The organism is Streptomyces sp. NPDC050439, from assembly GCF_040655335.1.
Taxonomy (GTDB): domain Bacteria; phylum Actinomycetota; class Actinomycetes; order Streptomycetales; family Streptomycetaceae; genus Streptomyces.
This window is the reverse complement of record NZ_JBFAJT010000008.1, coordinates 296,868-502,250: the sequence shown is the minus strand read 5'-3', so window position 1 is coordinate 502,250 and position 205,383 is coordinate 296,868. Positions and strand designations below refer to the sequence as shown.

Below are 205,383 nucleotides of genomic sequence, written 5' to 3'. Positions count from 1 at the left end.
GTTACATTCCGAACCCGGAAGCTAAGCCTCACAGCGCCGATGGTACTGCAGGGGGGACCCTGTGGGAGAGTAGGACGCCGCCGAACTATTATTAACGGGAAACCCCCGCACCCTCTGGGTGCGGGGGTTTTTTGCGTTCAAAAACAATTGCCCCGCTCAGAGGCGGCCGGCTGCCTTTAGGGACAGGTATGCGTCTGCGAGTGCGGGGGCCAGGTCCGTGGGGGTGGCGTCCACGACTGTTACGCCGTGGCGCGTCAGTTGTTCTGCCGTGCGGTGGCGTTCCGCGTGGGCCTGGGCGGCGGCTGCGGCGTCGTACACGGCTTCTGTTGTTCCTCGGGCCTTGGCCATCTGCTCTACGTGAGGGTCCGCGACCGAGGCCAGGAGGACCGTGTGGCGCTGGGTGAGGCGGGAGAGTACGGGGAGCAGGCCCTCTTCGATGGGGGCTGCGTCAAGGCTGGTCAGCAGCACTATGAGCGAGCTGCGGGTCGCGGTGCGGAGCGCTGTTGAGGTCAGGCCTCTGGCGTCCGTTTCGACGAGTTCGGGTTCGAGGGTGGCCAGGGCGTTGACGACTGAGGGGAGCACGTCACCTGCTGCCTTGCCCTGGACCAGGGCGCGCACCCGGCGGTCGTACGCGAGGAGGTCGACTCGGTCTCCTGCTCGGGAGGCCAGGGCAGCGAGGAGCAGGGCCGCGTCCATGGAAGCGTCGAGGCGCGGGGCGTCGCCGACCCGGCCCGCGGAGGTGCGGCCGGTGTCGAGGACCAGCAGGATGTGGCGGTCGCGTTCGGGGCGCCAGGTGCGGATGGCGACGTTGGACTGGCGGGCGGTGGCGCGCCAGTCGATGGAGCGGGTGTCGTCGCCGGGGACGTAGTCGCGGAGGCTGTCGAATTCCGTGCCCTGGCCGCGGGTCAGCACGCTGGTGCGGCCGTCCAGTTCGCGGAGGCGGGCCAGCTTGGACGGGAGGTGCTTCCGGCTGGTGAAGGGGGGCAGGACCCGGAGGGTCCACGGGACCTTGTGGCTGCCCTGGCGAGTGAGGAGGCCGAGGGGGCCGTACGAGCGGATGGTGACGCGATCGGCCTGGTGGTCGCCTCTTCGGGTGGGACGCAGGCGGGTGGTGAGGCGGCGGCGTTCGCCGGGAGGGATCGTCAGCCGGCTGCGGGAGGCCTCGACTTCGGTGCCGGGGTGCCAGCTGCTGGGGGGCCAGGCGTCGCGGAGTTGCGCGCGCAGGGGGCGGCCGGAGGGGTTGGTGACGGTGAGCTCGACGTCGGCGGATTCTCCGAGGCGTACGGAGGTGTCGCCTGTGCGGGTCAGGCCGAGGCGGCGTACGGGGGCGGCCAGGGCGAAGTCGCAGGCGCAGGCCAGGGCCAGGGGGGCGTTCACGGCGAGGATGCCGGTCCAGCTGGGTTCCCAGATGCCTACGGGGAGGCTGCCGAGGGCCGCCAGGAGGGCTGTGCGTCCGGTGAGGGCCATCATCGGGGGACCGGGACGTGGGCGAGGATCGCGTTGATCACGGAGTCCGCTGTCACGCCCTCCATCTCGGCCTCCGGGCGGAGTTGGACGCGGTGGCGGAGGGTGGGGAGGGCGAGGGCCTTCACGTCGTCGGGGATGACGTAGTCGCGGCCCGTCAGCCAGGCCCAGGCGCGGGCCGTGGAGAGGAGGGCGGTTGCGCCGCGGGGGGAGGCGCCCAGGGTGAGGGACGGGGATTCGCGTGTGGCGCGGCAGATGTCCACCACGTAGGCGGTGATCTCCGGGGAGACGGACGTCTTGGCGACTGCGGCGCGGGCTGCTTCCAGGTCGGCGGGGCCTGCCACGGGGCGGATGCCGGCGGCGGCGAGATCGCGGGGGTTGAAGCCTTCCGCGTGGCGGGTGAGGACGTTGATCTCGTCCTGGCGGGAGGGGAGGGGGACGGTGAGCTTGAGGAGGAAACGGTCCAGCTGGGCTTCGGGGAGGGGGTACGTGCCTTCGTACTCGACCGGGTTCTGGGTGGCTGCGACGAGGAAGGGCTCGGGGAGCGGGCGGGGGGTGCCGTCCACGGTGACCTGGCGTTCCTCCATCGCTTCGAGGAGGGAGGACTGGGTCTTGGGCGGGGTGCGGTTGATCTCGTCGGCGAGGAGGAGATTGGTGAAGACCGGGCCGGGCTGGAAGGAGAACTCGGTGGTGCGGGCGTCGTAGATGAGGGAGCCCGTGACGTCGCTCGGCATCAGGTCCGGGGTGAACTGGACGCGCTTGGTGTCGAGTTCGAGGGAGGCGGCGAGGGCGCGGACGAGCAGGGTCTTCGCCACTCCGGGGACGCCTTCCAGGAGGACGTGGCCGCGGCAGAGGAGGGCCACCACGAGGCCCGTCACCGCGGGGTCCTGGCCGACCACGGCCTTGGAGATCTCGGTGCGCAGGGACTCCAGGGAGGAGCGGGCGCTGCCGGAGCTCCCGGCGTTGTCAGTGGTCGGGTCCATCATGAAGTACGTACCTCTCTTTCGAGGGCGTCGAGTTGGTCGGCGAGGCTGATGAGGGCTGCGTCGTCGGCGGGGGGTGGGCCGAAGAGGAGGGGGTGCAGGTCTTGGCCGGGGGCGCGGAGCCTGGCGGACAGGGCGGGGAGCAGGGTCTCGGGCGCGTGTGCCTGGGTGGGGGAGGCGCCGATGAGGAGGGCGATGCGGGTGCGGGTGGCCGAGCGGAGGGCGGCGGCCGCGCGGTCGCGGGCGTTGGCCTTGCGGTAGAGGCGGGCCCGGCCTTCGACGGTCTCGGAGGCGCGGATGGCCACGGGGAGGCGTTCGGGGACCAGCGGGCCGAGGCGGCGGGCGCGCCACAGGGCGGCGAGCGCGGCGGCGACGGTGAGTTGCAGGGTGCCCCAGAGCCAGCCGTCGGGGATGAGGTCGAAGAAGTCGCGGTCGGCTTCGTCGGTGGCGGCGTCGTCGGCGAGCGAGGGGAGGTACCAGACCAAGTGAGGGCGCGAGCCGAGGAGTTGCAGGGCCAGTGAGGCGTTGCCCTGTTTGTCGAGGCGGTCGTTGAAGAGGATGTCGGGGGCGCCGAGTACGACGGTGTCGCCGGGGCCTTCGGCGGCCGGGAGCCGCAGCAGGCTGGGGAGGCCGTCGCTGAGGTAGCAGGCGTCGGCCTTCGGGGCGAGGGTGTCGTAGCGGAGTCCGCCGACGTCGGCGGAGCCCGCGCGTTCGGCGGCGGGGAGGTCGCAGCGGGGGGAGAGGGTCGAGTCGAGGCTGGGGGTGGCGTCCGCGGTGACCCCCGGGGCGAGGGTGCTGACCGAGGGGGTGCCGGGGGCGAGGAGGACGGTGCGGCCTCGGGAGCCCTCGGTGGCCGCGCGGAGTCGGGACTGCTGGCCTTCGGTGAGCCGGTCGGGGGTGGTCACCAGGAGCGTGGTGTCCGGGCCCGCCGCTGATCTGGCCTCTTCGGAGGTGGTGACCACGCGGGTGGATACGCCGCGGTCCGCGAGGAGTTCGGCGACGGCGCGGCTGCCGTACGGGTCGGCGGAGCGGGGGTCGAGACGGCCGTGCTGGCCGCCGGAGCGGACGGCCGCGATGGCGATGGCGGCTGCCAGGAGGAGTACCAGGGCGAGGAGGATGCCGCGGGTCTTGGTCCAGAGCTGGCGGGGGGTGGGGGCTGAGGAGGTGGGCGCGGGCGCCGGGGCGGAGGGGGCGGTGGCTGTGGTGGCGCGGGCGGTGGTGGGCGCTCCGGTGCTGGCGCCTGCGCCGGAGCCAGTGCCGGTGTCGCTCCCGTCGGCGCGGATGTCGTTTCTGCCCACGTCGACGGGTGTTCTGCCGGCGGCGGCCTCGGAGTTCGGCGGGTCCTGGGGGGCCGTCAACGGAGGGCTCCCTGGGAGGTGTTGTTCAGGGTGATGGGGCGGCCGTCGAACGGCTGGGTTGGCGCCTGGAGGTTCGTGGCGGAGGCCGGGTGGGCCTTGGGGGCCGTCAACGGAGGGCCCTGGGGGATGTTGCTTAGGGGCGAACTGGTTTGGGGGAGGGGTTGGTTCAGGGGGGTCAGGCGGGCGTAGGTGTGTTCCGTGGCTGTGTGGGGGCCGCGTGCGGTGGGGGCGTTGGGCTGGGGGGTGGCCAACGGGGAGCCCTGGGGGGTCAGGATGCCGCGGGTTTTGGTCCAGAGCTGGCGGGGGGTGGTGGCGTAGGGGTGGGTTGCCGCCTGGGGGTTTGTGGCGGGGGTCTGGGAGGCCGTCAATGGGGGGCTCCCTGGGGGGTGTTCAGGGTTGGTTTTGTTTGGGTTAGGGCTTTGTCCAGGGTTGATAGGCGGGTGTAGGTCGGTTCGGAGGCTTTGCGGGCGCCGTAGGTGATGGCGTCGAAGGACTGGGCTGCTGCCTTGAGTTCTGTGGCGTGGGTGGGGAGGGGGCCTGAGGCCTCCGCCGCTGCTTCGTCGGCCGTGCGGCCGGGGCGGGGGTCCAGGAGGGCGCGTTCCTCCAGGGCGCGGACGATCGCCCGCATGCGTTCTTGGACGGCTTGGTTCCAGTGGCCCTGGGCGGCGTGTGCTTCGGCGGCGGCGCGGTGTTCCGCGGCCGTGCGCGGGCGGTCGTCGAAGAGGGCGGGGGAGGAGGCGGGGGCGCGGTGCGGGGTGCCCAGGCGCCACCACAGGGCCGCGACGAGGGCGACCACGGCGATGATGACCACGAGGAGGCCGAGGCTGCCGCCCGGGGTTGCTCCCGAGGCGGCGGAGAACAGGTCGTCGACCCACTCCCAGAAGCGGTCCAGGGCGCGCTGCAGGAGGCTCGGGTCGTCCTGGTGGTAGGCGGGGTCGGACAGTTCGCGCTCGGCTGCCTCCCGCGCGGGGGCGCGCGGGATCGTCACCGGTGGGTCGTCGTCGCCCGTGCGCAGGACGACCGCCGTCAGTCCGTGCAGTGCTGCCCCCGTCACCGCATCAGCTCCCCGGGGTTCCGGGGGCGCCGGTGCCGTTGTCGCCCTGGAGACCCGCCGCGCGCGCCAGTTCGAGGTCGAGGGCCTCCCGGCGGATGCGCTGGTCGACGTAGAGGAGGACGGTGACGCCTGCGGTGATCGGGAACGTGAGCATCGAGCCGATGACGGAGCCGACGCCGCTGACGATCAGGAAGGTCCAGCCGAGGTCGCCGGTGCCGCTGTCGAGGAAGCCGGTGACGCCGTCGCCGCTCAGCGCGCCCGCGATGAGGGTGAAGGGGATGACGATGATCGACGCGACCACGTTGGCGATGATCGCGGCGAGCAGCTGGATGCCGAACACCCGCCACCAGGAGCCGCGGACCAGCTTCGCCGAGCGGGTCATCGACTTCTTGACGCCCTGCTTCTCCAGCATCAGTGCGGGCGAGGCGAGCGAGAAGCGGACGAGGAGCCAGATGGCGACGATCAGGGCGGCGAATCCGCCGAGGACGGCGAGGCTGATGCCCGCGTCGGACGAGCCCGCCGCCGCGATCAGTACGCCGGGGAGGCTGCCTGCGGCGACGACCGCCATGCCGATGAGCGGGAGCAGCAGCGTCAGGCCGATCAGCCTCGGCAGCTGCGGCTTGGCGTCCTGCCAGGCCTCGGCCGTGGTGACCGATTTACCGAGGACGGCGCGGCTGGTGACCATCGTGAGCAGGGCGGTCGCGACGATCGTGCCGAGCAGCGTGATCAGCAGGACCACGCCGGAGCTCAGCAGGGTGTCGCCCAGGGCGCGGGTCAGTTCGCCGACGGTCGCGCTCGGGTCGTCGAGGGCGTCCGTGGAAGCGCTGTCGTTGAGGACGAGCCCCTGCAACAGGATGACGACGATCTCCGTGAACACGGCCACGGCGAGCGAGATGCCGAGCACCGTGCGCCAGTACGTGCGCATCGTGGAGACCGCGCCGTCCAGGATCTCGCCGACGCCGAGGGGCCGCAGCGGGATGACGCCGGGCTTCGCCGCGGGCGGCGGGCCCTGCCACGCGCCCCAGCCGGGGTAGCGGCCGGGCCCACCGGGGCCGGGGCCGGGGTGTCCGCCGCCGGGCGGAGGTGGCGGAGGCGGGGTCTGGCCGGGTGCGGGTGGGGTGGGGGCGGACCACTGGGCGGGCGGCGGCTGCTCCTTGGACCACTTCGATGCGGGAGCGTCGGGCTGGTCCGCGGGCTCGGCGGGTCCGGGCCCGCCGGAGTCCTTGCCGTCGTCGGAGGGGGCAGATCCGGGCGAAGCCCAGCCCGGAGTGTCGTTCATCGTCGCTCCTTCACGGTGCCCGCCCGCGGTCGCGGCGGCAGGTTGCCAGCCATCGTGCCACGGCACACCCGTGCGGGGACCGGGCAGCGTATGGGCTGCACACCTTCAATTGTCCGACAGGTACGGGGCAGACTGGGCGGATGGCTGATCAGTACGCGCAATCAGGCGAGGACACCCGGCCGATCCAGACCCCGACGAATCAGGTGAAAGAGGCGAACCCGGCGATCTCCGTGATCCGCTGGGCCGAGCCGCCCGAGGGCCCCGTGCTGGTCCTTCTCGACCAGACCAGGCTGCCCGGTGAGGAGACCGAGCTGGTGTGCACGGACGCGCCGGCCCTGGTGCAGGCGATCCGCACGCTGGCGGTGCGCGGGGCGCCGCTGCTCGGCATAGCCGGTGCCTACGGCGTCGCGCTGGCCGCCGTACGCGGCTTCGACGTGGAGGAGGCGGCGGTCGCGCTCGCGGGCGCCAGACCCACCGCGGTCAACCTCGGGTACGGCGTACGCAGGGCCCTGACGGCTTACCGCTCGGCGGTGGCGGACGGGGCCGATCCGGAGCGGGCGGGCGCCGCGGCGCTGGCGGCCGCGCGGGCGCTGCACCGGGAGGACGCCGAGGCCAGCGGGAAGATGGCGGCGCACGGGCTGGCGCTGCTCGACGAGATGCTGCCGGGCGGCGGGCACCGGATCCTCACGCACTGCAACACGGGCGCCCTGGTGTCCGGAGGTGAGGGCACGGCGTTCGCGGTGGCCCTTGCCGCGCACCGGGCGGGGCGGCTTCGCAGGCTGTGGGTGGACGAGACGCGGCCCTTGCTGCAGGGTTCGAGGCTGACCGCGTATGAGGCGGCGCGGGCCGGAATGGCGTACACCTTGCTTACGGACAACGCGGCGGGGTCGCTGTTCGCGGCGGGTGAGGTGGATGCCGTGCTGATCGGCGCCGACCGCATCGCGGCCGACGGTTCGGTGGCCAACAAGGTGGGGAGCTATCCGCTCGCGGTGCTCGCCCGCTACCACCACGTGCCGTTCATCGTGGTGGCACCGGTCACGACCGTGGACCCGGACACCCCGGACGGAGCGTCCATCGAGGTGGAGCAGCGGGCGAGTCATGAAGTGACGGAGGTCACGGCACCGTATGTGCCGATGGCTGGTTTTGAGGCGGGAGGCGGGATCGCGGTGGCACCTCTGGGGACCCAGGCGTACAACCCCGCGTTCGATGTGACGCCGCCGGAACTGGTGACGGCGATCGTCACCGAGGAGGGCGTCGTGTCGCCCGTGACAGCAGGGGGCCTGGGCGAGCTGTGTGCCAGGTCACGCCAGGTATCGATGAGCTAATGGGATGATGTCAGGCATGAAGGGACGAGTCCTTGTCGTCGACGACGACACCGCACTGGCCGAGATGCTCGGGATTGTGCTGCGTGGTGAAGGTTTTGAGCCGTCGTTCGTAGCTGATGGCGACAAGGCGCTGGCCGCTTTCAGGGAGGCAAAGCCGGATCTTGTACTGCTGGATTTGATGTTGCCGGGCCGTGATGGCATCGAGGTGTGCCGCCTGATCAGGGCGGAGTCCGGGGTGCCGATCGTCATGCTCACGGCCAAGAGCGACACGGTGGACGTGGTGGTCGGCCTGGAGTCGGGCGCCGACGACTACATCGTGAAGCCCTTCAAGCCGAAGGAGCTCGTGGCCCGCATCAGGGCGCGGCTGCGGAGGTCGGAGGAGCCCGCGCCGGAGCAGCTGACCATCGGTGACCTGGTCATCGACGTGGCGGGGCACTCCGTGAAGCGGGAGGGTCAGTCGATCGCGCTGACGCCGCTGGAGTTCGACCTGCTTGTCGCGCTGGCCCGCAAGCCGTGGCAAGTGTTCACGCGTGAGGTGCTGCTCGAGCAGGTCTGGGGCTACCGCCACGCGGCCGACACCCGGCTGGTGAACGTGCACGTGCAGCGGCTGCGCTCGAAGGTCGAGAAGGACCCCGAGCGTCCGGAGATCGTGGTGACCGTCCGTGGTGTCGGTTACAAGGCCGGACCGAGCTGACATGTCCCGGGACAGTTCCCCCGCAGCACCTCCCGGGGCTCCGGCTCCGGGCGGCCGCTCGGGGCGGACTGGGGGGCCGACGCGGCGCGGCTCGACGTTCGGGCGGCTCCTCGACGGTGGTCTGCTGTTGCAGGACGGGGTGCAGGGCAGCCCCGTCCTGAGGCTCTTCGTGCGCTGGGTGCGCCGTCCGCTGCTGCCTGCCCTGCGGCTGTGGCGGCGCAACATTCAGTTGAAGGTCGTCGTCACGACCCTCCTGATGTCGCTCGGTGTGGTCCTGATGCTGGGCTTCGCCGTCATGAGCTCGGTGAACAACGGCCTGCTCAAGGCCAAGGTGAAGGCCTCGCAGAGCCAGGCCGACGGTGGCTTCCGGGCGGCCCAGGACGAGGCGAACTCCGCCCGGCCGCGCTCGGGGCAGGAGAGCGGCGGCGGCACGCCCGACGGAGGGGCCACGCCGCCCACCGCCGTGTGGATGTCCGACCTGGTCGAGCAGCTCTCCAGCGGCGGCCAGAGCGCGTTCAACGTGGTGACGCTGAGCCCGACGTCCACGGCGGGCGGCGAGAGTGTGCGCGGGCCGCGTGCCTCCGGGGGCGTGGACCCGATCCAGAGCGTGCCCGAGGCGCTGCGCGACAGCGTCGACAAGGGCACCAGGGCGTACCAGAGCAATACCCGCATCGTCTTCAACGACGGCCGTGAGGCACAGCCCGGCCTCGTCATCGGCAAGCGCCTGAACGACCTGCAGGGCCAGCCCTACCAGCTGTACTACCTCTTCCCGCTGACGCAGGAGGAGGAGTCCCTCGGGGTCGTCAGGACGACGCTGGCCACCGCGGGTCTGTTCGTCGTGGTGCTGCTCGGCGCCATCGCCTGGCTGGTGGTGCGCCAGGTCGTCACGCCGGTACGGATGGCCGCGGGCATCGCCGAGCGCTTGTCCGCCGGGCGCCTTCAGGAACGTATGAAGGTCACCGGAGAGGACGACATCGCGCGGCTCGGTGAGGCCTTCAACAAGATGGCGCAGAATCTGCAGCTGAAGATCCAGCAGCTGGAGGAGCTCTCGCGGATGCAGCGGCGGTTCGTCTCGGACGTCTCGCACGAGCTGCGTACGCCGCTGACGACCGTACGGATGGCGGCCGATGTCATCCACGACGCGCGCGTGGACTTCGATCCGGTGACCGCGCGGTCGGCCGAGCTGCTCGCCGATCAGCTGGACCGGTTCGAGACGCTGCTCGCTGATCTCCTTGAGATCAGCCGGTTCGACGCGGGCGCGGCGGCCCTGGAGGCCGAGCCGATAGACCTGCGTGAGGTCGTACGACGTGTCGTGGGCGGTGCGGAGCCGCTCGCGGAGCGCAAGGGGACCCACATAAGGGTCGTCGGGGACCAGCAGCCCGTGGTCGCCGAGGCCGACGCCCGCCGGGTGGAGCGGGTCCTTCGCAACCTCGTGGTCAACGCCGTGGAGCACGGCGAGGGCCAGGACGTCGTGGTGCGGCTCGCGGTGGCGGGCGGCGCGGTCGCGGTCGCGGTGCGGGACTACGGAGTGGGGCTCAAGCCGGGCGAGGCGACCCGCGTGTTCAGCCGCTTCTGGCGGGCCGACCCGGCACGCGCGCGTACCACCGGTGGTACGGGTCTGGGGCTCTCCATCGCGCTGGAGGACGCACGGCTGCACGGCGGCTGGCTGCAGGCGTGGGGTGAGCCGGGCGGCGGCTCGCAGTTCCGTCTGACGCTGCCGCGCACGGCGGACGAGCCTCTTCGGGGTTCGCCGATACCGCTGGAGCCCGACGACTCGCGACGTCACCGCGGCCTGAACGACGCCGGTCTGCCGCTCGGCGGCGCGAACAAGCTCGCCACGGTGCCCGCGCAGCCGACGGTGTCGGAGCGGGTGCCGCCGCCCGTGCCCGCGAGGGCGCCGATCGCGCCGCGGCTCGCCCAGGCGGCCGCGACGGTGGACCCGACCGCGCTGCCGGGCAGCGGGGCGCGGGTGGTGCCGCGCAGGCCGCCGGACGACGGTCCCGGTGAAGCGGCGGCGGACAGCGCGACGGACGGCACGAAGGACGCCGGGCCGGACGCCGATCGCGCGAGCGGGACGGAAACGGATTCCGCCAGGGAAGGGGAGGCCTCTCGTGGCCGCTGACCACGACCGCCGCGCTCGCCGGCGTCCGCTGCGGGCCGGTGTGCTGTTCGGCTCCTGCGGGGTGCTGCTCGCGGGGTGTGCCTCGATGCCCGACAGCGGGAACCTCAAGGCGGTCGACGCCTCCCAGCGGCCGGACTCGCAGTCGCAGGTCCGGGTCTACGCGATGCCGCCGGGGGAGAACGCCGGTCCCGTGGAGATCGTCCAGGGTTTCCTCGAGGCGCTGACCAGCGACGACCCCGAGTTCGCGATGGCACGCAAGTATCTGACCAAGGAAGCCTCCAAGGGCTGGGACCCCGATGCGCAGACCACGGTGTTCGACAGCGGGCCGACCCCGGGGACGGGCAGTGTCGGGGACGGCGACACCGGCCGTACGTTTCCGCTGAACGGCCGCAAGGTCGCCACCGTGGACGACGAGCACGCCTACCAGCTCGACGACACCCCGTACAACCAGAGCGTGCACCTCACCCAGCAGGACGGGCCGAACGGCAAGGAGTGGCGGATAGACCGGGTGCCGCAGGGCGTCGTGCTCGGGCAGTCCGACTTCCAGCGCATCTACTGGTCCGTCAACAAGTACTACTTCGCGACGCGTGCGACCGGCGCGACCGGTGGCGGCCAGGAAGGGCTCGTCGCCGACCCCGTCTACATACGCCAGCGAATAGACCCCGTGACGGAGTCCGTGAAGGCGCTGCTCGACGGCCCCACCACCTGGCTCAAGCAGGCCGTGGGCACGCGTTTCCCGACGGGTACGCGGCTCAAGGCGGGCACCAAGACGCTGGCGCCCGACGACCAGGGCAAGCTGACGGTGCCGCTGAACGCGAAGGCCGATCAGATAGGCCAGGAGCGGTGCACGGAGATGGCCGCGCAGCTGCTCTTCACGCTCCAGGATCTGGCGTCGTCCGGCGTCGAGGAGGTGGAGCTGCAGCGCCGCAACGGCTCGCAGCTGTGCGTCCTGAGCAAGGAGCGGGCCGAGTCCGTCGCCTCGCGCCGCATCGCCGAGCACCCCGACTACCAGTACTTCATCGACGACAAGCGTCAACTGGTGCGGATGCCGGCCGGCCCCCCTGGCAAGGCCGGACCGCGGCCCGTACCCGGGCAGCTGGGCAGTGGCGAGCAGCCGCTGCGGTCCGCCGCCGTGTCACGGGACGAGGAGCGGGCGGCCGGGGTGTCGCTCGACGGGCGCGCGCTCTACATGGGGTCGCTGGTCTCCGAAGGCACCCTCGGCAAGCCGGAGGTGCGCAGCAAGGCGAAGTCCGAGCGGGACGGCCTCTCGACGCCCAGCTGGGACGGGCGCGGTGACCTCTGGGTGGCCGACCGCGACCCGAAGCGGCCCCGCCTGCTCTGGCTGGAGCAGGGCGCGGGAGAGCCCCTGCCGGTCAAGATCGCAGGCCTCGACGGGCGGATCGAGGCGGTGCGGGTGTCGGCCGACGGCGTACGGGTCGCGCTCCTCGTCAAGAAGGACGGCAAGACGAGCCTGCAGATAGGCCGCGTCGAGCGGACGGGCGCCAAGGGCGAGCAGCCGCAGATCTCGGTGGACGGGCTGCGCCAGGCCGCGCCGCAGATGGAGGAGGTCACCGCCATGTCGTGGGCGGGCGGCAGCCGCCTCGTGGTGGTCGGACGGGAGTCCGGCGGTGTGCAGCAGATGCGGTACGTACAGTGCGACGGCTCGATGCCTGCCGGTGCGACGCTGCCCGGTCTCACCGGCGTGAAGGAGATAGCGGCGTCGGAGGACGAGCAGCAGCCGTTGGTGGCCCACTCGGACGACGGCATCGTGCGGCTGCCGACGGGTGCGCAGTGGCAGACGGTGGTCGAGCAAGGGTCGGCGCCGGTCTATCCCGGGTGACTCGCCCCGGTGACTCGCCCCGGGTGACGGCAACGCCTGCGCCGTGGCGGGGAGTTGTCCACAGGCCGTTGTCCACAGGGGTGGCCAGGGGTGCTGCGGTCTTGGCACAGTGGTGGGCATGCCGGGGTGGTTGCGGGACCTCACCGATCTGGTGCTGCCGGCCGAGTGCGGAGGCTGTGGCAGGCCTCGTGCGGCGCTCTGCGCGCCGTGCCGCGACGCGCTGTGCGGGGCGGCGCCGTGCCGGGTGAGTCCTCGTCCGCGGCCGCGGGGGCTGCCGGAGGTGCATGCGTCGGCCGTCTACGGGGACTCGGTGCGGGCGGTGCTGCTTGCGCACAAGGAGCGGGGCGCCCTGGGGCTCGCGGGGCCGCTGGGCACGGGCCTGGCCGGGGCGGTGCGGGCCGGGCTGCGGGCGGGTGCCGGTCCTCACGAGGGTGTCGCCGGTGACGCTCCGGTACTGCTGGTGCCGGTGCCTTCGGCGCGCGGAGCCGTGCGGGCGCGTGGCCACGATCCGGTGCGGCGGATCGCGCTGGCCGCCGCGGGGGAGTTGCGGCGGGGCGGTACGCGGGCGCGGGTGCTCGGAGTCTTGCGCCAGCGGCGGGTCGTGGCGGACCAGGCGGGGCTCAACTCCCGTCAGCGGGAGGCGAATCTGCGGGGTGCCCTGGAGGTGACCGCGGGGTGCGGGCGGCTGCTCGCCGGTGGGCGGGTCGTGATCGTGGACGACCTGATGACCACGGGCGCGTCTTTGGCCGAGGCGGCGCGCGCAATACGTGACGTAGACACGGAAAGTAAAGGGACGGCCGCCGTGGTGACAGCCCGTGAAAATACCGGCGAGAACAGGATCATCGCGGCTGTTGTTGCCTCCTCGCCGGATTCTTTCGGAATAAACCGGAACTGACTGGGAACTTGCATCGTTGCAGGTAGTGAGAGGGCTAATACACCTGAATGGAGGTATGCAGCGGTAGAGGGTGACGACATCCGTCCGGGCGAGATATGTTCGGTTGTGAGGAATGGCGGACGCCGCCCCTCGCATATCGGAATGCCGGTCGCCGGGTTTTTCGCAATCACCCGGGCCGGTCGGGGTGGAGATCTTGTTCGCGGGGGAGGAGGAGGTGGAAGTCACCGAGTCCGAGGCTCCGGGAGTCACCGGGGCCTGGTGCAAAAGGGAGATGCTCCGCCGCCGAAGCGGAGCGATCCGGGAACGGAGTTCTGCGTGGACATCGTCGTCAAGGGCCGCAAGACCGAGGTGCCCGAGCGGTTCCGCAAGCACGTGGCCGAGAAGCTGAACCTGGAGAAGATCCAGAAGCTCGACGGCAAGGTGATCAGCCTCGACGTCGAGGTGTCCAAGGAAGCCAACCCGCGTCAGGCCGACCGTTCCGACCGTGTCGAGATCACGCTCCGGGGACGCGGACCAGTGATCCGCGCGGAGGCCTCGGCGACCGATCCGTACGCGGCGCTCGACCTGGCCACCGCCAAGCTCGACGCAAGGCTGCGCAAGCAGCACGAGAAGCGCCACAACCGGCGCGGCACCGGCAGGCTCTCCGCCGCCGAAGTGGCCGAGCGGGTGCCGGACGCGGCGACTCTCAACGGAGACGGCACCCTCGTGCGCGAGGAAGAGCCGGACGGCGTGCCCGTCAAGAGGATCGGCTCGCTGGAGATCCAGGGCGAAGGCCCGCTCGTGGTCCGCGAGAAGAGCCACGTGGCGGCTCCCATGACGCTCGACCAGGCGCTCTACGAGATGGAACTCGTGGGGCACGACTTCTACTTGTTCGTCGACTCGGAGTCGAAGGAACCGAGCGTCGTCTACCGGCGGCACGCCTACGACTACGGCGTGATCCGCCTCAACACCGACCCCATGGTCGCGCGGCCGGAAACCGGCGGCGGTGGCGGTGCGCTCGGCGGCTGACCCCGGTCGGCCGAGGGTTTGCTGGTGCCCCTGGAGCGCATGTGCGCCCCCAGGGGCACCAGCATGCGACCCCTGCGGGCACCGCGCGACCGTCCGGGCATGAAATCATGGGCGGAGCCGGCCAACCGGTGCGCTGCTGCCTCTCGTTGGCGGCAGCCGACGCACAACGGGCCGCGGCCTTCAGGGGGAGGAACGATGGCGGACAGCTTCGGACCGATGCGGGATGCCGATGACGACGACGGCATCGGCATCGGCACGGATGCGGGCGCACCGCGCAAGGAGCCCATCAGGGTCCTTGTGGTGGATGACCATGCGCTCTTCCGCCGGGGCCTGGAGATCGTCCTCGCGGCCGAGGAGGACATCCAGGTGGTCGGGGAGGCGGGCGACGGCGCCGAGGCGGTGGACAAGGCCGCGGACCTGCTGCCGGACATCATCCTCATGGACGTGCGCATGCCCAAGCGCGGCGGCATCGAGGCGTGCACCTCCATCAAGGAGGTCGCGCCGAGCGCGAAGATCATCATGCTGACGATCAGCGACGAGGAGGCCGACCTCTACGACGCGATCAAGGCCGGCGCCACGGGTTATCTCCTCAAGGAGATCTCCACGGACGAGGTGGCCACGGCGATTCGCGCGGTGGCCGACGGGCAGTCGCAGATCAGTCCGTCGATGGCGTCGAAACTGCTCACCGAGTTCAAGTCGATGATCCAGCGCACCGACGAGCGCAGGCTGGTGCCCGCGCCCCGGCTGACCGACCGCGAGCTGGAAGTGCTGAAGCTGGTGGCCACGGGCATGAACAACCGCGACATCGCGAAAGAGCTGTTCATCTCCGAGAACACCGTGAAGAACCACGTCCGCAACATCCTGGAGAAGCTGCAGCTGCACTCCAGGATGGAGGCGGTCGTCTACGCGATGCGGGAGAAGATCCTCGAGATCAGGTGAGGGCGCGGACCAGCTCGGCGGTCAGCTCCGGTTTGTCCACACGCTCCACCCGTACGGAATCACAGTTCACCCAGGTCGCCGCTTCGCGCAGGGCCTGGGCCACCGCGGGCACGGCCTTGGGGCTGTCCAGTGACACCTGCTTGGCGACCAGCGTGCTGCCCGCGCGTGCGGGGTCCACGCGGCCGACGAGGCGGCCCCCGGCCAGGACCGGCATCGCGAAGTAGCCGTGGATCCGCTTGGGCTTGGGGACGTACGCCTCCAGGCGGTGGGTGAAGCCGAAGATCCGCTCCGTGCGGGCCCGCTCCCAGATCAGGGAGTCGAAGGGCGAGAGGAGCGTCGTGCGGTGGCGGCCGCGCGGAGCCGTCTGAAGGGCCGCGGGGTCGGCCCAGGCGGGCTTGTCCCAGCCCTCCACCGTCACCGGCACCAGACCCGAGTCCGCGACCACCGAGTCGAACTGCTCGCCCTTGAGGCGGTGGTAGTCGGCGATGTCCGCGCGCGTGCCGACGCCGAGCGCCTGTCCGGCCAGGCGGACCAGGCGGCGCAGGCACTCCCTGTCGTCCAGGTCGTCATGGAGGAGCGTGCTCGGGATGGCGCGCTCCGCGAGGTCGTACACCCGCTTCCAGCTGCGGCGCTCGGTGCAGACCACCTCGCCGTACATCAGTGCCCGCTCCACGGCGACCTTCGCGTCCGACCAGTCCCACCACTCGCCCTTGTTCTTCGCGCCGCCCAACTCCGTCGCGGTGAGGGGGCCTTCGGCGGTGAGCTGCTTGATGACCGTGTCGTACGCACCGGCCGGCAGGTCGTGGTGCCAGTGCGGGCGGGTGCGGTAGGCGCGGCGCCGGAAGGCGAAGTGCGGCCACTCCTCGATGGGCAGGATGCACGCGGCGTGCGACCAGTACTCGAAGGCGTGCGGCCGGGCCGGGCCGGTGCCCGACGCCCCGTCCCAGTACGCCGCCTCGATCCTGTCGCGGCCGACGGCACCGAGCCGGGCGTACGGAATGAGCTCGTGGGAGCGGGCCAGGACCGAGATCGTGTCGAGCTGGACCGCGCCGAGATGCCGCAACACGCCCCGCACACCTGATTTGCGGTCCGGCGCGCCGATGAATCCCTGGGCGCGCAGCGCGATGCGGCGGGCCTCGTCGGCGGAGAGGTCGATGGCGGGGCGCGGCGGCAGGCTCGTCATGCCGGAAACGATAGGGGCCGGCACTGACAGAGCGGCCTCAGCTGCGGGCGGGCAGGTACGGCGGGAGCGACGCCATGCCGAGATCGCTCGGGAGCAGGGCGCCCACCCAGCAGTCACGGAGCGTGGTCTTGTTCAGGAGGGCGGCGCGCAGGGTGCCCTCCATGACGAAGCCGGCCTTCTCCGCCACCGCGCGTGATCCCGTGTTGCCCACCTCGGCGCGCCATTCCAGACGGTTGCAGCCCAGGTCGGTGAAGGCCCACCTGGCCAGGGTGAGGACGGTCTCCGTCATGTAACCGCTGCCCCGGTGCTCCTTCGCCGTCCAGTAGCCGACCTCCCAGGCGCCCGAGCGGGGGTGGTGGAGGCTGGCGGCGGCGACCAGGGGGCCGCCTTCCCGGGGGCGTACGGCGAAGGTGTACTCCGTGTCGTGGCGCCAGCCGTCCGGCACCATGCGCCCGACGAAGCCCTCCGCGTCCGCGCGGGTGTAGGGCGAGGGGACCGTGGTCCAGCGCTGGATGTCGGCGTCCTGGCAGGCTTCGTACGTCTCGTCCGTGTCGGCGGGCGTGAAGGCGCGCAGGATCAGGCGTTCGGTGGTGAGGGTGACGGGCTCCATCCGGTGATTCTGCGGGGGCCGGGCGCTGCGGGCCAGTGCTTTTGGCCGAGCTTTCACCCGCATTTCGCCGAGCGCTGATCGGCACAACCCGGCACCTTCCAGGCCCCCCGTCCGTTGACGTATCGGCAGACCTCCCGGCGCGGCCCGCTCCTCGCTTACGATGGCCGTTGCCCTATGAGTAAACCGACCATGCCAGGCCCGACCGGCAAGGAGACCAACCCCCGTGTCCGTCCTCTCGAAGATCATGCGTGCAGGCGAAGGCAAGATCCTGCGCAAGCTGCACCGCATCGCGGACCAGGTCAACTCCATCGAAGAGGACTTCGTCAGCCTCTCCGACGCCGAGCTGCGCGCGCTGACCGAGGAGTACAAGGAGCGTTACGCCGACGGCGAGACCCTTGATGACCTCCTCCCCGAAGCCTTTGCCACGGTGCGTGAGGCCGCCAAGCGCGTCCTCGGCCAGCGGCACTACGACGTCCAGATGATGGGCGGCGCCGCGCTGCACCTCGGCTATGTGGCCGAGATGAAGACCGGTGAGGGCAAGACGCTCGTCGGCACCCTCCCGGCGTACCTCAACGCCCTGTCGGGCAAGGGCGTGCACCTGATCACGGTCAACGACTACCTGGCCGAGCGCGACTCAGAGATGATGGGCCGCGTCCACAAGTTCCTGGGCCTGAGCGTCGGCTGCATCATCGCCAACATGACGCCGGCCCAGCGCCGCGAGCAGTACGCCAGCGACATCACGTACGGCACGAACAACGAATTCGGCTTCGACTACCTGCGCGACAACATGGCGTGGTCGAAGGACGAACTGGTGCAGCGCGGCCACAACTTCGCGATCGTCGACGAGGTCGACTCGATCCTCGTCGACGAGGCCCGTACGCCGCTGATCATCTCCGGCCCCGCCGACCAGGCCACCAAGTGGTACGGCGACTTCGCCAAGTTGGTCACCCGCCTCACCAAGGGCGAGGCGGGCAACACCCTCAAGGGCATCGAGGAGACCGGGGACTACGAGGTCGACGAGAAGAAGCGCACCGTCGCCATCCACGAGCCCGGTGTCTCCAAGGTCGAGGACTGGCTGGGCATCGACAACCTGTACGAGTCGGTCAACACGCCGCTCGTGGGTTACCTGAACAACGCCATCAAGGCCAAGGAACTCTTCAAGAAGGACAAGGACTACGTCGTCATCGACGGCGAAGTCATGATCGTCGACGAGCACACCGGCCGTATCCTCGCCGGCCGCCGCTACAACGAGGGCATGCACCAGGCGATCGAGGCGAAGGAAGGGGTGGACATCAAGGACGAGAACCAGACGCTCGCGACGATCACCCTGCAGAACTTCTTCCGCCTCTACAAGCGGCACGACCACGACGGCAAGGAGACCCCCGGTCTCTGCGGCATGACCGGTACGGCCATGACCGAGGCCGCCGAGTTCCACCAGATCTACAAGCTGGGCGTCGTGCCGATCCCGACGAACCGGCCCATGGTCCGCGCCGACCAGTCGGACCTGATCTACCGCACCGAGGTCGCGAAGTTCGCCGCCGTCGTCGACGACATCGCCGAGAAGCACGAGCAGGGCCAGCCGATCCTGGTCGGCACGACCTCCGTGGAGAAGTCGGAGTACCTCTCCCAGCAGCTCTCCAAGCGCGGTGTCCAGCACGAGGTGCTCAACGCGAAGCAGCACGACCGTGAGGCGCCGATCATCGCCCAGGCCGGCCGCAAGGGCGCCGTCACCGTCGCCACGAACATGGCCGGACGAGGCACGGACATCAAGCTCGGCGGCAACCCCGACGACCTCGCCGAGGCGGAGCTGCGCCAGCGCGGCCTCGACCCCGTCGAGCACGTCGAGGAGTGGGCCGCCGCGCTGCCCGCCGCCCTGGAGAAGGCCGAGCGGTCCGTGAAGGCGGAGTTCGAGGAGGTCAAGAGCCTCGGCGGGCTCTACGTCCTCGGTACCGAGCGCCACGAGTCGCGCCGCATCGACAACCAGCTGCGCGGTCGTTCCGGCCGTCAGGGCGACCCGGGTGAGTCCCGCTTCTATCTCTCGCTCGGCGACGACCTGATGCGCCTCTTCAAGGCGCAGATGGTCGAGCGCGTGATGGCCATGGCGAACGTCCCGGACGACGTGCCGATCGAGAACAAGATGGTGACGCGCGCGATCGCGTCCGCCCAGTCGCAGGTCGAGCAGCAGAACTTCGAGACGCGTAAGAACGTCCTGAAGTACGACGAGGTCCTCAACCGCCAGCGCGAGGTCATCTACGGCGAGCGTCGCCGCGTCCTGGAGGGCGAGAACCTCCAGGAGCAGGTCACGCACTTCATGGACGACACGATCGACGCGTACATCGCGGCGGAGACCGCCGAGGGCTTCGCCGAGGAGTGGGACCTGGACCGGCTGTGGGGCGCCTTCAAGCAGCTCTACCCGGTGAAGGTCACCATCGAGGAGCTGGAGGAGGACGCGGGTGACCGCGCGGGCCTGACCGCCGAGTTCATCTCCGAGTCCATCAAGGACGACATCCACCAGCAGTACGAGGCGCGTGAGGAGCAGCTCGGCTCCGAGATCATGCGTGAGCTGGAGCGACGCGTCGTCCTCTCGGTGCTCGACCGCAAGTGGCGCGAGCACCTCTACGAGATGGACTACCTCCAGGAGGGCATCGGCCTGCGGGCCATGGCGCAGAAGGACCCGCTGGTGGAGTACCAGCGCGAGGGCTTCGACATGTTCAACGCCATGATGGACGGCATCAAGGAAGAGTCCGTCGGCTACCTGTTCAACCTGGAGGTCCAGGTCGAGCAGCAGGTCGAGGAGGTTCCGGTGTCGGACTCCGCCGCGGCCGGCGCTTCCCTGCAGAAGAAGGACGCCGTTCCCGCCGGTGGCGGTCGTCCCGAGATCCGGGCCAAGGGCCTGGAGGCTCCGCAGCGGCCCGACCGTCTGCACTTCCAGGCGCCGAACGCCGAGGGCGGGGTCGACGAGGGTGACTTCGAGACCGAGGACGCCGGCGTGCGTTCGGAGTCCGACGGCATGACCCGCGCGGAGCGGCGCAAGGCCCAGAAGGGGGGGCGTCGCCGCAAGAAGTAGCCGCGGGCGGCCATAGGCAGTTCTTCGGGGGTCGGGCGCCATGGGCGCTCGGCCCCCTTTGCCGTGCGTTTTGACGTGAGCTTGTGCCGTGCGCTGCTACCTGGCCGGGGCTCCCACCTCCACCGCCGTGCAGCGCCACCGCTGGTCCGCGCCCAGGTGCAGGCGGAAGGCCAGGGCCCTGAGGGCGGGGCCCGCGCCGATCCTCGCGAAGACCTCGTAGACCCCGGGGCGCGGTTCGTAGTGGCCGATCCGGTGGATCGTGGGGCGACGGCCGTTCACGGTCAGGGGCGTCTGCTCGGCGAGGCGGGTCAGGTCGTCGAACGCGGTGTGGGCGATGTGGCGTGCCGCCCAGTGGACCGGCTTCTGGCCGCTGAGCACCAGGAGCAGACGCTCGGTGAAGAGCTCCGTGGGGTGCGGTGGGGGCTGGGGCGGGGTCCTGAGGGGGCGTACCGGGCGGGCGGGGGCGCGGGGGGCCGAGCGCGGGGCGCGTGCCGCCGAGGGGTGGCGGGGGTCCGTGCGGCCCGGTGGGCGGGTGGTCACCGGGCGGGAGCGGGGCCTGGTCATTACCTTCTGCATGCCGTGTCGCCTCCGGCTTCGCTGTCCCGGCCGCGGTTGTACCGGGGAGTAACTTCTGTCGGAGATCTTGTACGGGGGCCGTGGCGGGGGTCGCAAGGGGCCGCGGGCCTGGGGGTGCGTGGCCGGGGGAATCACCTATCAGGGTGGCCGGGGGTGCGCCGCTCCTTGGGGGCGTTGGGGTGCGGCGGGTGACGGGCGGGGGCCTTGGGTGACGTGGGGGGTGGGTGTGGGGCGCAGCTCGAAGGGGGACTCCCGCACGTATTCTGGGGGCCTGTCGTGTTGCCTTCTCCGCGACCTTCCGACTCCGTCTCCTGGGAGCGACTTCGTCTCCCGCGACTCCGACTGTGAAAGCGGGCCGTCATGCGCGTCTACGTTCCCCTGACCCTGAGCCGTCTCGCCGAGGCGTACAAGGCGGGCGAGCTGGGCGCCGAGACCGCCTCGCTGAGCGCCTGCGCCGTGACGCCCGCGCTGCGCGAGTGGTGCGCGACGGACGACGTGGAGGAGCTGGAGTACGCGGCCCTGAGCCAGGCCGCGCTCGCCTCGCTGAAGCTGATCGCCGGGGAGCCCGGGGCGGCCCGGCGGCGGGTCGTGCTGGCCGCGGACGTGGCCGACGGGGCGCTGGAGGATGCCGGGCGCGCGGGCTCGGGCGAGCTCGGCGAGGTGCGGATCGCCGGGGTGCTGCCCTTCAAGAAGGTCGCCGCGGTGCACGTGGACGCCGAGGACGCCGAGGCGGATGTCGCCGCGGCGCTGGGCGGCGCGGGCCGGGGCGACGGCGGCGGGGACGGGGTCGAGGACCACGAGCTGCTGTGGTTCGCGACGCAGGAGATTCCCTCGCTGATCGGCTGAGGGTTCACCGCGGGGGTTTTGGCGGTGGGGGGCCTGGCTTCGGCGGTGTGGGTCCCGTGCGGTGCGGTGCCGGTACGCCTGGGGGTGCGGGGTGGCCCTGCGGGGTGGCCGCCGGTGCTCTGGGCGGGCTTCCGGCACGTCCCGCCGCGCTCGTTGCCGGGTGCCGTGCGGTGTCGGGCGCTGCTGTGGGCGCCGGCTCGGGTGCCCCGTTGGCCGGGGGAATGAAGTGTCGGTGGGGGCGGGTACCTTTTTGGCATGGGGAAGTCGCGGCGCGGGGCGCACATCGTCTGGGACTGGAACGGGACTCTGCTGCATGACATTCATGCGGTGATCGAGTCCACGAACGCTTCGTTCGCGGAGATCGGGCTCGACCCGATCACGCTCGAGCGATATCGCGATCTGTACTGCGTGCCGGTGCCGCTGTTCTACGAGCGGCTGATGGGGCGGCTGCCCACGGACGCCGAGTGGCAGGTCATGGACGCCGTCTTCCACAAGCACTACTGGGCGCGTGCCGAGGCCTGCGGTCTCGCCGACGGCGCCGCCGAGTTGCTCGCGGAGCGGCGGGCGGCCGGGCGCACGCAGTCGTTGCTCTCGCTCGCGCCGCACGAGCACCTGGTGCCGATCGTGCGGCGGCACGGGATCGAGGAGCACTTCGTGCGCATCGACGGGCGCATGGACACCTCGCACGCGGGCAAGGCCGAGCGGATGGTGCGGCACCTGGCGGCCCTTGAGGGCGTTGCCGCCGCCGAGCGCATCGTCGTCATCGGGGACGCCGTCGACGACGCGGTCGCCGCGGCACATGTGGGGGCGCAGGCCGTGCTCTACACCGGCGGATCCCACAGCAGGGCCTCCCTGGAGGCGGTAGGGGTGGGGGTCCCGGTGGTGGACAGTCTCACCGAGGCCGTGGAGGTCGCCGAGCGGCTGGCTGCTTAGGAGAAGCGGCTTACCGTGTGCGGTCGGATGCGTACGCTGGGTGGGATGGTTCCGATGCGGGCGTAGCGGGGGCGACATGGGGTTCGGCTTCGGGCAGCGCAGGAGTGGGCGGTTACCCGCCGAGATCACCAGCTTCGTCGGGCGCGGTGAGGATGTCGCCGCGCTGGGGCGGGCCCTGGGGCAGTCCCGCCTGGTGACGGTCGTCGGGTCGGGGGGCGTGGGCAAGACCCGGGTGGCGCTCCGGGTGGCCACGGAGGCCGCCGAGAGGTTCCCCGACGGGGTCTGGCTGGCCGAGCTGTCGGCGCTGCGGGACCCGGAGCTGTTGCCCGGGACCCTGGCCACCGTGCTGGGACTGCCCGAGCAGACCGGCACGCAGCCCCTGGACGCCGTGGTGGACTTTCTGCAGCAGCGGCGGGCGCTGATCGTCCTCGACACGTGTGAGCATCTCGTCGACGCCTGCGCCATGCTGGCCGACGTGCTGCTCAGGGAGGCGCCGGGGACCAGCGTCCTGGCCACCAGCAGGCAGCCGCTCGACGTGCCGGGCGAGAGCTGCTGGCCCCTGCAGCCGCTGGGCGCGGCCGAGGCGGTGGAGCTGTTCGTGCAGCGGGCGGGCGCCGTCGTGCCGGGGTTCGCCGTGAGCGAGGGCAACCGTGAGCTGCTGAGCGGGCTGGTGTGCCGGCTCGACGGCATTCCGCTCGCGCTCGAACTCGCCGCGGTGCGGCTGCGCGCGGTGCCTCTCGAGCAGCTCGTCGCGCGGCTCGACGCCCGGTTCCGGGTGCTCACCGGCGGCCGGCGGACCGCGCTCACGCGGCACCAGACGCTGCGTACGGCCATCGACTGGTCCCACGAGCTGTGCACGGAACCCGAGCGCGTGGTGTGGGCCAGGCTGTCGGTGTTCGCCGGTGCCTTCGACCTCGCGGCGGCCGAGCAGGTCTGCGCGGGCGGCGACGAGTTGCCCGCCTGCGAGGTCATCGAGCACCTGATCGGCCTGGTGGACAAGTCGGTGGTGCAGCGGCCCGGGGGAGCGGGCGACACCTATCGCCTGCTCGACACCATCAGGGAGTACGGCGCCGAGCGGCTCGCGGCGGACGACGGCACCGACGAGGCACGGCAGCGGCACTTCACGTACTACGGCGAGCTGGGCCGGCGCTTCGAGGAGCGGTTCCTGAGCGCGGAGCAGGTGGCGTTGCACGCGGCGGCGCGGGACGCCGAGGACGATGTGCGGGCCGCGCTGGAACACGCGTACCGGACGCCCGGCCTGGAGACCGAGGGGCTGCTGCTCGCGACCCGGCTGTGGCCGCACTGGCGGGCGGTGGGCGCGATGTCCGAGGGGGAGTACTGGATCGACAAGGGGCTGAAGGCGGTGCCCGGCGACAGCCCCGAGCGGGCGGCGGGGCTGCACCGCACCGGTGAGTTCCGGCTGTGGCTCGGTGACCCCGCGGCCGCGCTGGGGCGGCTCACCGAAGCGGTCGGGGTCGCACGGCGCGTCGGCGAGGCGGGCGCCGCGGAGATGGCCGAGGCCGAACTGGCGGCGACCCGCGGCATTCTCGCGGCGGGCGACGGCACCGACGTCACCGCGGAGGCGCTGGTGGCGATGGAGCGGGCCCGGGTGCGGCTGATCGCGATGGACGACCCGGCCAGGGCGGCGCTGCTCTGCCACGAGGCGGCGGCCGTCCGGGCGGCCCTCGGGGAACCGGCGCAGGCCCTGGAACTGTGCGACGAGGCGCTGGCGCAGCTCGCGCCCTTCGAGGACGAGCGATATCTGCGCGGCGCCACGCTCATGGTGAAGGGCGTCTCGCTGTGGGTCGCGGGGCGCGGCAAGGAGAGCGCGCGGACGCTGCTCCAGGCGCTGGACTCCGTCGGGCAGATCGGCGAGGCGCTCGCCGCGAGGCTGTGCTGCGCCGGGCTCTCCTGGGCGGCGGCGCAGGAGGAGCGGTGGATCAGGGCGGCGTGGCTCCTCGGATACGTGGAGGCGGCGCGGAGCCGGACCGGCGACACGTTCGGGATGTTCCCGACGCTGCGGGGGCTGCACGCCCAGGTGCGCGAGCGGGTCGCGGAGGCGCTCGGCGAGCAGGCGTTCGCCCGGTGGTACGGGGAGGGGGAGCGGCTGTCGATGCGGGAGGCGGTGGCCGCCGCGCACGCCGACGCCGACCGGCCGGTCGCGGTGCCCGGGCCGCGGGGCGCCGGCGGGGCGGGGCTCGATGTGCTGACCCGGCGTGAGCGTGAGGTCGCCGCGTTGGTCGCCCAGGGGCTGTCCAACCGGGAGATCGCCGAGCGGCTCGTCATCTCGAAGCGGACCGCTGACGCGCATGTGGAGCACATCTTGGCGAAGCTGGGGGTTGCCTCGCGGACGGAGATCGCCTCGGTGACGGGGCAGGGGTAGGGGCTGCTCGTGGCGCGCTGCCTGCCCTCGCCGACGAGGGCAGGCAGCGCGCGGTGCCGTCGGAGCGCCCATTGCCACGACAGATGTGGGGGAGCTGTCCAAACACTGTCCGGCGCTCCGTCTGCCCGGTTCGACCGGAGAGCGGCACAGGGAACAGCCTGACGTCCCGTGCATGGGCCCTGCATCGGTACGGCTCCCGGGCCGTATACGCATTTCCGTGGCCCCGGCGTGATCGGTATACGTATCGACCCCGCCGTATCGCCCCGCCCTACGTCACCGGAGCCTTCGCCCGCAGCACCGTCAGGAATTCCCTCATCCAGCCCGAGTGATCCGGCCATGCGCGGGCCGAGACCAGCGTGCCGTCGACCACGACCTCCGCGTCCCTGAACGTCGCGCCCGCTGTCTGCATGTCCAGCTCAAGGGCCGGATACGCCGTGACCCTGCGGCCGCTCAGGCCGCCGATCGCCGCGGTCAGGAGCGGGCCGTGGCAGATCTGGGCGACCGGCTTGTCCGCGTCGAAGAAGGACTTGAGGATCTTGCGGAGCTCCGGGTCGTTGCGCAGATACTCCGGGGCCCGGCCGCCCGGGATCACCAGGGCGACGTACTGACCGGGGTCGACCTCGGAGAAGGCGAGGTCCGCGGGCCAGGTGTAACCCGGCTTCTCGGTGTACGTGTCGAAGCCCGGCTCGAAGTCGTGCACCACGAGCTGCAGCTTCTTGCGGGCGGGGGCGGCGATGTGGACGTCGTACCCCTCCTCGCGCAGCCGCTGGAAGGGGTACAGGACCTCCAGGGACTCCGCCGCGTCGCCGGTCACTATCAGGATCTTGGCTGCCATCGGTGCTCGCTCCCCACTCGCGCGCTGACCGTCCGTTCCGCTCAACGTGCATCCGCCCGTCCGGTTTGCCAAGGGGCCCCACCGGTTCGCCCGGCGGGCCCGCCGCCGACGAATGGCGTGAAAGTCTCTGTGCAGAGTGTCAAAGTTCCACCCCTGCTTTTGTACACATACGGCTCATGACGACTCCGGGGTGGAGGGCGATAGCCTTGACCCGTGATCAGCGCGATATCCCGCGGGGGCGTGTACGCCCCCGCCCTGCGCCCGGGGAACACGGAGGACATCCGTGCCCGGGGCGTCGCTGACGCTTCTTCGCGGTGCGGCCTGCCAGATCATCCCGGCCATCGGTCAGCGAAACCGCTGAAAATGGCGGATAACCGCCCGCTCATCTCTCACCGCGGCATAACGTCGACTTCGACCGGAGACCCCGCGTCGCGGCGTTACGTCGGATCACTTCCTTCTACGTCACGCAACGGCGCGCGACAGGAGTCAGAGGACAATGCAGACCAAGCTGGACGAAGCCAAAGCCGAGTTGCTCACGCGGGCGGCCCGGGTAGCTGAGAACAGCCCGGTCGGTGGCCGCCTACCGAATGGGGCACCGACCGGGTCGAAGGGCGACGAGGCCACTCCTGACGAGGACATGGCCCTCGCGTTCCTCCAGCGCTACTACCTGCACACCGCCCCGGAAGACCTCGCCGACCGTGACCCGGTCGACGTCTTCGGAGCAGCCTTCTCCCACTACCGGCTGGCCGAGAACCGCCCGCAGGGCACGGCCAACGTCCGTGTGCACACCCCGACCGTCGAGGAGAACGGCTGGACGTGCAGCCACTCCGTCGTCGAGGTCGTCACGGACGACATGCCCTTCCTGGTCGACTCGGTCACCAACGAGCTCTCGCGGCAGGGGCGCGGCATCCATGTCGTCATCCACCCCCAGGTCGTCGTACGCCGTGATCTGACCGGCAAGCTGCTCGAAGTCCTCACCGACCCCGGTACCGAGCGTCCGCACGACGCGGTCACCGAGTCCTGGATCCACGTCGAGACGGACCGCGAGACCGACCGCGCGGACCTGAAGCAGATCAGCGCCGATCTGCTCCGGATCCTCTCCGACGTACGCGAGACCGTCGAGGACTGGGAGAAGATGCGCGACGCCGCGCTGCGCATCGCCGACGAGCTCCCCACCGAGCCGACCGCGGACGACCTGCGCGACCAGGAGGTCGACGAGGCCCGCGAGCTGCTTCGCTGGCTCGCCGACAACCACTTCACCTTCCTGGGCTTCCGTGAGTACGTCCTCACGGACGACGACTCGCTCTCCGCGGTGCCCGGCACCGGCCTCGGCATCCTGCGCGCCGACCCGAAGCACGACGGGGAGGAGGACCACCCGGTCAGCCCCTCCTTCAGCCGGCTGCCCGCGGACGCGCGCGCGAAGGCCCGCGAGCACAAGCTCCTCGTCCTGACGAAGGCCAACAGCCGCGCCACCGTGCACCGGCCCAGCTACCTCGACTACGTCGGCGTGAAGAAGTTCGACGCCGACGGCAACGTCATCGGGGAGCGCCGCTTCCTCGGCCTCTTCTCGTCCGCCGCGTACACCGAGTCCGTGCGCCGCGTGCCGGTCATCCGCCGCAAGGTCCAGGAAGTCCTCAAGGGCGCGGGCTTCTCGCCCAACAGCCACGACGGCCGCGACCTGCTGCAGATCCTGGAGACCTACCCGCGCGACGAGCTCTTCCAGACCCCGCCCGACGAGCTGCGCGCCATCGTCACGTCCGTGCTCTACCTCCAGGAGCGCCGCCGACTGCGGCTCTACCTGCGCAAGGACGAGTACGGCCGTTACTACTCCGCCCTCGTCTACCTGCCGCGTGACCGCTACACCACCGGCGTCCGGCTGCGGATCATCGACATCCTCAAGGAGGAGCTCGGCGGCACCAGCGTCGACTTCACCGCCTGGAACACCGAGTCGATCCTCTCCCGGCTGCACTTCGTGGTCCGTGTCGCGCCGGGCGGCGGGCTTCCGCAGCTCACCGACGCCGACACCGACCGCATCGAGGCCCGGCTCGTCGAGGCCGCCCGCTCCTGGGCCGACGGCTTCGCCGAGGCGCTGACCGCCGAGTGCGGCGAGGAGCGCGCCGCCGAGCTGCTCCGCCGCTACTCCGGCGCCTTCCCCGAGGGCTACAAGGCCGACCACTCCCCGCGGGCGGCCGTCGCCGACCTCCAGCACCTGGAGCAGCTCAAGCTCGGGCACAAGGACTTCGCCCTCAGCCTGTACGAGCCGGTGGGCGCGGCCCCCGGCGAGCGCCGCTTCAAGATCTACCGCTCGGGCGGCCAGGTCTCGCTCTCCGCCGTCCTGCCGGTCCTCCAGCGCCTGGGCGTCGAGGTCACCGACGAGCGCCCGTACGAGCTGCGCTGCACGGACCGCACGAACGCGTGGATCTACGACTTCGGTCTCCGCCTGCCCAAGTCGCAGAACGGCAACGGCGACTACCTGGGCGACGACGGCCGCGAGCGCTTCCAGGAGGCATTCTCCGCCGCCTGGAAGGGCGAGGCCGAGGTCGACGGCTTCAACTCGCTCGTCCTGCGGGCCGGGCTCAACTGGCGCCAGGCGATGGTGCTGCGCGCCTACGCCAAGTACCTGCGCCAGGCGGGCTCCACCTTCAGCCAGGACTACATGGAGGACACCCTCCTCAACAACGTCCACACCACCCGGCTGCTCGTCTCGCTCTTCGAGGCGCGGATGTCCCCGGACCGCCAGCGCGCCGGGACCGAGCTGACCGACGGGCTCCTGGAGGAGCTCGACGGAGCGCTCGACCAGGTCGCCTCCCTGGACGAGGACCGCATCCTGCGCTCCTTCCTCACGGTAATCAAGGCGACGCTGCGCACGAACTTCTTCCAGGAGGCGGAGGGCGGCAAGCCGCACAACTACGTCTCCATGAAGTTTGACCCGCAGGCCATCCCCGAGCTCCCCGCGCCCCGTCCGGCGTACGAGATCTGGGTGTACTCGCCGCGCGTCGAGGGCGTCCACCTGCGCTTCGGCAAGGTCGCCCGCGGTGGCCTGCGCTGGTCCGACCGGCGCGAGGACTTCCGCACGGAGATCCTCGGCCTGGTCAAGGCGCAGATGGTGAAGAACACCGTCATCGTGCCCGTCGGCGCCAAGGGCGGCTTCGTCGCCAAGCAGCTGCCCGACCCGTCCGTGGACCGTGACGCGTGGCTCGCCGAGGGCGTGGCCTGCTACAAGACGTTCATCTCGGCGCTGCTCGACATCACCGACAACCTGGTCGCCGGTGAGGTCGTGCCGCCCGCCGACGTCGTGCGCCACGACGAGGACGACACGTACCTCGTCGTCGCCGCCGACAAGGGCACCGCGACGTTCTCCGACATCGCGAACGAGGTCGCCCAGTCGTACAACTTCTGGCTCGGCGACGCCTTCGCCTCCGGCGGTTCCGCCGGGTACGACCACAAGGGCATGGGCATCACCGCCCGCGGCGCCTGGGAGTCCGTCAAGCGGCACTTCCGGGAGCTGGGCACCGACACGCAGAGCGAGGACTTCACGGTCGTCGGCGTCGGCGACATGTCCGGTGACGTGTTCGGCAACGGCATGCTGCTCTCCGAGCACATCCGCCTGGTGGCCGCCTTCGACCACCGGCACATCTTCATCGACCCGAGGCCGGACGCCGCGACCTCGTACGCCGAGCGCCGCCGGCTCTTCGAGCTGCCGCGCAGCTCCTGGGCCGACTACAACAAGGAGCTGCTCTCCGCGGGCGGCGGGATCTTCCCGCGCAGCGCCAAGGCGATCCAGCTGAACGCCCACATCCGTGAGGCCCTCGGCATCGAAAAGGGCGTCGGCAAGATGACGCCGGCCGACCTGATGCAGACCATCCTCCAGGCGCCGGTGGACCTGCTGTGGAACGGCGGCATCGGTACGTACGTGAAGTCGTCGGCCGAGTCGAACAGCGACGTCGGCGACAAGGCGAACGACGCGATCCGCGTGAACGGCGCCGACCTGCGCGTCAAGGTCGTCGGCGAGGGCGGCAACCTCGGCCTGACCCAGCTCGGCCGCATCGAGTTCGCGCAGGCCGGCGGGCGCATCAACACCGACGCGATCGACAACAGCGCGGGCGTGGACACCTCCGACCACGAGGTGAACATCAAGATCCTGCTCAACGCGGTCGTCGGCGCCGGTGACATGACCGTCAAGCAGCGCAACACGTTCCTCGCCGCCATGACGGACGAGGTCGGGACCCTGGTCCTGCGCAACAACTACGCGCAGAACACCGCCCTGTCGAACGCGGTCGCCCAGTCCCCGTCCCTCCTCCACGCCCACCAGCGCTTCATGCGCCGTCTGGGCCGTGACGGTCACCTGGACCGGGGCCTGGAGTTCCTGCCCAGCGACCGGCAGATCCGTGAGCTCCTGAGCTCCGGCCGCGGGCTCAGCCAGCCCGAGCTCGCCGTGCTCCTCGCGTACACGAAGATCACGGCGGCCGACGAGCTGATCCAGACGACGCTGCCGGACGACGACTACCTGCGCGGTCTGCTGCACGCGTACTTCCCCGCGGCCCTGCGGGAGAAGTTCCCCGAGCAGGTCGACGGGCACGCGCTGCGCCGCGAGATCGTCACCACGGTGCTCGTCAACGACACGGTGAACACGGGCGGTTCGACGTTCCTGCACCGCCTCCGCGAGGAGACGGGAGCCTCGCTCGAGGAGATCGTGCGGGCGCAGCTCGCGGCCCGCGAGATCTTCGGTCTGAGCAAGGTCTGGGACGCGGTCGAGGCGCTCGACAACGTCGTGGCGGCCGATGTCCAGACGCAGATCCGGCTGCACTCGCGCCGCCTCGTGGAGCGCGGCACGCGCTGGCTGCTCAACAACCGGCCGCAGCCGCTCCAGCTCGCCGAGACCATCGACTTCTTCCGTCAGGGCGTCGCCGAGGTCTGGACCGAGCTGCCGAAGCTGCTGCGGGGCTCCGACCAGGAGTGGTACCAGAGCATCCGCGAGGAGCTGGTGGGTTCGGGCGTCCCCGACGAACTGGCGCAGCGCGTCGCCGGGTTCTCGTCGGCCTTCCCCTCGCTCGACATCGTGGCGATCGCCGACCGCACGGACAAGGACCCGATGGCCGTCGCCGAGGTGTACTACGACCTCGCGGACCGGCTGCGGATCACCCAGCTCATGGACCGCATCATCGAGCTGCCGCGGGCCGACCGCTGGCAGTCGATGGCGCGTGCGTCGATCCGCGAGGACCTGTACGCGGCGCACGCCGCCCTGACGGCCGACGTGCTGGCCGCCGGGAACGGCGAGGACACTCCCGAGCAGCGCTTCAAGGCCTGGGAGGAGAAGAACGCGGCGATCCTGAGCCGGTCGCGGTCCACGCTCGACGAGATCCAGAGCTCGGACGCGTTCGACCTGGCGAACCTGTCGGTCGCCATGCGGACGATGAGGACGCTGCTGCGCACGCACTCGTAGTCCGTCGTACGCAGATGGGGGGGCGCCCCGGGCCTGATGGCTCGGGGCGCCCCCTTTCGCGTACCGGGACTAGGCCGTTCACACCCCCCTGAAGAGCGTTAATCGGGCAATAGCGATAATTAGGAGGAAGAGCCGGCATCTGACTGGAGGGACACATGGGAGCGATAGGTGAGCGGGGGACGCCTGGGGAGCGACCAGAGCGCCCCGATGTGTCCGTGGTGGTGATCGTCTACAACGACGCCGAGCGGCTGCCGACCGCCGTCCGGTCGGTGCTCGACCAGACGCTGCGCGGCGTCGAGGTCGTCATCGTCGACGACTGCAGCACGGACGGTTCGTACGAGACGGCGCAGCGCATGGCCGCCGAGCACCCCGAGCGGGTGCGGGCCTACCAGCTGCCGGAGAACAGCGGGGGATGCGGCGAGCCCCGCAACGTGGGCATCGGGCACACCGTCGGCAGCCACGTGATGTTCCTGGACAGCGACGACGTCCTGGAGCGCAACGCCTGCCGCAACCTCCTCGAAGCCGCCGAGCGCGACGGCTCCGACATCGTCTCCGGGCTCTGCGTACGGGTGCACATGGACACGCGCAACAAGAAGCGCGAGCAGTGGTACCCGTGGCTGTACGCCAGGACCCGCACCCTGGACTCCGTCGAGGAGCTGACCGACCTGTTCGTCTGGGACACGCTGTCCACGAACAAGCTCTACCGGCGCGACTTCCTCGTCGAGAACGGCCTGCGCTTCCTGAAAGGGATGTTCTACGAGGACCTGATGTTCATCGCGGAGGCCTACCTCGCCGCCGGGCGCATCACGCTCATCCCGAACCAGGTCTACTTCTGGCACGTCTACGCGCGGGGCCCGGTGAAGTCGGTGAGCAACCGGCGCCACGAGATGGTCAACTTCCAGCACCGGATGGAGATCCATCGCCGGATCGACGCCCTGCTCGCGGAGCGTGGCCTCGACGACGTGCGGCTCGCCAAGGACGTCAAGTACCTCAAGCACGACCTGGTGCTCCACCTGCGCGACCTGCCCTTCCGCGACGCCGCCTACCGGCAGGAGTTCGCCGGGCTCGCACGCGACTATCTCGCCGGGATCGACCACGCCGCGTACGACGAGGTGCAGCCGATACAGGCCATCTGCGCCTACCTCCTGGAGCAGGGCGACTGGGCGAACCTGCTGCCCGCCGTCGACACCCTCACCAACCGCGACAAGCTCTCCGCACCGCTCGCCGAGCGGGACGGGCGCGTGTACTGGTGCGCCGAGCATCTCGACGACCCGCTCGGCCGTCACGTCCTGGACGTGACCGAGCTCGGCTATCACACCAAGCGGCTCGACCAGATGTTCCTGCGCAACGTCCTGACGCGGTACGAGGAGTCCGCGGGGACCGTCCGCATGGCGGGCCGCGTCACCAACCCGCTCGGCGTCGTCGGCCCGGACGCCGTGCTCACCGCCGAGCTTGAGTTCAGCGCGCGCCGCCGCAGCCTGCAGACGTTCCGCTTCCCGGTCTCCGCCGTGCGGCACGAGGGTGACGTCATCGTCTGGGAGGCATCCGTCGACCTCGCGCGGCGTCTGCGTCCCCTCGGGGTCGTGGACGCGGTGTGGGACGTGCGCCTGCATCTGACCGCCGACGGTGTGCGCACCCGGACGCGGCTCACCGCGTGCGACCCGGGTCTCGCCGAGGGGAAGCTGCCGGTGCGGCCGCGGCTGACCCGCCTGGTCGCCGACCACATGGAGCCCGAGGTCTCGCAGCGCGGGCATCTCGCGTTCCGGCTCGTCACGCGGGAGACGGCGAGCGGCAGGATCCAGGACCTCGTGGCGCGCGGGACGCAGGGCGTGCCGGGGCGGCTCGCCAAGTCCGGCTTCCGCAGGGCCAAGAAGCTGCGCAAGGACATCACCTCCGGGCAGAGCAAACTGCGCGTGTACGACGAGGTGTTCAGCCGGCTGCCGGTGAAGAAGGGCACGGTCGTCTTCGAGAGCCACCTCGGCAAGCAGTACAGCGACAGCCCCCGGGCGATCTACGAGGAGATGCGGCGCCAGGGCCTCGACTTCGACGCCGTGTGGTCCTACGCGGGCAGTCCGGAGGGCTTTCCGCGGGACGCCACGCTGGTGCGGCGCTGGTCGCTGCCGTATCTGCGGGCCCTCGCGCAGGCCGAGTTCTGGGTCGACAACCAGAGCTACCCGCTCAAGCTCACCAAGCGGCCCGGGACGACGTACATCCAGACCTGGCACGGCTCGGCGCTCAAGCGCATGGGCTTCGACGAGCCCGCATGGAAGCTGCGCAGCAAGGCGCGGCAGGCCGAGCAGGAGCGGGTGCTCGACCGCTTCGACCGCTTCCTGGTCCGCTCCGAGCACGACGTGCGGACGCTCGCCAAGGCCCTGCGCCTGAAGGAGAAGGTGCTGCTGCGGGTCGGCTACCCGCGCAACGACGCGCTGGTGCGCGCGAAGCGGGCCGAGGACGCGAGCGGGGTGCGCGAACGCGGGCCGCTGGCAGCGGAGTTGGGCATCCCGGAGGACAAGCAGGTGCTGCTGTACGCGCCGACCTTCCGGCGCCACGGCGGCCGGCACGGACGCTTTGAACTGCCCTTCGACGTCGAGCGGTTCGCGGAGGAGTTCGGCGACCGCTATGTGCTGCTCGTGCGCTCGCACTATCTGAACCACGTGGTGCTCCCGCCCTCCGTGCGCGGCAGCGTCATCGATGTCTCCGCGCACCACGACGTCACGCCGCTCTACGAACTCGCGGACGCGATGATCACCGACTACTCGTCCGTGATGTTCGACTACGCGCTCCTCGACCGGCCGATGCTGTTCTTCACCTACGACTACGAGGAGTACGTCCACGAAGGCCGCGGCACCTATTTCGACCTGCGGGAACGGGCTCCCGGGCCGGTGGTCGACACCGAGGAGGAACTGTTCGGGGCGCTGAAGGCGCTGGACGAGCACGTCCTCGCGTACGCGGCCGCGCGGGCGCGGTTCGTGGCCGAGTTCGGTGAGTACGACCGGGGCGATGCCGCCAAGAGCGTCGTCGATCAGTTCTTCTCGCACTGGAGCGGCAAGTGAACCGGGACATATTTTTCGTCTCCAACAGCGTCAACGAGCTGGGCGGGGTCACCAGTTGGTCCCACCAGATGGCCCGCCTCTTCGTCGGGCGCGGCCACCGCGTGCACGTCATCGGCATCACGGAGCCCGGCGTACCGCAGGACATCGGCACGGACCTGCCGTACCCCACCACGACGCTGTACGACGAGCACCCGCCGCGCGTCGGACCGGCCCGCGGCATCAAGGGGCGGCTCAACGTGGCCCAGCACCGGCAGCGCACGCGGCGCGAGCAGGGCATGCACGAGCAGGCAGCCAAGCTGACCGCCATCTTCGCGCGGGCCAGGACCGGAGCCGTCGTCATCGTCACGCAGGTGTGGGCGATGGAGTGGGTCGAACTCGCCGACACCACGGGCCTGACGGTCATCGGCATGAGCCATGAGTCGTTCGCGTACTCGCGGGCGTGTTCGCGCTTCGGGCGGGTGAAGAAGCACTACAAGAACGTCGACCGGATGCTCGCGCTGACCCGCGAGGACGCCGACCTGTGGATCAGGCAGGGCATGGACAACGCGTCCTTCATGCCGAACCCGCTGCCGTTCATGCCCGATGTGCCCTCGCGGCGCACCGAGAAGGTCGTCACGAGCATCGGCCGGCTGCACGACCAGAAGGGCATCGACATGCTCCTCGACACCTGGGCGGAGGTCGCGCCGCTGCACCCGGACTGGACGCTGCGGATCTACGGCTCCGGCGAGGACGAGGAGATCCTCAAGAAGCAGTGCACGTCCCTCGGCCTCGACGGCTCCGTGGAGTGGATGGGGAGCACGAGCGACGTGCCGGGGGCGCTGCGGGGCGGGTCGGTCTTCGTCCAGTCGTCGCGGGGCGAGGGCTTCCCGCTCGCGCTGATGGAGGCCATGGCGACCGCCGTGCCGTGCGCGGCCTTCGACTGCGCGCCGGGCGTGCACGAGATCGTCCGGGACGGTGTGGACGGGCTGCTCGCGCGGCTCGGGAACACGGGTGAACTGGCGCGCAGGCTGGACACGTTGATGTCCGACAAGGAGCTGCGGGACCGGATGGGGGAGCTGGCCAGGGTGAACATCCAGCGCTACACGACGGATGAAGTCGTGCGGCGCTGGGAGGAGTTGTTCGCGTTCCTGGAGCGGTGAGGCGGCCCCCCCGGGGGGCTACTTCTTGCCGCCGGTGAACTGCTCGTACTCCTTCAGGACGTCCGCCGTCGGGCCGTCCATGCGCAGCTCGCCGTGCTCCAGCCAGAGGACTCGCTCGCACGTGTCGCGGATCGACTTGTTGTTGTGGCTGACCAGGAAGACCGTGCCCGCGCGCTTGCGCAACTCGCGGATGCGGGCCTCCGAGCGCTTCTGGAAGGAGCGGTCGCCGGTCGCCAGGGCCTCGTCGATGAGCAGGACGTCGTGGTCCTTGGCGGAGCCGATGGAGAAGCGGAGGCGGGCCGCCATGCCGGAGGAGTACGTACGCATCGGGAGGGTGATGAAGTCACCCTTCTCGTTGATGCCGGAGAAGTCGACGATGTCCTGGTAGCGCTCCTGGACCTGCTCGCGGGACATGCCCATCGCCAGGCCGCCGAGCCGGACGTTGCGCTCGCCGGTGAGGTCGTTCATCAGGGCCGCGTTCACGCCGAGCAGCGAGGGCTGGCCGTCGGTGAAGATGCGGCCGTGCTCGACGGGCAGGAGCCCCGCGACCGCCTTCAGGAGGGTCGACTTGCCCGAGCCGTTGGTGCCGATCAGGCCGATGGCCTCGCCCTTGTGGGCGGTGAAGGACACCTTCTTGACGGCGTGCACCTTGCGTACGCCGGACTCCTCGCCGTCCTTCCCGCCGCGCTTGAGGATGCGGCCGAGCGCGGCGGTCGCGCTGCCGCGGCCCGCGGTGGCGCCGGCGCCGTGGACGCGGTAGACGATGTCGACCTGGTCGACGATGACGGTGGGGGCGCTGTCATTTCTGGTGTCGTTCCTGGTGTCAGCCACGGCCGTACGTCTCCTCTGCCTTCCAGAAGTAGATGAACCCGCCGACGCCGGCGAGCAGCGCCCAGCCGACGGCCCAGGCCCAGACGTGGTCCGGGAGCTGGCCCGCCCGGTAGCTGTCGATGAGCGCGAAGCGCATAAGGTCGATGTAGATGGCGGCCGGGTTGCACTCCAGGAGGACCTGGAGCGCGTGCGGCAGGTGCTGGTCCTTCAGGACCGCGTCGATGCTCCACATCACCCCGGACACATACATCCACGTACGCAGCACGAACGGCATCAGCTGGGCGATGTCGGGCGTCTTGCTGCCCAGGCGGGCCATCACCAGGGCCAGGCCCGTGTTGAACGTGAACTGCAGGACCAGGATCGGGACCACCAGGAACCAGGACAGGCTCGGCGGTACGCCGAAGCAGAGCAGGATCACGACCAGCGCGCCCATGGAGAACAGGAGCTGCTGGAGCTGCTGGAGGCTGAAGGAGATCGGCAGCGCGGCCCGCGGGAAGTGCAGGGCGCGGACCAGGCCGAGGTTGCCGGCGATGGCGCGGGTGCCTGCCATCACCGAGCTCTGCGTGAACGTGAAGATGAAGACGCCGGTGACCAGGAACGGGACGTAGTCGGGGACGTCGTGCTTGGTGTTCATCAGCACGCCGAAGATGAAGTAGTAGACCGCCGCGTTCAGGAGCGGCGTCATCACCTGCCAGACCTGGCCGAGCTTCGCCTGGCTGTACTGGGCGGTGAGCTTGGCGGTCGCGAAGGCGGTGATGAAGTGGCGGCGCTGCCACAGCTGCCGGACGTACCCGGGGAGCGTGGGGCGGGCGCCGCTGACGGTCAGGCCGTACCGGGCCGCGAGCTCGGCCGGGTCGGGGGCCGGGGCCGCCGTGCGGGGTGGTGCGTCGAGGACCTGACTCACTACCGCTGCTCCTTACTCGTTACGTCGGGACGGACCCGTATCGTCGCCACGTCGAGAGTAGGGCGAGGGGACGTCGGAACGCAACCGTATCGTCGTCACGTTCTATGCTGTCCGCATGACGACGAGCAGGCCAGGAGATGAACAGCCGCGTGATCGGTCGCGCCGCAGGGCGCCCGCGGGTGCGGCGGTGCTCCGCGAGGATGTGACCGAGGCCATCAGGTCCGCCGTCTTCGAGGAGCTCGCGGCGGTCGGGTACGCCCGCATGTCCATCGAGGGCATCGCACGCCGCGCGGGCGTCGGCAAGACCGCCGTCTACCGGCGCTGGCGCTCCAAGCTGCACCTCGTGCTCGACCTGGTGTCGGCGATAGCGGTCCAGGGCCTGCCGATGCCGGACAGCGGCTCCCTGGAGGGCGATCTGCGGCTGCTGTACGAGGTGACGTCACGCGCCCTGCGGCACCCCGTGGCCTCGCAGGTCATCCCCGACCTGCAGGCAGAGGCGGCACGCAACCCGGAGATCGCCGAAGCCCTGCAGAAGGCCTTGCGGGAGGGCCAGCACGGAGTGGCGAACGGCATCGTGCGGGCGGCCGTGGCACGGGGCGAGGTACGGGAGGGCGTGGACGAGGACCTGGCTCTCGACCTGGTGTCGGGCCCGCTGTACTGGCGGTCGGTGGTGGTGCGGGCCGAACTCCCCAAGGGCTACCTGGCCAGCCTCGCCACGGCTACCGCGGCGGCGTTGCGGGCGTTGTGAGACGAAGCTGACGGAAGCTACCCCCGCGCCGCCCCCGGATGCGTGCGCAGCCAGCCCGCCCAGGCCGACGTCACCATCTCGCGTACGTCCCGTTTGGCCGACCAGCCGAGTTCTGCGGCGACGCGGTGCGCGGATGCCACCACCCGGGCCGGGTCGCCGGGGCGGCGAGGGGCCACGGTGGGCGGCAGGTCGTAGCCCGTCACCTCGTTGATCAGGGTGGTCATCTCCAGGACCGAGACGCCCTCGCCGCGGCCGATGTTGAGCGTCAGGTCAGTGCCGCGCGGCGCCGCCGCCAGCTTGCGGGCCGTCGCGACGTGGGCCTCGGCGAGGTCCGCCACGTGGATGTAGTCGCGTACGCAGGTGCCGTCCGGCGTCGGGTAGTCCGCGCCGAAGACGCGCGGCGCCGCACAGTCCGTGAGCTTCTCGAAGACCATCGGGACGAGGTTGTAGACGCCTGTGTCGGCCAGCTCGGGGCTCGCCGCGCCCGCCACGTTGAAGTACCGCAGCGACGCCGTCGACAGGCCGTGCGCCCGGCCCGTCGCGCGGACCAGCCACTCGCCCGCCAGCTTCGTCTCGCCGTACGGGCTCATCGGCAGGCAGGGCGTCTCCTCCGTCACCAGGTCCACGTCGGGCATGCCGTACACGGCCGCCGACGAGGAGAGCACGAAGGACGCGACCCCCGCCTCCGTGACCGCCGACAGCAGGACCCGCAGCCCCTCCACGTTCTCGTGGTAGTACCGCAGCGGCTGCTCCACCGACTCGCCGACCTGCTTCTTCGCCGCCAGGTGCACCACGCCCGTGACGGCGTGCTCCCTCAGGGTGCGGGACAGCAGGTCCGCGTCGAGGGTCGAACCCGTCACCAGCGGCACGTTCTGGGGGACGCGCTCGGCGATGCCCGTGGACAGATCGTCGTAGACCACGGCCCGCTCACCGGCCTCCGTCATGGCGCGGACCACATGGGCCCCGATGTAGCCGGCGCCGCCGGTGATCAGCCAGGTCATCGTCAGTCAGCCTTCTTCCGTGAGTTCCGGTGAACGGTTGTGCAGTGTCGCAGAGGTCTGTGTTCGGGCGGCGTCAGCGACCCGCTGCGCCCACCCATCGTGCGAGCCGCCTGCGCGCCACCCCAAGCACGCCCCGCAGCCCCGGCGCGAGCCGCACCGCCAGGTTCCCCGCCTGCGTCCGGTACGGCTGGGCCAGCAGGATGCCCCGCAGTGACGGCAGCGCCGTGCGCCGCAGCAGCCCCGGGCCCGCCACCGCGCGCGCCGTCGTCTCGCGCGCCGTCCCGTCGCCGAAGTGCAGGCGCAGCCGCAGGTCCCATACGCCGCCGCCGAGCGAGCCCAGGTCCAGGACGGCCTCGGTCAGCCAGGTCTCCCCGTCCGCCGTCGGGCCGAACGCCGCCGTGCGGCGCAGCACCGGGCCCTCGCCGCTCCTGGGCACGAGCTCCACGTCGACCGTCGTCGGGCCCGCCTCGGCCACCCGCCCGTACAGCTCGTGCAGCCGCAGCGTGAGGCGGCTGCCGCCCGCGCGCGGTCGCAGCTCCGCGTCCACCGCGAGCGGGAGGAGACGGATGGGGCGTACGAGGAGGTGGTCCAGGGTCACCTGGGGGAGGTCGTCGGACCAGGTGGGCGTGGTGCCGTCGGCCGATCGCGCGTAGGGCGGCGAGAGGCGCGCGGGGCGGGCGGCCACCTCCTGGAGGCGGGTCAGGTCGCGCGGCTCGGGGGACGCCAGGATCACGCGGGCGATGATGCGGCCCGGCGCGGGCGCCGCGTCCAGATCGGCCGTGTCGAAGGCCGCGAGATACGCGCGCGTGGCCGTCCACCACTCGCTCCGGTACTCCGGGCTGCGTGTGGTGAGCTCCCGCGCGTACATCCGCAGGCTGTGGTCGATGAACTTGGCGCGCGCGGCCCGTGCGAGCCGCTTGCCCGCGTCGCCCGACGCGCTCCGCGCCTCCCGCAGGATCTCGACGGCCTGACGGTGGGCCTCCAGACGCGCCCGCCAGTTGTCGATGCCGGAGCGGTCCAGGGAGATCGACAGCTTGGCCGCGGTGCGCCGCACGTTCCACACGTAGACGGGGGCCGTGATCAGCGCGATGCGCGGCCCGGCGGCCAGGACGCGGGCCGTGAAGACGAAGTCCTCGTACGTGAAGTGGCCCTCGGGGAAGCGGAGGGCGTGCTTTCGCAGGAAGTCGGTGCGGTAGAGCTTGTTGACGCACAGGGTGTCGTGGACCAGGCGGGTGCGCAGCTCGGGGCGGGCGATGAGGCGGGGCTTCGTGTAGAGCATGGGCTGCCAGGGCGTCTCGCGCCCGGAGGGCAGTTCACGGCGTACGCACAGGCCCGTGACGACCTCGGCGTCATGCCGCGCGGCGGCCGTGAGGAGGGCGTCCACCGCGCCCGGCGGCAGCACGTCGTCGCTGTCGAGGAACATCACGTACGCGGACGTCGTGGCCTCGATGCCGTCGTTGCGGGGGGTTCCGCAGCCGCCGCTGTTGATGGCGCGGCGGATCGGTTTGACGCGCGGGTCCTCCCGGGCGAGTGCCGCGAGCAGCTCGTCGCTGCCGTCCGTCGAGCAGTCGTCGACGGCGATCACCTCGCGGACGGCGGGGCCCTGGGCAAGCGCCGAGCGCACCGCGTCCGCGATGTGCGCGGCGTCGTTGTAGCCGATCACGACGACGCAGACCTGGGGCGACAGGGACGACGGGGGCGGCGGGGGCGAGGGAGACAGAGAGGGGTCCACGTGGGAAATTTTAGAGGTTTCCGGTAATTATCCGATTAGGGGGTCTTCGGCTGTTTCGTGTTGCTCTCTCCCGTATCCCTGTCGCCGTCTCCTGCACCCGTGTTCCCGCCGCCGATCCGCGCAAGCACCTCGCCCGTCCGCGGCCCCCACGCCACCACCACGGCCTCGGCGGGCACCTTCTGGTCGGGGGAGAGCAGCAGCCAGCGCACGTCGTAGCGGCGGACGATCCGCGAGCGTTCCGCGCGGGTCGATTCCTCGGAGAGGTAGTCGCGCACCTTCTGGAGGCGGTGGTTGCGCGTGTCCTCGGCCAGCGAGGCGTCCGGCCAGGCGGGGGCGACGAGGTTGGCGCCGTACGCGGGGAGGGAGCGGGTGGGGTAGTAGCCGTTGGTCAGGACGACGTCCCCCTGGTGCATCCGGCTCACCGCCCAGCCGTAGCCCGGCCAGCGCGGCGGCTGGTCGAAGCCCACCGGGTCGAGCGCGCGCGGCACGACGGCGCCCGCCTGGAGGGCGAAGAACCCGACGGCCGCTCCGGTCGCCGCCACACCCCCCAGGGTCATGCGCCACCGGCGCCAGGGCCGGGGCGCCGCCAGTTCGATCGCGAGGGCGAACTGGAGCGGGACCAGGGTCAGGCCCATGATGCGGCCGTAGGTGTAGTGGCCGCTCAGCCAGCCGTACGCCACGACCGCGCAGTCCAGCGCGAACATCAGGACCAGCGGGTCGCGCCGGTTCCGGCGGAACCTGAGCGCGAGCGCGGGCAGGCCGATCAGCGCGAGCCAGAACCGCTGGGGCATCTCCGTGTAGAGCTGCCGGTGGATCCAGTCGACGCTCTCGTCACCGACGAGCGAGAAGACGGAGAAGTAGGGCCAGCTCGCCGCGAGGGCCGCCGCCGTCACGGCGGTCGCCGCCCACTTCCACAGCCCCGCGAAGGGCCGCGGGCCGGAGGCCGCGAACGCCACCACTCCGATCACCGCCGCGACGGACGAGATCGGGTGGACGAGCAGGATCACCCCGCACAGCGCGCCGAGACCCACGTACGCCATGACGCCCCGGGGCGACTTCGCCAGCGAGCCCGCCCAGCCGAACGCCCAGAACGCCAGGCCGATCGCGAACGTCGACGGGTAGGCGAGGTTGCCCGTCATCGACATCAGGCCGAGGTAGCCGCTCCACCACGCCATCCGGGTGCCCCAGAGCAGCACCATCGCGAACAGGGCCAGCACGGGCGCCCATTGACGCGGCGTCAGGACCTTCACGAACCGGCCGAGGCCCGTGAGCAGCACGAGCAGGTTCAGGGGGCCCGCCAGCTTCACGACCTCCCAGCCCGGGAGCCCGGTCACCCGCGCGAAGAGGCCTTGCGCCACCGCGTACGGCGAGTAGTACGGGCTGCCCGCGCCCGGCAGGTCCGCCATCGGGTGCCGCGGATGCAGCAGGTCGGCCTTGAGCCGCTCGATGACCGCCGCGTGCTGCCCGAAGTCGCAGCACATCGGCACCCGCCAGAAGGCGAGCGACATCACGATCCAGAAGAGCCCGCCGAAGACGACGTACGGGCTCGGCCGCCACCGTTTGTGCTTGTTCAGTGCCGTCGCGCCGTGGGTTTCCCGGTGGGTCCCGAGCGTGGCCACGGTCATCGCATGAGCCTCTCCGCGACACGGGCCGCCGCCTGCCCGTCGTCCAGGTCGCAGTAGGCCTCGCGGAACGCCGCGTACGCCTCCGCGTGGCGCGCCGTGAGCGAGTCCAGGTCGCGAAGGGCCTCGACGACCTCGCCGGTGGAGGCGAGCAGCGGCCCCGGGGCGCTGGTCTCGAAGTCGAGGTAGAAGCCGCGGACCGTGTCGCGGTAGTGCTCCAGGTCGTAGGCGTGGAAGAGCATCGGGCGCCCGGTGTGCGCGAAGTCGAACATCAGGGAGGAGTAGTCCGTCACCAACACGTCCGCGATCAGCAGGAGTTCGGCCGTGCGGGGGTGCGAGGACACATCGCGCACGAAGGGCGCGCGGGCGCCGGGCAGCCGGCCCGCCGTCAGCGGGTGCTTGCGCACGAGGAGGACGTGGTCGCCGCCGAGCACGTCCTGGGCCGCGGCGAAGTCGAGCGCGGGCTCGTAGCGGAAGCGGCCGGGGGAGTAGGCGAGGTGGTCCCGGTAGGTCGGCGCGTACAGGACGATCCGCTTGTCGGGGGCGATGCCCAGCTCGCGGCGCACACGGTCGGCGACCTTGGCGCGGTCGTCGGAGAAGAACACGTCGTTGCGGGGCGAGCCCGCCTCCATGACCTCGCCCTCGTAGGCGAGCGCGCGCCCCAGGTGGGGGGTCGAGAAGCGGTTCGGGGAGACGAGCACGTCCCACTGGCGCGAGAGCCTCGGCAGGACGTCGAGGTGGCCGTGATCGGCGTAGAGCGTGTCGGTGAGGTCGGTGCCGATGCGCTTGAGGGGCGCCCCGTTCCAGGTCTGTACGACGGTCTGCCCGTCCCGCCGCTCGAAGAAGTCGGGCAGGTGGCCCGCGGTGACGATGCGCCGGCAGCGGGCGAGCGCCTCGTGGAAGGCCGTGCTGTGCTCCTCCACGCCCTTCGCCCCGGCGGGCACCCGCGTCTGCTGGTCCTGCGTCACCCACAGGTGCTCGACGTCCGCGCCGCGCCGCACCAGCTCCTCGTGGACCGCGCGCGGGGAGTCGCCGTCGAAGTAGAGCACCGCGTCCCGCAGGGGCTTGGTGCGCTGCTGCGGGTAGTGCGCGGTGCGCAGCCGGTGCTGCCGGTACGCCCCCCGCTCGCCGCGGGTGAGCACGGACCCGGCTTCGAGCAGCAGCCGGTCACCGAACCGGCGGTCGACGGTGAACTCCCGTCCGTCCACGGTCTGGTGGAGCGGGAACGCGGCGGAAACGGAGGCGAGCAGCCGCACGGGCATGCCGTCCCCCGAAGCGCCGTGCGCGGTGCTCCCACCCCCGTCGCCTCCCGCATCCCGCAGGAACGCGTACCAGCGCCCCTCGCGCAGCACTCCGCCCCCGGGCGCCACGACACCCCGGAAGCGCCCGGCGGAACGTTCCACCGGGACGGTCACCTCCTCGTCCCTGCCGCTGTGCCGGAGCACCAGTTCCGCCGCGTCCCGGCCCGCGTCGGACACCGTGCCCTCGATCGTCAGCGTGCCGTCCGTGCTCCACGCCACCCGGTCGGCGATGGGCTGCCGGGTCAGCTCGACGACCAACTGGCCCTGGTCGTTCGCCGACGCGCACAGCTCGCGGCCTTCCGCGCGGGAGGCGTAGCGCCCCGGCAGCAGGTCGAGGGCCGCCGCCAGGGACTTCAGCTTGCCGTCGGGCAGCACCAGGTTGGCCTGCCAGCGGTCGCCGTGCGGGGGCTCGACCTCCTTGGGGGCCAGGTGCGGGGTCGGCGGGATGTCCTCCAGGTCCGCGAGCCGCACCCGTACGTCGAAGCGGTCGTCGCCCGGCAGCGTGACGGGGTAGTCGAACTCCGCCGACGTGTGCTTGTGCGTCAGGCGCAGGGCCTTGGGCCGCAGATGGCTGGGCAGATGGCCGCTCAGGACCATGTCGTCGCCGTCCCGGTGATGGGCGTCGACCCGCGCCACGTACTCCTGGATCCGCAGCACCAGGCGGCCCTTGCTGAAGCCGAGGACGAGACGGAGCCCGTCGCCCAGTTCGCGTACGACGGACTGCGCGGCCGACCCGTCCAGCGGGCGCACCGCGGCCCGCCGCACCGAACCGTGGCCCGCGACGACCACGCCGAGCAGCCAGTTGCCCGGCCGCCACCGGCCGCCCGTCTTCAGCTGCTCGGGGTCGACGGTCATCTCGAACCCGGAGAGGTCGTAACAGTGCAGCCGCTGCCGGGAGTTCTCGGTGGCCTGCGGGGCGGCGACCGTCCGGGTGGCGACCCGTCTCAACTGGGTGCGGCTGCTGGTCGACTTGAGGACGGCGGCCTTGACGGAATGCCCCGGACGCGTCGCCTCCAGATTGCGGACGTACGCGTATCCGCTGATCCGCAGCAGCCCGTCGGGGCTCCAGCCGGCCTCCCGCACCCGGGCGATGACCGGCAGCTCGCCCCGCCCGAGCCGGGCGATCTCCTGCGGCACCCGGATGTGACCGCCGGAACCGCGCGGATAGGCGGCGCTGCGCCGCACCACCCCGCGGACCTCAAAGGCGTTCTTGTTGTTGCGCTGTTCGAAGGTGAGCAGGTCGATCAGGTCGGCGGTGCGCCCTTCGCGCACGAGGTGCCATTTCACCCGCAGGGACACCGGGAGGCCCGCGATGACCCCCGGATCGGCGCGGCGCAGGAACGCGGCGGCGCCCTTCACGAAGGCTGCGCGGTACTCGGGCCCGCCCATCGGCAGGCCCTCCAGGAAATACACGAAGTCGTCGCGCAGGCAGGAGGTGTCGTACGTCCTCCGCATCTCGGGCGCGTGTTCGGCGAGGAACGCGCTGACGTGCGCGCACGCGGCGATCCGGTCGCGCACGCCCTTGACGTCCGTGCGCCGCCGGGTGATCGAGCCCTCGCGCACGCGCCAGTAGTAGACGTGGTCGCTGAGCACGTCCACGGACCCCGCGAGGAAGTGGGCGGGGATCATGACGGGCGTGTCCTCGTACAGCTTCCCCTCGGGAAAGGTGAAGCCGTGCCGGTCCCAGAAGGCGCGCCGGAAGACCTTGTTCCAGGCGACGCGGTCCGCGAGGAGCTCCAGGTCGCGGCTGATGTGGGTGCGCGAGCGCGGTTCGGTGAGCCACTTGTACTGCCAGGCCTGCTGGCGGCCGCGCTCGTTCAGGCGCCAGACGTTGCCGCTGGCGAAGTCGGACCCGGTCGAGTCCAGGCTCGCGGTCATCCGGGCGTACGCGTCGTGCGGCACGACGTCGTCGCTGTCGACGAAGGTCAGGTACTCGGCGGTCGGCGTCGCGTGCCGCACCCCGGTGTTGCGGGCGGCGCTGAGGCCCGCGTTCGGCTGGCGCACATAGACGAACCGTGGATCCTTCGCCGCGAACTCGCGTGCGATCCGCGGGCTGCCGTCCGTGGAGCCGTCGTCGACGAGCACGGCCTCCAGGTCGGCCATGGTCTGCCCGGCGATCGACTCCAGGCACTCCTCCAGGAACTCTTCGACGTTGTAGATGGGCACGACGACGCTGAGACGGGGCTGCACGGCGACCGGCCTTTCACGGGGGAGCAATCATGGGAGTACGGGCGTATTCATCCCCTTTGCCCGTTCCGGTCAATTTCTTTGCCCCCCTTCACCCCAATGAGTGAGGGAGGGTCTTCGACAGGCCGTGTCCGGCTGACTACCGTCGGTGTGCATGTCGCGCTTCTCGGTTGTCGTCCCCGCCCATCGCGTCCAGGGCTATCTGCGGGAATGCCTGGACTCCGTGCTCGACCAGGCCTTCTGCCGCACCGGCGGCGACCTGGAGCTGATCGTCGTGGACGACGCGTCGCCCGACGCGTCCGCCGCGATCGCCGCGGAGTGTGCGGAGCGCGACCCGCGCGTGCAACTCGTACGCCTCCCCGCCCACGCGGGCGCAGGACCCGCCCGCAACATCGGCGCGGACCGCGCCACCGGCACCTATCTCCTCTTCCTCGACGGCGACGACCTGCTGCTGCCGGGCGCCCTGGAGGCGATCGCCGAGGCCCTCGACGCGGCGGACGACCCGGACGTCCTGCTCTTCGGCCACGACCGCGTCGACTGGTGGGAGAACGTCCGCGCGGGCGGCGACGACCTCGCGGGAGACCCCCTCGCCGTCACCGTCGCCCCCTGGAACCGCGTCTACCGGCGCGCGTTCTGGCAGGAGCAACGCCTCGCGTTCAGCGACGGCCCGTACGAGGACGTGGTGCCGGTGGTCCGCGCGACCCTGGCGCCCGGCGCGCGTACCGCCGTCCTTGACCGGCCTTGCGTCCGCTGGCGCGAGCGGCGCGGCGGCAGCTTCGCCAAGACGCCGGGCCGGGCGCACTTCGCGCTGATCGGCCGGTACGAGGAACTCCTCGCCGCGGCCGACCCCGCCGACCGCGCCCGGCTCGTCCCGCACGCGGCCCGGCATCTGCTCGCCGTGCTCGACGACGCGGGGCGCGTCACGCCGGGCGACCGCAAGGACTTCTTCCGCGGGGCCGCCTGCCTCTACCGGACGTACGGCCCGGCGGGCCCGGCGGCGACACCGGGGGAACGCGCCCTGGCCACCGCCTCGTACGCCGCCTACGAGACGCACTGCAAGAGCCGGTCCCGCAGGAGCGGCCTCGCCCGCAGGCTGAAGCAGCAGAAGAAGAAGCTGCGCGCCCGGGCCATGCGCCTCGCCTACCGCGCCGACCTGCGCCGCCCCCTCGACCCTCACCTCGCGGTCTACGGCGCCTACTGGAACCGCGGGATCTCCTGCAACCCGGCCGCCATCCACGCCAAGGCCCGCGAACTGGCCCCGCACATCAGGGGCGTGTGGGTGGTCTCGTCCCGCAACAAGCACCGCGTGCCGGCCGGGGTCGAGTACGTCATCGAGGGCTCGCGTGACTACTGGCAGGCCATGGCGAGAGCGACGTACCTGATCAACAATTCAAGCTTCCCCGGCGGCTTCACCAAACGCCCCGGCCAGGTCTACCTCCAGACCCACCACGGCACACCGCTCAAGAAGATGGGCCTGGACCAGCGCCGCTACCCGGCCGGCACGCACGGCATCAGCTTCCAGAAGATCCTCGACCACACCGACCAGTGGGACTACAGCCTCTCCGCGAACCCGCACTCCACGGAGATCTGGGAACGGGTGTACCCCTCGACCGCGTATGAGGCCCTGGAGGCGGGTTACCCGCGCAACGACGTCTACTACACGGCGGGAACCAGTGAAGTCGCCGCTCTTCGAGCGGAGTTGGGCATCGCGGACGGCCGGACGGCACTGCTCTACGCCCCCACCCACCGCGACTACCAGAAGGGCTTCTCGCCCCGCGTCGATCTGGAGCGACTCGTGCGTGCGCTGGGCGAGGAGTACGTGGTCCTGGTCCGCGCCCACTACTTCTACGGCGCCGACGCGGGCCTGCGCGCCCACCCCCAACTCATCGACGTCACCGGCCACGCGCGCGTGGAGGACCTCTGCCTGGCCGCCGACGCCCTCGTCACGGACTACTCGTCGCTGATGTTCGACTACGCCTGCCTGGACCGCCCGATCGTGACGTACGCCCCCGACTGGCAGGCCTACCGGCTGGCACGGGGAACGTACTTCGACCTGCTCTCGGGTAGGCCGGGGGAGACGCCGGGGGCGGTGGCGAGGGACGAGGAGGAGCTGGTGAAGCTGTTCCGGGACGGGACCTGGAAGTCGGCGGAGACGACGGCGCTCCGGGCGGCCTTCCGGGACCGCTTCTGCCCGTACGACGACGGGGGAGCCGCCGAGAGGGTCGTGCGGCGGCTCTTCCTGGAGGGTCAGCCCCGCTCGTAGGGGGAGCGCACCGGGAAGTACGCCGCCAGGAACGCGCGCATCGCCAGGGCCATTTCCTCGTCCGTCAGTTCGCTGTCGGGGGACTCGCCGATGCAGAAGGCCGTCTTGTTGCGGCCCTGGAGCAGTTGGCCCAGGCGCGCGTGGTCGGTGCGCGTACCGATGTCCACGAAGTCGTACGCGATGCCGGCGGGCACCGCCCGGCCGGTGAGGTACGCGTAGTGGTGGTGCAGGGAGGAGACCAGGGCGAGGTCGCTGTTCGAGCGGAAGCGGCTGCGCGCGGTCGCCCCGAGTTCCTCGGGGAAGCGTTCGGTGAGCTCCGCGAGGACGCTGCGGTGCAGGGCGTAGGGGGCGTGGAAGAAACTGTGGGTCGCCGTCCTGCCGAACGCCTCGCGCAACAGTTCCCGGTTGTTCTTCGCCGCCGCCAGGTAGCCCTCGTCCTCCGCTGACACGGGCAGCGCGGGCACCGAGGCCGACGACCAGAAGAAGCGGGCGGTGCCCGAGCTGAGGAAGAACGTCTCCGGGGTGGTGGGGCGCCCGAGGAACATGTCGTCGTTCAGATAGAGGAAGTGCTCCGACAGGCCCTCGATGCGGTGCAGTTGGCTCTCGATGGAGTGGGAGTTGAAGGTGGGGAGCGCGGCCTCCGGATCGGCGAAGAGGTCACGGTGGTCGACCACTGTGAGGCCCGGGTGGTCCTCGTCCAGCCAGGACGGCTTCTGGCCCGCCGTGACGACGTAGATGTGCCGGATCCAGGGCGCGTACATGGCCAGGGAGCGCAGCGAGTAACGCAGCTCGTCGCGGTTGCGGAAGCGGACGGCGCCGTGGTCCGGCGAGGAGTCGTCCTCGGGCCCGCCGAGCGCCTCCGCGCGGCGGGCGCGCCACTCGGGGTCGGAGTCGTCGACCCAGGTGTAGACCGCGTCGACGGGGAAGTCGACGTCACCCATGAGGACTTGGGCGAAGACGTCCAGCGTGGGGTACGTGCGGTCACCCACCCGGAGGGTGGCGGTGGGCGCCAGTGAAGGCAGCTCGGACCCGGCGAGGGTGGTGCCGAAGGGCGCGCGCCGGGCGTCGGCACCCGTGAGACCGGCGGTTCCGTCGACCCGCGGCCAGAACGCCACCGTGCAGGCCTGCTGGACGCCGTGGCGCAGGGAGAGCGTCGTCGTGGTCACCGGCTTGAAGAGCTTGATGCCCGCGACCTCGCCGATGCCGTCGAGCCGCTCGGCGAGCACGACGCCGGGGGCCGAGTCCCGGGGACGGATCAGTTCGGCGTAGACGGGCTGGCCGTGCAGGGACTCGGAGAGCGCCTTCAGTGCCCCCTCGCGCTCGTCGTCGGCCACGGCGAGCGTGTGCGCGGTGCCGGACGTGCGGACGAGGACGTACGGGATGTCCTCCGACTCCAGCGCGGTGGCCGCGATCTCGAGGTTCCAGTCCGTCATGGCCGGCGCGAGGATGTCGTCACGGCGCTCGGCGAGCCGGCCCACGGACCGGATGAGCAGGCCGCTCGTGTCGGCGGCGGCGATCTCCTCCTCGCGGGCACGCTCCTCGGTGCTCGGCGGGGCGTCCAGGGTGTACGGCGTGGTCGGGCGGAAGCCGCTGCCCCCGGAGGCGACACCGAGCGCCACCCGGTCCGCGCGGTCGTCGAGGCGCTCGGGGGCGTCGCGCCGCGCCACGAGCCGGGAGTACAGCTCCTGCCAGCGCGCCGTGACGTCGGCGGAGGAGAAGCGGGCGTAGACGCCTTCGCGCGCGGCCCGTGCGTAGGACCGCCGGGTCTCCGGATCGCCCATCAACTCGCTCATCGCGGCCGCCAGTTCGCGCACCTCGCCGGGCGGCACGAGCAGCCCGTCGACGCGGTGCCTGACGATCTCGGCGGGCCCGGTCAGGACGTCGTACGCGACCACGGGCACACCCGCGGCCAGCGCTTCGAGCAGCACGAGCGGGAACGCCTCGTTGTGCCCCGCGGTCATCAGCGTGAGCCCCGCCTTGGCCCATTCGGCGGCCATGTCCTGGCAGGGGCCGAGGAGTTCGACCCGGTCCTGGAGACCGAAGCCGTCGACCAGGCGACGCAGGCTCTGCTCGCGGTGGCCGCCGCCGAAGACGCGCAGGGTCCAGTCGGGATAGGCCTCGGCGATTTCGGCGAAGGCGCGCACGGCGTGGTCGACGCGCTTCTCGCCGGTGAGCCGCGCGGCCATGACGATGACCTTGCTCTCGCCGTCGGCACGCGGCCGGAAGCCGTCCGGCACGGCGTTCGGGATGACCGCGAGCTCGGGGGCGGTGGCACCGAGGGACTCCGCGATCCAGTCGCGGGTGCGGTCGGTGAGCGTGACCAGGGCGTCGAGGCGCGGCGCGTGCAGGAGCAGGGGTTCGCCGGAGGGGCCGCGGCGCTGGGTGGGTCGGTGCTCCTGGTGCACGGTGACGACCCTGGCCGGGACGAGCCCGACGGCGGCGGCCATCAGGGCGGGCGTCGTGGTGACCAGGACGTCGGTGTCCAGGGTGGTCAGGGCGGCGGCCATCTCGATGTCGGAGAGACGGTCGAAGGCGGACTCCCAGGCGGGCTTGATCAGTTCGCTGGGCAGCGCGGCCAGGGTGCGGCGGGCGGCCTCGTCGAGGCGTGAGCCGCGCACCGGGCGCTCGGGGGAGGCGGTGCGGTCGACGAGATAGCGCACGGGGAGGCTGCGGGCCTCGGGGAAGAAGGGCTCGGGGCGGGTCCGGAAGACGGAGATGACCTCGACGTCGTGCCGGTCGGCGAGGTGCTGTGCCTGGGTGTAGGTGGCCAGCTCGGTGCCGCCCATCTCGTCGCCCCAGCCGAGCAGATACGTGATCTTCATGAGGTCTCCTTCGAGATGTCCCAGCACGTCAGGCCGAAGGCGCCGGACTTGGTGAAGTGGGCGTGCGCGCGGATCAGGGCGCCGCCCGGCAGGGCGAAGACGCGGAAGGGCGTCGGACAGGCGGCCGAGGGGTCGCGTACGTCGGAGAGCCACCGCCCGAGCGGGAGCGAGGCGCCGGATGTCTCCGCCTCCACGAGGAAGTCCCACACCCACTGCCCGGGGCTCGCCCCCGCCATCTCGCCGAGCGGCAGCCGGAAGCTGAACTCGGCGCCCTCCCACACCGCCCCGACGGGCACGGTCACCCCGTCCCGCCGCCGCACCGCCTTCGCCCGCCACCGCCGCGAGGGGCCCGCCATGACGAGCCGTCCGTGGACGACGATGCCGTCACCGCCGGGCACGAACCGCACGAGCTCGGCGCGCGGCCTGGACCGGGTCACCTGAAGCACCGCGCGCCCGCTGCGGCACCGCACGACGCGGATGAGCGTGCCGGTGCGGGGGTCGGGGGCGTGGCGGACGGTGGGCGTGGGCGGCAGTTCGGCGTCGCCCTCGATGCCGATGCCGCGCCGTCGTACGCGTCCGCGGGCGTCGGAGGTCACCACCGTGAGCCGCCAGACACCCTCCCGCAGGTCGCGCAGGGTGGCCGTCCCGGCGAGCAGCAGGCCGCCGTGGGCGTGCTGTTCGAGGGCGAGCGGGACGCGGAACCTGCGGTGGCCGCGCGAGATCAACAGATGCGCCCCCTCGCTCTGTTCACCGGGGAGGGCGGCGACGGCGACGTTGAGCGTACGGCTGTCCCGGATCGACAGATGCACGGGCGCCTGCAGTGCCTGAGCCCCGCCACCGGCGCGCCCCGCGGCGGCGCGTTCCGCGCGGAAGCGGGTGGTCCGTGCGGTGGAGAGGAGCCGCCGTGCCGCGGGCGGCAGGGCCGGGGTCATGGCGTGAACCCAATGTGGTGCATTGTGCCACTTTGCCCGTTGTCCATCTGAGTCAGGGTGAGGCTGCGTACGGGTCACCCGCGTGGCGGACGCGAGGGTGACTTGAGGCGATATGTGTAAGTTAGCCCCTTAATGATCAGTCCCCTCGCGCAGTTCCAGCGCCGCAAGGAACCCTCCGCACCACCGGCCGAAACCCCGTCCTCGGCCCGCAAGTCGACCCCTGCCGTCCTGCGCCACTGGGCCGACCCCGCGGCCGTCGCCCTCGCGACCCTGCTCGTCGCCTGGCGGGCGAGCGCGCTCGGCCAGTGGATCGTGGACGACGCGGCCATCACCTTCGCCTACGCCCGGAGCATCGACGAGGGCCTCGGCCCCGTGCAGCAACCGGGCGCCGACCCCGTCGAGGGCTACTCCAACCCCTCCTGGCTCGCCCTGCTGATCGCCGGCCGCAGGCTCGGCCTCTTCGACCACGGCGCGCTCCTGGGCGTCAGCGACCTGGTGCTCTACCCCAAGGCCCTCGCGGTGCTCTGCACGGCGGGCGTCCTGGCCTGCGTGGCCGTGGCGGCGCGCGCCGTGCTGCCGGGCCGCGCCTGGGCCGTGACGCTGCTGACCGGCGCCGTCCTCGCCACGAACCTGTCGTACGTGGCCTGGTCCTTCTCCGGGCTCGAAAATCCGCTGTACGCGCTGACCGCCGCCGCGACCGGCGCCCTGCTCGTCCGGGCGGCCGTCGGCGGCACCCTGCTGCGGCCCGCCGTCGCCGCGAGCGCGGGGGCACTCGCGCTGCTCGCCGCACTGACCCGCCCGGACGGCGCGGTGCTCGCCGCGGCCTACCCGGTCACCGCCCTGCTGTTCCTGCGCAAGGACCGCCTCGCGCCGACCGTGCGGGCGGCGGCGCTGAGCTGCGGCACCTTCGCGCTGCCGTACGCGGCATTCCTGCTGTGGCGCCGCGCGACCTTCGGCCTCTGGGTCCCGAACACGGCGGTGGCCAAGGCCCAGCAGCCCCCACGGCTCGGTCAACTCGCCTCCGCAGGTGAGCTGTTGGCGTACGGCGGCTGGGCGCTCGTCCTGATCGGCGCGGCCTGCGTCGGCATCGCGCTCGCCCGCCCCGGACCGTCCCGCAGAGCCCTGGCCGCGCTGCTCGTCCCGCTGGCCCTCAGCCTCCTGGCGTACGGCGTGCTCGGCCGCGACTGGATGGCGCTGTACCGCTTCGCGACCCCGGTGTGGGTGCTCGCCGCCACCGCGCTCGCGCTGGCCGCGGCCACGGTCTGGCGCGCGGAACGGACCCGCGCGCGTGCCCTCGTCGGCTGCGCGCTCGCGGGCGCCCTGCTGCTCTCGGTCACCGGCCAGGCCGCGCAGAACGGCAGGTTCGTCGACCGCCCGACGCTGTCCATGTGCTACGTCGCCGAGCGCTACGGCCACACCTTCAACGCGTACGCCTCGTACCTGGGCCTGCGCGACGCCACCGTGGCCCTGCCCGACCTCGGCGGCACCCTGCTGACCTCGCGGCTGCGCGTCGTGGACGTCGCGGGCCTGACCGACCGCCGCGTGGCCGACGCGTACGCGGCCCGCGACACGCCCGCCCTGCGCCGCTACCTGCTGGACGAGGTACGCCCCGAACTGCTCCACGTGCACGCCGCCTGGACCGCCAAGTCGGGCCTGACCGAGCCCCGTCTGGCCGCCGCGGGCTACGTCCCGCTCTACCGCGAGGGCAACGGCGGCGACTACGTCCGGGCGGCGGCGGTGCGCGACCCGGCCCGCATCACCGCACTGCGCGCACGCGTGGGCCCGGTCCTGGACACCATGGTCGCCGAGATGCGCCCGGCGGGCTGCGGCCCCGCCCTGCGCGCGGGCGAGGGGGCGCAGGCATGACGACGGCCCTCCCGCACCAGACCAGGACCCGCCCCGCACCGGCCACCCCCGACGCCCCCGAGTCCCGGGTCGACTCCCTCACCGGGATGCGCTTCCTCGCCGCTTTCGCGGTGTTCGTGCACCACTTCACCGGACTCAGCGCGTACGGCGGCGTCGCCCACGCGCCGCTGCTCTTCCCGTACTCGCGCCTCGGCGCGACCGGCGTCGACTTCTTCTTCGTGCTCTCCGGCTTCCTGCTCACCTGGGGGCACCGCCCCGGCGCCCGCGCCGGCCTCTTCTACTGGCGCAGGTTCGGCCGCATCTGGCCCGCCCACCTGGTCGCCACCATCCCCTGCGTCTGGGTGTTCTACCTCTGGGGAGGCGTGCCGACGGACGTCCTCAGCTTCGTCGCCTCGCTGTTCCTGGTGCAGACGTGGTTCCCCGGCGTCACCCCGATGTTCCCCGGCAACGGCGTCGCCTGGACCCTCAGCGTCGAGGTCTTCTTCTACCTCCTCTTCCCGTTCGCGATCCGTCACGTCCTGCGCCTGCGCACCCGCACCCTCGCCGTGCTCGCCGTCGGCGGGCTCGTCGCGATGTGGGCGCTCAACTGGTGGACGGCCACCCACCTCTCGCCCTTCGCCAGCGAGTGGGTCATGCGGCACCCGGTGACCCGGCTCCCGGAGTTCGGCGTGGGCATGGCCTGCGCGCTCGCCCTGCGCCGCGGGCACCGCCTTCGCCTCAGCCCGCCGGTGCTCTTCGCCTGCTTCGTCGTGTACGCCGCCGTCCACAGCCACCGTGCGGAACTGTTCGGTCCGTACGCGGCGGCCCAGCTCACCTGGGCCCTGCGGTCGGTCGCGGCGCTCTTCGCCGTCCTGTTCATCGCCGCCTACGTCCAGCGCGAGCTGTCCGGACACCGCGGCTGGCTCTGCTCGCGCCCGATGGTGCTGCTCGGGCTCTGGTCGTACGCCTTCTATCTGCTGCACCAGACCGTCAACCGGCTGATCCTCGACACCTACGGCCGCCCGCAGCCGGAGAACGTCGCGGTGTTCACGCTGCTCGGCGTCGGGGTCACGGTCGTCGCACTGTCGTGGGCCCTCTACACGTACGTCGAGGAACCGGCGAGGAAGTGGTGCGCCCGGCGGACTCCGCACAGATGGCGCAGCTGTGTCGGTACACGTTAAACGCGCGTGATGCCGAGAAGATCCCGGTTCAGGCCCCTGTGTAGGAGGAGACGTGCACCAGTCCGCGTACGAACAGATGGAACTCTGCGTGCAGCAGTACATGCCCGCGGGGAAGCGCCACCGGGTGGTCGACCTCGGGGCCCGGGTCTCCGACGGGCAGACCCGCACCCACAAGACCCTGCTCGAAGGGCGCGACACGGAGTACGTGGGCGTCGACGTGCTCGACGGGCGCAACGTCGACGCGGTGATGACGAAGCCGTACCGCATCCCCCTGAAGTCGCGCAGCGCCGACTTCGTCATCTCCGGGCAGGCGTTCGAGCACATCCCCTTCTTCTGGGCGACGATGCTGGAGATCGCCCGCGTGCTGAAGCCGGAGGGCATCGCCTTCGTGACGGCGCCCTCGCGCGGCCACGTGCACGACGCGCAGGACTGCTGGCGCTACTACCCCGACGGGTTCCGCGCCCTGGCCGCCTACACCCGGCTCGAACTCCGCGAGGCCTACACGGATTTCCCGCCCATGCAGGGCATCCGCCACGCCTACGGAAGCATCGACGCCAAGCACGCCTACTGGGGTGACTCCGTCGGCGTGTTCCAGCGCCCCAAGAACTACCCGGCCCTCACCATGGCGTTCGTGCGCGGCACGACCAACTGGTGGGCGAACAGGATCGGCGGTGTCGACGGAGTCCCGCTGCCCAAGCCGGTCGCGGGCCGCGCCGACTGCGGCAGGCCGAAGGTGGTGGCGCCGCGCGAGACCGACGAGCAGCCGGTTTCGGCGACAAGTGATGTCAAATGACTTCATGTTGACGAAATCTGGCATCCCGGGCGTTTCGCGCGTACTGTCCGCTCCCATGGCATGGCGACGCGCTGTGAACGGCGCACTGAAGCAACTGACCGGATATCAGCTGACACGCAGGCCGGTGCCGGCCCAGCGAGCGGCGGCCGCCCCCGCGCCGAAGCCCGCCCCGGCACCGAAGCCGAAGCCGAAGGCCCTGAACCTTCCCGCCGACTACGACGAAGAGGCGAAGGAGATCATCCGTGCGGTGAAGCCGTACACGATGACCTCTCCCGAACGGCTGAACGCCTTCATCCTGGCGACCCGGCACGTCGTGCGGCACGACATCCCCGGCGGCATCGTCGAGTGCGGTGTGTGGCGCGGAGGTTCGATGCAGGCCTGCGCCAAGGCGCTGCTCGCGACCGGTGACACCGAGCGCGACCTGTACCTCTTCGACACCTACGAGGGCATGACCCCGCCCACCGAGGAGGACCTGCGCCTCGACGGCAAGTCCGCCGAGGAGCTGCTCAAGCTGCAGGGCAAGGACCGCCCGATCTGGGCGGTCGCCTCCCTGGACGACGTCAGGTCCGGCTTCGAGAAGGTGCCGTACCCCAAGGAGCGCGTGCACTTCGTCAAGGGAATGGTCGAGGAGACCGTCCCGCGCGAGGCACCCGAGCAGATCTCCATCCTGCGCCTGGACACCGACTGGTACGCCTCCACGAAGCACGAACTGGAGCACCTGTACTCACGGTTGGTGAGCGGCGGCGTCCTGCTCATCGACGACTACGGCTACTGGCAGGGCTCACGCCAGGCGGTCGACGAGTTCATGGACAAGACCGGCGAGCGCCTGCTGCTCCTGCGCATGGACGAAGGACGCATCGCCGTGAAGCCCTGACCCGGGCGGCGGCACGTGAGCGGGCCCCGTGCCCGGTGGCCTCGGCCACCGGGTGCCGGGCCCTCTCGCGAGATCACTCGAATGGCTTCGTGCGGGTGACCCGGAAGGGCGGTGGTGGTTATCCGAGTGGCCCTCGGCAGGACGCGCGGCCGTGCCCGTCAGCTCTCCGGAAGGAATGTGCGCAGCGCATGACACCCCGACTCGCCGTCGTCGTCCCCGTCTACAACGTCGAGGAGTTTCTCGCCCCTTGCCTGCGGTCACTGGCCGAGCAGACCATGCCGGACATCGAGGTCGTCATGGTCAACGACGGGTCGACCGACGGGAGCCCGCGCATCGCCCGCGAGTTCGCCGCCGCTGACGCCAGATTCCGTCTCGTCGAGCAGGAGAACGCGGGGCTCGGGGCGGCCCGCAACACGGGGGCGCGCGAGGCACGGGGCACGTATCTGACGTTCGTCGACAGCGACGACGTCGTCCCACGGGACGCCTACGAGCGGATGCTGGCGGCACTGGAGACGTCGGGCTCCGACTTCGCCACCGGCAACGTGCACCGGCTGCGCTCCGGCGACCGGAGCGAGCAGTCGCCGATGTTCCGCAAGATGATGGCGAGCACCCGCGTCGGCACGCACGTCACCCGCGACTGGGACCTGCTCGGCGACCGCATCGCCTGCAACAAGGTCTTCCGCAGGGACTTCTGGGACCGCCACGCCCTCACCTTCCCGGAGGGCGTCCTCTTCGAGGACACCCCGGTGACGGTCCCCGCCCACTTCCTCGCCGCATCCGTCGACGTACTGAAGGAGCCCGTCTACCTCTGGCGCGACCGCGACGGCTCCATCACCACCCGCCGCGCCAAGCCCCGCGCCGTCCGCGACCGCACCGCCGCCGTCCTCGCGGCCAGTGGCTTCCTCGCGTCGAAGGCCGCCGGGGCGGCGGGCACACCGCAGGGCGAGCTCTTCGCGGAGGCCAAGCGGCGCTACGACACGACGGTGCTGTCCGGGGACCTGTGGCTGTTCATGGAGGCTCTGCCGCACGGCGGCTCCACGTACCACGACGTCTTCATGGAGCAGGCCAACGCCTTCGCCGACACCGTCGACCCCGCGGTCCTGGCCGCGCTGCCACTCGCCCTGCGCGTGCGCTGGCAGCTCATCCGCGGGCGCCGCGTCACCGACCTGCTCGCCTTCATGGCGTACGAGAGGGCCAACCCCGGCGCCTTCAAGGTCCGCGGCCTGCGCGGGCGCCGGGCCGAGTATCCCGGAATCAGGGGGCTGCCGCGCGAGACCGTCGCCCTGAAGCGCTCCGATCTGCCACTCTCCGCGCAGCTCACGCACATCGCCTGGGACGAACAGGGCAGGCTGCGGCTCAAGGGCTACGCCTACATCCCCAACCTGCCCGCGGGACGGGTCGGAGCGCGCGCCAGGGTCGCCTGGCTGCGGGCCGGGCGGCGGCGCGTCCTGCCGCTGAAGCTGCGCACGGTGCGGGCGCGCGAGGCGACGTACCGCTCCAAGCAGGGCCTGCACAGCTACGACCGGTCGGGGTTCGAGACGGTCATCGACCCCCGCAGGACCGTCACCAAGCGGCGCAGCACCACCTGGAAGCTGGAGATGGGCGTGGTCAGCGCGCTCCTGCCACGCACCGGTCCGGTCAGGACGAGCAGCCCGCCGCGGCTTCCCGTGCGGTACCTGGAGGAGTTCCTGCGGGTCGCCGTCACCCTCAGCAAGGGGCGGCTGAGGCTGCGCACGGAGCGGGTGGCCGCACGGCTCGTCACACACGAGGGCTGCGGCGGCACCGTCCGGCTGCACGGGCGGCTCGCGCCGGGGGAGTCGCGGGGCGTCGAAGCGCTGCGGGTGGAGAACTGGGCCACCAAGGAGACGCGTGACGTCCCCGCCCTGGTGAACGGCCGCGACTTCAGCGCCGACGTGCCGCTCGGCCTCTTCCACGCCGGTGAGGACGAGCACACCGGCGAGCCGCGCAAGGCCGACCCGTGGGGCGTCTCGGTGGTCCGCGAGGGCGGCGACCGCACACCGCTCGCCGCCTGCCCCGACGTGCCGGCCGGGCGCTACGCACTCCTCCCGGGGCGCGAACTCCTCGTCCTCGCCAACGCGTCGGGGAACCTGGAGCTGCGCGACCAGACCGAGCGGCCGCTCGCCGACACCGTGACCTGGGGCGAGGAGCTGATCGTCGAGGGCAGTCACCCCGATGCACAGACCCGCGCCGCGGAGCTGGTCCTCGTGCACGGCGGCCACGGCGACGAGGCCGTGTTGCCGGTGCGGATCGAGGGCGGGCGGTTCACCGCGGCGCTACGGCCCGAGGCCGTGCCGGGGCCCGGAGGAACCCTGCCGCTCGCCGAAGGGCGCTGGAACCTCTTCCTGCGCGCGCCGGGCGCGAGCGACCCCGAGCAGTACACCGCCGTGTGCGTGGCCCCGGGCAAGGGCCGCGAACTGCCCCTCACTCGCACCAGATCCGGCCGCGAGATCAGCCTGAAGCGCCACGCCCACGACGGCCTCCACCTGCGCTCGGGCTCCGCGCTGCCCGTGGCCGACCGGGGCGGCCCGCGCCAACGCAAGCTGCGCGAGGAGTACGCGGCCCGGCGCGGCGGACCGCTGCGCGACGCCGTCCTTTACTGCAGCTTCGACGGACGCCAGTACTCCGACTCGCCCCGCGCCGTGCACGAGGAACTGGTCGCACGGGGCGCTGAGTTGGAGCATCTGTGGGTGGTCCGCGACCAGCAGGTGGCGCTGCCCGGCAGCGCCACACCGCTCGTCCTGTGGAGCGCCGCGTGGCATGAGGCCCTCGCCCGCTGCCGCTACATCGTCACCAACACCCAGCTGCCCGAATGGTTCGAGCGCGCCGAAGGTCAGTACGTCGTGCAGACCTGGCACGGCACCCCGCTCAAGCGCATCGGCCGCGACGTTGCGGGCCACGCCTCCGCCGACCGCGCCTACATGGCGACGCTGCCGGGACGCGCCGACCAGTGGAGCCTGCTGGTCTCCCCCAACCGCTTCTCGACGCCCCTCCTGCGCGGCGCCTTCGGCTACACCGGCGAGGTCCTCGAACGCGGCTATCCGCGCAACGACCTGCTGCACGCCGCCGACCGCGCCAAGGTCGCGGCCTCCGTACGCGAACGGCTCGGCATCCCCGACGACAGACGCGTCGTCCTGTACGCGCCGACCTGGCGCGAGAACCAGCCCAAGCAGGCCGGACGCTACGCACTCGACCTCCAGCTTGATCTCGAAGCCGCCGAGCGTGCCCTCGGCGACGACACGGTGCTCCTGGTCCGCAGGCACTACCTCGTCGGCGGCACCGTCCCCGGCTCGGACTTCGTCCGTGATGTCACGCGCCACCCCGACGTCAGCGGACTGCTCCTGATCAGCGACGTCCTGGTGACGGACTACTCGTCCCTGATGTTCGACTTCGCGCAGACCGGGCGCCCGATGCTCTTCCACACCCACGACCTCGACCACTACCGCGACACCCTGCGCGGCTTCTACTTCGACTTCGAGGCGCAGGCGCCGGGCCCGCTGCTCGCCACGAGCGACGAGGTGATCGCCGCGCTGCGCGACCCGCGGGCGGCCACCGCCGCGTACGCCGACAAGTACGACAGGTTCCGCGAGGTCTTCTGCGACCTGGACGACGGGAACGCGGCGGCGGGAGTGGCGGACGCCCTGCTCGAAGGAGGCCGCGCATGAGCACGCCCGACCTGCACGACGTCAGCTGCGTCGTGGTCGCCGGCATGGATGCCGATGCGCTGCGGCAGTCGGTGGGGTCCGTGCTCGACCAGACGATGGGCAACGTCGAGGCGGTCCTCGTCGACCCCGGCGCGGACGGCCCCGCCCGGGACGCGGCACGCGAACTCGCCGCCGACCAGCCGCACCGGGTACGCCTGGTGAGTGCCGACGGTGAGCTGCCGGTGGCCGCCGCGCGGAATCTCGGGCTCGACGCGGCACGCGGGCGGTACGTCATCGTGCTCGGCGACGGCGAACTCCTGGAACGGCACGCCTGCCGCAACCTCTTCGACGCCGCGCGCTCCACCGGGGCCGACCTGGTGGCGGGACGCTGGACGCGGCTCACGGGCAGCGGCAAGAAGGAGCGCGGGCCGGACTGGCAGGCACACCTGCACGCCAGGACACGCAAGGTCGAGAACCTCTCCGACGCCCCCGAACTCGTCGCCAGGGACTCGCTGATCACCGGATTCTGCGTCCGCCGTGCCGCCCTCGACCGGCTGCGGCTCCGGTACGCGCCGGACCTCGACCACAGCGAGGTCCTCTTCGGCGTCGAGGCCGCCCTCGGGGCCCGCGCCCTCACCCTCGTCCCGAACCTGATCACCACCCACCGCGCACTGCCCGCCCCCGCCCGCGAGACCCCGGCGCTCGCCGTCGCGAGCGCCCGCGTCGCCGGACTCCTGGTGAGCCTGGGCCGCCTCGACCTGGCCGACCGGCGCGAACGGTCGTTCCTCGTCGACCATGTGCTGCCCTGCGCCCGTACGTTCCCCCAGCTCACCGCCGATGAGCGGCGCCGGGCCACCGACGGGGCCGCCCCGCACCTCCAAGGCCGCGTGGACCTGCGCGCCCTGGACGCCCTCGCCCCCGTGGAGCGGGTGTGCGTGCGGCTGCTCGCGGACGGCGACACGGACGGCGTCCTCGCGGCGGCGTACGCGCTCGCCCGGCCCGGCACCGTCGTCTCGGAGCTGACCGAGCGGGAGGGCAAGGTCTACTGGCGCGCGGACGGGCTCGACGACCCCCGCGTACGTGAGGTGCTCGACGTCACCGAACTCGGCCACCAGCACCAGGGGTTGGGTGATGCGCGCCTCCTGAACCGCCTCACCAGGTGTGACGTCGAGGCGGGCAAGGCGGTCCTCGAAGGGCGGGTCGTGCTGCCCGGCGCTCTGGTGCCCGACCGGCCGCCGCTCACCGCCCGCCTCGACGTACGGGCCCAGGGCACGGGACGGCGTGGCTTCCGCGTACCCGTGGACGAGGTGCACTACGACGGCGGCGCGGTCCTCTGGCGGGCCACCGTGGTCCTCACCGCCCGGCTGCGGGACCTCGGCGTCGGCGACCGCACCTGGGAACCACGGCTCCGACTCGCGGCCGGCGGGCAGGACATGACCACCGAACTCGTCGCCGACCTGGAGACCGTGGGGCAGAGCCAAGGCATCACCGTCACCGGGGCAAACAAGGTCGAGCTGCGCCTCATGCCCCGCCACCGTGCCGCCCGCACACTGCGCGCGGCACTGCACTACGCCACCCACTTCCGGCCCGCGCGCAAACTCAGGCTGCGGCTGCGCGCCCTGCGCAAGCGGTGGGACGGGCTCCACGGCAAGGGGGTCAAGCTGCGCGTCTACCGCCGAGTGCTGCTGCGCCTCCCCGTCAGCAAGGGCTCGGTCGTCTTCGAGAGCCACATGGGCAGGTGCTACGGCGACAGCCCGCGCGCGATCCACCAGGAGATCGTCGACCGGGGGCTGCGCCTGCGCTGCACCTGGGCGTACGCCACCTCGGCCGACGGCTACCCCGACTCCGCCCGCCTGGTGCGCCGTTGGTCCTGGCGGTATCTGTGGGCCCTGGCCCGCGCCGAGTTCTGGATCGACAACCAGGGCTTCCCGCACGCCCTGGACAAGCCGCGCCACACCACGTACCTGCAGACCTGGCACGGCTCCGCGTACAAGCGCATGGGCTTCGACGAGGCACGCCTGAAGACGCAGAACGCCCCGCAGCGTGCACGTCTGCGCCAGGCCGTGGACCGCTTCGACCACTTCCTGGTGCGCTCCGAACACGACGTGCGCACCCTTGCCCGCGCCTACGGCATCCCCGAGGACCGGCTGCTGCGCTGCGGCTATCCGCGCAACGACCGCCTGGTCGCCGCGCGGGCCCGCGACGAGGCGTCGGGCCGCTTCCCCCGGCCGTCCGTGGCCGGTGACCTGGGCATCCCCGACCACAAGACGGTGGTCCTGTACGCGCCGACGTTCCGCGGGCTGCCCAAGAACAACAAGCCGGTCCAACTTCCGCTCGACGTACGCAGGTTCGCCGCCCGCTTCGGCGACACCCATGTCCTCCTGGTGCGCGCCCACTACTCGGAGGCGGCCGATCTGCCCCTCTGCCCGCCGGGCACCGTCATCGACGTCTCGGCGCACCACGACGTGAGCGAGCTGCTCTGCCTCGCCGACGTCCTGGTGACCGACTACTCGTCGATCATGTTCGACTTCGCGCTCCTCGACCGGCCGCTGGTGCACTTCGCGCCGGACCTCGACGCGTACGCGGCCGAGCGCGGCAGCTACTTCGCGCTGCGGGACGACGCGGGCGGGCCCGTCGTGGAGACGCAGGACGAACTGCTGCGCGTGCTCGCCACGCTGAAGCAGGCCGACGCCGCGTGGGCCGGGCCCCGGCGGGCGTTCGCCGCGCGGTTCGGCGCCTACGACCGGGGACGGGCCGCGGCCGACGTGGTGGACGCGCTCTTCGGGATGCGGTCCGGGGAACAGGCAGGCGAACAGGCAGGGGACACGGAGCAGAGGGGCGGGGCATGACCACGACGATCGCGACCAAGAGGATCGTCGCCCCGACGAAGAGCCGCGATCTCTTCCTCGTGGCGAACACCGTCGACGAACTCGGCGGCGTCACCGCCTGGGCCCACCAGATGGCAAGGCTCTTCCAGGGCAACGGCCACCGGGTGCACGTCATCGGCGTCCACGAGGCCGAGCTGAAACTGGCGCTCCCGGACGACCGCGGCTACCCCGTGACCAGCCTCTACGACGAGCATCCCGCGAGCCCGCGCCCGGTGCGCGGCCTCGGCCGCCTCAACGTGGTGGCGCGCCGTCGCGAGGCGGCCCGGGTCGCCGCCAAGCGCCGCACCGTCGAGCGGCTCTCCGAGCTCTTCCGTGCCGCGCGCCCCGGAGCGGTCGCCATCGTCACGCAGGTCTGGCCGATGGAGTGGATCAGGGAGGCGGACACCGCGGGCCTGCGCATCATCGGCATGAGCCACGAGTCGTACGCCTACACCCGCGCCTGCCACCGCTACCGCGCGGTCAAGCGCAGCTATCCCTCGGTGGACCGCTGGCTCGCGCTCACCCAGGAGGACGCCGACGACTGGATCGCCGACGGCATGCACAACGTCGGCGCGATGCCCAACGCCCTGGCCCACCTCCCCGAAGTGCCCTCACGGCGCGAGGCCAAGGTGGTCTGCAGCATCGGCAGGCTCGCCGACCAGAAGGGCGTCGACATGCTCGTCGACACCTGGGCGCTCGTCGCCCCGCAGCGCCCCGACTGGACGCTGCGGATCTACGGCGCCGGAGCGGACGAGGCCGACCTCAGGCGCCAGTGCACGCGCCTGGGCCTGGACGGTTCGGTCCAGTGGCGGGGCCGTACCAGCGATGTGCCCGGCGTGCTCGCCGAGAGCTCCCTCTTCGTGCAGTCCTCCCGCGGCGAGGGTTTCCCGCTGGCCCTGATGGAGGCGATGGCCAGTGCGGTGCCGTGCGCGGCCTTCGACTGCGCGCCCGGCGTCCGCGAGATCGTGCGCCACGGAGAGGACGGCCTGCTTGCCCCCGCCGGTGACATCGAGGCCCTCGCCGACCGCCTCCTGCGCCTCACCGGCAACCCACGGCTGAGGGACGCGATGGGGGAGCGGGCCCGCAGGAACGTGCAGCGGTTCTCCGAGGCACGGGTGCTTGAGCGCTGGGAAGAGCTGTTCGAGCTTCTGGAGCGATGAGGGGCGGGGGCGCGGTGACCGCGCCCCCGCAGGGGCGCCCCCGGCGTCAAGAACGTTTCGAGCGGGTGAGCAGTGACGACAGCAAGCCCCGCGCTCGGCGGCCCGCCCCGGCGGAGGCCTTGTCCGGCAGCTGCGGGACGGCCTCGTCCGCGTGCCGTGACACCGGGTGCTCGGGCGACTGCGCCTTCTTGCCGCTGATCCGGATCATCGGGAAGCCCGCGACCTCCTCGGCGCCGTGCCACATGTCCTCCCGCCCCTTCAGGAACGCGGCGAGATCGGCGTGGACCGGGTCGTAACTCCCCCATGTGCCATAGAACTTGGTGGCCGTGATGCACAGCGGTTTGAGCCCCGAGCCCGCCACCGCGCCCCAGGTCGCCGCGGCCACGCCCGGACAGTGCTCGGCCCGGAAGTCGTCGAGCACGACGATCCCGTCCGGCTCGAGCACCTCCTTGGCGGCGGCGATGTCCGCGTGGACGTGCTCGTACAGATGCGAGGCGTCGATGTGCACGAAGCGGCAGCTGTCCGCCTTCACGTGCGCGGTGATGCCCGCCGACGGCTCCTGGACGATCCGCGGCAGGCCGTCGTGGAACGAGCCGTAGTTGGTCTCGAACGCGCGGCGCGTCAGCGTGGCGTACGAGCGGCCCATCTCGGCGGAGTTGGCCTCGTCGGGGGCGGGCGAGTCGAAGAGGTCGCAGACGGTGAAGGTCTCGTCGGCCCGCAGGTAGGCGCCCATGAAGATGGCGCTCTTGCCCAGATACGCGCCGAGCTCCAGCAGATCACCCCGCTGCTCGTGGTCGCGCCGGCGGCTCAGGATCCAGTCGAAGAGCACTTGGTCGACCGGGTGGAACCACCCCTTCACATCGGAGAGCCGGCGCGGTCGCGGCAGCCGGTCGGCGTGGGCGGAAGCGTGTCGCATGTCTGGTCCCGGGGATGGGGGAAGGAGGGCGGTGCGGGGGGTCAGAAGCGCGGAGTGGGCCGGGCGACGTCGGCCCGCGGCAGGGCCTCGTCGGCCACCCCGGCGGCCGGCGCAGGGTGCCGGTCCGCCAGTGGCGCCACAGACGGTAGACCCCCTGTCTCACCGAGCACCACATGCCTCACAACTCGTTCAGCGGCCCGACCGTCGTCGTACACGCAGAAGCGGTTTCGGAAGGCGGCGCGCAGTTGTGCCGAGCGTGAGCCGCGCCAGTGGCCGGTGGCGAAGATGTCGGTGAGTTCGTCCTCGCTGCGGGCGATGGCGCCGGGCGGGAACTCGCGCACGTCGAAGTAGGTGCCGCGGGCCGCTTCGTACGCCTCCCAGTCGGTGGCGTGCAGGACGACGGGGCGGTCGAGGTTGACGTAGTCGAACATCAGCGACGAGTAGTCCGTGACCAGGGCGTCGGACGCCAGGCAGAGCGATTCGACGCTGGGGTGGTCCGACACGTCGATCAGGCGGTCCGAGGAGGGTGCCAGGGGCTCCCCGTACGAGTGGTGGGCGCGGGTCAGGACGACGAAGCGGGGGCCGAGGCTTTGCAACAGCCGGTTCAGGTCGAGTGAGCGCACCTGCGAGTGGCGGTAGTCGCGCAGGGTCGGCGCGTAGAGGATCGCGACGGCGCCGTGCGGGATGCCGAGGGACTCGCGCAGGCGCGTCACGTCGGCGGAGCTCGCCCGCTGGTAGATGTCGTTGCGCGGATAGCCGTACTCGAGCGTGGTGAACGAGGCGGGGTAGACGCGCTCCCAGACCAGCGTGGAGTGGCGGTTCGACGACAGGACGTAATCCCATTTGTCGGCGTTGCGCAGGAGGGCGCCGAAGTCCATGTCACGGGCGGCGGCAGGCCGGTCCTGGAGGTCCAGGCCCATCAGCTTCAGGGGTGTGCCGTGCTGGGTCTGGATCATGATCTGGCCGGGGCGTTTGACGAGCCTGCGGTCGAAGTTGACGTTGTTCACGAGGTACTTGGAGCGCGCGAGGGCACTCCAGTACGCGGCTGTGCCGGGGCGCAGCCTGCGGGTGGCGGTCGGCAGGGTGTGGTGGTGGGCCGGGTCAGCGATCCACGCGGTGCGCACGTGCGGGGCGTGTTCGCGCAGCGCGGCCTCCAGGGCGCCGGGGTTGCAGCCGTAGCCGCGGCCCCAGTACGAGGAGAAGACCGCGCGGTCGGCGCGCAGCGGCAGGCGCAGCTGGACGCGGTAGTGCAGTTGCAGCACGGCGCCCTTGGCGCGGCGCCGGGTGGTCGCCACATACCGCTTGGCCCGCGACCTGACCCGCAGCGCCGTCCACAGGGTCCGGTAGGTGCGGTGCGTGCCCAGGCGCACCAGGCCGTGCCGCACCCGGGTGGTGGCGCGTGGGCGGGCGCCGGGGACGCGGTAGCGGCGGTAGTGGGTGCGGGCCCTGCGCAGGAACGCGGCGCGGCTGCCGCGCGGCAGGCGGTCGTGTTTGGTGAAGACCGTGGAGTAGTGGTCGATCATCCGCCGGAAGAGGACGGGCCGCCAGGCCGCGGAGAGCTCGGGGTGCTCGTCGAGGAACGCGAAGACCCGCTCGTACTGGTCGAAGATCTCGAAGTGCCTGCGCGTCGTGGTGCGCAGGATGCTGCCCCTGCGGCGCTGCGTGTAGTGCACGCAGACCCGGTCGAGGGTGGCGATCGTGTCCGCCTTCATCAGGACCGGATAGGTCCAGGGCGTGTCCTCGTAGAGTCCGGGCGGGAAGGCGAGGGCCTCGCGTTCGATGAACTCGCGGCGGTAGGCCTTGTTCCAGGCGACCATCAGGAGGCGCAGCAGGCCGGGCCGGTCGACCAGCCGGAACGGCGCCCGGCCATCCTCCTTGAGGAGGTGCGCGAACTGGTTGCGCACGGCCTCGCCCGACCAGAACACACGCGCGTAGTCGTAGAGCAGGACGTCGGGTTCGTCCGTCTCCTTGAGGCGGTCGGAGATCGCGTGCAGGGAGTCCGGGGTGAGGGTGTCGTCGCTGTCGAGGAAGATGAGGTAGTCGCCGCCGGCGCGCTCGATGCCGGCGTTGCGGGCCCGGCCGAGGCCGACGTTCTCCTTGAGGTGGACGGCTTTCACCCGGGTGTCGCGGGCCGCGCATTCGTCGATGAGGGTGCCGCACGCGTCGGGGGAGGCGTCGTCGACCACGATCAGCTCAAGATCCGTGAACGATTGCCCGAGTACGGACTCGAGGCATGCGTGCAGATAGGCCTGCACCTTGTACACGGGCACGATGACACTGAACCGGGGCAAGGCACATCCATGGGTCGACGCGGGCATACTGCCCGAAAACGCCCGGACGTCCGGTCGGGTTACGCCGTATATGGCATACGGGGGATGGACGCGAGTGAGGCGGACCCGTTGCCGGGCCCGCCTCACTCGTCGAACGCACGTGCCTGTGCCGCCGGTGGCCGGCTACTTCACCGCGCCCGCCATCACGCCGGACACGAACTGCCGCTGGAACGCGAAGAAGACGGCCAGCGGGATCACCATCGAGATGAACGCGCCCGGGGCCAGGATCTGCACGTTGTCGCCGAAGGACCGCACCTGTTGCTGGAGCGCGACCGTGATCGGCGGGCTCTTGGAGTCGGCGAAGATCAGCGCGATCAGCATGTCGTTCCAGACCCAGAGGAACTGGAAGATGCCGAGCGAGGCGATCGCCGGCGCGCCGAGCGGCATCACCACCCGGAAGAAGAGCCGCAGTTCACCGGCTCCGTCCAGGCGTGCGGCCTCCAGGAGTTCACGGGGGATCTCCGCGAAGAAGTTCCGCAGGAGGAAGATCGCGAACGGCAGGCCGAAGGCCACGTGGAAGATGACCACGCCGACCGTCGACTCGAAGATCCCGATCGCGCCGAAGATCTTCGACACCGGGAGCAGCGCCACCTGCACCGGCACCACGAGCAGCCCGACCACACCGAGGAACCACCAGTCGCGGCCCGGGAACTCCATCCACGCGAAGGCGTATCCGGCGAGGGACCCGATGATCACGACGAGCAGGGTCGCCGGAACGGTGATCATGATGCTGGACAGGATCGAGTCGGTGATCGTCTCGTCCTTGAGGAGCGTCGTGTAGTTGTCAAGGGTCATCTGCGACGGCGTGCTGAAGACCTTCCACCAGCCGCTCTCCGCCATGTCGGCCGACGTGCGCAGCGAACCGAGCAGCAGACCGATCGTCGGCACCAGCCAGAACAGCGCGACGACGACGAGGAAGACGCGTACGGCGGTGCCGCTGAGGACGGAGACGATCCGCCCGCCGAGCGACTCCTTCGTCTTCACCGCTTCGACTTGGGTGGTCATCGCCGAGCCTCCCGCCGAAGTCGCCGAACGTTAAAGAGCATCACCGGGATCACGAGGAGGAAGAGCAGCACGGCGATCGCGCTCGCCACGCCCGAATCCTCGTCGAGGAACGCGGAGTTGTAGAGCTGGAGCGCCAGGACGTTCGCGTCGTCCTTCGAGGAGTTCGGCGCGATGATGAAGATCAGGTCGAAGATCTTCAGTACGTTGATCATGAGCGTGACCGCCACCACCGCGAGCACCGGCGCGAGAATCGGCACGGTGATCCTGCGGAACACCTGCCACTCGTTGGCGCCGTCCACGCGGGCGGCCTCCAGGAGCTCCCGCGGCACACTGGCGAGACCGGCCGCGATCAGGACCATCGCGAAGCCCACCCAGATCCATAGGTACGAGCCGATGACCGCGGGCGTGATGAGGGAGGGGCCCAGCCAGTCCACGCCGTTGTACGGCTCGCGGAAGTTCGAGGCGGGGAAGCGGAGCTGGGCCCCGTCCGCCTCCTTGGGCAGCGCGAAGGTGCCGTCCGCCGCGGCCTCGGCGGAGGCCACCACCTTGCCGTCCTTGACGGCCTCGATCTTGATGCCGGGATAGCCGAACTCGGCCTTGTCCGGGGCGTTGATCTCGCCCCTGCCCTTGCCGCGCGTGAAGTCCTGCCAGGCCGTCCCGGTGACCTTGTCGGGGTCCGGCTTCGCGGCCGCGGCGGACTTGGCGTCACCCGGCATGTTGTCCGGCGCGACACCCGTCAGCGGGAGCACCACCGGAGTGCCCGCGCTGACCGGCTCACGCGTGATGAACGCGCCGCCGCTCGCCGATTTCAGCGGTGACCGCGAACTGGGATGTGCCTGCGGGAAGGCGGACGACTCGGCGAACGTGTCGTGCACCCCCACCATCACGGCGTTGGCCACACCCCGGTCCGGGTCCGACTCGTACACGAGCCGGAAGATGATGCCGGCCGCGAGCATCGAGATCGCCATCGGCATGAAGATGACCAGCTTGAACGCCGTTCCCCAGCGGATCCGCTCGGTGAGCACGGCGAAGATCAGGCCGAGCCCGGTCGCCAGGGTCGGGGCGACGACCACCCAGATCGCGTTGTTCTTGATCGCGGTCAGGATGGTGTCGTCCGTGAACAGCGTCTTGTAGTTGCCGAACGCCGTGAAGTCGCCCGACTTGTCGAAGAAGCTGCGGAAGACCGAGTACCCGATGGGGTAGAGGACGAGCGCGCCGAGCAGCACGAGCGCCGGTGCCAGGAACAGCACCGCCACACTCTTGCGCGTGCCCGTCACGCTCTTGCGCGGCTTGGGGGCCGGGGGCAGCGCCACACTCGGCGTGCCCCCGGCGTTCGCGGACGCCACCGCGTCAGTCCTTGTAGGCCGCGGCGGCGGCCGTCTCCAGCGCCTTCTGGGTGCCCGCGACGTCCTTCGGGTTCTTCAGGAAGTCCTGCAGCGCCTTCCACTCGCCCTTGCCGGGCGTACCGCCGAAGGCCTGCGGGGCCTGGTCGGACATGTCGTAGCGGATGTCGTCGCCCGCGGCGATCAGCGCCTTGGCGATGCCCCGCTGCACGTCGTTCGGGTACGCCGCCAGATCGAGCTTCTTGTTCGGCGAGACGAAGCCGCCCGCCTCCGCCCAGATCTTCGCGGAGTCCGGCGAGGCGAGGAAGGTCAGCAGCGCCTGGGCGCCCTTGCTGTCCTTCAGCGCCACGGCGGCGTCACCGCCGACGACCGCGGGGGACTCACCGTCGCCGACCGCCGGGAACGGGAACACCTTGGCGTCCGTGCCGACCTCGGCCTTCGTCTCCGAGATCGGCAGGGAGACCATGTCGCCCTCGAAGACCATGCCCGCCTTGGGCTGGTCGCCGCCGGTGAACGTCTGCTTCACGGAGGCGGGGAACTCGGTCTGCAGCGCGCCGTTCGCGCCGCCCGCGACGAAGCCCTTCTTGCCGAAGAGTTCACCGAGCGTGGTCAGCGCCTCCTTCACGGAGGGGTCCGTCCACTTGATCTCGTGCTCGGCGAGGTCGTCGTACTTCTCCGGACCCGCCTGCGAGAGATAGATGTTCTCGAACCAGTCGGTGAGCGTCCAGCCGTCGGCGCCCGCCACCGATATCGGCGGCACCCCGGAGTCGTACACGGTCTGGGCCGTCTTCATGAAGTCGTCCCAGGTCTTGGCTTCCTTGGCGCCGGCGTTGTCGAAGACCTCGGTGTTGTACCAGACCAAGGACTTGTTGGCGGCCTTGAAGTACACGCCGTACTGCTTGTCGTCGACGGCCCCGAGGTCCTGCCAGCCCTGGTCGTAGTTCTTGTCGAGCTGCTTCTGCGCCTCGGGCCCGACCGGCTTGGCCCACTTGTTCTCGACGGCCTGCTCGATCGCGCCGACCTGCGGAAGCATCGCGACATCCGGCGGCTGGCCGCCCGCGACCTTCGACTCCAGGAAGCTGATGATGGGGTCCTGCGCCGGTACGAAGGTGACCTCGGCCCCGGTCCGCTTCTCGAACTCGTCGAGAACCTTGAGGAAGACCTTCCGCTCGGAGCCGCCCCAGACGGCGGCCACGGAGACGGTCTGCCCGTCCAGCTTGGGCAGTTTCACCGCGGCGGCGCTCTCCTTGCCGCCACCCTTGTCGCCGCTGTCCCCGTCGTCGTCACCGTCGCCGCCACACGCGGTGACGGTGAGCGCGAGCGCGCCCGCGACGAAGGCCGCGGCGAATTTGGCGGTGGTACGCCGGTGGTGCGGTGCCCTGCGTGTTCGAAGACTGCTGCGCATCACTGCCCCGTTTCTCTGCCATGGCGAGTCCCGTGCGGCCTGTCTACGCCCGGGCGGGGAGGGGCGGCAAGAGCGCAAACAGTGTCAACCAGGTGATCGTGATGGCGTTGTGACGTGCCGTCATGAGGCCTGGTGCCCGGCGAAGTGCGGAGCCGGCGCAGAGGTGGTGCGCAACTAGAGGAGAGAAGGCACCTGATCCGCCGCGACGGAGCGGGCGGCCCGCTCCAGCGCGCTGGCCAGGAGCGCCAAGTCCGTTGGTCCGTTGCCCAGTTCACGCACCGGACGCCGGGCCGGGGGATCGCCCATCCGCTCCCACTCCAGCGGGACGACCGTGGGCCGCACCGTCGACGTACGAGGAATGCGTCCCGTGACCCGCCCCGCCTGGAAGGGGCTCACCCGGCCGTCGGCCGTACGCAGCTCGCCCCGGCCCGGGGCGGGCTCCTCCGGCCCCGGGGTGACGGCGTCAAGCACGATCCGCAGCGTCGCCCGCCGCCCCAGCTCCGTCTCCGGCATCCGCTCGCTGCGCGCGGTCGTGGCGACCAGATGCACCCCGAGCCGCTCCCCGTCCCGGGCCACGGCTTCGAGCGCCCGCACGACGGAGCCCGCGGCAGGCCGCCCCGGGGACCCGAGCGCGGGTGAGAGCAGCGCGTCGAAATCGTCGACGAGCACGACGAGCCGAGGCAGCGGCGGCCCCGGCTCGATCCCCTTGCGGGCGGCGACGGGCCGCAGCCGCATCGTGGAACTCGGCGGCGGGTCGAGATCAGCCGCACCACCCCCGCCGGCTTGAGGCGCGGGCGCCTGTGCATGCCACTCGGCGAACCCGAGCCGCCCCAGAAGCTCGGCCCGCCGCTTCAGCTCGGCGGTCAGCGACTGGGCGAACTCCCGCATCCTCACGGGGTCGTTGGCGGCGAGATGCGTCGTGACGTGCGGCAGATCCGTACAGACCGCGAGGCCTTCGACCAGCCGTACGTTCCCGCCGTTCGTGCCGCTGCCGCCGCTTCCCGTGGTGTCACGTCCGTCGATCAGGACCATGCCGAGACGGTCCGGGCGCTCGGCCGCGGCGAGCGAGGCGGCCACGGAACGCAGCAGTTCCGTACGCCCGCTGCCCGAAGGGCCCTCGGCCAGGACATGCGGTCCCTCGGTGGCGAGGTCCATGACCACGGGTCCGCGCGGGCCCGCGCCGAGCACCGCCCAGGCCCGGCCGCCCAGCGCCTCGGCGTCGTCGGCGGCAGCGGCCCACCGGGCCATCAGGGATGCGGGAGTGGCCCTGGCGAGACCCAACTCGTCCAGAAGACGCGCCATTTGGGGCAGGGGAGCGGACACGCGCGCGTGTCCGTCGCCGGGCGCCCCGTCCGTGCGGAAAGGCGCGAGGGCGCGGGCGAACCGCTCGGCCCAGGCCTGCGACACCGCGTCCACCGCGGCGACCGTGCCGTGCCCCGCGAGGCGGCCGTCCACGGTCCGCAGCAGCCGCAGCGCGGTCGCCACGTCACCGCTGAGCAGCGCCACGGCACCGCAGGCGCGAAAGGCGGGCGACACGGAGCACGCGGCCTCGTACGTGGCCGTCACCGGGGAGGCGGGCGACGCGGCGGGGGTCTCCGCCAGGCAGACGACATGGATGCCGGCGGCGGCCCCTTCCCGCGTCAGCCGCACCACGGCTTCACGCAGCCCTGCCGACCCGGGGTCGCCGTCCACCACGACGACGGTGCGGGGCCCCGCGTCCGGGGTGCTGTCGTCGTCGGCGGCGACGGCGGACGCCTGGTCCGCCACGTGGTCGTCCAGGCGCCGCAGCAGCTCTCCGGTGCGTGCGGACGCCTGCTCGCGGTCGTAGGCGAGAAGGAGGCGGCAGTCCTGGCCGTGCGTGGGCCGCAGATGGGGGAGCCAGCCGAGCCAGGACCACTCGGCGGTGCGCTCCGGTGCGGGCCGTGCCCGGTCCGTGCTGAGCAGCACGATCTCCAGGGCGTCGGGGGAGTGCAGCGCGGCGAGCTGGGCGACGACGGCACGCGTGAGGCCCGTGAGCCGCTCGCGCGGGCCCGCGAGGCCGAGCGCGCCCGCCTCCCGCAGGCTGACCGTCACGGGGACGGCGGGCAGCAGGCCACGCTCGTCGGGGGTCGCGCGGTCCACCGTGCCGAGCCGGACCGCGAGCGCCTCGGGGTGGCCGGGCCCGCGCTCCCAGAGCCGGGGGCCGGGGCCGAGCGCCGTGAGCAGCAGGGCCGCGGGGTCGGGCCAGGACTCCGGGGTCCGTGCGGCGGCGGCCACCGCCAGGTCCTCCGGGGTGGGGGCCGCCGGTTCGGAGAAGGTGGCGTCGCTCCCCGTCCCGTACACGTCGTCCTCGTGGCCCGCCGGGTCGTGTGCGTCGTCGCGGGCGCCCGTCAGTCGCCTGGCCCAGGCCGAGAGGCCGCCTCGCTTGCGGAGGGCGCGCGGCACGGGCGTCCCGCGCAAGGGGGTGCCGACCCGGGTGCTCTCGGCGTCCGGGGCGCCGCCCTGCTGCGGCACGAGCGGCGCATCGGTGAGGGGCGCCTGGCCGAAGGTGCCGTGGGTCCCGCCCCGGCCGTCCTGGTCGCCCTCGCCCGCGGCGCCCCAGCCCGCGGAGCCGTACGCGTGATGGGTGCCGTCCGAGGGCGTGCGGCCCGTCCCCGGGGGCGCGTTGAAGGGAGTCTCGGCGCTCGCGGTGACCCGCACGCGCACGTGTCCCTCGCCGTCCGGAGCCGTCGGCAGCGCGCCGCCCGTGCCGTCCCCGGCCGTGAACCGCAGCGCGGACTCGCCGAGCCGCAGCAGGGAACCGGGGGTCAGGCGCACCGGGCGGTCGGTGATCTCGTGGCCGTCCACCGTCGTGCCGTTCGTCGACCCCAGGTCCGTGACGGTGACCTGGCCGTCCGGAGTGAGCGTCACCGCGCAGTGCAGCCGCGAGACGTCCGGGTCGTCCAGCGGGACGTCCGCGTCCGCCGAGCGGCCGACGCGGATCTGGCCGCCGTGCAGGAGGTGCACGCCGCCCGCGTCGGGGCCCGCGACCACGTGCAACTGGGCGGCGGCTCCGGCGAGTTCGGGTCCGGGCTCCGCGGGGGAGCCGAGGGAGAGCACCGCCCCGTCTATCAGCGGAGGCTCCCCGAGGGTGCAGCGCTGGGCGTCCAGGCGCTCCGACTCCGCGTACAGGGCGACGGGGCCTTCGCCGCCCGCGACGACGGCGGCGAGACCGGAGGCGACGGTGGCCAGGGCGGTCCCCGCGGGAGCGGTGACCAGCACGTCACAGGCGCCGCGCGGCGCGGCGAGGCGTCCATGGGGCTCGGCGGTCTGGCCGCTGCGCGGCCCGAGGACGGTCAGCCGGATCTGCATCGCCGTCAGCGGTCCCTTCTGCCCTTGCCGCCGGGCACGGGGACTCGCGCTGTGATTCCCCCCACCGCACACGGCCACGTCGGCCAGTAACAGATAAGCATCCTCGCACCTGCCACTGACAACACGCCCGGCGGCCACCCGCAAGTGATCTTGATTGGTCGGCTCTGCTCGGAAAAGTGCCTGCTTGGACCGATGCGATCGCCGGTCATCCCTTCGTGACGAAGGTCAATTCGACGCCATCCGGCAACCAACGGCCCGCGAGGGGCGTCTTCCCACCGAACAGCCATCCGGATCACCCGGCGGCCGACGTGGAATGTGACCGGCCGGTGCCCCGTTCGGCGGCACTAGAGTGGGTCGGAACATCTTCCGGCGGGTAGCCGGGTCCGGACACACCAGCGAGATCAGCAGATCAGCAGGGAGCATGACGTGCGGCCGGTAGGCAGCAAGTACCTGCTCGAGGAGCCGCTCGGGCGCGGCGCCACGGGCACCGTCTGGCGAGCCCGCCAGCGTGAGACCGCGGGTGCCGAGGCGGCCGTACCCGGCCAGCCCGGCGAGACCGTCGCGATCAAGGTCCTCAAGGAGGAGCTCGCCAACGACGCGGACATCGTGATGCGGTTCCTCCGCGAGCGATCCGTCCTGCTCAGGCTCACGCACCCGAACATCGTGCGGACCCGTGACCTGGTCGTCGAGGGCGAGCTCCTGGCCCTCGTCATGGACCTGGTCGAGGGCCCCGACCTGCACCGCTACCTCCGTGAGAACGGCCCCCTCACACCGGTCGCGGCGGCCCTCATGACCGCCCAGATCGCCGACGCCCTCGCCGCGAGCCACGCGGACGGGGTCGTGCACCGGGACCTGAAGCCGGCGAACGTCCTGCTCAAGCAGGACGCCGACAGCGCAGGCGGTGCCATGCACCCGATGCTCACCGACTTCGGCATCGCCCGCCTCGCCGACTCCCCGGGCCTGACCCGCACCCACGAGTTCGTCGGCACGCCCGCGTACGTGGCGCCCGAGTCCGCCGAGGGCCGCCCGCAGACCAGCGCGGTCGACATCTACGGCGCGGGCATCCTCCTGTACGAGCTCGTCACCGGACGTCCGCCGTTCGGCGGCGGCTCGGCCCTGGAGGTCCTGCACCAGCACCTGAGCGCCGAACCGCGCCGCCCCTCCACGGTCCCGGACCCGCTGTGGACGGTCATAGAACGGTGCCTCAGCAAGAACCCCGACCACCGCCCCAGCGCCGAGAACCTCGCCCGCGGCCTGCGGGCCGTCGCGGACGGCGTGGGCGTGCACGCGTCCAGCGCGCAGATCGCCGCGGCCGAGGGCGTGGGTGCCCTCTTGATGCCCGATCCGGACCCCGCCATGGTGCCGGGGACGGCCGGAGCCGCCGATCCCACCCAGATGCTTCCGAACAACGCGGGCTCGTACGACCCGAACGCGGCGACGAGCGTCATGCAGAACACCGGCTCCGGGGACGCCGACCCCACGTCGGTGCTGCCCTCGGGCAGCCACGGCGCCGCCGACCCGACGGCCGTCATGCCGCCGGTGCCGCCGAACCAGCCGGGCGCCGACCCGAACGACCCGCACCCCTGGCAGAACCAGATGCGGGCCGCGCGCGACCGCAACGACCAGACGCAGGTCCAGTCGTACCTGGACCCCAGCCAGGACCCGCTGCGCCGCCGTCGCCCCCAGCGCCAGGTGCAGCAGCCGCAGCCCCAGCAGCAACCGCGCCCCCAGCAGTACGCGCCGCAGCAGCAGCGCGGGCAGCAGTACGCCCCGCAGCAGCAGCACCAGCCCCAGCAGCGTCAGCAGTACGCGCCGCCGCCGCAGCAGGCGCCGCCGCCCCAGCAGCCGCCCGCGGGACGCCCGCCGCGCGAGCCCAGGCAGCGGAGCTCGAACCCGAACCGGATGAAGATCCCGGGTCTCGGCTGCCTGAAGGGATGCCTCTTCACGCTCATCATTCTCTTCGTGGCGAGCTGGCTCGTCTGGGAGCTGAGCCCGCTCCAGGAGTGGATCGGCACGACGAAGGGCTACTGGGAGCAGCTGACGGACTGGTACGACACGGTCTCCGGCTGGATGGGGAAAGTGGGCGGCAACTAGCCGTCAGGCAGCCGCCCCGCGGTCAGTGATGGGCGAATCCCTCCCCGACTCTGGGGATTTGTCGACACCTGCGGGGTGATTTCTGCTCCTGGAGTGAAGGTTGGCGTCGAGGCCGCGTAGTTTTGTCGCCAACACGCATCCGTAGGAGCAGTCTTGGCACGCAAGATCGGCAGCCGGTACACCGCCCACCAGATCCTTGGTCGGGGCAGCGCCGGCACGGTGTGGCTGGGCGAAGGACCCGAGGGTCCCGTCGCCATCAAGCTGCTGCGCGAGGACCTGGCGTCCGACCAGGAGCTGGTCGGCCGCTTCGTCCAGGAACGCACGGCCCTGCTCAGCCTCGACCACGCGCGCGTGGTGGGCGTCCACGACCTGGTGGTCGACGGGAACGACCTCGCCCTCGTCATGGACCTCGTCCGGGGCACCGACCTGCGCACCCGCCTCGACCGTGAGCGCCGCCTCGCCCCCGAGGCGGCGGTGGCGATCGTGGCGGACGTCGCGGACGGCCTCGCCGCGGCGCACGCGGCGGGCATCGTCCACCGTGACGTGAAGCCGGAGAACGTCCTGCTCGACATGCAGGGTCCGCTGGGCCCCGGCGGCTCGCACCCCGCCCTGCTCACGGACTTCGGCATCGCCAAACTGATCGACTCCCCGCGCAGGACCCGCGCGACGAAGATCATCGGTACGCCGGACTACCTCGCCCCCGAGATCATCGAGGGCCTGCCCCCGCGCGCGGCGGTCGACATCTACGCCCTCGCGACGGTCCTGTACGAGCTCCTCGCCGGGTTCACGCCCTTCGGGGGCGGCCACCCCGGCGCGGTCCTGCGCCGCCACGTGACAGAAACGGTCGTTCCCCTCCCCGGCATCCCGGACGAGCTCTGGCAGCTGATGGTGCAGTGCCTGGCGAAGGCCCCGGCGTCCCGGCTGCGCGCGTCGGAGCTCGCGGCGCGGCTGCGGGAGCTGCAGTCCCTGGTGGCGGGGATGCCGCCGCTGGACGTGGACGAGCCGGACACGGAGCCGCTTCCGGAAGAGGCGGAGGAGGAGCCGGCACCGGAGCGGCCGTCCGCGGGCACGCCCCGGCGCGGAGCGGTCCCCCTCGTCCCCGGTTCGTCGCCCGACTCGAACCGTGACACCCACACCTCCATGCGCGTCCCGGGCCCGGACGAGCTCGCCGGGGGCGCCCGAGGCACCGCCCGCGCCCCCCGGGCGTCCGGCGCGGCCCGCCCCGGCTCGGCCCGCCACCGCTCGTCCGCCCGCCGCCGCAGGATCACGCTGGGCGTGGCGGGAGCGGTCCTGGTGGCAGCGGCAGGCATCGGCACCTGGGCGGCCACGAACGGCGACGACGCGGACGGCACCCCCCAGGACACAAAAAACTCGGCCCCTTCGGCACCCTGACCCGCCGCTCCGGCGGCTCCGGCCGAGCCGCAGGGCAGGCCCCGGGGCCAGGAGAGAGCCGCACCCCAGGCCGGGAGGCGGGACCGCTTGCGTCCAGCCGTTAGGCTGGTCCCGTGGCAGTCGTCGATGTATCCGAAGAGCTCAAGTCCCTCTCCTCGACCATGGAGTCGATCGAGGCCGTCCTGGACCTCGACAAGCTGAGGGCAGACATCGCCGTGCTCGAGGAGCAGGCGGCCGCGCCGTCCCTGTGGGACGACCCGGATGCGGCACAGAAGATCACCAGCAAGCTGAGCCACCTCCAGGCGGAGGTGCGGAAGGCCGAGGCCCTGCGCGGGCGTATCGACGACCTCAGCGTGCTCTTCGAGATGGCAGAGGAGGAGGACGACCCGGACACCCGCGCCGAGGCCGAGACCGAGCTCACGGCCGTCAAGAAGGCGCTGGACGAGATGGAGGTCCGCACCCTCCTCTCCGGCGAGTACGACGCCCGTGAGGCACTCGTCACCATCCGCGCCGAGGCCGGCGGCGTCGACGCCTCCGACTTCGCCGAGAAGCTGCAGCGCATGTACCTCCGCTGGGCCGAGCGCCACGGCTACAAGACGGAGCTCTACGAGACCTCGTACGCGGAAGAGGCCGGCATCAAGTCGACCACCTTCGCCGTCCAGGTCCCGTACGCGTACGGGACGCTCTCCGTCGAGCAGGGCACGCACCGGCTCGTCCGCATCTCGCCCTTCGACAACCAGGGACGCCGCCAGACCTCCTTCGCCGGAGTCGAGATCCTCCCGGTGGTCGAGCAGACCGACCACATCGAGATCGACGAGTCCGAGCTGCGCATCGACGTCTACCGCTCGTCGGGCCCCGGCGGCCAGGGCGTCAACACGACGGACTCCGCGGTCCGCCTGACGCACATCCCCACCGGCATCGTCGTCTCCTGCCAGAACGAGCGCTCGCAGATCCAGAACAAGGCGAGCGCCATGAACGTCCTCCAGGCCAAGCTCCTCGAGCGCCGCCGCCAGGAGGAGCAGGCGAAGATGAACGCCCTCAAGGGGGACGGCGGCAACTCCTGGGGCAACCAGATGCGTTCGTACGTCCTGCACCCGTACCAAATGGTCAAGGACCTGCGCACGGAGTGCGAAGTGGGCAACCCCGAGTCCGTGTTCAACGGCGAGATCGACGGTTTCCTCGAGGCCGGAATTCGCTGGCGCAAGCAGCAGGAGAAGTAAGCGCCGCTTTATCGACAAGGCAACTGCCGCCCATGAGGCGGCAGTTGCCTTTTACGTCACAGTCACATCTCCGTAGGCCGGTCAACTGCTGCTATTTCAGACATCGCGCGCGCAACGACCTTGACGTTGCTGTGGAAACTGGAAAGGCTACCGAGCGGCATGCGTATCTCTGGGGCGCGTGTGATCTGTGGGGGCCGATCGAGAGCCCCCGACGAGCGCAGTCCCGGACGCTGCCTCACTGACGATTCAGCTACTGGGGGTAGCAGCCAGATGACCAAGAAGACGCGGATCCGCGTAGCACGCATAGCGGCCGGTGCGGTGATCGCCGCGGGTGCTTCGCTGACCGCCGCGGGTGCCGCCTCGGCCCTCGACGTAGGTGTCGACCTGGGCGGCGCGAGCGCCAGCGCCAGCGCCGACGAGAACGGCATCGGCGTCGACGTCGGCATCGGCGAGGACGCCGACGAGCCGACCGACGGGCCCACCGAGCCGACGGGCATCCCCGAGGACCCGGACCCGACCGAGCCCACCGAGGACCCGGAGCCCACCGAGCCCACGGAGGAGCCGACCGAGCCCACCGAGGAGCCCACGGAGCCCACCGAGGACCCGACGGACCCGGGCACGCCCACCGGGGACCCGAGCGACCCGACCGAGGGCCCGAGCGACCCCGGTAACGGCAACGGCACCGGCGGCGGCAACGGCACCGGTGGCAACGACAACGACCCCGACGGCGGCTCCAACCCCGTCGAGCAGGGCAAGGGCAAGGACAGCCTGACCGACACGGGCTCCGCCCCGGTCGAGCAGGGTGACAAGGCCGACAAGGGCGAGCTCGCCGAGACGGGCGCCGCCGAGACCACGTTCCTGCTGATCGGCGCCGCGACGATGATCGCCGGCGGCATCGGCTTCCGCATCCTGCCGCGCTTCGTCGGCAACCGCGGCGCAGCAGCCTGACAGAGACCCACGACAGAAGGGCCCGGAGCAGCCAGCTCCGGGCCCTTCTGGTGTCCTGGCACGCGCCTCTGGGCGCGCTAGGCGGTCTGGTGCGCCAGCAGGGTCACCGCCGCGATCAGCACGACGAGCACCCCTATCAGGGCCGCAGGGCTGAGGCCGCCGAACGGTCCCTCCTGCTGCAGGCGCTGGCGGCTTGCCCGGCAGACGGGGCAGCGGCCTTCACTCACGGGCCCCGCGCAGTTCGCGCACACCAACCTGTCATGGGTCATGCGCTTCTCCTCCCGCACAGTTACAGCCTGCCCAACGCTAGAGGGAACCCAACCGTTCCCCCTACCACTGTGCCAGCTTCCACGAATTTCGGCGCGGCCCGCCCGTCCTCGTCGGTTTCAGACTGTTACGTTCCGTGGTATATCCGCGACAATTCTCGCAACTCAGGACGCTGACTGCGCTCGCGCACCGGCTTCGCGTATGGTCACGCTCACCTACCCCCGGCGACCCGTGGTGCATCCGTGATCCGATTCGACAACGTCTCCAAGGCCTACCCCAAGCAGACCCGGCCCGCCCTCCGGGATGTCTCCCTGGAGATCGAGAAGGGCGAGTTCGTCTTCCTGGTGGGCTCCTCCGGCTCCGGAAAGTCCACCTTCCTGCGGCTGGTCCTGCGCGAGGAGCGCACCAGCCACGGCCAGGTGCACGTCCTCGGCAAGGACCTCGCGCGCCTCTCCAACTTCAAGGTGCCGCACATGCGGCGCCAGTTGGGCACCGTCTTCCAGGACTTCCGACTCCTTCCGAACAAGACCGTCGGCGAGAACGTCGCCTTCGCCCAGGAGGTCATCGGCAAGTCCCGCGGCGAGATCCGCAAGTCCGTGCCCCAGGTCCTCGACCTCGTCGGTCTCGGCGGCAAGGAGGACCGGATGCCCGGCGAGCTCTCCGGTGGTGAGCAGCAGCGGGTGGCGATCGCGCGCGCCTTCGTCAACCGGCCGAAGCTCCTCATCGCGGACGAGCCGACCGGCAACCTCGACCCGCAGACCTCGGTCGGCATCATGAAGCTGCTCGACCGGATCAACCGGACCGGCACGACCGTCGTCATGGCTACCCACGACCAGCAGATCGTGGACCAGATGCGCAAGCGGGTCATCGAGCTGGAGAAGGGCCGTCTCGTCCGCGACCAGTCGCGCGGCGTCTACGGCTACCAGCACTGACGACCCGTACTGATCCACCGCACTGATCCACTGAAAGGGAGCCATGCGCGCCCAGTTCGTCCTGTCGGAGATCGGCGTCGGTCTTCGCCGCAATCTCACGATGACCTTCGCGGTCATCGTCTCCGTGGCCCTCTCGCTCGCCCTGTTCGGCGGCTCGCTGCTCATGCGCGACCAGGTGAGCACGATGAAGGGCTACTGGTACGACAAGGTCAACGTCTCGATCTACCTCTGCAACAAGGCGGACGCGGAACAGGACCCGCATTGCGCCAAGGGCGCGGTGACGAACGAGCAGAAGGAACAGGTCAAGACCGACCTGGAGAAGATGCCCGTCGTCGACACGGTGCAGTACGAATCGGCGGACGAGGCGTACAAGCACTACAAGGAGCAGTTCGGCGACTCCCCGCTGTCCAGCTCCCTCACGCCGGACCAGATGCAGGAGTCGTACCGCGTCAAGCTGAAGGACCCGGAGAAGTACCAGGTCGTCGCGACCGCCTTCTCCGGACGTGACGGCGTGCAGTCCGTGGAGGACCAGAAGGGCTATCTGGACAACCTCTTCGAGCTCCTGAACGGCATGAACTGGGCGGCGCTCGCGGTGATGGCGCTGATGCTCGTCGTCGCGCTGATGCTGATCGTCAACACCGTGCGTGTATCGGCGTTCAGCCGGAGACGTGAAACCGGCATCATGCGGCTCGTCGGCGCGTCCAGCTTCTACATCCAGATGCCGTTCATCATGGAGGCGGCCGTCGCCGGACTCATCGGTGGCGCTGTCGCCTGCGGCATGCTCCTTGTGGGCCGGTACTTCCTCATCGACCACGGTCTCGCGCTCTCCGAGAAGCTGAATCTGATCGACTTCATCGGGTGGGACGCGGTCCTCGCCAAGCTGCCCCTGGTGCTCGCCATCGGCCTCCTGATGCCCGCGCTCGCCGCGTTCTTCGCGTTGCGCAAGTATCTGAAGGTGTGACAAAACCCGCCTGTTCCGAAGGGCGCTGTACGGTTCAACCGACCGTACGGCGCCCTTCGTTGTCCTAGACTCACCGGCATGTCAGGCCCCGACCGGTTCTGTGAACTGCTCTCCCGGCCCCGCCGTATCCGCCGCGGGGCGACCCTGACATTGGTGTTCGCGAGCGTGCTCGCCACCGGTGCCGCCACCGGCTCCTGGAGCGAGGCGTCCGGTGAAGGCCGGAAGTCGCCCGCCCCGTCCACCCGTTCCGTCGTCTCCTCCGGTGACGCCGCCGACGAGGCGGCCGACGCCGCGGCCGAGGCGATGGCCGACGGCAAGTCCGGCAAGAAGGCCGCGGAGGAAGCCGTCAGCCGCAGCGGTGACCGCTGGGGGTCGGTCTACTCCCCCGGGGAGTACCAGGAGTTCGAGCAGGCCCTCGACGGCGCGTACACCGGCGTCGGCCTCTGGGCCAGGCGCGCCCAGGACGGCCGCATCGAGGTGTCCCGGGTCCAGCGCGGCGGCCCCGCCCAGCAGGCCGGCATCCGCGAGGGCGACCAGCTCCGCAGCATCGACGGCAAGCGCGTGGCGGGACGTCCCGTCACCGAGGTCGTCTCCCTGCTGCGCGGTGCCCGCGCGGGCACCCCGGTCGAGCTCGGCCTGGAGCGGGGCACGCGCGCGTGGAGCGAGACACTGCACCGAGCCCGCCTCTCCACGGACTCCGTCACGGTCACGCAGCTCGCGGGCGGCGCGGTCATGATCAAGGTCGAGTCCTTCACCAAGGGCGCGGGCGAGCGCGTGCGGTCAGCGGTGCGTGACGCCCCCAAGGGCGCCGGAATCCTGCTGGACCTGCGGGGCAACTCCGGGGGCCTGGTGTCGGAGGCGGTCACCGCGGCCTCGGGTCTCGTGGACGGCGGCCTGGTGGCGACGTACGACGTGCGCGGCCGGCAGAAGGCCCTGCACGCCGAGCGCGGCGGCGACACCACCAGACCGGTGGTCGCGCTGGTCGACGGCGGCACGATGAGCGCGGCCGAGCTGCTCACGGGCGCTCTGCAGGACCGTGGCCGCGCGGTGGTGGTGGGCTCGAAGACCTTCGGCAAGGGGTCGGTCCAGATGCCGAGCCGGCTGCCCGACGGTTCGGTCGCCGAGCTGACGGTCGGGCACTACCGCACTCCTTCGGGGCAGGCGGTCGACGGCCGGGGCATCACACCGGACCTGGAGGTCGAGGACGGTGCCGAGACGCGGGCCGAGACAGTATTGACTGGCCTCGGACCCCCCTCGTAGTGCGAAAATGGCCGCACTATGGCGAAGGAAAAGGTAAAGCGCAAGGCCGCGAAGGCCGCCGAGAAGGCCCCCAGCAAGAAGATCGTCGCGCAGAACAAGAAGGCGCGGCACGACTACCACATCCTGGACACGTACGAGTGCGGCCTGGTGCTGATGGGCACCGAGGTCAAGTCGCTGCGGATGGGCAGGGCCTCCCTGGTGGACGGCTTCGTGCACATCGACAACGGCGAGGCGTGGCTGCACAACATCCACGTCCCGGAGTACGTGCAGGGCACCTGGACCAACCACTCGGCAACGCGGAAGCGCAAGCTCCTGCTGCACCGTGCGGAGATCGACAAGCTGGAGTCGAAGTCGCAGGAGACGGGTCACACGATCGTGCCCCTGGCCCTGTACTTCAAGGACAGCCGGGTCAAGGTCGAGATCGCCCTTGCCAAGGGCAAGAAGGAGTACGACAAGCGTCAGACGCTCAAGGAGAAGCAGGACCTGCGTGAGACGAACCGCGCCGTCGCGGACGTCAAGCGGCGTCAGCGCAGCGCCTGACGGTCGGGCCCCGTGGGTCCCTGCGGGCCACGCGGGAATTGGCTGGCCCCGTCGGGCGTTGGTCACGTACGATGGGCACTGCCCCGCACAGCCGGGGCGTGGATTGATAAAAAAACATGGGGATGATCGGTTTCGACAGCGGATGTCGAAGCAGGGGAAGCGAGCCGAGGAAGCGACAATGATCTCGTAAACCATATGTCGCAACCAATAATCGCCAATAACAAGAGCGATTCCCAGTCCTTCGCCCTCGCTGCCTAATAAGCAGTGAGTGAAGGACCCTTAATGGGTGTCAGCCCGGGAGTGTTCCCGACCCGGATCCTGGCATAATCTAGGGAACTAAACCATCGAGTCCGGTCACGGGATTCGATGGGAAATCAAACAGTGGCTGGGCCCGTCGGAGACTTGTTCGCGAGATCTCCGGGGCCGAGAAAATCGTAGCGAACTGCGCTCGGAGAAGCCCTCCTTTTGCACCGTTGGACGCGGGTTCGATTCCCGCCATCTCCACAATTCCCATGTGAGGTTGAAGCCCTCCGGCCGGTGGCCGGAGGGCTTTTTCCGTGTGCGGGGCATGCAACGTCCGGGCACATCCTCTGGGCATGTGACTCGTTACTGCATGCGAGTGCAGGTTCCCAAACGGCCGGGCGGCACCGAAGCACGGCCGAGTACGCAAGTGCAGGAGGCAGTCGCTTGGATGCCACCGTCACTCTTTTAGGCTCCATTGTCGCCAGCCTGGGAGTTCTCGGCGCGGCAGTGGTGGCCTATCTCGGCAAGCGCGGTGAGAACGCGCTCATCGGCTACTCCAGCCTCACGGAGAGACTCCAGACCGAACGTGACCGGCTGGAGCGGCAGGTCGCCGAACGCGACACGAAACTCGCCGAATTAAACGCTCTGCACGTCCATGACCAGAGCGAGATCGCCCGGCTGCTCATCGACAACCAACGGCTCGGAGGCACTCCGTGATCCAGCTCGAGCGACTGCTGGCCCGTCGTTGGCGCACCGTTTTCCTCGTCTGCGTGCTGGTCGCGCTCTGCGGGGTCGCGGCGCTGCTCTGGGCCCGTATCGACGCCGGTGACCGTCGTGCCGACCAGCTCGCCGCCGAGGCGGACCGGCGCGGTGAGGCCGTGTCCACCCTGGCCCGCGACGTACGCACCCTGCGCGCACAGGTCCGCTCGCACGGTGACACCCCTGCCGCGCCCGACCCCGCCGACGCCGTCGACGACCTGCTGTCCCGGGCGCGGGTGCCCGGGTCGCCGGGCGCCACCGGCTCACAGGGCGAGGACGGCAAACAAGGCGAGAAGGGGACGCCGGGAGACGGCGGCCGACAGGGCGACCAGGGCGAGGCGGGAGAACCCGGTGAGGCGGGAGCGTCCGGCGATCCCGGCCCGGCGGGGGCCGACGGCACGGACGGCGCGAACGGCGAACGCGGCCCGGAAGGCCCGGCGGGGGCGGCGGGGCCCCCGGGCGCCAACGGCGCCGACGGTGCCAACGGTGCCGACGGCGTGGGCGGTGCCTCGGGCCCCGAAGGCCCCGTGGGTCCCGCCGGGCCGCGCGGTGAGCGTGGGCCCAAGGGCGAGACGGGCGAGGCCGGTCCAGCCTGCCCCGACGGCTACAGCCTCCAGCAGTCACCGGGCGATGCCGACGCCCTGGTCTGCCGCCGCACGGGCGTGACCCCGGCCGACCCCGCCCCGGCCCTGCTGCTCCTGGCCTCCCTGCTGCCGCGCTGCCGCCGCACGCCTTACGCACCGGACTGACGGCGGGGCGCCCCGCGGTGGACCACCCCTCGGCTTGCCCCCGTGTCGTACGTGGCCGGTGTGGGGGCTGTCGCGGGGGGCCCGCGTCGGGGATGCTCCTGGGTCATGAGTAGACCCGTGAGACGCGTCAACGCCCGTATGCGCCACTGGATCTGGCCCGCCGTGCTCGGCGTCGCGGCGGCCACCCTCTCCGTCAGCTCGCCGGCCGGGGCGGACTCCGACCGCAGCGGCCTGCCCGAAGCCATCGACACCATCCTCGGCGATCCCCGGATGGAGGGCGGCGCGGCGAGCGTCGTCGTCGCCGATGCCGCCTCGGGTGACGTGCTCTACCAGCATCTGCCCAGCGGGCGCCTGATGCCCGCCTCCAACACCAAGCTCCTGACGTCGGCCGCGGCCATGGAGCGGCTCGGACCCGACCACCGCTTCACCACCGACGTGCTCACCGACGGCAGGCGGAACGGCCGTGTGCTCGACGGTGACCTGTATCTGCGCGGCACCGGCGACCCGACGACGCTCGCCAAGGACTACGACGGACTCGCCGCGAAGATCGCCGATTCGGGCGTCCGGCGGGTCTCGGGGCGCCTGGTCGCGGACGACACCCGGTTCGACGACAAGCGCGTCGGCGACACCTGGGCCGCCGACGACGAATTCGCGTACTACGCCGCCCAGATCTCCGCGCTGAGCGTCGCCCCCGACACCGACTACGACACCGGGACGGTCATCGTCGAGGCCACACCCGGAGCGAAGGCCGGGGACAGGCCGAAGGTGACGGTGACCCCGAAGACGGACTACGTGGACGTCGACATCAGCGCCAGGACCGTCCCCGCGGGCGGCGAGGACACGCTCACCATCGAACGTGCGCACGGCACCAACACCATCACGGTCACCGGCACCGTCCCCGTGGGCGGCTCCGCCACCAAGGAGTGGATCGCCGTCTGGGAGCCGACCGGCTACGCGGCCGCGATCTTCCGGGACGCGCTGAAGGCGCACGGCGTGCGGGTGAGCGGCCCGACGAGGACCGGGCTGGCCACCCCCAAGGGCGCGCGGCAGCTCGCGTCGCACGACTCCATGCCGCTCAGCGAGCTGATGATCCCCTTCATGAAGCTCTCCAACAACATGCACGCGGAGAACCTCACGAAGACGATGGGGTACGAGGCGACCGGGCGGCCCGGCGGCTGGCCGGACGGACTCGCGGCGATCGGCGCCTACTTGAAGACCGCCGACGTCGACCCCGGCAAGCTGCGCCAGGCCGACGGCTCCGGGCTCTCGCGCAAGACCAACGTCCCCGCCGACCAGCTGATCAACCTGCTGCTCTCGGCGAAGGGCGAGCCCTGGTACGCCGACTGGTACAAGTCGCTCCCGGTGGCCTGCGACCCGGACAAGTTCGTCGGCGGCACCCTGCGCACACGGATGTGCGGGACGCCGGCGGCCCTCAACGTACGCGCGAAGACCGGGTCGTTGACCGGGGCGTCCGCTCTTTCGGGGTACGTGAAGGACGCGGGCGGGCGTGAGCTGGTGTTCAGCATCATCCTCAACAACTACCTGCCCTCTTCGGTGAAGGCCCTGGAGGACGCGATCGTCGTCACGCTCGCCAAGTCGACCGAGGACGAGGCCGTCCTCGTCAGGCCGCGCTCGGAGCGTGGGGCCGAGCCGAGCGGGGACCTGGAGTGCTCGTGGCGCAAGCCTGCGCGATGCTGAGCAGCAGCGCGCAGCACGCGGCGGCGACCGGGACCGCGTAACCCCGGGCGGCGCCGAGGTGCTCCACCACCCAGCCGCCGGAGGCCGAGCCGCAGGCGATGCCCCCGAGGAGACCGGTGACGGCGAGGGTCATGCCCTCGTTCAACCGGCCCTCGGGGGTGCGCTGTTGTATCAGGGACATGCCGGTGACCATCGTGGGGGCCGTCGCCATACCGGCGACAAGGAGAGCCCCGGCGAGCACAAGGAGCGAGCCGGTGAGCGTGGCGGCCAGCAGCGGCAGCGTCATCAGGGCCGCCATCGCCACGGCGCACAGGATGTGGCGGCGGTTCGGGGGACCGCTCGGTCGGACCGTCCCGTAGAGGAGGCCCGCCGCGCAGGAACCCGCGGCCTGGAGCGCGAGGATCGCGCCCGCGGCGGCCTTGTGGCCCTCCGCGTCGGCGTACGCGATCGTCACGACCTCCATCGAGCCGAAGACGGCGCCCGTGGCGAGGAACGCGGCGAGCAGGGTGGGCATCCCGCGCGCGTGCAGGGGCGACCTCTCCTTGGTGGTCGTACGTCCCCGGGGCGGTGGTTCCGTGGAGCGCTGGGCGGCGAAGAGCAGGACGCCGGTCAGGAGCAGCACGGCTCCGACGAGGGTGCCCGCCTCCGGGAAGAGCGCACCGCACAGGAAGGCGGCGAGGACGGGGCCGAGCATGAAGCACAGCTCGTCCGCGGCCTGCTCGAAGGAGTTGGCGGTGTGCACGGCCCGCTCGTCGTCCTTGAGGAGGTGGGCCCAGCGGGCCCGGGACATGCCGCCCGTGTTGGGCGTGGTGGCCGTCGCGGCGTACGCGACGAACAGGGTCCAGTCGGGCGCTCCGTGATGCACGCACAGCAGCAGCGCGAGCGAGCCGAGCGCGGCGATCGCGGTGGCCGGGACGGCGATCCGCGCCTGGCCGTACCGGTCGACGAGGCGCGCGGTCCAGGGGGCAACGACGGCGGTCGCGGCGAGGCCCGTGGCGGTGACGGCGCCGGCGAGCGCGTACGAGCCGCGGGTCCCGGCGATCATGATGACGGCGCTCACGCTGAACATGCCCATGGGCAGGCGCGCGATGAGGTTGCCGAGGGTGAAGGCGGTGGCTCCGGGTATCCGGAAGAGGCGGGCGTAGGGATTGCGGCGGCGGGGCGCGTGGGGTTCGGCGGGCGGCATGGAGATCACCCTCGCCGGGGCGCCGGTGTGAGGTCCAACACCTTCTGGGGTCCGACTCACGCACTCCTGTTGTAAGTTCCCGCGGGTGACAGCAGAACCCCGCATGTCCCGCGGTCCCGGGCGCGGTCCGGCCCGCGACGTGGAACCCCGCCTCCTGCGCGCCTTCCTGGCCGTCTCCGAAGAGCTGCACTTCACGCGGGCCGCCGCCGGTCTTTACGTCGCCCAGCAGGCCCTGAGCCGTGATGTGCAGCGACTGGAGCGGGAGTTGGGGGCCGAGCTGTTCGTGCGGACGACACGGCAGGTCACGCTGACCGCCGAGGGGGAGCGGCTGCTGCCGTACGCACGGCGGGCCATCGAGGCGCAGGACGACCTGACGGCCGCCTTCGCGCGCGGCACGGGGGCGGGCGGCGCGGCCCGCCCGCTGCTCGTGGACCTGAACAGCCCGGGCCTCATCTCCGGGCGCGTCCTGGAGCGGGCCCGCGAGCTCGCCCCGGACTGCGAGCTGATGGCCCGCTTCGAGAGCGGGCTCACCGGGGCCGCGGCCGAGATCCTCGCCGGGCGCCTCGACGTCTCCTTCGGGCGCTACGCCGGGCTCGAACCCGCGCTGCGGGCCCGGCTCTCGCAGCAGCCCGTGCGGTACGAGCCGATGGCGGTACTGCTGCCGCTCGGGCATCCCTTGGCCGAATTCGACGCGGTGCCGCTCGGCGCGCTCGCGGGGGAGAGCGTGTACGCGGGAGCCGGAAACCCCCGGACGCTGGAGTGGACCGATCTGGCGCATCGCCTTTTCGAGGGACGCGGGATCGAGGTGGCGGCGCCCGCGCCTCTGGCGGTGGGCCCCGAGGAGTTCGGAAGGATCATGGCGAAGAATCGCACCCCCGTCCTCACCGCTGTGGATTTCCCCACCATGCCCGAGTCCGTCCTGCGGCCCCTGACCGACCCCGTTCCGCTGTCGCCCGTGTCCCTGGTGTGGCGAAAGGGGCTTGTGCACCCGGGTGTCGACGCTCTGCGCGCGGCCGCGGCCGAGCTCGCCGCCGCCGAGGGGTGGCTGCGAAGGCCCGAGGACGGGTGGGTTCCGGCCACAGATGCACTCATCATGATGAGGCTGGACTGACGGATTAGTACGACTGACACCGCCGTGCGCTACATTCATGGTCCGGGCGCGGTGTGATAGGGGGGCGCTCGGATCGGGTGGGGGCTCGGTCCGAACGGCGAGTTGCCCGGAGTCGTGCGCGCCCGAGTCAAGGTAAGTGGGGGGTTGTGCGTACGCATGGAGAATTGGCGAGAAGATGCCCTACCGGAACACACCCATGATCCGAACGAGGTCACCGTTCAGATCGACGGGGTGGGACGGCAGCTGGCCGATCTGGCTGCCGAGAACGACCAGGACGGGCCCGACGGGCCGGTCTTCGTCGACGAGACGGGCCGCCGCAGCCGGAGGTACCGCCGGATAGGCGTGTTCATCGGCATGGCCTGCGCCGTCTACGCGGTGATCATCGTGGCCACCCTGTTCTCGGGCAACTCCAGCGCGCCCTGGCTCCCGATCGAATCCAAGGACGAGAAGCCGGCGAGCAAGGTGGACACACCCGACCGCCCGGCCGACTCCCTCGACCCCTCGGCCTCACCCGGCGACACCCCGTCGCCCGGCGCGTCGGAGAGCGGCAGCACCGCTCCCGCGACCGGCGACGAGGACGCGGACGATCCGTCCCAGCCGGACGACGGCAGGACCAAGCCGGGCGGCAAGCCCGACCCCGACCCCACGGGCGACGGCAAGCCCGACCCCGACCCCACGGGCGACGGCGGGGACCCCGACCCGACCGACGACCCCACGAAGCCGGACCCGGACCCGGATCCGACCGACGACCCCACCACGCCGGACCCGGACCCGTCGACCGAGACCCCGCCCGGCGCGTCCGGAGGCGGCGGCGAAGTCCCCGCGGTGCAGCAAGCCGCCGATCAGCAGTCCCCGCAGCGCGCCCAGGCGATCGGTCATCTGTCCCCGAGAGGCGCCGGCCAGCAGCCCTCGGAGGGCGCACAGCTATGAACACCCGCACCAAAAGGGGCCGGTCAGCCGGCTCCCGGCACAGTCACGCCCAACCTCGGAACGCTCGCGCCGCCCAGCCCCGCGGCGGCGGTGGCGGCGGCCGACGCCGCGCCCAGCCCGCCCGCACCGCCAAGCGGCGCAGGCTGCCGCTCCGCTATCTCCTGCCGATGCTCCTGCTCGTCGCCCTGATGGCGATGCTCATGCTGCGCGGCTACACCCACAGCGAGATCCTCGCCGACCACCGTGTGCGCCCGCCCGCGGCCACCGACCAGGTCCCGAAGAAGGTCCTCGAGGACGGCGGCCCGGTCATCGACACCCGCGGCGGCCACGAGGGCACGCTGAGCGTCCCCCACCACCGCCTCGTCCTGACCTTCGACGACGGCCCGGACCCGGAGTGGACCCCCAAGGTCCTCGACGTACTGAAGAAGCACGACGCGCACGGCGTCTTCTTCGTCACCGGCACGATGGCCTCGCGCTACCCCGACCTCGTCGAGCGCATGGTGGACGAGGGCCACGAGGTCGGCCTGCACACGTTCAACCACCCCGACCTGTCGTACCAGTCCAAGAGCCGCATCGACTGGGAGCTCTCGCAGAACCAGCTCGCCCTCGCGGGCGCGGCCGGCGTCCGCACGTCCCTCTTCCGTCCCCCGTACTCCTCCTTCTCCGACGCCATGGACAACAAGTCCTGGCCGGTGACGAAGTACATCGGCAGCCGCGGCTACCTCACCGTCGTCAACAACACCGACAGCGAGGACTGGAAGCGCCCCGGCGTCGACGAGATCATCCGCCGCGCCACGCCCAAGAACGGCGACGGTGCGATCGTCCTGATGCACGACTCCGGAGGCGACCGCTCGCAGACGGTGGCCGCGCTCGACACCTTCCTGCCCGACCTGCAGGACAAGGGCTACCGCTTCACCAACCTCACCGAGGCCCTGGACGCCCCCAGCGCGCACGCGCCGGTCACCGGCCTCGACCTGTGGAAGGGCAAGGCCTGGGTCTTCCTGGTCGGCGCCTCCGAGAAGATCACCGGCGTACTCGTCGTGGCCCTGGCCATCATCGGGTCCCTGGTCATGCTCCGCTTCGGCATGATGCTGCTGCTCTCCGCGGTGCACGCGCGCAAGGTGCGCAAGAAGGGCTTCCGCTGGGGCCCGGACATCACCGAACCGGTGTCGGTCCTCGTGCCCGCCTACAACGAGGCCAAGTGCATCGAGGCCACGGTCCGTTCCCTCATGGCGAGCGACCATCCCATCGAGATCATCGTCATCGACGACGGCTCGTCGGACGGCACCGCGCTGATCGTCGAGGGCCTGCGCCTGCCGAACGTACGCGTCGTGCGCCAGCAGAACGCGGGCAAACCGGCCGCCCTCAACCGCGGCATAGCCAACGCCCGTTACGACCTCATCGTGATGATGGACGGCGACACGGTCTTCGAGCAGTCGACCGTGCGCGAGCTGGTGCAGCCGTTCGGCGACCCGCGCGTGGGCGCCGTCGCGGGCAACGCGAAGGTCGGCAACAGGGACTCGCTGATCGGCGCCTGGCAGCACATCGAGTACGTGATGGGCTTCAACCTCGACCGTCGTATGTACGACATGCTCGGCTGCATGCCGACCATCCCCGGCGCCGTGGGAGCCTTCCGGCGCTCGGCCCTTGAGCGGGTCGGCGGCATGAGCGACGACACGCTCGCCGAGGACACCGACATCACGATGGCGATGCACCGCGACGGCTGGCGGGTCGTGTACGCCGAGAAGGCGCGCGCTTGGACCGAGGCGCCGGAGACGGTGCAGCAGCTGTGGTCGCAGCGCTACCGCTGGTCGTACGGCACGATGCAGGCGATCTGGAAGCACCGCCGCTCGGTGATCGAGTCGGGCCCGTCGGGCCGCTTCGGCAGGGTGGGCATGCCCCTGGTCTCCCTGTTCATGGTCCTGGCCCCGCTGCTCGCGCCGCTGATCGACGTGTTCCTGCTCTACGGCCTGGTCTTCGGCCCCACCCAGAAGACGATCATCGCGTGGCTCGGCGTGCTCGCCGTCCAGGCGGTGTGCGCGGCGTACGCCTTCCGGCTCGACCGCGAGCGCATGACCCATCTGATCTCGCTGCCCCTGCAGCAGATCCTCTACCGGCAGCTGATGTACGTCGTGCTGCTGCAGTCCTGGATCACCGCCCTGACCGGAGGCCGCCTGCGCTGGCAGAAGCTCCGGCGCACGGGAGTCCTCGGAAATCAGCCCTCTATCCCGCAGCAGCGGACGGGCAGCCCTGATCGGAGGCCCGTCGCATGACGTATCCCCAGCAGCCTACGCAGCCCGCGTACCCCACGCAGCCTGCGTACCCCACGCAGCCGCTGCCGCAGGTGCCGCCGCCTCCGGGGCTGAGGAATCATGCGCCGGGGGCTCCGGGGGTGGGGGCTCCGGGGGTGGGGGCTCCGGGTATGGGGGTGACGCCGGTGGGTCCGGCTGCCCCGGAGGCGCCCGCCGCGCCCAAGAAGCCGGGCAGGGACCGCTACTTCGACGTACTGCGCTCGCTCGCGCTCGTCCGCGTCGTCATCTACCACCTGTTCGGCTGGGCCTGGCTGACGATCCTCTTCCCGTCCATGGGCGTGATGTTCGCGCTGGCGGGCGCGCTGATGGCACGCTCGCTGAAGCGCCCGGCATGGGGCGTGATCAGAGGCCGAATACGCCGACTGCTCCCGCCCATGTGGGCGTTCAGCGCAGTGGCACTGTTCCTGTTGTTCTACGGCGGCTGGAATGTGAGCAAGGACCCGGACCACGGGGACACGTGGGGCCTGGTCAGCATGTTCAACTACGTGTTCCCGATCGGCGCCCCGCCCTTCCCCTGGCACATCGGGGACAAGGCGGGCCTCCTGGAGGACACCTGGCCGGCGCAGGCCGCGGGCCCGCTCTGGTACATCCGCGCGTACTTGTGGTTCGTGATCGCGTCGCCGCTCCTGCTCTGGGCGTTCCGCAGGGCCCCGTGGGCCACGCTGTTCGCGCCGCTCGCCCTGACGGCGGTGCTGGCCACGGAGATCGTCAAGATCCCCGGTGAGACGGGCAACGCGGTGTCGGACTTCGCGGTGTACGGCAGCTGCTGGGTGCTCGGCATCGCCCACCAGGAGGGCGTACTCGCCCGGATTCCGCGCTACGTGGCGGTGTCCGTCTCGACGCTGATCATGGCGTTCGGCCTGTGGTGGGCGTCGGGCCACCTGGGCCCGGACGGCTGGGACCTGAACGACATCCCGCTCGCACAGGCGGCCTGGTCCTTCGGCTTCGTCGTCATCCTCTTCCAGTACTCCCCGTCCTGGCAGGAACTGCCGGGCCGCTTGAAGCGCTGGGACAAACTCATCACCCTCTCCAACAACCGAGCGGTGACGATCTACCTCTGGCACAACCTCCTGATCATGGCCACGGTGCCGCTCATCGACATGGCATACGACCTGCCGTTCATGGAGGACGAGCGCTGGAGCTCGGCGCTGGACTCGACGTACATGCTGTGGATGACGGTCCTGGTCTGGCCGCTGATCGGCCTGATGGTGATGGCGGTGGGCTGGATCGAGGACTTCGCGGCGAAGCGGAAGCCACGGCTGTGGCCGGACGGCTCAAAGAAGACAAAGGGCCGAAGGGCAAGAGCAGAAGCCTGACGTTCTGACGGCCTGACATGAAGGCGGCCGCACACGCACTTAGGTGCGGTGTGCGGCCGCTTTCGTGTGGGCGGGGAGGGGTCGGCAAGTTACCGACTAAGAGTGAACTTCGGACCCTTGAATGGGCGGATATGTCCTGACGCTCGGTGACCATGCCGCAGCCGTTTCCCACGGCTCCCGGATAACTTGCGCGGGTGACGGAGGGGGTTGTGGATGGCGGATCGCCTGGTGGTCGACGGCGACGAACTCGAACACTTCATGAGGCTGCTCAACAGATCGAAGGACTCCCTGAAGAGCATGCGCAGGGCGCTGGGCAACGCGACCACCGTGGGACTCGGAACCGATGACCTCGACTGGGCCTGCGAGGACTTCCAGGACGACTGGAAGTACGGGACGCAGCAGCTGGGGGAGCAGGCCGAGGACTTGGCGAAGATCATCGACAAGAGCAAGGACGCGTACCGCGAGGTCGACAAGGCCCTTGAGGAGAACCTGAGAGAAAGGGGCAGGGGCGGGGACAGAGGTAGGGGCGAGGGCGCGGGAAAGAGCGGCGGGGCGGGGGGAGTGAAGTGACAGTCACCCCAGGCGTTGAGAAAGACCCGTTCGCAGGCTCACCCGCCGCCAGGAATGGCCCGTTGCCGCAGGGTCTCAAATCCTCCCCGGTGATCCCGGACGGCGGCTACTCCGACCTCGGATTCAATCCGGTGCCGGGCGACCGCGACGTAGTGAAGGCGCTGCACGAGAAACTGACCAGCTGCGCCAAAGTCCTCCACGAGACGCATGGCATCGTCACGAAGCTGATGGACGGCAGCTACTGGGAGGGAGACGCGGCGGTCGCCTTTCGGGAACAGATCGACGACGGCCCGTTGCCGAAGAACCTGCAGAACGCGGCGAATTCCGTCAGCAAGGCCGCCAAGCACCTGAGCCGCTGGCACGGCGAGCTCGACGGATACCAGCGGCGCGCAAAACTCCTGAACGCGGACGCGAAGGAGGCCCGAGCCGCGCTGGAGGCGGCGCAGGGGCGGGCGGACACCGCGGGCAGGGACCCAGACCTGGACAAGAAGGGCGGCCGGCGCGACGACGCGGTCAAGGCTCAAGCGCGCGCCGACGGAAAGGTGGACGAGGCCCAGGCGGACCTCGACCGCATCCTGAAAAGGGCCCGCGACCTCGCGTACGAGCATGAGGAGAGGTCCGGCTATCGCGCGGGCAAGATCCGGGCGGCGACCCACAAGTTGGCGCCGCAGGAACCGGGCTGGTTCGACACGAGCATGGACTGGATCAAGGAGAACCTGCCCGACATCCTGAGCACCTTGGCCGCCGTCGTGGGGTTCGCGGCGCTGTTCGTGCTGACTGGCGGGACGGCGGCAGCGGTGTTGCTGCTGGCTGCGGCGGCGTTGAGCGGGACCGCGCTGGGCCTGCGGCTGCTCGGAGACCCAGGGCTGCGTGCCTCGCTGTGGGACGGATTCACGAAGTACGAGTTCGACACGGACTTCTGGAGTAACGCCGTGACCCTGGGCGGGGACGTCCTGGGCGTGGTGCCCGGAGTCGGTGCGGCGTGGAAGGGCGGTGCGGCTGCTCTGCGCGGAGTTGGTGAGGCGGGAGGAGCAGTCACGCTGGGCACGCGCCTGGCCCATGCAGGTGTGTCCACCATGGAACACGCGAGGACCATCTCCAGCCTGGACAACTCCCTGCTCGGGCTGACCATTCGAGGCGCCCGAGCCGCGCACATCACCGGGACGGTTGAGGTGACCTCAGCTGCTGTGGGCGTGGGGACGGCCGTGTTCGGGCTGGCGGCGAAGGCCGTGGATGCCGATGACGACGGCATCAAGGACGGCGCCGTAGCCGGTATCGATGGCTCGCGAATCGGCGTCGACGGCGGAGGTCTCATCGATGTCGTCCGTCACCTACTCCGTTGACCCGACGAAACAGAGAGCTGTTCACATGCATCCCGTCGAGCATTCGACCGCCTGGGACCACCCGCCGACACGCAAGGCATTCGTCCGGCACATGATCATGATCGTCGGGAGGCTGCTCGGGTGGGGAGCCGTCTGGTTCGCGACCCTCTTCCTCATCGTCGCCACCCCTGCATCGATTGCCTGGGTCCTCATCCCCCTCCTGGTGTACGCCACCTTCCGGGCCGTCCTCCAACTCGGGTACTTCCCCTGGTCCCTCAACATGCAGCGTGTCCTCGCCCAGTACCCCTGGCAACACCTCGCCGACGTACCTCGGGGGCGGAACAAGCACCCCGAGGCGCAAGAGGACGAGATGTGGTACGAGTTGCCCGATCCCGAGAAGCCCGAGAAGCGGATTCCGTTGCTCTTCATGGCCAACATGCGCACCCTCTGGTGGCTGAGGCGCTTCGGGACCACCAAGACGAAGCCCGAGTTGAAGGCCCAGATCGAACCCCTGTGGTTCGCCGGCGACCCCCGCTTCTACGCCGTCATCGCGGCACCCGGCCGAGGAGGCGCCGCGCCGAGGCGGCTGCACTTCCTCTACCAGCGTCCGGCCAGGCCCAGTTGGAAGGCCGCCCCGGTCGGGTGGGGCGCCGGCCCCGCCGCTCTCGAACGGGCCCGTAGAGCCGGGGCGCAGGTCCCCGGCCCGGGAGCGGTCGGGACGCGATGAGCACCGGGCCCCGCATCGCGCTCGACGAGTCAGCCGAGGACCCCGGCGCCGCCATCTGGTTCGCCGAACCCGCGGGCTTTACGGCGATCCCAATGGCGCCACTGCTGAACCTGCCCACCGCTCCCGGCGCCGACGGATTGCGGGTGGCGCTGGGCCCGTTGCTGGAAGCAGCCCCGGACGACGTGTCCCGGGAGCGCTTCGTCGCTGAGCTTGCCGCAGGTCAGGAGGTGCTGAGGGTGCTCTGTGAAGCCGGAACAGTCCACTGTTCGGTCGGCCTGCATCGCGACGACGTGGCTGAGTCGGGTGGTGACGCTGAGGGGCGGCCGTTGCGCTCCTTCTTCACCCTCTCGTGGCGGGACACGGCCGTGGCGCCGCCTTCCGTCACAGCGGCCCGCTCCGTGACTCCCGCCGGGCATCACACCCGTATCGAGTACGTCGATCTGCCGTCCGGCCCGGCCAGCATCAGTGAGACCGTACGCACGCCCTCACCCGACAGCGGCCTCGCCCAGCAGCCCCTCCTCCAGATCCACGCCCACATCCCGCACCCGGAGGGCAAGCGACTGGCGGTCCTCACGCTGACGACGACCGAGATCGCCCACCGGGAGCAGTACCGTGCCATCCTCGATCAGATGGCCGGACTGGTCAGCTTCGATGATCCCCTTGCGAGCAGAGAGCAGAGAGCAGAGAGCAGAGAGCAGAGAGCAGAGAGCAGGTACTGCAGGGGAATCCCCGTGAGCCGCTGATGTAGGGGCCCTTCCGTGGGATTTCTTTGGAGACACGGGCCCCTAGTACCCGGCCGTGAACCTGGACCGCCTGTGCCTCGGGGTCTCCGCCTCGTTCAGGAGCGCGATCGCCAAGTCCTCCATCGACAGCGACGAGTTGCCCGCCGCGTCCACCAGGAGTTCGTCCGTGCCCAGGCGGAACGTGCCCGTACGGGTGCCCGGCTCCAGGACCGCCGACGGGCTCACGTACGTCCAGTCGACGCCCGTGTCCGCCGTGCGGACCGCCTCGTACTGGTCGTTGGACGCCTGGGCGATGTGCCGCCACGCCGTGGGGACGTACGCCGGGTCGTCGATGGCCAGGACCCCCTGCGTGCCGGGGACCGTCAGGCTGCCCGCGCCGCCGACGATCAGCAGCCGCACGCCCTTGCCCGACAGGCCCTCCAGGAGCGACTTGGTGATGGCGGCGTGCTCGTGTTCGCGGCCCGGCGCCGGTCTCGTGGCGTTGATCACGAGGTCTTGGCCGACGCTCAACTCCGCCACGTCGTACGGGATTCCCGCGTCGCCCGTGCGGTGCGTTGCGCCGGGGTGCAACTCGGCGTACCGGGTCGCGTCGCGTACCACCGCGGTCACCTCGTGGCCGCGAGAAAGTGCCTCCGTGACGACCCTGCTGCCTACGTTTCCTGCCGCTCCGAAGACGGTGATGTGCATGCTCATGGTCGTTCAGCCTCTTCTTGTGTGTCGGTTCTCTTGGTGCGTCGGGCTGCGTCACTCGGTGGTGTCACCTGTTCGTGGGTGCTTGCTTTCCGCGTGACCCGCCGCCTCCGCTCTGGCCCAGCAGCACGCTCCCCAGCACGAGCACCAAGCCGCCCACCTGCCACGACGTCAGCGTCTGGCCGAGGATCAGGAGGCCGGCGAGGGTGGCGACCACCGGGTTGGTCAGGCCGAGGAACGAGACGGACGAGGCCGGGAGGCGTTCGATGCCGCGGAACCACAGGGCGTACGCGATGGCCGTGCCGATCACGCCGAGGTAGACGTATCCGGCGATGTTGGTGCCCGTGAGGTGGCTCGGCAGGCCCTCCGCGGTGAGGGCGATGGGGGCCAGGACCAGGCCGCCCGCCGTCAGTTGCCAGCCGGTGAAGGTGAGGAGCGAGACACCCTCGGGGCGGCCCCAGCGCTTGCTGAGCACCACCGCGAGGGCCATCAGGGTCGTCGCCGCCAGCATCGCCGCGATGCCCACCGGGTCCACCGACGCGCTGCCCCGCAGGACCAGCAGGGCGACGCCCGCGACACCCACGAGTCCCGCGACGAGCGTACGGGCGGACGGGCGCACCTTCAGTACGCCGATGCCGAAGCCCGCCACCAGGAGCGGCATGACCGCGCTGACCGTCGATGCCACACCCCCGGGCAGGTGGTAGGCACCGAAGAAGAGGAGCGGGAAGAACGCCCCGAAGTTCAGCAGCCCCAGCACGGCGGTCTTCCACCACCAGTCGCCCCTCGGCAGCCGCCGGGTGATCGCGAGGAGGATCAGCCCGGCGGGCAGCGCGCGCAGGGCCGCGGCGAGCAACGGGCGGTCGGCGGGCAGGAGTTCGGTCGTCGTGACGTACGTGGTGCCCCAGGTCGCCGGGCCGATGGCCGCGAGGCCCGCGGCGGCGAGGGCGTAGGTGCGGGGCCCCCGGCCGGGCCGGCGCCGGCCACTCGGGCTGGCGGTCCCGACGCCGGTCGTCGGTGTCGTGCGTACCGCGCTCGTGCTTGGGCTGGTGGTCGACATGATGCTCCCCCTCTGTTCCCCTCAACGCTGTTATTCTCAACGTTGAGATAAATATGGACCGCCGGTCCGCGAACGTCAAGTATCTGAACGTTGAGAGATCTGCTGAGGGGAACCTGCACATGAGCGACACCCGGCCCAAGCCCGACGTGCCCGCGAAAGCGAAAGCGGAAGCTGAATCGGAAGCGGACGCCCAGGCCGACGCTCACGCCGACGCCATCGACGAGCTCCGCGCCCAGTGGCGCCGCGAGCGTCCCGATCTGGACCTCGCCCATCTGGACGCCATGGCCCTGGTGGGCCGCATCAAACGCGCCGACCACCTGCTGAGCAAAGGCATGAAGCGGGTCTTCGTCGAGTACGGCCTGGAGTTCGCGGAGTTCGACGTCCTCGCCACGCTCCGACGGGTCGGCGCCCCGCACGAACTGACCGCGGGCGGCCTCCTGAAGTCCGCGATGGTGACATCGGGTGCCATCACCAACCGCCTCGACAAGCTCGAACGCAAGGGCCTGATCGCCCGCCACCCCGACCCCGCCGACCGCAGGGCCATCCGCGTGCGCCTCACCGAGGAAGGCCTCGACCTCGTCGACCGCGCCGTCGTCGACCACATCACCAACGAGGAGCGCATGCTCGCCGCCCTGACCCCCGAGGACCGCGCGGCCCTCGACGGCGCCCTGCGCAAGCTCCTCGTATCCCTGGGGGACACCCACCTGGGCTGAGCACCCCGGCGCGGCCCGCCGCGCGGAAGCCCTCACCGCCCGCCCCGCCCCCAGGTGAGAGCGAAGTTCCCCGCCGGTCACCGCGTGCCACAGGGCTGAAACCCGGCCTCCCTACCTTCGGATCATCAGCCGCCGGCTGTGGAGATGCGGAGGTCTGGCATGTGGATCCAACGGTGGGACCCGGAAGACGAGAAGTTCTGGGAGGAGGAAGGGGAGCGGGTCGCCCGGCGGAACCTGGTGTTCTCGATCCTCTCGGAGCACATCGGGTTCTCCATCTGGACGCTGTGGTCCGTGATGGTGCTCTTCATGGGGCCCGAGTACGGGATCGATCCCGCCGGGAAGTTCTTCCTCGTGTCCATGGCCACGCTGGTCGGGGCCGTCGCCCGCGTCCCCTACACCTTCGCCGTCGCCCGCTTCGGCGGACGTAACTGGACGATCATCTCGGCGAGCATGCTGCTCGCGCCGACCGTCGCGGCCTTCTCCGTGATGGAGCCCGGCACCTCCTACACCACCTTCATGCTCTGCGCCCTGCTCACCGGCGTCGGCGGCGGCAACTTCGCCTCCTCCATGACCAACATCAATTCCTTCTTCCCCTTGAGGAAGAAGGGGTGGGCCCTCGGGCTCAATGCCGGCGGCGGCAACATCGGCGTGCCCGTCGTGCAGCTCGCCGGGCTCGCGGTCATCGGGGCCGGGGGAGGGCCGCGCGTGCTTCTCGGGATCTACATCCCGCTCATCTTCGTCTCCGCCGTCTGCGCCGCCCTCTTCATGGACAACCTCGCCACCGTGAAGAACGACACCGGGGCCGCGAAGGAAGCCGTACGGGACGCTCACACGTGGATCATGGCCTTCTTGTACGTGGGGACCTTCGGGTCCTTCATCGGGTACAGCTTCGCCTTCGGGCTCGTCCTGCAGACCCAGTTCGGGCGCACACCGTTGCAGGCCGCCGCGGTCACCTTCATCGGGCCGCTGCTCGGCTCGCTGATCCGGCCCGTCGGCGGGCGGCTCGCCGACCGGTTCGGCGGGGCCCGCATCACGCTGTGGAACTTCGTCGGGATGGGCGCGGCCACCGGCGTCGTCGTCATCGCCTCCATGCGGGAGTCGCTCGCCCTCTTCGTGGCCGCCTTTGTCGTTCTCTTCGTGCTCACCGGGCTCGGGAACGGGTCGACCTACAAGATGATCCCCGGCATCTTCCAGGCCAAGGCCCTCCAGAAGGGGCTTCAGGGGGAGGCCGCCGCGGCTTACGGGCGGCGGCTCTCCGGGGCCTCCATGGGTCTCATCGGCGCCGTCGGGGCGCTCGGCGGGCTGGGGATCAACCTCGCCTTCCGGCAGTCCTTCCAGACCGTGGGGTCGGGGACCGGTGCCTTCGTCGCCTTCCTCGTCTTCTACGCCGCCTGCTTCTGCGTCACCTGGGCCGTATACCTTCGCCGCCCTGCGCCCGCCCCGGACTCCGGGCAGACCCCGGACGCCGAGGAGAAGCCCCAGCTCACGTACGCGCAGGTCTGAATCAGGGGTGGTCGTAGCCTGGTGTAACACGTACGACATCGTGATGATCCGGGGTTGTCACGGGCCGTTGGCAGGCTCGTTCAACCCCGGATCATCCATCACGCGGTACTAGCGGGACGAAAGCAGCTGCCATGCACGGGACCCCTCCGACCGGTCAACAGGCCGGCCGTCAGAACGCCCCCCTCGCCGGATTCACCGTCGGCGTCACCGCCGCGAGGCGCGCCGACGAGCTCGGCGCGCTGCTCCAGCGGCGCGGCGCCACCGTCCTGCACGCGCCCGCGCTGCGCATCGTCCCGCTCGCCGACGACAGCGAACTCCTCTCCGCCACCAAGCAACTGATCGACCACGCGCCCGACATCGTGATCGCCACCACCGCCATCGGTTTCCGTGGCTGGGTCGAGGCCGCCGACGGGTGGGGCTTCGGCGAGGCGCTGCTGCGATGTCTGCGCGGCGTCGAGCTGCTGGCCCGCGGGCCCAAGGTCAAGGGCGCCATCCGCGCCGCCGGGCTCACCGAGGAGTGGTCGCCCTCGTCCGAGTCCATGGCGGAGGTGCTGGACCGGCTGCTCGGCGAAGGCGTCGAAGGCAAGCGCATCGCACTTCAGCTGCACGGCGAACCGCTGCCCGGCTTCGTCGAGTCGCTGCGCGCCGGGGGAGCGGAGGTCGTCGGCGTGCCCGTCTACCGCTGGCTGCCGCCGGAGGATCTCGCGCCCGTCGACCGGCTCCTCGACGCCACCGTCGCGCGCTCCGTCGACGCCCTGACCTTCACCAGCGCGCCCGCCGCCGCGTCCTTCCTGGCCCGAGCCGAGGACCGGGGCATGTCCGGCGAGCTCTTCGAGGCCCTTCAGCACGACGTCCTGTCCGCCTGCGTGGGCCCGGTCACGGCGCTTCCGCTGCAGGCCCTCGGCGTCGTGACGGTGCAGCCCGAACGCTTCCGGCTCGGGCCCCTCGTCCAGATCCTCTGCCAGGAACTGCCCTCCCGCGCCCGTACGTTGCCCGTCGCGGGCCACCGCGTCGAGATCCGCGGTCACGCCGTCCTGGTCGACGACGAGCTGCGGCCCGTGCCGCCCGCCGGCATGTCGCTCCTTCGGACGCTCGCGCGGCGCCCGGGGTGGGTCGTCTCCCGGGCCGAACTGCTGCGCGCGCTGCCCGGCGCGGGGCGCGACGAGCACGCCGTGGAGACCGCGATGGCCAGGCTGCGTACGGCACTTGGGGCGCCGAAGCTGGTCCAGACGGTGGTCAAGCGCGGCTATCGGCTGGCACTCGACCCCGCGGCCGGGGCCAAGTACGCCGACTGACGGGCCCTGTTGTCCCGTCCCCGCAGTACCAGGGCCCGCGCCAGCAGGCTGATCGCGACGGTGGAGAGCAGGGCCCGCACGGCGTTCCAGGCCAGCCACGGGTCCTCGAACGTCTCGCGTACGGCGGCCGGGTCGGCGATCTTCGCCGGGTCGCCCGCGTCCGCGAGTTGGTCGTTCAGCGGCACGTTCACGGCCGATGTGATCACGAAGGTGATGAGGTAGAGGACGAGTGCCGCGAGGACCCACCGGTACGGGCCCGTGCCGCGCAGTTGCCACGCGGAGACCGCCGTGAAGATCAGCGCGCCGAAGAAGCTCGCGAAGAAGACCGGGTTGTTGAACGCGTCGTTCGTGTTCTGCATGACCTCGATGAAGACCCGGTCATCGCTGCGAGCGAGGCCGGGCATGACGCCGCAGGAGAAGATGTAGAAGGTTCCGGCGATCAGGCCCATGGTCACGACGGCCGCCCCCAGGACGGCCCCGGCGGAGCCGCCCCTCCGGCTCTGCCCCATGCCCTGTTCCTGTCCCCGGCTTTTCGTCTCACGTTTGGCTTCCATGGGACCGAGTCAACCGGCCCGATGGCCGCCGGACCATGGTCTCGAAGCGCGTCCCCATAAGCGGGCGTCTCATCCGCGCCCGGTGGCAGGGGTTCCGCACCCGCCCGCGGCGAGGCACTGTAGGGGGAGCACTCACCGGTAACCCCACAAGGCGGTGACAGGCGCATGGCACTGGGCATGGACCCGGCCACGTACGAGCTGCGATTCGACTCCGGGCGGAGCTGTCTGGATCTCGTGGCGACGAACCATCCCGTGGAACGGCTCGACTCCGTGGACCGGCTGCGTGCCTGGCTCGCGGGTGCCGGGCTCATCCCGGATCGCACCGCCCTGCCGGGGGCAGGCCCGGCCTGGCTCGTGGGCTTTCGCGAACTGCGCCAGAGCGTCGGCCAGTTGGTGCTGGCGGAACTCGAAGGGCGCTGCGCCGAAGCCGCGTTGGGCAGGGTCAATGCCCTCGCCGCGGCAGCGCCCCCGGCCCCGCGCGCCGTCCGGCGCCCCGACGGCAGCCTCGCCCGCACCCTGGACGGCGACCCCGGCTGCGCGGCCCTGCTCGCCGCCGTGGCGCGCGATGCCGTCGACCTGCTCACCGACCCCGTCGCGCGCGCCCTGCTGCGCCAGTGCGAGGGCGACAACTGCCCCATCGTGTACCTGGACACCTCACGCGGCAGGCGCCGCCGCTGGTGCTCGAGTGAGGTGTGCGGCAACCGTGAACGGGTCGCCAGACACCGGCGGCGGGCGGCGCTCGCGCGGGCCTGATCAAATTTCTTCCGGGGCGGCTGAACACAGCCGTTGCCGCGTACGTACATCTCCGGTGAGCCAGCCAAGACGAAGAGCGGACACCGGAGGCAAGCGTGCGCAAGGATTCCGCCGTGGCCGATGAGCGCCCGCAGGCACGCCCGCCCCGACATCGTCTGGTCCCGCAACGCAACGGACCCGACGAGGAGTTGATGCGCGCCCTCTACCGCGAGCACGCGGGGCCACTTCTGGCCTATGTGCTCCGCCTGGTGGCGGGCGACCGGCAGCGCGCCGAAGATGTCGTACAGGAAACGCTCATCCGTGCCTGGAAGAACGCCGGTCAGCTCAATCGTGCGACCGGTTCGGTACGCCCCTGGCTGGTGACGGTCGCCCGGCGCATCGTCATCGACGGTCACCGCAGCCGGCAGGCCCGGCCGCAGGAGGTCGATCCGTCGCCGCTGGAGGTCATCCCCGCGGAGGACGAGATCGATAAGGCGCTGTGGCTGATGACTCTCTCGGACGCGCTCGACGACCTGACTCCCGCCCACCGGGAAGTGCTCGTCGAAACTTATTTCAAGGGGCGTACGGTCAATGAGGCGGCCGAGACTCTGGGTATACCGAGTGGGACGGTGCGCTCGCGGGTCTTCTACGCGCTGCGTTCGATGAAGCTTGCGCTTGAGGAGCGGGGGGTGACGGCATGAACGAGTCCTACGGACATGACGCGTGGGGGCAGGCTGAAGCGGGCGACGTGCACGAGACCGTCGGCGCCTACGCCCTCGGCATCCTGGACGACGCGGAGGCGACGGCCTTCGAGGCACATCTGGCGGTCTGCGAGTTCTGCGCGCACCAGCTGGAGGAGTTCTCCGGCATGGAGCCGATGCTGGCCGCGCTCGCGGACCTCCCCGGCGGACGCGGCGTACCGGCGATCGGCGAGCAGCTCGCCGCGAGGCCGAGCCCGCGCCTGGCGGACCGCCTCGTGGACGAGGTCTCCGTGAAGCGTCAGCAGAAGCGCAGGCGCGGCATGTATCTGGTGGCCGCCGCTGCCGCGCTGATCATCGGCGGGCCGCTCACGGTCCTCGCGGTGAGCGACGACGGCGGGACGACGGACGTGGCGGGCGAACCGCACCCCACGAGCCCCGCCGAGGACGCCTTCTTCAACCACATGGACGACAAGATCAAGGCGACGGACCCGAAGACCAAGGTCAGTGCCACGGTCGGCACGGAGAAGAAGGCCTGGGGCACGCACGCGGTCCTGGAGCTCAAGAACGTCAAGGGCCCGCTCAAGTGCTCCCTGGTCGCGGTCGGCAAAGACGGCGAGAAGGAGACGGTGACCACCTGGTCCGTCCCGAAGTGGGGTTACGGCATCGAGGACAGCCCGAACAAGTGGGCGCGCAGCCCGCTGTACGTCCACGGGGGCGCCGCGATGGACCGGAACGACATCGACCACTTCGAGGTGACCACCTTCGACGGCGACCGCCTCGTGGAGGTCGACGCGTAGGAGAAGCGCACACGGAGGTCACACGGGGGTCCCCTTTCGCGTACGGTAGACGGCTGCTCAATAGAGCAGCTGCACGTCCGGAAAGGGGCCTCGGTGGCCGACGTACGCGACCGTGAGATCGGCGTCGAACAGGAACATCTCGACCAGGTCTACCGGCGTCTCGAGGAGAAGATCCACGAGGCCGAGTTCCTCATGACCGACGCGGCCAAGCGCTCCCAGGTCGGCACGCCCGGCGCGCTCGCCGAGCGGGACGCCCAGGTGTTCCGCGCGGGCGTTCATCTCAACCGCCTCAACAACGAGTTCGAGGACTTCCTCTTCGGGCGCATCGACCTGCTGCTCGGCAAGGACGGCAAGAAGGGCCCGGACGGCGCGTACACGTCGATCGAGCCCGCCGAGGACGCGGTGAGCGAGAACAACACCGCCGAGATCGCCGAGACCCTGCACATCGGCCGTATCGGCGTCCTGGACGCCGACTACTCCCCGCTGGTCATCGACTGGCGGGCGCCGGCCGCGGCGCCCTTCTACCGCTCGACGCCGGTCGACCCGGGCCGTGTCGTACGGCGCAGGGTCATCCGCTCCAAGGGCCGCAGGGTCCTGGGCGTCGAGGACGACCTGATGCGCCCGGAGCTCAAGGCGACCCTTGCCGGTGAGTCGCTGCCGGTCATCGGCGACGGCGCCCTGATGGCGGCGCTGGGCCAGGCCCGCAGCCACACGATGCGGGACATCGTGGCGTCGATCCAGGCCGAGCAGGACATGGTCATCCGGGCGCCCGCCGCCTCGGTGACGTACGTCGAGGGCGGCCCCGGCACCGGCAAGACCGCCGTGGCCCTGCACCGCGCGGCCTACCTCCTCTACCAGGACCGCAGGCGCTACGCGGGCGGCATCCTCATCGTCTCCCCGACCCCGCTCCTCGTGGCCTACACGGAGGGCGTGCTCCCCTCGCTCGGCGAGGAGGGGCAGGTCGCGATCCGGGCCGTGGGCGCGCTGGCCGACGACGCGGCGGGCCCGGCCGAGGCCACCGTCTACGACTCTCCCGCGGTGGCCAGGGTCAAGGGCTCCTCCCGGATGCTGCACGTCCTGCGGAAGGCCGCCAGGGGCGCTCTGGAGGGCGGTACGGGCACGACCGCGAAGCCCGCCTCCCAGGACGGTCAGCTCGCCTTCGGAGACGACGACGAGGACGACGCGCCCCAGGCGCCCGCCGAGACGCCCACACGGCTCCGTGTGGTCGCTTTCGGCCGCCGTCTGGAGCTGGAGGCCGACGCGCTCGGCCGCATCCGACGCAACGCGCTCAGCGGCACGGCTCCCGTCAACCTGCTGCGCCCGCGCGCCCGCAAGCTCCTGCTGGACGCCCTGTGGTCCCAGTCGGGCTCCGCGGGCCGGCACAGCGACCCGGAGCTGGCCGCCGAGCTGCGCTCGTCCTTCGACGAGGACATCACCTCCGAGGACGACTTCATCCGCTTCCTCGACGCCTGGTGGCCCGAACTCACCCCGCGCGCCGTGCTCTCCGCGATGGGCGACGAGCGGCGCCTCGGGCGTTGGGCGCGCCGCGTCCTGAACCCGGGCGAGGTCCGCAAGGTCGCCCGGTCCCTCAAGCGCGACGCCCTGTCCGTGCACGACGTGGCGCTCCTGGACGAGCTCCATTCGATCCTCGGCACGCCGCACAGGCCCCGCAAGAAGAAGGATCTCGACCCCCTCGACCTGCTCACCGGGCTCGACGAACTGATGCCGCAGCGCGAGGAGTCCCAGCGCGAGCGCGCCGAGCGGCTCGCCGCGGAGCGCACCGAGTACGCACACGTCATCGTCGACGAGGCCCAGGACCTGACCCCCATGCAGTGGCGCATGGTCGGCCGCAGGGGCCGGCACGCCACGTGGACGATCGTCGGCGACCCGGCCCAGTCCTCCTGGTCCGACCCGGACGAGGCCGCTGCCGCCCGTGACGAGGCCCTGGGCAGCCGCCCGCGCCGCCGTTTCACCCTCACGGTCAACTACCGCAACCCCGCCGAGATCGCCGATCTCGCGGCCAAGGTGCTCGCGCTCGCGATGCCGGGCTCCGAGTCGCCGTCGGCCGTACGGTCCACCGGGGTGAAGCCCCGTTTTGCGACAGCGAACAATGGACACAGTGCGGTCGTACGCGACAAGGACCTGGGCGCTTCGGTGCGCGCGGAGGCGGCGCGGCTGCTCGACCAGGTGGACGGCACCATCGGCGTCGTCGTGGCGATGAACCGCCGCGAGCAGGCGGCGCGCTGGCTCGACGGGCTCGGCGACCGCGTGGTGGCGCTCGGCAGCCTGGAGGCCAAGGGCCTGGAGTACGACGCGACGGTCGTCGTCTCCCCGGCGGAGATCGCGGACGAGTCCCCGGCGGGCCTGCGTGTCCTGTACGTGGCGCTGACCAGGGCGACCCAGCAGCTCACGGTGCTTTCCGGCGAGCGCGACGACCCCGACGCGGAGGGCGTGCCGGACCTGCTCCGCGAATGACTTCGGAGACTTCTCGGGACGGGAATTGCCTTGCGGGGATCGTTTGTTACCGTTGATGTGGCACCGGCCCGATCCAAGCCCCCGGGCCCAACCATCGTCGCTACGAGCGACCACTTGCCGCGAGGCGAGCATGGCGGGTCGGTGTCATAAGCGTTCGAAGAGGCCTTCGTCACTCGGTGACGGAGGCCTCTTTCGGTTCCCCCCTACCGACGGCCCGCAACTTCTCGTATGGTGGAAACCAGTTTCCGAAAAGCTGGTGAACGAAAAGTTCGCAATCCGAGGCGGCTACCACGTACTCAGTGGTAGGTGCGACGATCGGACGGCAAGAGCAACACGGTGAAAGCAGAGGAAGTCGGCCATGGCAACGGCGCCCAGCGTCTCCTACTCGAACACGGTCCGGTTGGAGGTGCCCGCGAGCGGCACCGCGGTCTCCCAGATCACCACGGCCGTCGAGTCCCACGGAGGCTCGGTGACCGGCCTCGACGTCACGGCGTCCGGCCATGAGGCACTGAGGATCGACGTCACGATCGCGGCGACCTCCACGACGCACGGCGACGAGATCGTCGCGCAGCTGCGCACCATCGAGGGCGTCACCGTCGGCAAGGTCTCCGACCGTACGTTCCTGATGCACCTCGGCGGCAAGATCGAGATGGCGTCCAAGCACCCCATCCGGAACCGCGACGACCTCTCCATGATCTACACCCCGGGCGTGGCCCGCGTGTGCATGGCGATCGCCGAGAACCCCGAGGACGCGCGCCGCCTCACCATCAAGCGCAACTCCGTTGCGGTCGTAACGGACGGCTCGGCCGTCCTCGGGCTCGGCAACATCGGCCCGAAGGCCGCGCTGCCGGTCATGGAGGGCAAGGCGGCCCTCTTCAAGCGCTTCGCCGGCATCGACGCGTGGCCGCTGTGCCTGGACACCCAGGACACCGACGCGATCGTCGAGATCGTGAAGGCGATCGCCCCCGGCTTCGCGGGCATCAACCTGGAGGACATCTCGGCGCCGCGCTGCTTCGAGATCGAGGCCCGCCTGCGCGAGGCCCTGGACATCCCCGTCTTCCACGACGACCAGCACGGCACCGCGATCGTCGTGCTCGCCGCGCTGACCAACGCACTTCGCGTGGTGGGCAAGGACATTGGCGACGTACGCGTCGTCATGTCCGGTGCGGGCGCGGCCGGTACGGCCATCCTCAAGCTGCTCATCGCGGCGGGCGTCAAGCACGCCGTCGTCGCCGACATCCACGGCGTCGTGCACGCGGACCGCGAGGACCTCGTGGATGCCGCGCCGGACTCGCCGCTGCGCTGGATCGCCGACAACACCAACCCCGAGGGCGCCCGCGGCACCCTCAAGGAAGCGGTCGTCGGCGCCGACGTCTTCATCGGCGTGTCGGCCCCGAACGTCCTGGGCGCCGACGACGTCGCGGCCATGGCCGACGGCGCCATCGTGTTCGCGCTCGCGAACCCGGACCCCGAGGTCGACCCCGCCATCGCCCGCCAGACGGCGGCAGTGGTGGCCACCGGCCGCTCGGACTTCCCGAACCAGATCAACAACGTCCTGGTCTTCCCCGGTGTCTTCCGCGGTCTGCTCGACGCCCAGTCGCGCACCGTCAACACGGAGATGATGCTGGCGGCGGCGGGCGCCCTCGCGGACGTCGTCGCCGAGGACGAGCTCAACCCGAACTACATCATCCCCAGCGTCTTCAACGACAAGGTCGCGGGCGCGGTCGCCGATGCGGTGCGCAGCGCGGCGAAGGCCGCCGGGGTGACGGCCGGGGTGGCTGTGACAGGCGCCACGGCCCAGTAGTACGGCGCGTCGCGGAACGCAGGGCCCTCAAAGGCCCTCTAGGGTGGCGTGGAAGCGCGCCCCCGACTGCCACCTTCCCAGGGGCGGTGAAGCTTTTCGTGTGACCCCAAGGGGCCCGGATTGGCTTTCCCGCCGCAGGTGGGGGCAGGATGCCTTTCTGGGCGCGAGGGTCCGGATGACGGACCCGGGTCCGGGGCCTGACCGAGGACCCTGGCAGCATCGGCTTCGCTGTGCCCATCATGCGGCCCCGCCGCGTGGCACGCCTCAACGGCAAGAAGAACACGGGAGTACAAACATGAACCGCAGTGAGCTGGTGGCCGCGCTGGCCGACCGCGCCGAGGTGACCCGCAAGGACGCCGACGCCGTGCTGGCGGCGTTCGCCGAGACCGTCGGCGAGATCGTTGCCAAGGGCGACGAGAAGGTCACCATCCCCGGCTTCCTGACCTTCGAGCGCACCCACCGTGCCGCTCGCACCGCCCGGAACCCGCAGACCGGCGAGCCGATCAACATCCCGGCCGGCTACAGCGTCAAGGTTTCGGCGGGCTCCAAGCTCAAGGAAGCCGCCAAGGGCAAGTAGCCTCAAGCAGCAAGAGAAGGGGCGGCCACCCGGTTGGGTGGCCGCCCCTTCTGCGTGCCGTTCAAAAGATGGCCTCAAACGCCGGCCGGGCTGAACTCGCTACAGCGTCGCCCGGCCCGGCAGCTCGACCTTCGCGCCGAGCTCCACGAGCTTGTCCATGAAGTTCTCGTAGCCGCGGTTGATCAGGTCGATGCCGTGGACGCGGGACGTCCCCTGGGCCGCCAGAGCGGCGATCAGGTACGAGAAGCCGCCGCGCAGGTCGGGGATGACCAGATCGGCGCCCTGGAGCTTCGTGGGGCCGCTGACGACCGCCGAGTGGAGGAAGTTGCGCTGCCCGAAGCGGCAGTCGGAGCCGCCGAGGCACTCGCGGTAGAGCTGGATGTGCGCGCCCATCTGGTTGAGCGCGGAGGTGAAGCCGAGCCGCGACTCGTACACCGTCTCGTGCACGATCGACAGACCGGCGGCCTGCGTCAGGGCGACGACGAGCGGCTGCTGCCAGTCCGTCTGGAAGCCGGGGTGCACGTCCGTCTCCAGGGCGATCGCGTTGAGCGAGCCGCCCGGGTGCCAGAAGCGGATGCCCTCGTCGTCGATCTCGAAGGCACCGCCCACCTTCCGGTAGGTGTTCAGGAACGTCATCATCGACCGCTGCTGGGCGCCGCGGACGTAGATGTTGCCTTCGGTCGCCAGGGCCGCGGAAGCCCAGGAGGCGGCCTCCAGGCGGTCCGAGAGGGCGTGGTGGTTGTAGCCGCCCAGGCTGTCGACACCGGTGACCCTTATGGTCCGGTCGGTGTCCATCGCGATGATCGCGCCCATCTTCTGCAGGACGCAGATGAGGTCTTCGATCTCGGGCTCGACGGCCGCGTTCGAGAGCTCGGTGACGCCCTCCGCGAGAACCGCGGTCAGCAGCACCTGCTCGGTGGCGCCGACGGACGGGTAGGGCAGCTGGATCTTCGTGCCGCGGAGCCGCTGCGGTGCCTCCAGGTACTGGCCGCCCTCGCGCTTCTCGATGGTCGCGCCGAACTGGCGGAGCACCTCGAAGTGGAAGTCGATCGGCCGGCCGCCGATGTCGCAGCCGCCGAGGCCGGGGATGAAGGCGTGCCCGAGGCGGTGCAGGAGCGGCCCGCAGAAGAGGATCGGGATGCGCGACGACCCGGCGTGGGCGTCGATGTCCGCGACGTTGGCACTCTCCACGTGCGAGGGGTCCATGACCAGCTCGCCCGGCTCCTCACCGGGGCGGACCGTGACGCCATGCAGCTGCAGGAGTCCGCGTACGACGCGCACGTCGCGGATGTCTGGGACATTGCGCAGCCTGCTCGGAGCGCTGCCGAGCAGCGCGGCGACCATGGCCTTGGGCACGAGGTTCTTCGCGCCGCGGACACGGATCTCGCCCTCCAGCGGGGTTCCGCCGTGGACAAGCAGTACATCGTCGGTGACGGTCATGAATCTCGCGTTCCGATTGGATGGACGGGTGGACCAAAGGGCAAGCGTAATGGGCGTGTACCCCCTCTCCGTAAGGCCAAGGGCACGCGAAACACGTCAGGACTTCGTGACAACACGAACCGTTCGGAACCGGACACTCCGGGTCACCGCCGAAAGAGTGCGCTCCGGACGCGCCCATGCGCCCCTGAGCTGCATTCACTCCCGTACGGGCATTGCCTCCCCCCGCGGGGCAAAGATGCGGGATCATGTCGTTCATGACCGAGGTGTCCTCGCTCACAGGGCGGCTGCTCGTGGCCACGCCTGCCCTGGCGGACCCGAACTTCGACCGCGCGGTGGTGCTGCTCCTCGACCACGACGAGGAGGGCTCGCTCGGCGTAGTCCTCAACCGGCCCACGCCGGTGGACGTCGCGGACATCCTGGAGGGCTGGGGTGAGCTGGCGGGCGCGCCGGGCGTCGTCTTCCAGGGCGGCCCCGTCTCGCTCGACTCGGCGCTCGGCGTGGCGGTGATCCCCGGGGAGGAGGGGCCCGGCTCCCGGCCGCGGCCCGGCAGGGGCGAGCCCATCGGCTGGCGCCGCGTGCACGGCGCGATCGGCCTGGTCGACCTGGACACCCCGCCCGAACTCCTGGCCCCCGCGCTCGGCTCCCTGCGCATCTTCGCCGGCTACGCGGGCTGGGGCCCGGGCCAACTGGAGGACGAGCTCGTCGAGGGCGCCTGGTACGTGGTCGAGTCCGAACCCGGCGACGTCTCGTCACCGTCCCCGGAGCGCCTGTGGCGAGCGGTCCTGCGCCGCCAGCGCAGCGAACTGGCGATGGTGGCCACCTATCCGGATGACGCTTCGCTCAACTGAGGTCTCCTCGGGGAACTCGACCTCTAGCGTGGGCCGGGGGAGTGTCTGATCCTGATTTGGCCGTCGACTATGAGTTGCTCGATACGTCGGCGAAGCAGCTGGGCGCCATTCAGCGAGAGTTCAAGAACCTGGGTGAATGGAAAGACGACATCGGGTCGGTCGTGGGGGCCTCGGACCTTAGAGGGGCGATGACCGATTTCATCGGCAACTGGGACGACAACCGCAAGCGTCTGCTTGAGTCGTTGAATGCTGTCGGCACGATGGTCGAGGAAACGCGAAACGCATTCCAGAGGCTTGATGAGAATTTGTCGAAGCCCGGCAAGAAGAAGTAGTGATCCGGAAATCGCGTCGACCCGTCATCTGGATTCTGGAGAAGAGTGGCACGACCGAAGGACTGGCAGCCCCTGTGTGAAAGTGATCCCGTGCCGGGTGATCCTGATGGGGTTCGTGGCCAGGTAAAGCACATGAAGAAGATCGCCGAGTATCTGCGTACTCAGGCGCCGCAGCGCTCAATGCGATGGCTGACGCCGAAAATCTCAAGGGGAAGTACGCGGAGAAGCTCGGTGATCGACGCGCACGAGGGCAGGGCTGACGACAAGCCCGACTCCGGCAGAGACGGAAAGGGCGGCAAGGGCTCCGGCGCCGAGGACGCCGCGCTCAAGCGTGCCAAAGAAGACCTGGAGAGCGCCCGGGGGCGGTTCAACTCCGCGGTCGGCGACTACGACGAACGCTCCGGTCACTTCGCGGGGAAGATCAGGGAATCCATCGACGATGACATGGCGGACAGTTGGTGGAACGACGCCAAGGGAGCGATCGCTGACGCGGACTGGATCGGCGAATGGGCTGACAGGTTGAGCTGGGTCGCGACGGCCGTAGGTGTCGCAGCCATGCTCTTCCCGGGCATCGGCTGGATCGCGGCTGCCTTGACCGTCGCGGTGCTGATTGCCCACGCGGCGCAGGCGACCACGGGAAATGGTTCATGGTTCGACGTCATCATGGACATCGGGGCCTTGAAGTTGGCGCGTAATGGCATGAGAGCAGCCAAGGGGATCAAGCTCCTGCAGAACAGCTCACGCAAGGTTGCCTCCAAGTCGTCCGGTACCGCCCAGCAGGTGCAGAGCGCGTCGAAAACCGCCGGGTCGAGGGCCAGTTCGGTGGCGAAGTCCCGTAAAGGTGGTGGAAGGTCGGGAAATGCGCGCAACAACGCCAGAGCCCGAAATATGCGCCAACTGGCCAAGAGTCGGGCAGACGGGAAGAAAGCTGCCGGTGAGGTGCGCGATGCGGAGATGCCGCAGATTACCGCGCAGGAGAAGGCCGGTGTGTTGGGAGATGCCCAGCTCGGTCGCCAGATGAAGGACATCAAAAAGTGGCACGCTGAGTTTCCCGCCGACGCTCAGCTCGCGGCCAACGCCCGCCAGGCCGAGCGTCATAGGGACGCGCTCGTAGGGTCGTGGGGGGCCAGTACGGTCCTTGACAGTGGGGACAAAGCCGGCGACCAGGTCTCGGGTGGCGAGTACAGCAGAATGAAGGATCGTATGACGCGGTCAGTGGGCTCGCGATGGTGAGGAAAAGTTGATGACCATGGAGGGCTCAGACCGGGTGGTCCGCAGTGAGCGGCGTTTGGCGTGGCGCGTGGGCCTTTTCAGATGGTTCTTCCTGCTGTCCATGCTGCGTATGTTCGCCGCTCCCGCGAGCAAGGACTTCTTCGGCAGGGAATTGGTGCCGTGGCCGACGTGGGACTGGGCGCTGTGTGCGCTGGTACCGGTGCTCCTGATCTATATCTCGCGGCGTCCGGATGACTGGGAGGACCTGCGGGGTGAGCGCGGCCTGATCAAGTGGGCGCTCATTCTGTATCTCTTCTACGCGCTGATGTGGGCCGTCGGCAGCGGCGCCTGGACGCTCTGGATAGCAGTGGGTATCTGCCTCGCCGGTTTCGCCGGCATGTGGCGCCTCAATCGCGCGGAGCGGCTTCGTGCAGGCTGAACCGGCCGGGTGGGCGGAACGGGTCGACGACGAAGCCCCGGTCACCGGGTACCGCATCATCCTCCCCGACCAGTGGGCCCAAGTCCCCCTGCGTCAAGGCACGAGCGCCGTTTCCGGGAAGCCGTGGCGCAGGCCGTGAAGAGCAAGGCTCTCGATCTCTACCTGCCGGTCAAGCCGATGGGTGACTTCAGCGTCGGGGCATCGATCCTCGTCTCCGAGAGCCTCCTGCCCCGGCGGCAGGGGCAGCCGCAGAGTGAGGCCGAGCCCACCGAGGCAGCCGTGCGGCTCCTCTCCAGAGACGGTGTTGAAGGCGCCGATCTGAGTTCGGGAGACGTCGACGGGGCCCTCGCGGTCCGCCGGGAGCACGTGGCGAAGGCCGACAGCGGCCAAGGAGCGGAACTCGCCTCGCGGCGTGTCGAGTACATGATCTCCGTACCGGGCGACCCGGATCGCTGGTTCGTGGCGGCCTTCTCGACCGTCGGGGGCGGCAGTCCCCGGGACGAGCTGGCCGAGGTCCTCGTCGAATGGTTCGACGCCCTGATGGCGTCTTTCCGCTGGAGGCGGGCACGGCGGGCACGGCGGGCACGGCGGGAGTGGCGGGGATGAGCGAGTCCTTCCGGGCCGTCATCGACATCGAGGACGTCGACCCCACACCCTGGGTGATGGTGCCGCCGCGGTCCGGGCTGACGGCGCCCTGGTCGGTGTGGGAGGACATCCGCGCCTGGTCCCGGGAGGTTGCCGAGGAGGGAGTTGTGGGAGGACCACGACCTCGACCCGGGCCCGCACGGCGTGGACTTCGTGGCCGGCACCCTGGAGCGCTGCGTCGAGGCGTTCGCGCCGCCCGGCTCGGACCACTGGGTGTTCCTCCATCTCGATCAGCCCACCGATCTGCCGCTCCCGGTCTGCGCGGCCATCGGTCCTGCGTCGGGCCCCCGTGAGGCGGCCCTCCGTGTCCTCACCGAGGCGGACGACCCGGGGGCCGTCGAGCCCCCGTGGGTTGCGTCCGTCACGGCTGGCAGGTGGACGTGCACAAGGCGGACCTCGTCGTGTGGACGGCCACGGAAGATGTCGCCCACCTCCTGCGCGCCGCCGGTGACGTCGAGGACCTGGCGCGGTCGCTGTCGGTCTGGGTGGTTCCGTGAGGCACGCGATGTACCGGCCAGGGCGATGCCCGCAACCCGTGAGCGTAGGTACCCTTGGATGCCATGAGCACTCTTGAGCCCGAGCCCGAGCGCGGGGCAGGTACGGGGACCCTCGTAGAGCCGACGCCGCAGGTGTCGAGCGGTGACGGTGACCACGAGCGCTACGCGCACTATGTCCAGAAGGACAAGATCATGGCGAGCGCGCTCGACGGTACGCCCGTCGTCGCGCTCTGCGGCAAGGTGTGGGTGCCGGGTCGTGACCCGAAGAAGTACCCCGTCTGCCCCATGTGCAAGGAGATCTACGAGTCCATGAGCGCCGGTGGCGACAAGGACAAGGGCGGCAAGGACGGCAAGGGCGGCGGCAAGAAGTAGCCCCCGGGCGCGGTTCGAGGACCTCCCTCGTGAAAGGGCGTTGCGTGTACCGCAACGCCCCTTTTGCGTTGCGCAATCGCGTGGCAGCCTCGCCGCATGACCTTTGAGCAACTCATCCCGGCGCCCGCACGCGCCGAGGGGCCGTATTCCGAAGGCTTCGTCCTCGATTCGTCGACCGCGCTGCGTGCCGGGCCCGGCACCGAGTCCACCGAGCGCTGGCTGCGTGCCACGCTCGGCGGTGCGTTGGGGCTGCCCCTCGCGCCCGGTGAGGGTGGCGCCATCTCCCTCGGCATCGATGACTCCCTTGCTCCCGAGGCGTACCGGCTCACGGTGGGGGAGAGCGGCGTCGAGATTCTGGGTGGCGCCGCTCCCGGGGTCTTCTGGGGGGCCCAGAGCCTGCGGCAGCTCATCGGGGCCGAGGCCTTTCGGCGCGCACCGCTGCGGGCCGCCGGGCGGTACGCCGTCCCGGGGTGTCTGATCGAGGACAGTCCCCGCTTCGGCTGGCGCGGCATGATGCTTGACGTGGCCCGGCACTTCATGCCCAAGGACGGCGTGCTGCGGTACCTCGATCTTCTCGCCGCCCACAAGCTCAACGTCTTCCACTTCCACCTCACCGACGACCAGGGCTGGCGCATCGAGATCAAGCGCTACCCCAGGCTGACGGAGGCCGGTTCGTGGCGGCCGCGCTCGAAATGGGGCCACCGCGCCTCCGAGCTGTGGAACGACACCCCGCACGGCGGCCACTACACGCAGGACGACATCCGCGAGATCGTCGCGTACGCCCATGAGCGGCACATCGCCGTCGTACCCGAGATCGACATCCCCGGGCACTCGCAGGCCGCCATCCACGCCTATCCGGAGCTCGGCAACACCGACGTCGTCGACACCTCGGCGCTCGGCGTCTGGGACACCTGGGGCGTCAATCCGAATGTCCTCGCGCCGACCGAGAACACCCTTCGTTTTTACGAGGGGGTGTTCGAGGAAGTTCTTGAGCTCTTCCCCTCCACCTTCATCCATGTGGGAGGGGATGAATGTCCCAAGGACCAGTGGAAGGCGTCGCCCACCGCGCAGGCCCGCATCAAGGAGCTGGGCGTCGGTGACGAGAACGGGCTGCAGAGCTGGTTCATCCGGCACTTCGACAGCTGGCTGACCGCGCGCGGGCGCAGGCTCATCGGCTGGGACGAGATCCTGGAGGGCGGCCTCGCCGAGGGTGCCACCGTCTCCTCCTGGCGCGGCTACGGGGGCGGGATCGCGGCGGCCAAGGCCGGTCACGACGTCGTCATGTGCCCCGAGCAGCAGGTGTACTTGGATCACCGGCAGGACGGCGGCCCCGACGAGCCCGCGCCCATCGGCTTCGTCCGCACCCTGGAGGACGTCTACCGCTTCGAGCCGGTGCCGCCGCAGCTCACCGAGGACGAGGCACGCCACGTCCTCGGCACCCAGGCCAACGTCTGGACCGAGGTGATGGAGTACCACGCACGCGTGGACTACCAGGTGTTCCCGCGTCTGGCCGCCTTCGCCGAGGTCGCCTGGAGCCCGCTCCCGGCATCCGCCGAGCGCGACTTCGCGGACTTCGAGCGGCGAATGACCCCGCACTACGCGCGACTTGACGCGCTCGGCGTCGACTACCGGCCGCCCGGCGGCCCGTTGCCGTGGCAGAAGCGCCCGGGAGTGCTCGGACGCCCGATCGACGGGGCGCCCCCGAACGTGTGAGGTGAACCCGTGCTCCGCGTGTCGGACCGCCCGCGCTGAGAGCGTGGGCGGTCCGGCGAAAGCCGTACAAGAGACACCGAAGAGTGGCAATTCCCGCTGACCGGCGAGGGCGTGTGAAAACGGCACATCCCCCTGGTCTGCGGACGAATGACTCCTAGCGGACCCCCGCGCCGGGGCCCGGGGAAGATGTGCCAGAGTTGCCACGTCCGGGCTGTGAGCACGTACCGTACGGCGGAACAGGCGTAACGGTGGGCACGGCGATAAAGCCGCCGGGCATCGGGAAGGGGCAGCCGGTTTTGAGCACGCACGCACCGCAGGCGGCGCACACAGCGCAGACGGCGACGCTGCCTGCGACGTTGGACGAGGCCGTGGAGGCGCTCGCCGCGATGCCCGCCGCCGTGCCCGTGGCCGGCGGCACCGACCTCATGGCCTCCGTCAACGCGGGCCTCCTGCGCCCCGCCGCGCTCGTCGGCCTCGGCCGCATCAGCGAGATCCGCGGCTGGCAGTACCAGGACGGTCACGCCCTGCTCGGCGCCGGCCTCACCCACGCACGCGTCGGGCGGCCCGACTTCGCCGCCCTGATCCCCGCGCTCGCCGCCGCCGCACGCGCCGCCGGACCCCCGCAGATCCGCAACGCGGGCACCCTGGGCGGCAACATCGCCACGGCGGGGCCGACCGGCGACACCTTGCCCGTCCTGGCCGCCCTGGAAGCCGTCCTCGTCATCGCGGGACCCGGCGGCGCGCGCCGCGAGGTCCCCGTGTCGCACCTTCTCGCGGGCATGGACATGCTCCGCCCCGGTGAACTCATCGGCTTCGTACGGCTGCCGCTCCTGCACGCCCCGCAGGTCTTCCTGAAGGCGACCGGACGCACCGGACCCGGCCGCGCCCTCGCCTCCGTCGCGCTCGTCCTCGACCCGGCGCGGCGCGGTGTGCGCTGCGCGGTCGGTGCCGTCGCGCCGATGCCGCTGCGGCCCCTGGAGGCCGAGCAGTGGGTCGCCTCGCTGATCGACTGGGACGGCGAACGGGCGATCGTCCCGGAGGCGCTCACCGCCTTCGGTGAGTACGTCGCCGCCGCGTGCATCCCCGACCAGCCCCCGGCGGAGGACGGCTCGCCGCAGCCGCTGCCGCCCGCCGTACTGCACCTGCGGCGCACCGTCGCCGCGCTGGCCCGACGAGCACTGGGGAGGGCGCTGTCGTGAGTGACGACCGGCGTGACGGAGCCGCGAACGGCGGCTGGCAGCCGCATCCACAGGGTGAGTACGACTCGGACGCCACGGCCTTCGTGCAGCTTCCGGAAGGCGCCCTGGACTTCGACCACTCCCCGCTCGCCGCGCCCGGCCACGGTTACGTGCCGCCGCAGATAACGGTCACCCCCACCACGGCCGACGCGACGGACCCGGCCGCCACGGGAGTCTGGGCCATGCCGCCCGAGGTGACGGGCGCGGGTGCCGCGGGCACCGGTGTCCAGAACGTGCAGTGGCCGGATGCGGGCGGTGTGCCCGAGCCCGAGCCGCCGGTCCACCATCAGGAGCACGCGTACGACCCCCGGGCCACCGGGCAGTGGAGCTTCCACGAGGCGGAGGGACACGCGCCCGCCGCCCCGGCCCCCGCCGATGTCACGGGGCAGTGGTCGATCCCCGTCGCCAATGGTGATCTTCCGGATGAATCGGGTGAGTTCACCGCGTCCTCCCTTGCTACGCAGTGGGGTGGTACGCCGCCTGCGACGCTGCCGGGCGGAGCGGCCGCGCCGTGGGCGACCGGCGCGGGCGCGGGCGCGCCGTGGGCGGAGCCCGTGCAGCAGCCGTATGCCGAGCCGCAGGAGCAGGTCGACCCGCAGCCGCACGCGCAGCAGTACGCCGAGCCGCAGCACCACGATCCCGTGCCGCCCCCGGAGCCGTTCGTCCCGGCGGCGCCGGTGGCTCCCGAGATGCATGTGGTGCCGGAGATGCCTGTGGTGCCTGAGGCGCCTGAGGTACCCGTCGAGCCGGAACCAGAGCCCGAGCCGGAGCCCGCAGCCGAGGCCGAGCCGGACACCGAAGCCGAGGCGGAGGCAGAAGCCGAGGTCGAGGTCGACACCGACGTCGAACCCGAAGCCGAGGTGGAGGCGGACGCCGAAGCCGACCCCGACGCCGAGCCCGAAGCGGCGCTCACCGCCACCGCCCTCTCCGACGAACACCCCCTCTGCTCGTACGTCCTGCGCGTCAACGGCGCCGACCGCCCCGTCACCGACGCCTGGATCGGCGAGTCGCTCCTCTACGTCCTGCGTGAGCGCCTCGGCCTCGCGGGCGCCAAGGACGGCTGCTCGCAGGGCGAGTGCGGTGCCTGCAACGTCCAGGTGGACGGCCGTCTCGTCGCTTCCTGCCTGGTGCCCGCGGCCACCGCCGCCGGCAGCGAGGTGCGCACCGTCGAGGGCCTCGCCGCCGACGGCAGGCCCTCCGACGTGCAGCGGGCGCTCGCCGCCTGCGGTGCCGTCCAGTGCGGCTTCTGCGTGCCGGGCATGGCGATGACCGTGCACGACCTCCTTGAGGGCAACCCCGCCCCGACCGACCTGGAGGCCCGCCGCGCCCTGTGCGGCAACCTGTGCCGCTGCTCCGGCTACCGGGGCGTGCTCGACGCCGTGCAGGAAGTGGTCGCCGAGCGCGAGGCGTCGGCGGCGGCCGCGGAGCCGTCCGCCCAGGGTGACGGTGAGGCTCGCATCCCGCACCAGGCGGGACCCGGCGCCGGAGGGGTCAACCCGGCGGCGCAGGACGGAACGTACGAAGGACCATACGGCCAGGGCGGAGGCCAGGCGTGAGCAACGAAGCCGCGGGGAACGGGAACACCGCGACCGCAGCGGAGCCGCAGCCCGGACCGGAGCCGCTGCCGCACGGCATCGGCGCGTCCCTGCCGTCGGCGGAGTCCCGCGCCAAGACGGAGGGCACGTTCCCCTACGCGTCCGACCTGTGGGCGGAGGGACTGCTCTGGGCGGCTGTACTGCGCTCGCCGCACGCGCACGCACGCATCGTCTCGATCGACACGTCCCAGGCGCGTGAGATGCCGGGCGTGCGGTCCGTCGTCACGCACGAGGACGTGCCCGGCGAGGCCCTGCACGGCCGCAAGACCCCGGACCGCCCGGTCTTCGCCTCCGACGTCGTGCGCCACCACGGCGAGCCCATCGCGGCCGTGGCCGCCGACCACCCCGACACGGCACGGATGGCCGCCGCCGCCATCTTCGTCGAGTACGAGGTCCTCGAACCGGTCACCGACCCGGAGAAGGCCTTCGCGGCCGAACCCCTGCACCCCGACGGCAACTTGATCCGGCACATCCCGCTGCGGCACGGCGACCCGGAGGCGGCGGGCGAGCTCGTCGTCGAGGGCCTCTACCGCATCGGCCGTCAGGACCCGGCGCCGATCGGCGCGGAGGCGGGGCTCGCGGTGCCGCGTCCGGACGGGGGCGTGGAGCTCTACATCGCCTCCACCGACCCGCACACCGACCGCGACATGGCCGCGTCCTGCTACGGCATCGACCCGGACATCGTGAAGGTCGTCGTGACCGGCGTGCCCGGCGCGACCGCCGACCGCGAGGACGCCAGCTTCCATCTCCCGCTCGGCCTGCTCGCGCTGACCACCGGCTGCCCGGTGAAGCTGACGGCGACCCGCGAGGAGTCCTTCCTCGGCCATGCCCACCGCCACCCGACGCTGCTCCGCTACCGCCATCACGCGGACGCCGAGGGCAAGTTGGTGAAGGTGGAGGCGCAGGTCCTGCTCGACGCGGGCGCGTACGCGGACACCTCGTCGGACGCGCTCGCCGCGGCCGTCTCCTTCGCCTGCGGTCCGTACGTGGTACCGAACGCCTTCATCGAGGGCTGGGCAGTCCGCACGAACAACCCGCCGTCCGGACATGTCCGGGGCGAGGGCGCCATGCAGGTGTGCGCGGCGTACGAGGCCCAGATGGACAAGATCGCGAAGAAGCTGGGCATCGACCCGGCCGAGGTGCGGCTGCGCAACGCGATGGCGACGGGGGACATCCTGCCCACCGGGCAGACGGTCACCTGCCCCGCCCCGGTCGCCGAACTCCTCGCCGCCGTACGGGACTTCCCGCTCCCCGAGCTGCCCAAGGACACGCCCGAGGACGAGTGGCTGCTGCCCGGCGGCCCCGAGGGCGCGGGTGAGCCCGCCGCGGTGCGCCGGGGTGTCGGCTACGGCCTGGGCATGGTCCAACTCCTGGGCGCCGAGGGCACGGACGAGGTCTCCACGGCCACCGTGAAGGTCCACGACGGCATCGCGACCGTCATCTGCGCGGCGGTCGAGACGGGCCAGGGCTTCACCACGCTCGCCCGCCAGATCGTCCAGGAGACGCTCGGCATCGACGACGTCCGCGTGGCCCCGGTCGACACCGACCAGCCCCCCGCGGGCCCCAGCTGCCACGGCCGCCACACCTGGGTGTCGGGCGGTGCGGTGGAGCGCGCGGCGAAGATGGTCCGCACGCAGCTTCTCCAGCCCCTGGCCCACAAGTTCGGCATGTCGACCGAGCTGCTCCAGATCACCGACGGCAAGATCACCTCGTACGACGGAGTGCTGAGCACGACGGTGACGGAGGCGATGGACGGCAAGGAACTGTGGGCCACGGCCCAGTGCCGCCCGCATCCCACCGAGCCCCTCGACGAGGCGGGCCAGGGCGACGCGTTCGTCGGGATGGCCTTCTGCGCGATCCGCGCGGTGGTGGACGTCGACATCGAGATCGGTTCCGTACGGGTCGTGGAGCTCGCGGTCGCCCAGGACGTGGGCCGCATCCTCAACCCGAGCCAGCTGAAGGTGCGGATCGAGGCGGGCGTCACGCAGGGCGTCGGCGCGGCGCTCACGGAGAACCTCCGTACACCGCGCGGCCTGGTCCGCCACCCGGACCTCACCGGCTACGCGCTCCCGACCGCCCTGGACACCCCCGACATCCGCATCGTGAAGCTGGTCGAGGAGCGCGACGTGGTCGCCCCCTTCGGCGCGAAGGCGGCGAGCGCGGTACCGGTCGTGACGACCCCGGCGGCAGTGGCGTCGGCGGTACGGGCGGCCACCGGACGCCCGGTCAACCGCCTCCCGATCCGCCCCCAGGCGGCGGTCGCGACGTGACGGCGCCCTTGGCCGGGGTCGTCGTCATCACCGGCATCATGGCCTCGGGCAAGTCAACGGTCGCGCAGGCCCTCGCCGAGCGGCTGCCGCGCGCGGCGCACGTGCGCGGTGACGTCTTCCGCCGGATGATCGTGTCGGGCGGCGAGGAGTACGAGCCCGGCGCGTCGGAAGAGGCGGCGACCCAACTCCGCCTGCGTTACGGCCTGTCGGCGGCGACAGCGGACGCGTACGCGTCGGCGGGCTTCGTCGCGGTGGTCCAGGACGTCATCCTGGGCGAGGAGTTGAAGACGTACGTGGATCTGCTGCGCACGCGTCCCGTACACGTCGTCGTGCTCGCCCCGAGGCCGGAGGCGGTCGCCGCACGGGAGGCCGGTCGCGGAAAGACCGGGTACGGGGCGTGGACCGTGGAGGACCTGGACGCGGGGTTCCGCTCCACGACCCCCAGGCTCGGCCTCTGGCTGGACAGCTCGGACCTGACGGTCGAGGAGACGGTGAACGCGATTCTCGCGGGGCTCGACGAGGCGCGGGTCGACGAGGCGCGGGTCTGACTGGAGGCCGTGGCGGGAATCGAACCCGCGTTACTGGATTTGCAGTCCAGCCCCTGAGCCACTCGGGCACACGGCCAAGTTGTTGACCTGACTCCCCGACCGTAGCCGCGGCCGGCGGATTCGCTCAAGGAATCTTCGGCTGCCGCAACGGGACTGCCATGCGGCGTTCATGAATCACGGTCCAAGGAAGAGCGTGGGCTGCCCCGTGTGGCGTGCGATCGTCTCGAAGTCGTGGTCACGGTGGAGCAGCGTGCGCTCGGTCAGCTCGGCGGTCGCGGCGGTGAGCAGATCGACGACCCCCGGCGCGCGGTGCTCGCCGTGACGGGTCAGCGTGTGCTGGACCTCGCGTGCGCGCGAGTAGACGCTGTCGGGGACGGGAACCCACGCGTAGGCGAGGTTCAGGGCGCGCAGGATGAGGGCGCGATCGGCTGCCGAGCGGGCGGTGCAAAGGAACTCCAGCTCGGTCACGTCGCAGATCCCGACCAGTCCGGCGTCGATCGTCTGGTTCATGCCGTGGCGATCGTCCAGGTCGGGCAGCAGAAGCGTGAGGGCCGAGCTGTCGGCCAGGAAGCGCAAAGTCATTCGGCGGTCGGCTGGTCCTTGTCGGCCGGCTCGCGCAGGTCCTCGTAGGAGTCGTAGCCGTGCTTCTCGTTGAGGGCGTCGAGGTCGATCGCGCCGGAGGCGACGAGCTGGGCCAGCTCACGACGGGCCTGCGCGCGCACAGAGCGCTGCCTTATGTCGGCGAGCGCCTGATTCACGGTGTCCTTCTTGGTTGCCGTGCCCAGGATCTTCTGGGCCTCGGCGAGCGCTTCGTCGTCGATGTCGATGAGCATCTTCGTCATGACCACTCCCTCGCGTATATACGTCAGCTTAACATGTATATACGCGGGTCCCGCTCGCGCGGGGCGTACGACCAAAGTCCCGTGAGGTCATCGACCTCAGACAGGGGTCATAGTCCTCAACGCCCCTTACGCTGACCCCCATGAGCGCCCTGGAACCACGCGACGCGGAAGTCGCCGCCGCCCCGATAGTCCCGCCGTCCGAGCTCAAGGGCGGAGTGCTCCGCGCGCCCTACCGCGCGCTCAGCCTCGGCATCGTCTCCGTGGTGCTGCTCATCGCCTTCGAGGCGACCGCCGTCGGGACGGCGATGCCGGTGGCCGCCCGTGAGCTCGACGGCGTCTCGCTCTACGCCTTCGGCTTCTCCGCGTACTTCACCACCAGCCTCTTCGGCATGGTGCTCTCCGGGCAGTGGGCCGACCGGCGCGGGCCGCTTGGGCCGCTGGCCGGCGGGATCGCCGCGTTCGCCGCGGGGCTGCTGCTCTCCGGGACCGCCCAGGCCATGTGGATGTTCATCCTCGGCCGTGCCGTGCAGGGTCTCGGCGGCGGGCTCGTCATCGTCGCGCTGTACGTGGTCGTCAGCCGCGCCTACCCGGAGCATCTGCGGCCGTCCATCCTCGCGGCGTTCGCGGCCAGCTGGGTCGTGCCGTCCGTGGTGGGGCCGCTGGTCTCCGGGACCGTCACCGAGCACCTGGGGTGGCGCTGGGTCTTCGTCGGCATCCCGGTGCTCGTCGTGGCGCCGCTGGCCATCGCGCTGCCCGCCATCCGGCGCACCGCCTCCGGGCCCGTCGACCCCACCGCGCCCGTCGAGCCCTTCGACCGCCGCCGCGTCCGGCTCGCGCTCGGGATCTCGCTGGGGGCGGGACTCCTCCAGTACGCGGGCCAGGACCTGCGGTGGCTTTCGCTGCTCCCGGCGGCCGTCGGCGCCGCCGTGCTCGTGCCCGCCGTCCTCGGCCTGCTGCCGCGCGGCACGTACCGCGCCGCTCACGGCCTGCCCTCCGTCGTGCTGCTGCGGGGCATAGCCGCCGGGTCCTTCATCGCCGCCGAGTCCTTCGTGCCGCTGATGCTCGTCACCCAGCGCGGGCTCTCGCCGACCATGGCCGGGCTTTCGCTCGCCGTGGGCGGTGCGACCTGGGCGCTCGGGTCGTTCGTGCAGTCACGGCCGGGCATGGAGCCGCACCGTACCCGGCTCATGGTCGTCGGGATGCTCCTGGTGGCCGCCTCCATCGCCGCCGCGCCCACCGTCCTGATCGCCGCCGTCCCGGTGTGGATCGTGGCGGTGGCCTGGGCCTTCGGCTGCCTCGGCATGGGCACGGTCATCGGGTCCACCAGCGTCCTGCTGCTCCGGCTCTCGCCGCCCGCCGACGCGGGCGCCAACTCCGCCGCCCTCCAGATCTCCGACGGCCTCTCCAACGCCCTGCTCCTGGCCGCGGGAGGCGCCGCCTTCGCCGCGCTGGGCGGCGGGATGGTGGACGCGCACGGCTCCACCGGGGTGGGCGGATCGCACCCGGGGGCCTTCGTCGCCGTCTTCCTGCCGATGGCGGCGGTCGCCCTGGTGGGGGCGTGGGTGGGGACGCGGCTGAAGGAACGTGCTTCCTGAAGTGCCTCCTGAGGGGCGCGTGTGAGACGGGTCGCATCCGCCCCGGGCCCCGTGCCGCTCTCCGCGGGGCGTCAACCTTCACCGGTAGGGTGGCCCGGTTGTCGTACCTACCCCAGACGTCAAAACCCGGAGACCGTGACTACCACCGCCGCCAACTCCGCCTCCTCCCACCACCTCTCTCCCGCCTTCCCCGGCCGCGCCCCCTGGGGCACCGCCAACAAGCTGCGAGCCTGGCAGCAGGGCGCGATGGAGCGGTACCTCCAGGAGCAGCCGCGTGACTTCCTCGCCGTCGCGACACCCGGCGCAGGCAAGACGACGTTCGCGCTGACGCTCGCGTCCTGGCTGCTGCACCACCATGTCGTGCAGCAGGTGACGGTGGTCGCGCCGACCGAGCACCTGAAGAAGCAGTGGGCGGAGGCCGCGGCCCGCATAGGCATCAAGCTGGACCCGGAGTACAGCGCGGGCCCGCTCAGCAAGGAGTACCAAGGCGTCGCCATCACGTACGCGGGTGTCGGCGTGCGGCCCATGCTCCACCGGAATCGGGTCGAACAGCGCAAGACCCTCGTCATCCTCGACGAGATCCACCACGCCGGTGACTCGAAGTCGTGGGGCGAGGCCTGCCTCGAGGCGTTCGAGCCCGCGACGCGGCGCCTCGCGCTCACCGGTACGCCGTTCAGGTCCGACACCAACCCCATCCCCTTCGTCACGTACGAGGAGGGGAACGACGGCATCCGGCGGTCCGCCGCCGACTACACGTACGGATACGGCAGCGCGCTCGGCGACGGCGTCGTCCGTCCCGTTATTTTCCTTTCCTACTCCGGCAACATGCGGTGGCGGACCAAGGCCGGTGACGAGATCGCCGCGCGGCTCGGCGAGCCGATGACCAAGGACGCGATCTCGCAGGCCTGGCGGACGGCCCTGGACGCGCGCGGCGAGTGGATGCCGAATGTGCTGAAGGCCGCCGACCAGCGGCTGACGGAGGTCAGGAAGGCCATTCCGGATGCGGGCGGGCTCGTGATCGCCTCGGACCAGGACTCCGCGCGCTCCTACGCGAAGCTGATCCGCGAGCTCACCGGGGAGAAGGCCACCGTCGTCCTCTCCGACGACACGGGCGCCTCAAAGCGAATCGACGACTTCACCGCGAGCACCGACCGGTGGATGGTCGCCGTCCGCATGGTGTCCGAGGGCGTCGACGTGCCACGCCTCGCGGTGGGCGTGTACGCGACCACGATCTCGACGCCGCTCTTCTTCGCGCAGGCCGTCGGCCGTTTCGTGCGTTCCCGGCGGCGCGGCGAGACCGCGTCCGTCTTCCTGCCCACCGTCCCCGACCTCCTCGGCCATGCCAACGAGATGGAGGTCGAGCGCGACCACGTGCTCGACAAGCCGAAGAAGGAGGGGGAGGAGGACCCCTACGCCGAGTCCGAGAAGGAGATGGACGAGGCGAACAAGCAGGAGGACGAGGACACCGGCGAGCAGGAACAGTTCTCCTTCGAGGCGCTGGAGTCCGACGCCGTCTTCGACCGGGTTCTCTTCGACGGCGCCGAGTTCGGCATGCAGGCCCACCCGGGGAGCGAGGAGGAGCAGGACTACCTGGGCATCCCCGGCCTCCTCGAACCCGACCAGGTGCAGATGCTGCTCCAGAAGCGGCAGGCCCGGCAGATCGCGCACAGCAAGAAGCGGCCCGACGAGGAGGCGGACCTCCTCGAACTGCCCGCCGAGCGGCGGCCCGTGGTCTCCCACAAGGAGATGCTGGAGCTGCGCAAGCAGCTCAACACGATGGTCGGCGCGTACGTCCATCAGAGCGGGAAGCCGCACGGCGTGATCCACACCGAGCTGCGGCGCACGTGCGGCGGCCCGCCCAGCGCGGAGGCCACCGCCGGGCAGCTGCGGCAGCGGATCGCGAAGGTCGGCGAGTGGGCCACCCGCATGAAGTGAGCGCGCCTCCGCCGGTGTGAGGGGGAGGGGTGTGTTCCGCGTGTGGGGGAGTCGTGCGCACCCCCGCCGACGTGCCCCGCGTATGGGGCATTGCGCCCCTAACAGTCGGTCTCGTGCCCGGATTCTGGACGGAGTCTTCCGCTGAGCGGGACGGCCTCGCTAATGTCCCCGCAACGTACACGCCCCGTGGCAGCGCCGCCGCGGAGCGCAGCCGGAGTTCCGACCGGCGGCCTCTGACGCGCGTCGCCCACGGGACCGGCGACGCAACCGCTGCGTAAAGAGGCCGTCGACCCTCACCTAAGGAGTGGGCGTCGTGACCGCGGAGACTTCCCAGACGCTCGACCGAGGACTGCGCGTCCTCAAGCTGTTGGCCGACACCGACCATGGGCTCACCGTCACCGAGCTGTCGAACAAGCTCGGCGTGAACCGCACCGTGGTGTACCGCCTCCTCGCCACCCTGGAGCAGCATGCCCTGGTCCGTCGTGACCTGGGCGGCCGGGCCAGGGTGGGCCTCGGGGTGCTGCGCCTGGGCCGCCAGGTGCATCCGCTGGTGCGCGAGGCCGCGCTGCCCGCTCTTCGTTCGCTGGCCGAGGACATAGGTGCGACGGCGCACCTGACGCTGGTCGACGGCACCGAGGCCCTCGCCGTCGCCGTCGTCGAGCCGACCTGGACGGATTACCACGTGGCCTACCGGACCGGCTTCCGGCATCCCCTGGACCGCGGTGCCGCGGGCCGGGCGATCCTCGCCGCCCGGCAGGGCCTCGCCACCGACCCCGGCTACGCGCTGACGCACGGCGAGCTGGAGGCCGGCGCGAGCGGGGCGGCGGCGCCGTTGGTGGGGGTCACCGGCATAGAGGGCAGCGTGGGGGTCGTCATGCTGTCGGACTCGGTGCCGGAGCGGGTGGGACCACGGGTGGTGGACGCGGCGAGGGAAGTGGCCGACGCGTTGCGCTGAGGCCGCGCGGGCGAGCGGGTTCTCCCGGGCACCGTCGATCACCGGCTCCGCCGAGTTCGTCCTCAAGCGCCGGACGGGCTGAATGTGCTCTCCTCGTCCGTCGTCAGCTGACCGGCAGGACAGGAACCCCCGTCCGTTAGATTGATCCCGTGTTCTCCCTCTCTAGCCTCACGCGCCCCAAGGCCCTCGCCGTCTGCGCCGTCCCCGTGGTCGCCCTGCTGGCCGTCGCCGGGCTCGCGCCGTTGCCGTTCGCGGTGGCCCAGCCGGGGTCGACGGCGAACGTGCTCGGCGAGAGCGAGGGCAAGCCGGTCATCACGATCACCGGTACGCCCACCAGGGAGCCGGAGGGGCAGCTGCGGATGACGACGATCGTGGCCACGGGGCCCGACATGGACGCGAGCCTGAGCGACGTGGTGGACGGCTGGTTCCGCACGGACCGTGCCGTGATGCCCAAGGACTCGGTCTACCCCACCGGCGACAACGTGAAGGAAGTCGAGGAGCACAACCTCGGCGACATGAAGAAGTCGCAGGACACGGCCACGCAGGCAGCCCTCGCCTACCTCGACGAGAACGGCGTGGACGGCACGGACAAGGTGAAGGTGAAGGTCGACCTCGGCAAGATCGGGGGCCCCAGCGCGGGCCTCTTCCTCTCGCTCGGCATCATCGACCTGATCGACGGCAACGGCAGCGGCGGGGACCTCACGGGCGGCCGGAAGATCGCGGGCACCGGCACCATCTCGGAGGACGGGAAGGTCGGCCCGGTCGGCGGTGTGGCACTGAAGACGCAGGCCGCCAAGCGTGACGGCGCGACCGTCTTCCTGGTGCCGGAGGACGAGTGCTCGGACGCTCAGGCGGAGCTGCCGGAGGGCCTGCGGCTGATCCCGATCACGACGCTGAAGGGCACGGTTGACGCGCTGCGTTCCCTTGACCGGGGCGGTAAGGTCCCGAGCTGCTGACCAGGCGCAGGCCCAACTCGACCAGGGTCCAGCCGAGTTGAGTGCGTATCGGTGGGCGACTGCCGCGTAAGGGCGCCGCTCGGTGGAGTTCGGCGGCGCGGGTGTGGTGCAGCAGGAGATGTACGTCGGGGTGCATGGCTGTGACCTCTCAGGCTGTGTGGTGCGTCGGGAAGACGTGGGTGTGCAGGCGCACCCGGGCTGAGCCCGGGGTGGTGTCGGCGACCTCCGACGGGCGGTAACTCTCGATGAGTTCGCTGATCTTGCCGGCCAGTTCGGCGGTGAGCTCGGGCGTCAGGCGCAGGGTGTAGTCGCTGAGGTCGGAGCTGTCCCTCCACTCCGTGGGCCAGTCGTGCTGGGTGCCGATCCACGTCGACGTCTCCGTGGCATGGAACGTCGCGACCTCGTGGAGGTACACCGCGACGGCGCCGCGCACCGCCGGGTCACGGTCGTTCATGAGGGACTCGTCCAGGCGGGTCCCCTGGTGTGCCGACTGCCACCAGCGCTCCCGGCCCTTGCCCCGGTCCGGCGCGTCCTCGACGAAGCCGTGCGCGGCGAGCTGACGCAGGTGGTAACTCGTCGCGCCGCTGGACTCGCCCAGACGGGAGGCCAGTTGGGAGGCGGTCGCCGGTCCTTCGCGCCGCAGTGAGATGAGCAGCTGCATGCGCAGGGGATGCGCGAGCCCCCGCAGGGAGCGAGGGGTGAGCGTATGGACCTTCCGGCCCTCGGGGTCTGTCGTGCCGTCCGTCATGCCTTCACCGTAGACATGCAAAGACTCCGTTGCAACGCTTTTTGCAACGGAGTCTTTGCAACTCTCGACACCCCGCGCCAAAGAGCTACCCCTCCTTCACGAACCCCTCCTGCACCAGCCAGTCCAGCGCCACCTCATGCGGATCCTGACCCTGCACGTCCACCTTGGAGTTCAGCTCCTGGGCCACCGTGTTGTTCAGCTTCTTCGTGATGGGGTCCAGGACCTCCGCCATCTTCGGGTACTTCTCGAGCGCCTTGCTGTTGATCTCCGGGGCGACGTTGTAGTTGGGGAAGAAGTGCTTGTCGTCCTCCGTCACCGCCAGGTCCATCGCCTTGATGCGGCCGTCGGTGGTGAAGACCTCGCCGAACACGCACGACCCCTTGGAGACCTGGGTGTAGATGATCCCGGTGTCCATCTTGGTGATGTTGGAGGTGGGGATCTTCATCCCGTACTCCTTCTGCATGCCCGGCAGACCGTCCTCGCGCGAAGCGAACTCGCTCTCGACGCACAGCGTGACCGCGTCCGGGTCCGACTTCGAGAGGGCCGCCACGTCCGAGAGGGTCTTCGGCTTGTACTTGGCCTCGTTCTTCCGGTTGATGGCCAGGGCGTACGTGTTGTTGAGCTCGGCGGGCGGCAGCCAGGTGACGCCGTTCTTCGCGTCCGCCTTGCGCACCGCCTCCCACTGTTTCTGCGGGTCGTCGATGGGCTCGGAGTTGCCGAGGTACGTGATCCAGGCGGTGCCCGTGTACTCGTACATGGCGTCCGCGTCGCCGCTCTTGACGGCCTCGCGGGCGCCGATCGAGCCCTGGATGCCCGTCCGGTCCAGGACGTCCGCGCCGGCTGCCTCGAAGGCGATGCCCATGACCGCGCCCAGGATCAGCTGCTCGGTGAACTCCTTGGACGTGACGGTGAGATCGACGCCCTTCAGGGGGAGCCCCTTGCCGATCGTGCCCGGCTTCACGTCGTCCACCATCGGGCTGCCGCTGGTGAGACCGCAGCTCACGAGCAGAGCCGCGCCCACCACGCCGACCGCCGCCGTACGCATCGTGACCCTCATGACCCGGCCTCCAACCCGCGCGGACGCAGGACCAGTTCGGCCAGCGACGCCAGCCAGTCCACCAGGAGCGCGAGCGCGATCGTCAGGATGGAGCCGAGCATGAGCACCGGCATCCGCTGGTTGGTGATGCCGGTGGTGATGAGGTCGCCGAGCCCGCCGCCACCGCCGAAGGTGGCGAGCGTCGCCGTGCCGACGTTCAGGACGAGCGCGGTGCGCACACCTGCCAGGATCAGCGGCACGGCCAGGGGCAGCTCGACCTTGCCGAGGACGCCCCACGGCGACATGCCGATGCCGCGCGCGGCCTCCAGGAGGGTCGGGTCGTTGGCGTTCAGGCCCGCGATCGTGTTGGAGAGGACCGGCAGGACGGCGTAGATGATGATGCCGATCAGGGCGGCCTTCTCGCCGATGCCGATCCAGATCACCAGGAGGGCGAGCAGGCCGATCGCCGGCGTGGCCTGGCCGATGTTGGCCAGGGCCATCGCGCCGGGCGCCGCCTTGCGCAGTTTCTTGCGGGTGAGCAGGATGCCCAGCGGGATCGCGATGATCAGCACGAAGAAGGTGGAGATCACGGTCAGCTGGATGTGCTGGCGGAGCCTGAGCCAGACGTTGCCGTCCGCGAGCGCGTTCCGCGAGATCGAGTCCAGGTCGGCCTGCTCGAACCACCACCAGGTGAGCAGCAGGAGCAGGACGAGGAACGCGGGCAGGACCGTGAGCTTCTGCCAACCGACCCGACGTCGTCGGGCCGTGGCCGTGCCCGAAGGCGGCGGCTCCTGCTCGGCCTCGCCCGTGTCGCGGTAGAGGTGGCCCTTGACCTCGTGCTCGCCGTCGGGCCGCGGCCCTGGTCCGCCGCCGGGGGCCGGTGTGCGGTCGGGGATGCGGGGGTTGTTCCCGGGGATGCCGTTCACGCCTTCGCCTCCCCTCCGGGGCCTTCCTGCTCGTGGTGGGTCAACTCGGCCCGTTGCTCCTGGAGTTCATGCTGGTGCTCCACCGCGTCGAGCCGGTCGGCCTCCAGCATTTCGTGGACGGAGTTCATCAGCGTCTCCATGTCCACGACGCCGGTGTACTCCCCGCGCCGCCCGGTGACCGCGACCCGCCCCGCGTTGTCCGTGAGGACCGCTTCGAGCGCGTCGCGCAGGGTGGCGTCACGGGTGACCGTGTCGTGGACGAGCGTGCCCGCGCGGGCCAGTGAGCCCTTGGCGCGCATCAGGTCGCCGCGCCGCAGCCACTTGTAGGGGCGCCCGCGTTTGTCGAGGAGCAGCAGTTCGTTGGTGCCGCTTGCCCGCAGCTTGTCGAAGATGGTCTGGAGCGGGTCGTCGACGGTCACCGTCGCGAAGTCGGCGATCTCCACGTCGCGTACGCGGGTGAGGTTGAGCCGCTTCAGGGCCGCGCCCGCACCCACGAAACCGGAGACGAAGTCGTCGGCGGGGTTGGTGAGGATGGCTTCCGGGGTGTCGAACTGCGCGATGTGCGAGCGCTCCCGCAGGACCGCGATGCGGTCGCCGAGCTTGATGGCCTCGTCGAAGTCGTGCGTGACGAAGACGATCGTCTTGTGCAGTTCGTGCTGGAGCCGGATCAGCTCGTCCTGGAGATGGTCGCGGGTGATCGGGTCGACCGCGCCGAACGGCTCATCCATCAGGAGTACGGGCGGGTCGGCCGCCAACGCCCTTGCCACGCCGACGCGTTGCTGCTGGCCGCCGGAGAGCTGGCGCGGATAGCGGCCGTGGAACTCGGCCGGGTCGAGCCCGACGAGGTCGAGCATCTCCTCGACCCTGGTCTTGATCTTCGCCTTCCCCCAGCCGATCATCTTCGGCACGATGGCGATGTTCTGGGCGACGGTCATGTGCGGGAAGAGGCCGGAGGACTGGATCGCGTAGCCGATCTTCCGGCGCAGCTTCACCGGGTCCATGTCGGTGACGTCCTCGCCGCCGATGCGGATACGGCCGCTGGTCGGCTCGATCAGCCGGTTGATCATCTTCAGCGTGGTCGACTTACCGCAGCCCGAGGGGCCGACGAGGATGACGATCTCGCCCGCCTTGATCTCCATGCTGACGCTGTCCACCGCCGGGTCGCCGCTGCCCGCGTACCGCTTGGTGAGGTGTTCCAGCTCGATCGTCGCGCCCGTGGTCCCGGACTCGGACTCGGACACGGACGTGGGCACGGACTCAGACACGGATACCCCTCGAGATGGTCAGGCGGCCGATCAGGACGTACGCGGCGTCGAAGAGCAGGGCCAGGACGATGATCCCGAGCGTGCCCGCGAGCACCTGGTTGAGCGCGTTCTTGCTGCCGAGCGAGCCGATGCCGCGGAAGATCTCGTTGCCGAGGCCGGGCCCCGACGCGTACGCGGCGATGGCCGCGATGCCCATCAGCATCTGCGTGGAGACGCGGATGCCGGTCAGGATCGGCGGCCAGGCGAGCGGCAGCTCCACCCTGACCAGGCGTGCGGCGCGCGACATCCCGATGCCCTTCGCCGCGTCGACGAGCGAGGGGTCCACGCCGCGCAGGCCGACGATGGCGTTGCGCACGATGGGGAGCAGCCCGTACAGGGTCAGGGCGATGACCGTCGGGGCGACACCGAGGCCGACGACGGGGATCAGCAAACCGATCATGGCGAGCGAGGGGACGGTCAGGATCGTGGAGGTCGCGGTCGTGGCCAGGTTGCCCGCCCACTCGCTGCGGTAGGTGACGACGCCGATCAGCACGCCGATGACGGTCGCCACGACCATGCACTGGAAGACCGCGCTGGCGTGCTGGTACGCGTCCGTCAGCAGTTGCTGGTGGCGGTTGCCCAGGTAGTCCCAGAAGTTCACTGAACTGCTCACCTGCCCGTCTCGCCGGCTGCCCGCGTCAGGTGTCCTCGGACGCCTGCTCGACCAGCGGGATGATCCGCAGCGGAACAGGGTTCTCCATGACGATCGCCGTGGAGGCCCGGACGATGCCATCAAAACCCACCACCCGGTCGATCACACGTTGGAGATCCGCGTTCGAACGGGCCACCAGACGGCAGAGCATGTCGCCGTGACCGGTGATGGTGTGCAGTTCGAGCACCTCGGCGACGGTCGCCAAATGCGCCCGTACGTCGGCGCCCTGGCCCTGTTTGATCTCCAGCGTCGCGAACGCGGTGACGGGGTAGCCGAGGGCCGCGGGATCGACCTCCGGACCGAATCCGCGGATGACTCCGTTCGACTGAAGGCGGTCCATCCGCGCCTGCACGGTCCCGCGTGCGACACCGAGCCTGCGGGACGCCTCCAGGACGCCGATCCGGGGCTCGCGGGCGAGCAGCACGATGAGCCTGCCGTCCAGATGATCGATCGTCATGGTGCGCTCAGCTCCGCTTCCGGGGTGGTCATCATGTACAGATAGCCCGCTCATCCTGGCCTGTGGCCCTACAAATTGCCCACTGAATACGCAAACTATTGCGCACCTTGCGATACGGCGGGAGCCTGCGGACATGGCAGCTACCGCGAACACTCAGCCCACGTCGGCCATCTCTGGCACCCCCCACACCGCGCGCGAGGCCGATCCCTTCCCGGTCAAGGGAATGGACGCGGTCGTCTTCGCCGTGGGCAACGCCAAGCAGGCGGCCCACTACTACTCCACGGCGTTCGGCATGAAACTCGTGGCCTACGCGGGTCCGGAGACCGGCAGCCGCGAGACCGCCTCGTACGTCCTCACCAACGGCGGCGCCCGCTTCGTGCTGACCTCCGTCATCAAGGCCTCCACGGAGTGGGGCAACTTCATCGAGGGTCACGTCGCCGAGCACGGTGACGGCGTCGTCGACCTCGCCATCGAGGTGCCGGACGCCCGCGCCGCGTACGCCTACGCCGTCGAGCACGGCGCCCGCGGCCTCACCGAGCCGTACGAGGTCAAGGACGAGAACGGCACGGTCGTCCTCGCCGCCATCGCGACGTACGGCAAGACCCGCCACACGCTGGTCGACCGCAGCGGCTACGACGGCCCCTACCTGCCCGGCTTCAAGGCCGCGTCGCCGATCGTCGAGCCGCCCGCCAAGCGCACCTTCCAGGCGATCGACCACTGCGTCGGCAACGTCGAGCTCGGCAAGATGAACGAGTGGGTCGCCTTCTACAACAAGGTCATGGGCTTCACGAACATGAAGGAGTTCGTGGGCGACGACATCGCGACCGAGTACAGCGCGCTGATGTCGAAGGTGGTCGCGGACGGCACCCTGAAGGTGAAGTTCCCCATCAACGAGCCCGCCATCGCCAAGAAGAAGTCCCAGATCGACGAGTACCTGGAGTTCTACGGCGGCGCGGGCGTCCAGCACATCGCCCTCGCCACGAACGACATCGTGGAGTCCGTGCGCACCATGCGCGCGGCCGGGGTCCAGTTCCTGGACACCCCCGACTCGTACTACGACACGCTGGGGGAGTGGGCCGGCGAGACGCGGGTCCCGGTGGAGACCCTGCGCGAGCTGAAGATCCTGGTCGACCGTGACGAGGACGGCTACCTGCTCCAGATCTTCACCAAGCCGGTCCAGGACCGTCCGACGGTCTTCTTCGAGATGATCGAGCGGCACGGCTCGATGGGCTTCGGCAAGGGCAACTTCAAGGCGCTGTTCGAGGCGATCGAGCGCGAGCAGGAGAAGCGCGGCAACCTGTAGAGGGCCGCGAACCGCAGGGGGCTGCCGGAAGGGTTCCGCATTAAAGTGCGGGCATGGCCAGGATCAACGACGTCGGCGGGATGACGGGCTTCGGGCCCGTCGACACCACCGACGACACGGAACCCTTCCACGCGGACTGGGAGGCGCGGGTGTTCGCGCTCAACAGTGCGCTGGTGCGTGAAGGCGTCTACAACCTGGACGAGTTCAGGGACGCCGTGGAGACGATGCCGCCGGGTGAGTACCTGGCGGCTTCGTACTACGAGCGGTGGTTCCACGCGATCCGGGTGCTGTTGGTGCGCAAGGGCGTGCTGACGGATGGTGACGTGAGCCGGCTGGGTGAGCGGGATGGGTGACCGTTTCGTCTCGGGCGCCCGCGTCCGCACCGTCCACCACGACCCGCCCCACCACACCCGCCTGCCGCGGTACGCCCGCGGCAAGTCGGGCGTGGTGATCGAGCCCGAGGGGCGCCACCCGCTGGCGGACGTCAGCTCGCAGGGGCGGGGTGACGCACCGGTGGAGCAGGTGTACGCGGTGCGGTTCGCCGCACGGGAGCTGTGGGGCGAGGGGGAGCACGGCGTGGTCCTCGACCTGTGGGAGAGCTACCTGGAACCCGAACCTTCGGAGGACGGCTGATGTCCGGCACGCACGACGACGCGGTGATCTCCCGCCAAGTACGCGGCCTCGAAGCCCTGTTGGAGGATCGGGGGATCGTTGCCGGGGCCGTCCTGGACGAGGCCCTGGACGCGTTCCTCGCGGGCTCGTCCCCGCTGAACGGGGCGCGGGTGGTGGCGCGGGCGTGGACGGACCCCGCGTACAAGGAGCGTCTGCTCGCGGACGGTACGTCGGCGGTGGCGGAGCTGGGTTACGCGGCGGGCGGGGTCCAGCCCCAGCGGCTGCGGGTGGTCGAGAACACCGCGCACGTCCACAACGTCGTCGTCTGCACCCTGTGCTCCTGCTACCCGGTGCGGCTCCTCGGCCCGTCCCCCAGCTGGTACAAGAGCGAGGCGTACCGCTCCCGGGTGGTGCGGGAGCCGCGGGCGGTGCTCGCGGAGTTCGGCCTCGTCCTGCCCGCCGACACGGAGATCACGGTCTGGGACTCCAGCGCGGAGACCCGCTACATGGTCCTGCCCCGCCGGCCCTCCTCCGCGGCCTCCCTCCCCGAGGCGGACCTCGTCGGCCTCATCACCCGCAACGCCCTGATCGGCACGGCCCAGCTCTGACGTGCCGGTCAGCTCTCGGTGGACGGCTTGCGTGGCTTCGGGGACGGAGAGGGCAGCGGCGCCGGACGTTCGCCACGGGGGGCGTACATCTGGGCCGGGCCGCCCGAGGGGGGATCGCCCAAGCGGGTCAGGGCGGCCCGCGCCGCAGGGGCGAGCAGCGGAGAGAAGTAGGGGTTACGGCGCATCGCCTCGCCGATGTGCCGCCGAGCCGCACCGTACTGGCCCAGGTCCCGCTCGATCTGCCCCCGGTGGTAGGCGTACAGCGCGACCAGCGGGCCCTTGTCCGTCGCCCGCTTCGCGAACTTCAGGGCCTCCTTGTCCTCACCTGACCGATGCAGCGCCCAGCCCAGCGCGTCCGCCACCTGCGGACTCGCGTGCCGCTTGAACTCCGCACGCAGGCGGTCCACCGCCGCGTCCGCGTCCCCGTGGTCCGCCTCGAAGAGGCCGAGGATCCGCTCGTCGTTGACGCCGTTGACCCCCTCCTGCTTCACCCTGGCCCGCAGCACGTCGTACTGCGCCCGCGCGGCCGGGGCGAGCCGAAGCGACTCGTACAACTCGCCCAGCTCCAGGGCGTACTCCGGGGCGGGCTGCTTGAGCAGCGCGCTCTGGTAGGAGCGCAGGGCCTCCGACGTACGGCCCAGGGCGGCGAGCGCGCGGCCCTTCCCGGCGAGGGAAGGGTGATGGTCCGGGTCCGCGACCAGCGCCGCCTCGTAATAGCGCAGGGCCTCCGGCGGATCGCCCCGTTCCCACGCGAGCTCGCCCACCCGATACAGGCACACCGCCTTCTCCGCGGGACCCTCCGCGAGCGCCGCCGCGTCCGTGAGCTTCGCCGCCGCGTCCTCGCGCCAGCCGCGGTCCCGGTAGACCTGCCCGGACCGCACCATCACCGAGGGGATGTCCGCGTTCAGCTCCTGGAGCGTCTCCAGGGCCTTCCCCACGCCCTTCGCGTCACCCAGTCCGCTGTACGCCTCGATCAGGGCCGGATACGTCGACCACCGCTTGGGCGCCAGCCTGACCGCGCCCTCAGCCCACTTTTTCGCCCCGCGGAAGTCGTGCCGCGCGTTCGCCAGCGTCGCCATGCCCGTCAGCGCCTCGGTGTTCCCCTCCGGGCGGGTCCTGAGGGACGTACGCAGCGCCTTCTCCGCCTTGGGGTAGTACGCGGAGTCCGCGGTCCGCAGGCCCCGCTCGACGTAGGCGGCCCCGAGCACCGCCCACGACTCGTCGTCCCCCGGATGCCTGCGCAGATGCGCCTCCCGCTCCCCGATCAGGACGGTCAGATCGGGCAGCGCCGCCGGAGCCCCGGCCCCCGCGGCGGCCATCGCCCGCCCGGCGGGCCCCAGAGCGGGCGGCGCGGCCTTCCCGCCCGAGCCGGGCAGCAGCACCACCACACCGCCGAGCACCACGCACCCGGCGACGGAGGCGACCAGGACCCGCCGCACGGCGGGGGAGTGGCGCGCACCCCGCGGCGACTCGCTCCAGAGGCGGGGCACGGCCGTCGGCTGCGCCTTCCCGGCCTTCGCGGCCTGCTCCGTCACGGACTCGGACCCGGTCTCGATCTCCATGGCGCTCACTGTGCGTCAATACGAAGAGCACATCACGGCACGTGGACCGGCGTCGCACACGGGTTCACACCGATGGCCCCGGGTGCGAGGCTGTGATCATGAGCCGCACACTCATCGAACGTCTCTGTGTCGGTCGCGAGGCACTCCCCGCCGACGCCGTCCTCACGGACCCCGACATCACGTCCTCGTACGCGAACGACATGGCGAGCTTCTGCGACGCGGGCACCCCGGCCGTAGTCGTCCTGCCCCGCACCGTCGAGCAGGTCCAGCACGTCATGCGCACCGCGACCGAGCTACGGATCCCGGTGGTCCCGCAGGGGGCCCGCACGGGCCTCTCCGGCGGCGCCAACGCCAGCGAGGGCTGCATCGTCCTCTCGCTGGTCAAGATGGACCGCATCCTGGAGATCAACCCCGTCGACCGGATCGCGGTGGTCGAACCCGGCGTCGTCAACGCCACCCTCTCCCGCGCCGTCAACGAGCACGGTCTCTACTACCCGCCGGATCCGTCCAGTTGGGAGACCTGCACCATCGGCGGGAACATCGGCACCGCCTCGGGCGGCCTGTGCTGCGTGAAGTACGGGGTGACGGCGGAGTACGTGCTCGGCCTCGACGTCGTCCTCGCCGACGGACGCCTCATGAGCACCGGAAAGCGCACCGCCAAGGGCGTCGCGGGCTACGACCTCACCCGACTCTTCGTCGGCTCCGAGGGCAGCCTCGGCATCGTCGTCCGCGCCACCCTCGCCCTGAAGCCGCAGCCACCCCAACAGCTCGTCCTGGCAGCCGAGTTCGCCTCGGCCAAGGCGGCCTGCGACGCCGTCTGCAAGATCATGGAGGGCGGGCACGTCCCCTCCCTCCTGGAGCTGATGGACCGCACGACCATCAGGGCCGTCAACGCGCTGGCCCACATGGGTCTGCCGGAGACCACCGAGGCGCTGCTCCTCGCCGCCTTCGACACCGCGGACCCCGCGGCGGACCTCGCGGCGGTCGGCGCTCTCTGCGAGGCCGCGGGCGCCACCCAGGTGGTACCGGCCGAGGACGCGGCGGAGTCCGAACTGCTGCTCCAGGCAAGGCGGTTGTCGCTCACCGCGCTCGAAGCCGTCAAGGGCACGACGATGATCGACGACGTGTGCGTGCCACGCTCCAAGCTCGCCGACATGCTCGAGGGCGTGGACCGCATCGCCGACAAGTACAGCCTCACGATCGGCGTCTGCGCCCACGCCGGTGACGGCAACACCCACCCCACCGTCTGCTTCGACGCCGCCGACGCCGACGAGGGCCGCCGGGCCCGCGAGTCCTTCGACGAGATCATGGCCCTCGGTCTGGAACTCGGCGGCACGATCACCGGCGAGCACGGCGTGGGCGTCCTGAAGAAGGAGTGGCTGGCGCGCGAGATCGGCCCGGTGGGCGTGGAGATGCAGCGCGCCATCAAGGCCGCCTTTGACCCGCTCTCCCTCCTCAACCCCGGCAAGCTGTTCTGAGGCTGCGGCACGCTGCTCTGACGTCGGCCCCCGTAAGCCGGCTCACTCACCGTCCGTGGACTCGTCCGAGGGCCAGGGGTCGCGCAGCCACAGGTCGTCGGCACGGCCCGTGGTCGGCGTGAGCAGCTCGGCGAGGCCGTCGTCGATGCCGAGCCGCTCAGCCTCAGAGCCCGGAGGGACCACCCGCAGGGTGCGCTCCAGCCAGGCGGACACGGCGGGCGCCGGCGCCTCCAGGAGAGCGTCTCCGTCGGGTGAACTCAGCGCCATCAGGACGACGCTGCGCCCCTCGACCTTGGTCGGCCAGACCCGTACGTCACCGTGCCCACAGGGCCTGAACACCCCCTCGACCAGAAGTTCGCGGGCGAACGTCCAGTTCACGGGGTGCTCGGAGCCGATGTGAAAGGCGATGTGGACGGCGTAGGGATCGTCGGTGCGGTAGCTGAGGCGGGCCGGGACGGCGATCGCGCGTTCCGGGGACAGGACCAGTTTGAGCTCTAGCTCGCGTTCCACCACGGTGTGCATGTCGGTGCTGTTCCTTCCTTGTCCTGGGCCCTGGAGCGGGCCCGTGCAAGGAGAGAGCGCGGTGGACGCCGAGCATTACGCGGGTTCCGGAAACTTTTTCCGTACGTGCGTGAACTGTGCCCGGAAAGTGGTCTGTAGGGCAGGAGTAGCACAGGCGGACGCGAGGGTCTGATAGATGTGTAGCCTCAAAAAGACCCCCGAGCAGATACGGGACGACGGACATGAGCGCCCCAACTCCGGCCGCAGGCGACGACAGGCCCCGCGAAGGCTACTACCCCGATCCGTCCATTCCCGGATATGTCCGGTACTGGAACGGCGCGGCCTGGGTGCCCGGGACCAGTCGTCCCGCCCCGACCGACGGCGAATCGCTCCCGGCACCTCCGGGGGCGGGGACCGGGGCCGCGGCGCCCGCGCCCGCGGAGGAGACCGGGCCGCACTTCTTCGACGAGGAGCCCATGCCGGCGCCCGGTGCTACGGGCGGTGCGACGGGCGGTGCTTCGGACGCCGAGGTCTCGCAGCACGGGGCCAGGCCCGAACCCGCCTCCGCCTGGCAGGCTGACGCGGCCCGGCAGACGGGGCTCGGCGGTGAGCAGGACCGGCGGGTCTCCTGGGGTGAACCCGAGCCCGAAGCCGAGCCCGAGCGGCGGGACGCTTCGGGGGCGGCCGACAACTCGCAGGACCCGCGGGACCCGCGGGTGCCTTCCCCTGCGTCCCCCGCCCCGGAGACGAACGGTCCCGGCACCGTGCAGATCCGCGCGGTCAAGCCCGCGGCGAGCACACCGCCCCAGCAGGAGCAGCCCTCGACGGAGGGCACCGTGACGTTCCGCAGGCCCTCGGGACCGGTGCGGCCCACCGCGGCCTCGCCCGGCACCGAAGGCACCATGGCGATCCGGGCCCTGCGCCCGAAGTCTTCCGGTGCGGCGGCGCAGACCCCGGCGCCCGCGCAGACCGCCGTACCTCCGCAGGCCGCCGTACCCCCGCAGGCCGCCGCGCCCGCCCCGGCGCCCGCACCTGCTCCGGCGCCCGCTCCCGTGCAGCCCACCGTCCCGCAGCAGGGCGGTGCGCCCTCCGGCGCGGCCTCGCCCGTGACCTCGGGGCCCGGTGGCGGCTCGCCCTCGTGGGCGCAGCAGGTGCACCGGCTCGCCGAGGGCGACGGACAGCAGCAGCCCGTCGTGCCGTGGAAGCCGGTGGCCAGCGACCCGTTCCTCGCGATGGCGCAGAACCAGGCGGCGGGACGGCCCGCGGGGCTCGGCAAGCGGTTCGCCGCACGGTTCATCGACACCCTCGTCCTGGTGGCCGTCACCGGCGCCGCCGCGCTGCCGCTCGGCACGAAGGCCGCCGACCACGTCGACAGCAAGATCGACGCGGCGAAGATGTCCGGCGAGAAGGTCACCGTGTGGCTGCTCGACGGCACCACGGCGGGATATCTCGGGATGGTCCTGGCCGTACTGCTCCTCTTCGGTGTCCTCTACGAGGTGCTGCCCACGGCCAGGTGGGGGCGGACGCTCGGCAAGAAGGTCCTCGGGCTCCAGGTGCGGGACATGGAGGAGCACGAGACGCCGTCGTTCGGCTCGGCGCTCAAGCGCTGGCTCGTCTACGCGGTGCCGGGAGTCCTGGTCATCGGGGTCGTCGGCGTCCTGTGGGGCCTGTTCGACCGCCCGTGGCGGCAGTGCTGGCACGACAAGGCTGCAAGAACGTTTGTGGCGGGCTAGGCCACCGGGCGCCCCTTAACCCAGACAGCCGCTCGCCGGATGCGAAGCGTCGCCCCCCGCGGTCGACTCGCCCCATGAGCACCGAACCGCCGCAGTACCCGCCGCCCCCCGACGACAACGACCCCTTCAGGAAGCAGCCCCCGCAGGACGGCGGCTCTCCCTACGGTGCGCCACCGCCCGGCGGCGGCTCCGGCTCGCCCTATGGCACACCGCCGCCGCCCCCGCCGTACGGCGGCGGTGGAGATCCCTACGGGGGGAGCGGCGGCGGAGGCGCGTACGGCGGAGGGAACGACCCTCTCGCCGGGATGCCGCCCCTGGCGGAGAGCGGCAAGCGTGTGCTGGCCCGCATCATCGACATGATCCTCGTCGGCGTGGTCGTCTGGCTGCTCTCGTGGGGCTTCGGCACGAGCGAGTTCGACGTCGACCCGGACAAGGTCGAGTACGGGAAGAGCTTCGGGCAGTCGCTGCTCGCCGCCGTGCTCTACATCGCGTACGACAGCATCATGATCTCCAGGACGGGCCAGACCCTGGGCAAGAAGTGGCTGGGGCTGCGGGTCGCGAACCTCAACGACGGGGCGACCCCCACCCTGCAGACCGCGCTCGTCCGCGCGGCCGTCCTCTGGCTGCCGTTCGCGTTCTGCTGCGCCTGCATCTGGACGGCGATCTGCGGCGGCTGGAGCTTCTTCGACAAGCCCTACAAGCAGGGCCTGCACGACAAGGCGGCCAAGACGGTGGTGGTCAGCACCGGCTGACCGCGGCGGACCGCCGCGGCGGCAGGGACATCGGTTGTTCGGGCGGGCCCGTGATCCTCACGGGCCCGCCGGCTCGCGTACGGACTCGGCGAGCACGGGGGCGGAGGCGCGCTGCACGGGGACGCGCTCCTCGGCGGTCCTGGCGGCGGGTGCGACCCGTGCGGCCGGTGAGGCCGCGGGTTTCGGCTGGGGAACCGTCATCGCCACGAGTAAGCCGAGGCCGAGGGCGGCGACGGCTATCACCGCGACCGCGAGGCCCGAACTCGTCTGGGACAGCAGCAGCATGGCAAGCGTCGAGAAGATGACCGTCACGGTGCCGTAGGTGACTTGAGCAGGGGTCGGACGAGGCAGCGGCATGGGACGAGGCATGGCGTAATCCGTCCTCGGGACAGCGGATGCGGGGGTGGTCGTGCCCAATGTGAAGCTGTGGTCGAGCCCAGTGTGATGCTGTATACGAATCAAAGGGTGCCCGGCTGCGGCGACTTGAGAAGTGCCGCCTCGCGCAGTAGCGCACCGTCGATTGACTCTATTCCGCTGCATGCCCGACGGGAACGGGCGGTAAGCGTGACCTAACCCACGGTGCGGCAGCACAGGGGGCGCACGGGTTCATGACGTCCATCAAGTGGACGGTGGGACGCGCCTGTTGACCATGCGGACGGGCGGGCGTACGCGTCCGGATAGCGGATCACCGGGCCTGCATAGTGTACTTGGCCTGTTCAAGTCAAGGTCTGTCTTTTCTTCCGTATCTCCGGTCCAATGTCGTCACTTGTGACGCGTATCGCGCGCGGACCTCCTCCGACCGGGACCTCGGCCCGCCTTCGCGCGGACGCGGGGGAGGACATCATCAAGTGACAGTCAGCAGACGGACGTTCAGAGCGACCGCGGCCGCCGTGGCCATGGCCGCGGCAGCCGCCACGTTCTCGGCAGCCACCGCATCGGCCGAGGAGAGTGGGCCGAGCGGGGCTCCTGCCATCGACCGGCAGGACCCGAGCAGGGCCAAGGCGCAGGTCGACCACGACCTCGAGGGGCCCTTCAGCAAGCAGCAGGCCCAGCAGCGCAAGGCCGCCCTTCAGCAGGTCATCGAGGGCGACGCCAAGGTGCAGAAGCGCGGCGGCTCCCAGGTCGTGAAGCTCGACGACAAGAAGTACGTCGAGCTCGGCCGGGAGAAGACCGACAAGATCTTCACGATCCTCGTCGAGTTCGGGGACAAGGTGGACGACACCACCATGTTCGACCCGGACGGCCCGGAAGGACCCGAGGCGCCGGTCAAGAAGTACGGCGGCAAGCCCGGCCCCGCGCACAACAAGATAGCCGAGCCGGACCGTGCGAAGGACAACAGCACGGCCTGGCAGAAGGACTACAACCAGAAGCACTTCCAGGACCTGTATTTCGGTGAGGGCAAGGACTCCAAGGGCAAGAAGAAGGAGTCCCTGAAGACCTACTACGAGAAGACCTCGTCCGGCCGTTACTCGGTCGACGGAGAGGTCTCCGACTGGGTCAAGGTCGACTACAACGAGGCGCGGTACGGCTCCAACTACTGCGGCGACACCAACTGCGCCAACGTCTGGGACGCGGTGAAGGACGGCGTCACCGCCTGGACCAAGGACCAGAAGGCCCAGGGCCGCACGGACGCCCAGATCAAGGCGGACCTCGCCAAGTACGACCTCTGGGACCGTTACGACTTCGACGGCGACGGCGAGTTCAACGAGCCCGACGGGTACATCGACCACTTCCAGATCGTCCACGCGGGCGAGGACGAGTCGGCCGGCGGCGGCGCCGAGGGCGAGAACGCCCTGTGGGCCCACCGCTGGTACGCGTACGGCAACGACGCGGGCAACACCGGCCCCTCGAACAACAAGGCGGGCGGCACCCAGATCGGCGACTCGGGCATCTGGGTCGGCGACTACACGATGCAGCCGGAGAACGGCGGCCTCGGCGTCTTCGCCCACGAGTACGGTCACGACCTGGGCCTGCCCGACCTGTACGACACCTCGGGCAAGGGCGAGAACTCGGTCGGCTTCTGGTCGCTGATGTCAGCCGGTTCCTGGCTGGGCACCGGCAAGAACGCCATCGGTGACCTGCCCGGCGACATGACCGCCTGGGACAAGTTCCAGCTGGGCTGGCTCGACTACGCCAAGGCCAAGGCCGCGACGACGTCCGAGCACAAGCTGGGCGTCTCGGAGTACAACACCCGCCACCGTCAGGCGCTCGTCGTCGACCTCCCGAAGAAGGCCGTCACCACCACGGTCACCAAGCCCACCGAGGGCTCCAAGCAGTGGTGGAGCGACCAGGGCGACGACCTGAAGAACACCCTGACGCGCTCGGTCGACCTGACCGGCAAGTCCAAGGCCGAGCTCTCGCTCGACGGCTGGTGGGACATCGAGGCCAACTACGACTACCTCTACACCGAGGTGTCGACGGACGGCGGCGCCAACTACACGCCCGTGGACGGCACCGCGGACGGCAAGCCCATCACGCGCGACGCCGGCGACAAGCCCGCGTTGACGGGTGCCTCGGGCGCGTACAAGAAGCTCGCGTTCCCGCTCGACGCGTACGCCGGCAAGAAGATCGACGTCCGTTTCCGTTACTCGACGGACGGCGGCGCGGGCGGCAAGGGCTTCGCGGCCGACGCCCTCGCGATCACCGCGGACGGCGCCAAGGTCTTCGAGGACGGCGCCGAGGGCGACGACAACGGCTGGACGGCGAAGGGCTTTTCGCGCATCGGCGAGTCCTTCACCAAGAAGTACGACCAGTACTACCTCGCCGAGAACCGCCAGTACGTCTCGTACGACAAGACCCTGGAGAACGGCCCGTACAACTTCGGCTTCTCCAAGTCCCGTCCGGACTGGGTCGAGCACTACGCCTACCAGACCGGCCTGATGGTCTGGCAGTGGGACACCTCGCAGAAGGACAACAACACCAGCGCGCACCCCGGCGAGGGCCTGATCCTTCCGGTGGACGCGCACGCCAAGCCGCTCAAGTGGGCGGACGGCACCCTGCTGCGGAACAAGATCCAGCCGTTCGACGCGCCCTTCAGCAAGTACGCGACCGACAAGTTCACGCTCCACAACGCGGACGTCGCGCTGAAGATCAAGTCCCAGAAGGGTGTCCCGGTCTTCGACGACCACAAGGGCACCTACTGGTACAAGGAGAACCCGACGGGAAGTGTCAAGGTCACTGACACCAACACCCAGATCAAGATCGTGAAGCAGCCGAAGGATGGCTCCTCGATCACGGTCCAGGTCGGCCCCTCCAAGAAGTAATCAGCGTTATCGCAGGTCAAGCCATGATCGGCCGTCGCCCTCTAGCGGGCGGCGGCCGATCGTGTTTAGGTGCGTCCTGTGGATTTCTTATTGACACAGGGTCCGGCTAGGGGCTCTGTGCGTCGTCTCACGGGGGTGTGACCAGCCATGTCCGCAGGAGGTTTCAGCAAGCTGCCGAACGGCAGCGTGGTGGTGGCCCTGACCTTGCCGAACCCGGCTCTGGGCGGCGGCAGCGTCCGCATGATCGTCCATGCGGTGAACCGCGCGAGGGCGCTGACACGCCTCAGGAACCTCGGCATGCGGGCCGTCTATCTGCGGGGCAACGCGGAGCCGCCGACGCCGGACGAGATCACGGCGGTCCTGCATCACCCGGACGGACTGATATGGCGTACGGCGCCGGACGCTGCGGCTGAGCTCTGGCATCCGATTCGCGCGCTGAAGCGGCAGGCGCTTCAGGGGCAGAGACCGGCTGACCTGTCCCTGCGGGCCGGTGGGGGCTGATCGCGCAGTTCCCCGCGCCCCCTACGGGCCCGCGGCCCTCACGGGCCTAGACCACCGGCTTGCCCGTCAGGTCCACCCCCGCCGCCCGCAGCTCCTCCACGGCCCGTTCTGTCGTCTCCTTGGAGACGCCGGCCGTCAGGTCGAGCAGGACCGTGGTGCCGAAGCCCTCGCGGACCGCGTCGAGGGCCGTGGCGCGCACACAGTGGTCCGTGGCGATGCCCACCACGTCCACCTCGTCGATCTTGCGGGCCCGCAGCCAGTCGGCCAGCGAGACGCCGTTCTCGTCGGCCCCCTCGAAGCCGCTGTACGCGGCCGAATAGGCCCCCTTGTCGAAGACCGAGTCGATGGCCCCGGAGGCCACGGCCGGCGCGAAGTTCGGGTGGAAGCCGATCCCCTCCGTGCCCGCCACGCAGTGCGGCGGCCAGGAGCGGACGAAGTCCGGCCGCTCGGAGAAGTGGTCGCCCGGGTCGATGTGGTGATCACGGGTGGCCACCACGTGCCGGTAGCCCGCGGGCGCCTGCCCGATCAGCTCGGTGATCGCGGCGGCCACGTCGGCACCCCCTGCGACCGCGAGGCTGCCGCCCTCGCAGAAGTCGTTCTGCACATCGACGACGATCAGGGCGCGGCGCATCGGGTGTCCTTCGGCTCGGCAAGACTCGGGGGAGTGGGGGACTCGGCCGGATGAACCGAGCGTAGAGACTTCGCACGCGAAGCGGGAGAGGGCGTTCGAACGCCCCTTCTCCGCTCCGGCGCACAATCAGATGTATTCCGTCGGGATGACGGCCTCGCCCTTCGACAGCTGAGTGGCAGAGAGGGGCAGCCGGGCCCGCGCCGCCGCGTGCCGCTCGCGCACGGTGTCCAGCGGCTCGCGCGCCACCACCTCACCGCCCTTGACCAGCTCGACCTGGAGCTGGTGGTCGGCGAGCTCCACCGGCACCGCTCCCGTGCCGATCACCTCGGCCTCGGCGACCCCGTGCTCGTCGGGCCGCCGCGCGGCCCACTTGCGACCGCCCATCGACGACTTGGCGCCCATCGACTTCTTGGCCACCGGCTCCAGCGGGGCCTTCGGGTCCGCCGAGTGCGCGCGGGCCACCAGCTTGTAGACCATCGAACAGGTCGGGTGCCCGGACCCGGTGACGAGCTGCGTGCCCACGCCGTACGCGTCCACGGGTGCCGCCGCGAGCGAGGCGATGGCGTACTCGTCGAGGTCGGAGGTGACGACGATCTTCGTCCGGGTCGCACCGAGCTCGTCCAGCTGGTCGCGCACCCGGTGGGCGACCAGGAGCAGGTCACCGGAGTCGATGCGCACGGCGCCGAGCTCGGGCCCGGCGACCTCGACGGCGGTGCGGACGGCCTCCGTCACGTCGTACGTGTCGACGAGCAGGGTCGTGCCGGGGCCGAGCGAGTCGACCTGGGCCTGGAAGGCGTCACGTTCGTTGTCGTGCAGCAGGGTGAAGGCGTGGGCCGACGTGCCGACCGTGGGGATGTCGTAACGGAAACCGGCCGCGAGGTCGGACGTGGTGGTGAAACCGCCGACGTACGCGGCGCGCGAGGCGGCCACGGCCGCCAGCTCGTGCGTGCGCCGTGCGCCCATCTCGATCAGCGGGCGCTCCCCGGCGGCCGAGGCCATCCGGGAGGCGGCGGCCGCGATCGCCGAGTCGTGGTTGAGGATGGAGAGGATCACCGTCTCCAGGAGCACGCACTCCGCGAAGGAGCCCTCCACACGCAGGAGGGGAGAGCCGGGGAAGTAGACCTCGCCCTCCGGATAACCCCAGATGTCGCCGCTGAAGCGGTACGAGGAGAGCCACTGGAGGGTCTCCTCGTCGACGACGCGGCGCTCGCGCAGGAAGCCGATGACGTCGGCGTCGAAGCGGAAGTTCTCCACGGCGTCCAGGACCCGGCCGGTCCCGGCCACCACTCCGTAGCGGCGCCCCTCGGGCAGTCTGCGCGTGAAGACCTCGAAGACGGAGCGCCGGTCGGCCGTGCCGGCCTTCAGCGCGGCCTGCAGCATCGTGAGCTCGTAGTGATCCGTGAAGAGCGCGGTCGACGGAACATCCACCGGCAGCCCAAGGTCCGCTGTGTTCATACGAAGGATGCTACCCCGCATCTCGTCACTCTGACGATTTCCTGAGTCCATTTGTGCGAGGGCCCCCTGCGGGTGGCAGCATGGGACAAGTGAGTACGGCTCCCGCAGAGATCACCCGCCCGGAATCGGCCGAAGAGACCTTCGCCGTCCCGGAGCCCGACGTCCCCTGGATCACGCTCGTCCACAACGACCCGGTCAACTTGATGAGTTACGTGACCTATGTGTTCCAGTCCTACTTCGGGTACTCGAAGGAGAAGGCCACGAAGCTGATGATGGACGTGCACCACAAGGGCCGCGCGGTCGTCTCCACCGGCTCCCGCGAGGAGATGGAGCGCGACGTACAGGCCATGCACGGATACGGGCTGTGGGCCACCCTCCAGCAGGACCGGAAGTAGCGACACATCTGATGCCAGGACAATTCGAAGCCATCCCCGGGGGCGGCGCCGCCGTCGCGCTCGACGAGGTCGAGATCTCGATCATCCGCTCCCTCGCCGTGCAGCTCCTGGAGCTGATCGGCCCGGGTCCGGCCGAGGACGCCTCGGACGACCCCCTCGCGGAGCTGTTCGCGGAGGGCCCGAGCGAGCCGCCCACCGACCCCGTCCTCCAGCGGCTGCTCCCGGACGCGTACGGCGGCCCCGGCAGCGAGAAGGCCGATGAGGACGAACTGCGCGCCTACTCGTCGGAGTTCAGGCGCTTCACCGAGAACGACCTGCGGGCCAAGAAGCGCGACGACGCCCTGGTGGTGATCCGCTCCCTGGACGCCATGACGTCCAAGGGCGAGGGCGGCGCCGTCCTGAAGCTGTCCGCCGACGAGTCGCGGCACTGGCTCGGCGCGCTCAACGACCTGCGCCTGGCGATCGGTGCCCGCCTTGAGGTGACGGACGAGGACGACACGGACCTGCTCTACCAGCTGCCGGACTCCGACGCCCGCAAACCGATGGTGATGGCCTATCTCTGGCTCGGCGGCCTTCAGGAGACGCTGGTCGGCACGCTGATCGGTTAGAAGTCACACGGTCGCACCCGCAAAGTCGATGTATGTAGCAGCCGTTACCCCCCGTTCGCTCATCGGACGCTCAAATCCGGATAACGATCGCGTCACTTCAATGCGCACTTTTGACGCGCCAAGGGAATTTTGTCCGGTTCTTCTCGTGGCATGGGCCACACGCGCCACGGCCGATCACTGTTGCGGCCGTGATAAATCTTCACGACCACTCGGTGACGCCACCCATGTCACCGATGGCGCTCGGGCCGGCAGACCGCCGGTAGCACTCCATCCATATCCGGGGGGATCAGGACCTGATCCGTGGCCATACGCAGACTGCGGGCACGGATCAGCGTGGAGAAAGGCGTCACCATGACCTCAGTGCAGGTCGAAGAGCATCACGACGGCAATGAGGCCGACGGAACGGGCGGTTCGTCCGGTACGTCAGGCGAGGGATATCAGCGCGGGCTCGGCGCCCGGCAGATCCAGATGATCGCGATCGGCGGTGCCATCGGCACCGGCCTGTTCCTCGGCGCGGGCAAGGCCATTCACAAGGCCGGTCCGAGCCTCATCCTGGCGTACGCCATCGCCGGCCTTGTCATCTTCTTCATCATGCGCGCCCTGGGCGAGCTGCTCATGTACCGCGCGGTCTCGGGCTCCTTCTCGGAGTACGCGCGTGAATTCATCGGCCCGTTCTTCGGGTACGTGACCGGCTGGACGTACTGGCTCTTCTGGGTCGTCACCGGCATCACAGAAGTAACGGCAGCGGCCCAGTACATGCAGTACTGGACACACGACGCCATCCCGCAATGGGCGTACGCGCTGATCTTCACGGTCATCCTGTACGGCGCCAACCTGATCTCGGTGAAGCTCTTCGGCGAGCTCGAGTTCTGGTTCTCGATGGTCAAGGTCACCGCGATCATCGGCATGATCCTCATCTGCGCCGGCATCCTCACCATCGGCTTCTCCGACGCCGGTGACACCGCGTCCGTCTCCCACCTGTGGGACCAGGGCGGGTTCTTCCCGAACGGCATCGGCTCCACGCTGATGACGCTGCAGATCGTGATGTTCGCCTTCCTCGCCGTCGAGCTCGTCGGCGTCACCGCGGGCGAGTCCAAGGACCCGAAGACCGTCCTGCCCAAGGCCATCAACACCGTGCCGTGGCGCATCGCCGTCTTCTACGTCGGCGCGCTCGTCATGATCCTGTCGGTCGTGCCGTGGACCTCGTTCCAGCCGGGCGTCTCGCCGTTCGTGGCGGCCTTCCAGGAGATGGGCCTCGGCATCGGGGCCGCGATCGTCAACTTCGTCGTCCTGACGGCCGCGCTCTCCTCCTGCAACTCGGGCATGTACTCCACCGGCCGCATGCTGCGCGACCTCGCGCTCAACGGCCAGGGCCCGAAGTTCTTCACCAAGCTGACGAAGAACGGCCTGCCGCTGGTCGGCACCACCTTCTCCGCCGCCCTGATGCTGGTCGGCGTCTGGATCAACTACCAGTGGCCGGGCGAGGCGTTCAACTACGTCGTCTCCTTCGCGACCATCTCCGGCATGTGGGCCTGGATCATGATCCTGGTCTGCCAGATCAAGTACCGCCGCAAGGCCGACCGCGGCGAGCTGCCGCAGTCCACCTTCCGGGCCCCGGGCGCCCCGTACACGAGCTGGTTCGCGCTCGCCTTCATCGCGATGGTCATCGTCATGATGGGCATCGACGAGGACGCGCGGATCTCGCTCTACGCGGCTCCGGTCTGGGCCCTGATCCTGGGCATCGGCTACCTGGTCATGCAGAAGCGCGACCCGCAGTCCGAGGTCGGCGGGAAGACCGAGCCGCAGGACGCGGCGAAGTAGTCCTCAGCACCTGATCCCAGCATGTGGGCCGGTCCGTACCACTCTTCGGTACGGGCCGGCCCTTCTGCTTATCCTGGCTGCCATGCTGACCCTGACCCAGGCCCTTCACGACCAGATCGTCGCGCACGCGCGCCAGGACCACCCCGACGAGGCCTGCGGTGTGGTCGCGGGCCCGGAGGGAACCGGCCGTCCCGAGCGCTTCATCCCGATGCTGAACGCGGCACGCTCGCCCACGTTCTACGAGTTCGACTCGGGCGACCTCCTCAAGCTCTACCGCGAGATGGACGACCGCGACGAGGAGCCGGTGATCGTCTACCACTCGCACACGGCGACCGAGGCCTACCCCTCGCGCACCGACATCACGTACGCCAACGAGCCGGGCGCCCACTACGTCCTGGTCTCCACGGCCGACACCGACGGCGCCGGTGACTTCCAGTTCCGCTCCTACCGGATCGTGGACGGCGAGGTCACCGAAGAAGAGGTGAAGGTCGTCCAGGCATACTGAGCCTCACCTATGAGGCGGCAGGACCCAGGAAGCCGGTGCGAGTCCGGCACGGTCCCGCCACTGTGACCCCACCCCTCGCGGGTGGGGCAGTCAGGAACTGACCTGCCGCCTTCTTCTCCCACGACGCAGGGGACGCGGAAATCCCCTGGAGGAGGCGCTCAGCCATGCCCCGCCCCATACGCGTGCTCATGACCGCGGCCCTGCTGCTCCCGCTCGCCGCGTGCTCGTCCTCCGACGGCACCGACTCGAAGCCGGAGTCCAAGGCCCCCGGCTTCCCGTACACGGTCACGAACTGCGGCGTGAAGACGACGTACGAAGCACCCCCCAAGCGCGCCGTGACGATGAACCAGCACGTCACGGAGGTGATGCTGGAGCTGGGCCTGAAGGACCGCATCGCGGGCACGGCATACCTGGACGACAAGGTCCTGCCGAAGTACGCGAAGGCGTACGCGGACACCCCGGTCCTCGCCAAGGAATACCCCTCGTACGAAAAGCTCCTGGCCGCGAACCCCGACTTCGTCTACGGCGGCTACACGAGCGCCTTCCAGGCAGGCGAGGGCCGCAGTCGCGAAGCCCTGGCCAAGTCCGGCATAGAGAGCCGCCTGAACGTCGAGGGCTGCGCCAAGAAGCCGGTGTCGATGGACGACGTCTACAGGGAGGTCCGCGAGGTCGGCAGCACGTTCGGGGTGCGGGCGCGGGCGGAGAAGTGGGTGACCGCGGCACAGCGCGAACTGGCGCGGACGGAGGCGAAGTCGAAGAAGCCCGTCCCGGTCTTCGTCTACGACAGCGGCGACAAGTCCGCCTTCACGGCGGGCGGCCGGGGCATCGGCAACGACATCATCGAGCGGGCGGGCGGCCGCAACGTCTTCGCCGACCTGGACAAGTCCTTCGGCGACGCGTCCTGGGAGTCGGTGGTCGACCGCAAGCCCGAGGCCATCGTGATCCTCGACTACGGCGGCACGACGGTGGCCCAGAAGAAGAAGCGCCTCCTGGACGACCCGGTCCTGGCGGATGTCCCCGCCATCAAGAACAAGCGCTTCGCGGTACTCCCGCTGTCGGACGCGGTGGCGGGGGTAAGGGCCCCGGCAGCGGTGGGGAAGCTGGCGGACCAGCTGTGAAGGGCAGCAGAACCCAGCCCGTCCGGCGTTTGAGGACGAACTCGGCGGAGCCGGTGATGGACGGCAACCAGTCCGGGGTCCGGGGCGGAGCCCCGGTTTCGGGAAGGGGCGGGATCGGGGAGAGCCCCGCCAGGGACCACCACCCGCACCCACGACGGCGCTACGCCATGGTCACGGCCACGCTTCTCGCAGCCCTCGTGGCGACGAGCATCGCCGGTCTGGCCCTGGGATCGGTCCGGATACCCGCCTCGGAGGTCATGGAGATCCTGCGGGGCGGCGCCGACCCCTCCCCGTTCCGCACCATCGTGCTGGACGTCCGCCTCCCCCGGGTCCTGCTCGGCGCAGCCGTAGGCGCGGGACTGGCCGTCATAGGCACCGTCCTCCAGGCCCTGGTGAGGAACCCCCTGGCCGACCCCTTCCTCCTCGGAGTCTCCTCCGGCGCCTCCGCCGGAGCCGTCGCCGTCATCGTCCTGGGCAGCGTCTTCGGCCTGGGAGCGGGCCTGGCCACCACCCTCACCATCCCGGCCGCGGCCTTCGCGGGAGCCCTGCTCTCGCTCCTCGTCGTCTACACGCTGGCAAGATCAGGCGGCGGCGGATTCGCCACCGGCCGCCTGATCCTGGCGGGGGTGGCCGTCTCGTACGTCCTGGCCGCCCTGACCAGCCTCATCCTGATCACCGCCGACAGCGCCGACCATCTCAAGGAAGTCCTGTACTGGACCCTCGGCGGCCTCGGCAGCGCCCGCTGGGACATGCTCGCCCTGCCCGGCGTCGCACTCATCCTCGGCACCGCACTGCTCGTCGCCCTCGCCAGGCCCCTGGACCTCCTCCTGGTGGGGGAGGAGGGCGCCACCGTCCTCGGCCTCGACACGGCCCGCTTCCGCGCCGCCGTCTTCGTCCTCGCCTCGCTCCTGACCGGCGTGCTCGTCGCGTACAGCGGCGCCATCGGCTTCGTCGGCCTGATGGTGCCGCACGCGGCCCGGATGCTGGTCGGCGCCGCCCACCGGACGCTCCTTCCGGTGGTGGCCCTGATGGGCGCCGTGTTCCTGGTGGCGGCCGACCTCGCCGCGCGCACGGTCGCGGCGCCGCAGGACATCCCGGTCGGCGTTCTCACCGCGCTGACGGGCGGCCCGTTCTTCCTGTGGATGCTGCGAAGGAACCGTACGGAGGCAAGCGCATGAGCAACCCGGCGGCGATCCTGACCACCGAGTCCCTCACCTACCGCACAGGTGAGAAGACCCTCGTCGACAGCGTCACCCTGCACGCCGATCCCGGCGAGACCATCGGCATCGTCGGCCCCAACGGCAGCGGCAAGACCACCCTCCTGCGCTGCGTCTACGGCACCCTCGCGCCCACCGGCGGCCGCGTCCTCCTGGACGGCGACGACCTGGCGCACCGCTCGGCCAAGGACCGCGCCCGCCGCATCGCCACCGTCCCGCAGGACGGGCACACCGGCTTCGAGCTCACCGTCCGGCAGATCGTCGCCATGGGCCGCTCCCCGCACAAACGCTTCTGGGAGGCCGACACCGTGCGGGACGACGTCCTGGTCGGCGATGCGCTGGAGAGGGTCGGCGCCGCGGACCTCGCACACCGCGTCTTCGCCGGGCTCTCCGGCGGCGAGCGCCAGCGCGCCCTGGTGGCGAGGGCGCTGGTGCAGGAGCCCGCGGTCCTCGTACTCGACGAGCCGACCAATCACCTGGACATCCGCTACCAGCTGGAGATCCTCGCCCTGGTCCGCGACCTCGGCACGACGAATCTGCTCGCCCTGCACGACCTCAATCTGGCGGCCTACTACTGTGACCGGCTGTACGTCCTCGACGCCGGCACCCTCGTCGCGTCAGGACCGCCCAAAGAAGTCCTGACCAGCGAGCTCCTCGCCGACGTGTACGGGGTCACGGCAGAGGTCTCGGTGCACCCCGCGACCGGGGCGCCGACGGTCACGTACCTCCCTCCATCCACGTGATGGACGCAAACCATCCACGATGTGAGATCACATTCCAGAACCCGGACCGGGAATCGATACGATGACCGCATGGTTCCCCACGACGTGAGCGACAAGATGCCGGGCATGCTGCTCGTTGCGCGTCTGCACGTCGATTTGTGCAGGCTCTCCAGCGCGATCTGTTCGCGCTGACAGCCGCCGCCGTACGGCCGTGAGCCGCGGCGCCATCCCCGCGTAACGCCTACGCACCCGCATACCTGCACCCGCACGTACGCACCCGCACGACCGGGCCGCCGCGCGCCCACCCACGTGACTTCTCCCGACAGGAGCCCAAGCCATGGCCATCGAGGTCCGCATCCCGACCATCCTCCGCACCTACACCGACGGCGCCAAGGCCGTCGAGGGCAGCGGCGACAACCTCGCCGAGCTCTTCAGCGACCTCGACTCGCGGCACGCGGGCATCGCCGAGCGCATCGTCGACGGCGACAAGCTGCGCCGCTTCGTGAACGTGTACCTGAACGACGAGGACGTCCGCTTCCTGGACGGCATCTCCACCAAGCTCACGGACGGCGACAACGTCACGATCCTCCCGGCCGTGGCCGGCGGCATGGTCTGATCGCGGATGCCTCGCTACGACTCCCCGCTGGCGGCCGTGGGCAACACGCCCCTCGTCCGCCTGCCGCGGCTCTCCCCGTCCGACGACGTCCGCATCTGGGCGAAGCTGGAGGACCGTAACCCCACCGGTTCCATCAAGGACCGCCCGGCGCTGCACATGGTCGAACAGGCGGAGAAGGACGGGCGGTTGACGCCCGGCTGCACGATCCTGGAGCCGACGTCCGGCAACACGGGCATCTCGCTCGCCATGGCGGCCAAGCTCAAGGGCTACCGCATCGTGTGCGTCATGCCGGAGAACACCTCACAGGAGCGGCGCGACCTCCTCGCCATGTGGGGTGCGGAGATCATCTCGTCCCCGGCGGCCGGAGGCTCCAACACGGCGGTACGCGTCGCCAAGGAGCTCTCCGCCGAGCACCCGGACTGGGTCATGCTCTACCAGTACGGCAACCCGGACAACGCGGGCGCGCACTACGCGGGCACCGGCCCCGAGATCCTCGCCGACCTGCCCTCCATCACCCACTTCGTGGCGGGCCTCGGCACGACGGGCACGCTCATGGGCGTCGGCCGCTTCCTGCGCGAGCAGAAGCCGGACATCAAGATCGTCGCCGCGGAGCCCCGCTACGACGACCTCGTGTACGGCCTGCGCAACCTCGACGAGGGCTTCGTGCCCGAGCTGTACGACGCGTCGGTCCTGACCAGCCGCTTCTCGGTCGGCTCGGCCGACGCGGTGACACGGACCCGTGAGCTCCTCCAGCAGGAGGGCATCTTCGCCGGCGTCTCCACCGGCGCCGCGCTGCACGCCGCGATCGGCGTCGGCAAGAAGGCGGTGGCCGCGGGGGAGTCCGCCGACATCGCCTTCGTGGTGGCCGACGGTGGCTGGAAGTACTTGTCGACGGGCGTCTACACCGCGGCGACGACCGAGGAAGCCATCGAAACGGTGCAGGGCCAACTCTGGGCGTAGGCGCGACCCGGCGAACGATGGACGGGCTGGATGTCTCCGGCCCGTCCGGCGTTTGAGGACGAGCTCGGCGCAGCCGGAGATGTCCCGGGCCGAGAGCCGGGGTCCGGGGCGGGCGGGTCCGGGGCTGAGCCCCCACGCGGCACGGCCGCAGATGTCACAGCCGGGAATGGGCGGGGCTGGGGAAAGCCCCGCAGGGGCCGCCCTGCCCCGCCCGCCCTACCCGGCCAGATGCCGCACCTGATCCCACAGCGCCGGATCCACGACCCCCGCCCGCCTGCGGAACTCCCACACCGGCACGTCCCGCAGCTCGTCCGTCTCCAGGAAACTCGGGCGGCCCCGCGCATCCCCCACCGACCCGGGCGGCAGCGGAATCACCCCGCCCCGCTCGTCGTGGTACTTGCTGGTGATCTTCGCGACGACCGCGCTCTCGCCCCGCACCGAAAGCACCAGACACGGCCGGTCCTTCGCCCCCGGGCCGTCCTCGTACGGCACCCGCGCCCACCAGATCTCCGCCGGTCTCGGCGCGGGCAGCCTGCGCCGCGGGCCGCGTGGACGGCCCGGCGGCCGGGTGGTCCGCGCGCGGGGACCGCGGTCGCTGCGACCCCGGCCGTCCACCAACGCGGCGACCGCCGCGAGCACCACCACGGCGGCCAGGGCGAGCCACCATGACGTATCCATACCGCAGACGGTACCGGGGCGCTCCCCGCCCCGCGCGCCCCCCGAACCGGTGACAGCGCAGGTGAGTTCTCCCACAACGGCCCACGACGGAGGAGCGACCGGACCTTTTGCGCCTTACGCTCGACGGACCGCAGAACTCCTCGAAGAGCCTGTCGCAGGCCCTTCGCGAGCCCCCGCAAGGCCCCCGCACAACCCCCGTTCCGCCCCCGGAGGTTTCCGCTCCATGAAGCTCACCGTCGTCGGCTGCTCGGGGTCGTTTCCGTCCGCGGACTCGGCCTGTTCGAGCTACCTCGTAGAGGCCGACGGCTTCCGGCTGCTGCTCGACATGGGCAATGGCGCCCTCGGCGAGCTGCAGCGCCACGTCGGTCTGTACGACCTGGACGCGATCTTCCTCAGCCACCTGCACGCCGACCACTGCATCGACATGTGCGCCTACTTCGTGGCGCGCTACTACCGGCACGAAGGCGGCCGCTGCGCCCCCATCCCGGTCTACGGACCCGAGGGCACCGAACAGCGCCTGACCACCGCGTACGCCGACACCCCCTCGGCCTCCTCGATGAGCGAGGTCTTCGACTTCCACACCGTCAAGCCGGCCTCGTTCGACATCGGCCCCTTCTCGGTCCGCACGGAGAAGGTCCACCACCCCGTCGAGGCGTACGGCATCCGCGTCGAGCACGGGGGCAGGTCCCTCACGTACTCGGGAGACACCGGGGTGTGCGGCGCGCTCGACGAACTGGCCGCCGACACCGACCTGTTCCTCTGCGAGGCGGCCTTCACGCACGGCAAGGAGAACATCCCCGACCTGCACCTCAACGGCCGCGAGGCCGGCGAGTCCGCCCGGCGCGCGGGCGCCGGGCGCCTGGTCCTCACCCACATCCCGCCGTGGACGGACCCGCAGGTGAACCTGGCGGACGCGCGCTCGGTGTACGACGGCCCCACCGAACTCGCCGCGCCCGGCCGGACGTACGAGATCTAACGGCTCTCTGCCGGGCGCCTGGTCCCGCGGCCGCCAAGCGCCATCCTGTTCCAGGTGTGGCGGCGGCCGCGGATCGCGACCGAGTACGCGTACATGACCTCCGGATCGCACATGCCCGGCAGGTAGGAGTCACCGAAGTGGTGGGCGTCGACACCCACTTCCTTCGCGTTCAGGGCGAGCTGTGGCACCACGTTCGCGTGGGAGCCCTCCTGGCTGGTGCCGATCGCCCCCATCACCACCGCCCCCGCGTCCTGCACCGCGGCCACCGCCTCGGCGGCCAGCTCCTTGGTGACACCGGGCAGCGTCCCGGGCAGCGGCATCACGACACCGTCCGCGCCCGCGTCCACCAGCGAGGTCAGCCGGGCGGCCGTGACCCGCTCCGGGTGCCCCGCATGATGCATCTTGCCGCTCCACAGCGCGACGTCGTCACCGAGGCCTTGCCGCAGCTCCTCCGTGACCCGCGCGAGCCCCTCGTACGAACCGCCCGTCCCCGGATTCGCCGTCAGGCAGAGCATCGCCGCACCCATGTCGATGAGCCTTCTGGCGTACTCGGGCTTGGCGCGGCGGATCTCGGGGACGTCACCGGGCTCCAGATTGATGCCGACGGGCCGGCCGATGAAGGCGGCGAGCTCGGCGATGGAGTCGAACGTGCCGAGGCCCGGCAGGTCGAGCCGCTCTCCGTCCCAGGCCCGCTCGATCAGGTTCAGCACGACGATGTCGGCGCCGAAGGCCGCGACGAGCTCTGCGTTGTGCACACCGGGCATGCCCGGCATGGGGACGAGGGCGGCCCGGTCGGCGAAGACCTCGCCGACCATGGTGCGGCCCTCGGCGGCGGCGACCGACTCGGTCAGGGCACGACCACGGAGGGCGGCGAGCCGGTCGCGGTCGAGGTCGAGGATGCGGGGGGTCTTGGGGGCCTCGGGTGCCTGGGGGGTGGTCATCCTCCGACCGTAAGCCGCCGGACACGACGAAACCCCGCACCGTTGGTCGCAACGGTGCGGGGCTTACGTCCCGAGATGGGGCGGGAGGCTACTTCGCCTCGGCCTTGAGGATCTCGGCGAGCTCCTCGTCGGACTCGCGGCCCGGCGTCGGGAGGTTCCACTTGGTGATCGCGAAGCGGAAGACCACGTAGTAGACCGCGGCGAAGCAGAGGCCCACCAGGGCCAGGCCCCATGGGTTGCTCGCGATGCCGAGGTTGAGGAAGAAGTCGACCGCTCCCGCCGAGAAGCCGAAGCCGTCCTTCATGCCGAGCGCCCAGGTCAGCGCCATGGAGACACCGGTGAGCACCGCGTGGATCGCGTACAGGACCGGGGCGATGAACATGAACGTGAACTCGATCGGCTCGGTCACACCGGTCACGAAGGCGGTGAGCGCGAGCGAGAACATCATGCCGCCGACGACCTTGCGGCGCTCGGGGCGGGCGCAGTGGACGATCGCGAGGCAGGCCGCGGGAAGCGCGAACATCATGATCGGGAAGAAGCCGGTCATGAACTGTCCGGCGGTCGGGTCACCCGCGAGGAAGCGGTTGATGTCGCCGCTCTTGCCCTCGTACGAACCGGCCTGGAACCACGGGAAGGAGTTCAGGAGGTGGTGCATGCCGACCGGGATCAGCGCGCGGTTGGCGACACCGAAGATGCCCGCGCCCACGGCGCCGGAACCGACGAGCCACTCACCGAAGTTGTGCAGACCCGTGCCGAGGACCGGCCAGATGTAACCGAAGACGATGCCGAGGAGCAGGCCCGCGAAGGCCGACAGGATCGGGACGAGGCGGCGGCCGCCGAAGAAGCCGGCCCAGTCGGGCAGCTTGGTCCGGTAGAACTTCTGGTAGAGCAGGGCGACGACGATGCCCATCACGACACCGCCGAGGACCTTGGCGTCCACCGGGGCCTCGGTCATGACTATCTTGCCGTCGACGACCTTCGCGATCTTCTCGAGGTTCGGGTCGGTGAACGTGGCCAGCACGTTCTTGAAGACCAGGTAGCCGGTGACGGCGGCCAGGGCCGTCGAGCCGTCCGACTTCTTGGCGAAGCCGATCGCGATGCCGACGGCGAACAGCAGCGCCATGTTGTCGAGGATGGCGTTGCCACCCGCGGCCATGAAGCTCGCGATCTTCGTGATGAAGTCCGGGAACGACGGGCGTCCGAGCATGTCGGGGTTGCCGAGCCGGACGAGCAGGGCGCCTGCGGGCAGCACGGCGACCGGCAGCATGAGGCTGCGGCCGATGCGCTGCATGACAGCCATCGCGCCGGAGCCCTTCTTCTTGTCGGCCGCGGGGGCGGCACTGGCCGTGGACACAACTTCCTCCAGTGGGCAAGGCGCCGCCTGGGGACAGAGAAGTGGGTGACGGCGGCGTCTCCGGGGGTCGCGGCGGACGGCCGCGTGGTCTACACCATTAAGTGGTGTAGACCTGTTGTAGCACGGTGAAGGTGACGTAAGGAACCCACGAGTTTTGTGGGGTCCGCCATAACGCGAAATTAACGTCGAAAGACCCCAGGGACCACAGGGTCCTGGGGCCTTCCGGTGCGACGCGGGGATAGGCCGGGACGACGGCCCTGCCAGCGGCTAAGCCTTCGTCTGCTCCGCGTCCTGAGCTTCCGCTTCCTCCTCCGGCTCGCGACCCGGCGTATGCAGGTCGAACTTGCGGATCACGAAGCTGAACAGGACGTAGTACACGACGGCGAACACGAGCCCGATGGGAATGATCAGCCAGGGTTTGGTCGCCAGACTCCAGTTGATGACGTAGTCGATGAGACCCGCCGAGAAGCTGAAGCCGTCCTTGACCCCCAGCGCCCACGTCACCGCCATCGAGACGCCGGTGAGCACCGCGTGGATCGCGTACAGCGCGGGCGCGATGAAGAGGAACGAGTACTCGATCGGCTCGGTGATGCCGGTGACGAACGACGTCAGACCGACCGACAGCATCAGACCGCCGACCACCTTGCGGCGCTCCGGCCGGGCCGCGTGGGTGATCGCCAGGGCCGCCGCGGGCAGCGCGAACATCATGATCGGGAAGAAGCCCGACGTGAACTGACCCGCCGTCGGGTCGCCCGCCAGGAACCGGTTGATGTCACCGTGGACCATCGTGCCGTCGGGCTTCTCGTAGTCACCGAACTGGAACCAGACGAACGTGTTCAGGAACTGGTGCAGACCGATGGTGAGCAGCGCGCGGTTGGCCACGCCGAAGATCCCGGAGCCCAGCCACCCCAGGTCCACGAGCCACTTGGAGAAGCTGGTCAGCCCGTCACCGATCGGCGGCCAGACCCACACGCACAGCCCCGCGAAGACCAGGCCGACGAAGGCCATGATGATCGGCACAAGACGGCGCCCGTTGAAGAAGCCCAGCCAGTCGACCAGCTTCACGCGGTGATAGCGCTGCCAGAACCACGCGGCGAGCAGCCCCATCACGATGCCGCCGAACACCCCTGGGTTCTGGTACGCGGCCTGCGCGGGAGTGCCGTCCTCCGCGATGCAGACCCCGCTCCACATGCCTGCCGCCCCGAACGTGGTGTCCGCCGGGCAGTCGTCGGGGAAGGCGCGCAGGACCGCGTAGTACACGAGGAAGCCCACCACCGCGGCGAGCGCCGTGGAACCGTCCGACTTCTTGGCCATGCCGATCGCGACACCGATGCAGAACAGCAGGGGCAGACCGAGCGTGGAGTCCAGCAGGGAACCACCCGCCGCCGCGAAGACCTTGGCGACGTTGTCCCAGCCGAGACCGTCCGCGCCGAAGACGTCCGGCTGCCCGAGACGGTTGAGGATGCCGGCGGCGGGGAGCACGGCGATGGGGAGCTGGAGGCTGCGGCCCATCTTCTGCAGGCCCTGGAACAGGCCGTTCCACCACTTCTTCTGCGGCACCGCTGCTGCGTCGGTACTCATCGGCGTCCCCTCCGGAACAAGCCAGGTTTGGCGGGCGTTGAAAACTGGTGTAGACCAGTTGCGGAACGAGTGCGGTGCCGTCCCGGCAGGAGTGGCATGAGGATTGCCGTGGGGATGGCACCTTGATCGCCATCATTGGGTACGAGTGCCGTAGCCGCCCGCGAAGATGCTCCAACCGTGCGTTACCGTGACAAAGCGGACCTACGGTGTGGTGAGGCCGCGTCCTTTAAGAACAGGGAGAACACCATGGCCAGCAAGGCTGAGAAGATCGTCGCCGGGCTCGGCGGCATCGAGAACATCGAAGAGGTCGAGGGCTGCATCACCCGCCTCCGCACCGAGGTCCACGACCCGAGCCTCGTCGACGACGCCGCGCTGAAGGCCGCAGGCGCCCACGGAGTCGTCAAGATGGGCACCGCGATCCAGGTCGTCATCGGCACCGACGCCGACCCCATCGCCGCAGACATCGAAGACATGATGTGAACAGCTGAGTTCAGCTGAACTCAACTGGATCCAACTGGATCTATCGCCGAGGGCCCTGCCGACAACCGGTCAGGGCCCTCAGCCATGTGCCGATAGGCTCGACCGCATGTCCTCCACGCCTCTCTCCACGCCGCTCTCCGCACCTCGAATCGACGGCCGCACCCCCGAACAACTCCGCCCGATCACCATCGAACGCGGCTGGAGCAAGCACGCCGAAGGCTCCGTCCTCATCTCCTTCGGCGACACCAAGGTCTTCTGCACCGCCTCCGTCACGGAGGGCGTCCCCCGCTGGCGCAAGGGCAGCGGCGAAGGCTGGGTCACCGCCGAATACTCGATGCTCCCCCGCTCCACCAACACCCGCGGCGACCGCGAATCCGTACGCGGCAAGATCGGCGGCCGCACCCACGAGATCTCCCGCCTCATCGGACGTTCACTGCGCGCCGTCATCGACTACAAGGCCCTCGGCGAGAACACCATCGTCCTCGACTGCGACGTCCTCCAGGCCGACGGCGGCACCCGCACCGCCGCCATCACCGGCGCCTACGTCGCCCTCGCCGACGCCGTCGCCTGGGCCCAGGGCAAGAAGCTCATCAAGGCCGGCCGCAAGCCCCTCACCGACACCGTCTCCGCCGTCTCCGTCGGGATCGTCGGCGGTGTCCCCCTCCTCGACCTCCGCTACGAGGAAGACGTCAAGGCCGACACCGACATGAACGTCGTCTGCACCGGCGACGGCCGCTTCGTCGAGGTCCAGGGCACCGCCGAGGCCGAGCCCTTCGACCGCAAGGAACTCAACGCGCTCCTCGACCTCGCCGTCGGCGGCTGCGAGGACCTCGCCAGGTTCCAGCGCGAAGCACTCGAAGCAACCAAGTAGCACGACGGACGCGGCCGACGACGGGCGCCACCGCCTTCCGGCAACCCCACCGCCCGGCAAGCAACCATCGGACCCCCCACACGCGTTCTAACGAATACGGGCGCACGGGCAAAGCCGTGCGCCCGTACAGCACCCGGGGAGGGACCCAAGCATGGCCGCGCGTCACCGCCGTACAGCCACCGCCATCACCGCACTTCTGATCGCCGTACCGGCGGGCATCGGCCTTGTCGGTTGCGACGCCGTCAACAAGGCCCTCGACTGCGTCCAGACCGCCGACGCCATCGCCGACAGCGTCACCGACCTCCAGCAGGCGCTCGAAAAGGCCGGCGACGACCCCACGCAGGCGGACGAGGCACTCGACAAGATCGACAAGAACATCGACGAGATCGGCGACAAGACCGACAACACCGATGTGAACAAGGCCGTCGACGACCTCGACAAGGCCGTCGGCAACGTCCGCGACTCCATCAACAACGGCGACGCGACCCCCGACCTCAAGCCGATCGTGGACGCGACGAGCGAACTGACCAAGGTCTGCACGCCGTAACTTCTTGAGGCTTGGATACTGGACGCCATGACCCGCCTCATCCTCGCCACCCGCAACGCCGGCAAGATCACGGAACTCAAGGCGATCCTCGCCGACGCAGGCCTCACGCATGAGCTCGTCGGCGCGGACGCCTACCCCGAGATCCCCGACGTCAGGGAAACCGGCGTCACCTTCGCCGAAAACGCCCTCCTCAAGGCACACGCCCTCGCCAAGGCCACCGGCCTGCCCGCCGTCGCCGACGACTCCGGCCTCTGCGTCGACGTCCTCGGCGGAGCCCCCGGCATCTTCTCCGCCCGCTGGGCGGGCAAGCACGGCGACGACGCCGCGAACCTGCAGCTGCTGCTTGCCCAGTTGGGCGACATCGACGCGGACACCCACCGGGGAGCCCACTTCGCCTGCGCGGCGGCCCTCGCCCTCCCGGACGGCACGGAAAGGGTGGTGGAGGGCCAACTGCGCGGCACCCTCCGCCACACCCCGTCCGGCTCGGGCGGCTTCGGCTACGACCCGATCCTCCAGCCGGAGGGGGAGACGCGGACGTGCGCGGAACTGTCCGCGGAGGAAAAGAACGCGATCAGCCACCGGGGGAAGGCGTTCAGGGGGCTGGTGCCGGTGGTGCGGGAGCTGCTGGGCTGACGCGAACGGGCTGTGGGGTTGGCCATCAGATGGCCAACCCCACAGCCCGTTGACAGTGCGGCCGGTGGGATTCGAACCCACACGGGTGTGAACCCACTGGGACCTAAACCCAGCATGACTGCCAAATTCCATCACGGCCGCTCAAAATCGGTCATTACGTTTGACCGGCGGCGTTCAGTGTACGGGTAGGGCGGGCTACCCGGCGAGAGGCGTCTTCCCCTTCCGGCGGCACCACGCCTCTGTCAATGCATGGCAGTTGGGGCATAGGTATCGCGGATTTTCCCGTCGATTGTCGCGCCAGTCCCCGTTGACGTGGTCGATCTGCAAGGTGATCGGCTGTCCCGGCCACTCACCGGTGCTGCCACACGGTGCACACGTCCGGAATGCGGAACGGCCCGCCCCACTTGTGAGATGTGGGGCGGACCGCTGCGAGGTAGGGGTGTGGGGGAGAGGTCAGAACCTCGGGACCGGGGCCGCGGCCTCGACCATTTCCGCTGCTTCCTCCTTTGTGCCCACCGACGGCGGCGAGCCCGACAGCGGCTTCTGGGCTGTTTCCTTCATGCAGGAGACCGCGATGATGCCGACCAGCGCCGCCGCCATCGAGTAGTACGCCGGGATCATGTCCGTGCCCGTGACGCTGATCAGGGACGTGATGACCAGGGGGGCCGTGCCGCCGAAGAGGGAGGCGGAGATGTTGTAGCCCACCGACAGGGAGCCGTAGCGGACCGAGGTGGGGAACAGGGCCGGGAGCGTCGCCGACATCGTGCCGAGGAGGCAGAGGAGGGAAAGGCCCAGGAGGAGCATGCCGGCGGAGACGGCGATCAGGCTGCCCTGCTTGATCAGGAGGAACGCCGGGATGGAGATGACGAAGAAGCTGACCATGCCCGTCATCAGGAGCGGCTTGCGGCCGAAGCGGTCGGAGAGCTTGCCGACCTGGGTGATGAGCAGCATCAGCACGATCATGGTGCCGATGAGGATCAGCAGGCCGTGCGAGTCGTCGTAGCCGAGTTCGTCGGAGAGGTACGTCGGCATGTAGGAGAGGAGCATGTAGTCGGTGATGTTGTACGCGCCGACGAGGGCGATGCAGAGGATCAGCGTCGGCCAGTGCTCGCGGAAGATCTTGGCGAGGTCGCCCTTGGCGGTCGTCTCGACGGTGGAGGCGCCTTCGGACGCCGCGTGGAAGGTGGCGTCCTCCATCTTCTGGAACGCGGGTGTCTCGTCGAGCTTCAGCCGCAGGTAGAGGCCGACGAGGCCGAGGGGTCCTGCGACGAGGAAGGGGACGCGCCAGCCCCACTGCTCCATGGTGTCCGCGCCGAGTGCGCTGTTGAGGATGAGGACGAGGCCGGCGGCGCCGGTGTAGCCGGCCAGGGTGCCCATCTCCAGGAAGCTGCCGAAGAAGCCGCGGCGCTTGTCGGGGGCGTACTCGGCGATGAAGGTGGACGCGCCGCCGTACTCACCGCCGGTGGAGAAGCCCTGGACGAGGCGGAAGAAGATCAGCAGGACCGGGGCCCAGAAGCCGATGGTGGCGTAGGACGGGATCAGGCCGATGGCGAGGGTGCCGATGGCCATGAGGATCATCGTGAGGGCGAGGACCTTCTTGCGGCCGATCTTGTCGCCCATTGGGCCGAAGACCATGCCGCCGATGGGGCGTACGAGGAAGGACACCGCGAAGGTCGCGAAGGACGAGATCAGCTGGACCGTGTCGTTCCCGGACGGGAAGAAGACGTGGCCGATGGTGACGGCGAGGTAGCTGTAGATGCCGAAGTCGAACCATTCCATGGCGTTGCCGAGCGAGGCGGCCTTGACCGCTCGCTTGACCGCGGCCTCGTCCGTGACCGTGATGTCGGTGCGGCGCAGCGGGGGGTCTTTGCGCCGTTTGACGGCCCGGAACAGGTTGCGGTGCCGCTTGACCGCGTCGGCGTCGGCCGCTGCCTCGTCGTGGGCCGCCATGGGTAGTCCTTCCGTTCTGCGAACAATCCTCCTGGCATCACTTGCTCGAACTTGGCCGACGCAAACGAACGCCCCTTTGAAGGGGGCGTTCGTCACAGTCGCTGAGGGGAAAAAGGTCCGGGTCAGATGCCGAGGTCCTTGATGATCTTGGCCACGTGTCCCGTCGCCTTGACGTTGTAGAACGCGTGCTCGACCTTGCCTGCCTCGTCGACGACGACCGTGGAGCGGATGACGCCGGTCACGGTCTTGCCGTAGAGCTTCTTCTCGCCGAAGGCGCCGTAGGCCTCCAGGGTCTCCTTGGAGGGGTCGCCGACCAGCGTGACCTTGAGGTTCTCCTGCTCGCGGAACTTGGCCAGCTTCTCGGGCTTGTCGGGGGACACGCCGATGACGTCGTAGCCGGCGGTGGCGAGGGCGTCGAGGTTGTCCGTGAAGTCGCAGGCCTGCTTGGTGCAGCCGGGGGTGAGGGCGGCCGGGTAGAAGTAGACGATGACCTTGCGGCCCTTGTGGTCGGCGAGGGAGACCTCGTTGCCGTCCGCGTCCGGCAGGGTGAAGGCCGGGGCCGTGTCGCCGGGGGTGAGTCGCTCGCTCATCTTCGGTCTCCTCGCGCAGGGTGCTCGTAACAGGATGTTCGTGAAACGTCTGGTGACGGAGTCGAGCGTAATAGGGGTGCCGTGGGGTGCTGTGCGCGTGAAGCTGACAGACTGTCGGCGAGACGTACTGAAGGATCAGACAGCCGGACACGACCACGGAGGCAGCGCGGTGTCGGACACGTCGGATATCAGGACCCCGGCGCAGATCGAGGCGGACATCAAGCGCCGTCGCGTGACGCTCGCCGAGACGCTCGACGAGATCGGGGTGCGGGTTCACCCGAAGACGATCGTGGGTGACGCGAAGGCCAAGGTCGTCGCCAGTGTGGACAACTCCCTCGGGCGGGCGTACGTCGGTGCGAACCGCGTGGTGTCCGATGTGCGGGCCCAGCTGGTGCGCGAGGACGGTGCGCCCCGGCTGGAGCGCATCGTGCCGGTGGCGCTGGTGGTCGTGGGTCTGGTGGGGATGCTCGCGGTGAGCACGCGGCGCCGCAAGGGCTGACCCGGCATCGTCCGTGCGGGCCGTCGGCAGGTAGGTTCGGGGCGTGAGCGCCAAGAGCCGGGGACACAGCCCCCACGACGACAAGCTGCCCATCCGGATGCTGCACGACCGTGTGCTCGTGCGGCAGGACACCGCCGAGGGTGAGCGCAGGTCCGGCGGCGGCATTCTGATTCCCGCGACCGCAGCCGTCGGCAGGCGTCTCGCCTGGGCGGAGGTCGTCGCCGTGGGGCAGAACGTGCGGGCGGTGGAGCCGGGTGACCGGGTGCTGTACGACCCGGAGGACCGGGCCGAGGTGGAGGTGCGGGGTGTGGCGTACGTGCTGATGCGTGAGCGCGATCTGCATGCCGTGGCCGCCGACCGGTTCGAGGGCTCCGAGGACTCGACGGGGCTTTATCTGTAGCGGTCCGCGATTGCGTGTGTAAGGGGCTGGTGACCATGGTCACCAGCCCCTTACGCGTGTCCTTTGCTACCTTGGAAGGACCCCGACGAGACGCGCCGTACCGGGTTTCCGCAAAGACGACGCACCCCCATTCAAGTGACGCGATCTCGCGTCTCACGTGTCGGAGGTGCCGTCGTGGCCTGGGTTCTGTTGATCGTCGCCGGTCTGCTCGAAGTGGGCTGGTCGATCGGGATGAAGTTCACCGAGGGGTTCACCCGGCTGTGGCCGAGCGTGTTCACCGGCCTCGGGATCGTCGCGAGCATGATGCTGCTCTCGCATGCCGCCAAGACGCTGCCGATCGGTACGGCGTACGGCGTGTGGGTCGGCATCGGTGCTGCCGGTGCGGCGGTGGTCGGGATGATGGTGCTCGGTGAGCCGGCCACCGCCGCGCGGATCTTCTTCGTGGTGCTGCTGCTGGTCGCCGTGGTGGGCCTGAAGGCCACCTCGGGTCACTAGTACTCGGGCCCTAGTAGTCGTAGTACGCCTGGTTGCCCTCGCCCTTCCTTCTGGCCGCCGTTCCTTCGGTGAGGCCGCCGCCCAGGGCTCCTTCGTCGACGCCTGTTCCGCCGTCCGCGGTGGAGCCGTCGGTCTGGCCGCCCTGGGTGGCGCCTCCGTCGGCGGTGGCGCCGCCGTCGGCCGTCGAGCCGTCGGTGGTGCCGCCGTCCGTCGGACCGCCCTGTGTCTGCCCCTGGTCCTGGCCTTGCGTCTGCCCCTGGTCCTGGCCCTCGGTCTGACCTTGGTCCTGGCCCTGCGTCTGGCCCTGATCCTGACCCTCCGTCTGGCCCTGGTCCTGGCCCTGCGTGGTGTCGTCACCGCCCGTGACGGCCCCGCCGGTGGCCGGGTCCTCCTCGGTGTCCGTGGGGTCCGGGACGGGCGGCACGTCGGCGCCGTCCTCCAGCTCCAGCTCGAAGTCCTGCACGGGCTCGCCCTCCAGGGCGTCCCTGGTGAACTGCGCCCAGATCTGCGCGGGGTAGCCGCCGCCGTTGATGCGGGCCTCGCCGAGCGCCCCGTACAGCGGGGTGTGCGCGCCGGTGTCGGGGTTCTGGCCCATCACGGAGACGACGGTGGCGAGTTCGGGGGTGTAGCCCGCGAACCAGGCCGCCTTGTCCTCCTCGGCGGTGCCGGTCTTGCCGGCGGCGGGGCGGCCCGCGGCCTGGGCCGCCGTGCCGGTGCCGCCGTCGACGACGCTCTGCAGGATCGAGGTGGTGGTGTCGGCGGCCTCGCGGCTGACGGCCTGCGCGGTCTTCGGCTCCGGGAGTTCGACCTCCTGGCCGCCCTTGGTGACCTTCTCGACCATCGTGTACGTGGGGTGCTTGCCGTGGTTGGCGAGCGTCGCGTACGCCTCCGTCATGTCCAGGACGGAGGCCGTGGACGGGCCGAGCGCGATGGAGGGGGACGCGGTCAGGTCGGGGGTGCTCCCGGGGACGCCGAGGGCGACGGCGGTGTCCTTGACCTTGTCCGAGCCGACGTCGACGGCCATCTGCGCGTACACGGAGTTGACGGACTTGTCGGTGGCGGTCCTGACGGTGATGTCGCCGTAGTCGACGTCGTCCTCGTTCTCGGGGGCGTACGCCCCGCCGTCCCAGCCCTGCACGGGGCGCTTGTTGGTGCCGTCGTAGATCGTGTTGGGGGTGATGAGCTGGCCGTCCTGGGTGACGGAGCCGTTCTCCACGGCCGAGGTGAAGACGAACGGCTTGAAGGTGGAGCCCACTTGGTAGTCGCGGCGGGTGGCGTTGTTGACGTACTGCTTGGTGTAGTCGATGCCGCCGTACATCGCGACGACCTTGCCGGTCTTGGGGTCGATCGAGGCGCCGCCCGCGCGTACGTTGCGGTCGACCTTGCGGGCGTCCTTGTCGATCTTGGACATCACCTGCTCGTCGACGGCTTCCTTGAAGGCGTCCTGGCGGTCCTTCTGGAGGGTGGTGGTGATGCGGTAGCCGCCCTTGGCCAGGGTGTCCTCGTCGACGATGTCGTTGGACGTCAGGTAGTCCTCGACGGCCTGCACGAGGTAGCCGCGCTGGCCGGAGAGGCCGGACGCGCCCTTGGCCTCCTTCGGCGCGGGGAACTTGGCCTTCGCCCGTTCGGCGGGGCTGAGCCAGCCCTCCTTGACCATGCCGTCCAGGACGTAGTTCCAGCGGCCCTCGGCGCGCTTCTTGTTCTCCGGGTGGGTCGCCACGTCGTAGGCGTTGGGGGAGTTGAGGAGCGTCGCGAGGTAGGCGCCCTGCGCGGTGTCGAGGTCCTTGACGTCCTCGCCGAAGTACGCCTGGGCCGCGGCCTGCACGCCGTACGCGTTGCGTCCGAAGTAGCTGGTGTTCAGATACCCGGCAAGGATGTCGTCCTTGCTCACCTCGCGGTCCAGCTTGATGGAGATGAAGAACTCCTTGGCCTTGCGGGTGACCGTCTGTTCCTGGCCGAGGTAGTAGTTCTTCACGAACTGCTGGGTGATCGTCGATCCGGACTGCTTTCCCTTGCCGGTGACGGTGTTGTAGGCGGCGCGGATCATCGCCTTGGGGTCGACCGCCGACTCGCTGTAGAAGTCGCGGTCCTCGGCGGCGAGCGCGGCGTGCTGGACTTCCTTGGGGATCTGGCTCAGCGGGACGTTCTCGCGGTTGACCTCGCCGTCGCGGGCCAGTTGGCTGCCGTCGGCGTAGAGGTAGACGTTGCTCTGGGCGGTGGCCGCCGCGTTGGCGGGCGGGATCTCGACGATCATGTAGCCGGCGACGAAGCCGCCGACGCAGAGCAGGATCAGCAGGATGAAGCCGCCGAGCACCATGCGCCAGGTGGGGAAGATCCGCCGCCAGCCCTTGCGCTTGGGGCGCTTCTTCTTGCCCTTCTTGCCGGTGCCTTCGGCGTCCGCGGCCTCCGGGGAGTCGGACGCCGTGCCGGACGCCGGGTCGGCCGGGGTGGCTGCCGGGGTGTCGGACGCCGTGTCTGCCGGGGTGTCCACGGGTTCGCGGGGCGCCCATCCCTCGGGTTTTCCGGCGCCCTGCTGCTGCGGCTCGTCGCTGCTCATGTCTCGTGGAACTCCCGGTTCGCGTCGTACGTCACGTACGCCTCGTACGACCCATTGCACACTGTCACTTCACGCGTTCCCCGCCAGGCACGCGCCGCGCGGGGAAAATGCCTGGCACGAGCGATGACGTCCGCACTAGGCTCCGTCCCTTTGGCCCAGGCCGGGGCAGGGCTTCGGTCAAGGCTCTCGCAAATTCGTCAAGGCTCTCGTTAAAGGGGATGCGTGTGCGTACAGGACGGTTCCGCTTGTACGCGGCCGTCGCCCGGGGAGGCTTCAGACGGTACGCGACCTACCGGACGGCGACCCTGGCGGGAGTGTTCACCAACACCGTCTTCGGGCTGATCCTCGCGTACACCTACATCGCCCTGTGGGACGAGCGGCCGGGGCTCGGCGGATACGACCAGTCGCAGGCGTTGACGTTCGTGTGGCTGGGGCAGGCGCTGCTCACGGTGATGGCGCTGATGGGCGGCGGTTTCGAGGGCGAGCTGATCGAGCGCATCCGTACCGGGGACATCGCCGTCGACCTGTACCGCCCCGCCGACCTGCAGCTCTGGTGGCTGGCGACCGACCTGGGCCGCGCCCTGTTCCAGCTGCTCGGGCGCGGTGTCGTGCCGATGGTGGTCGGCGCCCTCATCTTCGACCTGGCCCTGCCCACCGAACCGCTGCGCTGGCTGGCCTTCGTGCTCGCCGTGGTCCTCGGCGCCCTGGTCAGCTTCGCGATCCGTTTCCTGGTGGCGCTCTCCGCGTTCTGGCTGATGGACGGCGCGGGCACCACCCAGGTGGCGATGCTCGCGGGCACCTTCTTCTCCGGGATGCTGCTCCCGCTGAACGTCTTCCCGGGCGCGCTCGGCGAGTTCGCCCGCGCGCTGCCCTGGTCGGCGCTGCTCCAGGTGCCCGCCGACGTGTTCCTCGGCAAGCACACGGGCGTGGACCTGGTGCGGACGTACGTCTTCCAGATCGGCTGGGCCGCGGCGCTGCTCACGGCCGGGCGGCTGCTTCAGGCCGTGGCCACGCGTCGGGTGGTGGTCCAGGGTGGCTGAACTGACGCGCGTGCGGGGAGGCCTTGCGCAGGTGCGGGACGGGCTGCGGGCCTATCGGCTGATCTCCGCCATGTGGATCCGCTCCCTGATGGCCTACCGGCTGTCCTTCGTGATGACCGCGTTCGGCAACTTCGCGGTGACCGCCTTCGACTTCGCGGCGATCCTGCTGATGTTCTCCCAGGTGTACCGCCTCGGCGGCTACTCACTGTCCGAGATCGCCTTCCTGTACGGCGCCACGTGCACCTCGTTCGGGCTCGCCGACCTCTCCCTCGGGTCCATGGACCGGCTCGGGAAGCGGGTGCGTGACGGCACGCTCGACACGCTCCTGGTGCGGCCCGCCCCGGTGATCGCGCAGGTCGCCGCCGACCGCTTCGGGCTGCACCGCGTCGGCCGCCTGCTGCAGGGCGCGCTCGTCCTCGTGTACGCCCTCGTGGTCCTGGACATCGCCTGGACCCCGGTGAAGGTGTTGATGGTCCCGCTGATGCTGTTCTGCGGCGCGGGCATCTTCGCGGCCGTGTTCGTGGGCGGCGCGGCCTTCCAGTTCGTGGCGCAGGACGCGGCCGAGGTGCAGAACGCCTTCACGTACGGAGGGACCACGCTGCTCCAGTTCCCGCCGACCGTCTTCGCCAAGGACCTGGTGCGGGGCGTCACCTTCATTCTGCCGCTGGCCTTCGTGAACTGGATTCCCGCGCTGTACGTCCTGGGGCGCCCCTATCCGCTGGACCTGCCGACGTGGGTGGCGTTCACGCCGCCGCTCGTGGCCGCCCTCCTTCTCGCGCTCGCGGGCCTCGCCTGGCGCACGGGCCTTCGTTCGTACCGCAGCACAGGGAGCTGAACCGCCGTGGAGAAAGACCTCATTGAGCTGGACCGCGTCGAGAAGGTCTTCGACGTACGCAAGAAGACCGGCTTCATGCGGCGCGAGAAGCACGAGGTGCGTGCCGTCGACGGCATCAGCTTCACCGTGCCGCGCGGCGAGATGGTCGGCTACATCGGCCCGAACGGCGCCGGGAAGTCGACGACGATCAAGATGCTGACGGGCATCCTGACGCCCAGTGGAGGCCGGCTGCGGGTCGCGGGGATCGATCCCTCCCGTGAGCGCACCCGCCTCGCGCGGCGCATCGGGGTGGTCTTCGGGCAGCGCACCACGCTGTGGTGGGACCTGCCGCTGATCGACTCGTACCGACTGATGCACCGCATGTACCGGATTCCGGACGCCCGCTTCAAGGAGAACCTGGAGCGCTGCGTCGAACTCCTCGAACTGGGCGCCCTGCTGGACGTCCCCGTACGTCAGCTCTCGCTGGGCCAGCGGATGCGCGGCGACATCGCGGCGGCGCTCCTGCACGATCCTGAGGTGCTCTACCTGGACGAGCCGACGATCGGCCTCGACGTGATCAGCAAGGCCAAGGTCCGCGGCTTCCTGCGGGACCTGAACGCAGAGGCGGGTACGACGGTCCTGCTCACCACGCACGACCTCACCGACATCGAGCAGCTCTGCAAGCGGGTGATGGTCATCGACCACGGGCGTCTGATGTACGACGGGCCGCTGGCGGGGCTGCACGAGGTGGGCGAGAGCGAGCGGACCCTGGTCGTGGACCTGGAGCGCGAACTGCCGCCCATCGAGGTGGAGTCGGCGCGGGTGGTGAAGGTGGAGGGCCCGCGGCAGTGGCTGGCCTTCCCCGCCGCGGAGTCGGCAGCTCCACTTGTCGCCCGGGTCGCGGCCCGCTATCCGATGGTCGACCTCTCGGTCAGGGAACCAGACATTGAGGCGGTCATCGCCAAGATGTACGCGGAGAAGGCGACCTCGTAGGCTGCTTCACATGACCGACGAGCAGCCTCATCTCCCGGATCTCCGGGCCGCCGACGCCGACCGTGAACGTGTCGCCGAACGACTCCGTGACGCCGTGGCCGAGGGCCGCCTGGACATGGAGGAGTTCGAGGAGCGCCTGGACGCGACGTACAAGGCGCGTACGTACGGTGAGTTGGAGCCGATCACACGGGATCTGCCGACGGTGGGCACCAAGGTCTCCATGGTGAAGCCGAGCGCCCCCGGGGAGGGGGAGATCGACTGGCCGTCCCGCATCGGCGGTGAGGCCACCTCCGCGGGAGGCTTCGCGTTCTGGAGCGGGTTCATGCGCAAGGGCACCTGGACCGTGGGCTCGCGGTTCACCGCGTTCGCGCTGATGGGCGGCGGCGAGATCGACCTGCGCGAGGCGCGGTTCGCGGACCGCGACGTCGAGATCCGCTGCTTCACGATCATGGGCGGCCTGCAGGTCACCGTGCCGCCCGAACTGGACGTCCGGGTCAAGGGCTTCGGGATCATGGGCGGCTTCGAGGACAAGGCCACCGGCGAGGGCACGCCCGGCTCCCCGCGCGTGACGGTCACGGGCTTCGCCCTGATGGGCGGGGTCGGCGTGGACCGCAAGCTGCCGCGGGCGGAGCGCCTGCGGATCAAGGAGGAGCGCCGCCGCGAGAAGCTGGAGCGGCGCGAGGAACGGCGCGAGTTGCACATGCGCAGACGCGAGGAGCGGGACTGAGTCGTGAGTCTGGGTCCCGGGGCTGAGCCCCGGGACGACTACAGCTCGGCGGCCGCGGAGCCCCGCAGGTGCGTCAGGTTGAACGTCTCGGCCATCTTGCGGTAGCCCAGGTCGCTCGGGTGCAGGTGGTCGCCCGAGTCGTACGCGCCGCGCAGCTTGCGGGGGTCGTACGGGTCGCGCAGGGCCTTGTCGAAGTCGACGAACTCGTCGAAGACCTTGCCGTCGCGGATCTGCTCGTTCACCGCCTGGCGCACGTTCTCCAGCGCCGGCTCGTACCCCCGGTGGCCGCCGAACGGCATCAGGGTCGCGCCGACGACCCGCAGGCCTCGTGTGTGTGCCTGGCGCGTCAGTTCGCGCAGGCCCTCCACGATGCGGTCGGGGTCGTTCTGGTGCGGGTTGCGCAGGATGTCGTTCACGCCGAGCGCGACGACGACGGCCTTGACGCCCGTCCGGTCCAGCACGTCGCGGTTGAAGCGCGAGAGGCCACTCGGGTTGTCGGCGGGTGTGCCGTTGCCGTCCGAGAGGACGCGGTTGCCGCTGATCCCCTCGTTCACGACGCCGTAGCGCGGGGCGCCGGACTCGGCGCGCAGGCGGTCGGCCAGGTTGTCGGTCCAGCGGGCGTTGGCGCCCATCGTGGAGGAGATGCCGTCGGTGAGCGAGTCACCGAAGACGACGACGGTGCCGTCCGACTCGTTGCTCAGGACGTCCACCGCCGAGAGGTAGCGCCAGGAGGTGCTCTGCTGGGTGTACGCGGTGCCGTTCTGGTCCTCGGTGCGGTCGCCCTCGGCGACGTAGCTGACCTGGCGGGCGTGCGGGTGGAAGGTGACCGGGCCCGAAGGGGTCGGCGAGTACGTCGAGACCAGGAGGTCGCCGTCGTGCGGCACGCGCAGCCGGACCGCGTCGCTCATGACCTGCTGGCCCGCGGGGATCACCACGGAGGTGTTGCCGTTGAAGGCCAGGCGGCGCAGGGTGCCCGGGGCGGCCGCCGGGTTGTTCGACCCCACGGCGACGGCGATGGAGGCGTGGGTGATGCTCAGCGGCTGCTGTCCGTACAGGTTCGACAGGGTGATGCGGGTGCCGTCGCCGCCGACGCTGGTGTGCACGACATTGCGGATGGACTTGCCCGCGAAGCCGTTGCGGTGCGTGTTTGGTTCGGCCGCGGCGGGGGATGCGGCCCAAGAGCCGACCCAGGTGCCGGCGGAAGCGGGCGCGGCAGAGTTGCGCGGGCCTCGGGGCCCCGCGCTGATGGTGTCCTGAGATCCGTCGTCGGTGGACACACCGAGGTATATGGCGGCGGAAATCACCACTATTACCGCGAGGACCGCGGCAAGCAGGGCATAACCGTGACGCTTGGTCATGCGGGCTGTGTCTCCTCGAGCAGGGGGAGCCTGATCGAGGCTCCGATGTGATCACCCCATGATGCGTCATGGGCCGCGAGGCGGCCGACACTGCCCCCCTCCGTCCAAATAGACGCCGGGAACTTGTGGTCCGTTCCAGGAGTCGGTCAGGAAGGGACGCAGAGCGGCAGGGACAATACGTATGAGGACGCCGCGAACCACGCGAACGGGTCAGGTGGAGTGAGTGGAACGTACGAATCGTTCAATTCTGGAGGATGCGTCCGAAGGGGGTGCTTCCGGGCAGCATTCCGCCACAGGTGGCGGTGGTGGCGGTTTCATGTACAGCCCCGCCGACGAGGAGAAGCGGCGCGGCGTCCGCCGGATGAAGATCACCGCGACGGGCCTCCTCGTCTTCGTCGCCCTGGTCTACGTCCTCGCCAAGTGGGCCCAGAACTCCGGAGCCGGCGCCTGGGCGGGCTATGTCGCCGCGGCGGCCGAGGCCGGCATGGTCGGCGCGCTCGCCGACTGGTTCGCCGTGACGGCGCTCTTCCGCCACCCGCTGGGCCTGCCCATCCCGCACACGGCGATCATCCCGAACAAGAAGGACCAACTGGGCGCCTCCCTCGGCGACTTCGTGGGCGAGAATTTCCTCTCCTCCGACGTCGTGCGCGGCCGGCTGCGCGCGGTGGGCATCGGCAGCCGCCTCGGCACCTGGCTCGCGGACCCCGATCACGCCGACCGGGTGACCGCCGAACTGGCCACGGCCCTGCGCGGCGCCCTGACGGTCCTGCGTGACTCCGACGTCCAGGCGGTCGTGGGCGAGGCCATCACGCGCCGCGCCGACGCCCAGGAGATCGCCCCCGGCATCGGCAAGATGCTGGAGAAGGTCGTCGCGGACGGCGGCCACAAGCGGGTCGTCGACCTGGTCTGCGCCCGCGCCCACGACTGGCTGGTCATGCACGACGAGTCGGTCATGGACGCCGTGCAGGGCGGCGCCCCCGGCTGGACCCCGCGGTTCGTCGACAAGAAGGTCGGCGAGCGGGTGTACAAGGAGCTCCTGCGCTTCCTCGCCGAGATGCGGGACATGCCCGAGCACCCCGCGCGCGGAGCCGTCGACCGCTTTCTCGCGGACTTCGCCGCCGACCTGCAGTCCGACTCGGACACCCGTGAACGCGTGGAGCGCCTCAAGCGCGAGGTCCTCGGCCGCGGCGAGGTGCAGGACCTGATCGCCTCCGCCTGGTCGGCCGTGCGCGGAATGATCGTGGCCGCTGCCGAGGACGAGCGCAGCGAGCTGCGCCTGCGGGTGCGGGCCGCGCTGCTCTCGCTCGGCTCGCGGATGGCGACGGACGGCCGGCTGCAGCAGAAGGTCGACGGCTGGGTCGAGGGCGCCGCGGTGTACGTGGTGACGACGTACCGCGACGAGATCACTTCCCTGATCACCGACACGGTCGCGGGCTGGGACGCCGAGCACACGTCGAAGAAGATCGAGGCCCACATCGGCCGCGACCTCCAGTTCATCCGGATCAACGGCACGGTGGTGGGCGCGCTGGCGGGGCTCGCGATCTATTCGGTGTCGCGGCTGCTGGGGGCGTAGAGGGCGGTCCACGGGGTCTACGGGCCGAGGGGGCCTTCCGGGGGTCTCAGCGCGCGTGAGGGCGCCATTGCCGGGCACTCTGGAGGAGCTCTCCCGATGGCGGGAGAGCCGTCGCCCGAGCCGTGAGCCGCGATCCGCCGGTCGCGGGGAGCCGGAGCCCGGCGACGTGGGAGCAGCGGAAGGAGCCGCCCGCCATGACCGCGTCGTCCACGCCCGCCTCGCCGCCGCCCCCCGACCCCAAGCGCACCGACGGCGAGACCGGCACCGTCACCACGGCCGTACCCGCCCGCCTGGACCGGCTGCCCTGGTCCCGCTGGCACTGGATGATCGTGATCGGCCTCGGCACGGTCTGGATCCTCGACGGCCTGGAAGTCACCACCGTCGGCAACATCGCGAGCCGCCTCTCCGAGGAGGGCAGCGGCCTCGCGATCAGCTCCGCCCAGGTCACCGGCACCGCGGCGGCCCTGTACGTGGCCGGAGCCTGCGCCGGGGCCCTCTTCTTCGGCCGCCTCACCGACAAGTACGGCCGGAAAAAGCTCTTCATGGTCACCCTCGCGGTGTACCTCGGCGCCACCGCCCTCACCGCGCTCTCCTTCGACGCCTGGTGGTTCTTCCTCTTCCGCTTCCTCACCGGCTTCGGCATCGGAGGCGAGTACGCGGCCATCAACTCGGCGATCGACGAACTCATCCCGTCCAAGTACCGCGGGCGCGTGGACCTGATCATCAACGGCAGCTACTGGCTGGGCGCGATCGGCGGTTCGCTGCTCTCGGTCGTCATGCTGAACACCAGCATCTTCCCCAAGGATCTCGGCTGGCGGCTCACCTTCGCCCTCGGCGTCGTACTCGGCCTGGTGATCCTCCTCGTACGCCGTCACGTCCCGGAGAGCCCGCGCTGGCAGTTCATCCACGGCCGCGGCGAGGAGGCGGACACCCTCGTCACGTCGGTGGAGCGGGAGATCGAGGAGGAGAAGGGCGAACGCCTGCCGCCGCCAGAGCGCGAGATCACCATCCACCAGCGCAAGAGCATCGGCTTCGGCCTCATCGCCAAGACCGTCTTCCGCGACTATCCCAAGCGCGCCGTGCTCGGTCTGTCCCTCTTCATCGGCCAGGCGTTCCTCTACAACGCGATCACCTTCGGCTTCGGCGCGATCCTCACCAAGTTCTTCGACGTCCCCTCGGGCAACACGGGTTACTACTTCGCCGTCATCGCCGCGGGCAACTTCCTGGGCCCGCTCTTCCTCGGCAAGCTCTTCGACACGGTCGGCCGCCGCATCATGATCTCGTCGACGTACATCGTGTCGGGCATCCTGCTCTTCGGCACGGCGTGGCTCTTCGACCGCGGTTCGCTCAGCGCGGCGACGCTCACGGCCTGCTGGTGCGTGGTCCTGTTCTTCGCGTCGGCGGGCGCGAGCAGCGCCTACCTGACGGTCTCCGAGATCTTCCCCATGGAGACCCGTGCCATGGCCATCGCCTTCTTCTACGCCATCGGCACGGCGGCCGGCGGCATCAGCGGCCCGCTGATCTTCGCCAAGCTGACCGAGTCGGGCGTCGTCGGCGACACGGTCCTCGCCTTCCAGATCGGCGCGGGCCTGATGTGTGCGGCGGGTCTGGTGGCGGCGGTGTTCGCGGTGAAGGCGGAACGACGCTCCTTGGAGGACATCGCGAGCCCGCTGTCGGAGGCGAAGGCCTCTGGGTGAGGCGGCCTCCGGGTGAGGCGGGTGGCAAGATCCGGGGATGAGCGGAGAGGGAGTTGTGGGCGGCCACCGGGTGGCGGTCCTCGTCAGGGACGGCGTGCTGCCCATGGAACTGGGCCTGGTCCACCAGTTGTTCGGCAACGCGCGCTCGGCACAGGGCGCGCGCCTCTACGAACTGACGACCTGCGCCCTGACCCCCGGCCTCATCCGCACGGACGCCGACTTCCCCGTCCACGCCGAGCACGGCCCCGAGGCGGTGGCCGCCGCCGACACCGTGATCGTCCCGGCCTCGCACGAGGAGGACGAGTCGCTGCGGCCGGGTGAACTGTCGCCGGCCCTGGCGGGGGCGTTGGAGTCCGCCTCCGGCGCCCGTATCGCCTCCATCTGCACCGGCGCCTTCGTCCTCGCGGCGGCGGGCCTCCTGGACGGCCGCAGGGCGACGACGCACTGGCTGTCGGCGGACCTCTTCGCCCGCACGTTCCCCGCCGTGACGGTGGACCCGGACGTCCTGTACGTCGACGAGGGCCAGGTCCTCACCTCCGCGGGCGAGGCCGCGGGCATCGACCTCTGCCTGCACATGATCCGCCGCGACCACGGCGCGGCGGTGGCGGCGGAGGTGGCCCGCCGCACCGTCGTACCCCCGCACCGCGAGGGCGGACAGGCCCAGTACATCCGCCGCCCGGTGGCGGAGCCGCGCCGCCTGACGTCGACGGGCCGGGCCAGGGAGTGGGCGCAGGAGCGGCTGGGAGAGCCCCTGACGCTGGCGGAGATGGCCGAGCAGGAATCCATGAGCGTCCGCACCTTCAGCCGCCGCTTCCGCGAGGAGACGGGCCTGACACCGATGCAGTGGCTGACGCAGCGCCGCGTGGACCGGGCGCGCGAACTCCTGGAGGAGACGGACCGCACGGTCGACCGCATCGCGACGGAGGCGGGCTTCGGCACGGGCGCGTCGCTGAGGCAGCACTTTCAGGCGGGGGTCGGGGTGTCGCCGGGGGCTTATCGGGTGACGTTCAGGGGGCGGGGGTAGAGGGGGCGGGCTGGTCTGAGTACGCGTACTCGGTCTGAGTACGCATACTCTGTCGCGGCTCCGGGGAGGTCGGCAGGCTCGTACGCATGACGGCAAAGTCGATGTACATGAGCCCGCGCATGGGTACGAAGATGAGCCCGCGCCGCGGACCGAGCTTCATGAAGCCGGGGAACTTGCTGACGTCCCTGCCCGGGAGCCCGCCGCTGCGGCGCTGGGTGACGCGCTTGCTGGGCGCGGGCCTCGCGGTGGCGGCGTACCTGCTGTGCCTGCCCTGGGATTTGCGCAACCGCCCCGAGACGCCCGGTGCGATCGACGAGACGTCACCGGTGACGGGGCTGGGGATAGCCGCCCTGACCCTCTCGATGCTGGCCCTGGCGGCCTACTTCGGCTTCCGGGACCGCCTCGCGTGGGCGCTGCTCCTCGTGGCGGGACCGCCGGCGACGCTGATGTACGTCTCCTTCGACAGCCACCCGGAGCCGGACGCGGCGGTGTGGCCGCTGGCGTGGGGGTTCTTCGTGCTGGTGATGGGGGCGGGGGTGCTCGCGGTGGCGGGCTTCGCGCGCTTGTTCAGGGACAGCGAGAGGTGAGCCGCGGTGTGCGGTCCGGTCGGGGGTCGGTCAGTTGCCCCGGTCAGTTGTGCCGGTCGGCGAGCACCCACGACGCGAGTCCGACCCCGCCCACCCACGACGCGAGTCCGACCCCGCCCACCCACGACGTGAGTCCGACCCCGCCCGCGACGCCCGGTGGCGGTCTTGCCCCCGGCCGGTGGGGGGTTACTTGCGCCGGTCGGCGAGCACCCAGGAGGTGAGTCCGACCCCGCCCGCGACGCTGAAGACGGCGGGCCAGGCCCCGACCTTTTTGGCGAGGGGATGCGACGCGGCGAAGGCGGCGACGTACGTGGCACTGAGCGCGGCGGCGGTCTTGCCCCCGGCCGTGGCACGCCACTGCTGAGCGGCGGCGGCACCCGCGGCGGCGAGGACGAGGCCGCCGAGGGGCCGCTTCTTGGTCCAGCGGGCGACGGCGTACCCACCGACGAGCCCGCTCGCGGCCACGACAGCTGCCGGTACCTTTGCCACGCTTGCCTCGCCCGTCATGCCTGCCTCGCTTCCCGGCCTGCAGTGAATGCTTCCGGCCGATACGTCCTCTATGGGCTCTCGGCCCGAGGCTCCCGAGGCTAACGCGCCGGGAAAGCCTTGCGGCGAGGGGGTCTGGGCCGCGTAGGTTGGTGAGGGTGTGCGCTGCGCCTCCGCGGCGCGCTCGAAGGCGCTGCCGACGAGGGACCGATAGTAGAGATGACCGCGCGAACCACGCCCACCACCACTGACCGCCACATCCGAACAGCCCTGGTCATCGGGGGTGGTGTCGCGGGCCCGGTGGCGGCGATGGCGCTGCGCAAGGCGGGCATCGAGGCAACGGTGTACGAGGCGAGGGCGGGCGAGGCGAGGGCGGGCGAGGCGCGGGCGGGCGAGGCGCACGCCACGTATGGCAACAGGTCCAGTGGCCGTGGCGGCGGCATGACGATCGCCCCGAACGGCATGCAGGCGCTGGAGGCGATCGACGCGGCGGAGACGGTGACCGCGATCGGCACCCCGGTGACCTCGCTCGGCCTGCGCAGCTGGACGGGCAGGCACCTGGCCCAACTGACCCCGCCCACGGACCTCCCGACAACCCGCTTTGTCTGGCGCACGGAGCTGGGCGAGGCGCTGTGGGCGGAGGCCTCGCGCCGAGGTGTTCCGCTCCAGCGGGGCAAGCGCCTGCTGGACGCGACCGACACGGGCGCGGGGGTGACGGCGCGTTTCTCGGACGGCTCGCTGGCGAAGGCGGACATCCTGATCGGCGCGGACGGCTTGCGCTCGACGGTGCGCGCGCTCATCGACCCGACGACGCCGAAGCCGCACTACGCGGGAGTGCTGACGTTCACAGCACGCGTAAGTGCCACCCAACTCCCCTCCACGGATGGGGTGTTGTACATGTGCTACGGCAAGAAGGCCTACTTCGGCTACCAGATCTTCGACGACGGTTCGGCGGCCTGGTTCGTGAACCTGCCGCACCGCGAGCCGATGACGTCGGCGGAGGCGCAGATGGTGGGCGCGGGGGAGTGGCTGAAGCGTCTGGGGGAGGCGTTCGCGGACGACCGCACTCCGGCACCGGACCTGGTCCGGGACACGGCCCCCGAGGACCTGCTGATCACGGGCCCCACAGAAACGATGCCTCCGGTGACGTCCTGGAGCAGGGGCCGCATGATCCTGATCGGCGACGCGGCGCACGCGACGCCGGCGACATCGGGCCAGGGGGTATCACTGGCAACGGAGAGCGCGGTCGAACTGGCCCGCTTCCTAAGGGATTTGCCCCCGGGCAAGGCCTTCAAGGCGTACGAGTCCCTGCGCCGCCCCAGGGTGGACCGCATCCTCAAACACACGACGGCCACGACAACGGCCACCTCGGCAGCGGCCCGCACGGCCACACCAAAGCCGGCGGGGCCCTTGAGCCGCGCGCTGCGGGACGCGGTCCTGCCGGTGGCGACGAAGGTGGGCGGGGGCGGGGGAGCGGTGTGGGGTGCGTGGCAGTTCGAGCACAGGATCGACTGGGACGAACGGGTGGGTCAGGCGGGCGGTTAGGCGGGCGGTTAGGCGGGCGCAGGCCCATGGGCCCGCCGCTGTGCGAGTGAATTGAGGCGGACCACGTCTGCGCGATCAGTAAATAGGGCAAACCTGAACACACTGAGCAAAGCTGAGCAATGCCGAGCAAGGCTGAGCACGTTGAACTCAGTGAACACACCCCGTGATCGCGTACCGAAAGGGACCCCATGCGTATCCGTACCGCCCTGGCTGTCACCGCCCTCACCGCCGCCGCCGTGTTGGGCGCCAGCGGCACCGCCCTGGCCGACGACGACCACGAGGGCATGCGGGCCGGCTTCGCCTACGAGAACCTCGGCGGCCCCGCCGGCATCACCGAGGCCGCCGGCCACTTCGACAGCGACCACGACGGTGACGGCATGAGCGGCGCCTTCGCCTACGAAAACCTGGGCGGCCCGGCGGGCATCACCGGCGCAGCGGGCCACTTCGAGGGCAACCACGACTCCGACGGCAACCACGACGAGGACTGACCCACGGCCGACTCACGCCACGCTTCAGGAGGGCCCGCGAGAGTGGGCCCTCCTGCGTGCGGGGACAACGGTTCTCAGGTCAGTCGGCCATCACGGAGGGCGTGGACGAAGAGGGCCCATGCGGGTTGGCGTACGGCGAAGTAGGTGTGTTCGGGGCCCTTTGAGTCACGTACGCAGGTGGCGCCGGATGAGAATGCGGCCTCCACACACTCGGTCCCACTTCCTCCGCTGTAGGAGGACTTGAACCAGTCGAGCTGCTGCTCGTGATCCATCAGAGTTCCCTCAGTGTTCGACGAATGGTCTCTGTGGATGCTGTCAGATCCAAGGCCTGAGCGCGGAGGTAATCGAACGCCAATGTGTAGCGCTCAAGCTCTGGCTGCTTCTCCATGAAGAGTCCGCCGCCCAGGATGTCCACGTAAACCACGTCCAACTCTTGGGCAGGGCCCCGCAGTACGACGAAGCTGCCGACGGCGGCCGCGTGCGCACCAGCTTCGAACGGCAGTATCTGCAGCGTCACATGGGGCGAGGTCGCCAGATCCAGCAACCGCTGCAACTGCTCGCGCATCACTTCCTTGCCGCCGACGCAGCGACGGATGACAGCCTCGTCCACGATGGCCCAGATGTGAGGGGGCTCGTCGCGCGTCAGGAGCTCTTGCCGCTTCATGCGAATGTCCACCATGTGCTGCACCTCCCTCTCCTCGCAGCGCATCTCGGAGGCGCGGTGTACGGCTTCGGCGTATGCGCGGGTCTGGAGTAGACCGGGGACGTACATGCAGGCGTAGTGGTCCTCTCGAACCACTTCGTCCTCAAGGGTGAGCATCAGGTTCATGGACTCGGGGACGGGATCGGCCAGAGAGCGCCACCATCCCTGAATCTTGGCGCCTTTGGCGAGCTCGACCAGAGCTCCACGTTCGTCGTCGGTCGTGCCGTACTCCCGACACAGGGCGTCGACCGCGGGCCACTTGACGGTCCCCTCCTTGGTCTCGTAGCGGCTGAGGGTCGCCTTGGAAATTCCTACCCGCGCGCCTGCTTCTTCGAGGGTCAGCCCCTTGAGCTCACGTAGGCGGCGTAGGTCGGCCCCGAGTTGGCGGCGGCGGGTGGTCGGTCCAACAGGCATGGTCTGGCCCTTCGTGTTGATCGCAACGAGCGTGCCCGCGCGGCGAGACCTGGGCAAGGTTGCGTGCGCCGGGGGCGTGCGTGTCCGCTCCGTGCTTCCCGAAATCTTGAATGAGAGTTCCATTTTGGAAGTTCCACTGCAACTCTGTGTGATGAGGCGAGCGCATGCCGCGACGCTCGTGCCGGTAGAGGGAGCTGAACGCTCATGGGTGGACACGTCCGTGAAGTGCCGCGCATTGCCTGGGAGTTGTCTTTCCTCGCAGAACCCGAAGAAGTGGCAGCCCTGCGCCGCATCGTTCGGCTGCACCTTGTCCGTTGGGGGCTGCCTCATGTGATCGATGCGGCACAACTGTGCGTGAGCGAACTCGTCACGAACGTCATCGACCACGTGGGGGCCGGAACGCCGTCGGTTCTCGGCCTCTCGATGCGTGGGACGTGTGTACGCATCGAAGTTCGGGACCCGGACGCCCGAGTGCTGCCCACGCTCGTCGCGGCGGAGACGGACGCGGAAGTCGGCCGCGGCGTGGCCCTCGTGAACGAGGTAGCCGAACGGTGGGGGGTTCTCCCGGCGGCGGACTCGAAGGTTACGTGGTGCGAGTTGGCTACGGGGGTTAGTGCGTCGAACGGGCCGGTGTGTAGTGCTCAGGTTGGCCGGGCCGAGGCTGTGATCGAGGGCTATCTGCAGACAACCGGCACGTGGCTTGCGGGAAGTTCCCATCTCGGTACTGCCGCGGCGGAAACGTTGGTGATCGACGTGATGGCTGACCTGCTGTATTGGCTCCGTGCGCACGGTCGCGAAACGGACGATGCCTGGGATCGGGTGCAGTCGCGACTCGAAGCGCTGCCGGACGGCCAGTGGTGAGGTTCGGTCAGATTGATCACGCCGTAGTGAAGAATCAGTCAACTTCCTACGTGGCTGCATCCGAGGCGATCGCTCGCGTTCCACGATGGCTGAGTGGAAAGTGAACGAGGTATAGGTCATATAGCCGGCGTCGCTCCCGGTGCCGTCTTCCATCGCCGTGCGGATGTCTTGCGCGCGAAACTGCACGGTGATCAGCAGCGGGGGATCTCCATGCTGAGAGACCCGGACGGCAGTAGGGTCGCGGACGCCATCGTCTTGAATGGTGGTTACGAAGACGATGAGGACCACTGGACTTGGGTGCGCTACACGGGGGCTTCGCCGGACAAGGACCGCGACGCGCAGACGAAGCGGCTCTTGCGGAGCCAATCGTGGTCGTATGCCGACAACGCGGCTCTCAATCTGAGCTACGAGCGCAAGCATCCCGTTCGGATCATCCGCGGCTATAAAGGAGACGCGCGGTACTCCTTGCGTGATCAGTACAGGTACGACGGCCTGTATGAGATCGCGACGGTGCGTACGGCTACGTCCAAGTCACCTGCGCCGGATGGTTCCGCTATCCAAATTTGTCAGTTCGACTTGCAACGTCTCCCCGATTCGCAGCAACAAGTGACTCCGGTTGAGAAACGCATCGCCGAACTCTTGGAACAAGGGGAACTGGACGGCGACGATGCTGAAAAGATCCCCGAGACTCGTACCACGCAAGTGCAGCGACTGGTGCGTGATGCTGCAGCGGCGCGACGTATAAAGGATCTCTACGACGGGCGGTGTCAGGCTTGCGACGTTCGCCTGGTGGGCCCGGACGAGAAGCCCTACAGCGAGGGTGCGCACATAAAGCCGCTCGGCAGTCCGCATGGAGGTCCGGACGTCGAGCGCAACATCCTCTGCCTCTGTCCTAACTGCCATGTACGCCTTGACCTCGGCAGCATCCTCATCGAGGACGACTGGACGATCGTTGTGCGCAGCGGTGGGGAAGGCGCGAGCGTGCTACCGAAATTGACGTTGAAGAAGGGGCACCAGGTGCACCTCGACTACGTTCGCTACCACCGCGCGTGGTGGCGTAATGGGAGTTTGTCGTAGCTGACCCACACCCCGTCGGGGGGCGCCGGGGCCGATTCCTGGCACCCCCCCGGAATAGCTAGGAAGTCCCACCCCCGTGGCACTCCCCATAACCCCGCCCTGACCCGCACCAGCAAGCCGCCCCCGCCTCCGGCGGCCACCCCACCGCACGGCCCCGTGCCGCCAGCGTCGTTGCGTACTGGGGGAGTAGGGACGCGTCCGTCGGGGCTGTGCCCTCTGAGGCTGCGAAGGCTTCGTAGGACGGGACTGTGCCCGTCACGATGCCCAGGTTTGGGGTGCCGGAGGCTGAGAGTTCCCTCAGTGACTCCTCTATCGTTGCCAAGTGGGCCTCGTGGGACGGGTATTCCGATTCCAGAGCCGGGTACGCCGTCAGGAGTTCCGTTAGTTCCGGCTCCGGCCAGTGCAGGACCGCTACCGGGAACGGGCGGGACAGCGCCTCCCTGTATGAGCCCAGTTCCGCCTGGATACGGGAGATCTCCGCTCGCAGTTCCGCCGGGTTGTCCGAGCCCAGGGACCAGATGCGCTTCGGGTCGTGCAGTTCGTCCAGGGGGACGGGGGAGGAGGAGACCTCGTCCGCCAAGGCGTCCCACGCGTCGTGCTCCGCGCCCAGCAGGCGGCGCACCCTGTGGCGGCCGAACAGCAGCGGGCGTTGGTCGTAGGACGGGGTCTGCGCGCTGCCGAGCAGGAGTTCCAGTGCCTGCGTGAACGTCTCCTGCGCCTGCGTCAGTTCGTCGTGGGCCTCCAGCGACTCCGCCACGATCACCCAGGGGGCCGGGTCGCGGGGCGTCGCCGCCCGGACACCGTCGATGATCGCCCTTGCCTCCGCCTCGTGTCCGTACTCCCAGAGGTTCGAGGCCTTCAGGGCGCGGATGAGGGTCGGGGCCGACGCGGGGTGCGGGGCGTCCGGGGCCAGCAGGCGGTCGTAGAGCGTGGTCGCGCGGTCGCGTTCGCCCGCCAGTTCCAGGTGGGCCGCGGCCTGGAGCAGCAGGTGCTCGGTGTCCTCGGGGTACAAGCCGGCGGTCCGCTCCAGGCGCTCGGCTTCGGCGATGTGGTCGGCAGGCGTGTCGGGGCGCATACGGGACACCGTACTGCCGAGTGGGGGCGTTGCAGGAGGGTTGCCGTGCAGATCAGGGCGGAGAGGGGTGAGCGAGGCTGCCGTGCTTTTGTGGGGCCGTGGATTCGTCGGCATGGCTAGTTGTCGGCCTTGGGCTTAACCTGCCGCCCTCATAGCGGGAGGTGCCCTCGTGCGGGAGCGGGAGCGGGTGCGGGTGCGGACGGTCCCTGTTGTTGTGCAGGGGCGTCGGGGACGGGGGCCGCGGGGGCGTGCGGCTCGGCTCTTGTGGGGTGGTGCCGAGGTTGCCGTCACCTGCGGGCTCGTGTTGCTGCTTCTCGTCGCCCATCAGCTCTGGTGGACCAATCGGCAGGCCCGCGAAGGCGCCGACCGCCAGGTTCAGGCCCTTGAGCGCGAGTGGGAGAGGCGTGGAGGGAGCCCGGCCAGTTCGGGGGATTCGGGGAGTCCGTCTTCCGCGGGTGACGCCGTTGACTCTGGTGCCGATGCTCCCGGCGCGGCTGCCGCCCCTCAGAACCCGGCCCGCCCCGGCGCCTCGTCCTCCCGGCCCCAACCCACCCCCACCCCCGACTGGGACCAGGCCTACGCCGTCCTCCGCATCCCCCGCATCGGGATACGCGTGCCCGTCGCGGAGGGGATCAGCAAGGGCGGCGTACTCAACAAGGGGTACGTCGGGCATTACCCGCGCACCGCCCAGCCCGGTCAGGGCGGGAACTTCGCGCTTGCCGGGCACCGTAATACCCACGGTGAGCCCTTCCGGCGCATCAATCGGCTGCGGGGCGGGGACGAGCTCGTCGTCGAGACCGAGCGGGCCGTCTACACGTACGTCGTCGACAAGAGGCTCGGCCAGACCTCCGCCCGGGACAGCGGGGTCATCCGCCCGGTGCCACGCAGCGACGTCCAGGCCGGGCACGGGTACAGCGCTCCCGGTTACTACATCACCCTCACCACCTGCACCCCCGAGTACACCTCCAAGTACCGGCTCATCGTGTGGGGGAAGCTGCAGTCCATGCGGCCCCGCTGAGTACCCGCCGCCCCTCCCTCGGGGGAAACACATCCTGTATAACGGGCAGTACGCGAACGAGCAGTACGCGATACGTCGTAACGGAGAGGAGGGCGAGCGGAGTCGTGCGGGACATCTTCCGTGGCTGGAAAGCCGCCCTTCGGCCCACCGGGCTTCTCCTCTTCCTCCTCGTCGAGGTCGTCCTCCTCGACGCGAGCAGCCTCACCGCAGCTGTCGCGCTCGCCGCGACCGCCGCCGCGGGCTCCGCGCTCGCCCTCTGCTCCCTGATCGCCGCGCGTTGCGCGCTCCCCGTGCCCCGCACCCGGGTGCGTACCGCCATCCGCGACCGCGAGAAGCGCACGGCCTTCCTGCCGCAGCGCGATCCTGACGCCTCCGGGCGCAGGCGGCCCCGAGCACCGGGTCGTCTCGTCATGACGGCCGCGTAGGGGACACCGCAAAAAAGCACCGGGATTCCCGCCCGTAGCCCCTTCGTGGGTCGTCACGCCGAAAGAGCACCAGCTCAGCAGCTCATCTCTCTTTCCTCGGCACGACGAGACCCTCGGAGGGCTTCTCCATGTCCGGCTTCTTCTCCGGCTTCATGTCCACTTTCGCTGATCTGGTCGGCTCCCTCGCCGACCTTCTCGAACCGCTCTTCCACGCCTCCGCGACGGCCGCCGCCATCGTGCTCTTCACCGCGTGCGTACGACTTCTCGTGCACCCCTTGTCGCGGGCCTCGGCCCGTGGCCAGAAGGCTCGCGCCAAGCTTTCGCCGCAGATCGCCGCGCTGCGCAAGAAGCACGCCAAGAACCCGGAGAAACTGCAGAAGGCGGTACTCGAGCTGCACGCGGCGGAGAAGGTCTCGCCGCTCTCCGGGTGCCTGCCCAGCCTGTTCCAGCTTCCGGCGTTCTTCCTGCTCTACCACCTGTTCTCCAGCTCGAGCATCGGCGGCGAAGCCAACGCGCTGCTCCAGCACAAGCTCTTCGAGGCGCCCCTCGGCGGGCGGTGGGCCGACGCGCTCGCCGACGGCGGGGTCTTCGGGGCGCAGGGGCTCGTCTACCTCGGCCTCTTCGCGATCGTGGCCGCCGTCGCGACCTTCAATTTCCGGCGTACGAAGGCGCAGATGGCCGCGTCCGCGGAGAGCGGCACGGGGGATGCGGGGAGTGCGGGGCAGCAGATGCCCGGCATGGGCGCGATGAGTGCGATGACCAAGGTCATGCCCTTCATGTCGTTCATGACCCTCTTCACCGTCGCCTTCGTGCCGCTCGCCGCCGCGCTGTACGTGGTCACCAGCACCACCTGGAGCGCGGTCGAGCGCGCCGTGCTCTACCGGGACATGCCGTACGGCGCCGGAGCGCTGGCTGCTACCGCCGGGTAACGGTCCGGTCCGTGAACAGGGTCTTGCGGGATGGACGGTGACCTTGGAGGATCTTCCAATCCTCCGATGTGAGTGGGCGCGCTCGACCAAAGGGAGATTGACCATGAAGCTGCTGCGAGTCGGTACGGCGGGGGCCGAGCGCCCGGCGGTGCTCGACGCCGAGGGCGCGCTGCGGGACCTGTCGGGGACCGTCACGGACATCGACGGGGCGCTGCTCGCCGACGCGGCCGCCCTCGGCCGGGTCCGGTCCGCCGCGGAGTCGGGCGAGCTGCCCGTGCTCGACGCGGAGGGGCTGCGGGTCGGGCCGCCGGTGGGCCGCATCGGCAAGGTGGTGTGCATCGGGCTGAACTACCACGACCACGCGGCCGAGACCGGGGCCACGCCGCCCACCGAACCCGTCATCTTCTTCAAGGCCGCGGACACGGTGGTCGGACCGGACGACACCGTGCTCGTACCCCGCAAGTCGGTCAAGACCGACTGGGAGGTCGAGCTCGCGATCGTCATCGGGCGCACCGCGCGCTACCTGGAGTCTGACGAGGAGGCGCTCGCGCACGTCGCCGGGTACGCGGTGTCGCACGACGTGTCGGAGCGCGAGTTCCAGATCGAGCGCGGCGGCACGTGGGACAAGGGGAAGAACTGCGAGACGTTCAACCCGCTGGGTCCGTGGCTCGTGACGAAGGACGAGGTGCCGGACCCGCAGGCGCTGTCCCTGAAGCTCTGGGTCAACGGCGAACTGAAGCAGGACGGGACCACTGCCCAGCAGATCTTCCCGGTGGCCGAAGTGGTGCGCTACGTCAGCCAGTTCATGACCTTGTACCCGGGTGATGTCATCAACACCGGTACGCCGGCGGGCGTGGCCATGGGGCAGCCGGAGCCGAAGCCGTATCTGCGGGCCGGCGATGTGGTGGAGCTGGAGATCGAGGGTCTGGGCAGGCAGCGGCAGGAACTGAAGCAGGCGTAGCCCTTCGGGGCGGGGCGGGGCGGGGCGGGGCGGGGCGGGGCGCGGCGGGCGCGCGGCGGATCTTGGCGCCCCCGGGTGGGGTGGAGTCAGCGTGGCCCTCGCCGACTCCACCTGCGGGTGCGTCGTGCCTGCTGCGGGTGCGTGCGTGGTGCCTGGTCGCGCAAGTTCCCCGCGCCCCTACGGCGCGAACCGCTCCAGCGCCTCCACCACCAGCGCGTGGTCCGCCGCCTGCGGAAGGCCGGAGACCACCACCGTGCCGATCACGCCCGCGCCCCGCACCGCGATGGGGAACGCGCCGCCATGTGCCGCGTACACGTCCGGGTCCAGGCGCGAGGACTCCTCGAACGTCGTCCCCTTGGCGCGGAAACGCGTGCCGACCAGGAACGACGAGCAGCCGTAGCGCTCGACGACCCGGCGCTTGCGCGCGATCCAGGCGTCGTTGTCCGGGGTGGACCCGGGCAGCGCCGCGTGGAAGAGCTGCTGGCCGCCGCGGGTGATGTCGATGGCCACCGGGGCCTGGCGCTCGCGGGCCAGCTCGACCAGGAGGCTGCCGAGTGCCCACGCGTCCTCGTACGTGAAGTGGGGGAGGACCAGGCGCAGTTCCTGGGCTTCCAGTTCGTCCACGGTCGGTGCGGCGGGCGTTGTGCTGCTGGGCGTCGTCATACGACCACCGTCACACCGTCGCGGGCCGAGCGGCGCGCCGCTTCCAGGACGTCGAGAGCTGAGGCGGCCTCGTGCGCGGAGACCGGGTTCCGGCCGGTGCCGCGGAGGGCCGCCGTCACGGCCGCGTAGTACGCGGGGTAGTCACCCGGCAGCGTCTTGACCGGGGCGCCGCCGCCGGTCAGCGGGGACTCGCCGGAGCCGACGCGGCCCCACATGCATTCGAGCTCCTCGCCCCAACTGGCCTCGCTCGACGGGCGCTTGCCGTCCCGCAGTGCTGCTTCCTGCGGGTCGAGGCCGTACTTCACATAGCCCGCGGCCGAGCCGAGCGCGCGGAAGCGCGGGCCGAGCTGGGCGGTGGTGGCGCTCACGTACAGGTGCGAGCGGACGCCGCTCTCGTGCGTGATCGCGATGAACGTGTCGTCGTCGGCCTCGGCGCCGGGGCGGCGGACGTCGGACTCGGCATACACGGACTTGGCGGGGCCGAAGAGGACCAGTGCCTGATCGACGACGTGGGACCCGAGGTCGTACAGCAGACCTCCGATCTCTTCGGGGTTTCCGGACTCGCGCCAGCCGCCCTTCGGCTGCGGGCGCCACCGCTCGAAGCGGGACTCGAAGCGGTAGATGTCGCCGAGTTCGCCGTCGGCGATGAGCTTCTGGAGGGTGCGGAAGTCGTTGTCCCAGCGACGGTTCTGGAAGACGGAGAGGAGCAGGCCGCGGTCGTCGGCGAGTGCCGCGAGCTCGCGGGCCTCGGCGGCGGTGCCCGCGATCGGCTTGTCCACGACGACGGGGAGGCCGGCCTTGAGGGCGGCGGTCGCGAGCGCGACGTGCGTCTTGTTGGGGGACGCGATCACCACCAGGTCGAGCTCGTCCGCGCGGGCCCAGAGGTCGTCGGCCGAGGCGGCGAAGTTCAGCGCGTCACCGAACTCGGCGCGGGCCTGCGCCTGCCGCTCGGGGTTCGACGTGACGACCGTGTCGAGGACGAGGCCCTCGGTGGCGGCGATCAGCGGGGCGTGGAAGACGGAGCCCGCGAGGCCGTATCCGATGAGGGCGACGCGTAGCGGGGAGCCTGTGCCTGTACCAGTCATGGTTTCCACTTAAGCAACGGTGTTGCCAAAGCGCAAGCGCGTACGACAATGGGGGTGTGAACAGCACTGATGCGAGGGCCGAGAACAGCGGTAGCGGGCGCAGGGCGGGCGCCGGAGTGAATCTGCCCGCGCTGCGCGGGCACAACGCCGCCCTGGTGCTCGACCTGCTGCGCACAGCGGGCGAGGCCGGCATCAGCCGCCTCGAACTGGCCGAGCGCACGGGCCTCACGCCGCAGGCCGTCAGCAAGATCACCGCGCGGCTGCGGGCGGAGGGTCTCGCGGCGGAGGCGGGCCGTCGCGCCTCCACGGGCGGCAAGCCGCGCACGCTGCTGCGGCTCGTCCCGGACGCGGGCCACGCGATCGGCCTCCACCTGGACCGCGACGAGCTGACGGCGGTCCTCGCCGACCTCACGGGCCACGTGGTCGCGGAACGCCGGGCACCGCTGGACTTCGCCGCCGGGGCGGAGGCGGTGGTGGAGGTGGCGGTGGGGGTGGTGCGGGGGCTGGCCCCGGGGCCGGAGGCCGATGAGGTTGCCCCGGCCGGTACGGGGCTCCTCGGTGTCGGCATCGCGCTGCCCGGCCCGCTCGACCACTCCGCCGGAGTGCTGCACCGCGTTACCGGTTTCCCCGCGTGGGACGGCTTCCCGCTGCGGGACGCGTTCGCCGGGCGGCTCGGGCTGCCGGTGGTCGTGGACAAGGACACCAACGCCGCCGCGCTGGGCCTCGCGCTGGGCGGGGAGGCGGAGTCCTTCGCGTATCTGCACCTCGGTACGGGCCTGGGGGCGGGCCTCGTGCTGGGCGGCGGTCTTTACCGCGGGGCGCGGACGGGGGCGGGCGAGTTCGGCCACCAGGTGATCCAGCTGGACGGCCCGCGGTGCGGGTGCGGCGACCGCGGCTGCGTCGAGGCGCTGTGCCTGGCGGCGGTGGCGCGGGGCGATCTGGACGAGGCGGCGCGGGTCCTGGGGGTGGGGGCGGGCAACCTGGTCAGCCTGCTCGACATCGACCTCGTGCTGCTCGGCGGCCGAGCGGTCCTGGCCGACGAGGGACGCTTCGTACGAGGTGTCGGCGCGGTCGTCACCGAGCGAGCGAGGAGGGGCGGCGGCACGGAGGTCCCGGTCGCGGTGGCTCCCGGGGGCGACCGAGCCGTAGCGGAGGGCGCGGCGCAACTGGTCCTCGCCCCCCTCTTCGGCAGGGCGAACGTGGCGTTTCCGGTGGGGCGGGGGTAGGGGGCGGGGGACTTTTCAGCCCCTCCGGAACTCCGACTCCTCCGGAAACCCCATTAACCGAAAGTCGGCTGATAGGGCGTATTTACGGGGTCCAGTCGGACGTACGGGGCTGTGGCGTGGCCGGGGGAGGGGCTGAGGCGTGGCAATCTCGCGGGCCATGCTCCCTGTCTTACGGCCCCGCTCCCGCTCCCGCCCGTCCCGCGCCCAGCAAAGGCCACGCATGCGACTCCGCCGCCCGCTCGCCTCCGGTTTGGCCACCGTCGCCACCCTCGCCACTGCCGTCGTCCTCGCGTCCGGAGCGGTTCCAGCGGCTGCCGCCTCCGTAGGACGACCCCCCACAGCAGCCCAACCCCCCACCTGCTCCGACCCCAACGGCGAGGGTTTTCCCATCGGGACGCGGATTCGGGGTGGGCCCCAGGGCTACGAGGCCGGGGGTGGGTTTCGGCGGTGGGGTGTTGAGTTGGACAACACCACCCGTGGTGTCTGCGGGAACATTCACCCCGTCGTCGTCATCGTCGACAAGGAGCGCGAGCTGCGGCCCCGGCAGGTTCAGTTGGAGTTCCACGACGGGACTCGTTGGCGGCCCGTCACGTTCGAGCGGACCGGCCGGGACGAGAACATCGGCGTCTTCGACGACGGATTCCCCGGGTTCACGGTCGAGGCGGGGCGGACCCTCACCGTCAAGGTGCGGCTCTCCTTCACCTCCGAGGCCCGCTCCGAACGCGCCGTCATCTCCGCCGCAGTCGTCCAGCGCCGTGCCGACGACGGCGACTGGGTGGGCGAGTCCGAGGACTACCCCTTCGGCATCGATGCGGGCGACGGAGACGACCCCCGCCTGGACAGCGGTGAGACCGACGCGGGCGAATCCCCTGGCACCGAGACCGATGCCGGCGTCGACGGTGGCGGCGGCAGCAGTGGCGGACGTACGCACTCCGACGCCGACGGAGCCCATGAACTCGCCGCCACCGGGCCCCGCGCCCTGCTCGGCGTCAGTGCCGTCGCGAGCGCGCTGTTCGCCGGAGGCTGGGCACTCGTCGTCGGGACCCGGCGTCTGCGGGCCACCCGCAGGCGCTGAGCAACCCCCGCCTCCCCTTCCGTTCACCTTCCGGTTCACGTACGTCTGCGAACATCCCCGGGTGAACAACCCGAACCCCCCGCACCCACCCGCGCACCTGCTCGACCAGGCCCCCGGCGCCCCCATCCGCTCCGGCATCCCCGAGCACGGGCGCATCCCGAAGTACTACGCGGTGAAGGCCAAGATCGCCGACCTGACGGAGGAGTTGGGGGACGGGCAGGCGCTGCCGACCGAGCGGGATCTCGCCGTCCGGTACGAGGTCGCGCGGGAGACCGTGCGGCAGGCGCTGCGTGACCTGTTGCTGGAGGGGCGGCTGCGCAGGCAGGGTCGCGGCACCGTCGTCGCGGGCCCCAAGCTGGAGCAGCCGCTGTCCCTCGCCAGCTACACCGAAGGCGTACGGCGACAGGGGCGCACCCCGGGGCGACATCTCATCTCCCTCGATCGATTCCCCGCCCCCGAAGCACTCGCCGCCGAGATCGGGGTCGGAAAAGGCGAGCCCGTCTGGCACATGGAGCGCGTGCTGCTCGCCGACGAGGAGCGGGTGGGGCTTGAGAGCACGTATGTCTCCGTGGGGCGAGTCCCCGCCCTCGACCGTGACTTCGAGCCCGACTCCTCCTTCTACGCCTACCTCCGCGACCGGCTCGGCATCTCCTTCGGCGACGCCGACGAACGCATCGAGACCGTCCTCGCCACCCCCCGCGAGGCCCTCCTCGTCGGCACCCCTCCCGCCCTGCCCATGCTCCTGATCCACCGCGTGTCGCGTGACACCTCCGGCCGCCCCTTGGAGCGCGTCCGCACCCTCTACCGCGGCGACCGGTTCTCCTTCACCACACATCTGGGGGGCGGCGGCGCCTGAACAGCGCTCCTGAACAGCGGCGCCTGAACTCCCCGTACGCGCCGAGGAGATGCACGCCAATGATAACGAGAAAGTAACGGGTCTGGGCCAAGCTTGGGTGCCCGTTCACCATCCCGTTGCCGCCCGGCCCTCGGCGGGTCACTCCTCCCCAGGAGCGTTGCCGCCGTGAGAGTCATCGTCGTAGGAGCCGGCGTGGTGGGAACCATGCACGCCTGGCACGCAGTGGAACGCGGCCACGAGGTCGTACAGATCGAGCGCGAGAGCGAGGCCCGCGGGGCGTCGCTGCGCAACTTCGGGCAGATATGGGTGAGCGGCCGCGCCGGGGGCGAGGAGCTGGAGACCGCCCTGCGGGCCCGTGAGCTGTGGGAGGAGATAGGCGCACGGGTGGAGGGCATCGGCTTCCGGGCCAACGGCTCCCTCACCCTCGTGCGCAACGAACGCGAGCGCGCGGTCGCCGAGGCCGCCCTCGCCCGCCCCGACGCCGCGGCCCGCGGCTACAAGCTGCTCGACGCCGACGAGGCCCGCGCCCTCAACCCGGCGCTGCGGGGTGACTTCGTCGCCGGACTGTGGTGCGAGAGGGACGCGGCGGTGGAGCCGCGCACCGCTCAACTCCGGCTGCGCGAGGCCCTTCGCGCCTCACCCCGCTACACCTTCCTGCCCGGCCGTGAGGTCCGCGAAGTCGTCGGCGAGAACGCGGTGCGGGACGACCACGGCGACATCCACACCGGTGACGTCGTCGTGCTCGCCACCGGTGCCTGGCTCGGCGGTCTTGTGCGGGAGCTGGCGGGGCCCGACCTGCCCGTGCGGCGCGTGCGGCTCCAGATGATGCAGACGGAAGCCCTCGGCGAGGCGCTCACCACCTCCGTCGCCGACGCCGACAGCTTCCGCTACTACCCCGCGTACAAGTCGGACGCCCTGGACGCGCTCAACGCCGGGCAGGCGCAGACGCCGACCGCCGCCGAGCACAAGATGCAGCTCCTGATGGTGCAGCGCGAGGACGGCGGCCTGACCATCGGCGACACCCACGAGTACGAGCACCCCTTCGCCTTCGACACCCTCGAAGACCCCTACGACCACCTGACCGAGGTCGTCGAGGGCTTCCTGGGCCGTCCGCTGCCGAAGATCAGGCGGCGCTGGGCCGGGGTGTACGCGCAGTGCGTCGACATGGCCCGCGTGGTGCACCGCCAGCAGGTCCGCGACGGCGTGTGGCTGGTCACCGGGCCCGGCGGGCGCGGCATGACGTGTTCGCCCGCGATCGCCGAGAAGACCGCCGACGAGTTGGGATGGTGAGGGAGATGGTGAGGGAGTTGACCGCACAGAGCGGCATTGGCCTCGTGGTTCTGGACATGGCGGGGACGACCGTCGCGGACGGCGGGCTCGTCGAGGAGGCCTTCTCCGCCGCCGCGCTGGAACTCGGCGTCGAGCCGGGCTCGGCCGACCACACCGAGAAGCTGGACTACGTACGCGCCACCATGGGCGAGTCCAAGATCTCCGTCTTCCGGCATCTGTTCGGCGAAGAGGCTCTCGCCCAGCGGGCCAACGTCGCCTTCGAGAAGGCGTACGGAGAGCTGGTCGACGGCGGCCGCATCGCGCCGATCCCCGGCGCGCGGGAAGCCGTCCAGGAGCTCAAGTCCGCCGGCCACACCGTGGTGTTGACCACCGGATTCGCCCGCGTCACGCAGGACGCCATCCTCGACGCGCTCGGCTGGCGGAACCTGGTCGAGCTGACCCTGTGCCCCGCCGACGCGGGCGGTCGCGGGAGGCCCTACCCGGACATGGTGCTCGGTGCCTTCCTGCGGACGGGGGCGGTGGACGGCGTCCGGCAGATCGCCGTCGTGGGCGACACGGCGTACGACATGCTCAGCGGCGTACGATCCGGCGCCTCGGTCGTCGCCGGAGTGCTGACGGGGGCGCACGACGACGCGACGCTACGGGCCGCGGGGGCCACACACGTCCTCGGGTCCGTCGCCGAACTGCCCGCCGTGCTCAGGGGTGTCGGCGGATGAGCAGCGGCATCCGCTTCGACGGCGTCTCGGTCGCCTACGGCAAGAACACCGTGCTCGACTCGCTCGACCTGACCGTGGAGCCCGGCGAGGTCATGGCCCTGCTCGGGCCTTCGGGCTCGGGCAAGACGACCGCGCTGCGGGCCGTCGCCGGGTTCGTGCGGCCCGCGTCAGGGCGGGTGTTCATCGGGGAGCGCGATGTCACCGGCCTGCCGCCGCATCAGCGGGGGATCGGGATGGTCGTCCAGCAGTACGCCCTCTTCCCGCACATGCGGGTCGCCGAGAACGTCGCCTTCGGCATGAAGGCGCGGAAGGTCGCCAAGTCCGAGATACCGGGGCGGGTGGCCGAGGCGCTGGAGATGACGGGGATGGGCCCGTACGCCAAGCGGTTTCCCCGGGAGCTTTCCGGTGGGCAGCAGCAACGGGTCGCCATCGCACGGGCGTTGGCCATCCGGCCGGGAGTGCTGCTGCTCGACGAGCCGCTCTCCGCGCTCGATGCGCAGTTGCGGTCGGGGATGCTGGGTGAACTCGCACGGCTGCACCGGGAGTTGCCGGATGTCTCCATCCTTTACGTCACCCATGACCAGGTGGAGGCCCTGACCCTGGCGGACAGGATCGCCGTCATGGACCGCGCGAGGCTGCGGGACTGCGGGACGCCGCAGGAGCTTTACCGGGCGCCCCGGACGGAGTTCACGGCTTCTTTCGTGGGGAACGCGAATCTCCTCTCGGTGCGGGTGGGTTCTGGCACCGTCTCGTTCGGGGGCGCCGACCTGAAGGTCGACACAGCTGATGCGACGCCGGGTGCCACGGCCACGTTGTGCGTGCGGCCGCATCTGGTCGGCCTTGGGGAGGGCCCCAACGCCCTCTCCGGCCGCGTCGCCGAGGTCCAGTGGCGGGGTGCCACCCACCGGTTGTACGTCGATGTCGCCGGGCAGCGGGTGAAGGCTGACCTCCGGGAGCTTCGGAACCCGCCGGGTATCGGTGACGAGGTCACCCTGCACTTCGCGCCGGAAGACGCGGTGTTGCTGTCGGGTGGTGTGACCGATGGCTAGCGTCACGCTGCCCGCGCCCCAGGAGCGGAAGGACAAGCCGCCCCTGAAGGTGCCCGGATGGGTCTGGGCCCTGCCCCCCGTCACAGCCCTCGCCCTCTTCTTCCTCTACCCCCTCGCCCTCGTCGTCCAGCAGTCCCTCCGGCCCGACACCGGCGGGACCTCCCTGCAGCCCTACTCCGACGTCTTCGCCTCCGAAGCGTTCCGGGACGCGCTCGGGACCACCGTGTGGCTGGCCGTCGGGTCCACCGCCGGATGTCTCGTGCTCGGGTTCGCGCTCGCGCTGGTCATCGCCTTCGTGCCGTTCCCGGGAGGGAAGGCCGTCGCCAGGTTCATCGACGTCTTCCTCTCTTTTCCGTCCTTCCTCATCACCCTCGCCCTGCTGTTCCTCTACGGCACCAAGGGGGTGGCCAACGGGATGTGGACGGACGCCACCGGGGCCGCCGAGGGGCCGTTCCAGTTCCTGACCACCCCCTGGGGCGTGCTCCTCGCGGAGATCACGTACTTCACGCCCTTCGTGATGCGCCCGCTGCTCGCCGCGTTCTCGCAGATCGACACCGCGCAACTGGAAGTGGCGTCGAGCCTCGGGGCGAAGCCGGGCCGCATCATCCGGCGGGTCATCCTGCCCGAGGCGCTGCCCGCCCTCGCCGCGGGCGGCAGCCTCGTACTCGTCATGTGTCTGAACGAATTCGGGATCGTCCTCTTCACCGGGGCGAAGGGGGTCACGACCCTTCCGATGCTCGTCTACAGCAAGGCGATCCTCGAGTCCGACTATCCGGCGGCCTGTGTTGTCGCCGTGGTCAACATCGCGATCTCCGTGGGTCTTTACAGCCTCTACCGGGTGGTGAGCCGCCGTGTTGGTGCATAGCCGCAAGGGGAAATGGGCCACCTGGGTCCTGTTCCTCGTCTTCTTCCTGCCGCTCTTCGCGCTGCCTCTGCTGGTGATCCTGGCCGCGTCCTTCTCCTCGCACTGGTCCGGCGCTTTTCCGTCCGGGTTCACCACGGGGCACTACGAGTCCGCCACCCGCGGGGAGTCGCTCCAGGCGCTCACCACCAGCCTGGTCACCGCCGTCGGGGCCAGCCTGCTCGCGCTGACCGTCGGGACCTGGGCCGCGCTCGCCGCCGCCTCGCTGAAGAAGGGGGGCAAGCGCCTCCTCGACACCCTCTTCATGCTGCCGGTCGCGGTGCCCTCCGTCGTCGTCGGGCTCGCGATCCTGGTGGCGTTCAGCAAGCCGCCGATGATCCTCAACGGCACGCGCTGGATCGTGATCCTCGCGCACACCATCCTTGTCACCGCGTTCGCCTACCAGTCCGTTTCGGCTGCCGTCGTCCGACTCGACCCGGCGTACGAACAGGCCGCGGCATCGCTCGGTGCCCGGCCCTCGTACGTGCTGTGGAAGGTGCGGCTGCCGCTTCTGCTGCCGTCGCTCAACGCGGCCGCCGGCCTCTGCTTCGCGCTCTCCATGGGCGAGTTGAGCGCCACGATGATGCTCTACCCGCCGGACTGGATGCCGCTGCCCGTGCAGATCTACGCGGCCACCGACCGCGGCTCCCTCTTCACCGGCGCCGCCGTCGCGGTGGTCCTGATGGCGGCCACCCTGCTCGTCCTCTTCGCCTTCTCCCGCATCCGCACCCGCGCCTCCTACCGCTGAGGCCCGCAAGCTCTCAAGGAGCACGAGACGTCATGTCACGCCTTACCCGACTCCGCCACGTCCGCACGCTCGCCGCCGTTTCCGGCAGCCTCGTCCTCGCCGGATCGCTCACCGCGTGCGGCGGCGAATCCTCCGCGTCCGACGCGAAGGAGGTCACCGTCTACAGCGCCGACGGCCTCAAGGGCGAGAACGGCGACGGCTGGTACGACCAGGTCTTCAAGGACTTCGAGAAGAAGACCGGCATCAAGGTCAACTACGTGGAGGGCGGCTCCGGCGAGATGGTGCAGCGCGCCGTCCGGGAGAAGTCCAACACCCAGGCGGACGTGATCATCACCCTGCCGCCGTTCATCCAGCAGGCCGACGAGAAGGGGCTGCTCCAGGCCTACAAGCCCGAGGGGTCCGACCAGGTCGACGGCGCCCTCAAGGCCGACGACGGCAAGTGGACCTCCGTGGTGAACAACTACTTCGGCTTCATCTACAACAAGAAGGAGCTGAGCGGCGGCAAGGCCCCCAAGACCTGGGAGGACCTCACCGACCCCTCGTACAAGGACAAGGTCCAGTACTCCACGCCCGGTGTCGCGGGCGACGGAACCGCCGTGCTCATCAAGGCGATGCACGACTTCGGCGGCAAGAAGCCCGCCATGGACTACCTGAAGAAGCTGCAGACGAACAACGTCGGTCCCTCCGCCTCCACCGGCAAGCTCGCGCCCAAGGTCGACAAGGGCGAACTCCTCGCCGCGAACGGTGACGTCCAGATGAACTACGCCCAGTCCAAGGACATGCCGAACCTCGGCATCTGGTTCCCGGCCACGTCGACGGACCCGGCCGGCAAGCCCACCACCTTCGCGCTGCCCTACGCGGCCGGCCTGGTGAACAAGGCCCCGCACTCCGCCAACGCCAAGAAGTTCCTCGACTACCTGCTGACGCAGAAGGCCCAGCAGCAGGTCAGCGAGATCGGCGGCGGCTTCGCGGCACGCAAGGACATCAAGGCCACGGACGCCGACGCGGTCGCCCTCGACAAGATCATCGACGGGGTCGAGGTCTTCGAGCCGGACTGGGACGACATCTCAGGGAACCTCCGGACGTACGTGGAGGACTGGAAGTCGGCCACCGGCAGCTGAGACGTGATCGGCGGGGTCAAGATCACCGCTTCCTGATTAGGGTGGGGGCGTCGGCACAGCGCTGTCCCGGCGCCCCAGCCAACCCGTACACCGCAGGAGTGCACCCCATGGCAGAGCGCAAGCCCATCGAATCGTGGCTCACCGACATGGACGGCGTGCTCATCCACGAGGGCGTTCCGATCCCCGGCGCGGACGCCTTCATCAAGAGGCTCCGTGAGTCGGGCAAGCCCTTCCTGGTCCTGACGAACAACTCCATCTACACCGCGCGCGACCTCCAGGCCCGGCTGAACCGCATGGGCCTCGAAGTGCCCGTCGAGAACATCTGGACCTCGGCCCTGGCCACCGCGAAGTTCCTGGACGACCAGCGCCCCGGCGGCACGGCGTACGTCATCGGCGAGGCGGGGCTCACCACCGCCCTGCACGACATCGGGTACGTCCTCACCGACCACGCCCCGGACTACGTGGTGCTCGGCGAGACCCGTACGTACTCCTTCGAGGCCATGACCAAGGCCGTACGGCTGATCAACGGCGGAGCCCGCTTCATCTGCACGAACCCGGACGAGACCGGTCCCTCCATGGAGGGACCGCTGCCCGCGACCGGGGCCGTCGCCGCGCTGATCACCAAGGCCACGGGCCGGAACCCCTACTTCGCGGGCAAGCCGAACCCGCTGATGATGCGGACCGGCCTCAACGCCATCGGGGCGCACTCCGAGACCAGCGCCATGATCGGCGACCGCATGGACACGGACATCCTCGCGGGTCTGGAGGCCGGGATGGAGACCTTCCTGGTCCTCACCGGTCTCACCTCGCGCAAGGACATCGACCAGCATCCCTTCCGGCCGTCCAATGTCGTGGACTCCATCGCTGACCTGGTCGAACGCGTGTGAGACCACCCGTTTGCCGCACACGGGAGGCGTGAGCCGGGAACGCGCGTGAACCTCGATACAGGAGGTTCACGATGCGTAGAGGCTCACTCACCCTGCGTGGTATAGCCGGAGCCGCTGTCCTCGCCGCGCTCCCCGCCACGGCTCCCGCACACGCCCACGAAGAGGGCAAGGTGCACGCCACGGTCACGCCGGCCAGTGCCGCGTCCGGGGCGAAGGTGGAGATCAGCGTCAAGGGCTGCGAGGGGACGATCGGCTCCGCGGGGTCCGGGGCGTTCTCCGGAGACGCGAAGCTCACCGGCAGGGACGGCGGCAAGTACGAGCTGAACGGTTCCGCCACGCTGCGGGACGGCGTCAGCGGCACGTACGACGTGACCGTCGTCTGCGACGGCCACCCCCACCAGGGTGTGGGCACCGTGGACGTCGTCAAGCACCGCACCGAGCCCGTCTCGCCGGTCCGCGCGGGCGGCGGCGGCACCGCGCAGCTCGCCGCGCACACCCAGGAGGCGGGCCCCGGCACCCGGCACGCGGTGATCGGCCTGGTGCTCGCCGGGGTGGCGGCGGTGGCCGTGGCGCTGCGCAGCGTCCGCCGCCGCCGCTCCGAGTGACGGGCGAGGGCCGGCATGTCGGGCCATGAGGGGTCGACGGGGCACGGGCGGTTCCTCACCGGGGTCGCCTGGGCGCTGGTGCTCGTCGGACTCTGGCTGTGGGGCAGCGAGATCACCGACGTACGGGGTGGTGTCTCCGAGCCGACGAACGGTGACGTGGCGGCGGTCGGCCGGCCGTTCGCCGTCGAACTCCCGGACGCGCACGAGCCGCTGGGTGACGCCAGGCCGCAGCGCGTCGACGTTCCCTCGCTGAAGGTGCGGGCACCCGTGATCACCCGGGGGCTCGACCAGGACGGCGCCATCGATCCGCCGCCCTTCGAACAGGCGGGCTCCGTCGGCTGGTACGGCGGCGGGACGCGCCCCGGAGCGGAGGGCACGTCCCTGTTCGTGGGCCACGTCGACACCGAGACGCGCCCCGCGGTCTTCTACGACCTCAGCGCGGTGCGGCCGGGCGAGAAGGTCCTGGTGTCCCGGGACGACGGCTCGGTCGCCGAGTTCACCGTGGACGACGTCCAGGTCATCAGCAGGAACCGCTTCGACGCGAAGAAGGCGTACGGCCCCCACGAGGAGGGCCGCGCCGAACTCCGTCTGATCACGTGCGGCGGCACCTTCGACCGGGCCACCAAGACGTACTCGGCGAACGTGGTGGTGTCGGCCTACCTCACCGGAGTGGGCCCGTAGGAGAGGCGCTGCCGGGGCGCGAGCGCACTCCCGCCGCGCTCGCGCCGTGGTGGCGTCGGCCCGGCTTCGGTGCTGGACAACCCGGCCCGGTCGGCGGCCCGCTCCCCCCCGGAGCCGTCGACCGGGCTGGTCCTCGACCGCGCGCGCACGAGCTGCGGGAGTAACCCGGCGCCGGCGCGGGAGGTTCGGTGCCAACCCCGCAATGCGGGATGGACGATCAGGCCGGGGGCTTGGGCCGTCATGACGACTCTAGAACGGATGAGCGCTGGAGCCTAGAGGTGGAATGACGCCAAGTCGTGAGCCGCTTCCCCTCTGTGATCACCGCAGGTGGTGGCGGTTCACGCAATGACCTTCACCAAGAGTCGGACCAACCGCCGCGCAGCGTCGCGTCGTCCAGCGATCCCTTGATCACCTCGGTGGCGACCAGGTCCATGACCAGCCGTTCTCTGCGCGCGTACCGCCGCAGCGCGTCGAAGGCCTCGTCCATCCCGGTGTGCCAGCGCTCGGCGAGAATGCCTTTGGCCTGTTCGATGCGGATACGGCTGGTCAGAGCGCCCTGGAGCTGCGTGGCGAGTGTCCGATACTCCGTGTAGGCACGGTGGTTGTGCAGGCCCACGGCGGCGGCGTCGGCGATCGCCTGCGCCAGCCGCAGCTCTCCGTCGGCGGACGGACCCCAGGGGGCCGCCTCGGGCACGAAGACGTTGAGCGCCCCGAGCAGGGTCTCGCGCTGCCGCAGCGGAACCGCGTACGTCGCCCCGATCCCGTGGCGTCGCGCCAGCGCGGTGAACTCCGGCCAGCGCTTGGCGGGTTCGTCCTCGGTGAGGCGCACCGGCGGGGGGGGGGGGGGCGCGGGGGGGGGGGGGGCGCCCCCCCCCCCCCGGGGGGCCGGCGGGGGGGTGGTTGGGCGCCCCCGCGGGGGGCCCGGGGGGTTGTGGGGGGGGGGGGGGTCGGGCGGG

At 70.6% G+C, this 205,383-nt stretch carries 180 protein-coding genes, 2 tRNA genes, 1 rRNA gene, 1 other RNA gene and 2 riboswitches; of the genes, 124 read left to right on the top strand and 60 right to left on the bottom strand.

Annotated features, from left to right (window positions below; translation table 11 throughout):
- A 5S ribosomal RNA gene (rrf, locus tag AB0I66_RS32550) occupies nucleotides 1-86 on the top strand; the annotation flags it as partial.
- Nucleotides 87-156: 70 nt separating this feature from the next.
- Here the strand turns inward: rrf and AB0I66_RS32545 are convergent.
- From AB0I66_RS32545 to AB0I66_RS32525, 5 genes are all read right to left on the bottom strand, one after another.
- Nucleotides 157-1,467, bottom strand: coding sequence for a DUF58 domain-containing protein (locus tag AB0I66_RS32545; RefSeq protein ID WP_363211576.1), 1,311 nt, complete (start codon nucleotides 1,465-1,467; stop codon nucleotides 157-159).
- Nucleotides 1,467-2,447 carry a MoxR family ATPase gene (locus tag AB0I66_RS32540; RefSeq protein ID WP_363211551.1) on the bottom strand — a complete coding sequence of 327 codons (981 nt, stop codon included), beginning with the start codon at nucleotides 2,445-2,447 and terminating at the stop codon, nucleotides 1,467-1,469. The genes AB0I66_RS32545 and AB0I66_RS32540 overlap by 1 nt, the downstream gene beginning before the upstream one ends.
- Nucleotides 2,447-3,805: a DUF4350 domain-containing protein gene (locus AB0I66_RS32535; protein WP_363211550.1), complete on the bottom strand. Its 1,359-nt coding sequence runs from the start codon at nucleotides 3,803-3,805 to the stop codon at nucleotides 2,447-2,449. Before AB0I66_RS32535 ends, AB0I66_RS32540 begins: the two co-directional genes overlap by 1 nt.
- Nucleotides 3,806-4,169: 364 nt before the next feature.
- Complete coding sequence (locus AB0I66_RS32530; protein ID WP_363211549.1) at nucleotides 4,170-4,859, bottom strand: DUF4129 domain-containing protein; 690 nt, start codon at nucleotides 4,857-4,859, stop codon at nucleotides 4,170-4,172.
- A gap of 4 nt (nucleotides 4,860-4,863) precedes the next feature.
- Nucleotides 4,864-6,138, bottom strand: coding sequence for a glycerophosphoryl diester phosphodiesterase membrane domain-containing protein (locus AB0I66_RS32525; RefSeq protein ID WP_363211548.1), 1,275 nt, complete (start codon nucleotides 6,136-6,138; stop codon nucleotides 4,864-4,866).
- Between the two features lie 140 nt (nucleotides 6,139-6,278).
- Between AB0I66_RS32525 and mtnA the strand changes: the two genes are divergently transcribed.
- The 7 genes from mtnA (at nucleotide 6,279) to AB0I66_RS32490 (ending at nucleotide 14,961) form a co-directional block, all read left to right on the top strand.
- Nucleotides 6,279-7,463, top strand: a complete 1,185-nt coding sequence (gene mtnA / locus AB0I66_RS32520; RefSeq protein WP_363211547.1) for an S-methyl-5-thioribose-1-phosphate isomerase — start codon at nucleotides 6,279-6,281, stop codon at nucleotides 7,461-7,463.
- Between the two features lie 4 nt (nucleotides 7,464-7,467).
- On the top strand, nucleotides 7,468-8,157 hold the full coding sequence (gene mtrA, locus AB0I66_RS32515) for a two-component system response regulator MtrA (protein ID WP_361836743.1): 690 nt from the start codon (nucleotides 7,468-7,470) through the stop codon (nucleotides 8,155-8,157).
- 1 nt (nucleotide 8,158) lies between these two features.
- Nucleotides 8,159-10,279, top strand: coding sequence for an MtrAB system histidine kinase MtrB (gene mtrB, locus AB0I66_RS32510; protein WP_363211546.1), 2,121 nt, complete (start codon nucleotides 8,159-8,161; stop codon nucleotides 10,277-10,279).
- Between the two features lie 85 nt (nucleotides 10,280-10,364).
- On the top strand, nucleotides 10,365-12,119 hold the full coding sequence (locus AB0I66_RS32505) for an LpqB family beta-propeller domain-containing protein (RefSeq protein ID WP_363211575.1): 1,755 nt from the start codon (nucleotides 10,365-10,367) through the stop codon (nucleotides 12,117-12,119).
- A gap of 118 nt (nucleotides 12,120-12,237) precedes the next feature.
- Nucleotides 12,238-13,014: a phosphoribosyltransferase family protein gene (locus AB0I66_RS32500; protein WP_363211545.1), complete on the top strand. Its 777-nt coding sequence runs from the start codon at nucleotides 12,238-12,240 to the stop codon at nucleotides 13,012-13,014.
- A 258-nt stretch (nucleotides 13,015-13,272) separates the two neighbouring features.
- Nucleotides 13,273-14,022 carry a ribosome-associated translation inhibitor RaiA gene (raiA, locus tag AB0I66_RS32495; protein ID WP_363211544.1) on the top strand — a complete coding sequence of 250 codons (750 nt, stop codon included), beginning with the start codon at nucleotides 13,273-13,275 and terminating at the stop codon, nucleotides 14,020-14,022.
- Nucleotides 14,023-14,217: 195 nt separating this feature from the next.
- On the top strand, nucleotides 14,218-14,961 hold the full coding sequence (locus AB0I66_RS32490) for a response regulator transcription factor (protein WP_363211543.1): 744 nt from the start codon (nucleotides 14,218-14,220) through the stop codon (nucleotides 14,959-14,961).
- Here AB0I66_RS32490 and AB0I66_RS32485 read toward each other — a convergent pair.
- Both AB0I66_RS32485 and AB0I66_RS32480 read right to left on the bottom strand, forming a co-directional pair.
- The gene (locus AB0I66_RS32485; RefSeq protein ID WP_363211542.1) at nucleotides 14,954-16,144 is read right to left on the bottom strand and encodes a crosslink repair DNA glycosylase YcaQ family protein; all 1,191 of its coding nucleotides are present in this window, start codon (nucleotides 16,142-16,144) and stop codon (nucleotides 14,954-14,956) included. The genes AB0I66_RS32490 and AB0I66_RS32485 overlap by 8 nt on opposite strands.
- Nucleotides 16,145-16,181: 37 nt before the next feature.
- Nucleotides 16,182-16,754 (bottom strand): GNAT family N-acetyltransferase, encoded by a 573-nt coding sequence (locus tag AB0I66_RS32480; RefSeq protein ID WP_363211541.1) that lies wholly within the window; start codon nucleotides 16,752-16,754, stop codon nucleotides 16,182-16,184.
- A gap of 223 nt (nucleotides 16,755-16,977) precedes the next feature.
- Between AB0I66_RS32480 and secA the strand changes: the two genes are divergently transcribed.
- Nucleotides 16,978-19,821: a preprotein translocase subunit SecA gene (secA, locus tag AB0I66_RS32475; protein WP_363211540.1), complete on the top strand. Its 2,844-nt coding sequence runs from the start codon at nucleotides 16,978-16,980 to the stop codon at nucleotides 19,819-19,821.
- 96 nt (nucleotides 19,822-19,917) lie between these two features.
- On the opposite strand, the gene AB0I66_RS32470 is transcribed toward secA, so the two are convergent.
- The gene (locus tag AB0I66_RS32470) at nucleotides 19,918-20,397 is read right to left on the bottom strand and encodes an Rv3235 family protein (RefSeq protein ID WP_363211539.1); all 480 of its coding nucleotides are present in this window, start codon (nucleotides 20,395-20,397) and stop codon (nucleotides 19,918-19,920) included.
- 360 nt (nucleotides 20,398-20,757) lie between these two features.
- Here AB0I66_RS32470 and AB0I66_RS32465 point away from each other — a divergent pair, with 360 nt between their 5' ends.
- From AB0I66_RS32465 to AB0I66_RS32455, 3 genes are all read left to right on the top strand, one after another.
- Complete coding sequence (locus AB0I66_RS32465; protein WP_363211538.1) at nucleotides 20,758-21,243, top strand: hypothetical protein; 486 nt, start codon at nucleotides 20,758-20,760, stop codon at nucleotides 21,241-21,243.
- Nucleotides 21,244-21,498: 255 nt separating this feature from the next.
- Nucleotides 21,499-22,176, top strand: coding sequence for an HAD family hydrolase (locus AB0I66_RS32460; protein ID WP_363211537.1), 678 nt, complete (start codon nucleotides 21,499-21,501; stop codon nucleotides 22,174-22,176).
- Between the two features lie 76 nt (nucleotides 22,177-22,252).
- Nucleotides 22,253-24,559 carry a LuxR C-terminal-related transcriptional regulator gene (locus AB0I66_RS32455; protein ID WP_363211536.1) on the top strand — a complete coding sequence of 769 codons (2,307 nt, stop codon included), beginning with the start codon at nucleotides 22,253-22,255 and terminating at the stop codon, nucleotides 24,557-24,559.
- 268 nt (nucleotides 24,560-24,827) lie between these two features.
- Here the strand turns inward: AB0I66_RS32455 and AB0I66_RS32450 are convergent, their stop codons facing one another.
- Nucleotides 24,828-25,394: a DJ-1/PfpI family protein gene (locus AB0I66_RS32450; RefSeq protein WP_363211535.1), complete on the bottom strand. Its 567-nt coding sequence runs from the start codon at nucleotides 25,392-25,394 to the stop codon at nucleotides 24,828-24,830.
- 496 nt (nucleotides 25,395-25,890) lie between these two features.
- Here AB0I66_RS32450 and AB0I66_RS32445 point away from each other — a divergent pair, with 496 nt between their 5' ends.
- The 3 genes from AB0I66_RS32445 (at nucleotide 25,891) to AB0I66_RS32435 (ending at nucleotide 35,029) form a co-directional block, all read left to right on the top strand.
- A complete protein-coding gene (locus tag AB0I66_RS32445) occupies nucleotides 25,891-30,837 on the top strand; it encodes an NAD-glutamate dehydrogenase (protein ID WP_363211534.1) in 4,947 nt (1,648 codons plus the stop codon).
- 155 nt (nucleotides 30,838-30,992) lie between these two features.
- Nucleotides 30,993-33,890, top strand: coding sequence for a bifunctional glycosyltransferase family 2 protein/CDP-glycerol:glycerophosphate glycerophosphotransferase (locus AB0I66_RS32440; RefSeq protein ID WP_363211533.1), 2,898 nt, complete (start codon nucleotides 30,993-30,995; stop codon nucleotides 33,888-33,890).
- On the top strand, nucleotides 33,887-35,029 hold the full coding sequence (locus tag AB0I66_RS32435) for a glycosyltransferase (RefSeq protein WP_363211532.1): 1,143 nt from the start codon (nucleotides 33,887-33,889) through the stop codon (nucleotides 35,027-35,029). Before AB0I66_RS32440 ends, AB0I66_RS32435 begins: the two co-directional genes overlap by 4 nt.
- A gap of 18 nt (nucleotides 35,030-35,047) precedes the next feature.
- On the opposite strand, the gene AB0I66_RS32430 is transcribed toward AB0I66_RS32435, so the two are convergent.
- Nucleotides 35,048-35,860 carry an ABC transporter ATP-binding protein gene (locus AB0I66_RS32430; RefSeq protein WP_363211531.1) on the bottom strand — a complete coding sequence of 271 codons (813 nt, stop codon included), beginning with the start codon at nucleotides 35,858-35,860 and terminating at the stop codon, nucleotides 35,048-35,050.
- Nucleotides 35,853-36,764 carry an ABC transporter permease gene (locus AB0I66_RS32425; protein ID WP_363211530.1) on the bottom strand — a complete coding sequence of 304 codons (912 nt, stop codon included), beginning with the start codon at nucleotides 36,762-36,764 and terminating at the stop codon, nucleotides 35,853-35,855. The genes AB0I66_RS32430 and AB0I66_RS32425 overlap by 8 nt, the downstream gene beginning before the upstream one ends.
- Before the next feature lie 115 nt (nucleotides 36,765-36,879).
- Between AB0I66_RS32425 and AB0I66_RS32420 the strand changes: the two genes are divergently transcribed.
- Nucleotides 36,880-37,512, top strand: a complete 633-nt coding sequence (locus AB0I66_RS32420; RefSeq protein WP_363211529.1) for a TetR/AcrR family transcriptional regulator — start codon at nucleotides 36,880-36,882, stop codon at nucleotides 37,510-37,512.
- A gap of 17 nt (nucleotides 37,513-37,529) precedes the next feature.
- Here the strand turns inward: AB0I66_RS32420 and galE are convergent, their stop codons facing one another.
- From galE to AB0I66_RS32400, 4 genes are all read right to left on the bottom strand, one after another.
- Nucleotides 37,530-38,513: a UDP-glucose 4-epimerase GalE gene (gene galE / locus AB0I66_RS32415; RefSeq protein WP_363211528.1), complete on the bottom strand. Its 984-nt coding sequence runs from the start codon at nucleotides 38,511-38,513 to the stop codon at nucleotides 37,530-37,532.
- Between the two features lie 73 nt (nucleotides 38,514-38,586).
- On the bottom strand, nucleotides 38,587-40,245 hold the full coding sequence (locus tag AB0I66_RS32410; protein ID WP_363211527.1) for a glycosyltransferase family 2 protein: 1,659 nt from the start codon (nucleotides 40,243-40,245) through the stop codon (nucleotides 38,587-38,589).
- 35 nt (nucleotides 40,246-40,280) lie between these two features.
- Nucleotides 40,281-41,870, bottom strand: coding sequence for a hypothetical protein (locus tag AB0I66_RS32405; RefSeq protein WP_363211526.1), 1,590 nt, complete (start codon nucleotides 41,868-41,870; stop codon nucleotides 40,281-40,283).
- Nucleotides 41,867-45,358, bottom strand: a complete 3,492-nt coding sequence (locus tag AB0I66_RS32400; RefSeq protein WP_363211525.1) for a CDP-glycerol glycerophosphotransferase family protein — start codon at nucleotides 45,356-45,358, stop codon at nucleotides 41,867-41,869. The genes AB0I66_RS32405 and AB0I66_RS32400 overlap by 4 nt, the downstream gene beginning before the upstream one ends.
- Nucleotides 45,359-45,509: 151 nt before the next feature.
- Here AB0I66_RS32400 and AB0I66_RS32395 point away from each other — a divergent pair, with 151 nt between their 5' ends.
- On the top strand, nucleotides 45,510-47,618 hold the full coding sequence (locus AB0I66_RS32395; RefSeq protein WP_363211524.1) for a bifunctional glycosyltransferase family 2 protein/CDP-glycerol:glycerophosphate glycerophosphotransferase: 2,109 nt from the start codon (nucleotides 45,510-45,512) through the stop codon (nucleotides 47,616-47,618).
- Here AB0I66_RS32395 and AB0I66_RS32390 read toward each other — a convergent pair.
- Nucleotides 47,603-50,440: a stealth conserved region 3 domain-containing protein gene (locus tag AB0I66_RS32390; protein ID WP_363211523.1), complete on the bottom strand. Its 2,838-nt coding sequence runs from the start codon at nucleotides 50,438-50,440 to the stop codon at nucleotides 47,603-47,605. The genes AB0I66_RS32395 and AB0I66_RS32390 overlap by 16 nt on opposite strands.
- Nucleotides 50,437-51,372 carry a hypothetical protein gene (locus AB0I66_RS32385; protein ID WP_363211522.1) on the bottom strand — a complete coding sequence of 312 codons (936 nt, stop codon included), beginning with the start codon at nucleotides 51,370-51,372 and terminating at the stop codon, nucleotides 50,437-50,439. The genes AB0I66_RS32390 and AB0I66_RS32385 overlap by 4 nt, the downstream gene beginning before the upstream one ends.
- Nucleotides 51,373-51,504: 132 nt before the next feature.
- On the opposite strand from AB0I66_RS32385, the gene AB0I66_RS32380 reads away from it, so the two are divergent.
- The 7 genes from AB0I66_RS32380 (at nucleotide 51,505) to AB0I66_RS32350 (ending at nucleotide 63,754) form a co-directional block, all read left to right on the top strand.
- Complete coding sequence (locus AB0I66_RS32380) at nucleotides 51,505-53,238, top strand: hypothetical protein (protein ID WP_363211521.1); 1,734 nt, start codon at nucleotides 51,505-51,507, stop codon at nucleotides 53,236-53,238.
- Nucleotides 53,235-54,398 (top strand): acyltransferase, encoded by a 1,164-nt coding sequence (locus AB0I66_RS32375; RefSeq protein ID WP_363211520.1) that lies wholly within the window; start codon nucleotides 53,235-53,237, stop codon nucleotides 54,396-54,398. The genes AB0I66_RS32380 and AB0I66_RS32375 overlap by 4 nt, the downstream gene beginning before the upstream one ends.
- A gap of 52 nt (nucleotides 54,399-54,450) precedes the next feature.
- Nucleotides 54,451-55,191 carry a methyltransferase domain-containing protein gene (locus tag AB0I66_RS32370; RefSeq protein WP_363211519.1) on the top strand — a complete coding sequence of 247 codons (741 nt, stop codon included), beginning with the start codon at nucleotides 54,451-54,453 and terminating at the stop codon, nucleotides 55,189-55,191.
- A 55-nt stretch (nucleotides 55,192-55,246) separates the two neighbouring features.
- Nucleotides 55,247-56,065 carry a TylF/MycF/NovP-related O-methyltransferase gene (locus AB0I66_RS32365; RefSeq protein ID WP_363211518.1) on the top strand — a complete coding sequence of 273 codons (819 nt, stop codon included), beginning with the start codon at nucleotides 55,247-55,249 and terminating at the stop codon, nucleotides 56,063-56,065.
- Nucleotides 56,066-56,253: 188 nt separating this feature from the next.
- Nucleotides 56,254-59,748, top strand: a complete 3,495-nt coding sequence (locus tag AB0I66_RS32360; RefSeq protein ID WP_363211517.1) for a CDP-glycerol glycerophosphotransferase family protein — start codon at nucleotides 56,254-56,256, stop codon at nucleotides 59,746-59,748.
- The gene (locus AB0I66_RS32355) at nucleotides 59,745-62,576 is read left to right on the top strand and encodes a CDP-glycerol glycerophosphotransferase family protein (protein WP_363211516.1); all 2,832 of its coding nucleotides are present in this window, start codon (nucleotides 59,745-59,747) and stop codon (nucleotides 62,574-62,576) included. The genes AB0I66_RS32360 and AB0I66_RS32355 overlap by 4 nt, the downstream gene beginning before the upstream one ends.
- The gene (locus AB0I66_RS32350) at nucleotides 62,573-63,754 is read left to right on the top strand and encodes a glycosyltransferase (RefSeq protein WP_363211515.1); all 1,182 of its coding nucleotides are present in this window, start codon (nucleotides 62,573-62,575) and stop codon (nucleotides 63,752-63,754) included. Before AB0I66_RS32355 ends, AB0I66_RS32350 begins: the two co-directional genes overlap by 4 nt.
- Nucleotides 63,755-63,800: 46 nt before the next feature.
- On the opposite strand, the gene AB0I66_RS32345 is transcribed toward AB0I66_RS32350, so the two are convergent.
- The 6 genes from AB0I66_RS32345 to AB0I66_RS32320 form a co-directional block, all read right to left on the bottom strand.
- The gene (locus tag AB0I66_RS32345; protein ID WP_363211514.1) at nucleotides 63,801-64,670 is read right to left on the bottom strand and encodes a class I SAM-dependent methyltransferase; all 870 of its coding nucleotides are present in this window, start codon (nucleotides 64,668-64,670) and stop codon (nucleotides 63,801-63,803) included.
- A gap of 41 nt (nucleotides 64,671-64,711) precedes the next feature.
- Nucleotides 64,712-66,961 (bottom strand): bifunctional glycosyltransferase family 2 protein/CDP-glycerol:glycerophosphate glycerophosphotransferase, encoded by a 2,250-nt coding sequence (locus AB0I66_RS32340; protein WP_363211513.1) that lies wholly within the window; start codon nucleotides 66,959-66,961, stop codon nucleotides 64,712-64,714.
- Nucleotides 66,962-67,123: 162 nt separating this feature from the next.
- On the bottom strand, nucleotides 67,124-68,005 hold the full coding sequence (locus AB0I66_RS32335; RefSeq protein WP_363211512.1) for a carbohydrate ABC transporter permease: 882 nt from the start codon (nucleotides 68,003-68,005) through the stop codon (nucleotides 67,124-67,126).
- On the bottom strand, nucleotides 68,002-69,282 hold the full coding sequence (locus tag AB0I66_RS32330; protein WP_363211574.1) for a sugar ABC transporter permease: 1,281 nt from the start codon (nucleotides 69,280-69,282) through the stop codon (nucleotides 68,002-68,004). Before AB0I66_RS32330 ends, AB0I66_RS32335 begins: the two co-directional genes overlap by 4 nt.
- 73 nt (nucleotides 69,283-69,355) lie before the next feature.
- On the bottom strand, nucleotides 69,356-70,753 hold the full coding sequence (locus tag AB0I66_RS32325) for an ABC transporter substrate-binding protein (RefSeq protein ID WP_363211511.1): 1,398 nt from the start codon (nucleotides 70,751-70,753) through the stop codon (nucleotides 69,356-69,358).
- Nucleotides 70,754-70,927: 174 nt separating this feature from the next.
- On the bottom strand, nucleotides 70,928-74,083 hold the full coding sequence (locus AB0I66_RS32320) for an FHA domain-containing protein (RefSeq protein WP_363211510.1): 3,156 nt from the start codon (nucleotides 74,081-74,083) through the stop codon (nucleotides 70,928-70,930).
- Between the two features lie 426 nt (nucleotides 74,084-74,509).
- Between AB0I66_RS32320 and AB0I66_RS32315 the strand changes: the two genes are divergently transcribed.
- The 4 genes from AB0I66_RS32315 (at nucleotide 74,510) to AB0I66_RS32300 (ending at nucleotide 79,737) form a co-directional block, all read left to right on the top strand.
- The gene (locus AB0I66_RS32315; protein WP_363211509.1) at nucleotides 74,510-76,177 is read left to right on the top strand and encodes a serine/threonine-protein kinase; all 1,668 of its coding nucleotides are present in this window, start codon (nucleotides 74,510-74,512) and stop codon (nucleotides 76,175-76,177) included.
- Nucleotides 76,178-76,330: 153 nt separating this feature from the next.
- Entirely contained in the window at nucleotides 76,331-77,569 is a 1,239-nt protein-coding gene (locus tag AB0I66_RS32310) for a serine/threonine-protein kinase (protein ID WP_363211508.1), read from the top strand.
- Between the two features lie 113 nt (nucleotides 77,570-77,682).
- Nucleotides 77,683-78,789, top strand: a complete 1,107-nt coding sequence (gene prfB / locus AB0I66_RS32305; protein ID WP_363211507.1) for a peptide chain release factor 2 — start codon at nucleotides 77,683-77,685, stop codon at nucleotides 78,787-78,789.
- 270 nt (nucleotides 78,790-79,059) lie between these two features.
- Nucleotides 79,060-79,737, top strand: coding sequence for a hypothetical protein (locus AB0I66_RS32300; protein WP_363211506.1), 678 nt, complete (start codon nucleotides 79,060-79,062; stop codon nucleotides 79,735-79,737).
- Between the two features lie 77 nt (nucleotides 79,738-79,814).
- On the opposite strand, the gene AB0I66_RS32295 is transcribed toward AB0I66_RS32300, so the two are convergent.
- Nucleotides 79,815-80,006 carry a hypothetical protein gene (locus AB0I66_RS32295; protein ID WP_363211505.1) on the bottom strand — a complete coding sequence of 64 codons (192 nt, stop codon included), beginning with the start codon at nucleotides 80,004-80,006 and terminating at the stop codon, nucleotides 79,815-79,817.
- 240 nt (nucleotides 80,007-80,246) lie between these two features.
- On the opposite strand from AB0I66_RS32295, the gene ftsE reads away from it, so the two are divergent.
- The 8 genes from ftsE (at nucleotide 80,247) to dacB (ending at nucleotide 87,146) form a co-directional block, all read left to right on the top strand.
- Nucleotides 80,247-80,936 (top strand): cell division ATP-binding protein FtsE, encoded by a 690-nt coding sequence (gene ftsE, locus AB0I66_RS32290; protein ID WP_030788113.1) that lies wholly within the window; start codon nucleotides 80,247-80,249, stop codon nucleotides 80,934-80,936.
- A 43-nt stretch (nucleotides 80,937-80,979) separates the two neighbouring features.
- Nucleotides 80,980-81,897, top strand: a complete 918-nt coding sequence (ftsX, locus tag AB0I66_RS32285) for a permease-like cell division protein FtsX (protein ID WP_363211504.1) — start codon at nucleotides 80,980-80,982, stop codon at nucleotides 81,895-81,897.
- A gap of 78 nt (nucleotides 81,898-81,975) precedes the next feature.
- A complete protein-coding gene (locus AB0I66_RS32280) occupies nucleotides 81,976-83,157 on the top strand; it encodes a S41 family peptidase (RefSeq protein WP_363211503.1) in 1,182 nt (393 codons plus the stop codon).
- Between the two features lie 18 nt (nucleotides 83,158-83,175).
- A complete protein-coding gene (smpB, locus tag AB0I66_RS32275) occupies nucleotides 83,176-83,697 on the top strand; it encodes an SsrA-binding protein SmpB (protein WP_363211502.1) in 522 nt (173 codons plus the stop codon).
- A 118-nt stretch (nucleotides 83,698-83,815) separates the two neighbouring features.
- Nucleotides 83,816-84,204: a transfer-messenger RNA gene (gene ssrA / locus AB0I66_RS32270) on the top strand.
- A gap of 180 nt (nucleotides 84,205-84,384) precedes the next feature.
- Entirely contained in the window at nucleotides 84,385-84,657 is a 273-nt protein-coding gene (locus tag AB0I66_RS32265; protein WP_363211501.1) for a hypothetical protein, read from the top strand.
- Nucleotides 84,654-85,448, top strand: a complete 795-nt coding sequence (locus AB0I66_RS32260) for a collagen-like protein (protein ID WP_363211500.1) — start codon at nucleotides 84,654-84,656, stop codon at nucleotides 85,446-85,448. The genes AB0I66_RS32265 and AB0I66_RS32260 overlap by 4 nt, the downstream gene beginning before the upstream one ends.
- Nucleotides 85,449-85,553: 105 nt before the next feature.
- Nucleotides 85,554-87,146: a D-alanyl-D-alanine carboxypeptidase/D-alanyl-D-alanine-endopeptidase gene (dacB, locus tag AB0I66_RS32255; RefSeq protein WP_363211499.1), complete on the top strand. Its 1,593-nt coding sequence runs from the start codon at nucleotides 85,554-85,556 to the stop codon at nucleotides 87,144-87,146.
- On the opposite strand, the gene AB0I66_RS32250 is transcribed toward dacB, so the two are convergent.
- The gene (locus tag AB0I66_RS32250; RefSeq protein ID WP_363211498.1) at nucleotides 87,070-88,332 is read right to left on the bottom strand and encodes an MFS transporter; all 1,263 of its coding nucleotides are present in this window, start codon (nucleotides 88,330-88,332) and stop codon (nucleotides 87,070-87,072) included. The genes dacB and AB0I66_RS32250 overlap by 77 nt on opposite strands.
- A gap of 103 nt (nucleotides 88,333-88,435) precedes the next feature.
- Between AB0I66_RS32250 and AB0I66_RS32245 the strand changes: the two genes are divergently transcribed.
- The 8 genes from AB0I66_RS32245 to AB0I66_RS32210 all read left to right on the top strand — a co-directional run bounded on the left by AB0I66_RS32245 (nucleotide 88,436) and on the right by AB0I66_RS32210 (nucleotide 97,363).
- Complete coding sequence (locus AB0I66_RS32245; protein ID WP_363211573.1) at nucleotides 88,436-89,443, top strand: LysR family transcriptional regulator; 1,008 nt, start codon at nucleotides 88,436-88,438, stop codon at nucleotides 89,441-89,443.
- A 156-nt stretch (nucleotides 89,444-89,599) separates the two neighbouring features.
- The gene (locus AB0I66_RS32240; RefSeq protein WP_363211497.1) at nucleotides 89,600-90,373 is read left to right on the top strand and encodes a hypothetical protein; all 774 of its coding nucleotides are present in this window, start codon (nucleotides 89,600-89,602) and stop codon (nucleotides 90,371-90,373) included.
- Nucleotides 90,374-90,540: 167 nt separating this feature from the next.
- Nucleotides 90,541-92,646 carry a glycosyltransferase gene (locus AB0I66_RS32235; protein WP_363211572.1) on the top strand — a complete coding sequence of 702 codons (2,106 nt, stop codon included), beginning with the start codon at nucleotides 90,541-90,543 and terminating at the stop codon, nucleotides 92,644-92,646.
- A gap of 149 nt (nucleotides 92,647-92,795) precedes the next feature.
- Nucleotides 92,796-94,001, top strand: a complete 1,206-nt coding sequence (locus tag AB0I66_RS32230) for an acyltransferase (RefSeq protein WP_363211496.1) — start codon at nucleotides 92,796-92,798, stop codon at nucleotides 93,999-94,001.
- A 213-nt stretch (nucleotides 94,002-94,214) separates the two neighbouring features.
- Nucleotides 94,215-94,571 (top strand): hypothetical protein, encoded by a 357-nt coding sequence (locus tag AB0I66_RS32225; protein ID WP_363211494.1) that lies wholly within the window; start codon nucleotides 94,215-94,217, stop codon nucleotides 94,569-94,571.
- 62 nt (nucleotides 94,572-94,633) lie between these two features.
- The gene (locus AB0I66_RS32220) at nucleotides 94,634-95,914 is read left to right on the top strand and encodes a putative T7SS-secreted protein (protein WP_363211493.1); all 1,281 of its coding nucleotides are present in this window, start codon (nucleotides 94,634-94,636) and stop codon (nucleotides 95,912-95,914) included.
- 25 nt (nucleotides 95,915-95,939) lie between these two features.
- Nucleotides 95,940-96,620, top strand: a complete 681-nt coding sequence (locus AB0I66_RS32215) for a hypothetical protein (RefSeq protein ID WP_363211492.1) — start codon at nucleotides 95,940-95,942, stop codon at nucleotides 96,618-96,620.
- Complete coding sequence (locus tag AB0I66_RS32210) at nucleotides 96,617-97,363, top strand: hypothetical protein (RefSeq protein WP_363211491.1); 747 nt, start codon at nucleotides 96,617-96,619, stop codon at nucleotides 97,361-97,363. The genes AB0I66_RS32215 and AB0I66_RS32210 overlap by 4 nt, the downstream gene beginning before the upstream one ends.
- A gap of 42 nt (nucleotides 97,364-97,405) precedes the next feature.
- Here AB0I66_RS32210 and AB0I66_RS32205 read toward each other — a convergent pair whose 3' ends face one another.
- Together AB0I66_RS32205 and AB0I66_RS32200 are read right to left on the bottom strand one after the other, a co-directional pair.
- On the bottom strand, nucleotides 97,406-98,056 hold the full coding sequence (locus AB0I66_RS32205) for an NAD(P)H-binding protein (RefSeq protein ID WP_363211490.1): 651 nt from the start codon (nucleotides 98,054-98,056) through the stop codon (nucleotides 97,406-97,408).
- Between the two features lie 64 nt (nucleotides 98,057-98,120).
- Entirely contained in the window at nucleotides 98,121-99,110 is a 990-nt protein-coding gene (locus AB0I66_RS32200) for an EamA family transporter (protein ID WP_363211489.1), read from the bottom strand.
- Between the two features lie 119 nt (nucleotides 99,111-99,229).
- On the opposite strand from AB0I66_RS32200, the gene AB0I66_RS32195 reads away from it, so the two are divergent.
- From AB0I66_RS32195 to AB0I66_RS32185, 3 genes are all read left to right on the top strand, one after another.
- The gene (locus AB0I66_RS32195) at nucleotides 99,230-99,823 is read left to right on the top strand and encodes a MarR family transcriptional regulator (RefSeq protein WP_363211487.1); all 594 of its coding nucleotides are present in this window, start codon (nucleotides 99,230-99,232) and stop codon (nucleotides 99,821-99,823) included.
- Nucleotides 99,824-99,982: 159 nt separating this feature from the next.
- Entirely contained in the window at nucleotides 99,983-101,326 is a 1,344-nt protein-coding gene (locus AB0I66_RS32190) for a nitrate/nitrite transporter (protein ID WP_363211486.1), read from the top strand.
- 131 nt (nucleotides 101,327-101,457) lie between these two features.
- Entirely contained in the window at nucleotides 101,458-102,621 is a 1,164-nt protein-coding gene (locus tag AB0I66_RS32185; protein WP_363211485.1) for a uroporphyrinogen-III synthase, read from the top strand.
- On the opposite strand, the gene AB0I66_RS32180 is transcribed toward AB0I66_RS32185, so the two are convergent.
- Complete coding sequence (locus AB0I66_RS32180; RefSeq protein WP_363211484.1) at nucleotides 102,573-103,130, bottom strand: anthrone oxygenase family protein; 558 nt, start codon at nucleotides 103,128-103,130, stop codon at nucleotides 102,573-102,575. The two genes, AB0I66_RS32185 and AB0I66_RS32180, sit on opposite strands and share 49 nt — an antisense overlap.
- Nucleotides 103,131-103,340: 210 nt before the next feature.
- Between AB0I66_RS32180 and AB0I66_RS32175 the strand changes: the two genes are divergently transcribed.
- The 6 genes from AB0I66_RS32175 to AB0I66_RS32150 all read left to right on the top strand — a co-directional run bounded on the left by AB0I66_RS32175 (nucleotide 103,341) and on the right by AB0I66_RS32150 (nucleotide 110,261).
- On the top strand, nucleotides 103,341-103,928 hold the full coding sequence (locus AB0I66_RS32175; protein WP_363211483.1) for a CGNR zinc finger domain-containing protein: 588 nt from the start codon (nucleotides 103,341-103,343) through the stop codon (nucleotides 103,926-103,928).
- Nucleotides 103,929-104,023: 95 nt separating this feature from the next.
- A complete protein-coding gene (locus tag AB0I66_RS32170; protein ID WP_363211482.1) occupies nucleotides 104,024-104,608 on the top strand; it encodes a sigma-70 family RNA polymerase sigma factor in 585 nt (194 codons plus the stop codon).
- Nucleotides 104,605-105,405, top strand: a complete 801-nt coding sequence (locus tag AB0I66_RS32165; protein ID WP_363211481.1) for a zf-HC2 domain-containing protein — start codon at nucleotides 104,605-104,607, stop codon at nucleotides 105,403-105,405. The genes AB0I66_RS32170 and AB0I66_RS32165 overlap by 4 nt, the downstream gene beginning before the upstream one ends.
- Nucleotides 105,406-105,498: 93 nt before the next feature.
- Nucleotides 105,499-107,880, top strand: a complete 2,382-nt coding sequence (locus AB0I66_RS32160) for a UvrD-helicase domain-containing protein (protein WP_363211480.1) — start codon at nucleotides 105,499-105,501, stop codon at nucleotides 107,878-107,880.
- A 358-nt stretch (nucleotides 107,881-108,238) separates the two neighbouring features.
- The gene (locus AB0I66_RS32155; RefSeq protein WP_363211479.1) at nucleotides 108,239-109,684 is read left to right on the top strand and encodes an NAD-dependent malic enzyme; all 1,446 of its coding nucleotides are present in this window, start codon (nucleotides 108,239-108,241) and stop codon (nucleotides 109,682-109,684) included.
- A gap of 295 nt (nucleotides 109,685-109,979) precedes the next feature.
- Entirely contained in the window at nucleotides 109,980-110,261 is a 282-nt protein-coding gene (locus AB0I66_RS32150; RefSeq protein WP_016645140.1) for an HU family DNA-binding protein, read from the top strand.
- Nucleotides 110,262-110,360: 99 nt separating this feature from the next.
- On the opposite strand, the gene murA is transcribed toward AB0I66_RS32150, so the two are convergent.
- Nucleotides 110,361-111,701 carry a UDP-N-acetylglucosamine 1-carboxyvinyltransferase gene (gene murA, locus AB0I66_RS32145; protein ID WP_344521857.1) on the bottom strand — a complete coding sequence of 447 codons (1,341 nt, stop codon included), beginning with the start codon at nucleotides 111,699-111,701 and terminating at the stop codon, nucleotides 110,361-110,363.
- Nucleotides 111,702-111,946: 245 nt separating this feature from the next.
- Here murA and AB0I66_RS32140 point away from each other — a divergent pair, with 245 nt between their 5' ends.
- The 12 genes from AB0I66_RS32140 (at nucleotide 111,947) to AB0I66_RS32085 (ending at nucleotide 123,410) form a co-directional block, all read left to right on the top strand.
- Nucleotides 111,947-112,549, top strand: coding sequence for a YqgE/AlgH family protein (locus AB0I66_RS32140; RefSeq protein ID WP_363211478.1), 603 nt, complete (start codon nucleotides 111,947-111,949; stop codon nucleotides 112,547-112,549).
- Nucleotides 112,550-112,605: 56 nt separating this feature from the next.
- Complete coding sequence (locus tag AB0I66_RS32135; RefSeq protein WP_363211477.1) at nucleotides 112,606-112,881, top strand: hypothetical protein; 276 nt, start codon at nucleotides 112,606-112,608, stop codon at nucleotides 112,879-112,881.
- A gap of 132 nt (nucleotides 112,882-113,013) precedes the next feature.
- A complete protein-coding gene (locus AB0I66_RS32130) occupies nucleotides 113,014-114,114 on the top strand; it encodes a hypothetical protein (RefSeq protein WP_363211476.1) in 1,101 nt (366 codons plus the stop codon).
- Nucleotides 114,115-114,124: 10 nt separating this feature from the next.
- Nucleotides 114,125-114,532 (top strand): hypothetical protein, encoded by a 408-nt coding sequence (locus AB0I66_RS32125; RefSeq protein ID WP_363211475.1) that lies wholly within the window; start codon nucleotides 114,125-114,127, stop codon nucleotides 114,530-114,532.
- 135 nt (nucleotides 114,533-114,667) lie between these two features.
- On the top strand, nucleotides 114,668-115,138 hold the full coding sequence (locus tag AB0I66_RS32120) for a hypothetical protein (protein WP_363211474.1): 471 nt from the start codon (nucleotides 114,668-114,670) through the stop codon (nucleotides 115,136-115,138).
- A 413-nt stretch (nucleotides 115,139-115,551) separates the two neighbouring features.
- Nucleotides 115,552-115,674, top strand: a complete 123-nt coding sequence (locus AB0I66_RS32115) for a hypothetical protein (RefSeq protein ID WP_363211473.1) — start codon at nucleotides 115,552-115,554, stop codon at nucleotides 115,672-115,674.
- A 63-nt stretch (nucleotides 115,675-115,737) separates the two neighbouring features.
- Nucleotides 115,738-116,046 (top strand): DUF3039 domain-containing protein, encoded by a 309-nt coding sequence (locus AB0I66_RS32110; protein WP_363211472.1) that lies wholly within the window; start codon nucleotides 115,738-115,740, stop codon nucleotides 116,044-116,046.
- Between the two features lie 96 nt (nucleotides 116,047-116,142).
- Nucleotides 116,143-117,759 carry a beta-N-acetylhexosaminidase gene (locus AB0I66_RS32105; RefSeq protein ID WP_363211471.1) on the top strand — a complete coding sequence of 539 codons (1,617 nt, stop codon included), beginning with the start codon at nucleotides 116,143-116,145 and terminating at the stop codon, nucleotides 117,757-117,759.
- Nucleotides 117,760-118,055: 296 nt separating this feature from the next.
- Entirely contained in the window at nucleotides 118,056-118,958 is a 903-nt protein-coding gene (locus AB0I66_RS32100) for an FAD binding domain-containing protein (RefSeq protein WP_363211470.1), read from the top strand.
- Complete coding sequence (locus AB0I66_RS32095; RefSeq protein WP_363211469.1) at nucleotides 118,955-120,553, top strand: 2Fe-2S iron-sulfur cluster-binding protein; 1,599 nt, start codon at nucleotides 118,955-118,957, stop codon at nucleotides 120,551-120,553. The genes AB0I66_RS32100 and AB0I66_RS32095 overlap by 4 nt, the downstream gene beginning before the upstream one ends.
- On the top strand, nucleotides 120,550-122,862 hold the full coding sequence (locus tag AB0I66_RS32090; RefSeq protein ID WP_363211468.1) for a molybdopterin cofactor-binding domain-containing protein: 2,313 nt from the start codon (nucleotides 120,550-120,552) through the stop codon (nucleotides 122,860-122,862). Before AB0I66_RS32095 ends, AB0I66_RS32090 begins: the two co-directional genes overlap by 4 nt.
- Before the next feature lie 8 nt (nucleotides 122,863-122,870).
- Nucleotides 122,871-123,410 (top strand): AAA family ATPase, encoded by a 540-nt coding sequence (locus AB0I66_RS32085; RefSeq protein WP_363211571.1) that lies wholly within the window; start codon nucleotides 122,871-122,873, stop codon nucleotides 123,408-123,410.
- A 1-nt stretch (nucleotide 123,411) separates the two neighbouring features.
- Here the strand turns inward: AB0I66_RS32085 and AB0I66_RS32080 are convergent.
- From AB0I66_RS32080 to AB0I66_RS32070, 3 genes are all read right to left on the bottom strand, one after another.
- Nucleotides 123,412-123,486, bottom strand: a tRNA-Cys gene (locus tag AB0I66_RS32080).
- A gap of 98 nt (nucleotides 123,487-123,584) precedes the next feature.
- On the bottom strand, nucleotides 123,585-123,992 hold the full coding sequence (locus AB0I66_RS32075; RefSeq protein ID WP_363211467.1) for a PIN domain nuclease: 408 nt from the start codon (nucleotides 123,990-123,992) through the stop codon (nucleotides 123,585-123,587).
- Nucleotides 123,989-124,252 carry a type II toxin-antitoxin system VapB family antitoxin gene (locus AB0I66_RS32070; RefSeq protein WP_363211466.1) on the bottom strand — a complete coding sequence of 88 codons (264 nt, stop codon included), beginning with the start codon at nucleotides 124,250-124,252 and terminating at the stop codon, nucleotides 123,989-123,991. Before AB0I66_RS32070 ends, AB0I66_RS32075 begins: the two co-directional genes overlap by 4 nt.
- A 140-nt stretch (nucleotides 124,253-124,392) precedes the next feature.
- Between AB0I66_RS32070 and AB0I66_RS32065 the strand changes: the two genes are divergently transcribed.
- From AB0I66_RS32065 to AB0I66_RS32050, 4 genes are all read left to right on the top strand, one after another.
- Nucleotides 124,393-125,847 carry an MFS transporter gene (locus tag AB0I66_RS32065; RefSeq protein ID WP_363211465.1) on the top strand — a complete coding sequence of 485 codons (1,455 nt, stop codon included), beginning with the start codon at nucleotides 124,393-124,395 and terminating at the stop codon, nucleotides 125,845-125,847.
- A 135-nt stretch (nucleotides 125,848-125,982) separates the two neighbouring features.
- Nucleotides 125,983-127,782 carry a DEAD/DEAH box helicase gene (locus AB0I66_RS32060; RefSeq protein ID WP_363211464.1) on the top strand — a complete coding sequence of 600 codons (1,800 nt, stop codon included), beginning with the start codon at nucleotides 125,983-125,985 and terminating at the stop codon, nucleotides 127,780-127,782.
- A gap of 313 nt (nucleotides 127,783-128,095) precedes the next feature.
- Complete coding sequence (locus AB0I66_RS32055; protein ID WP_190080202.1) at nucleotides 128,096-128,737, top strand: helix-turn-helix domain-containing protein; 642 nt, start codon at nucleotides 128,096-128,098, stop codon at nucleotides 128,735-128,737.
- 149 nt (nucleotides 128,738-128,886) lie between these two features.
- Nucleotides 128,887-129,693 carry a S16 family serine protease gene (locus AB0I66_RS32050; protein WP_363211462.1) on the top strand — a complete coding sequence of 269 codons (807 nt, stop codon included), beginning with the start codon at nucleotides 128,887-128,889 and terminating at the stop codon, nucleotides 129,691-129,693.
- Here the strand turns inward: AB0I66_RS32050 and AB0I66_RS32045 are convergent.
- From AB0I66_RS32045 to AB0I66_RS32015, 7 genes are all read right to left on the bottom strand, one after another.
- Nucleotides 129,623-129,829 (bottom strand): hypothetical protein, encoded by a 207-nt coding sequence (locus AB0I66_RS32045; RefSeq protein WP_363211461.1) that lies wholly within the window; start codon nucleotides 129,827-129,829, stop codon nucleotides 129,623-129,625. The genes AB0I66_RS32050 and AB0I66_RS32045 overlap by 71 nt on opposite strands.
- 12 nt (nucleotides 129,830-129,841) lie before the next feature.
- Nucleotides 129,842-130,441 (bottom strand): winged helix-turn-helix domain-containing protein, encoded by a 600-nt coding sequence (locus AB0I66_RS32040; RefSeq protein WP_363211460.1) that lies wholly within the window; start codon nucleotides 130,439-130,441, stop codon nucleotides 129,842-129,844.
- Nucleotides 130,442-130,526: 85 nt separating this feature from the next.
- Nucleotides 130,527-131,498: a glycine betaine ABC transporter substrate-binding protein gene (locus AB0I66_RS32035; RefSeq protein ID WP_363211459.1), complete on the bottom strand. Its 972-nt coding sequence runs from the start codon at nucleotides 131,496-131,498 to the stop codon at nucleotides 130,527-130,529.
- Nucleotides 131,495-132,394 (bottom strand): ABC transporter permease, encoded by a 900-nt coding sequence (locus AB0I66_RS32030; RefSeq protein WP_363211570.1) that lies wholly within the window; start codon nucleotides 132,392-132,394, stop codon nucleotides 131,495-131,497. Before AB0I66_RS32030 ends, AB0I66_RS32035 begins: the two co-directional genes overlap by 4 nt.
- Nucleotides 132,395-132,399: 5 nt before the next feature.
- Nucleotides 132,400-133,668 carry a betaine/proline/choline family ABC transporter ATP-binding protein gene (locus AB0I66_RS32025; RefSeq protein ID WP_363211458.1) on the bottom strand — a complete coding sequence of 423 codons (1,269 nt, stop codon included), beginning with the start codon at nucleotides 133,666-133,668 and terminating at the stop codon, nucleotides 132,400-132,402.
- Nucleotides 133,661-134,308: an ABC transporter permease gene (locus AB0I66_RS32020; protein WP_363211569.1), complete on the bottom strand. Its 648-nt coding sequence runs from the start codon at nucleotides 134,306-134,308 to the stop codon at nucleotides 133,661-133,663. The genes AB0I66_RS32025 and AB0I66_RS32020 overlap by 8 nt, the downstream gene beginning before the upstream one ends.
- Nucleotides 134,309-134,345: 37 nt before the next feature.
- A complete protein-coding gene (locus tag AB0I66_RS32015; RefSeq protein ID WP_160505290.1) occupies nucleotides 134,346-134,816 on the bottom strand; it encodes an Lrp/AsnC family transcriptional regulator in 471 nt (156 codons plus the stop codon).
- A 133-nt stretch (nucleotides 134,817-134,949) separates the two neighbouring features.
- On the opposite strand from AB0I66_RS32015, the gene hppD reads away from it, so the two are divergent.
- Genes hppD through AB0I66_RS31995 form a run of 4 tightly spaced genes read left to right on the top strand, consistent with a single transcriptional unit; the run spans nucleotide 134,950 to nucleotide 137,339 of the window.
- Nucleotides 134,950-136,119, top strand: coding sequence for a 4-hydroxyphenylpyruvate dioxygenase (hppD, locus tag AB0I66_RS32010; protein WP_363211457.1), 1,170 nt, complete (start codon nucleotides 134,950-134,952; stop codon nucleotides 136,117-136,119).
- A 53-nt stretch (nucleotides 136,120-136,172) separates the two neighbouring features.
- Nucleotides 136,173-136,472, top strand: coding sequence for a hypothetical protein (locus AB0I66_RS32005; protein WP_363211456.1), 300 nt, complete (start codon nucleotides 136,173-136,175; stop codon nucleotides 136,470-136,472).
- On the top strand, nucleotides 136,465-136,752 hold the full coding sequence (locus AB0I66_RS32000; protein WP_363211455.1) for an SH3-like domain-containing protein: 288 nt from the start codon (nucleotides 136,465-136,467) through the stop codon (nucleotides 136,750-136,752). Before AB0I66_RS32005 ends, AB0I66_RS32000 begins: the two co-directional genes overlap by 8 nt.
- The gene (locus AB0I66_RS31995; protein WP_363211454.1) at nucleotides 136,752-137,339 is read left to right on the top strand and encodes a nitrile hydratase subunit alpha; all 588 of its coding nucleotides are present in this window, start codon (nucleotides 136,752-136,754) and stop codon (nucleotides 137,337-137,339) included. The genes AB0I66_RS32000 and AB0I66_RS31995 overlap by 1 nt, the downstream gene beginning before the upstream one ends.
- 8 nt (nucleotides 137,340-137,347) lie before the next feature.
- On the opposite strand, the gene AB0I66_RS31990 is transcribed toward AB0I66_RS31995, so the two are convergent.
- Nucleotides 137,348-138,901: a tetratricopeptide repeat protein gene (locus AB0I66_RS31990; protein WP_363211453.1), complete on the bottom strand. Its 1,554-nt coding sequence runs from the start codon at nucleotides 138,899-138,901 to the stop codon at nucleotides 137,348-137,350.
- A gap of 98 nt (nucleotides 138,902-138,999) precedes the next feature.
- Here AB0I66_RS31990 and AB0I66_RS31985 point away from each other — a divergent pair, with 98 nt between their 5' ends.
- Nucleotides 139,000-140,379: an FAD-linked oxidase C-terminal domain-containing protein gene (locus AB0I66_RS31985; RefSeq protein WP_363211452.1), complete on the top strand. Its 1,380-nt coding sequence runs from the start codon at nucleotides 139,000-139,002 to the stop codon at nucleotides 140,377-140,379.
- Nucleotides 140,380-140,421: 42 nt separating this feature from the next.
- Here the strand turns inward: AB0I66_RS31985 and AB0I66_RS31980 are convergent, their stop codons facing one another.
- Complete coding sequence (locus tag AB0I66_RS31980; RefSeq protein ID WP_363211451.1) at nucleotides 140,422-140,901, bottom strand: SsgA family sporulation/cell division regulator; 480 nt, start codon at nucleotides 140,899-140,901, stop codon at nucleotides 140,422-140,424.
- A 221-nt stretch (nucleotides 140,902-141,122) separates the two neighbouring features.
- Between AB0I66_RS31980 and AB0I66_RS31975 the strand changes: the two genes are divergently transcribed.
- Complete coding sequence (locus AB0I66_RS31975) at nucleotides 141,123-142,613, top strand: RDD family protein (protein WP_363211450.1); 1,491 nt, start codon at nucleotides 141,123-141,125, stop codon at nucleotides 142,611-142,613.
- A 74-nt stretch (nucleotides 142,614-142,687) separates the two neighbouring features.
- Nucleotides 142,688-143,365, top strand: a complete 678-nt coding sequence (locus tag AB0I66_RS31970; protein WP_363211449.1) for an RDD family protein — start codon at nucleotides 142,688-142,690, stop codon at nucleotides 143,363-143,365.
- 57 nt (nucleotides 143,366-143,422) lie between these two features.
- Here the strand turns inward: AB0I66_RS31970 and AB0I66_RS31965 are convergent, their stop codons facing one another.
- Nucleotides 143,423-143,716: a hypothetical protein gene (locus AB0I66_RS31965; RefSeq protein WP_363211568.1), complete on the bottom strand. Its 294-nt coding sequence runs from the start codon at nucleotides 143,714-143,716 to the stop codon at nucleotides 143,423-143,425.
- Nucleotides 143,717-144,213: 497 nt separating this feature from the next.
- Here AB0I66_RS31965 and AB0I66_RS31960 point away from each other — a divergent pair, with 497 nt between their 5' ends.
- Nucleotides 144,214-146,628 carry an immune inhibitor A domain-containing protein gene (locus AB0I66_RS31960; protein ID WP_363211448.1) on the top strand — a complete coding sequence of 805 codons (2,415 nt, stop codon included), beginning with the start codon at nucleotides 144,214-144,216 and terminating at the stop codon, nucleotides 146,626-146,628.
- 147 nt (nucleotides 146,629-146,775) lie between these two features.
- Complete coding sequence (locus tag AB0I66_RS31955) at nucleotides 146,776-147,129, top strand: hypothetical protein (RefSeq protein ID WP_363211447.1); 354 nt, start codon at nucleotides 146,776-146,778, stop codon at nucleotides 147,127-147,129.
- Between the two features lie 46 nt (nucleotides 147,130-147,175).
- On the opposite strand, the gene AB0I66_RS31950 is transcribed toward AB0I66_RS31955, so the two are convergent.
- On the bottom strand, nucleotides 147,176-147,760 hold the full coding sequence (locus AB0I66_RS31950) for an isochorismatase family protein (RefSeq protein ID WP_363211446.1): 585 nt from the start codon (nucleotides 147,758-147,760) through the stop codon (nucleotides 147,176-147,178).
- Nucleotides 147,761-147,886: 126 nt separating this feature from the next.
- Nucleotides 147,887-149,215, bottom strand: a complete 1,329-nt coding sequence (locus tag AB0I66_RS31945; protein WP_363211445.1) for a nicotinate phosphoribosyltransferase — start codon at nucleotides 149,213-149,215, stop codon at nucleotides 147,887-147,889.
- 80 nt (nucleotides 149,216-149,295) lie between these two features.
- On the opposite strand from AB0I66_RS31945, the gene clpS reads away from it, so the two are divergent.
- From clpS to AB0I66_RS31895, 10 genes are all read left to right on the top strand, one after another.
- On the top strand, nucleotides 149,296-149,610 hold the full coding sequence (gene clpS, locus AB0I66_RS31940) for an ATP-dependent Clp protease adapter ClpS (RefSeq protein WP_363211444.1): 315 nt from the start codon (nucleotides 149,296-149,298) through the stop codon (nucleotides 149,608-149,610).
- An 11-nt stretch (nucleotides 149,611-149,621) separates the two neighbouring features.
- Nucleotides 149,622-150,218, top strand: coding sequence for a DUF2017 domain-containing protein (locus tag AB0I66_RS31935; protein WP_363211443.1), 597 nt, complete (start codon nucleotides 149,622-149,624; stop codon nucleotides 150,216-150,218).
- Between the two features lie 351 nt (nucleotides 150,219-150,569).
- The gene (locus tag AB0I66_RS31930) at nucleotides 150,570-152,039 is read left to right on the top strand and encodes an amino acid permease (protein WP_363211442.1); all 1,470 of its coding nucleotides are present in this window, start codon (nucleotides 150,570-150,572) and stop codon (nucleotides 152,037-152,039) included.
- 82 nt (nucleotides 152,040-152,121) lie between these two features.
- On the top strand, nucleotides 152,122-152,544 hold the full coding sequence (locus AB0I66_RS31925; protein ID WP_363211441.1) for a M67 family metallopeptidase: 423 nt from the start codon (nucleotides 152,122-152,124) through the stop codon (nucleotides 152,542-152,544).
- Nucleotides 152,508-152,665, top strand: a riboswitch (cobalamin riboswitch). Its footprint overlaps the gene before it by 37 nt.
- 43 nt (nucleotides 152,666-152,708) lie before the next feature.
- Nucleotides 152,709-153,662 (top strand): ABC transporter substrate-binding protein, encoded by a 954-nt coding sequence (locus AB0I66_RS31920; RefSeq protein WP_363211440.1) that lies wholly within the window; start codon nucleotides 152,709-152,711, stop codon nucleotides 153,660-153,662.
- Nucleotides 153,663-153,829: 167 nt separating this feature from the next.
- The gene (locus AB0I66_RS31915) at nucleotides 153,830-154,840 is read left to right on the top strand and encodes an iron ABC transporter permease (RefSeq protein WP_363211439.1); all 1,011 of its coding nucleotides are present in this window, start codon (nucleotides 153,830-153,832) and stop codon (nucleotides 154,838-154,840) included.
- Nucleotides 154,837-155,622: an ABC transporter ATP-binding protein gene (locus AB0I66_RS31910; RefSeq protein WP_363211438.1), complete on the top strand. Its 786-nt coding sequence runs from the start codon at nucleotides 154,837-154,839 to the stop codon at nucleotides 155,620-155,622. The genes AB0I66_RS31915 and AB0I66_RS31910 overlap by 4 nt, the downstream gene beginning before the upstream one ends.
- 69 nt (nucleotides 155,623-155,691) lie before the next feature.
- Nucleotides 155,692-155,793, top strand: a complete 102-nt coding sequence (locus AB0I66_RS31905; RefSeq protein ID WP_336605789.1) for a putative leader peptide — start codon at nucleotides 155,692-155,694, stop codon at nucleotides 155,791-155,793.
- 145 nt (nucleotides 155,794-155,938) lie between these two features.
- The gene (locus AB0I66_RS31900) at nucleotides 155,939-156,217 is read left to right on the top strand and encodes a MoaD/ThiS family protein (RefSeq protein ID WP_363211437.1); all 279 of its coding nucleotides are present in this window, start codon (nucleotides 155,939-155,941) and stop codon (nucleotides 156,215-156,217) included.
- A 6-nt stretch (nucleotides 156,218-156,223) separates the two neighbouring features.
- Nucleotides 156,224-157,177 carry a cysteine synthase gene (locus AB0I66_RS31895; protein ID WP_363211436.1) on the top strand — a complete coding sequence of 318 codons (954 nt, stop codon included), beginning with the start codon at nucleotides 156,224-156,226 and terminating at the stop codon, nucleotides 157,175-157,177.
- A 216-nt stretch (nucleotides 157,178-157,393) separates the two neighbouring features.
- Here the strand turns inward: AB0I66_RS31895 and AB0I66_RS31890 are convergent, their stop codons facing one another.
- Nucleotides 157,394-157,855: a type II toxin-antitoxin system PemK/MazF family toxin gene (locus AB0I66_RS31890; RefSeq protein WP_363211434.1), complete on the bottom strand. Its 462-nt coding sequence runs from the start codon at nucleotides 157,853-157,855 to the stop codon at nucleotides 157,394-157,396.
- A 223-nt stretch (nucleotides 157,856-158,078) separates the two neighbouring features.
- Here AB0I66_RS31890 and AB0I66_RS31885 point away from each other — a divergent pair, with 223 nt between their 5' ends.
- Nucleotides 158,079-158,831 (top strand): MBL fold metallo-hydrolase, encoded by a 753-nt coding sequence (locus tag AB0I66_RS31885; protein ID WP_363211433.1) that lies wholly within the window; start codon nucleotides 158,079-158,081, stop codon nucleotides 158,829-158,831.
- Here AB0I66_RS31885 and AB0I66_RS31880 read toward each other — a convergent pair.
- From AB0I66_RS31880 to AB0I66_RS31870, 3 genes are all read right to left on the bottom strand, one after another.
- Complete coding sequence (locus AB0I66_RS31880) at nucleotides 158,828-159,772, bottom strand: hypothetical protein (protein WP_363211432.1); 945 nt, start codon at nucleotides 159,770-159,772, stop codon at nucleotides 158,828-158,830. The genes AB0I66_RS31885 and AB0I66_RS31880 overlap by 4 nt on opposite strands.
- Nucleotides 159,773-159,860: 88 nt before the next feature.
- The gene (locus AB0I66_RS31875) at nucleotides 159,861-161,126 is read right to left on the bottom strand and encodes a PTS transporter subunit EIIC (protein WP_363211431.1); all 1,266 of its coding nucleotides are present in this window, start codon (nucleotides 161,124-161,126) and stop codon (nucleotides 159,861-159,863) included.
- 267 nt (nucleotides 161,127-161,393) lie between these two features.
- Entirely contained in the window at nucleotides 161,394-162,707 is a 1,314-nt protein-coding gene (locus AB0I66_RS31870; protein ID WP_363211430.1) for a PTS transporter subunit EIIC, read from the bottom strand.
- Nucleotides 162,708-162,884: 177 nt separating this feature from the next.
- Here AB0I66_RS31870 and AB0I66_RS31865 point away from each other — a divergent pair, with 177 nt between their 5' ends.
- The 4 genes from AB0I66_RS31865 (at nucleotide 162,885) to rdgB (ending at nucleotide 165,238) form a co-directional block, all read left to right on the top strand.
- Nucleotides 162,885-163,187: a PTS glucose/sucrose transporter subunit IIB gene (locus AB0I66_RS31865; protein WP_363211428.1), complete on the top strand. Its 303-nt coding sequence runs from the start codon at nucleotides 162,885-162,887 to the stop codon at nucleotides 163,185-163,187.
- 106 nt (nucleotides 163,188-163,293) lie between these two features.
- Nucleotides 163,294-164,058 (top strand): ribonuclease PH, encoded by a 765-nt coding sequence (gene rph, locus AB0I66_RS31860; RefSeq protein WP_363211426.1) that lies wholly within the window; start codon nucleotides 163,294-163,296, stop codon nucleotides 164,056-164,058.
- A gap of 151 nt (nucleotides 164,059-164,209) precedes the next feature.
- A complete protein-coding gene (locus AB0I66_RS31855; protein ID WP_363211425.1) occupies nucleotides 164,210-164,605 on the top strand; it encodes a hypothetical protein in 396 nt (131 codons plus the stop codon).
- Between the two features lie 27 nt (nucleotides 164,606-164,632).
- Entirely contained in the window at nucleotides 164,633-165,238 is a 606-nt protein-coding gene (gene rdgB, locus AB0I66_RS31850; RefSeq protein WP_363211424.1) for an RdgB/HAM1 family non-canonical purine NTP pyrophosphatase, read from the top strand.
- Nucleotides 165,239-165,294: 56 nt separating this feature from the next.
- Here the strand turns inward: rdgB and AB0I66_RS31845 are convergent.
- The 3 genes from AB0I66_RS31845 to bcp all read right to left on the bottom strand — a co-directional run bounded on the left by AB0I66_RS31845 (nucleotide 165,295) and on the right by bcp (nucleotide 167,778).
- Nucleotides 165,295-165,379 (bottom strand) — tRNA-Leu (locus AB0I66_RS31845).
- 312 nt (nucleotides 165,380-165,691) lie between these two features.
- Entirely contained in the window at nucleotides 165,692-167,188 is a 1,497-nt protein-coding gene (gene proP, locus AB0I66_RS31840) for a glycine betaine/L-proline transporter ProP (RefSeq protein ID WP_363211423.1), read from the bottom strand.
- 122 nt (nucleotides 167,189-167,310) lie between these two features.
- Nucleotides 167,311-167,778, bottom strand: coding sequence for a thioredoxin-dependent thiol peroxidase (gene bcp / locus AB0I66_RS31835; RefSeq protein ID WP_363211422.1), 468 nt, complete (start codon nucleotides 167,776-167,778; stop codon nucleotides 167,311-167,313).
- Between the two features lie 169 nt (nucleotides 167,779-167,947).
- Between bcp and AB0I66_RS31830 the strand changes: the two genes are divergently transcribed.
- The 3 genes from AB0I66_RS31830 to AB0I66_RS31820 all read left to right on the top strand — a co-directional run bounded on the left by AB0I66_RS31830 (nucleotide 167,948) and on the right by AB0I66_RS31820 (nucleotide 169,172).
- Nucleotides 167,948-168,277: a DUF3618 domain-containing protein gene (locus AB0I66_RS31830; protein WP_363211421.1), complete on the top strand. Its 330-nt coding sequence runs from the start codon at nucleotides 167,948-167,950 to the stop codon at nucleotides 168,275-168,277.
- Between the two features lie 43 nt (nucleotides 168,278-168,320).
- On the top strand, nucleotides 168,321-168,677 hold the full coding sequence (locus AB0I66_RS31825) for a co-chaperone GroES (protein ID WP_363211420.1): 357 nt from the start codon (nucleotides 168,321-168,323) through the stop codon (nucleotides 168,675-168,677).
- Between the two features lie 55 nt (nucleotides 168,678-168,732).
- Nucleotides 168,733-168,803: riboswitch (guanidine-III (ykkC-III) riboswitch) on the top strand.
- Nucleotides 168,804-168,851: 48 nt separating this feature from the next.
- Nucleotides 168,852-169,172 (top strand): SMR family transporter, encoded by a 321-nt coding sequence (locus tag AB0I66_RS31820; protein WP_160505255.1) that lies wholly within the window; start codon nucleotides 168,852-168,854, stop codon nucleotides 169,170-169,172.
- Nucleotides 169,173-169,182: 10 nt separating this feature from the next.
- On the opposite strand, the gene AB0I66_RS31815 is transcribed toward AB0I66_RS31820, so the two are convergent.
- A complete protein-coding gene (locus AB0I66_RS31815; RefSeq protein WP_363211419.1) occupies nucleotides 169,183-171,729 on the bottom strand; it encodes a transglycosylase domain-containing protein in 2,547 nt (848 codons plus the stop codon).
- A gap of 218 nt (nucleotides 171,730-171,947) precedes the next feature.
- Here AB0I66_RS31815 and AB0I66_RS31810 point away from each other — a divergent pair, with 218 nt between their 5' ends.
- From AB0I66_RS31810 to AB0I66_RS31795, 4 genes are read left to right on the top strand one after another with little or no spacing between them, the layout of a single operon-like run.
- Nucleotides 171,948-172,769 carry an ABC-2 family transporter protein gene (locus tag AB0I66_RS31810; protein WP_363211418.1) on the top strand — a complete coding sequence of 274 codons (822 nt, stop codon included), beginning with the start codon at nucleotides 171,948-171,950 and terminating at the stop codon, nucleotides 172,767-172,769.
- Nucleotides 172,762-173,604, top strand: coding sequence for an ABC transporter permease (locus AB0I66_RS31805; RefSeq protein ID WP_363211417.1), 843 nt, complete (start codon nucleotides 172,762-172,764; stop codon nucleotides 173,602-173,604). The genes AB0I66_RS31810 and AB0I66_RS31805 overlap by 8 nt, the downstream gene beginning before the upstream one ends.
- Before the next feature lie 6 nt (nucleotides 173,605-173,610).
- The gene (locus tag AB0I66_RS31800; RefSeq protein WP_363211416.1) at nucleotides 173,611-174,576 is read left to right on the top strand and encodes an ABC transporter ATP-binding protein; all 966 of its coding nucleotides are present in this window, start codon (nucleotides 173,611-173,613) and stop codon (nucleotides 174,574-174,576) included.
- A gap of 10 nt (nucleotides 174,577-174,586) precedes the next feature.
- Entirely contained in the window at nucleotides 174,587-175,303 is a 717-nt protein-coding gene (locus AB0I66_RS31795; RefSeq protein WP_363211415.1) for a DUF1707 domain-containing protein, read from the top strand.
- Between the two features lie 38 nt (nucleotides 175,304-175,341).
- Here AB0I66_RS31795 and AB0I66_RS31790 read toward each other — a convergent pair whose 3' ends face one another.
- The gene (locus tag AB0I66_RS31790; RefSeq protein WP_363211414.1) at nucleotides 175,342-176,661 is read right to left on the bottom strand and encodes an SGNH/GDSL hydrolase family protein; all 1,320 of its coding nucleotides are present in this window, start codon (nucleotides 176,659-176,661) and stop codon (nucleotides 175,342-175,344) included.
- Nucleotides 176,662-176,977: 316 nt separating this feature from the next.
- Here AB0I66_RS31790 and AB0I66_RS31785 point away from each other — a divergent pair, with 316 nt between their 5' ends.
- The 4 genes from AB0I66_RS31785 to AB0I66_RS31770 all read left to right on the top strand — a co-directional run bounded on the left by AB0I66_RS31785 (nucleotide 176,978) and on the right by AB0I66_RS31770 (nucleotide 181,542).
- Nucleotides 176,978-178,234, top strand: coding sequence for a DUF445 domain-containing protein (locus AB0I66_RS31785; RefSeq protein ID WP_363211413.1), 1,257 nt, complete (start codon nucleotides 176,978-176,980; stop codon nucleotides 178,232-178,234).
- A gap of 194 nt (nucleotides 178,235-178,428) precedes the next feature.
- Entirely contained in the window at nucleotides 178,429-179,931 is a 1,503-nt protein-coding gene (locus AB0I66_RS31780; RefSeq protein ID WP_363211412.1) for an MFS transporter, read from the top strand.
- A gap of 37 nt (nucleotides 179,932-179,968) precedes the next feature.
- A complete protein-coding gene (locus AB0I66_RS31775) occupies nucleotides 179,969-180,955 on the top strand; it encodes a helix-turn-helix domain-containing protein (RefSeq protein ID WP_363211411.1) in 987 nt (328 codons plus the stop codon).
- An 86-nt stretch (nucleotides 180,956-181,041) separates the two neighbouring features.
- The gene (locus AB0I66_RS31770; RefSeq protein WP_363211410.1) at nucleotides 181,042-181,542 is read left to right on the top strand and encodes a hypothetical protein; all 501 of its coding nucleotides are present in this window, start codon (nucleotides 181,042-181,044) and stop codon (nucleotides 181,540-181,542) included.
- A gap of 186 nt (nucleotides 181,543-181,728) precedes the next feature.
- Here AB0I66_RS31770 and AB0I66_RS31765 read toward each other — a convergent pair whose 3' ends face one another.
- Nucleotides 181,729-182,031, bottom strand: a complete 303-nt coding sequence (locus tag AB0I66_RS31765; protein ID WP_363211409.1) for a hypothetical protein — start codon at nucleotides 182,029-182,031, stop codon at nucleotides 181,729-181,731.
- A 216-nt stretch (nucleotides 182,032-182,247) separates the two neighbouring features.
- Here AB0I66_RS31765 and AB0I66_RS31760 point away from each other — a divergent pair, with 216 nt between their 5' ends.
- Together AB0I66_RS31760 and AB0I66_RS31755 are read left to right on the top strand one after the other, a co-directional pair.
- Nucleotides 182,248-183,573 carry an FAD-dependent monooxygenase gene (locus AB0I66_RS31760; protein WP_363211408.1) on the top strand — a complete coding sequence of 442 codons (1,326 nt, stop codon included), beginning with the start codon at nucleotides 182,248-182,250 and terminating at the stop codon, nucleotides 183,571-183,573.
- Nucleotides 183,574-183,761: 188 nt separating this feature from the next.
- The gene (locus tag AB0I66_RS31755) at nucleotides 183,762-184,061 is read left to right on the top strand and encodes a hypothetical protein (RefSeq protein ID WP_363211407.1); all 300 of its coding nucleotides are present in this window, start codon (nucleotides 183,762-183,764) and stop codon (nucleotides 184,059-184,061) included.
- Nucleotides 184,062-184,135: 74 nt separating this feature from the next.
- Here the strand turns inward: AB0I66_RS31755 and AB0I66_RS31750 are convergent, their stop codons facing one another.
- A complete protein-coding gene (locus tag AB0I66_RS31750; RefSeq protein WP_363211406.1) occupies nucleotides 184,136-184,333 on the bottom strand; it encodes a DUF397 domain-containing protein in 198 nt (65 codons plus the stop codon).
- Nucleotides 184,333-185,178, bottom strand: coding sequence for a helix-turn-helix transcriptional regulator (locus tag AB0I66_RS31745; protein WP_363211567.1), 846 nt, complete (start codon nucleotides 185,176-185,178; stop codon nucleotides 184,333-184,335). Before AB0I66_RS31745 ends, AB0I66_RS31750 begins: the two co-directional genes overlap by 1 nt.
- Before the next feature lie 204 nt (nucleotides 185,179-185,382).
- On the opposite strand from AB0I66_RS31745, the gene AB0I66_RS31740 reads away from it, so the two are divergent.
- Together AB0I66_RS31740 and AB0I66_RS31735 are read left to right on the top strand one after the other, a co-directional pair.
- On the top strand, nucleotides 185,383-186,039 hold the full coding sequence (locus tag AB0I66_RS31740; protein WP_363211405.1) for an ATP-binding protein: 657 nt from the start codon (nucleotides 185,383-185,385) through the stop codon (nucleotides 186,037-186,039).
- A gap of 93 nt (nucleotides 186,040-186,132) precedes the next feature.
- On the top strand, nucleotides 186,133-187,116 hold the full coding sequence (locus AB0I66_RS31735) for a YDG/SRA domain-containing protein (RefSeq protein WP_363211404.1): 984 nt from the start codon (nucleotides 186,133-186,135) through the stop codon (nucleotides 187,114-187,116).
- A gap of 58 nt (nucleotides 187,117-187,174) precedes the next feature.
- Here the strand turns inward: AB0I66_RS31735 and AB0I66_RS31730 are convergent, their stop codons facing one another.
- Nucleotides 187,175-188,191 carry an SEC-C domain-containing protein gene (locus AB0I66_RS31730; protein ID WP_363211403.1) on the bottom strand — a complete coding sequence of 339 codons (1,017 nt, stop codon included), beginning with the start codon at nucleotides 188,189-188,191 and terminating at the stop codon, nucleotides 187,175-187,177.
- 214 nt (nucleotides 188,192-188,405) lie between these two features.
- On the opposite strand from AB0I66_RS31730, the gene AB0I66_RS31725 reads away from it, so the two are divergent.
- The 4 genes from AB0I66_RS31725 (at nucleotide 188,406) to AB0I66_RS31710 (ending at nucleotide 191,524) form a co-directional block, all read left to right on the top strand.
- Nucleotides 188,406-189,209 carry a class E sortase gene (locus tag AB0I66_RS31725; protein ID WP_363211566.1) on the top strand — a complete coding sequence of 268 codons (804 nt, stop codon included), beginning with the start codon at nucleotides 188,406-188,408 and terminating at the stop codon, nucleotides 189,207-189,209.
- Between the two features lie 104 nt (nucleotides 189,210-189,313).
- Nucleotides 189,314-189,634 carry a DUF6412 domain-containing protein gene (locus AB0I66_RS31720; RefSeq protein WP_363211402.1) on the top strand — a complete coding sequence of 107 codons (321 nt, stop codon included), beginning with the start codon at nucleotides 189,314-189,316 and terminating at the stop codon, nucleotides 189,632-189,634.
- Between the two features lie 152 nt (nucleotides 189,635-189,786).
- Complete coding sequence (locus tag AB0I66_RS31715; protein ID WP_363211565.1) at nucleotides 189,787-190,563, top strand: YidC/Oxa1 family membrane protein insertase; 777 nt, start codon at nucleotides 189,787-189,789, stop codon at nucleotides 190,561-190,563.
- A gap of 103 nt (nucleotides 190,564-190,666) precedes the next feature.
- Nucleotides 190,667-191,524, top strand: a complete 858-nt coding sequence (locus AB0I66_RS31710) for a fumarylacetoacetate hydrolase family protein (protein WP_363211401.1) — start codon at nucleotides 190,667-190,669, stop codon at nucleotides 191,522-191,524.
- Nucleotides 191,525-191,701: 177 nt separating this feature from the next.
- Here the strand turns inward: AB0I66_RS31710 and AB0I66_RS31705 are convergent, their stop codons facing one another.
- Nucleotides 191,702-192,187, bottom strand: coding sequence for a heme-degrading domain-containing protein (locus AB0I66_RS31705; protein WP_363211400.1), 486 nt, complete (start codon nucleotides 192,185-192,187; stop codon nucleotides 191,702-191,704).
- Nucleotides 192,184-193,272 (bottom strand): Gfo/Idh/MocA family oxidoreductase, encoded by a 1,089-nt coding sequence (locus tag AB0I66_RS31700; protein WP_363211399.1) that lies wholly within the window; start codon nucleotides 193,270-193,272, stop codon nucleotides 192,184-192,186. The genes AB0I66_RS31705 and AB0I66_RS31700 overlap by 4 nt, the downstream gene beginning before the upstream one ends.
- Nucleotides 193,273-193,328: 56 nt before the next feature.
- Here AB0I66_RS31700 and AB0I66_RS31695 point away from each other — a divergent pair, with 56 nt between their 5' ends.
- The 12 genes from AB0I66_RS31695 (at nucleotide 193,329) to AB0I66_RS31640 (ending at nucleotide 204,427) form a co-directional block, all read left to right on the top strand.
- Nucleotides 193,329-194,498 carry an ROK family transcriptional regulator gene (locus AB0I66_RS31695; RefSeq protein ID WP_363211398.1) on the top strand — a complete coding sequence of 390 codons (1,170 nt, stop codon included), beginning with the start codon at nucleotides 193,329-193,331 and terminating at the stop codon, nucleotides 194,496-194,498.
- A gap of 460 nt (nucleotides 194,499-194,958) precedes the next feature.
- Complete coding sequence (locus tag AB0I66_RS31690; protein ID WP_363211397.1) at nucleotides 194,959-195,573, top strand: hypothetical protein; 615 nt, start codon at nucleotides 194,959-194,961, stop codon at nucleotides 195,571-195,573.
- A gap of 61 nt (nucleotides 195,574-195,634) precedes the next feature.
- On the top strand, nucleotides 195,635-196,429 hold the full coding sequence (locus tag AB0I66_RS31685; RefSeq protein WP_363211396.1) for a GntR family transcriptional regulator: 795 nt from the start codon (nucleotides 195,635-195,637) through the stop codon (nucleotides 196,427-196,429).
- A 165-nt stretch (nucleotides 196,430-196,594) separates the two neighbouring features.
- Nucleotides 196,595-197,719, top strand: a complete 1,125-nt coding sequence (locus AB0I66_RS31680; protein WP_363211395.1) for a TIGR03364 family FAD-dependent oxidoreductase — start codon at nucleotides 196,595-196,597, stop codon at nucleotides 197,717-197,719.
- Between the two features lie 17 nt (nucleotides 197,720-197,736).
- Nucleotides 197,737-198,435 carry a phosphonatase-like hydrolase gene (locus AB0I66_RS31675; protein WP_363211394.1) on the top strand — a complete coding sequence of 233 codons (699 nt, stop codon included), beginning with the start codon at nucleotides 197,737-197,739 and terminating at the stop codon, nucleotides 198,433-198,435.
- Entirely contained in the window at nucleotides 198,432-199,484 is a 1,053-nt protein-coding gene (locus AB0I66_RS31670) for an ABC transporter ATP-binding protein (protein WP_363211393.1), read from the top strand. Before AB0I66_RS31675 ends, AB0I66_RS31670 begins: the two co-directional genes overlap by 4 nt.
- Nucleotides 199,477-200,349: a 2-aminoethylphosphonate ABC transporter permease subunit gene (locus AB0I66_RS31665; RefSeq protein ID WP_363211392.1), complete on the top strand. Its 873-nt coding sequence runs from the start codon at nucleotides 199,477-199,479 to the stop codon at nucleotides 200,347-200,349. Before AB0I66_RS31670 ends, AB0I66_RS31665 begins: the two co-directional genes overlap by 8 nt.
- Complete coding sequence (locus AB0I66_RS31660) at nucleotides 200,336-201,133, top strand: ABC transporter permease subunit (RefSeq protein ID WP_363211391.1); 798 nt, start codon at nucleotides 200,336-200,338, stop codon at nucleotides 201,131-201,133. Before AB0I66_RS31665 ends, AB0I66_RS31660 begins: the two co-directional genes overlap by 14 nt.
- A gap of 32 nt (nucleotides 201,134-201,165) precedes the next feature.
- Entirely contained in the window at nucleotides 201,166-202,254 is a 1,089-nt protein-coding gene (locus tag AB0I66_RS31655; protein ID WP_363211390.1) for a 2-aminoethylphosphonate ABC transporter substrate-binding protein, read from the top strand.
- Between the two features lie 107 nt (nucleotides 202,255-202,361).
- Nucleotides 202,362-203,141 carry an HAD-IIA family hydrolase gene (locus AB0I66_RS31650; RefSeq protein WP_363211389.1) on the top strand — a complete coding sequence of 260 codons (780 nt, stop codon included), beginning with the start codon at nucleotides 202,362-202,364 and terminating at the stop codon, nucleotides 203,139-203,141.
- A 71-nt stretch (nucleotides 203,142-203,212) separates the two neighbouring features.
- Entirely contained in the window at nucleotides 203,213-203,746 is a 534-nt protein-coding gene (locus AB0I66_RS31645; protein WP_363211388.1) for a hypothetical protein, read from the top strand.
- Between the two features lie 15 nt (nucleotides 203,747-203,761).
- Nucleotides 203,762-204,427, top strand: coding sequence for a class F sortase (locus AB0I66_RS31640; RefSeq protein WP_363211387.1), 666 nt, complete (start codon nucleotides 203,762-203,764; stop codon nucleotides 204,425-204,427).
- Nucleotides 204,428-204,779: 352 nt separating this feature from the next.
- Here AB0I66_RS31640 and AB0I66_RS31635 read toward each other — a convergent pair whose 3' ends face one another.
- Nucleotides 204,780-205,256 carry an ANTAR domain-containing protein gene (locus AB0I66_RS31635; protein ID WP_363211386.1) on the bottom strand — a complete coding sequence of 159 codons (477 nt, stop codon included), beginning with the start codon at nucleotides 205,254-205,256 and terminating at the stop codon, nucleotides 204,780-204,782.
- Between the last annotated feature and the right edge of the window lie 127 nt (nucleotides 205,257-205,383).

Coding starts and splice junctions, on each gene's coding strand:
- AB0I66_RS32545 (WP_363211576.1), bottom strand. CDS start 1,467: ATGGCCCTCACCGGACGCACAGCCCTCCTGGCGGCCCTCGGCAGCCTC.
- AB0I66_RS32540 (WP_363211551.1), bottom strand. CDS start 2,447: ATGGACCCGACCACTGACAACGCCGGGAGCTCCGGCAGCGCCCGCTCC.
- AB0I66_RS32525 (WP_363211548.1), bottom strand. CDS start 6,138: ATGAACGACACTCCGGGCTGGGCTTCGCCCGGATCTGCCCCCTCCGAC.
- mtnA (WP_363211547.1), top strand. CDS start 6,279: ATGGCTGATCAGTACGCGCAATCAGGCGAGGACACCCGGCCGATCCAG.
- mtrA (WP_361836743.1), top strand. CDS start 7,468: ATGATGTCAGGCATGAAGGGACGAGTCCTTGTCGTCGACGACGACACC.
- mtrB (WP_363211546.1), top strand. CDS start 8,159: ATGTCCCGGGACAGTTCCCCCGCAGCACCTCCCGGGGCTCCGGCTCCG.
- AB0I66_RS32505 (WP_363211575.1), top strand. CDS start 10,365: ATGCCCGACAGCGGGAACCTCAAGGCGGTCGACGCCTCCCAGCGGCCG.
- AB0I66_RS32500 (WP_363211545.1), top strand. CDS start 12,238: ATGCCGGGGTGGTTGCGGGACCTCACCGATCTGGTGCTGCCGGCCGAG.
- AB0I66_RS32490 (WP_363211543.1), top strand. CDS start 14,218: ATGGCGGACAGCTTCGGACCGATGCGGGATGCCGATGACGACGACGGC.
- AB0I66_RS32485 (WP_363211542.1), bottom strand. CDS start 16,144: ATGACGAGCCTGCCGCCGCGCCCCGCCATCGACCTCTCCGCCGACGAG.
- AB0I66_RS32480 (WP_363211541.1), bottom strand. CDS start 16,754: ATGGAGCCCGTCACCCTCACCACCGAACGCCTGATCCTGCGCGCCTTC.
- AB0I66_RS32470 (WP_363211539.1), bottom strand. CDS start 20,397: ATGCAGAAGGTAATGACCAGGCCCCGCTCCCGCCCGGTGACCACCCGC.
- AB0I66_RS32465 (WP_363211538.1), top strand. CDS start 20,758: ATGCGCGTCTACGTTCCCCTGACCCTGAGCCGTCTCGCCGAGGCGTAC.
- AB0I66_RS32460 (WP_363211537.1), top strand. CDS start 21,499: ATGGGGAAGTCGCGGCGCGGGGCGCACATCGTCTGGGACTGGAACGGG.
- AB0I66_RS32455 (WP_363211536.1), top strand. CDS start 22,253: ATGGGGTTCGGCTTCGGGCAGCGCAGGAGTGGGCGGTTACCCGCCGAG.
- AB0I66_RS32450 (WP_363211535.1), bottom strand. CDS start 25,394: ATGGCAGCCAAGATCCTGATAGTGACCGGCGACGCGGCGGAGTCCCTG.
- AB0I66_RS32445 (WP_363211534.1), top strand. CDS start 25,891: ATGCAGACCAAGCTGGACGAAGCCAAAGCCGAGTTGCTCACGCGGGCG.
- AB0I66_RS32440 (WP_363211533.1), top strand. CDS start 30,993: ATGGGAGCGATAGGTGAGCGGGGGACGCCTGGGGAGCGACCAGAGCGC.
- AB0I66_RS32420 (WP_363211529.1), top strand. CDS start 36,880: ATGACGACGAGCAGGCCAGGAGATGAACAGCCGCGTGATCGGTCGCGC.
- galE (WP_363211528.1), bottom strand. CDS start 38,513: ATGACCTGGCTGATCACCGGCGGCGCCGGCTACATCGGGGCCCATGTG.
- AB0I66_RS32405 (WP_363211526.1), bottom strand. CDS start 41,870: ATGACCGTGGCCACGCTCGGGACCCACCGGGAAACCCACGGCGCGACG.
- AB0I66_RS32395 (WP_363211524.1), top strand. CDS start 45,510: ATGTCGCGCTTCTCGGTTGTCGTCCCCGCCCATCGCGTCCAGGGCTAT.
- AB0I66_RS32390 (WP_363211523.1), bottom strand. CDS start 50,440: ATGAAGATCACGTATCTGCTCGGCTGGGGCGACGAGATGGGCGGCACC.
- AB0I66_RS32385 (WP_363211522.1), bottom strand. CDS start 51,372: ATGACCCCGGCCCTGCCGCCCGCGGCACGGCGGCTCCTCTCCACCGCA.
- AB0I66_RS32380 (WP_363211521.1), top strand. CDS start 51,505: ATGATCAGTCCCCTCGCGCAGTTCCAGCGCCGCAAGGAACCCTCCGCA.
- AB0I66_RS32375 (WP_363211520.1), top strand. CDS start 53,235: ATGACGACGGCCCTCCCGCACCAGACCAGGACCCGCCCCGCACCGGCC.
- AB0I66_RS32365 (WP_363211518.1), top strand. CDS start 55,247: ATGGCATGGCGACGCGCTGTGAACGGCGCACTGAAGCAACTGACCGGA.
- AB0I66_RS32360 (WP_363211517.1), top strand. CDS start 56,254: ATGACACCCCGACTCGCCGTCGTCGTCCCCGTCTACAACGTCGAGGAG.
- AB0I66_RS32355 (WP_363211516.1), top strand. CDS start 59,745: ATGAGCACGCCCGACCTGCACGACGTCAGCTGCGTCGTGGTCGCCGGC.
- AB0I66_RS32350 (WP_363211515.1), top strand. CDS start 62,573: ATGACCACGACGATCGCGACCAAGAGGATCGTCGCCCCGACGAAGAGC.
- AB0I66_RS32345 (WP_363211514.1), bottom strand. CDS start 64,670: ATGCGACACGCTTCCGCCCACGCCGACCGGCTGCCGCGACCGCGCCGG.
- AB0I66_RS32335 (WP_363211512.1), bottom strand. CDS start 68,005: ATGACCACCCAAGTCGAAGCGGTGAAGACGAAGGAGTCGCTCGGCGGG.
- AB0I66_RS32325 (WP_363211511.1), bottom strand. CDS start 70,753: ATGCGCAGCAGTCTTCGAACACGCAGGGCACCGCACCACCGGCGTACC.
- AB0I66_RS32320 (WP_363211510.1), bottom strand. CDS start 74,083: ATGCAGATCCGGCTGACCGTCCTCGGGCCGCGCAGCGGCCAGACCGCC.
- AB0I66_RS32300 (WP_363211506.1), top strand. CDS start 79,060: ATGACCAAGAAGACGCGGATCCGCGTAGCACGCATAGCGGCCGGTGCG.
- AB0I66_RS32295 (WP_363211505.1), bottom strand. CDS start 80,006: ATGACCCATGACAGGTTGGTGTGCGCGAACTGCGCGGGGCCCGTGAGT.
- ftsX (WP_363211504.1), top strand. CDS start 80,980: ATGCGCGCCCAGTTCGTCCTGTCGGAGATCGGCGTCGGTCTTCGCCGC.
- AB0I66_RS32280 (WP_363211503.1), top strand. CDS start 81,976: ATGTCAGGCCCCGACCGGTTCTGTGAACTGCTCTCCCGGCCCCGCCGT.
- smpB (WP_363211502.1), top strand. CDS start 83,176: ATGGCGAAGGAAAAGGTAAAGCGCAAGGCCGCGAAGGCCGCCGAGAAG.
- dacB (WP_363211499.1), top strand. CDS start 85,554: ATGAGTAGACCCGTGAGACGCGTCAACGCCCGTATGCGCCACTGGATC.
- AB0I66_RS32250 (WP_363211498.1), bottom strand. CDS start 88,332: ATGCCGCCCGCCGAACCCCACGCGCCCCGCCGCCGCAATCCCTACGCC.
- AB0I66_RS32245 (WP_363211573.1), top strand. CDS start 88,436: ATGTCCCGCGGTCCCGGGCGCGGTCCGGCCCGCGACGTGGAACCCCGC.
- AB0I66_RS32240 (WP_363211497.1), top strand. CDS start 89,600: ATGGAGAATTGGCGAGAAGATGCCCTACCGGAACACACCCATGATCCG.
- AB0I66_RS32235 (WP_363211572.1), top strand. CDS start 90,541: ATGCTCCTGCTCGTCGCCCTGATGGCGATGCTCATGCTGCGCGGCTAC.
- AB0I66_RS32230 (WP_363211496.1), top strand. CDS start 92,796: ATGGGGGTGACGCCGGTGGGTCCGGCTGCCCCGGAGGCGCCCGCCGCG.
- AB0I66_RS32225 (WP_363211494.1), top strand. CDS start 94,215: ATGGCGGATCGCCTGGTGGTCGACGGCGACGAACTCGAACACTTCATG.
- AB0I66_RS32215 (WP_363211492.1), top strand. CDS start 95,940: ATGCATCCCGTCGAGCATTCGACCGCCTGGGACCACCCGCCGACACGC.
- AB0I66_RS32210 (WP_363211491.1), top strand. CDS start 96,617: ATGAGCACCGGGCCCCGCATCGCGCTCGACGAGTCAGCCGAGGACCCC.
- AB0I66_RS32205 (WP_363211490.1), bottom strand. CDS start 98,056: ATGAGCATGCACATCACCGTCTTCGGAGCGGCAGGAAACGTAGGCAGC.
- AB0I66_RS32200 (WP_363211489.1), bottom strand. CDS start 99,110: ATGTCGACCACCAGCCCAAGCACGAGCGCGGTACGCACGACACCGACG.
- AB0I66_RS32195 (WP_363211487.1), top strand. CDS start 99,230: ATGAGCGACACCCGGCCCAAGCCCGACGTGCCCGCGAAAGCGAAAGCG.
- AB0I66_RS32190 (WP_363211486.1), top strand. CDS start 99,983: ATGTGGATCCAACGGTGGGACCCGGAAGACGAGAAGTTCTGGGAGGAG.
- AB0I66_RS32185 (WP_363211485.1), top strand. CDS start 101,458: ATGCACGGGACCCCTCCGACCGGTCAACAGGCCGGCCGTCAGAACGCC.
- AB0I66_RS32180 (WP_363211484.1), bottom strand. CDS start 103,130: ATGGGGCAGAGCCGGAGGGGCGGCTCCGCCGGGGCCGTCCTGGGGGCG.
- AB0I66_RS32175 (WP_363211483.1), top strand. CDS start 103,341: ATGGCACTGGGCATGGACCCGGCCACGTACGAGCTGCGATTCGACTCC.
- AB0I66_RS32165 (WP_363211481.1), top strand. CDS start 104,605: ATGAACGAGTCCTACGGACATGACGCGTGGGGGCAGGCTGAAGCGGGC.
- AB0I66_RS32155 (WP_363211479.1), top strand. CDS start 108,239: ATGGCAACGGCGCCCAGCGTCTCCTACTCGAACACGGTCCGGTTGGAG.
- AB0I66_RS32150 (WP_016645140.1), top strand. CDS start 109,980: ATGAACCGCAGTGAGCTGGTGGCCGCGCTGGCCGACCGCGCCGAGGTG.
- murA (WP_344521857.1), bottom strand. CDS start 111,701: ATGACCGTCACCGACGATGTACTGCTTGTCCACGGCGGAACCCCGCTG.
- AB0I66_RS32140 (WP_363211478.1), top strand. CDS start 111,947: ATGTCGTTCATGACCGAGGTGTCCTCGCTCACAGGGCGGCTGCTCGTG.
- AB0I66_RS32130 (WP_363211476.1), top strand. CDS start 113,014: ATGAAGAAGATCGCCGAGTATCTGCGTACTCAGGCGCCGCAGCGCTCA.
- AB0I66_RS32125 (WP_363211475.1), top strand. CDS start 114,125: ATGACCATGGAGGGCTCAGACCGGGTGGTCCGCAGTGAGCGGCGTTTG.
- AB0I66_RS32110 (WP_363211472.1), top strand. CDS start 115,738: ATGAGCACTCTTGAGCCCGAGCCCGAGCGCGGGGCAGGTACGGGGACC.
- AB0I66_RS32105 (WP_363211471.1), top strand. CDS start 116,143: ATGACCTTTGAGCAACTCATCCCGGCGCCCGCACGCGCCGAGGGGCCG.
- AB0I66_RS32075 (WP_363211467.1), bottom strand. CDS start 123,992: ATGACTTTGCGCTTCCTGGCCGACAGCTCGGCCCTCACGCTTCTGCTG.
- AB0I66_RS32070 (WP_363211466.1), bottom strand. CDS start 124,252: ATGACGAAGATGCTCATCGACATCGACGACGAAGCGCTCGCCGAGGCC.
- AB0I66_RS32065 (WP_363211465.1), top strand. CDS start 124,393: ATGAGCGCCCTGGAACCACGCGACGCGGAAGTCGCCGCCGCCCCGATA.
- AB0I66_RS32045 (WP_363211461.1), bottom strand. CDS start 129,829: ATGCACCCCGACGTACATCTCCTGCTGCACCACACCCGCGCCGCCGAA.
- AB0I66_RS32040 (WP_363211460.1), bottom strand. CDS start 130,441: ATGACGGACGGCACGACAGACCCCGAGGGCCGGAAGGTCCATACGCTC.
- AB0I66_RS32035 (WP_363211459.1), bottom strand. CDS start 131,498: ATGAGGGTCACGATGCGTACGGCGGCGGTCGGCGTGGTGGGCGCGGCT.
- AB0I66_RS32015 (WP_160505290.1), bottom strand. CDS start 134,816: ATGACGATCGATCATCTGGACGGCAGGCTCATCGTGCTGCTCGCCCGC.
- hppD (WP_363211457.1), top strand. CDS start 134,950: ATGGCAGCTACCGCGAACACTCAGCCCACGTCGGCCATCTCTGGCACC.
- AB0I66_RS32005 (WP_363211456.1), top strand. CDS start 136,173: ATGGCCAGGATCAACGACGTCGGCGGGATGACGGGCTTCGGGCCCGTC.
- AB0I66_RS32000 (WP_363211455.1), top strand. CDS start 136,465: ATGGGTGACCGTTTCGTCTCGGGCGCCCGCGTCCGCACCGTCCACCAC.
- AB0I66_RS31995 (WP_363211454.1), top strand. CDS start 136,752: ATGTCCGGCACGCACGACGACGCGGTGATCTCCCGCCAAGTACGCGGC.
- AB0I66_RS31990 (WP_363211453.1), bottom strand. CDS start 138,901: ATGGAGATCGAGACCGGGTCCGAGTCCGTGACGGAGCAGGCCGCGAAG.
- AB0I66_RS31985 (WP_363211452.1), top strand. CDS start 139,000: ATGAGCCGCACACTCATCGAACGTCTCTGTGTCGGTCGCGAGGCACTC.
- AB0I66_RS31980 (WP_363211451.1), bottom strand. CDS start 140,901: ATGCACACCGTGGTGGAACGCGAGCTAGAGCTCAAACTGGTCCTGTCC.
- AB0I66_RS31975 (WP_363211450.1), top strand. CDS start 141,123: ATGAGCGCCCCAACTCCGGCCGCAGGCGACGACAGGCCCCGCGAAGGC.
- AB0I66_RS31970 (WP_363211449.1), top strand. CDS start 142,688: ATGAGCACCGAACCGCCGCAGTACCCGCCGCCCCCCGACGACAACGAC.
- AB0I66_RS31955 (WP_363211447.1), top strand. CDS start 146,776: ATGTCCGCAGGAGGTTTCAGCAAGCTGCCGAACGGCAGCGTGGTGGTG.
- AB0I66_RS31950 (WP_363211446.1), bottom strand. CDS start 147,760: ATGCGCCGCGCCCTGATCGTCGTCGATGTGCAGAACGACTTCTGCGAG.
- AB0I66_RS31945 (WP_363211445.1), bottom strand. CDS start 149,215: ATGAACACAGCGGACCTTGGGCTGCCGGTGGATGTTCCGTCGACCGCG.
- clpS (WP_363211444.1), top strand. CDS start 149,296: ATGGGACAAGTGAGTACGGCTCCCGCAGAGATCACCCGCCCGGAATCG.
- AB0I66_RS31935 (WP_363211443.1), top strand. CDS start 149,622: ATGCCAGGACAATTCGAAGCCATCCCCGGGGGCGGCGCCGCCGTCGCG.
- AB0I66_RS31930 (WP_363211442.1), top strand. CDS start 150,570: ATGACCTCAGTGCAGGTCGAAGAGCATCACGACGGCAATGAGGCCGAC.
- AB0I66_RS31925 (WP_363211441.1), top strand. CDS start 152,122: ATGCTGACCCTGACCCAGGCCCTTCACGACCAGATCGTCGCGCACGCG.
- AB0I66_RS31920 (WP_363211440.1), top strand. CDS start 152,709: ATGCCCCGCCCCATACGCGTGCTCATGACCGCGGCCCTGCTGCTCCCG.
- AB0I66_RS31915 (WP_363211439.1), top strand. CDS start 153,830: ATGGTCACGGCCACGCTTCTCGCAGCCCTCGTGGCGACGAGCATCGCC.
- AB0I66_RS31910 (WP_363211438.1), top strand. CDS start 154,837: ATGAGCAACCCGGCGGCGATCCTGACCACCGAGTCCCTCACCTACCGC.
- AB0I66_RS31905 (WP_336605789.1), top strand. CDS start 155,692: ATGGTTCCCCACGACGTGAGCGACAAGATGCCGGGCATGCTGCTCGTT.
- AB0I66_RS31900 (WP_363211437.1), top strand. CDS start 155,939: ATGGCCATCGAGGTCCGCATCCCGACCATCCTCCGCACCTACACCGAC.
- AB0I66_RS31895 (WP_363211436.1), top strand. CDS start 156,224: ATGCCTCGCTACGACTCCCCGCTGGCGGCCGTGGGCAACACGCCCCTC.
- AB0I66_RS31890 (WP_363211434.1), bottom strand. CDS start 157,855: ATGGATACGTCATGGTGGCTCGCCCTGGCCGCCGTGGTGGTGCTCGCG.
- AB0I66_RS31885 (WP_363211433.1), top strand. CDS start 158,079: ATGAAGCTCACCGTCGTCGGCTGCTCGGGGTCGTTTCCGTCCGCGGAC.
- AB0I66_RS31880 (WP_363211432.1), bottom strand. CDS start 159,772: ATGACCACCCCCCAGGCACCCGAGGCCCCCAAGACCCCCCGCATCCTC.
- AB0I66_RS31870 (WP_363211430.1), bottom strand. CDS start 162,707: ATGAGTACCGACGCAGCAGCGGTGCCGCAGAAGAAGTGGTGGAACGGC.
- rph (WP_363211426.1), top strand. CDS start 163,294: ATGTCCTCCACGCCTCTCTCCACGCCGCTCTCCGCACCTCGAATCGAC.
- AB0I66_RS31855 (WP_363211425.1), top strand. CDS start 164,210: ATGGCCGCGCGTCACCGCCGTACAGCCACCGCCATCACCGCACTTCTG.
- rdgB (WP_363211424.1), top strand. CDS start 164,633: ATGACCCGCCTCATCCTCGCCACCCGCAACGCCGGCAAGATCACGGAA.
- proP (WP_363211423.1), bottom strand. CDS start 167,188: ATGGCGGCCCACGACGAGGCAGCGGCCGACGCCGACGCGGTCAAGCGG.
- bcp (WP_363211422.1), bottom strand. CDS start 167,778: ATGAGCGAGCGACTCACCCCCGGCGACACGGCCCCGGCCTTCACCCTG.
- AB0I66_RS31815 (WP_363211419.1), bottom strand. CDS start 171,729: ATGAGCAGCGACGAGCCGCAGCAGCAGGGCGCCGGAAAACCCGAGGGA.
- AB0I66_RS31810 (WP_363211418.1), top strand. CDS start 171,948: ATGCGTGTGCGTACAGGACGGTTCCGCTTGTACGCGGCCGTCGCCCGG.
- AB0I66_RS31795 (WP_363211415.1), top strand. CDS start 174,587: ATGACCGACGAGCAGCCTCATCTCCCGGATCTCCGGGCCGCCGACGCC.
- AB0I66_RS31790 (WP_363211414.1), bottom strand. CDS start 176,661: ATGACCAAGCGTCACGGTTATGCCCTGCTTGCCGCGGTCCTCGCGGTA.
- AB0I66_RS31785 (WP_363211413.1), top strand. CDS start 176,978: ATGTACAGCCCCGCCGACGAGGAGAAGCGGCGCGGCGTCCGCCGGATG.
- AB0I66_RS31780 (WP_363211412.1), top strand. CDS start 178,429: ATGACCGCGTCGTCCACGCCCGCCTCGCCGCCGCCCCCCGACCCCAAG.
- AB0I66_RS31775 (WP_363211411.1), top strand. CDS start 179,969: ATGAGCGGAGAGGGAGTTGTGGGCGGCCACCGGGTGGCGGTCCTCGTC.
- AB0I66_RS31770 (WP_363211410.1), top strand. CDS start 181,042: ATGACGGCAAAGTCGATGTACATGAGCCCGCGCATGGGTACGAAGATG.
- AB0I66_RS31760 (WP_363211408.1), top strand. CDS start 182,248: ATGACCGCGCGAACCACGCCCACCACCACTGACCGCCACATCCGAACA.
- AB0I66_RS31755 (WP_363211407.1), top strand. CDS start 183,762: ATGCGTATCCGTACCGCCCTGGCTGTCACCGCCCTCACCGCCGCCGCC.
- AB0I66_RS31750 (WP_363211406.1), bottom strand. CDS start 184,333: ATGGATCACGAGCAGCAGCTCGACTGGTTCAAGTCCTCCTACAGCGGA.
- AB0I66_RS31745 (WP_363211567.1), bottom strand. CDS start 185,178: ATGCCTGTTGGACCGACCACCCGCCGCCGCCAACTCGGGGCCGACCTA.
- AB0I66_RS31740 (WP_363211405.1), top strand. CDS start 185,383: ATGGGTGGACACGTCCGTGAAGTGCCGCGCATTGCCTGGGAGTTGTCT.
- AB0I66_RS31730 (WP_363211403.1), bottom strand. CDS start 188,191: ATGCGCCCCGACACGCCTGCCGACCACATCGCCGAAGCCGAGCGCCTG.
- AB0I66_RS31715 (WP_363211565.1), top strand. CDS start 189,787: ATGTCCACTTTCGCTGATCTGGTCGGCTCCCTCGCCGACCTTCTCGAA.
- AB0I66_RS31710 (WP_363211401.1), top strand. CDS start 190,667: ATGAAGCTGCTGCGAGTCGGTACGGCGGGGGCCGAGCGCCCGGCGGTG.
- AB0I66_RS31705 (WP_363211400.1), bottom strand. CDS start 192,187: ATGACGACGCCCAGCAGCACAACGCCCGCCGCACCGACCGTGGACGAA.
- AB0I66_RS31700 (WP_363211399.1), bottom strand. CDS start 193,272: ATGACTGGTACAGGCACAGGCTCCCCGCTACGCGTCGCCCTCATCGGA.
- AB0I66_RS31670 (WP_363211393.1), top strand. CDS start 198,432: ATGAGCAGCGGCATCCGCTTCGACGGCGTCTCGGTCGCCTACGGCAAG.
- AB0I66_RS31665 (WP_363211392.1), top strand. CDS start 199,477: ATGGCTAGCGTCACGCTGCCCGCGCCCCAGGAGCGGAAGGACAAGCCG.
- AB0I66_RS31655 (WP_363211390.1), top strand. CDS start 201,166: ATGTCACGCCTTACCCGACTCCGCCACGTCCGCACGCTCGCCGCCGTT.
- AB0I66_RS31650 (WP_363211389.1), top strand. CDS start 202,362: ATGGCAGAGCGCAAGCCCATCGAATCGTGGCTCACCGACATGGACGGC.
- AB0I66_RS31645 (WP_363211388.1), top strand. CDS start 203,213: ATGCGTAGAGGCTCACTCACCCTGCGTGGTATAGCCGGAGCCGCTGTC.
- AB0I66_RS31640 (WP_363211387.1), top strand. CDS start 203,762: ATGTCGGGCCATGAGGGGTCGACGGGGCACGGGCGGTTCCTCACCGGG.